This is a genomic window from Enterococcus sp. 5B3_DIV0040, from assembly GCF_002140755.1.
GTDB classification, from domain to species: domain Bacteria; phylum Bacillota; class Bacilli; order Lactobacillales; family Enterococcaceae; genus Enterococcus_D; species Enterococcus_D casseliflavus.
Genome location: NZ_NGLC01000001.1, coordinates 1360855 through 1591540, shown reverse-complemented (window position 1 = coordinate 1591540; position 230686 = coordinate 1360855). Strand labels below are relative to the sequence as shown.

Annotated in this window: 231 protein-coding genes, 2 rRNA genes, 1 other RNA gene and 1 riboswitch (2 of these 235 running past the window's edge); of the genes, 74 read left to right on the top strand and 160 right to left on the bottom strand. The window is 41.8% G+C overall.

What is annotated here, in order from left to right; translation table 11 throughout:
* A protein-coding gene (locus tag A5883_RS07550) for a GNAT family N-acetyltransferase (protein ID WP_005226022.1) crosses the window boundary here: on the bottom strand, window positions 1–989 show its 5' portion. The gene continues 226 nt to the left of window position 1, outside the view; only the first 989 of its 1215 coding nucleotides appear in the window; its start codon is at window positions 987–989; its stop codon lies off the left edge, out of view.
* A 145-nt stretch (window positions 990–1134) separates the two neighbouring features.
* Between A5883_RS07550 and lepA the strand changes: the two genes are divergently transcribed.
* The 3 genes from lepA (at window position 1135) to A5883_RS07535 (ending at window position 4624) form a co-directional block, all read left to right on the top strand.
* Window positions 1135–2970: a translation elongation factor 4 gene (gene lepA, locus A5883_RS07545; protein WP_005226023.1), complete on the top strand. Its 1836-nt coding sequence runs from the start codon at window positions 1135–1137 to the stop codon at window positions 2968–2970.
* Between the two features lie 180 nt (window positions 2971–3150).
* A complete protein-coding gene (locus tag A5883_RS07540) occupies window positions 3151–4101 on the top strand; it encodes a zinc-binding dehydrogenase (RefSeq protein ID WP_086338248.1) in 951 nt (316 codons plus the stop codon).
* A 271-nt stretch (window positions 4102–4372) separates the two neighbouring features.
* The gene (locus A5883_RS07535) at window positions 4373–4624 is read left to right on the top strand and encodes a hypothetical protein (RefSeq protein ID WP_015509648.1); all 252 of its coding nucleotides are present in this window, start codon (window positions 4373–4375) and stop codon (window positions 4622–4624) included.
* A 213-nt stretch (window positions 4625–4837) separates the two neighbouring features.
* Here A5883_RS07535 and A5883_RS07530 read toward each other — a convergent pair whose 3' ends face one another.
* The gene (locus tag A5883_RS07530) at window positions 4838–5347 is read right to left on the bottom strand and encodes an AAA family ATPase (RefSeq protein WP_086338723.1); all 510 of its coding nucleotides are present in this window, start codon (window positions 5345–5347) and stop codon (window positions 4838–4840) included.
* A 39-nt stretch (window positions 5348–5386) separates the two neighbouring features.
* On the bottom strand, window positions 5387–5791 hold the full coding sequence (locus A5883_RS07525) for a hypothetical protein (RefSeq protein ID WP_086295313.1): 405 nt from the start codon (window positions 5789–5791) through the stop codon (window positions 5387–5389).
* Between the two features lie 406 nt (window positions 5792–6197).
* On the opposite strand from A5883_RS07525, the gene A5883_RS07520 reads away from it, so the two are divergent.
* From A5883_RS07520 to A5883_RS07455, 13 genes are all read left to right on the top strand, one after another.
* Window positions 6198–8261, top strand: a complete 2064-nt coding sequence (locus tag A5883_RS07520; RefSeq protein WP_254907828.1) for a glycosyl hydrolase 115 family protein — start codon at window positions 6198–6200, stop codon at window positions 8259–8261.
* A 378-nt stretch (window positions 8262–8639) separates the two neighbouring features.
* Window positions 8640–9002, top strand: a complete 363-nt coding sequence (locus tag A5883_RS07515) for a DUF2620 domain-containing protein (RefSeq protein WP_074535920.1) — start codon at window positions 8640–8642, stop codon at window positions 9000–9002.
* A gap of 24 nt (window positions 9003–9026) precedes the next feature.
* The gene (locus tag A5883_RS07510) at window positions 9027–10343 is read left to right on the top strand and encodes a YhfT family protein (RefSeq protein ID WP_086292346.1); all 1317 of its coding nucleotides are present in this window, start codon (window positions 9027–9029) and stop codon (window positions 10341–10343) included.
* A gap of 13 nt (window positions 10344–10356) precedes the next feature.
* Window positions 10357–11229, top strand: a complete 873-nt coding sequence (locus A5883_RS07505) for a phosphotriesterase family protein (protein WP_074535918.1) — start codon at window positions 10357–10359, stop codon at window positions 11227–11229.
* 10 nt (window positions 11230–11239) lie between these two features.
* Complete coding sequence (locus A5883_RS07500; protein WP_086338247.1) at window positions 11240–12343, top strand: aminotransferase class V-fold PLP-dependent enzyme; 1104 nt, start codon at window positions 11240–11242, stop codon at window positions 12341–12343.
* 4 nt (window positions 12344–12347) lie between these two features.
* The gene (yhfZ, locus tag A5883_RS07495; protein WP_086338246.1) at window positions 12348–13271 is read left to right on the top strand and encodes a GntR family transcriptional regulator YhfZ; all 924 of its coding nucleotides are present in this window, start codon (window positions 12348–12350) and stop codon (window positions 13269–13271) included.
* 105 nt (window positions 13272–13376) lie between these two features.
* Entirely contained in the window at window positions 13377–13730 is a 354-nt protein-coding gene (locus A5883_RS07490) for a PRD domain-containing protein (protein WP_010748297.1), read from the top strand.
* A gap of 1 nt (window position 13731) precedes the next feature.
* Window positions 13732–14886: a YhfX family PLP-dependent enzyme gene (locus A5883_RS07485; RefSeq protein WP_086338245.1), complete on the top strand. Its 1155-nt coding sequence runs from the start codon at window positions 13732–13734 to the stop codon at window positions 14884–14886.
* A 4-nt stretch (window positions 14887–14890) separates the two neighbouring features.
* Window positions 14891–16105 carry a phosphopentomutase gene (locus A5883_RS07480; protein WP_074535911.1) on the top strand — a complete coding sequence of 405 codons (1215 nt, stop codon included), beginning with the start codon at window positions 14891–14893 and terminating at the stop codon, window positions 16103–16105.
* Between the two features lie 60 nt (window positions 16106–16165).
* Entirely contained in the window at window positions 16166–17200 is a 1035-nt protein-coding gene (locus tag A5883_RS07475; protein ID WP_086338244.1) for an amidase family protein, read from the top strand.
* Window positions 17201–17567: 367 nt separating this feature from the next.
* Window positions 17568–18599: a hypothetical protein gene (locus tag A5883_RS07465; protein WP_254907827.1), complete on the top strand. Its 1032-nt coding sequence runs from the start codon at window positions 17568–17570 to the stop codon at window positions 18597–18599.
* Window positions 18596–19795, top strand: coding sequence for a Tat pathway signal sequence domain protein (locus A5883_RS07460; protein ID WP_086338243.1), 1200 nt, complete (start codon window positions 18596–18598; stop codon window positions 19793–19795). Before A5883_RS07465 ends, A5883_RS07460 begins: the two co-directional genes overlap by 4 nt.
* Window positions 19789–20490, top strand: a complete 702-nt coding sequence (locus tag A5883_RS07455) for an ABC transporter ATP-binding protein (RefSeq protein WP_086338242.1) — start codon at window positions 19789–19791, stop codon at window positions 20488–20490. Before A5883_RS07460 ends, A5883_RS07455 begins: the two co-directional genes overlap by 7 nt.
* A 139-nt stretch (window positions 20491–20629) precedes the next feature.
* On the opposite strand, the gene A5883_RS07450 is transcribed toward A5883_RS07455, so the two are convergent.
* The gene (locus A5883_RS07450; RefSeq protein ID WP_086338241.1) at window positions 20630–21127 is read right to left on the bottom strand and encodes a GNAT family N-acetyltransferase; all 498 of its coding nucleotides are present in this window, start codon (window positions 21125–21127) and stop codon (window positions 20630–20632) included.
* A 137-nt stretch (window positions 21128–21264) separates the two neighbouring features.
* Window positions 21265–21918 carry a GntR family transcriptional regulator gene (locus A5883_RS07445; protein WP_086338240.1) on the bottom strand — a complete coding sequence of 218 codons (654 nt, stop codon included), beginning with the start codon at window positions 21916–21918 and terminating at the stop codon, window positions 21265–21267.
* Between the two features lie 336 nt (window positions 21919–22254).
* Here A5883_RS07445 and A5883_RS07440 point away from each other — a divergent pair, with 336 nt between their 5' ends.
* From A5883_RS07440 to A5883_RS07420, 5 genes are read left to right on the top strand one after another with little or no spacing between them, the layout of a single operon-like run.
* A complete protein-coding gene (locus tag A5883_RS07440) occupies window positions 22255–23208 on the top strand; it encodes a catechol 2,3-dioxygenase (RefSeq protein ID WP_086338239.1) in 954 nt (317 codons plus the stop codon).
* 54 nt (window positions 23209–23262) lie between these two features.
* Window positions 23263–24006, top strand: a complete 744-nt coding sequence (locus A5883_RS07435) for a PIG-L deacetylase family protein (RefSeq protein ID WP_086338238.1) — start codon at window positions 23263–23265, stop codon at window positions 24004–24006.
* Window positions 24006–24707 carry a 4-carboxy-4-hydroxy-2-oxoadipate aldolase/oxaloacetate decarboxylase gene (locus A5883_RS07430; RefSeq protein WP_086295335.1) on the top strand — a complete coding sequence of 234 codons (702 nt, stop codon included), beginning with the start codon at window positions 24006–24008 and terminating at the stop codon, window positions 24705–24707. The genes A5883_RS07435 and A5883_RS07430 overlap by 1 nt, the downstream gene beginning before the upstream one ends.
* A 9-nt stretch (window positions 24708–24716) precedes the next feature.
* Window positions 24717–25097 (top strand): RidA family protein, encoded by a 381-nt coding sequence (locus tag A5883_RS07425; RefSeq protein ID WP_015509664.1) that lies wholly within the window; start codon window positions 24717–24719, stop codon window positions 25095–25097.
* A gap of 28 nt (window positions 25098–25125) precedes the next feature.
* Window positions 25126–25854 carry a DUF554 domain-containing protein gene (locus A5883_RS07420; protein ID WP_015509665.1) on the top strand — a complete coding sequence of 243 codons (729 nt, stop codon included), beginning with the start codon at window positions 25126–25128 and terminating at the stop codon, window positions 25852–25854.
* A 132-nt stretch (window positions 25855–25986) separates the two neighbouring features.
* Here A5883_RS07420 and A5883_RS19795 read toward each other — a convergent pair whose 3' ends face one another.
* Together A5883_RS19795 and A5883_RS19790 are read right to left on the bottom strand one after the other, a co-directional pair.
* Window positions 25987–26862: an IS3 family transposase gene (locus A5883_RS19795; RefSeq protein ID WP_234976689.1), complete on the bottom strand. Its 876-nt coding sequence runs from the start codon at window positions 26860–26862 to the stop codon at window positions 25987–25989.
* A complete protein-coding gene (locus A5883_RS19790) occupies window positions 26832–27398 on the bottom strand; it encodes a helix-turn-helix domain-containing protein (RefSeq protein WP_015509615.1) in 567 nt (188 codons plus the stop codon). The genes A5883_RS19795 and A5883_RS19790 overlap by 31 nt, the downstream gene beginning before the upstream one ends.
* 680 nt (window positions 27399–28078) lie before the next feature.
* Here A5883_RS19790 and A5883_RS07410 point away from each other — a divergent pair.
* From A5883_RS07410 to A5883_RS07385, 6 genes are all read left to right on the top strand, one after another.
* Complete coding sequence (locus A5883_RS07410; protein ID WP_015509666.1) at window positions 28079–29656, top strand: ABC transporter substrate-binding protein; 1578 nt, start codon at window positions 28079–28081, stop codon at window positions 29654–29656.
* Window positions 29657–29717: 61 nt separating this feature from the next.
* On the top strand, window positions 29718–30647 hold the full coding sequence (locus A5883_RS07405) for an ABC transporter permease (RefSeq protein ID WP_086338237.1): 930 nt from the start codon (window positions 29718–29720) through the stop codon (window positions 30645–30647).
* A gap of 11 nt (window positions 30648–30658) precedes the next feature.
* Complete coding sequence (locus tag A5883_RS07400) at window positions 30659–31555, top strand: ABC transporter permease (protein ID WP_060791898.1); 897 nt, start codon at window positions 30659–30661, stop codon at window positions 31553–31555.
* Window positions 31556–31561: 6 nt separating this feature from the next.
* Window positions 31562–32992: an ATP-binding cassette domain-containing protein gene (locus A5883_RS07395; RefSeq protein ID WP_086338236.1), complete on the top strand. Its 1431-nt coding sequence runs from the start codon at window positions 31562–31564 to the stop codon at window positions 32990–32992.
* 103 nt (window positions 32993–33095) lie between these two features.
* Window positions 33096–34037 (top strand): ABC transporter ATP-binding protein, encoded by a 942-nt coding sequence (locus tag A5883_RS07390; RefSeq protein ID WP_015509670.1) that lies wholly within the window; start codon window positions 33096–33098, stop codon window positions 34035–34037.
* Between the two features lie 191 nt (window positions 34038–34228).
* Window positions 34229–34933, top strand: a complete 705-nt coding sequence (locus A5883_RS07385) for a flavodoxin (RefSeq protein ID WP_176323958.1) — start codon at window positions 34229–34231, stop codon at window positions 34931–34933.
* 212 nt (window positions 34934–35145) lie between these two features.
* Here A5883_RS07385 and A5883_RS07380 read toward each other — a convergent pair whose 3' ends face one another.
* A complete protein-coding gene (locus tag A5883_RS07380; RefSeq protein WP_074535879.1) occupies window positions 35146–35334 on the bottom strand; it encodes a hypothetical protein in 189 nt (62 codons plus the stop codon).
* Window positions 35335–35622: 288 nt separating this feature from the next.
* Between A5883_RS07380 and A5883_RS07375 the strand changes: the two genes are divergently transcribed.
* The 4 genes from A5883_RS07375 (at window position 35623) to A5883_RS07360 (ending at window position 37970) form a co-directional block, all read left to right on the top strand.
* Window positions 35623–36504, top strand: a complete 882-nt coding sequence (locus tag A5883_RS07375) for a LysR family transcriptional regulator (RefSeq protein WP_086338234.1) — start codon at window positions 35623–35625, stop codon at window positions 36502–36504.
* A 166-nt stretch (window positions 36505–36670) separates the two neighbouring features.
* The gene (locus A5883_RS07370) at window positions 36671–37237 is read left to right on the top strand and encodes a flavodoxin (RefSeq protein WP_086338233.1); all 567 of its coding nucleotides are present in this window, start codon (window positions 36671–36673) and stop codon (window positions 37235–37237) included.
* The gene (locus A5883_RS07365) at window positions 37206–37550 is read left to right on the top strand and encodes a carboxymuconolactone decarboxylase family protein (protein ID WP_086338232.1); all 345 of its coding nucleotides are present in this window, start codon (window positions 37206–37208) and stop codon (window positions 37548–37550) included. The genes A5883_RS07370 and A5883_RS07365 overlap by 32 nt, the downstream gene beginning before the upstream one ends.
* Window positions 37551–37970, top strand: a complete 420-nt coding sequence (locus tag A5883_RS07360) for a cupin domain-containing protein (protein ID WP_086338231.1) — start codon at window positions 37551–37553, stop codon at window positions 37968–37970.
* Window positions 37971–38192: 222 nt separating this feature from the next.
* On the opposite strand, the gene A5883_RS07355 is transcribed toward A5883_RS07360, so the two are convergent.
* Window positions 38193–39047 carry a LysR family transcriptional regulator gene (locus tag A5883_RS07355; protein WP_086338230.1) on the bottom strand — a complete coding sequence of 285 codons (855 nt, stop codon included), beginning with the start codon at window positions 39045–39047 and terminating at the stop codon, window positions 38193–38195.
* Window positions 39048–39164: 117 nt separating this feature from the next.
* Here A5883_RS07355 and A5883_RS07350 point away from each other — a divergent pair, with 117 nt between their 5' ends.
* The 8 genes from A5883_RS07350 (at window position 39165) to A5883_RS07315 (ending at window position 47521) form a co-directional block, all read left to right on the top strand.
* Window positions 39165–40079 (top strand): ACP S-malonyltransferase, encoded by a 915-nt coding sequence (locus A5883_RS07350; RefSeq protein WP_086338229.1) that lies wholly within the window; start codon window positions 39165–39167, stop codon window positions 40077–40079.
* 5 nt (window positions 40080–40084) lie between these two features.
* Window positions 40085–41731, top strand: a complete 1647-nt coding sequence (gene mdcA, locus A5883_RS07345) for a malonate decarboxylase subunit alpha (RefSeq protein WP_015509676.1) — start codon at window positions 40085–40087, stop codon at window positions 41729–41731.
* A gap of 25 nt (window positions 41732–41756) precedes the next feature.
* Complete coding sequence (locus A5883_RS07340; protein WP_005226050.1) at window positions 41757–42056, top strand: malonate decarboxylase subunit delta; 300 nt, start codon at window positions 41757–41759, stop codon at window positions 42054–42056.
* On the top strand, window positions 42046–43728 hold the full coding sequence (mdcD, locus tag A5883_RS07335) for a biotin-independent malonate decarboxylase subunit beta (protein WP_086338228.1): 1683 nt from the start codon (window positions 42046–42048) through the stop codon (window positions 43726–43728). The genes A5883_RS07340 and mdcD overlap by 11 nt, the downstream gene beginning before the upstream one ends.
* 3 nt (window positions 43729–43731) lie before the next feature.
* Entirely contained in the window at window positions 43732–44325 is a 594-nt protein-coding gene (locus tag A5883_RS07330) for a malonate decarboxylase holo-ACP synthase (RefSeq protein WP_086338227.1), read from the top strand.
* 24 nt (window positions 44326–44349) lie between these two features.
* Window positions 44350–45435, top strand: coding sequence for an acyltransferase family protein (locus A5883_RS07325; protein WP_086338226.1), 1086 nt, complete (start codon window positions 44350–44352; stop codon window positions 45433–45435).
* Window positions 45436–45447: 12 nt separating this feature from the next.
* Window positions 45448–46305, top strand: a complete 858-nt coding sequence (locus tag A5883_RS07320) for a triphosphoribosyl-dephospho-CoA synthase (protein WP_086338225.1) — start codon at window positions 45448–45450, stop codon at window positions 46303–46305.
* A 172-nt stretch (window positions 46306–46477) separates the two neighbouring features.
* Window positions 46478–47521, top strand: a complete 1044-nt coding sequence (locus A5883_RS07315) for an AI-2E family transporter (RefSeq protein WP_005226055.1) — start codon at window positions 46478–46480, stop codon at window positions 47519–47521.
* Window positions 47522–47592: 71 nt separating this feature from the next.
* Here A5883_RS07315 and A5883_RS07310 read toward each other — a convergent pair whose 3' ends face one another.
* From A5883_RS07310 to A5883_RS07295, 4 genes are all read right to left on the bottom strand, one after another.
* Window positions 47593–48069, bottom strand: coding sequence for a GNAT family N-acetyltransferase (locus A5883_RS07310; RefSeq protein ID WP_060791911.1), 477 nt, complete (start codon window positions 48067–48069; stop codon window positions 47593–47595).
* A 177-nt stretch (window positions 48070–48246) separates the two neighbouring features.
* Window positions 48247–48471: a hypothetical protein gene (locus tag A5883_RS07305; RefSeq protein ID WP_086338224.1), complete on the bottom strand. Its 225-nt coding sequence runs from the start codon at window positions 48469–48471 to the stop codon at window positions 48247–48249.
* Between the two features lie 158 nt (window positions 48472–48629).
* Window positions 48630–49595: a Gfo/Idh/MocA family protein gene (locus A5883_RS07300; protein WP_086338223.1), complete on the bottom strand. Its 966-nt coding sequence runs from the start codon at window positions 49593–49595 to the stop codon at window positions 48630–48632.
* Window positions 49592–50485: a MurR/RpiR family transcriptional regulator gene (locus A5883_RS07295; protein ID WP_074933916.1), complete on the bottom strand. Its 894-nt coding sequence runs from the start codon at window positions 50483–50485 to the stop codon at window positions 49592–49594. Before A5883_RS07295 ends, A5883_RS07300 begins: the two co-directional genes overlap by 4 nt.
* Before the next feature lie 204 nt (window positions 50486–50689).
* On the opposite strand from A5883_RS07295, the gene A5883_RS07290 reads away from it, so the two are divergent.
* The 3 genes from A5883_RS07290 to A5883_RS07280 all read left to right on the top strand — a co-directional run bounded on the left by A5883_RS07290 (window position 50690) and on the right by A5883_RS07280 (window position 53229).
* A complete protein-coding gene (locus A5883_RS07290; protein ID WP_005226060.1) occupies window positions 50690–51715 on the top strand; it encodes a Gfo/Idh/MocA family oxidoreductase in 1026 nt (341 codons plus the stop codon).
* Between the two features lie 72 nt (window positions 51716–51787).
* On the top strand, window positions 51788–52228 hold the full coding sequence (locus A5883_RS07285) for a heme-binding protein (RefSeq protein WP_319026207.1): 441 nt from the start codon (window positions 51788–51790) through the stop codon (window positions 52226–52228).
* Window positions 52229–52251: 23 nt separating this feature from the next.
* On the top strand, window positions 52252–53229 hold the full coding sequence (locus tag A5883_RS07280; protein ID WP_086338221.1) for a Gfo/Idh/MocA family protein: 978 nt from the start codon (window positions 52252–52254) through the stop codon (window positions 53227–53229).
* A 62-nt stretch (window positions 53230–53291) separates the two neighbouring features.
* On the opposite strand, the gene A5883_RS07275 is transcribed toward A5883_RS07280, so the two are convergent.
* Window positions 53292–53480 carry a hypothetical protein gene (locus tag A5883_RS07275; protein ID WP_005226063.1) on the bottom strand — a complete coding sequence of 63 codons (189 nt, stop codon included), beginning with the start codon at window positions 53478–53480 and terminating at the stop codon, window positions 53292–53294.
* Between the two features lie 183 nt (window positions 53481–53663).
* Between A5883_RS07275 and A5883_RS07270 the strand changes: the two genes are divergently transcribed.
* Complete coding sequence (locus tag A5883_RS07270) at window positions 53664–54989, top strand: dihydrolipoyl dehydrogenase family protein (protein WP_086338220.1); 1326 nt, start codon at window positions 53664–53666, stop codon at window positions 54987–54989.
* Between the two features lie 242 nt (window positions 54990–55231).
* Here the strand turns inward: A5883_RS07270 and A5883_RS19130 are convergent, their stop codons facing one another.
* The 5 genes from A5883_RS19130 to A5883_RS07235 all read right to left on the bottom strand — a co-directional run bounded on the left by A5883_RS19130 (window position 55232) and on the right by A5883_RS07235 (window position 58271).
* Window positions 55232–55399 (bottom strand): hypothetical protein, encoded by a 168-nt coding sequence (locus A5883_RS19130; protein ID WP_005235914.1) that lies wholly within the window; start codon window positions 55397–55399, stop codon window positions 55232–55234.
* Window positions 55400–55706: 307 nt separating this feature from the next.
* A complete protein-coding gene (locus tag A5883_RS07255; protein ID WP_086338219.1) occupies window positions 55707–56501 on the bottom strand; it encodes a hypothetical protein in 795 nt (264 codons plus the stop codon).
* Window positions 56491–57030: a sigma-70 family RNA polymerase sigma factor gene (locus tag A5883_RS07250; RefSeq protein WP_086338218.1), complete on the bottom strand. Its 540-nt coding sequence runs from the start codon at window positions 57028–57030 to the stop codon at window positions 56491–56493. The genes A5883_RS07255 and A5883_RS07250 overlap by 11 nt, the downstream gene beginning before the upstream one ends.
* A 61-nt stretch (window positions 57031–57091) precedes the next feature.
* Complete coding sequence (locus A5883_RS07245) at window positions 57092–57484, bottom strand: hypothetical protein (protein ID WP_086338217.1); 393 nt, start codon at window positions 57482–57484, stop codon at window positions 57092–57094.
* A gap of 301 nt (window positions 57485–57785) precedes the next feature.
* Window positions 57786–58271, bottom strand: a complete 486-nt coding sequence (locus tag A5883_RS07235; RefSeq protein ID WP_086338216.1) for an AmiS/UreI family transporter — start codon at window positions 58269–58271, stop codon at window positions 57786–57788.
* A gap of 340 nt (window positions 58272–58611) precedes the next feature.
* On the opposite strand from A5883_RS07235, the gene A5883_RS07230 reads away from it, so the two are divergent.
* Complete coding sequence (locus A5883_RS07230; RefSeq protein ID WP_005226072.1) at window positions 58612–58890, top strand: LexA family protein; 279 nt, start codon at window positions 58612–58614, stop codon at window positions 58888–58890.
* 34 nt (window positions 58891–58924) lie between these two features.
* On the opposite strand, the gene A5883_RS07225 is transcribed toward A5883_RS07230, so the two are convergent.
* Window positions 58925–59911: a DNA/RNA non-specific endonuclease gene (locus A5883_RS07225; RefSeq protein WP_086338215.1), complete on the bottom strand. Its 987-nt coding sequence runs from the start codon at window positions 59909–59911 to the stop codon at window positions 58925–58927.
* Window positions 59912–60320: 409 nt separating this feature from the next.
* Here A5883_RS07225 and mgtE point away from each other — a divergent pair, with 409 nt between their 5' ends.
* Both mgtE and rsgA read left to right on the top strand, forming a co-directional pair.
* On the top strand, window positions 60321–61685 hold the full coding sequence (gene mgtE / locus A5883_RS07220) for a magnesium transporter (protein ID WP_015509692.1): 1365 nt from the start codon (window positions 60321–60323) through the stop codon (window positions 61683–61685).
* Window positions 61686–61837: 152 nt separating this feature from the next.
* A complete protein-coding gene (rsgA, locus tag A5883_RS07215; RefSeq protein ID WP_015509693.1) occupies window positions 61838–62779 on the top strand; it encodes a ribosome small subunit-dependent GTPase A in 942 nt (313 codons plus the stop codon).
* Window positions 62780–63093: 314 nt separating this feature from the next.
* Here rsgA and A5883_RS07210 read toward each other — a convergent pair whose 3' ends face one another.
* The 4 genes from A5883_RS07210 to A5883_RS07195 all read right to left on the bottom strand — a co-directional run bounded on the left by A5883_RS07210 (window position 63094) and on the right by A5883_RS07195 (window position 64515).
* The gene (locus A5883_RS07210; RefSeq protein WP_086338214.1) at window positions 63094–63447 is read right to left on the bottom strand and encodes a DUF2200 domain-containing protein; all 354 of its coding nucleotides are present in this window, start codon (window positions 63445–63447) and stop codon (window positions 63094–63096) included.
* A 95-nt stretch (window positions 63448–63542) separates the two neighbouring features.
* A complete protein-coding gene (locus A5883_RS07205; protein ID WP_005226077.1) occupies window positions 63543–63830 on the bottom strand; it encodes a hypothetical protein in 288 nt (95 codons plus the stop codon).
* Window positions 63827–64105 carry a hypothetical protein gene (locus A5883_RS07200; protein ID WP_016611786.1) on the bottom strand — a complete coding sequence of 93 codons (279 nt, stop codon included), beginning with the start codon at window positions 64103–64105 and terminating at the stop codon, window positions 63827–63829. Before A5883_RS07200 ends, A5883_RS07205 begins: the two co-directional genes overlap by 4 nt.
* A gap of 41 nt (window positions 64106–64146) precedes the next feature.
* Window positions 64147–64515, bottom strand: coding sequence for a hypothetical protein (locus tag A5883_RS07195; RefSeq protein WP_086338213.1), 369 nt, complete (start codon window positions 64513–64515; stop codon window positions 64147–64149).
* Between the two features lie 213 nt (window positions 64516–64728).
* Here A5883_RS07195 and A5883_RS07190 point away from each other — a divergent pair, with 213 nt between their 5' ends.
* Window positions 64729–65115 carry a hypothetical protein gene (locus A5883_RS07190; protein ID WP_086338212.1) on the top strand — a complete coding sequence of 129 codons (387 nt, stop codon included), beginning with the start codon at window positions 64729–64731 and terminating at the stop codon, window positions 65113–65115.
* 158 nt (window positions 65116–65273) lie between these two features.
* Here A5883_RS07190 and A5883_RS07185 read toward each other — a convergent pair whose 3' ends face one another.
* From A5883_RS07185 to A5883_RS07065, 25 genes are all read right to left on the bottom strand, one after another.
* The gene (locus A5883_RS07185) at window positions 65274–65684 is read right to left on the bottom strand and encodes a hypothetical protein (RefSeq protein ID WP_086338211.1); all 411 of its coding nucleotides are present in this window, start codon (window positions 65682–65684) and stop codon (window positions 65274–65276) included.
* Window positions 65685–65824: 140 nt separating this feature from the next.
* Window positions 65825–66382 carry a restriction endonuclease gene (locus tag A5883_RS07180; protein ID WP_086338210.1) on the bottom strand — a complete coding sequence of 186 codons (558 nt, stop codon included), beginning with the start codon at window positions 66380–66382 and terminating at the stop codon, window positions 65825–65827.
* 662 nt (window positions 66383–67044) lie between these two features.
* Entirely contained in the window at window positions 67045–67197 is a 153-nt protein-coding gene (locus A5883_RS19125) for a hypothetical protein (RefSeq protein ID WP_010748347.1), read from the bottom strand.
* Window positions 67198–67317: 120 nt separating this feature from the next.
* Window positions 67318–68166 (bottom strand): sce7725 family protein, encoded by an 849-nt coding sequence (locus A5883_RS07175; protein WP_015509701.1) that lies wholly within the window; start codon window positions 68164–68166, stop codon window positions 67318–67320.
* 15 nt (window positions 68167–68181) lie between these two features.
* Complete coding sequence (locus tag A5883_RS07170; protein ID WP_086338209.1) at window positions 68182–68850, bottom strand: hypothetical protein; 669 nt, start codon at window positions 68848–68850, stop codon at window positions 68182–68184.
* An 87-nt stretch (window positions 68851–68937) separates the two neighbouring features.
* A complete protein-coding gene (locus A5883_RS07165; protein ID WP_086338208.1) occupies window positions 68938–69576 on the bottom strand; it encodes a hypothetical protein in 639 nt (212 codons plus the stop codon).
* 137 nt (window positions 69577–69713) lie between these two features.
* On the bottom strand, window positions 69714–71981 hold the full coding sequence (locus A5883_RS07160; protein ID WP_086338207.1) for an AAA family ATPase: 2268 nt from the start codon (window positions 71979–71981) through the stop codon (window positions 69714–69716).
* 18 nt (window positions 71982–71999) lie between these two features.
* Complete coding sequence (locus A5883_RS07155) at window positions 72000–72479, bottom strand: DUF6530 family protein (RefSeq protein WP_005235941.1); 480 nt, start codon at window positions 72477–72479, stop codon at window positions 72000–72002.
* 189 nt (window positions 72480–72668) lie between these two features.
* Window positions 72669–72926 (bottom strand): TfoX/Sxy family DNA transformation protein, encoded by a 258-nt coding sequence (locus tag A5883_RS07150; RefSeq protein WP_086338206.1) that lies wholly within the window; start codon window positions 72924–72926, stop codon window positions 72669–72671.
* Window positions 72919–73461 carry a GNAT family N-acetyltransferase gene (locus A5883_RS07145; protein WP_010748353.1) on the bottom strand — a complete coding sequence of 181 codons (543 nt, stop codon included), beginning with the start codon at window positions 73459–73461 and terminating at the stop codon, window positions 72919–72921. Before A5883_RS07145 ends, A5883_RS07150 begins: the two co-directional genes overlap by 8 nt.
* Before the next feature lie 176 nt (window positions 73462–73637).
* A complete protein-coding gene (locus A5883_RS07140) occupies window positions 73638–74486 on the bottom strand; it encodes a DegV family protein (protein ID WP_005235946.1) in 849 nt (282 codons plus the stop codon).
* Window positions 74487–74579: 93 nt separating this feature from the next.
* On the bottom strand, window positions 74580–75854 hold the full coding sequence (locus A5883_RS07135) for an LCP family protein (RefSeq protein WP_086338205.1): 1275 nt from the start codon (window positions 75852–75854) through the stop codon (window positions 74580–74582).
* Window positions 75855–75971: 117 nt separating this feature from the next.
* Complete coding sequence (locus A5883_RS07130; protein ID WP_016609329.1) at window positions 75972–76442, bottom strand: GNAT family N-acetyltransferase; 471 nt, start codon at window positions 76440–76442, stop codon at window positions 75972–75974.
* Window positions 76417–77298: a prephenate dehydratase gene (gene pheA, locus A5883_RS07125; protein WP_016609328.1), complete on the bottom strand. Its 882-nt coding sequence runs from the start codon at window positions 77296–77298 to the stop codon at window positions 76417–76419. The genes A5883_RS07130 and pheA overlap by 26 nt, the downstream gene beginning before the upstream one ends.
* Window position 77299: 1 nt before the next feature.
* Complete coding sequence (locus tag A5883_RS07120) at window positions 77300–77806, bottom strand: shikimate kinase (RefSeq protein WP_005226095.1); 507 nt, start codon at window positions 77804–77806, stop codon at window positions 77300–77302.
* Window positions 77803–79092 carry a 3-phosphoshikimate 1-carboxyvinyltransferase gene (gene aroA / locus A5883_RS07115; protein ID WP_086338204.1) on the bottom strand — a complete coding sequence of 430 codons (1290 nt, stop codon included), beginning with the start codon at window positions 79090–79092 and terminating at the stop codon, window positions 77803–77805. The genes A5883_RS07120 and aroA overlap by 4 nt, the downstream gene beginning before the upstream one ends.
* A gap of 9 nt (window positions 79093–79101) precedes the next feature.
* A complete protein-coding gene (locus A5883_RS07110) occupies window positions 79102–80184 on the bottom strand; it encodes a prephenate dehydrogenase (RefSeq protein WP_010748358.1) in 1083 nt (360 codons plus the stop codon).
* A gap of 44 nt (window positions 80185–80228) precedes the next feature.
* Complete coding sequence (aroC, locus tag A5883_RS07105; protein WP_005226098.1) at window positions 80229–81395, bottom strand: chorismate synthase; 1167 nt, start codon at window positions 81393–81395, stop codon at window positions 80229–80231.
* Window positions 81396–81414: 19 nt separating this feature from the next.
* Window positions 81415–82470, bottom strand: a complete 1056-nt coding sequence (gene aroB / locus A5883_RS07100; protein ID WP_086338203.1) for a 3-dehydroquinate synthase — start codon at window positions 82468–82470, stop codon at window positions 81415–81417.
* A gap of 36 nt (window positions 82471–82506) precedes the next feature.
* On the bottom strand, window positions 82507–83532 hold the full coding sequence (gene aroF, locus A5883_RS07095) for a 3-deoxy-7-phosphoheptulonate synthase (RefSeq protein WP_005226100.1): 1026 nt from the start codon (window positions 83530–83532) through the stop codon (window positions 82507–82509).
* Window positions 83533–83571: 39 nt separating this feature from the next.
* Complete coding sequence (locus A5883_RS07090; RefSeq protein WP_086338202.1) at window positions 83572–84441, bottom strand: shikimate dehydrogenase; 870 nt, start codon at window positions 84439–84441, stop codon at window positions 83572–83574.
* Window positions 84442–84854: 413 nt separating this feature from the next.
* On the bottom strand, window positions 84855–85613 hold the full coding sequence (locus tag A5883_RS07085) for an ABC transporter ATP-binding protein (protein ID WP_005226102.1): 759 nt from the start codon (window positions 85611–85613) through the stop codon (window positions 84855–84857).
* The gene (locus A5883_RS07080) at window positions 85613–86497 is read right to left on the bottom strand and encodes an ABC transporter permease (RefSeq protein ID WP_086338201.1); all 885 of its coding nucleotides are present in this window, start codon (window positions 86495–86497) and stop codon (window positions 85613–85615) included. The genes A5883_RS07085 and A5883_RS07080 overlap by 1 nt, the downstream gene beginning before the upstream one ends.
* A 78-nt stretch (window positions 86498–86575) precedes the next feature.
* Window positions 86576–87628, bottom strand: coding sequence for a tryptophan ABC transporter substrate-binding protein (gene trpX, locus A5883_RS07075; protein ID WP_010748363.1), 1053 nt, complete (start codon window positions 87626–87628; stop codon window positions 86576–86578).
* 374 nt (window positions 87629–88002) lie between these two features.
* Window positions 88003–88581, bottom strand: coding sequence for a hypothetical protein (locus tag A5883_RS07065; RefSeq protein WP_074933828.1), 579 nt, complete (start codon window positions 88579–88581; stop codon window positions 88003–88005).
* 126 nt (window positions 88582–88707) lie between these two features.
* Between A5883_RS07065 and A5883_RS07060 the strand changes: the two genes are divergently transcribed.
* Both A5883_RS07060 and efbA read left to right on the top strand, forming a co-directional pair.
* Window positions 88708–89106: a DUF1622 domain-containing protein gene (locus tag A5883_RS07060; RefSeq protein ID WP_086338200.1), complete on the top strand. Its 399-nt coding sequence runs from the start codon at window positions 88708–88710 to the stop codon at window positions 89104–89106.
* Window positions 89107–89214: 108 nt separating this feature from the next.
* On the top strand, window positions 89215–90915 hold the full coding sequence (gene efbA / locus A5883_RS07055; RefSeq protein ID WP_086338199.1) for a fibronectin-binding protein EfbA: 1701 nt from the start codon (window positions 89215–89217) through the stop codon (window positions 90913–90915).
* A gap of 251 nt (window positions 90916–91166) precedes the next feature.
* Here efbA and A5883_RS07050 read toward each other — a convergent pair whose 3' ends face one another.
* From A5883_RS07050 to A5883_RS06960, 19 genes are all read right to left on the bottom strand, one after another.
* A complete protein-coding gene (locus A5883_RS07050) occupies window positions 91167–91655 on the bottom strand; it encodes a pyridoxamine 5'-phosphate oxidase family protein (RefSeq protein WP_060791939.1) in 489 nt (162 codons plus the stop codon).
* 14 nt (window positions 91656–91669) lie between these two features.
* Window positions 91670–92572, bottom strand: coding sequence for an AraC family transcriptional regulator (locus A5883_RS07045; protein WP_086338198.1), 903 nt, complete (start codon window positions 92570–92572; stop codon window positions 91670–91672).
* A gap of 309 nt (window positions 92573–92881) precedes the next feature.
* Window positions 92882–93559, bottom strand: coding sequence for a carbonic anhydrase family protein (locus A5883_RS07040; RefSeq protein ID WP_017144366.1), 678 nt, complete (start codon window positions 93557–93559; stop codon window positions 92882–92884).
* A 157-nt stretch (window positions 93560–93716) separates the two neighbouring features.
* Window positions 93717–94352: an orotate phosphoribosyltransferase gene (gene pyrE, locus A5883_RS07035; protein ID WP_005226111.1), complete on the bottom strand. Its 636-nt coding sequence runs from the start codon at window positions 94350–94352 to the stop codon at window positions 93717–93719.
* Window positions 94349–95068, bottom strand: a complete 720-nt coding sequence (gene pyrF / locus A5883_RS07030) for an orotidine-5'-phosphate decarboxylase (protein WP_086338197.1) — start codon at window positions 95066–95068, stop codon at window positions 94349–94351. Before pyrF ends, pyrE begins: the two co-directional genes overlap by 4 nt.
* Window positions 95068–95991, bottom strand: a complete 924-nt coding sequence (locus A5883_RS07025) for a dihydroorotate dehydrogenase (RefSeq protein ID WP_005226113.1) — start codon at window positions 95989–95991, stop codon at window positions 95068–95070. The genes pyrF and A5883_RS07025 overlap by 1 nt, the downstream gene beginning before the upstream one ends.
* On the bottom strand, window positions 95991–96767 hold the full coding sequence (locus A5883_RS07020) for a dihydroorotate dehydrogenase electron transfer subunit (RefSeq protein WP_005226114.1): 777 nt from the start codon (window positions 96765–96767) through the stop codon (window positions 95991–95993). The genes A5883_RS07025 and A5883_RS07020 overlap by 1 nt, the downstream gene beginning before the upstream one ends.
* 21 nt (window positions 96768–96788) lie before the next feature.
* Window positions 96789–99974 (bottom strand): carbamoyl-phosphate synthase large subunit, encoded by a 3186-nt coding sequence (gene carB, locus A5883_RS07015; protein ID WP_086338196.1) that lies wholly within the window; start codon window positions 99972–99974, stop codon window positions 96789–96791.
* A 1-nt stretch (window position 99975) separates the two neighbouring features.
* Window positions 99976–101055 (bottom strand): carbamoyl phosphate synthase small subunit, encoded by a 1080-nt coding sequence (locus tag A5883_RS07010; RefSeq protein ID WP_010748372.1) that lies wholly within the window; start codon window positions 101053–101055, stop codon window positions 99976–99978.
* A gap of 1 nt (window position 101056) precedes the next feature.
* Window positions 101057–102340 carry a dihydroorotase gene (locus A5883_RS07005; RefSeq protein WP_015509725.1) on the bottom strand — a complete coding sequence of 428 codons (1284 nt, stop codon included), beginning with the start codon at window positions 102338–102340 and terminating at the stop codon, window positions 101057–101059.
* 36 nt (window positions 102341–102376) lie between these two features.
* The gene (locus tag A5883_RS07000; protein ID WP_005226118.1) at window positions 102377–103303 is read right to left on the bottom strand and encodes an aspartate carbamoyltransferase catalytic subunit; all 927 of its coding nucleotides are present in this window, start codon (window positions 103301–103303) and stop codon (window positions 102377–102379) included.
* 47 nt (window positions 103304–103350) lie between these two features.
* Complete coding sequence (locus A5883_RS06995) at window positions 103351–104631, bottom strand: solute carrier family 23 protein (protein ID WP_086338195.1); 1281 nt, start codon at window positions 104629–104631, stop codon at window positions 103351–103353.
* A gap of 19 nt (window positions 104632–104650) precedes the next feature.
* Window positions 104651–105187: a bifunctional pyr operon transcriptional regulator/uracil phosphoribosyltransferase PyrR gene (pyrR, locus tag A5883_RS06990; RefSeq protein ID WP_005231374.1), complete on the bottom strand. Its 537-nt coding sequence runs from the start codon at window positions 105185–105187 to the stop codon at window positions 104651–104653.
* Between the two features lie 243 nt (window positions 105188–105430).
* Window positions 105431–106339 (bottom strand): RluA family pseudouridine synthase, encoded by a 909-nt coding sequence (locus A5883_RS06985; RefSeq protein WP_005226121.1) that lies wholly within the window; start codon window positions 106337–106339, stop codon window positions 105431–105433.
* Window positions 106323–106808, bottom strand: coding sequence for a signal peptidase II (lspA, locus tag A5883_RS06980; protein WP_005226122.1), 486 nt, complete (start codon window positions 106806–106808; stop codon window positions 106323–106325). The genes A5883_RS06985 and lspA overlap by 17 nt, the downstream gene beginning before the upstream one ends.
* Window positions 106805–107512 carry a CBS domain-containing protein gene (locus tag A5883_RS06975; RefSeq protein ID WP_005226123.1) on the bottom strand — a complete coding sequence of 236 codons (708 nt, stop codon included), beginning with the start codon at window positions 107510–107512 and terminating at the stop codon, window positions 106805–106807. Before A5883_RS06975 ends, lspA begins: the two co-directional genes overlap by 4 nt.
* Window positions 107505–107912 (bottom strand): hypothetical protein, encoded by a 408-nt coding sequence (locus A5883_RS06970; protein WP_074933801.1) that lies wholly within the window; start codon window positions 107910–107912, stop codon window positions 107505–107507. The genes A5883_RS06975 and A5883_RS06970 overlap by 8 nt, the downstream gene beginning before the upstream one ends.
* A 228-nt stretch (window positions 107913–108140) precedes the next feature.
* Entirely contained in the window at window positions 108141–109811 is a 1671-nt protein-coding gene (locus A5883_RS06965; RefSeq protein WP_015509731.1) for a formate--tetrahydrofolate ligase, read from the bottom strand.
* Window positions 109812–110020: 209 nt separating this feature from the next.
* A complete protein-coding gene (locus tag A5883_RS06960; protein WP_005231379.1) occupies window positions 110021–110431 on the bottom strand; it encodes an EbsA family protein in 411 nt (136 codons plus the stop codon).
* A 65-nt stretch (window positions 110432–110496) separates the two neighbouring features.
* On the opposite strand from A5883_RS06960, the gene A5883_RS06955 reads away from it, so the two are divergent.
* Window positions 110497–110913, top strand: coding sequence for a ribonuclease HI family protein (locus A5883_RS06955; protein ID WP_005226128.1), 417 nt, complete (start codon window positions 110497–110499; stop codon window positions 110911–110913).
* Here A5883_RS06955 and cls read toward each other — a convergent pair.
* The 4 genes from cls to A5883_RS06935 form a co-directional block, all read right to left on the bottom strand.
* A complete protein-coding gene (gene cls / locus A5883_RS06950; RefSeq protein WP_086338194.1) occupies window positions 110893–112359 on the bottom strand; it encodes a cardiolipin synthase in 1467 nt (488 codons plus the stop codon). The two genes, A5883_RS06955 and cls, sit on opposite strands and share 21 nt — an antisense overlap.
* A gap of 24 nt (window positions 112360–112383) precedes the next feature.
* Window positions 112384–113526, bottom strand: a complete 1143-nt coding sequence (locus tag A5883_RS06945; RefSeq protein WP_074535780.1) for a cation diffusion facilitator family transporter — start codon at window positions 113524–113526, stop codon at window positions 112384–112386.
* Window positions 113527–113802: 276 nt separating this feature from the next.
* Window positions 113803–116445 (bottom strand): alanine--tRNA ligase, encoded by a 2643-nt coding sequence (gene alaS / locus A5883_RS06940; RefSeq protein ID WP_086338193.1) that lies wholly within the window; start codon window positions 116443–116445, stop codon window positions 113803–113805.
* A 351-nt stretch (window positions 116446–116796) separates the two neighbouring features.
* Window positions 116797–117849: a DUF7278 family profilin-like fold-containing protein gene (locus A5883_RS06935; RefSeq protein ID WP_086338192.1), complete on the bottom strand. Its 1053-nt coding sequence runs from the start codon at window positions 117847–117849 to the stop codon at window positions 116797–116799.
* Window positions 117850–117919: 70 nt separating this feature from the next.
* On the opposite strand from A5883_RS06935, the gene A5883_RS06930 reads away from it, so the two are divergent.
* Window positions 117920–118363: a GNAT family N-acetyltransferase gene (locus A5883_RS06930; protein WP_086338191.1), complete on the top strand. Its 444-nt coding sequence runs from the start codon at window positions 117920–117922 to the stop codon at window positions 118361–118363.
* A 31-nt stretch (window positions 118364–118394) separates the two neighbouring features.
* Here A5883_RS06930 and A5883_RS06925 read toward each other — a convergent pair whose 3' ends face one another.
* Together A5883_RS06925 and A5883_RS06920 are read right to left on the bottom strand one after the other, a co-directional pair.
* Window positions 118395–119741 (bottom strand): DEAD/DEAH box helicase, encoded by a 1347-nt coding sequence (locus A5883_RS06925; RefSeq protein ID WP_086338190.1) that lies wholly within the window; start codon window positions 119739–119741, stop codon window positions 118395–118397.
* A gap of 58 nt (window positions 119742–119799) precedes the next feature.
* Window positions 119800–120963: a VanZ family protein gene (locus tag A5883_RS06920; RefSeq protein ID WP_086338189.1), complete on the bottom strand. Its 1164-nt coding sequence runs from the start codon at window positions 120961–120963 to the stop codon at window positions 119800–119802.
* A gap of 93 nt (window positions 120964–121056) precedes the next feature.
* On the opposite strand from A5883_RS06920, the gene A5883_RS06915 reads away from it, so the two are divergent.
* Window positions 121057–121383, top strand: coding sequence for a hypothetical protein (locus A5883_RS06915; protein ID WP_010748384.1), 327 nt, complete (start codon window positions 121057–121059; stop codon window positions 121381–121383).
* A gap of 156 nt (window positions 121384–121539) precedes the next feature.
* On the opposite strand, the gene A5883_RS06910 is transcribed toward A5883_RS06915, so the two are convergent.
* The 8 genes from A5883_RS06910 to A5883_RS06875 form a co-directional block, all read right to left on the bottom strand.
* Window positions 121540–121773, bottom strand: a complete 234-nt coding sequence (locus A5883_RS06910) for a hypothetical protein (protein ID WP_010748385.1) — start codon at window positions 121771–121773, stop codon at window positions 121540–121542.
* Entirely contained in the window at window positions 121770–122150 is a 381-nt protein-coding gene (locus A5883_RS06905) for a hypothetical protein (RefSeq protein WP_005226138.1), read from the bottom strand. Before A5883_RS06905 ends, A5883_RS06910 begins: the two co-directional genes overlap by 4 nt.
* 83 nt (window positions 122151–122233) lie before the next feature.
* The gene (locus tag A5883_RS06900) at window positions 122234–122893 is read right to left on the bottom strand and encodes an HD domain-containing protein (protein ID WP_005226139.1); all 660 of its coding nucleotides are present in this window, start codon (window positions 122891–122893) and stop codon (window positions 122234–122236) included.
* Window positions 122894–123039: 146 nt separating this feature from the next.
* Window positions 123040–124554, bottom strand: coding sequence for a carboxypeptidase M32 (locus tag A5883_RS06895; RefSeq protein ID WP_086338188.1), 1515 nt, complete (start codon window positions 124552–124554; stop codon window positions 123040–123042).
* Window positions 124551–125714, bottom strand: coding sequence for a THUMP domain-containing class I SAM-dependent RNA methyltransferase (locus tag A5883_RS06890; protein ID WP_010748389.1), 1164 nt, complete (start codon window positions 125712–125714; stop codon window positions 124551–124553). Before A5883_RS06890 ends, A5883_RS06895 begins: the two co-directional genes overlap by 4 nt.
* Window positions 125715–125780: 66 nt before the next feature.
* An RNA gene (gene rnpB, locus A5883_RS06885) (RNase P RNA component class B) lies at window positions 125781–126146 on the bottom strand.
* Window positions 126147–126170: 24 nt separating this feature from the next.
* Window positions 126171–126581, bottom strand: a complete 411-nt coding sequence (gpsB, locus tag A5883_RS06880; protein WP_005226142.1) for a cell division regulator GpsB — start codon at window positions 126579–126581, stop codon at window positions 126171–126173.
* 71 nt (window positions 126582–126652) lie between these two features.
* Window positions 126653–127198, bottom strand: a complete 546-nt coding sequence (locus tag A5883_RS06875) for a DUF1273 domain-containing protein (RefSeq protein WP_086338722.1) — start codon at window positions 127196–127198, stop codon at window positions 126653–126655.
* A 70-nt stretch (window positions 127199–127268) separates the two neighbouring features.
* Here A5883_RS06875 and recU point away from each other — a divergent pair, with 70 nt between their 5' ends.
* Both recU and A5883_RS06865 read left to right on the top strand, forming a co-directional pair.
* On the top strand, window positions 127269–127895 hold the full coding sequence (gene recU / locus A5883_RS06870; RefSeq protein WP_015509744.1) for a Holliday junction resolvase RecU: 627 nt from the start codon (window positions 127269–127271) through the stop codon (window positions 127893–127895).
* Window position 127896: 1 nt separating this feature from the next.
* On the top strand, window positions 127897–130218 hold the full coding sequence (locus A5883_RS06865; RefSeq protein ID WP_176323957.1) for a PBP1A family penicillin-binding protein: 2322 nt from the start codon (window positions 127897–127899) through the stop codon (window positions 130216–130218).
* Window positions 130219–130297: 79 nt separating this feature from the next.
* On the opposite strand, the gene A5883_RS06860 is transcribed toward A5883_RS06865, so the two are convergent.
* The 18 genes from A5883_RS06860 to A5883_RS06775 all read right to left on the bottom strand — a co-directional run bounded on the left by A5883_RS06860 (window position 130298) and on the right by A5883_RS06775 (window position 149347).
* A complete protein-coding gene (locus A5883_RS06860) occupies window positions 130298–131497 on the bottom strand; it encodes a hypothetical protein (RefSeq protein WP_086338186.1) in 1200 nt (399 codons plus the stop codon).
* Window positions 131497–132348 (bottom strand): hypothetical protein, encoded by an 852-nt coding sequence (locus tag A5883_RS06855; RefSeq protein ID WP_254907825.1) that lies wholly within the window; start codon window positions 132346–132348, stop codon window positions 131497–131499. The genes A5883_RS06860 and A5883_RS06855 overlap by 1 nt, the downstream gene beginning before the upstream one ends.
* A 121-nt stretch (window positions 132349–132469) precedes the next feature.
* Window positions 132470–132949: a signal peptidase I gene (lepB, locus tag A5883_RS06850; RefSeq protein ID WP_015509748.1), complete on the bottom strand. Its 480-nt coding sequence runs from the start codon at window positions 132947–132949 to the stop codon at window positions 132470–132472.
* Between the two features lie 18 nt (window positions 132950–132967).
* Entirely contained in the window at window positions 132968–135019 is a 2052-nt protein-coding gene (locus A5883_RS06845; RefSeq protein WP_086299455.1) for a glucosaminidase domain-containing protein, read from the bottom strand.
* A 299-nt stretch (window positions 135020–135318) separates the two neighbouring features.
* Window positions 135319–138372, bottom strand: coding sequence for a WxL domain-containing protein (locus tag A5883_RS06840; protein WP_254907824.1), 3054 nt, complete (start codon window positions 138370–138372; stop codon window positions 135319–135321).
* Window position 138373: 1 nt separating this feature from the next.
* On the bottom strand, window positions 138374–139501 hold the full coding sequence (locus A5883_RS06835; protein WP_005236047.1) for a DUF916 and DUF3324 domain-containing protein: 1128 nt from the start codon (window positions 139499–139501) through the stop codon (window positions 138374–138376).
* Window positions 139502–139514: 13 nt separating this feature from the next.
* Complete coding sequence (locus A5883_RS06830) at window positions 139515–140327, bottom strand: WxL domain-containing protein (RefSeq protein ID WP_008379817.1); 813 nt, start codon at window positions 140325–140327, stop codon at window positions 139515–139517.
* Between the two features lie 42 nt (window positions 140328–140369).
* A complete protein-coding gene (locus A5883_RS06825) occupies window positions 140370–141173 on the bottom strand; it encodes a WxL domain-containing protein (protein WP_086299650.1) in 804 nt (267 codons plus the stop codon).
* Window positions 141174–141187: 14 nt separating this feature from the next.
* Complete coding sequence (locus A5883_RS06820; RefSeq protein ID WP_086299457.1) at window positions 141188–141562, bottom strand: LPXTG cell wall anchor domain-containing protein; 375 nt, start codon at window positions 141560–141562, stop codon at window positions 141188–141190.
* 193 nt (window positions 141563–141755) lie between these two features.
* A complete protein-coding gene (locus A5883_RS19370; RefSeq protein WP_061054153.1) occupies window positions 141756–141935 on the bottom strand; it encodes a hypothetical protein in 180 nt (59 codons plus the stop codon).
* Window positions 141936–142152: 217 nt separating this feature from the next.
* Window positions 142153–142809, bottom strand: a complete 657-nt coding sequence (gene nth, locus A5883_RS06810; protein ID WP_005236053.1) for an endonuclease III — start codon at window positions 142807–142809, stop codon at window positions 142153–142155.
* 24 nt (window positions 142810–142833) lie between these two features.
* Complete coding sequence (locus A5883_RS06805) at window positions 142834–143535, bottom strand: DnaD domain protein (protein WP_016611727.1); 702 nt, start codon at window positions 143533–143535, stop codon at window positions 142834–142836.
* Between the two features lie 111 nt (window positions 143536–143646).
* Complete coding sequence (locus A5883_RS06800) at window positions 143647–144033, bottom strand: RidA family protein (RefSeq protein ID WP_005236057.1); 387 nt, start codon at window positions 144031–144033, stop codon at window positions 143647–143649.
* On the bottom strand, window positions 144030–144470 hold the full coding sequence (locus A5883_RS06795; protein WP_005226158.1) for a Fur family transcriptional regulator: 441 nt from the start codon (window positions 144468–144470) through the stop codon (window positions 144030–144032). The genes A5883_RS06800 and A5883_RS06795 overlap by 4 nt, the downstream gene beginning before the upstream one ends.
* 167 nt (window positions 144471–144637) lie before the next feature.
* The gene (gene cysK / locus A5883_RS06790) at window positions 144638–145567 is read right to left on the bottom strand and encodes a cysteine synthase A (protein ID WP_005236064.1); all 930 of its coding nucleotides are present in this window, start codon (window positions 145565–145567) and stop codon (window positions 144638–144640) included.
* 200 nt (window positions 145568–145767) lie between these two features.
* Window positions 145768–146637, bottom strand: coding sequence for a glucosaminidase domain-containing protein (locus A5883_RS06785; protein WP_016611726.1), 870 nt, complete (start codon window positions 146635–146637; stop codon window positions 145768–145770).
* A 372-nt stretch (window positions 146638–147009) separates the two neighbouring features.
* Complete coding sequence (gene tkt / locus A5883_RS06780; protein WP_086338184.1) at window positions 147010–149007, bottom strand: transketolase; 1998 nt, start codon at window positions 149005–149007, stop codon at window positions 147010–147012.
* A gap of 100 nt (window positions 149008–149107) precedes the next feature.
* On the bottom strand, window positions 149108–149347 hold the full coding sequence (locus tag A5883_RS06775) for a DUF896 family protein (RefSeq protein ID WP_005236078.1): 240 nt from the start codon (window positions 149345–149347) through the stop codon (window positions 149108–149110).
* Between the two features lie 136 nt (window positions 149348–149483).
* Between A5883_RS06775 and lexA the strand changes: the two genes are divergently transcribed.
* Together lexA and A5883_RS06765 are read left to right on the top strand one after the other, a co-directional pair.
* Window positions 149484–150104, top strand: a complete 621-nt coding sequence (lexA, locus tag A5883_RS06770) for a transcriptional repressor LexA (RefSeq protein WP_008381880.1) — start codon at window positions 149484–149486, stop codon at window positions 150102–150104.
* A 129-nt stretch (window positions 150105–150233) separates the two neighbouring features.
* Window positions 150234–150446, top strand: coding sequence for a hypothetical protein (locus tag A5883_RS06765; protein ID WP_005236082.1), 213 nt, complete (start codon window positions 150234–150236; stop codon window positions 150444–150446).
* 75 nt (window positions 150447–150521) lie between these two features.
* Here the strand turns inward: A5883_RS06765 and A5883_RS06760 are convergent, their stop codons facing one another.
* The 7 genes from A5883_RS06760 to obgE all read right to left on the bottom strand — a co-directional run bounded on the left by A5883_RS06760 (window position 150522) and on the right by obgE (window position 157814).
* Entirely contained in the window at window positions 150522–151034 is a 513-nt protein-coding gene (locus tag A5883_RS06760) for an adenine phosphoribosyltransferase (protein WP_005226167.1), read from the bottom strand.
* Window positions 151035–151045: 11 nt separating this feature from the next.
* Window positions 151046–153346, bottom strand: coding sequence for a single-stranded-DNA-specific exonuclease RecJ (gene recJ / locus A5883_RS06755; RefSeq protein WP_086299460.1), 2301 nt, complete (start codon window positions 153344–153346; stop codon window positions 151046–151048).
* Window positions 153347–153493: 147 nt separating this feature from the next.
* Window positions 153494–153931 (bottom strand): lipopolysaccharide assembly protein LapA domain-containing protein, encoded by a 438-nt coding sequence (locus tag A5883_RS06750; RefSeq protein WP_086299461.1) that lies wholly within the window; start codon window positions 153929–153931, stop codon window positions 153494–153496.
* Window positions 153932–153943: 12 nt separating this feature from the next.
* Complete coding sequence (locus A5883_RS06745) at window positions 153944–154732, bottom strand: SDR family NAD(P)-dependent oxidoreductase (protein WP_016612306.1); 789 nt, start codon at window positions 154730–154732, stop codon at window positions 153944–153946.
* Window positions 154716–155672 (bottom strand): ribonuclease Z, encoded by a 957-nt coding sequence (gene rnz, locus A5883_RS06740; protein ID WP_008381890.1) that lies wholly within the window; start codon window positions 155670–155672, stop codon window positions 154716–154718. The genes A5883_RS06745 and rnz overlap by 17 nt, the downstream gene beginning before the upstream one ends.
* Window positions 155673–155744: 72 nt before the next feature.
* Complete coding sequence (locus tag A5883_RS06735) at window positions 155745–156320, bottom strand: DUF456 domain-containing protein (protein WP_086299462.1); 576 nt, start codon at window positions 156318–156320, stop codon at window positions 155745–155747.
* A 180-nt stretch (window positions 156321–156500) separates the two neighbouring features.
* Window positions 156501–157814 carry a GTPase ObgE gene (obgE, locus tag A5883_RS06730; RefSeq protein ID WP_042890376.1) on the bottom strand — a complete coding sequence of 438 codons (1314 nt, stop codon included), beginning with the start codon at window positions 157812–157814 and terminating at the stop codon, window positions 156501–156503.
* A gap of 249 nt (window positions 157815–158063) precedes the next feature.
* On the opposite strand from obgE, the gene gap reads away from it, so the two are divergent.
* Window positions 158064–159074: a type I glyceraldehyde-3-phosphate dehydrogenase gene (gene gap, locus A5883_RS06725; RefSeq protein WP_042890377.1), complete on the top strand. Its 1011-nt coding sequence runs from the start codon at window positions 158064–158066 to the stop codon at window positions 159072–159074.
* Between the two features lie 50 nt (window positions 159075–159124).
* Here gap and A5883_RS06720 read toward each other — a convergent pair whose 3' ends face one another.
* Window positions 159125–160075, bottom strand: a complete 951-nt coding sequence (locus A5883_RS06720) for an alpha/beta hydrolase (protein WP_086299463.1) — start codon at window positions 160073–160075, stop codon at window positions 159125–159127.
* A gap of 177 nt (window positions 160076–160252) precedes the next feature.
* Window positions 160253–161344 (bottom strand): DUF871 domain-containing protein, encoded by a 1092-nt coding sequence (locus A5883_RS06715; protein ID WP_005236098.1) that lies wholly within the window; start codon window positions 161342–161344, stop codon window positions 160253–160255.
* 182 nt (window positions 161345–161526) lie between these two features.
* On the opposite strand from A5883_RS06715, the gene A5883_RS06710 reads away from it, so the two are divergent.
* A complete protein-coding gene (locus A5883_RS06710) occupies window positions 161527–162276 on the top strand; it encodes a peptidylprolyl isomerase (RefSeq protein ID WP_008381897.1) in 750 nt (249 codons plus the stop codon).
* Window positions 162277–162327: 51 nt separating this feature from the next.
* Here the strand turns inward: A5883_RS06710 and fabZ are convergent, their stop codons facing one another.
* A complete protein-coding gene (gene fabZ, locus A5883_RS06705) occupies window positions 162328–162768 on the bottom strand; it encodes a 3-hydroxyacyl-ACP dehydratase FabZ (protein ID WP_005226178.1) in 441 nt (146 codons plus the stop codon).
* A gap of 206 nt (window positions 162769–162974) precedes the next feature.
* On the opposite strand from fabZ, the gene fabI reads away from it, so the two are divergent.
* Together fabI and A5883_RS06695 are read left to right on the top strand one after the other, a co-directional pair.
* A complete protein-coding gene (gene fabI / locus A5883_RS06700; protein WP_086299465.1) occupies window positions 162975–163730 on the top strand; it encodes an enoyl-ACP reductase FabI in 756 nt (251 codons plus the stop codon).
* Window positions 163731–163877: 147 nt separating this feature from the next.
* Window positions 163878–164795 (top strand): mechanosensitive ion channel family protein, encoded by a 918-nt coding sequence (locus tag A5883_RS06695; protein ID WP_005236101.1) that lies wholly within the window; start codon window positions 163878–163880, stop codon window positions 164793–164795.
* Window positions 164796–164829: 34 nt separating this feature from the next.
* Here the strand turns inward: A5883_RS06695 and cbpB are convergent, their stop codons facing one another.
* From cbpB to A5883_RS06655, 8 genes are all read right to left on the bottom strand, one after another.
* Window positions 164830–165333 carry a cyclic-di-AMP-binding protein CbpB gene (gene cbpB, locus A5883_RS06690; protein ID WP_005226181.1) on the bottom strand — a complete coding sequence of 168 codons (504 nt, stop codon included), beginning with the start codon at window positions 165331–165333 and terminating at the stop codon, window positions 164830–164832.
* Between the two features lie 109 nt (window positions 165334–165442).
* Window positions 165443–165955, bottom strand: coding sequence for a metallophosphoesterase (locus tag A5883_RS06685; protein ID WP_086299466.1), 513 nt, complete (start codon window positions 165953–165955; stop codon window positions 165443–165445).
* Window positions 165952–167304 carry a ribonuclease PH gene (rph, locus tag A5883_RS06680; protein WP_061054088.1) on the bottom strand — a complete coding sequence of 451 codons (1353 nt, stop codon included), beginning with the start codon at window positions 167302–167304 and terminating at the stop codon, window positions 165952–165954. Before rph ends, A5883_RS06685 begins: the two co-directional genes overlap by 4 nt.
* Entirely contained in the window at window positions 167305–168120 is an 816-nt protein-coding gene (gene racE, locus A5883_RS06675) for a glutamate racemase (protein WP_008381904.1), read from the bottom strand.
* 230 nt (window positions 168121–168350) lie between these two features.
* On the bottom strand, window positions 168351–169007 hold the full coding sequence (locus A5883_RS06670) for an amino acid ABC transporter permease (RefSeq protein WP_005236107.1): 657 nt from the start codon (window positions 169005–169007) through the stop codon (window positions 168351–168353).
* Window positions 169008–169024: 17 nt separating this feature from the next.
* Window positions 169025–169672, bottom strand: coding sequence for an amino acid ABC transporter permease (locus tag A5883_RS06665; protein ID WP_005226186.1), 648 nt, complete (start codon window positions 169670–169672; stop codon window positions 169025–169027).
* An 11-nt stretch (window positions 169673–169683) separates the two neighbouring features.
* The gene (locus tag A5883_RS06660; protein ID WP_086299467.1) at window positions 169684–170493 is read right to left on the bottom strand and encodes a transporter substrate-binding domain-containing protein; all 810 of its coding nucleotides are present in this window, start codon (window positions 170491–170493) and stop codon (window positions 169684–169686) included.
* 18 nt (window positions 170494–170511) lie between these two features.
* A complete protein-coding gene (locus A5883_RS06655; protein WP_008381909.1) occupies window positions 170512–171249 on the bottom strand; it encodes an amino acid ABC transporter ATP-binding protein in 738 nt (245 codons plus the stop codon).
* Between the two features lie 267 nt (window positions 171250–171516).
* Here A5883_RS06655 and trpS point away from each other — a divergent pair, with 267 nt between their 5' ends.
* On the top strand, window positions 171517–172524 hold the full coding sequence (gene trpS, locus A5883_RS06650; RefSeq protein ID WP_086299469.1) for a tryptophan--tRNA ligase: 1008 nt from the start codon (window positions 171517–171519) through the stop codon (window positions 172522–172524).
* A gap of 401 nt (window positions 172525–172925) precedes the next feature.
* On the opposite strand, the gene pheT is transcribed toward trpS, so the two are convergent.
* The 6 genes from pheT to lepB (A5883_RS06615) all read right to left on the bottom strand — a co-directional run bounded on the left by pheT (window position 172926) and on the right by lepB (A5883_RS06615) (window position 185101).
* Complete coding sequence (pheT, locus tag A5883_RS06640; protein WP_086338183.1) at window positions 172926–175346, bottom strand: phenylalanine--tRNA ligase subunit beta; 2421 nt, start codon at window positions 175344–175346, stop codon at window positions 172926–172928.
* On the bottom strand, window positions 175347–176393 hold the full coding sequence (gene pheS, locus A5883_RS06635) for a phenylalanine--tRNA ligase subunit alpha (protein WP_086299471.1): 1047 nt from the start codon (window positions 176391–176393) through the stop codon (window positions 175347–175349).
* Window positions 176394–176752: 359 nt separating this feature from the next.
* Window positions 176753–177073 (bottom strand): winged helix-turn-helix transcriptional regulator, encoded by a 321-nt coding sequence (locus A5883_RS06630; RefSeq protein WP_005226192.1) that lies wholly within the window; start codon window positions 177071–177073, stop codon window positions 176753–176755.
* A gap of 67 nt (window positions 177074–177140) precedes the next feature.
* Window positions 177141–180818, bottom strand: coding sequence for a helicase-exonuclease AddAB subunit AddA (gene addA, locus A5883_RS06625; RefSeq protein ID WP_086338182.1), 3678 nt, complete (start codon window positions 180816–180818; stop codon window positions 177141–177143).
* Complete coding sequence (locus A5883_RS06620; RefSeq protein WP_008381921.1) at window positions 180811–184428, bottom strand: PD-(D/E)XK nuclease family protein; 3618 nt, start codon at window positions 184426–184428, stop codon at window positions 180811–180813. The genes addA and A5883_RS06620 overlap by 8 nt, the downstream gene beginning before the upstream one ends.
* A 124-nt stretch (window positions 184429–184552) precedes the next feature.
* Window positions 184553–185101, bottom strand: a complete 549-nt coding sequence (lepB, locus tag A5883_RS06615) for a signal peptidase I (protein ID WP_005236123.1) — start codon at window positions 185099–185101, stop codon at window positions 184553–184555.
* Between the two features lie 215 nt (window positions 185102–185316).
* On the opposite strand from lepB (A5883_RS06615), the gene A5883_RS06610 reads away from it, so the two are divergent.
* A complete protein-coding gene (locus A5883_RS06610; protein ID WP_008381925.1) occupies window positions 185317–186768 on the top strand; it encodes an NAD-dependent succinate-semialdehyde dehydrogenase in 1452 nt (483 codons plus the stop codon).
* Window positions 186769–186880: 112 nt separating this feature from the next.
* Complete coding sequence (locus tag A5883_RS06605; protein ID WP_008381927.1) at window positions 186881–187477, top strand: nitroreductase family protein; 597 nt, start codon at window positions 186881–186883, stop codon at window positions 187475–187477.
* A 67-nt stretch (window positions 187478–187544) separates the two neighbouring features.
* On the opposite strand, the gene A5883_RS06600 is transcribed toward A5883_RS06605, so the two are convergent.
* Window positions 187545–188039, bottom strand: coding sequence for a hypothetical protein (locus tag A5883_RS06600; protein WP_005236128.1), 495 nt, complete (start codon window positions 188037–188039; stop codon window positions 187545–187547).
* 137 nt (window positions 188040–188176) lie between these two features.
* Here A5883_RS06600 and A5883_RS06595 point away from each other — a divergent pair, with 137 nt between their 5' ends.
* The gene (locus tag A5883_RS06595; RefSeq protein WP_005226199.1) at window positions 188177–188704 is read left to right on the top strand and encodes an HdeD family acid-resistance protein; all 528 of its coding nucleotides are present in this window, start codon (window positions 188177–188179) and stop codon (window positions 188702–188704) included.
* Window positions 188705–188824: 120 nt separating this feature from the next.
* Window positions 188825–189268, top strand: a complete 444-nt coding sequence (locus A5883_RS06590) for a hypothetical protein (RefSeq protein WP_008381931.1) — start codon at window positions 188825–188827, stop codon at window positions 189266–189268.
* Window positions 189269–189299: 31 nt separating this feature from the next.
* Here A5883_RS06590 and A5883_RS06585 read toward each other — a convergent pair whose 3' ends face one another.
* The gene (locus tag A5883_RS06585; protein ID WP_086299473.1) at window positions 189300–191234 is read right to left on the bottom strand and encodes a heavy metal translocating P-type ATPase; all 1935 of its coding nucleotides are present in this window, start codon (window positions 191232–191234) and stop codon (window positions 189300–189302) included.
* Between the two features lie 184 nt (window positions 191235–191418).
* On the opposite strand from A5883_RS06585, the gene rsxC reads away from it, so the two are divergent.
* The 3 genes from rsxC to A5883_RS06570 are packed head-to-tail and all read left to right on the top strand — an operon-like array spanning window position 191419 to window position 194415.
* A complete protein-coding gene (rsxC, locus tag A5883_RS06580) occupies window positions 191419–192756 on the top strand; it encodes an electron transport complex subunit RsxC (RefSeq protein ID WP_005236138.1) in 1338 nt (445 codons plus the stop codon).
* On the top strand, window positions 192749–193819 hold the full coding sequence (locus tag A5883_RS06575; RefSeq protein ID WP_005236139.1) for an RnfABCDGE type electron transport complex subunit D: 1071 nt from the start codon (window positions 192749–192751) through the stop codon (window positions 193817–193819). The genes rsxC and A5883_RS06575 overlap by 8 nt, the downstream gene beginning before the upstream one ends.
* 23 nt (window positions 193820–193842) lie before the next feature.
* Window positions 193843–194415 (top strand): hypothetical protein, encoded by a 573-nt coding sequence (locus A5883_RS06570; protein ID WP_005236140.1) that lies wholly within the window; start codon window positions 193843–193845, stop codon window positions 194413–194415.
* A gap of 36 nt (window positions 194416–194451) precedes the next feature.
* On the opposite strand, the gene A5883_RS06565 is transcribed toward A5883_RS06570, so the two are convergent.
* Window positions 194452–194649: a hypothetical protein gene (locus tag A5883_RS06565; RefSeq protein WP_005236143.1), complete on the bottom strand. Its 198-nt coding sequence runs from the start codon at window positions 194647–194649 to the stop codon at window positions 194452–194454.
* A 135-nt stretch (window positions 194650–194784) separates the two neighbouring features.
* On the opposite strand from A5883_RS06565, the gene A5883_RS06560 reads away from it, so the two are divergent.
* Complete coding sequence (locus A5883_RS06560) at window positions 194785–195057, top strand: hypothetical protein (RefSeq protein ID WP_005226206.1); 273 nt, start codon at window positions 194785–194787, stop codon at window positions 195055–195057.
* Window positions 195058–195146: 89 nt separating this feature from the next.
* Here A5883_RS06560 and A5883_RS06555 read toward each other — a convergent pair whose 3' ends face one another.
* The 3 genes from A5883_RS06555 to A5883_RS06545 form a co-directional block, all read right to left on the bottom strand.
* Window positions 195147–195518, bottom strand: a complete 372-nt coding sequence (locus A5883_RS06555; RefSeq protein WP_005236147.1) for a hypothetical protein — start codon at window positions 195516–195518, stop codon at window positions 195147–195149.
* A gap of 173 nt (window positions 195519–195691) precedes the next feature.
* A complete protein-coding gene (locus tag A5883_RS06550) occupies window positions 195692–196237 on the bottom strand; it encodes a hypothetical protein (RefSeq protein ID WP_005236149.1) in 546 nt (181 codons plus the stop codon).
* The gene (locus tag A5883_RS06545; protein WP_016612115.1) at window positions 196221–196640 is read right to left on the bottom strand and encodes a DUF4430 domain-containing protein; all 420 of its coding nucleotides are present in this window, start codon (window positions 196638–196640) and stop codon (window positions 196221–196223) included. The genes A5883_RS06550 and A5883_RS06545 overlap by 17 nt, the downstream gene beginning before the upstream one ends.
* Window positions 196641–196805: 165 nt before the next feature.
* Here A5883_RS06545 and A5883_RS06535 point away from each other — a divergent pair, with 165 nt between their 5' ends.
* Entirely contained in the window at window positions 196806–198206 is a 1401-nt protein-coding gene (locus A5883_RS06535) for a C69 family dipeptidase (RefSeq protein ID WP_005236152.1), read from the top strand.
* 185 nt (window positions 198207–198391) lie between these two features.
* Window positions 198392–198562, top strand: coding sequence for a hypothetical protein (locus tag A5883_RS06530; protein WP_005236154.1), 171 nt, complete (start codon window positions 198392–198394; stop codon window positions 198560–198562).
* A gap of 63 nt (window positions 198563–198625) precedes the next feature.
* Here the strand turns inward: A5883_RS06530 and A5883_RS06525 are convergent, their stop codons facing one another.
* The 4 genes from A5883_RS06525 to A5883_RS06510 form a co-directional block, all read right to left on the bottom strand.
* Complete coding sequence (locus A5883_RS06525) at window positions 198626–199786, bottom strand: MalY/PatB family protein (RefSeq protein ID WP_008381945.1); 1161 nt, start codon at window positions 199784–199786, stop codon at window positions 198626–198628.
* Window positions 199787–199816: 30 nt separating this feature from the next.
* Window positions 199817–201379 (bottom strand): maltose/glucose-specific PTS transporter subunit IIBC, encoded by a 1563-nt coding sequence (gene malX, locus A5883_RS06520; RefSeq protein WP_008381946.1) that lies wholly within the window; start codon window positions 201377–201379, stop codon window positions 199817–199819.
* Window positions 201380–201482: 103 nt separating this feature from the next.
* On the bottom strand, window positions 201483–202265 hold the full coding sequence (locus A5883_RS06515) for a MurR/RpiR family transcriptional regulator (protein WP_005236161.1): 783 nt from the start codon (window positions 202263–202265) through the stop codon (window positions 201483–201485).
* Between the two features lie 170 nt (window positions 202266–202435).
* Entirely contained in the window at window positions 202436–202618 is a 183-nt protein-coding gene (locus A5883_RS06510; protein WP_008381949.1) for a hypothetical protein, read from the bottom strand.
* Window positions 202619–202782: 164 nt separating this feature from the next.
* On the opposite strand from A5883_RS06510, the gene A5883_RS06505 reads away from it, so the two are divergent.
* The gene (locus tag A5883_RS06505) at window positions 202783–203448 is read left to right on the top strand and encodes an NAD(P)H-dependent oxidoreductase (RefSeq protein ID WP_035007267.1); all 666 of its coding nucleotides are present in this window, start codon (window positions 202783–202785) and stop codon (window positions 203446–203448) included.
* Window positions 203448–203621, top strand: coding sequence for a hypothetical protein (locus tag A5883_RS19120; protein WP_005236169.1), 174 nt, complete (start codon window positions 203448–203450; stop codon window positions 203619–203621). Before A5883_RS06505 ends, A5883_RS19120 begins: the two co-directional genes overlap by 1 nt.
* Window positions 203622–203719: 98 nt before the next feature.
* Here the strand turns inward: A5883_RS19120 and dat are convergent, their stop codons facing one another.
* The 20 genes from dat to A5883_RS06405 all read right to left on the bottom strand — a co-directional run bounded on the left by dat (window position 203720) and on the right by A5883_RS06405 (window position 225180).
* Window positions 203720–204574: a D-amino-acid transaminase gene (gene dat / locus A5883_RS06500; protein WP_086338181.1), complete on the bottom strand. Its 855-nt coding sequence runs from the start codon at window positions 204572–204574 to the stop codon at window positions 203720–203722.
* Window positions 204575–204703: 129 nt separating this feature from the next.
* On the bottom strand, window positions 204704–205804 hold the full coding sequence (locus tag A5883_RS06495) for an AI-2E family transporter (protein WP_008381956.1): 1101 nt from the start codon (window positions 205802–205804) through the stop codon (window positions 204704–204706).
* A 161-nt stretch (window positions 205805–205965) separates the two neighbouring features.
* Window positions 205966–206394 carry a hypothetical protein gene (locus A5883_RS06490; RefSeq protein ID WP_008381958.1) on the bottom strand — a complete coding sequence of 143 codons (429 nt, stop codon included), beginning with the start codon at window positions 206392–206394 and terminating at the stop codon, window positions 205966–205968.
* Between the two features lie 73 nt (window positions 206395–206467).
* Window positions 206468–206884: a GNAT family N-acetyltransferase gene (locus tag A5883_RS06485; protein ID WP_005236183.1), complete on the bottom strand. Its 417-nt coding sequence runs from the start codon at window positions 206882–206884 to the stop codon at window positions 206468–206470.
* Between the two features lie 200 nt (window positions 206885–207084).
* A complete protein-coding gene (locus A5883_RS06480; RefSeq protein ID WP_008381960.1) occupies window positions 207085–208008 on the bottom strand; it encodes an LCP family glycopolymer transferase in 924 nt (307 codons plus the stop codon).
* A 1-nt stretch (window position 208009) separates the two neighbouring features.
* On the bottom strand, window positions 208010–208663 hold the full coding sequence (locus A5883_RS06475) for a phosphatase PAP2 family protein (RefSeq protein ID WP_086299476.1): 654 nt from the start codon (window positions 208661–208663) through the stop codon (window positions 208010–208012).
* Window positions 208660–209853, bottom strand: a complete 1194-nt coding sequence (locus tag A5883_RS06470) for an FtsW/RodA/SpoVE family cell cycle protein (RefSeq protein WP_008381962.1) — start codon at window positions 209851–209853, stop codon at window positions 208660–208662. Before A5883_RS06470 ends, A5883_RS06475 begins: the two co-directional genes overlap by 4 nt.
* Complete coding sequence (locus tag A5883_RS06465; RefSeq protein ID WP_008381965.1) at window positions 209831–210985, bottom strand: FtsW/RodA/SpoVE family cell cycle protein; 1155 nt, start codon at window positions 210983–210985, stop codon at window positions 209831–209833. The genes A5883_RS06470 and A5883_RS06465 overlap by 23 nt, the downstream gene beginning before the upstream one ends.
* Before the next feature lie 126 nt (window positions 210986–211111).
* Window positions 211112–211287, bottom strand: a riboswitch (M-box (ykoK) riboswitch).
* 288 nt (window positions 211288–211575) lie between these two features.
* Complete coding sequence (locus A5883_RS06460; RefSeq protein ID WP_008381968.1) at window positions 211576–213471, bottom strand: endonuclease MutS2; 1896 nt, start codon at window positions 213469–213471, stop codon at window positions 211576–211578.
* A 359-nt stretch (window positions 213472–213830) separates the two neighbouring features.
* Window positions 213831–215360, bottom strand: a complete 1530-nt coding sequence (ahpF, locus tag A5883_RS06455) for an alkyl hydroperoxide reductase subunit F (RefSeq protein WP_008381970.1) — start codon at window positions 215358–215360, stop codon at window positions 213831–213833.
* 9 nt (window positions 215361–215369) lie between these two features.
* Entirely contained in the window at window positions 215370–215933 is a 564-nt protein-coding gene (ahpC, locus tag A5883_RS06450) for an alkyl hydroperoxide reductase subunit C (protein ID WP_005226227.1), read from the bottom strand.
* Between the two features lie 308 nt (window positions 215934–216241).
* Window positions 216242–216445 (bottom strand): hypothetical protein, encoded by a 204-nt coding sequence (locus tag A5883_RS06445; RefSeq protein WP_008381972.1) that lies wholly within the window; start codon window positions 216443–216445, stop codon window positions 216242–216244.
* A 152-nt stretch (window positions 216446–216597) separates the two neighbouring features.
* Window positions 216598–217557 carry a permease prefix domain 1-containing protein gene (locus tag A5883_RS06440; RefSeq protein ID WP_008381974.1) on the bottom strand — a complete coding sequence of 320 codons (960 nt, stop codon included), beginning with the start codon at window positions 217555–217557 and terminating at the stop codon, window positions 216598–216600.
* Window positions 217554–217886, bottom strand: coding sequence for a PadR family transcriptional regulator (locus A5883_RS06435; protein ID WP_008381975.1), 333 nt, complete (start codon window positions 217884–217886; stop codon window positions 217554–217556). Before A5883_RS06435 ends, A5883_RS06440 begins: the two co-directional genes overlap by 4 nt.
* 185 nt (window positions 217887–218071) lie before the next feature.
* Window positions 218072–219043, bottom strand: a complete 972-nt coding sequence (locus A5883_RS06430; RefSeq protein ID WP_008381977.1) for a siderophore ABC transporter substrate-binding protein — start codon at window positions 219041–219043, stop codon at window positions 218072–218074.
* A 25-nt stretch (window positions 219044–219068) separates the two neighbouring features.
* A complete protein-coding gene (locus A5883_RS06425) occupies window positions 219069–219827 on the bottom strand; it encodes an iron ABC transporter ATP-binding protein (protein WP_008381979.1) in 759 nt (252 codons plus the stop codon).
* Window positions 219824–220768, bottom strand: a complete 945-nt coding sequence (locus tag A5883_RS06420) for an iron chelate uptake ABC transporter family permease subunit (protein WP_086299481.1) — start codon at window positions 220766–220768, stop codon at window positions 219824–219826. The genes A5883_RS06425 and A5883_RS06420 overlap by 4 nt, the downstream gene beginning before the upstream one ends.
* A complete protein-coding gene (locus A5883_RS06415; protein ID WP_008381981.1) occupies window positions 220765–221715 on the bottom strand; it encodes an ABC transporter permease in 951 nt (316 codons plus the stop codon). The genes A5883_RS06420 and A5883_RS06415 overlap by 4 nt, the downstream gene beginning before the upstream one ends.
* A gap of 634 nt (window positions 221716–222349) precedes the next feature.
* On the bottom strand, window positions 222350–223714 hold the full coding sequence (locus tag A5883_RS06410; protein WP_086338180.1) for an FAD-dependent oxidoreductase: 1365 nt from the start codon (window positions 223712–223714) through the stop codon (window positions 222350–222352).
* The gene (locus A5883_RS06405; RefSeq protein WP_008381983.1) at window positions 223711–225180 is read right to left on the bottom strand and encodes a helix-turn-helix domain-containing protein; all 1470 of its coding nucleotides are present in this window, start codon (window positions 225178–225180) and stop codon (window positions 223711–223713) included. The genes A5883_RS06410 and A5883_RS06405 overlap by 4 nt, the downstream gene beginning before the upstream one ends.
* Window positions 225181–225342: 162 nt before the next feature.
* Between A5883_RS06405 and A5883_RS06400 the strand changes: the two genes are divergently transcribed.
* Window positions 225343–226446, top strand: a complete 1104-nt coding sequence (locus A5883_RS06400) for an SLC13 family permease (RefSeq protein ID WP_086317363.1) — start codon at window positions 225343–225345, stop codon at window positions 226444–226446.
* 131 nt (window positions 226447–226577) lie between these two features.
* Here A5883_RS06400 and A5883_RS06395 read toward each other — a convergent pair whose 3' ends face one another.
* The 6 genes from A5883_RS06395 to A5883_RS06370 all read right to left on the bottom strand — a co-directional run.
* A complete protein-coding gene (locus A5883_RS06395) occupies window positions 226578–227291 on the bottom strand; it encodes a class I SAM-dependent methyltransferase (RefSeq protein ID WP_086299484.1) in 714 nt (237 codons plus the stop codon).
* Window positions 227292–228299: a zinc-binding alcohol dehydrogenase family protein gene (locus A5883_RS06390; RefSeq protein ID WP_016619978.1), complete on the bottom strand. Its 1008-nt coding sequence runs from the start codon at window positions 228297–228299 to the stop codon at window positions 227292–227294. It abuts the gene before it with no gap.
* A gap of 71 nt (window positions 228300–228370) precedes the next feature.
* Window positions 228371–229432, bottom strand: a complete 1062-nt coding sequence (locus A5883_RS06385; protein WP_008381988.1) for a hypothetical protein — start codon at window positions 229430–229432, stop codon at window positions 228371–228373.
* Window positions 229401–230315, bottom strand: a complete 915-nt coding sequence (locus A5883_RS06380; RefSeq protein ID WP_008381990.1) for a hypothetical protein — start codon at window positions 230313–230315, stop codon at window positions 229401–229403. The genes A5883_RS06385 and A5883_RS06380 overlap by 32 nt, the downstream gene beginning before the upstream one ends.
* A gap of 139 nt (window positions 230316–230454) precedes the next feature.
* A 5S ribosomal RNA gene (gene rrf, locus A5883_RS06375) occupies window positions 230455–230570 on the bottom strand.
* Between the two features lie 80 nt (window positions 230571–230650).
* A 23S ribosomal RNA gene (locus A5883_RS06370) occupies window positions 230651–230686 on the bottom strand (it continues 2879 nt past the right edge of the window).

Sequence of the window (230686 nt, the reverse complement as noted above, 5' to 3'; positions counted from 1 at the left end):
TTGTTCCAATCGGCAACTGGGTCGGAAACAACAAAGTGAAAGGGTGTTTGGAAGGCTTCAAATGGGAAGTTTTTCAAAAACTGTTCAACATCGACGATCCGCGCCATGTAATAAGGCTCGATGGTTTCTTTGATTTGGCTATCGTCCAAGTAGAAGGACAGGGGTTCGTTTGAATATATGTCTCCTTTGACCCAATAAACCATTGAGAAATGGGCAGAGATAAAATTCCAAAGACCATTGCGGGCTTCTTGATTCAAGTAGAACATTTCCTTTACATGGAAGACTTCTTCGGCTACCCAATAAAAAAGTACACCAGTCGGATGACCACTGGCATTGTAATAAACAGCCGCGGTGCGCTCTTCTTCATTTTCATAGCGCCAATACTCTTCCCAGTGAAAAGAGGTCCGCTGCAAGGCACCATGGTTGTCGCGGGAGAATTGGTTGTAGACAGTAAAGACATCAGGGTCATCCACTTCTTTGCGTTCTACGATCCCAGGGACTTCTTTGGTTTTCGGAAGCTGGGTATCACGAATTTTGAAGGTCAGCTTGTCGGACATGATCTCCCAGCCCTTGCGACGATAGTAGGGCACATTATAAGGGTAAAGGTAGGAGATCCATTGCTGGTCTTCCCGCATCGTTTCTAAGGCAAGCTTGATCAAGTCTTTCATCAGGCCATGCCCGGCATACTCAGGGTAGGTCCCAACACCGGTCACTCCGCCCATTTTGATCAATTTGCCGTGTATATTGACTTCACAAGGATAAACGGCGATTTGCGAGATCAACTTGTCTTCATTGAACCAGCCAAAGACCTTGGAAAGCTCTAAGATCGGGCGCTTAGATTTGATCATTTCCCGTTTGCTCTCATAGCCGCTTTCTTCAATATCCGATTCAGTGATCTGAAAAACATAGCTTAACAGTTCGTTGAACTGATCAACGTCTTTTTCTTCCACCGCTCGAATATGTAGATTTTGATGAAAATTATTGTCCATTCTTTCAACTCCAATTTATTTGCTAGCTCTAGTATAGCAAAACCTGAATGAATATGTCTAAATAACGGTTAAGAAAAATACTTTATCTATTGGCGTTTCGTTGGTATAATAGAAAAGCTGACTAAAAGAAATGAGGAACGTATCCATGAACATAGAAGAAATGAAAAAACGACAGGAGAAGATTCGTAATTTCTCCATTATCGCCCATATCGACCATGGGAAATCAACATTGGCGGACCGTATTTTGGAACAAACCCATACGGTGACGTCACGAGAAATGCAAAACCAACTATTAGACTCCATGGATCTTGAACGTGAACGAGGAATCACAATCAAATTAAATGCCGTGGAACTTAACTATACCGCCAAAGACGGCGAAACCTACATCTTCCATTTGATCGACACCCCAGGGCACGTCGATTTCACCTATGAAGTTTCCCGCAGTTTGGCTGCTTGTGAAGGCGCCGTGCTCGTCGTTGATGCAGCTCAAGGGATCGAAGCACAGACATTGGCAAACGTCTACTTGGCGTTAGACAATGATTTAGAGATCCTACCAGTCATTAATAAAATAGACTTGCCAGCTGCCGATCCTGAGCGAGTACGAACAGAGATCGAAGATGTGATCGGTATCGATGCCAGTGAAGCTGTTTTAGCAAGTGCCAAAGCAGGTATTGGGATCGAAGACATTTTGGAACAAATCGTTGAGTATGTCCCAGCTCCCGCAGGTGATATTGAAGCACCGCTAAAAGCGTTGATCTTTGACTCCGTGTACGATTCCTATCGTGGGGTGGTCTTAAACGTCCGTATCATGGACGGGATGGTCAAACCTGGAGATAAAATAAAAATGATGAGCAATGGCAAGACCTTTGATGTTACGGAAGTTGGTGTCTTTTCACCAAAAGCCATTCAACGAGATGCGTTGATGGTGGGCGATGTTGGGTATATCACTGCTGCCATCAAGACCGTTAAAGATACCCAAGTCGGGGATACGGTGACATTAGCCAACAATCCAGCAGAAGAAGCCTTAGCTGGTTATCGTCAAATGAATCCGATGGTTTATTGCGGATTGTACCCAATCGATACTTCACGCTACAACGACCTTCGAGAAGCATTGGAAAAATTACAATTGAATGATGCAGCATTGCAATTTGAACCAGAAACCTCTCAAGCATTAGGATTTGGGTTCCGTTGCGGCTTCTTAGGCCTATTACACATGGATGTCGTGCAAGAACGGCTAGAACGTGAATTTAACCTTGAGTTGATTACGACTGCACCATCCGTAATCTATCATGTCAACAAGACAGATGGCTCAATGGTGGTCGTTGATAACCCAGCAGAATTTCCTGAACCAGTCACAATTGAAAACGTACAAGAACCTTACGTCAAAGCACAAATCATGGTGCCTAATGATTACGTCGGTGCTGTAATGGAATTGTCCCAACGCAAACGGGGAGACTTTGTCACGATGGATTACTTGGATGATTATCGTGTAAACGTCGTTTATGAGATCCCACTATCGGAAATCGTCTTTGATTTCTTTGATAAATTGAAATCCAGCACCAAAGGGTACGCATCACTGGATTATGAAATGTCTGGTTATCGAACTAGCAAGCTAGTGAAGATGGACATCTTGCTGAATACTGAAAAAGTTGATGCGTTAAGCTTTATCGTTCACCGTGACTTTGCTTATGAACGCGGTAAAGCCATCGTTGAAAAACTGAAAAAACTGATCCCACGACAACAATTTGAAGTACCGATCCAAGCAGCCATCGGACAAAAAATCGTTGCGCGTTCCGACATCAAAGCCTTGCGTAAAAACGTATTGGCGAAATGTTACGGCGGTGACGTTTCTCGAAAACGCAAACTCTTAGAGAAACAAAAAGAAGGGAAGAAGCGGATGAAACAAATCGGCTCCGTCGAAGTACCGCAAGAAGCCTTCATGGCCGTTCTGAAGATGGATGAGGATGAACCGAAGAAATAATCTGTTTTGACGAATGTCAGTAAGAGGAATAAAATGAAAGTACCTTCGAGAGAAGGTGCTTTTTTTAATAAAAGGAAAAATATAAAATGACCGAAGGGACATTCGTCGGTTGTTTAGTAGATAGTTTCAATCGATTGATGCGTGGCTTTTGATAGATTGAAGATCGGAGATGATTTGCGCATGAAGGCGTTGTATTTTAATGAATTCGGTGATTCAACTGTTTTAACATATGGGGATTTGCCGGATCCCATCATTCATGAAAATGAGCTATTGGTAGAAATGGTGTATATTGGGTTGAATTATGCTGATATTTATCGGAGAAAGGGCACCTATCATATTGAATCCCGAGAGCCTCTTATTAATGGCTATGAAGGGGTAGGGAGGATTATTCAAAAAGGAACATCTGTCTCCAAGTTTCAGCTAGGGGAAACGATTCTTTTTGTGGATGTTCCTTTTGCTAATGCAGAATTGGTGGCTGTTCCTGAGGAAAATGCCATCCGTATCCCATCAGGTATACCACCTAAATTAGCAGCCAGTATTGGTCTGCAAGGGTTGACAGCTGATTTTTTAGCTCATGATCTTGGCAATAATGTGAATCATAGTAAGGTCTTCGTCCATGGGATAAGTGGTGGCGTCGGACAAATTTTATCGCAATTATTAACCGCTGATGGTCTAGAAGTGTATGGCGTCACTTCTACGGAAGAAAAGCGGCAACTGGCTTTAGACCAAGGCGCAAAACAAGTCTTTTTAAGAAATACAGAATGGCAAGATACCTACACTTCTTTCTTTGATACCGTTTATGATGGCATTGGGCATACATTAGCCGAAAGTGTCGACTTGCTCAAAAATAGAGGGAAGGTTGTCTTTTTTGGCATGGCCGGCGGAAATCCGCCAGCGATCGACTTTATTCCCTTGCTATCTAAATCAAAAAGTATTTTGACAGGAGATCTCTGGGATTACTTGACAAGTTTTCAAGAGCGGGAGAGAAGAAGCTCTCGATTGTTTGACTACTTTAGCAAGGATCAAATGAAAATCAGTCAACCAACCATTTTTTCATTAGCTGACGGAAAAGCTGTCCATGATTATTTAGAATCTGGAAAAAGTATCGGTAAAATTCTGCTGCAACCATAAGAAGGTAAAAAACTAGATGTTTTTATTGCAAACGATACACCGAATGTTTGATGTTTCACTAAGGCATTTTTTATATAATCGATAGTTCTCTTATGATACATCTTTAAGGATAAAAATAAATGTAAAATGAATAGAATATTGCAAAAAAATTATAGTTTTTATCTATTCAGTGAGAATAAGATAAAACTTTGTGATACACAGTACATTTAATTTGAAAATATTTAATTACAGCAGTAAGATAAATATATCAAATACTTAAGGAGTGATATCTATGACAAACTATGAAGAAAAGGAAGCAAAAGCATTGGTAAAGATTGCAGAGGTTCTTGATAAGTTAGATGAAAATTTAGCTGAATTAGACACACTAGATGCAGATGCAAAAAAACATAGTATGAAGAAATGGATCGTTGAGAAAAAAGCGATTCATGAAATCAAAAAGATCGCACACGAAGCCGGTAAGTATGAAAAGTACGATGAAAAAGCACTACAAAAAGAAATTGATGAAGTTGAGAAGTATATGTAATTGAAGAATAATAAGAAATTGTCACCATTATTCAGCAATTGAAATCTGAATTGATAAAAGCCAGATTTCAATTGAAGATTTAGAATTGACAATGATCTCAATAAGCCCATGCTCTTATGAGTGTGGGCTTATTTGTGTCAGTCACAAGAAGTAACTCTCTGAGAATAGTTGCGTTAAAAAACATGGGCCAAAATTTACTAATTGAAGGAATATTTAAGAAGATGCCAAAATTATTTTTCTTATTTTTGAAACGGTCTCCGCAACAGAGTAATGGGAAATATCAATTTTTCTTGAACGCAATTCAGTATATTTTGGTAACCTATCCAGTGAACGCTGTAAATCAGATAGTGTTCGTTTCCCGGTGGTTATATCTCCTTCAAAGTTTTTCTGCAATTTTTCTGGCGAGGCAATTAATGAGGAGTGTTGCACGTCAATATCTTCCAATGCGATGCCGTTCAAGACTCGATCCACAATTTTTTGCTCATCCATAACCCAGCAAAAATAAATGACGTTGATCATAGAGTTATTGATAAAAGAGTTTAACAGAAAATGGATATTGTTGATCACCATATCCTTATTCTCTTCATTGACGATAAACGGATTCATCATCCAGCACCAATCCCCGTCAAGGTAAACAGACTGCTTTGTTTGTTTGGATAGTTCTTCAGTTATAGTTGATTTACCAATTCCCATCGTACCACTGATCAATATAAGCTTTTTCATCAGACTACCGCCAGCTTTCATATAAAAAGTATTTTTTTCTCAATCCAAAAACGTGTTTAGATTTTTAACTGTGATCCAACCATTCTCTTTCCACAGCCCAATCTCTTCAGAGCAAGCTACTTTTTCACTCGGTTCCTCATGCAAAAACAATTGGATTTTCTGTCCGTACAGTAGTTTTCGAGTCAAAGCAAAGGTTGCTTCCGCAAAGCCAGCTGCACCGATATAACCACAGATGCCATTTTTTTCTTTGTTATACAAATAAAAAATCTCGGCTTTTTCTATGTCTTTATAAAAGTCTACGAATAAGGTTGGAAACTGAGTAGAAAGATCGTCCGTGGCTTTTGGATAATTGATCACCTGATGACCATTTTCAGTAAGTGTATTCGTCAGTTCTTCAAAATCCTTTTGAAAAGCGATACTTCCAGAAATAATTATTTTTGACATGCTATGTTTCCTTGTCGTTGATTTACTTCATTATATCAGGATGAAAGTGCTAAGCGAGGGAAATTTTAGCTAACTTGTATCGCCAATCTAGTAATGGGAAGGACGAAATTATTGATTGAATTAAAGTAATCTGTCTATGAGAGACGTGTTTACTTAAAAGAAGACGATTAAAACCACAATACGAAAATAGTCTGTTTTTTTTATTTTTTCATCGATTTTCTCTATTTTTTTGGGGAAAGGTTTCGTTTATTCTATACTTGTAAACGATCTCAAAGTGTTTAAATGGGGATTATTAGAATGATTTTTAGAATGTGGTCCTATTTTTTCTAAGAGCGAATTGACTATCAAGTTATAGATAGAATATTAGTTACAGTACAGTAGTTGGATTTTCATTAGAGTTAAAATAATGAAAGAAAAAGATGAAACGGGTGATTACATGGAACCAACATTTTTCATTTCGAAAAATACTTCTGTCACGTCAAAACAGCTGGAAAATGAAGTGATTGGACATGCTTGCGAGATCTTGCAACGTGACATTTTAACCGTTGTGACAGACACGAGGAAGGCAAATAAAATTGAATTGGTTTTACTTGATGAAAAAAATGAAACGGATGCTTTTCATATACTTTTCGTATCGCCAGATAAAGTAAAAGTGTGTGCTGAAACACCGTTAGGATTAATGTATGGGGTTCTTGAAATCTCACATAAAATTTTAGATGTTCACCCTTTTTGGTATTTCATGGAGATTCCCCCAATAAAAAAACCGTTTATTGAATGGACAGATTTTGACTTAACATTGCCTGATTTTGCAACGGACTATCGGGGCTGGTTCGTCAATGATGAGTTGCTGCTGGATCAATGGGAAGATAATGGTTCAAATGAATATGTATGGGAACGGATTTATGAAACATTGTTACGTTTAGGCGGAAATGTCATCATCCCTGGAACAGATAAGAACAGTCATAGACATCGAGAAAGTGCGCAAGCGATGGGGTTGATCTATACACATCATCATGCCGAGCCACTAGGCGCAGAGATGTTTGCTAGAAGGTATCCTGGTTTGAAGGCTTCATACGAGGAACATTTTGCGTTGTTTAAGGAATTATGGAAAAAAGCCTTACACGAGCAAAAAGGTACCAAGGTTATCTACACACTTGGTTTTCGCGGACAAGGGGATTGTCCTTTTTGGGCAGAAGATCTTGATCGACAGTGGTCAGCAGCGGAAAAAGCAGCAGTGATCAACGAAATCGTCCATCTGCAATATCATATGGTTAAAGAAGTTGATCCTCATGCAGTATGCTCGATGAACATTTATGGGGAGATGACGGAGTTATTTAATCTTGGCTTACTTGAGCTTCCAGATGATGTGATTGAGATTTGGGCGGATAATGGTTATGGAAAAATGGTTTCTCGTAGACAAGGAAATCATGATCCACGCGATGAGGTGTTAACAAACACATCAAAACCAAATCAATCAAGAGGAATTTATTATCACGTTGCCTTTCATGATTTACAAGCATCTAATTTCTTGACGATCTTGCCTAATAGCCCAGAATTTGTTTCTAGAGAGTTAATGGCGGTTAGAGATGTCAAGATGGATAAGTTTGTCTTAGTCAATACAGGCAACATAAAACCGCATATTTTGTTCTTACAAGAAATAGCGAATTTCTGGCGAGCAGATTATCAGTTACGAACCGATCAAGAGATAATTTCTGAGCATGTAACACAATACTATCAAAATCAGCAAGAAGAGATCCAAGCTGTCTATGAAGCTTACTTTGAAGCGGTTATCCGCTATGGAACACATGAGGATCAAACCGCTGGGGACGAGTTTGCCTGTTATTTGATTCGAAAAATTATTCAATCCTGGCTCAAGCAAGAAACAAAAATTCCGAGGATAGAATGGTTGACGGGTGATAAAAAAATCAAGGAGCAAGTCACAGAAATTTTCTCTATAGTAGGAGAAAAGATAGCAGCCTGGGAGAATCTATTGCTGAGATGCCAGCAGATTACATTATCCCTTCAGGATAAACCTGCGCAAAATGCTCGCTTTTTTAATGATATTTACCTCTCAGTAGCCGTTCAATGCAAAACGTTAAAAGCACTGCTCCATTTGTTAGACGCTTATCAGATGCTTGATCGGGAAGAAATGGTCTTTGTATTTGTAAAAGTTTTCGATGCGTTAGAAGAAATTCATCAACTAATTCAAATACTGAAGGAAAATCCAAGTGATACATGGTATGATTTTTATGAAAACGACGGCTATACCAACCTAACATTGACAAAAGAGATGATCAAAAGTCTGTTGTCTTACATTCGCATCATTGGCGATAGTCCAGATCAAGATCAGTGGGAGAGAAAATATATTATGGATCCCACTGAATCAAGAGTTATGTTGCTTTCAAATACTAAAAAAGCGCTGACGGATGAAAAGTTAGCAAGAAAAATCAGAGTAGCCTTAATGTATTGAAATAAGTAATTTTAAAGACGCGAGTAGACATCCTTGCATTTTTTATTTATAAAGTTGCATTTTGTTTATAGTTACAAATAAAAACTACGACAACACAACAGTCAAAGTTATACTGCCCAAGGAATTCGAGAATATAAATATAGGAATAAGTGACTAAGAGGAACAAAGAAACCTACTTTTTTTGGTGTGAGTATACGCTAAGCGAAGTAGGTTTTTCATAAAAAAGTTTTAAAAAAGGGCAGAGTTGAAACAAACTTCCATTCAAATGATTTTTAGAAAGGGCTTGCAATTGATTGTGTCTCCGGTTACAATCAATTTGTAATTATTGATTATTTATCAATATACAAAAAAATGTACATTCGTAAGGAGGAAATTGTGATGAAAAAAATAGTTATCGGCGGTCAAATCGATAAGGACGAGGTGAAAGCATTAGTCGAAACGTTTGGTGATGATCAGTTCGAGATTGTTATCAAAAGTGATTTAGATGCTGCGATGGCAGTCAAAAATAAACAAGCTGACTACTACATCGGGGCATGTAATACTGGTGGTGGGGGTGCTCTGGCAATGGCATTAGCTTTATTAGGCCATGATAACTGTGTAACTGTTTCTATGCCTGGAAAAGTGATGCCGGAATCTGAAATAAGAGAACATGTCAGTTCAGGAAAAAAAGCTTTTGGATTTACCGCTCAGCATAAAGAAGCAGTAGTACCTATCATTATGGACGAACTAAAAAAACAATAGATTATATAATTTGGGGGAAAAGAGATGGAATCGTCGAAAATTGTTGAATTAATTGCTATTGCACTTTTAGGGGGACTTTGTGCAGTGTTAGCAAATAAAGGAATCGCTGTTTTTAATGACGGATTAAGGCCAATCATTCCGGAATTTTTAGAAGGAAAAATTGGTAAGAAAGAAATTGCAGCGACAAGTTTTGCTTTAAGTTTTGGATTAGTCATTGGATTTGGCATTCCTGTTTCAATAGGTGCATCTATTCTATTAGTCCATAGTGTATTATTAATGACAGATATTATCGGATCTTGGGCACCGGAAGGCAAAATCGGAGTTATTGTTGCTGCTAGTGTAGGAGCTATTTATGGTGTTGGATTAGTTATTGGACTCCAAGCGGTTGTTGATCTCTTTGCAATGATGCCGGTGAACTTTATGGACTCACTTTCGCAAGTAGGTGCTCCTGTAGTTATTGGTTTTAGTATTTTTCCAGCGATTGCAATCGCTAGTCAACATGGATTCAAAAAAGGTGCGATTTCATTCAGCGCTACGCTTTTAACATTGTTTGTTGTAAAACGTTTTGGTACATTTGATTTAGGAAATGGCGCAACATTAACACTTAGTGCAGAAGGAATGTCCTTACTTGTTGGGATGCTCTTCATGATTGTTTATGCCATTCAAGTGAAAAGCGATGGTAGTAACTCAAATGAGAGCCTTGTAAGTGTATTTTTAGAACGTGTGAATCGTATTAAGAAGAACTGGTTATGGTTATCCGTTACAGGGGGCTTAGTGGCGGCATCAACAAGTTTGATGATTATTGCAGGTGATCCTATTTCATTAAATTTGCTTTCAGAAGGAAAAATGAGTGAAGCTGCATTAGCTGCTTTTGCTCGTGGAATTGGCTTCATTCCCTTAGTTTTTTCAACTGCAATCGTTACAGGTGTGTATAGCCCAGCTGGCACGACTTTTGTATTTGTCGCAGGAATCTTATTGAATGGTAATCCTCTTGTTGCTTTTCTAGTGGGCGCACTGCTAATGTTTGTTGAAGTACAATTGTTGACCTTAATGGCAAAAGCCCTTGACAAATTTCCAGGCATACGCGAAATGGGTGAACATATTCGTACAGCTATGAATAAAGTATTAGAAGTTGCTCTTTTAATTGGGGGAGCGATGGCATCTGAGCAAATTGCACCAGGAATAGGTTTTTTCTGGGTCATCGGTTTGATGCTTTTGAATAGAAAAGCGAAAAAACCAGTCGTAGAATTAGCCGTGGGTCCTATTGCTGCAATCAGTTTAGGCGTTATTGTCAACATTTTGTATTTATTGGGATTATTCGCACCAATAGTTGCAAACTAGGAGGATTGAAGTGATGTTGTTAGACGGTATAACTTATATGCATGAACATACTACGATCGATCTTTCACGTTTGAAGAAAGATGATGATACGAACTTAAATTGTTTTGATGAGACTGTTTCAGAATACAAAAAATTGTATTCTAAGGGAGTTCGTAATATAGTAGACCTGACAAATATGGACATGAGAAGAAATCCCGAATATGTTCAGCAAGTATCTGAGCTATCTAAAATCAATATTGTTCAAGCAACAGGATTTTACCAAGATAAATTTTTACCCGAATTTGTGACGTCAGCTACGATTGAAGAGTTGACTGATTTTATGGTAAATGAGATAGAAAATGGAATTGCGGAAACCAGTATCAAAGCACAACTTATCGGTGAAATAGGGACAAGTAAAAACCATATGACTGAACGAGAAAGAAAAATATTTATCGCTGCTGTCCTCACTCAAAAACATTGTAATGTTCCTATATCGACTCACACAACATTGGGAACCTTTGGCCATGAACAAGTAAACTTTTTTAAAGAGCATGGGGCTGATTTAAATAAAGTGGTGATTGGACATGTGGATTTGACCGGTAATAGTGATTATATTTTAAGAATGTTAGATCAAGGGGTATATGTAGAATTTGACACGATTGGAAAAGAGAACTATCAACCAGATCTGCTAAGAATAGAGATGCTAAAAGAGATTGAAAAACGTGGTTATCAAGACAAAGTATTTCTTTCAATGGATATTACTCGAAAGTCAAATTTAGCATATCGAGGTGGAATAGGGTATTCTTATTTATTGGATACATTTGTTCCACTTGCACTTGAAAATGGTTTATCTGAGAATTTTATCGATAAAATGCTACGAGATAATCCAAGAATATTTATGAATTAGGAGCGAAATTATGGAGACATTCCCTTTAGAAAGTTTGTCGATAGAAGAAGCGACTCAAATGCAGTTTCGCTTTGTAGATGCTATAACCAGAAACTTCTCAGGTGAAGAAATTCTAACACGAGGGGATCTTGGTGTTGTAAAAGGGTTAAATCAGCCGAGGACTACTCAAAAAGTTGAAAAGGTTTTGGCAGATTTTTTTAATGCTGAGGCTGCGATGCTTGTACGCGGTTCTGGTACGAATGCCATTAGGTTAGCATTATATTCTCTTTTAGGAACTAACAAAACTTTAATGGTTCATGATGCACCAATCTATCCTACGTCAAAAGTATCGATTGAGATGTTAGGATTAAAAACAATTTTTGCTGATTATAATCATCTCAAGGAAGTCAAAGAAAAACTTTTGAATAATAAAGTAGACGGAATATTGATTCAAGTAACAAGACAAAAATTTGCTGATTCCTATGATTTAAAATCATTGATTGCCTTTATCCGATCGTTTGATGAAACTATCCAGATCATTACTGATGACAATTATTCGGCTCTAAAAACTAAGGGGTTAGGTTCCGAATTCGGTGCCAATCTATCTTGTTTCTCTACGTTCAAATTGCTTGGTCCTGAAGGTATTGGTTGTATTGTTGGTGAGAAAAAAGCGATTCAACGCCTGAAGAATGACAACTATTCTGGTGGTGGGCAGGTCCAAGGTCATGAAGCAATAGACGTTTTAAAAGGATTGATCTATGCACCGGTCTCATTGGCTATATCAGCAAAAGTAAGTGAAGAGGTTTGTGGTCGAATCAATCAACAAGAAATTGGAGGGATTGAAAAAGCATTTCTAATCAATGCTCAGTCGAAGGTAATTGTCGTCAAATTAAAAAAGCCAATTGCAAAAAAAGTCATTGAACAAGCTACAAGTTTTGGTGCCTTACCCAATCCAGTAGGAGCAGAATCAAAATATGAGTTCTCTCCACTTGTCTATCGGGTTTCTGGCACATTTAGAGCAGATGATCCAGATGCTGAACAATTCATGATTCGTATAAATCCCAATCGATCAGGTGCAGACACGATCATGCGGATTTTAAAACAGGCAATGGATGTTGTTGAAAAAGAGGTGTGAGTCTATGGGAGAAGAATTTTTAAAGAAAAAAGGAATCATTGTTAACTACTTAGCATCAGATCTTTTACAAAAGAAAAAGGGCGATCGAGTTCAAAGTGTTACGGAATATCAAAATAAATATAAAGTAGCCAGAGGGACTGTTCAAAATGCTTGGAGTTTTTTAAAAGAGATTGATGCAATAAAAGTTAAAAGTCACGGTCATATGGGCACATTTATAGAAGAAATTAATTATAATATTTTGCAAGAATATGCGTTATCAGATACGATTCTCGGTACAATGACCTTACCATATTCACGTCTATATGAGGGATTAGCAACAGGAATATATGAAGCCTTCAAAGAAAATAAAATTAAATTAAATCTTGCATATATTCGAGGATCAAAAGAGCGTGTTCGATCAATCTTGAATAAAACGTATCGTTTTGCAATTGTTTCAAAATTTGCGGCAAATCAAGCAATAAAAAATGGAGAACCGATTGAAATCACATTGGACTTTGGACAACATACTTATCTTAGTGAGCATGTGTTGCTATTTAGGGACAAGAAAAAAAAGTCAATTGAAAAAGGGATGAAGATTGCTATTGACTATAGTTCAATTGACCAACAATTATTAACGAAAGCAGTCGTTAATGAGACACAAGTTGAATTTGTTGAAATGCAAGGGCATCAAATCGTATCTTCTTTACAAAATGGTAGCATTGATGCTGGGATCTGGAATTTTGATGAAATTAGAGATAAAAACCATCAAGGGCTCTATGCTGTTCCATTAGAAGGAAGTGAAATGGAGCAAGCAATGAGTACTTCCGTTATCATTACCCATACGGAAGAAACGTCTATGAAAGCATTCTTCCAAAAAAGCGTAGATAAAGAAAAAATTCTTACTATTCAAAAAGAGGTTTGTGAAGGGCGTTTAATTCCTCAGTATTGATTTCATTTACAGTTTTATACCAGGGCAGGCAATCAGGAAACCTAGTTTCTTATCCATTGCTTGATAGAATATGTTTTTGTGTTTTGAGTGAAATAGGGGGATTAGATGATTAGAGAAAAATTAGCAATATTACTAAGTTCAAAAGTAATCGATGAAAATACTTATGAGTATGTTTTGCGCGTATTAGATTATTTATTACAGCAAAAAATTATTGATAATGATAAAAAAGCGGATGTCTTTTTGACTCATCTAGCGATGGCAGACCAACGACGAAAGCAAAATGAGACGATAAATGACCTCGAATCTTTTATCAGTCAGGAAATCCAATCTGATCCAAAATTTCTTCACTCGAAAGAATTATGGCAGGATCTTCAAAGAATGACAAAAGGAAAGCAATTTGCTGAAGCTGAGCTTGATTACTTTTATCTTCATATCATCAATATGTTGAGGGAGGAATAACATGTTTTTGAATGTTACCATCCAAAGAAATCAAAAATTGGTTGACGCTGCAATCTCTCTCCATAAAGAAGGAAAAATACTTCCAGATACCTATGTCTTGGATCTTGATATGATTGAAAAAAATGCTGCAAGCTTAGCAGAAGATGCCAAGACACATGGAATAAACTTGTTTTATATGACTAAGCAATTTGGCCGCAACCCATTAGTTGCACAAAAGATACATGATTCGGGAATCAAAAAAGCGGTGGTCGTGGATTATAAAGAAGCATTGATTCTTATGGAACAAAATCTACCATTAGGAAATGTGGGTCATTTAGTTCAAATACCACGGAATCTTTTAACTAGAATCATGAATTACGGAACTGATTATATCACGGTTTATTCTTTGGAGGCGTTACAACAAATCATTCAAGCAGCTGAAGAGCTTACTATAAAACAAAAGATTCTAGTAAAAATCATTGAATCTGATGATCAGATTTACGAGGGGCAATTTGGTGGATTTCATTTAAACGAGTTATCTTCAATTGTTGAATTAGTTAGACAAACAGACCATGTGACCATTGAAGGTGTGACCTCTTTTCCTTGTTTCTTATTTGATGGCGAATCGAAGTTATTACCTACCAATAATGTGAAAACGATCCAGCAAGCGAAAAAAATTTTTGAAGAGTTAGGGATCGTAATAAAAGAAGTGAATATTCCGTCAGCAACTTGTCACGAAACTATTCCTTTCATAAAAAAAATTGGGGGAACACAAGGCGAACCCGGACATGCACTTACTGGAACTACACCATTACATTCAAAGATGATGTTACCGGAACATCCAGCTATGGTTTATGTGAGCGAAATATCGCATAACTTAGATAATCATGCTTATTTTTATGGTGGTGGATATTATCGACGTGGACATCTTGACTCGGCCCTGATTGTAAGTTCGGAATCAGTTAAAAAAGACCGAGTTCGACCTTTTAGCAATGAAAATATTGATTATTATCTTTCAACAGAATCCACCCACCCTGTGGGAGCTACCGTTATCGCTGCATTTCGAACACAAATTTTTGTTACTAGAAGTGATGTAGCAGTTGTTTCAGGTATTCAAAGTGGCTTGCCAAAAGTCGAAGGTATATATGATAGCCTTGGAAATATAGTTAGAAGGTGAAAAAATGGGGAAATTTGTTGTTATCGTTTTAGATAGTTTTGGCGTTGGCGCAATGGATGATGTTAAGGAGGTTCGACCTAGAGATCTAGGAAGCAACACTGCTGCACATATCATTGCCTCCAATCCGTCAATTAATATACCAACGTTGGAAAGCTTAGGTTTGATGAATGCTCTTGGTTTTGAGATAAAAAATCATAAATTTTCACCGACAGCAAATTATGGCACAGCTGACCTAGCACACTATGGAGCCGACTCATTCTTAGGACATCAAGAAATTATGGGCACAACACCTAAGATTCCATTGATTCAACCATTCAATCAAAAAATCGATGAAGTCGAAGCTAATCTGATAAAGTATGGTCATCAAGTTCGAAGAGTGGGTGAAAGCGGGACACAGATTTTAGTTGTAGATGAACTTGCAACGGTCGGTGATAACTTGGAAACAGATTATGGACAAGTTTATAATGTTTCCGCTTGTCTGGATTTGATCTCCTTTAATGACTTGGCAAAAATTGGGCATGTTGTAAGGGAAGTGGTTGAGGTTTCTAGAGTCATTACTTTTGGTGGTGAAAACATAACATTAAAAGACTTACTCGGAGCAAGAAAAACAAGGAATGGAGAAATTGCAGGAGTAGATGCTCCACAATCTGGCGTATATAATACTGGTTATCAAGTCGTTCATCTTGGATATGGTATTAATAAAAATGTTCAAACTCCCACAATCTTAGATCATGCAAATATCCCAGTTTCTTTTTTGGGCAAAGTCGCGGATATTATCCAGACGGATAGTAAACGCTTATTTCCAGGAGTTGATACAAATCGTCTTTTTGATGATTTGATCAATGAAGTGAAAACGCTTGATCATGGTTTTTTTGCGCTGAATATTCAAGAAACTGATTTGGCTGGTCATGCGGAAGATGTAAATCGTTATTCTGATCGTTTAGAAATTAGTGATAAACGAATCAAAGAATTGCTTCCATCCTTAAAAAGGGGGGATATCCTAATTGTTATGGCAGACCATGGGAACGATCCCACGATAGGGCACAGCAATCACACTCGAGAAAAGGTTCCCATATTGCTTTATAGTCCAGGTATCCATAATAAATATTTAGGAAATAGACAAACCCTTGCAGATGTTGGCGCAACTGTAGCAGATTACTTTAACGTTTCGCCTCCTCAAAATGGTCAGTCATTTTTGCCAGAATTATTTATTAATTAAATGTAATGGCTCGATTAATGGTTGTAAAACCAAAATCGAGCCTTTTAAGGAGTTTATAACATGGAGCAGAATAAAGTTCAAGAGTATTCCAAGCGAACAAGTTTAGCAATGGCAAATTTTTACAACTCCGTAATTAAAGTATTTCCCAATTGCATAGAGAAAATCAGTTCCTCTTCTGGATATTATATTGGACTGAAAGATTCTATAGTTTTCACATCTTTCTTTATAGATTTTTTGGAGAAAAATGGCTTCCATCTTCACACGATTGACAAAGCAAGTCATAAAGGAAGAGGGATAGATATAGATTTAAGAAATCCAATTACTGGTGGTGTAATGACTGGTTCATCGAGTGGAACAGCTGTGAACGTTTTTTTAGGTATTAATGATGTTGGAATCGGTACGGACGGAGGTGGTTCAGTTTTAGCTCCAGCAGCAGCTTTAAACTTAGTTGGTTATATCCATCCGGAAGTGGGGAAGAAAATGCTCAGTTTAGAAAAAATGGTAAAATCTTCAACAGATGGCATATCTTTCACACCATCCATCGGACTTATTAGTCGTGAAATAGATCTCATAAAGCAATTAGCACAAATCTTTACTGATCATAAGGACCAAGAAAAGACAGTAATTATTGCTGTAGACTCAGAAATAAATAAGGATCTTTTATCAGTAGACATGGAGACTATGAAAATAATTACGAAGGATTTTTCCTATAAGTATCAAGAAAGTCGTAAAAAATTAATTGATGAAGTAGAACGATTGTTTTTAGATGTAGATATAATTATTTCGAAAGAAGGACCAATTGACATTTACGGTATTGGTGAAACACTCATCGGACATTTTGATGATCAGACGCGAGAAAATCAAATTGCTGGTAAAAAAGGATTTATCAGAGTTGTCAATATGTGTAATGCTATCGGGTTGATCGTTCCAACTACAAGTCTAGCTACTGGGTACTTAATAATCGGAAAGCCTCAATCAGGAATTGAGCAACAAATGTTTCATTTAGCAAAAAAACTTATCGCCAAAGAAGATAGATTGTTGAAGAATTATTTTCTCGATCATCATTCTTATTTTGACGATGGATATAATTTGTAAAACGAATATCTTTGAAATTATAGCAACGAGTCGAAATCCAATAAGATTTAGTCAAACCATTGACATTTATTTGTCTTTGGTTTTTTTCGTTCAAAATGTGTTGACTGATGAAATAGAAAATATTAAGGTTAAAATAGCTTTTTATATAAAATATAAAGATGAAAGTTTTGAAATGTGATGAAAATGGTTTGGTTTATCTTTAACTTAGACTAAAAAAATGGACTTTAATTCATCAAACTTTTTGTAGAAAGTAGTGATGTTGAAGTTTATCTATGAAAATCATAAGGAGCGTCTTTTGTAAAACACCTTACTCTTTTACCTAAAATTAGAAACAAACAGCCTAAAGCATCGCTTTATAGTAGTATTCTTGCTGTTATTGCCGCTATTTTTTGTTTTCATTCAAAAAAATGTGACAGAAACAGTCGCAGCTATTGCTCAGGCACGACTATCATCTATCGATATCGCCTTGCAAAGTTATCAAAAAATTGATTTGACCGATGTCGAGAATACCGATGAGCGTTACCTTAGTCTTATCGATCAATCCAACGCTTTAGCAACCATGACACAATCTGCTATGTTAGAAAATCGCCAACGGTATCTATCTGCCAGTATAGATTATGGTGAAAAAATGGAAACGTTCTATGAGCAGTATGCCGCTGAAACTGACCAATCCCTGTTTCCAAAACAGGCAAAAGTGGTTCAAGAAACAAGTGAGTTCACACAAGTACTTGCCAAAAGAAAAGAATTTCATTGGAATCAGCAAGGATTCAGTGACTACTGGAAAACCGTTTTTTTACTCTATGGCGCACTACTTTTTTATTTGACTGTTTTCTGGTCAGCAGATCTTTTTCTTTCAGAAGTGAAACGACCGCAGTTTTCCAACAGCTTACCTTTTAGAAAACGAGACCGAATTTTTATTCCTATCATCATTCGACTGGCAATTTGCACCATAGGGACCAGCTTGTTTTTGATCAGTGCTGTTTTTTGTTCTTTCTTTTTTGATCATGTTGATTTTTCATATCCTTTTGCCTATTGGTTGCGGGAAATTCAAGCAGTTGAATTTCTTCTCTTTTTGCTCTTGTATTTTCTGATGACGATTGTCATCACTGGCTTTGCCATTTGTTTGACCTCGTTCATTTTTACTGTAACGAAAGACGTCTTACAAACCTGCTTACTTGCTAGTTTACTTGGGGCATTACCGCTGATTGTTCCTAGTCGGATCTGGCTGCTTACACCATTTCAATTTCTGAATGTCTTCCAGCTGCTTCAAGGAGACTATGCTTTTGCCAGTGATTGGTCATTCTATTCTTTTTATTTCGCTCTGATCCTCTTGCTCATCTATACGGTCGCTCTTTTTTGGTTGACCACACAACGATTGAAAGGGGGATTAAGGAAATGAGTATCTGGATGTTCGAATTAAAGCGACAGTTTCGCCAAAAAAGAACGTATGTCTCTTTTTTTCTGCTTTTCTTCTTAGGTGTCTACTATACGTTGCAGGTCGCATCCACTTTCGAGCCGATCGATAAAATCAATCGACCTGTTATCAGTACTAGAGTTGCGGAAAGGCAGACATTTCTAGAAAATACTACTGTGGATGAAAACACTCACTTTTATGTTCATTATGCGCTGAGTGTATTTCCGATTTGGAACAAATGGGATCAAATGCGATTAGCAGCGATCGATAATCATGATTGGCGGCAATACGCTGAAGCCACGAGTGAATGGTATCGATTTTCTGACGAGCAGCTATTCGCAAACGATATTGGGGTTCTACGTTACGACATTCCTTATTATTTAAACAATAATCCGAATGCAAAAATCGATGGACATTACGACTATCAAAAAAATATCTTGAAATATCAGGAATTTGCCCGCTATGAGGGGGAGGTGACAGCACAAGCCTTGGAGGAAAAAACGGCTTTGCAGGCATTGCTCAGAAGCAGTGAAACGATCTTGCCAATGGCTTTGCTTTTCTTTTTCATTTTAGGAATTAGTGATAGTTTTACACGGGACCAGAAACATGAGACACTGCTTGCGACATTTCCATTGCGCAAGTCTCGCAGATTTTTAGCCAAAGCTGCAGCTGGGTTAGCGTATGGGCTCAGCTTGCTTTTACCAGTCATGGCTTGCGTTTTTCTCTATAGCTTTACCCATGAAGTTGGGCGCTTAGATTATCCAGTGGCGGTTTATTGGACGAGTGGTATCGAAGTGAATTTTGTTTTATCGACGTTGGGAAACGTGTTGCTTCGTTGCCTTGCTCTCTATGTGTTGTTCCTGATTCTTGGTTTTCTATTTGCGTTTTTACTAAATAAGTGGTTTTCTTCCCAGATTATTAGCGCAATGTTTTCATTGCTGCTGCTTGTTTCCAGTAATTTTTATCTGGTTCGAGGTGGCGGAGCATACAATAGCTGGCATTTTTTCCCCACTTCTTTTGTTAGTATTGGGAAGGTCGTATTGGGGAGAAGCTGGTTTGATTATTATGATCCTCGGATGCGTTTTGATTTCGGAGTCAGGATCTTATTAGCCTGGATCGTTAGTTTAACGGGTTTGCTTCTGCTTACCTATCTGATTGAAGGGAGACGAAAAAAATGTTGAGCATTCAGAATTTATCCGTCAATTTTGGAGATAAGCAGATCCTAAAAAATATTTCCTTTGAATTGCCAGAAAAGGCGATTATTGGTTTAGTAGCGCCAAATGGTACTGGCAAGACCACAATGATGAAAGCAATCCTGGGACAAGTACCGCGCTTTTCTGGCGAGACAACATTAAACGGCGAAGATTTCACTTCGCTAAAGAAAAAAAGCCGTTTATTAGAAAATGTATCTCTATTACCAGATCAAAGTGAATTGTTCGAGGAATTTACCGGTATTGAACATCTTGAGCTATACAAAAGTATTTGGAAGTCATCAAAGAAGGTTGAAACGATCATTGCTCTGCTACAAATGGAAGATTATGCAAAAAACCGCGTAGCGACCTATTCATTAGGCATGCGTCAGCGGCTCTGTTTTGCGATGCAAGTAATCGGGGATACGTCATATATGTTCATGGACGAAGTGATGAACGGACTGGATCCTACCAATGTTTTATTGGTTTCGACTATTTTGCAGCAGCTGGCTGCAGAAGGAAAAGCGATCATGGTTTCTTCTCATATTTTGTATAATTTGGAGGAGATCTCTCAGCAGATCTTATTTCTGAAAGATGGGGTTATGTTTGAATACAATGATCCTAAAAAATCATTGATGGAAAAATATCAGGAGATTTATATGAAGGACCAATTTTCTATCAACTAGCTCGTTATTGCCTGTAAAAGCAGCGCACCAACCTTAAAGCATTCAAAAGAATCAGCTAGACAGCTGTTTGATGAGAGGCTTTAGAGTTGGTGCGCGTTTTTTTATTTGTTGTGAAAAAATTCCTGTGACTAGATAACAGTTACTCTACCAGATCGAATACCATATTAAACCATGGAACCCCGGCATGTTGTGAATCAGATTGGCCTTCTAGCTGAAAACCGTGTTTTTTATAATATGGGATCAATGACTCAAGACAGGTTAGAGTCACGCCTAACCTTTGCTGTCTTTTGCATTGGCAGACTAGTTCCTTAAGTAATCTTCCGCCAACCTTCAACTGTCGGTACTCGGGTGCAACAGCTAAACTAAGAATGCTTTGATAACCGCCAGAAGGAGGATTTAGACTGGTTTTTTCGAATAGTTCATCATATAAATACCGCTCCTGGATAATCGGTCCAACAACATAGCCAATCGGTTGATCGTCGTTATTGACTGCAACCAAAAAACTATCTTTAATGATTGAGATACGCTCTTTCATCGCTTTTTCTGATGCTGCTTCATCTACCGTAAAACTAGCTCGCTCAATTTTCATTATAGACTCAAGGTCTTGTAATAGCGGGGGACGAAAAGAAATGTTCATGTGTGCTTCTCCTTAATTTTCCTAATAGGCGAACTGATTGCTTATCAAAAAACTCACATTCAAACATATAGCCGAAACGAAAGCGATGGCTCGTCTTGTCTAGTCGCTATAGTTTATCAGAATAGACGTTTTCCTACTTAAATCAGCTGTTGATAATTCGCATCGATTGTTTCTCTTAAATGGGTGATATGGGCAACGACCGCTTTTTGAGCAGCACTGCCATCATTTGCTTTCAGCGCTGCCAATATCTGCTGATGTTCTTGGATCGATTGCTCAATTCGTCCGGGAACGAGATTCGTTCGAAGCTGCAATCGCTGCAATTGTGTTTTGATTTGTTTGACTAAGGCAACTGCCTCCTGATTCTCTGAGGCACGATAAATAATTTCATGAAACTGTTGATTGCATTGTGAATACCCATTCAGATTATTGGAGGCAGCAAATTCCTTCATTTGCTCAATCAGATCTTCAAGTGCTTTGATATCGGAGGTAGAAATCGTCTTGGCGGTCCGACGCAAAATCGCACCTTCTAGAACCTCCCGAATTTCCAAATAATTCTTGATTTCCTGCAATTCAAAGGCTTTAATTTTTGCTCCTTTGTTTGGTTCCAAAATAACTAGATTTTCTTGTTCAAGCTTAAGCAACGCTTTTTTTATGGTATTACGGCTGGCACCAATACTTTGTGCTAAATCGTTCTCAATTAATTTTTGAGAAGGATGAAAACGTCCATCCATGATGCGCGTTTTTATATATTCATAGGCTTTATCAACGGGTAATGCTGCTTTTTGTTCCATCTCTTCACCTGCTTTTTTTATTGTTGAAAAATGTTGTTCAACAATCTTATAGACTTACTATACAGGGATTTTCCGTTGTATGTCAATGATTTCCTCTAGGGGGAACAAAAATGGAACAAAAAAAGAATCACCAAAAGCTGTTGACAAAGAAAAGAGTGAATTGTAGAATTAAATTGTTCAACAATAATGATTAACGTTATTCGTTGTTGGATCGTTGCTAGCAAGAAGAAAAACCGTTGTTTTATTTTTTAGACTTTTGTAATCGCTTACTGTCCGGAGGTAAGAAGGTTGGTACTAGAAATAGAACACAAAACTATTAAATAATGAGGTGGAAAAATGAAACAGAAAATGAGTCATGAAATTGCACACTTAAGTCATGTAGAACTGTTGACACCGAAGTTATCCGAAAGCACCAAATTCTTTATTGATGTATTAGGAATGGAAGAAGTCCATCAAAAAGACGACTCTGTCTATTTACGTTGTTGGGGTGACTATGAGCTTTATTCTGTCATTTTGACTGCTTCAAAGACTGCTGGAATCAAGCACACAGCGTATCGAACGACTAGTCCAGAAGCGTTAGAAAGACGAGCGAATGCCTTAGAAAAAGCTGGTTTTGGTGTTGGCTGGATCGAAGGGGATTATGGTCATGGTCGAGCATACCGTTTTAAAGGTCCCGATGGACATCTCCACGAGCTCTACTACGAAACAGTAAAATATGTTGCGCCACCTGAACTTAAGCCTTGTTTGAAAAATCAACCGCAGAAATTTACTGGTCGGGGAGCAGCTGTAAAACACTTAGACCACATCAATTTCTTGTCCTCAAACCCACCGGCTGATGGCGACATGATGGAAGAATTACTTGGAATGCGTCTCACGGAACAGATCAAATTTAAAGACGGATCACGTCAAGCTGTCTGGTACAGTCCAAATAACAAGTCTTATGAGGTTGTTTTCACAAAAGATGCAACCGCTTCAAAAGGACGTTTCCATCATATTGCATTGGCGGTCGATTCGTTTGCTGAGATCGCACGTGCGGCTGATATTTTCTGTGAGAATGACATTCACATCGAATTTGCACCAAGTAAGCATGCGATCAATCAAACGTATTTTGTTTATTGTTATGAACCAGGTGGAAATCGCATCGAGATCGCCGCAGGAGGATATTTAGTATTGCAACCGGACTGGGAAGTCATCTCATGGGACGAAGAGGAACGCGCTCGTGGACAGGCTTGGGGCAATAAAACTGTTTCGACCTTCCATACGTACGGCACACCTCATGTTGAGGAATAATCCTTATAAATAAAAGCAGCATTTCCACAGAGAACATAGAAAAGAGGAATAAAATTGGAAGCATCATTGATCAATGAAAAGACACGCCTATTAGTTGTTAGTGCCCATGCCGGAGACTTTATTTGGCGCAGTGGCGGAACGATCGCCAAATACATCAAGTATGGCGCGCACGTCTCACTGGTTGTTTTGAGCTATGGCGCTCGAGGTGAGTCAAACGACTTATGGAATGAACCAGGTCAAACGCTGGAGCAGGTCAAATCAGTTCGGCGTTCAGAAATTATGAAAGCGGCAAAACATTTAGGGGTTACGGATTATGAGCTATGGGATTTGCAAGACTATCATATGTCGGTAGGCGAAGCCGAAATGGATCGAATGGTTCGTAAGATGCGCGACGTTCAACCACATATCATTTTGACCCATGGACCAAAAGATGCGTTTAATCCTGATCATGAACTTGTTTCTAACTTTGTTTTTGAGGCGAGCGTTTTGTCCACCTCAAACGGTGTCCAGATCGATGACACAAAACGATGCAAGCAAAGTCGGCTTTTCGGGTTTGAACCACACCAATCAGAGATCAGTGGCTTTCAACCAGAAGTAATCATTGATATTACTGAAACCTATGAGCAAAAACAAGCAGCAATGAACTGCTTCAAAGCACAAGAACATTTGATCAACTATTACAGTGCCAAAGCTTTGCTGCGGGGCAATCAGGCAAGACGTTGTTCAGGAAATAACGACTATCAATATGCAGAAGCATTCACACGTTTCTTTCCATATGTAGGAGGTGCCTTTAACTAATGAATAAATATATTTTAAAAAATATCTACCGCCCATCAGAAGATACGTTAAAGGACTATCGGAAATATGATGTTTCCACTGTCTATGAAGCACAGGACAAAACTGGCCTGATGTTGCCTTATATGCGACCATTGATCGAAGGTCAGCAAATCGTCGGGCCTGCGGTGACAGTCATCTGTCCACCAGGGGATAATCTTATGGTTCATGCAGCGATCGAGGTTTGTCAGCCAGGAGATATTTTAGTGATCACGACGACCAGCGGCGAATATGTCGGCGGTATGATCGGCGAATTGATCGTTACTGCTTTGATGAAACGCGGTATACAAGGAGTGGTGATCGACTCTGCTGCTCGGGATGTTGCGCAAATTCGTAAACTAGGTTTTCCAGTATGGACAAGAGCGATTTACTCAAAAGGAACGTTCAAAAATAAAGGTGGTTGGGTCAATGCACCGTCAGCTTGTGCTGGACAAGTCGTGCGGGGCGGTGATTTGATCATGGCTGACGATGATGGGGTAGTCGTCGTTCAAAAAGAAAACCTAGCGGCAACTTTAGCAAGCGCAGAAAAAAGAATGCGAAAAGAAGCAACGGTCAAAGAGCAAATTGCCGCAGGTATCTTAAGTATGGATTTCCATAATTTGCGTGGGCGTTTATCAGAGCAAGGGGTCGTTTATCTTGACCAAGTCGATGATGAAATCAAGTAGGTGATAACCATGACAAAAAGACAAGTGATTCAAATCAACGGTTCTGCGCATGAAAATCCAATACCAACAGCAGTTAAAATTGGAAATATGGTCTATACTTCTGCACTTATGGGTACCGATCCTTCTTCGGGACAAATGCCAGAAACTGTAGAAGAAGAAGTCGCACAACTATTTACCTATATCCTTGAGATTATGGAAAAAGCAGGTGGGAGTAGCGAAAATATTGCCCATCTCAGCGTATCAGTGACAGATCGATCATACAAAGAAATTGTAAACAAAGAATGGCTAAAACTATTCCCTGACCCTGATAATCGACCTGCAAGGCATACCACCGTTCATTCATTGAAACCGGGGGTTCACGTTCAAGTGGAGATGGTCGCTGTTCTTTGATATTAAGTGAAAGTAGGGGAAACCAAGCATGCCCACAGGAGTACTAATTAATGTTTCATCTGTTATCGTTGGAGGAATCGTCGGCGGGATAGCAGGAAAAAAGCTAAGTGCAGAATTTAAGACCCAGATTACCTTAATCTTTGGGGTTTGTTCAATGTCGATGGGGATTTTTACTTTAGGTTTAATGCAGAATATGCCAGCCGTGGTCTTTGCGGTGGTGATTGGAACAGGGTTAGGATTGGTTTTGAAATTAGGTAAGTGGATCAATCATGGTGCCTCTTTGATGGAGAAACCAATTGCTGCTATGGCAAAGAGCAAAGAAAGCACACTATCACAAGAAGAGTTTGTCTCCGCGTTAACTACAGCGATCGTTTTATTTTGTGCCAGTGGAACCGGCATATATGGTTCTTTAGATGCTGGGATGACAGGGGATAACACTATATTGATCTCAAAATCGATTCTGGACCTTTTCACTGCTGCGATTTTTGCTGCAAATTTAGGTTATGTGGTTTCGATCATCGCTCTACCGCAATTTATTATCTTTTTCCTGTTGTTTTTGGGGGCGAAACAGATTTTACCTTTGACAACGCCAGAAATGATCAACGATTTTCGAGCGGCGGGGGCATTTCTTATGATCGCTACTGGATTTCGGATGATGAAAGTCAAAGAATTCCCAGTAGCAGATATGATCCCAGCAATGATTTTAGCGATGCCTATCAGTCATCTTTGGACCAACTTCATTGTTCCACTGATCTAATGGTCCTTGTTAGAAATAACTGATTCGGGTGATCGTTTTTACTAAAAAGTACAGTGAGTGTAGTGACCCCAAAAAGTTAGACTTTTATGGAGTGGAGAAATCCACTCCTTTTTTGTACGATAAAATTAACTGTTAAACAGCTGTTTTTACAGCTTCTCGAAACTGAACTGGACTTCGCCAATTTAATTTCTTTTTGATGCGTTTATGGTTGTAATAATAGATATATTGGTCAATTTTTGTTTTCAATTCATCTAAACTCCGATAGACTTCTCCATGAAAAATCTCTTGCTTTAATAAACCAAAGAAGTTTTCCATAGGTGAGTTATCTAAACAATTCCCTTTACGAGACATACTCTGGAAGATTTTATGCTGCTTCAATTTATTCTTATAAGCATTCATTTGATAGGCCCATCCTTGATCTGAATGGAAGGTTCTACGAAATGGACAATCATTTGTCATCTGGATTGCTTCTTCTAATCCTTCCATTATGGCTAGTGCGTTTGGTTTTTCAGAAATCCGATAAGATAGAATTTCACTATTGTAGAAATCCATGAAAGGATCTAAATACAGCTTTTTCTGACGAACGACACCTGTGGTGTCTACTTCATAATACTTAAACTCTGTGGTATCAGTTGTAATTTTTTGGTGACAGATATTTGTATAAAACCGACGATGAATACGATTTTTGGCGACAGTGCCAACCTTCCCACGATAAGAATTGTACCGTCGAGATTTTCGAGTGTAAGACTTTACTTCGATACCTAGTTTTTTTATCAGACGTTGAATCTTCTTTTTATTGACATGAATCCCTTGATTCTCTAATTCTTTTTTTAGTCGCAGACAGCCATAGTCTTTATGCTCCTTGCGAATTTCAATCATTTTTTCTTCAATTTCTTGGTCTGGGTTTGGTCTGTCAAACCGTTTCTGCCAATACATATAGGTTGCTTTAGGAAATTTCAATGTTTCAAGAAGCTCAACTAGTTTGAATGATCCTCGGAGGCTGGCGATGATTCGTGCGATTGATTCTTGCGTCTTTGCTGGGCTTCCTGTTTTCGCAGCTTCCTCAACTCTTTTAAAAAGGCATTCTCAATTTGAAGGGATCGGACTTGCTTTTCTAATGCCTTGATACGATCGCGTTCTTCAGTTGTTGTATTTTCTTTTTTGTTCTCTTTTTTTCTAGCCAAAGTAAGTGGTCGTCCTTTCTCTTTTGAGATCCCCTCAATACCTGCTTCTCTGAAATTACGCATCCAATTGGCAATAAGCGCAGGGTTGTTCATTTCTAAAGTGCTGGCAACTTCTCGATAGGACATCTCACTTGTTTGATATAACTCTATCGCATTTAACTTAAATTGAACAGAATATTTCTGATTTTGATGCTTTCTCAATAGACCTTCCTCTCCGTATTCACGATAGGCATTCACCCAATCACTTACTTGAGACTTGCTTGAAATACCGTATTTATTGGCAAGATGCCGATATCCACCCACACCACTAAGATATTCTTTAACGATTTTTAGTTTTAATTCAAAAGGATATTTTGCCATACAAATAGCGACCCCCAAAAGTTAGATTTTTGGTCTAACTTTTGGGGGTCGCTTCAGAGGCATATTTTTGCCCATTGTACTTTTTTCTGTTAAAAAAAGATCGTTTGGTCATTTAAAGGAGCGTTAGTTAAATGTAACTGAAGAAAGTTTGCATAACGCTTCTTTCGATCAGTTCTTGTCAAATGAATAGCGATTTCAGCTTTTCCAAATAGTCTAGAGGGATCGGGGTTCTGGTGAGATGAAAAAAAACTCGCAAAGCTTCCTGTCTTGCTAAAGACACTGATTCTCTGTACGAATCAGCGTTCGCTCTATTTTAAAGAAGGGAATTAGGAATAAAACGGCATCTAAAAAAGAGGAAGCTTATAAGAAAAAGTCAAATTAATGATAATAAATCGCAATTCTTCATTTTATTCTAACAAAATGACAATTTTCTTAGGTATTCATCACAAATCTATCACATTTCCAAGCTAAAGTTTGTTATTATCTGAAAATTTTCATCATTCAGATAAAAGCTTCTTCATTATGAGCAAATTTTTTATAGTTAGTTGATAGAAAACAGGACGAGCGTATGTGTTTTCGATCCAAGTTACACGCCAATGCGTCTAATTTCTATATTTGCTGGTATGAAGAAGAGCGCAAAAAAAAATCCTTAAGTTACAGGGGACGAAATGGAGGATAACATGAAAAAAAGGAAAACAAGCTGGGCACTCGTATTGTTAACAAGTCTGATGGTATTAGGTGCTTGTGGTAGTGGAGGCCAAGACCCAACAGATAGTTCGGGAGGGAATGTGTCAGGGGGAGCTAGTTCTGATCCTAATGTATTAGTGGTCGCATCAGGTGCGGATCCAGTGACATTAGATATCCATCAAACGAACGACCAAGCAACTACCAGGGTAGCAAGACAGATTTATGAAACACTGATCAAACAGACGAACGATCTTGAGTTAGTGCCAGGGTTAGCAACAGAGTGGGAAGAAATTGAAGAGAACCTTTATGAGTTCAAGTTGCGAGAAGATGTTGTCTTTCATAATGGGGAAGCGATGACAGCTTCTGATGTTGCCTACACCCTTCGACGGGCGGTTGACTCACCTTCGATCAGTCATATCATTGGTTCGATCGATCCTGATACGATCGAAGTGATCGATGATCATACGATCCATATCGGGACAAATGGTGCCTTCGGGCCTTTCTTGACTCATTTAGCACATCCTGCGGTTGGAATTTTGAGTGAGAAAGCTGTGGAAGAAGCTGGTGAAGATTATGGTATCAGCAGCGTTGTGGGAACGGGTCCCTTTGAATTTGTTGAATGGGCAACCGGTAGTCACGTGACGTTAGATCGATTTGACGATCACTGGGATGAGCCAGCGGGAATGGAAAGAATTGAGTTTCGGACAATTACAGATTCAAGTGTTCGTTTGATTGAACTAGAGTCAGGAACCGTCGATATTGTTTATGATATCGCTCCTTCTGATAATGAAAAGGTTGAAGAAAACGATGAATTGACTTTATTAGCGACAGAAAATTTAGGAACGGAATACTTAGGTTTCAACGTTCGAAATGATACACCATTGCAAGAAGTAGGGGTACGTCGCGCGATTGCCCATGCTATCGATGTCGAATCGATTATCCAAACGGTTCATATGGGGATCGGGACTCAAATGAGTGGACCGATCAACGAATTGGTTTTTGGATATAATGAAAACTTGGAAGCTACTCCTTATGACGTTGAATTAGCAAAAGAACTATTAGCAGAAGCTGGTTATCCAGATGGCGGGTTCTCCCTTTCGTTGTATGTCGGTGATAACAATCAAGAACGAATCCGTGTCTCGCAGGTTGTTTCCGCTGCTTTAGAAGAATTAGGTATCACTGTTGAGGTCAACCAAATGGAGTGGGGAGCATTTTTAGATGCTGCAGCAGCTGGTGAACCAGATATGTTCTTACTAGGTTGGACAACGATCACAACAGATGCTGACTATGGATTGTATCCACTGTTCCATTCAAGTAGCTTTGGCGAAGCTGGAAATCGTACGTTCTATCATAATGAACGGGTAGATGAATTACTTGATGCAGCTCGTAGCACTTCTGACCAAGAGGAACGCTTGGCCTATTATCACGAGGCGCAAGAGATTATCAATGATGAGATGCCATGGGTTTACTTACAAACCAGAGAAAATGTTTCAGGTATCCGCAACTGGGTGCAAGGGTTCGAACATCATCCAACTGGAAGTTACTTCTTAGATACGGTGTCAAAAAACTAAATTGGATTGAGAGTATAAAATAAAGAGCCGCAATGGCTCTTTATTTTGAGGAGATGAATAGATGTTCCAATATATTGTAAAACGAATTCTGTGGTTGTTTCCTATCCTGCTAGGCGTCTCTTTTATTGTATTTACGATTATGTATCTATCACCTGGAGACCCTGTAACGATGGTGTTGGGGGAAGGAGCGACTCCTGAACAATATGAGGCTATGCGTGTGCAAATGGGGCTTGATCGTAGTTTTATCGAACAATTTTTTCATTATATAAAAAATGTTGTCATCGAATTTGATCTTGGGAGATCGTATGTTTCTGGCCGGGTGGTCATGGATGAAATCCTAGTCCGTTTGCCCAACACAATCAAATTATCAGTATGGAGTGTGTTATTTGCCTCGCTGATTGGTATTCCACTGGGAGTGATCTCTGCTTCGAGACCTTATTCCAAGGTTGATAATTTCGTGATGTTTCTTTCACTAGTTGGGGTTTCTATGCCAACCTTTTGGCAGGCACTCCTTTTAATTATTCTTTTTACTTCTACCCTGGGCTGGTTGCCAGCATCTGGTTTTGATACTTGGCAGCAAATGATCATGCCAGTATTTGCATTGGCTTCCTCATCAATTGGCACGATCGCCCGGATCACAAGGTCGAGTATGATGGACGTTTTAGACCAAGATTATATTCGTACGGCAAAAGCCAAAGGAGTAAATGGTTCAAAGGTGACGTTCCATCATGCCTTAAGAAATGCCTTGATTCCCGTAGTGACAGTCATTGGTTTGCAGTTTGGGGCTTTATTAGGTGGGGCTGTATTGACCGAAACTGTTTTTAGTATCAATGGGATCGGGACATTGATGGTGAATGCGATCCGTACAAGAGACACAATGATCGTCCAAGGCGGCGTTTTATTTATTGCATTTATTTTTACGATGGTTAATCTATGTGTCGATATTCTCTATGCATATATCGATCCGCGAATTAAAACCTCATATGATTAAGGGAGGAACTCATGTTTTCTAGAAAAAAGGCCATAGCGAAAACGCAAGCACTTGCAGGCGTACCAGAAGGATCGAAACAAGAGATTTGGCTTTCCTTAAAAGCAAATCGCCGAGCAATGTTTGGGTTACTATTTATCACGTTACTGACGATTACTGCGATTTTTGCAGACTTTATAGCTCCCTATGGTATGAGGGAGCAAAATCTAGCCAATGCATTGCAATTTCCAAGTCGTTCTCATTGGTTTGGGACAGATGACTTGGGACGTGACGTATTGTCTCGTTTGATTTACGGCACGAGAATATCGCTTACTGTAGGCGTTTGTGCGGTGTTACTGGCACTCTTTTTTGGTGGCATCTTAGGTGTCTTATCCGGTTATTTCAGAGGGTGGATCGATACGCTGATTATGCGTTTTTGTGACATCTTACTATCCATCCCTTCCATTTTGTTGGCAATCGCCATCGTGGCTTCTTTGGGATCCAGTCTGCCGAACATGATCTTGGCGATCGGGTTGGCGAATATCCCCATTTTTGCTCGTATTATTCGGGCAAGTGTGATGGCGGTCAAAGAGAAGCAATTTATTGAAGCTGGAAAAGCGCTGGGCGCAAATAATGGATTGCTGATTTTTAAACACATCTTGCCAAATATCCTTTCACCAGTCATTGTGCATTCATCAATGGGCGTTGCCACAGCAATTTTATCTGCTGTTGGCTTAGGATTTATTGGCTTAGGTATGGAGGCTTCCGTTGCGGAATGGGGAACGATGTTAAATTTTGGACGAGGCTATATCCGAACACATCCCTACCTGACGATTTATCCAGGGATCGCGATCATGTTGACCATTTTATCCTTCAATTTGATCGGTGACGGAATCCGAGATGCCATCGATCCGAAGATGAGAGAGAGGTAAGCAGTTATGGACACGATCATGCGCGTCAAGAATCTACAAAAGTATTTTCCTGTGAAGAAGAAAAACTTTTTTGGGGTGGGAAAAGACTATGTGAAAGCAAATAAAGATCTTACGATCGATATCTATGAAGGAGAAACATTAGGCATCGTCGGTGAAAGTGGCTGTGGAAAATCGACCTTTGGACGCACGATTATTCAGCTCCAACGACAAACCGGAGGCTCGACCCTTTACTATGGAGAGACGATCGAAGATTTCATGCCTCGTTACGTAAAAAAAGTCTATCAACAACTGCCAAAAAAGATGAAACAGTTTACTGATTCTGTCAATGAGCTCCAGTCGATCGAATCAAAACTCGCTACCGATTCAGCTGCTGATGTAGAAGCAACAACGGAACGGTTGCGTCTAAAGAAAATCGCTTTTGAAAATGAATATGGCAATACCCTACGATTAGTCGGAGGCTTGATTTTGCATGATGATCTACAAAAGGTCAGTAAGCTTCTTTCGTCTCGTTACGAAGCTGCAGCAAAAGTTGCAGCTAGCAAGCGAGCGTTAACATTTAATCAGCAAAAACAAGCGATGAATGGGGCAGTGGATCAATCAGAGCTCATAAATTTGGAAAAAACGATCGCTGAACAACAAAATGACTTAGCAGCTATTGATAAGCAAGTCGCACAACTAAAAAAAGATGTCATGAACAAAAAAGAATTTTCATACTATGAAGAGCAGCTTGATTCTGGCATCGATCTAGCTGCTTTGACTCAAAAGGAATCAAGAGTTTTACGAAAAGACCTGCAAATTATCTTTCAGGACCCTTACTCCTCACTAGATCCACGGTTAACAGTGGGTGATATTATTGGAGAAGGTTTGTTGATACACAAATTTTTTGCTAGTAAAAAGGACCCAAACTATGAAACCTATATTCTTGATATCATGGAAAAATGCGGGTTAAAGAAAGAATTTATTCATCGCTATCCGCATCAATTTTCTGGTGGACAACGACAACGAATCGGGATTGCTCGTGCCTTAGCTTTAAAGCCCAAATTCATTGTTTGCGATGAAGCTGTTTCAGCGTTAGATGTTTCGATTCAGTCACAGATCATCAATTTGCTTCATGATTTGCGGGAAGAACTCAATTTGACTTACTTGTTTATCACCCATGATCTTGGAGTTGTAAAATTTATTTCTGATCGGATCGGTGTGATGTATTTTGGGCATCTTGTAGAATTAGCTTCAGCTGAGACGATTTTTTCTAACCCGATCCATCCGTACACACGGCAATTATTAAATGCCATTCCAACGCTAGACGAAGAGTATCGACCATGGCCTCTTGATGAAACCCATCCTGATTTGGCATTCAACTATTCAAAAGAAACCGATGCTGATCCAGATTGGGTAGAAGTCGAGCCGAATCATTTTGTGAAGTGTACGCGAAAATAGTTTTTTTAGAACATAGGAATTGAAACATGGTTGATGAGTCAATCAATCGAACCATAAGCATGATACGATTGGTTTAATGGGAAAAAATCAAAAGGAGGTCCAGATGGATTTACTAGAAGTTGATAATCTGCATACGTATTTTGATACGAAACGGGGCACTGTCAAAGCTGTCAAAGGCGTTACTTTTTCATTAAAAAGAGGGAAGACATTAGGAATCGTTGGAGAAAGTGGGAGTGGCAAAAGTCAAACAGCCATGTCGATCCTTCAACTTTTTCAGCGAAATCAGTATATAGCGGAAGGGCAGATCCGTTTTGATGGAAAAAATATCCTCGAATTAAGCAAAAAAGAGCTTTTAAAAATTCGTGGAAATGATATTTCAATGATCTTTCAAGAGCCTATGACAAGTTTGAATCCGGTATTTACAATCAAAGCACAACTGACAGAAGCCTTGAAACTTCATCAGCACGTCGACAATAAGACGGCGACTTTACGGGCATATGAGCTGTTAGAAGCTGTCAAGATCACAGATCCTAAACGAGTAGCCAAGCAATATCCTCATCAGTTATCTGGAGGAATGAGTCAGCGGGTAATGATCGCAATGGCATTAGCCTGCAATCCGAAGCTATTGATTGCCGATGAACCGACTACCGCACTCGATGTGATCATCCAAGCAGAAATCCTTAAGTTAATGAATGAGTTAAAAGACAAGCTGGATACAAGTATTTTATTTATTACCCATGATTTGGGTGTCATTAGTAAAATGGCCGATGATGTGATCGTGATGCATGGGGGAAAAATCGTCGAGAGTGCCCCAATCAATGAGATATTTAAAAATGCTTACCATCCGTACACAAGGCGCTTACTTGCTGCGTTTTTAAGAACCGACATTCGAAACAAGAAAACAGCGCCTGATGATTTTTACAGTAAGGAAAACAATGTCTTTGATTTCACCACATTTAAAACAGAAGAAACAGCGGACCCGGATTGGGTTCAGGTAGGAACAAATCATTTTGTCGCTGCCAGTTTGAGAAAAATCGATAACTAAATGAAGAAGTCGTAAAACAAAGCTTTGTTTACGACTTTTTTCAATATGCTGGGAAGGAAGACTTTTTGTGAGGAAGTTGTGAGAAAGATGTAATAAATAGGGGAAGGTTTGCTCAAGAGCCTTGCCTTAAAGTCCACTTCAAGAATTATACTGGAACTACCATTTTGATGGGAAAAGAAAGGAGCAATTCAATGAACAAATGGACAAAAGGACTTTTTCTGACAATGATTTTTCTAGCAGGATGCAGCAGTGATTCAATGAATGACGAGCCAGACATTGGTACAACAGAAACAAGTACTAGTGACACCATTACGAAACAAATGAGAGAAACAGGGATTGATGGGGAGGCCGATATTTTGATTGCCTATTTCACAAGATCAGAAAATTTAGAGCATGAACCAGCGGTCGAAGCAGTTTCTGGAAGTAGTTTTAATGTAATCGATGACACCTTGGTAGGAGATGTCCAGGTGATAGCAGAAATGATCGCTGAACAGACCGGCGGTGCGTTGTTCTCGATTCAAACAGAAGTAGGTTACCCTAACGTTTACGATGAACATACAGCTTTTGCGACTAGAGAGGTGGAAGAAGATGCCCGACCAACGTTGAAGGCTGACGTTGCCGAAATGACTGAAGTGGATGTTCTCTTTATCGGCTTTCCTGTTTGGTGGAACCGTGCCCCAAGAGCCGTTTTAACATTTCTTGAAACCTATGATCTTACGGATAAACAAATCATTCCTTTTGCAACCCATGGGGGAAGTGGATTGAACAATAGTCAAAACGAACTTCAAACGTTGTATCCAGCGTATGACTTTCTTGAAGGCTTTGCAGCAAGAGCGGGAAGTGTTGAAGAGGCTGAACCGAATCTGTTGAATTGGCTCGATGAACTAGGATATTAGCAAAATTCAAGTTTAGTAGCCGTTTCTCAATTGGCTACATGTTCATGATGTACCACAAACCGAAATAATCATAATATAATTATGGTAAACTAATGCAGTTGATTTATGAATCATTTGGGGATGCGCTGATGGATTAGAAGCAAAAGCTCCTACTTATTCCCGAGAATAGTCAGTTTTTCCGATTTATTCGTTCTAGGTTGACTACAATTCTGTTATTTCGGATAAGAAAGGTAGATCATGACCAAAGAGACGATGAAAAGAATCACACCAATAACCGACAATGGCAATACAGGACCATTCCACGGACGTTTGTTCAGCAACGCGCGCACTCTAAAGATGAATCCTGCAAGTCCGAGTAAAGCGATCGCTACACAAAATAAAAGAATTGATAAATTTAACATTGTATTCCTCCAAATCATTGTATGAGAACTCATACCAAGATACTCATATATCCTACGCCAAAAGCCGTAAAAAGCAAGCAGCTGACAAAACTGTTCGTTTATGCGAACAGTTTTTACATGTTGTTGACGAATCTTTTTACAATTCTGCAATTTCCTACGCTTTTTTAGCTAGATTCGCTGGAACAGTGATTCTTTGTTATCATAAGAATTGATAAGGAGACTGGAGAGGGAGGTTCTCTTTTGTTTCGAACACCTTGAATGCACAAGAAAAAATGAGGAGGAGATTTTGTGGAAATTCGGTTATTAAAATATTTCTACACGATTGCGGAGGAAGGGACGATTTCTCAAGCTGCAGAAGTGCTCCACATCACACAACCGACATTGAGTCGACAATTAAAAGAATTAGAAGACGAGTTAGGGACGGCACTATTCACTCGTGATAATCGTAAAATGGTTTTAACGGAAGCGGGGCGTTTTTTTAAAAGCCGTGCGGAAGAGATTTTGAGTTTGACAGACCAGACAATGCAAGCGTTTGAAGATCGTAAAAAACATTTATTTAGCGGTCACTTCACGATTGGTTGTGTGGAAGCAGATAATTCCGATACGCTTTCCTTGATGTTGGAAGAATTTATCAATGATTATCCTGATGTTCGCTTTCATATTCATAGTGGTACCGGAGATGATATCAGCGATCGTCTAGAGAAAGGCTTGTTGGATCTAGCGATCTTGATCGAACCGATTGAAATCGAGAAGTATGAAAAAATCGTTCTTCCACGAAAAGAAACATGGGGCTTTTTGACTTCGGCTGATTCTTTTCTTACGCATAAAGAAGAAGTTACACCCGAAGACATCAAAGGTGTGCCTTTATTGATCTCCAAGCGTCCAGAAGTACAGCAAATGTTCAGCCAATGGTCGAAGACACCAGTGGAAGAGTTGCCGATCGTGGGTACCTACAATTTAATATTCAATGTCTTTTCCTTAGTAGAAAACCATGTTGGTTCGGCACTGACTGTTAGTGGCGCTGTTGGTCAGCGAAGGAATGAGGCAATCAAGTTTCTGCCTTTAGTACCACAAATCGAGACCAGCTGTGTATTGGTTTGGAAAAAGAATCGTGTACTGTCGCCAGTCGTTATCGAGTTTATTCGACGATTTCGCGATTCCTTTCAATAATCTCAGTGTAAACATCAAAAGAAGCGGTGATATCCGCTTCTTTTTTGTATATCGAAACCAGCTATGCTTTGTAAGCATAAGGTCTTGTGTGAAAAAGCATTAGCCAATCCAACTCGATTGGCTTACCATTAAATCTATCAGGAAACAAAGAGTAGGAGGTGACACAATGGCGGCAATACTTGTTTGTTCACGAGCTGGTGAAAATCTGATTGAGGGACAGCTCAAAAATCTGGGCATAGGAAATACGCAGATTCTAGCAGAGAAGCTGTCAGAGCAGCTGCAATGCCCCCTTTATACTCTTGACCCTGTGGAACCTTATCCTGAAAGTTATCGGGCGATGGTCGAACATGCAAAAAAAGAAAAAGCTGCTAATGATTTTCCCTGCTATCAAACAGTACCGTCTGCGTTTTTTAAAGAACGGATACTATTTGTTGGATTTCCCAACTGGTGGGGGACCTATCCGATGATCGTGGCGAGTTTTTTAAAAGACCATCATTTCGATGGGAAGATTATTTTTCCCTTTTGTACTCATGAAGGCTCAGGATTCGGCAATAGCCTAGAAGACTTTAAAAAAACTTGTCCTGAAGCCCTCATTTATCCTGGATTAGCCATCCGTGGTTCACGAGTGAATAAGGCGGATACTGCCATTCAAAATTGGGTGAGCCAGCATTTTATCACAATAGAAGAAGGAGTCGATCGATATGGTAAAGAAACAAACTGCAGGAAGAGATAATCTAGGGACATTTGCGCCGAAATTTGCGCAATTAAATGATGATGTGTTATTTGGTGAAGTTTGGTCACGTGAGGAAGAATTGGCTCCTCATACAAGAAGTTTATTAACGATATCTGCCTTGATTTCGGGTGGCAATTTTGAACAATTGACTGCCCATCTGACGATTGGCAAGGAAAAAGGGATCACTGTAGAGGAAATTGCAGAAGTAATCACTCATCTGGCTTTCTATGTTGGCTGGCCCAAAGCTTGGTCTGCTTTTAACATCGCCAAAACGGTTTATCAAGAAGAGCTAGCTGAATTGGAGGAAAAATAAATGTCAGAACTCGATGCAGCAAAAGAAGCTGGAATCTTTTCATTAGGGAACACAAATGACGCCTATGCACAATATTTTAGCGGTCAGAGTTACTTGAATCCTTTAGTAGCTGATCCAGCGATTCCAGTCAACGTTGGCAATGTGACTTTTGAACCAGGTTGCCGCAACAATTGGCATCGGCATATTGATGGTGGGTATCAATTGTTGTTGGTGACTTCAGGAGAAGGCTGGTACCAAGAAGCAGGCAAGAAACCGCAAAAACTTACTGTTGGTGATGTCGTAGTCATCAAGGAAGGGGTCAAACATTGGCATGGTGCATCAAAAAATAGTTGGTTTGCCCATGTAGCGATTACTGCTGGTGCTTCAGAATGGTTAGAAGCAGTCAGTGATGAAGAATACGATCAATTGCCTGATGCATAAGCGATGATAAGGCAGCCGTACTGGAAGGCATGTAACAAATCTTATGGGGTCTCACCTGACTGGGGCAGCCAATAGTGTGGCGAGTCAAAAGAGATCGATGTGATCAATGTGATCAATGTGAATGAATGTACGGTCGAGCCGATGATTCAACCTTTGTAAATAGGAGAGAAAAAAGAAGCGTCCACTTGCACAGCTAACGTGCGAATGGACGCTTCTTTTTGTTTAGCCAAGATAAAATTCAATCAACGTTTTTGCAATTAGTTTTGTCATGGGATGACCTTTAGTAAAGCTTGATGCTAAATAGATCGTCCTTGATAAGGGGAAATCTGCTAGTTCACGTAAAACGAAAGGTGCCTCATCTTCATAGCCCCAAGTAATTTTAGGAAAGAACGTGATTCCTAGTCCTTGATTGATGAGGGAGCGCAACGTCGCCGGATCGTCCGTCGTTGAACCGATAGCCAAACTGATTTTTTTTGCTTCAAAAGCTTCGTCGATGGTTCTACGCAGCGGGCTGTTTTCAACCAGTATCAGCAAAGGCACGTGTTGGATATCGGCAACTTGCAAGTCTTTTTTTTCTGCCAAGGGATGCTTTTTGGGGATCGCCAGTAAGATGGGTTCCGTGAATATTGGCAGATTGGTCAAGCCGTTCTTTGGCTCAGAGGTAATGTAGAAGGCTTGTTCTTTGTTGGTCTCCTTACTGCCGTGCTGCTTGATCGAAAGTTGGATCTCAGGGTGCTTTTCAACGAATGTCGCCACCAAGTTGGGCAAGGAAACAGAAGCGACTTCAGAGTAAATCGTCACTGCAGGGACCATTTCTCCATTTAAGGCTTGGATCGCACTTATTCCTTCGTCGAAACGTGCTAACGTCTCAACGACATAGGGATAAAATTCTTCAGCATACATCGTCAACTCGATATGCCGACCGGCATGATAGAACAAAGGAACGCCTAGTTCACTTTCTAGGTGTTTCATGGCACGGCTCAAGGCAGGTTGTGAGATGTATAATTCTTGTGCAGATTGGGTAATATTTTTCGATTCGGCTACTTTTTTAAAGTAGCGTAAATGATCAAGGTTCATCAGATACTCCTCTTTCCATACCTTTTGGTTATGGATATTCACGAAACTGGTATTTTTTATTATAACAAACTTCCGTTATTATGACACAGGAAAGAGAAATTGTTTAGGAGGTGTTTCATGAGTACAGGTTTCTTATACCCAGGACAAGGCAGTCAGACCAGCAAGATGCTTGAGGACGTGCCTGCCAGTTATTTCCATCGGCTAGAACAGGCGACAGGCTTTGATTTACACCCTGTATCGGGGGATCTCAAACAAGATACCGTCTCTATTCAGTTGGCCCTTTTAGTAAAAGCGGCTTTTTACACGGACCAGATGAAAGCATCTGGTGTGCAACCTCAGCTTGTGGCGGGGCATTCGATTGGCGCTTTTTCCGCTGCGTTAGCTTGTGAAAGCTTGAGTTTCGAAAATGCCGCTAGCTTGGTCTATCATCGGGCGACATTGATGAAAGAAGCCTATCCGACTGATTATGCCATGGGGGTACTGGTTGGTGTAACGAGAAGTGAAGCAGAAGCGCTCGTGGCAAAAACATTTGATCCTGCTGCTCCCGTCTATTTATCAAATGAAAATTGCCCCATGCAGCATACGATCTCTGGTCATATCAAAGGCTTGCGCAAGACGCTAGCTCAAGCGAAAGATTATCATGCGCAAACCGCCAAACTTTTAGCAGTGCCTGTCCCGTCCCATTGTGTGTTGATGGCAGAACCCGTGAAACGGTTTGCGCCATTTATGAACACGGTATTCCTTGATGTGCCTATCTGTCCGTACCTCAAAAATACGGATGGTCGGATGACCATGAACCCTGAAGAGATCCGTCGAGATTTGCTGCAAAATATTGCTTATCCGGTGCAGTGGAACAAGATCATGGATGTTGCCTACGAAGCAGGACTTGATTTGGCTCTTGAATTTCCTCCTGGCAATACCTTAACAAAACTGATCCAAGCAAAATTTGGTGAAAACAAAGCGATCCGTGTGATCAATTTGGATCAACATGGCTTGGATGATGCTTTATTCCTATATCGAAAATGGAGATGAATAGAATGGAAAAACCTGCAAGAAACTGGGCAAGTAAACGTGAAAAGAAGGCCCAAACCATGAAAAAAATCGAGCATCTTCTCGATGGAAAATATGTCCCAACGGAAGCGATCATTGAAGTCTTAGAACAGTTGATCCGTCCGGGAGACAAAGTGGTCCTTGAAGGCGACAATCAAAAACAAGCAAGCTTCCTATCAAAAAGCTTAGAACAAGTCGATGCTCAAAAAGTCAACAATTTGCATATGATCATGTCGAGTATCTCCCGTCCAGAACATTTGACGATATTTGAAAAAGGCATTGCAGCGAAAATCGATTTTTCTTATGCAGGCGCACAAAGTACGCGCGTTGCCCAAATGATTGAAGACAAAACTATGAAATTAGGGGACATTCATACGTATTTGGAATTATATGGTCGCTTATTTATTGACTTGATTCCGAATGTGGTCCTTGTGGCGGCGGACAAAGCCGATCGCCAAGGAAATCTTTATACAGGTTACAATACGGAAGAAACGCCAACGATCGTCGAAGCAGCAGCCTTTAAAGATGGGATTGTGATCGTTCAAGTTAATGAAGTGGTCGATCGTTTGCCGCGGGTCGACATTCCCAGCGATTGGATCGATGTCGTCGTGGTAGCAGACCAACCGTATCAATTAGAAGCCCTCTTTACGAGAGATCCGCAAAACATTACGGAATTACAAATTTTGATGGCGATGATGGCATTAAAAGGAATCTATGCAGAACATGAAGTACAATCGTTGAATCATGGGATCGGTTTTAATACCGCTGCGATCGAGTTACTTTTACCAACCTATGGAGAAACGCTTGGAATCAAAGGGAAAGTAGCGAAAAACTGGGTCTTGAATCCTCATCCAACGATGATTCCAGCTATCGAATCTGGTTGGGTCGAAAGCATCCACAGTTTTGGTGGGGAAGTTGGTATGGAAAAATATATTGCCGCTCGACCCGATGTATTCTTTGTCGGAAAAGACGGCACGATGCGCAGCAATCGAGCATTATCACAAACTGCAGGTCAATATGCCATCGATATGTTTATCGGTTCGACCTTACAACTAGATTATCAAGGAAATTCTTCTACAGTGACGAAAGGCCGCTTATCTGGGTTTGGTGGTGCACCAAATATGGGGCATAATCCGGGGGGCCGTCGGCATTCGACTCCAGCTTGGCAATCCTTGCGGGATGAAACAGATCCTTTAGCAAAAGGACAAAAATTAGTCGTTCAAATGGTTGAAACGTATGGGTCCAATAAAAAACCTGTTTTTGTAGAAACGTTAGATGCGTTGGCTGTCCAAAAGCAAGCTGGTTTAGCCAATGCCCCAATTATGATCTATAGCGAAGATACGACGCATATCGTGACAGAAGAAGGCATCGCTTATCTTTATAAAGCAAATTCAAAAGAGGAAAAACAAGCAGCCATCGCAGCCATCGGTGGTGTAACCCCACTAGGAATGACCAGCACAAAAGCTTCTCTGGATGCCCTTCGCAAAGCGGGGATCGTGAAATTACCAGAAGACTTAGGGATCAAACGCAGTGATGCCAAACGATCATTGCTAGCAGCTCAAACCGTTGATGATTTGATCGAATGGTCCGATGGGTTGTATGAACCACCAATGAAATTCAGAACGTGGTCTTAATAAGAGCAAGAGGAGAGAAGAAGAGATGGAAAAATTAGCTTATACGTATCAAACAACGAAACCAGTCACCAAAAAAGTCCATGTTGGCGTGGTTGGTTCTGGTGACTTGGAAATTTTGCTTTTTCCAACAGACAAACAAGAAACCACCGTTTCAGTCTGTACAGGAAGTGACGGCTTTGGCGATGTGTGGCAAAATGTCTTGACGCGTTTTTTTGAGCGCTATCCAATCAGTGCGCAAATAGTGATCAACGACTTTGGCGCCACTCCCGGTGTGGTTTACCTACGATTAACCCAAGCAATGGAGGAACTAGCAGATGAAGAATAGTTTTGTAGAATTAAATGCCCGAGAACGGGTGCACGCCTTATTGGATGCCAAGAGCGGTCGTGAATTGATCGATCCATTCGACCAAATGATCGCACCCAATCTGGTGGCTCAAGACATCGTGCCACAAAGCGATGATGGGATCGTTGTTTGCCGTGGAACGATTTCTGGAGAAAACGTGGTCGTGATCGCTATGGAAGGAAAATTCCAAGGTGGCGGGATCGGTGAAGTTTCTGGTGCTAAAATCATCGCTGCATTGACGCATGTGTTGGAAGAAAACCAAAAGGGCAATCCGATCACACCGATCATCATCCTCGATACTGGTGGCGTACGCCTCCAAGAAGCCAATTACGGCTTATTGTCGATCGCAGAAATCGGCAATTTGATCGTTGCAATAAAATCGTATGTGCCAGTGATTGGCTTAGTGCCAGGTCGGGTGGGTTCTTTTGGCGGTATGTCCATTACCTCAGCACTTATGAGCTACTTGATAGCGACGAAGAAAGCCCGTATCGGTTTGAACGGTCCTGAAGTCATCGAACAAGAAGCTGGCGTGAGAGAATTTGATTCCAGTGATAAAGATTTGATTTGGAATACCATTGGCGCCAAACAACGTTTGGAAGCACAGATGATCGATGAACTAGTGACTGACAGTGTCGAATCGATCCAAGAAGCTGTGATTGCGGCGATGGTTGAAAAGAAAGACAGTCATCGCAGCGAAAAAAGTGGTTTTTATCTTTCTCTTTTAAACGAACTTGATCTATCAAAGCCGCTGACTATCGAGGCATACAATAAGGCTCTTGCAGCGCATAAAGCAACTGAAGTGGCACCTATTACTGTAACAGAAGGCCAAGAAGCTGCTGCTGACAGTATCGGTTATCACTGGTTTTCAGCATTGACGAATCTGCAATTCCCAACCTCAACTAGTGCAACAGTCTATGCAGCTGCATCTGACCTTTTTACTGAAGAAGTCGTTGTTACAGCGATCGTGCCAAACGCAAATAATCCGATGTATCGGGTACGCAATGGAGAAGTTGGTTTAGTCGAAGGGTACAAGATGGGCCATCTGTTAGAAACTGTTTATCACGAAGACAAAGATAAAGCAATCAAACGGCCAATCGTTGCGGTCATCGATGTCCCTAGCCAAGCGTATGGCTATAATGAAGAATTGATTGGTATTCATGCAGCTTTAGCAAATAGTGCGGCAGCTTATGCCAAACTACGCCAAGCGGGTCATCCAGTGATCGGTTTTATCGCTGGTAATGCGATCTCTGGGGCTTTCTTAGCGCATGGCTTGCAATCAAGTCGTCTGATCGCATTAAATAGTGAAAAGATCACTGTTCAAGCAATGTCAAAAGAAAGTGCAAGTCGGGTCACCAAACGTTCGATTGCCGCGATTGAAGCTGCTGCGGAAAAAGTACCAAGTATTGCTTATGATATCAAAAATTATACGAAACTTGGGGCAATCTTCACTTTCTTATCCTCCATTACGGATCAGTCTGTCACCTCTGAAAGCAAAGCGACTGTAATTGAAGCGATCAATGAGGCGATTGATGATGTGCGTAAAACGAATGACACGATGTTGACCAGTCGCTACACCAATCCGATCGCTAAAAAGAGCGGCCGGCTGGAAACGAATAACGTATTTGAAAAAATGAATGCAGAATGGAATGAGTAACGAATGAACCGTGCCCACGATATCGTTCAATTAGATAAAGAAGTTCTTGATATGATTGATATTCCCAAATGGTTTTCTGAAAAAGAACAGCTCTTTGCGACCGTCCGTCGTGGGAAACCCCGTAACCCCAGCTATTTACCAGTGGGGTTGCGCGGGGAAAAGCGGCAAGAACGGTTTGCCTTTGAGGCACCCTGCAACATGATTAAACGAACGATCCATCCTTGGGAATTGATCACTCGTGAGAGCTTTCGATTCAGTGAAGTAGCCAATTATCCAGTTTACCGCAGCTATCAACAAGCACGACTTTTATTGAAGCACTATTCTTGGGGAATCGGTGGCAGCTTGGGTTTTGAATTGGCTGCAAAACAGGCAGCAATCAAGCCGACAAGTGATTTAGATCTGTTGCTTTATGCCGACACGAAAGAAAAGCTGCCACTGGAACTATTGGAAAAGCAGGCAGCCTTTTTTCAACAGATCGATGTTCAAATTATCACAAAACAAGGCGGGTTTGCCTTAAAGGAGTATTTGGAACATCCATCAAAAAAAATCTTAGTAAAAACAGACGAAGGGCCAAAACTCACCACTGAGATTTGGTAATTATTAGAAAAGTGAGCGAAAAACATGTTTGAGAACAACGATTTAAAAATCAACATCAGTGATTTCCAAAAAGTATTTGCCGTGACAGCAGTAATGATGCAAACGATTTTGACTTTTGCCTTATCCAATACCCAAGATGAAAAGACTGCAGCATTCATCGGTACCTTTTATGTCTTGGTGAAATTTACCGCACCCCTGTTTATTTTTGCTATTGTTTATAACATGGTTAAGACTAGTCAACATCTGTCTTATCTAGAATTTTTGAAAGAAAAGTTTTTTGAACTTGTCGTGCCATATGTGCTTTGGACGACGGCTTATTTATGGCTGTTTCCCGCTGTCCAACAAGGAAAACCTTATACTGACACAGCAACGTTTTTACTGAAATATGTGACGGGGGATGCGGCGCCACACTTGTGGTATACGATCATGATGCTGCAGATCCAATTGTTGATGCCGTTTTTTGTCTGGTTAGGCTACAAAGTGTTGACGAAGAAAAAAGCTGTTTGGCCAGTATTGATCGTCGCAACTGCTTTGTATGTCGTTTGGTATGTATTTTATGATCGCCAAGTTTTTGAAGGACCGCATCATGAAAGCTGGTATTTATTGGATCGGTTTGTCTTTAGCTTTGTGATCTATGGGATCTATGGCGAAGCCGCTTTGATTTATCACGAAACCGTCTATCGCTTCCTATACAAGATTCGCTACGCTTTCTTGCCAGTGGGCTTAGCATTAGGGCTATTATCTGCCAATCATCTGCTACATTATGCAGGTGATCTAAGTTTCGCTCATGCACCGTATTTAAATACATTGCAAAGCTTATATAGCTTAGTATTGATTTTTGCAGTCTTTATGTTTGGATCAACCATGATCAAAAACAATGCCCCTCAGTTAGGGACATTTAAGTGGCTGTCTACTTATGCGTATCGGACCTATCTTGCCAATGTTTTTGTCTTTCAAGTCTTGTTGCTATGCTTCAAAGATTTGTTGCTGCAACTGCCAATGGGCATCATGATCATCGTCGCTTATTTGGCAACTGCCAGCTGTGGTTTTTTAACAAGCTATGTTTTGCATGTTTTAAGGGTAATGATCAAAGGTCAAATCAAAAAATAGAGGAGGAGTTGGATGTTTGCATTAGCTGTAGAAGAAAATTGTCAACGACTCGCCCAATTGGTAGAAGAAGCCTTGATTGCAGAAGTGACATTGTCCCCAAAACCGGGATTAGTGGATGCCATTGATTCAGGTGCCCATCACGATATGGATCAAGCACTCTTTCTACGATCAGCTCGAGCATTGACGCCATACTTTGAAGAAATGGCCTTGGTGTCTTGGGGAAGCAGCATGTCTCAAGAGTTGCGGGAAGCAATCGCTGCAATCGGTCGGAAGGCAGAACAGGCGATGTTGGCAGCCACTGGTGGCATCAACACTCATAAAGGAGCCATCTGGGCATTAGGCTTGCTCATCAGCGCCGTCAGTAGCCAACTTAGTCGCAAACAGCGGATTTTTTTACCAGAAGCCTTTTCTGACATCCAGCTTCTCACTGCATTTCCTGATCGTGCGCTGATTCAACAAACAGAAAGTCATGGCAAAACTGTTCAAGCCAAATATGGACATCTCGGTGCGTATGGGGAAGCTGCTGCTGGGTTCCCTCATGTTCAAATCGCTCTAGCAGATTATTTTTCTCGGGATTGTTCCAATGAGACCAAAAAAAGGCTCCACATGCTGTTGGCGATCATCGCTACGCTGGACGATACGTGTATTTTATACCGCAGCAATCAAGAGGTACTGGCACTGGTTCAGCAACTCGCACAAAAAGCCAATCAGCAAGCGTTGCCGAACCCAGCATTTCATGCACTAGCAGCCTTCTGCCAGTCAGAAAATGTGTCTCCAGGCGGCAGTGCTGATCTGTTGGCTGCCAGCTTCTTTTTATTGTCCATCAACTCGGTTTTACCCGTAAACGAAGGAAAGACCGTTTACCAATAACTCTTTTCCTTAGAAGAAAGGCAACGATTCTTCTAAGGATTTTTTGTTTCATTTTTTCGCTCGATTAAGAAAAATAAAATCTCTTGCTATTTGCATAGTTTAATGATTAGATAATTCTTAGGCACTACTGAAATGCTTCGTTGCTCCATTGCAACGAATAAAGGAGTTACAGATGAAATACTATAATGCTTTTCTTCAAAATCTTGTGTTGCGGCGCTGGACGGTCCTGTTTATGCTTGCGGGCATTCTTTTTTTGTTTCGCAGTCTGATGACCATTCTTTTGCTGACCTTTATCTTTACGTATCTGATTTATCGGCTGGTTCTTTTGCTCCATCGAAAAAGCCATCTGCCCATCAAGCTTACGAGCATCCTGACCTACAGCTTGATTGTTTTTATTCTTTATTTAGTAGCAACAAATTATGTACCCATCATCATCAAACAATCCGTCCAATTAGTCAATTCCGTTGCTGATTTCTACCAACGGACAGACTCCAATAATGAATTGATCGAATATGTCTTGAATTTATTGCAAACCAGCGAATACATCCAGAAATTACAAAGCGGCGTTCTAGTCGTGATCAATTATCTGTATAATTTCGGTGAGTTGGCGTTGACTGTGCTGATCTCCTTTCTGCTTAGCTTCTTCTTTATGATCGATAACAAAAAGACCGTTGCGTTTTCTCGGCTGTTTTTGCAAGGTCGAGGGGCGTGGTTCTTTGAAGATGTTTACTATTTAGGAGCTAAGTTTACGCGGGCTTTCGGAAATGTGATCGAGACGCAGTTGGTGATCGCCTTAGTCAATACAGCGATCACTGTTTTCGCCTTAGCGGTGATGGGCTTTCCGCAGCTGTTGAGTTTGGCGTTGATGATTTTCTTTCTCAGCTTGATTCCTGTTGCTGGTGTGATCATCTCGTGTATTCCATTGACGTTTATTGCCTATTCTATCGGCGGATTTAATGACGTGATCTACATTCTATTGATCATAGTGTTTGTTCATGCGTTGGAATCCTATATCTTAAATCCGCGCTTGATGGCTAATAAAACAGAGATCCCGATGTTTTACACGTTTATTCTCCTGTATCTTAGCGAACATCTCTTTGGCTTGTGGGGCTTGATCATCGGGATCCCATTGTTCACTTTCTTTTTAGATTTAATGAATGTGAAAGAGATTCCGCGATTGCGTAAAAAATCCGATGACACCTTGCAGGACCAATAAAAATGATTGCTGTAAAGGATGGCAATTGATAGAAAAAACCATCTCTGCCGATGAAAGGCGAGATGGCTTTTTTATTTCGCAGCAATTTTTTTCGTAAAGGAGACAAAGCAGATTGCTGAAGAGGGGCTTTGAAACATCCCTGTTGCTGAATACCCTAACGAGTGATAAAAGTGAACCAGCTTAGGTTCTTGCAGGATCGTATTCAAACGTAACGTATCTGTTTGAACGAGCCTTTCAATCAAGGTCATTGCTTGTCTACCAATCCCGCGGTTCTCGTAGGAGGGAAGAAGGGCGATGGAAGATAGCTTCGTCGTATGTTCCTGCTCAACCGTCAGTTTTATAAAGCCCACGGTTTTCTGAGCGGTCATGATTAAATAATAAGTGGTATTCGACGCAGAAAACTTTGCGTTTAGCTTCTCGAAACTTTGTAAATAGGGAGAAGTTTCTTTGTCTTGATAACGGAGAAAGAGGGATTTGAAGGCCGTTTTTTGTATCAAGTAGATTGAAAGCAGATCGGAAAGCTTCGCTTCTTTAAGCTGAATGAGCATGCACACCTCCATAAAAAATCAGACATCATTTATTGAAAGACATTGATTCGGCTTAGCAGATCCTGATGGAAAAGCCATCGATTAGCAGTCTTTCATTGGCTCGTTTCTGTTTTGATCCTTCCCTCAACCACAGGTTCACAAACGAAGAGATCCGCTGGGGTTCGTGCCGTCGTTGTTTTATTGAAAAAGATCATTTATCGATGTCACTAAGTCGTCATAGGTTTGACCGGTAGCGATTGCATAAACGGAAAGCAAAAAGACGAGTGCTGCTGCCAACAAGTAAAAAATACGGAGGCGATAGCCGTCACCTGTCCGACGATTTTTTACAAAAGTAAAAACCGTCACAGCTAGATAAGCGAAGGTCAATAAACAAATAAGATACGTTATAATTTCTGGAGTCATAAGCGTTTTCCTTTCTTTTTTTATTTGTATAAAAATATACTCAATAAATATAATATAACCATTTCAATAGCGTCAAAGAAAGCGCTCAATTTTTGACAAAAAAACTGACCGAGTGGCAACCACTGGTCAGTTCTATTCAAAAACGATGGGGCATGATCTTAATTGTCTTTTTTTTCCGCATCTAGTAAGCTTCTTAGTTCATCAGCTAAAGCGATACAGGCAATACTATCCGTTAAGGACATCAGGGGATTCTCAAGTTGTCCTTGTGCAAGAGCGGTATGAACTGCTTGAATCTCCGAATGGAAATCATCGATCTCGTACCCAATATCATAGACCGTGTCTTCTTGGTCAATCGTCACGGTAAAAGAAGCGGGGCGATGGAAGTTGGGGATCGTGATTTTCCCTTTTGTTCCTTGTAACTCCGCCACCGTCTCTTTTGTTTGGTCAAATCCAGTCTCAATCACTGCAACAAAGTCTTCACTGACAAAGCGTGCTTCAACGTAGGTATCAACCCCAGTTTCATAAAGGCTGTAATCGATCAATTCGGCAGTTAAATTTTCTGGTGAAAAATCTTGGATAAAGGCTAAGTTATAGATCCCCATATCCAGTAAAGCGCCCCCTTGTTTTGGCAGATAATGGTAAGAACTGCCTTCGACTGGTAAATGGCGGCGAAAAGTAGTCGTGACACTTGTTAGCTCACCGATATGACCACCATCCACAAGTTCTTTTAGTTTGCGATACGCTGGGGTGAAGCGTGGCTTCATGGCTTCCATAAAGAAGGCTTCGTGTGCTTGGGCTTGTTTTTGTACATCGCGCATTTCTTGTGCAGTCAAGGTTGCTGGTTTTTCACATAAAACAGCTTTTTTCGCTTGAAAGGCTCTGATGATCCATTCATAGTGATACAAATGCGGCAAAGCAATATAAATGACATCGATAGTTGGATCATCTAATAGGTTTTGGTAGTCATCAAAGACGGCGTCACACGGAAATTTTGCTTGAAACGCTTGCGCTTTTTCCATCGTACGACAAGCAACCCCATAAAGCTGGGCGTCTTGAAAATTTTCTAAACTAGCAGCAAAGCGATTGGCGATATTTCCGGCACCAATAATTCCCCAATTGATCATTTTATTTCCCTCTTTTCTTCAGTTGACGGGTATTCTGAGAGAATCCCTGATTCCAAAACAGTTTGTTTTTTTCTTAACTCGACAATATTTTTTTGGTATTCTTTGGCATACAGCAATGCAAACAGTGAATCTAAAATATACTCAAAGGCGACCTGTGAAGAAAAGGTGCCGACTTTGAGAAAATCACGTTCATCATGAGAAGCGATGATCGCATGGGTCGCTAATGGGATGATTTTCGCATGGGCGTTGCCAGAAATCACGATCACTGGTACCCCGACATCACGAAAGTGCTGCATGATTTTTTCGTATTGCGTATTTTTCCCACGGTAGGTAATAAACACGGCACAATCATTTTTTGTGACGTTCGATGCATTCCACGCATCATCCCCATATTCATCAGCTAGGATCAGATACTTATTGATTTTGACCAACTTATTTTGAAAACTTCTTGCCCGGATCTGAGAATCGCCGCGAGCAAATAAGAAAATCCGTTGCGCAGCTTCCAATGATTGCACCACTGCTTCCATCGTTTCTGGGGCAACCTGAGCGTGGGTTTTGTGAATCGAGTTGATCGTTAGATCGGCCATTTTTTTCAAAATATCAGGTGTTTGATCCTTAGGCGAAAAAGGAAAATTCGCGTCAACAAAGGTTGGGTTGAACATCTGATTATGGGCAATTTCAGCCAGACCTAAGCGAAAACTTTTAAATCCTTCATACCCCATCTTTTTGGCTAGACGAATGACGGAAGAGTGGGATGTGTATGTATGCTTGGCGATGACTTCAATCGTCAACGAAGGCACATCATTGATATTTTGCAAAATATAATCGGCAATCCGTTTCTCCGTATTGGTCAATCCTTCTTGAAGCCGTAATTTATCTCCTAATAACATCAAACCACCTCTTTCTAATCATAGCCTAGGATAAAGAAAACCAAAAGCAAAAACTGTACCTTTTTGTCAATTTGGTAAAAATGTTCAGAACCACTCAGCAGTTTGCGAAAAAGTCTGGTCAAAAGAACCTGTTTTTGGCAAAAGACTTCTCATTCCGAAGGATATCAGCAATAATCAAGCTATCAATTCATAGGAGGCGTCATAATGTTAACTATCGCATATCTCGGAAACGGAAAAAGCACCAATCGCTACCATCTGCCTTTTTCAACCAAGCTGCAGGATAAGATCAAAGTAAAGACGATCTATTCACCAAGCGGCAAGCTGACCTGGCCAACACTAGAAGGTGTTCATTACACCTCTGACTTAGAGGATATCTACCGTGATCCTGAAATTCAATTAGTTGTGGTCACGACCCCCAGTCATTTGCATTATGAATTAGGCAAGGATGTCTTGCTTCATGGGAAAAATGTCTTGATCGAAAAACCTTTTACGGAAACTTCGGCACAAGCAAAGGAATTGTTCGCACTGGCGCAGGAGAAAGGCTTGTTTGTGCAATGCTATCAAAATCGCCGCTTTGATTCCGATTTTTTGACCACGCAAAAAGTGATCGAAAGCGGCGTGCTCGGAGATCTCTTAGAAGTAGAGATGCATTATGATTATTTTCGTCCAGAGATTCCACGGTCAGTGACCGAATTTTCACTGAATACTAGCTACTTGTACGGACACGCTTGTCATACACTGGACCAAGTGATCTCCTATTTTGGACAACCAGACGATGTCCATTATGAGGTTCGGCAATTGCTTGGAAAAAATCGCATGAATGATTACTTCGATTTGGATCTGTTTTATGGTCGAATGAAAGTCTCAGTCAAATCTAGTTACTTCCGATTAAAAGAGCGGCCTAGTTTTGTCGTTTATGGCGAAAACGGCGTTTTTGTAAAACAAACGAAGGATCGACAAGAAGAGCATCTAAAACAGTTTTATCTCCCGGATCATGCCGATTTTGGGATCGATTTGCCAGAGCACTATGGCACACTAACTTATATGGATGCTAACGGGAACTACCATGAAGAAAAAGTCATCTCTGAAATTGGTGATTATAGCCGTGTGTATGAGGGCGTCTATGAAACGATCATCCATGGCAAAGAGAAAATCGTGAAAGACGAAGAAACAATTTTACAAATCGAAATGCTAGAAACAGGCATCAATCAAGTGATCACTGAGTCATAAGGTAGAGTGATTAGGGGGCTTTTGACAAACAAAGCGCCTGAAGGCATCAACTGACTCAACGTAAAGGAGGAGATACGAATCGAACCTTCAGAAATCCTGCAAGAAGAACAGCAGCTGCAGTTTGCTCATTTTGACAATGACCTCGCATTGCGGTTGGTTATTGCCATCGATCAGTACGTTAAAAGGAACTACCCGAAGCCGGTAGGGATCAAAGTTGTTCATCAGGGCTTGCCGATCATTCGATTTTTAATGGCAGGGCGAAAAGAGAGCCCTTGGCTTGAAAGAAAAGAACGAACGGTACTAGAAAGCGGGCATAGTTCACTATACGTCTATGCGCAAAAAGATCGAGATATACAATTTGCTAAATGGGCACAAGACGAACGTTATGCAATTTGTGGTGGTGGTTTTCCAATTATCGAAGACAGGAAAGTCACGGGTGCTATCTGTGTGTCAGGTTTGGCTCATTTAGAGGATCATAAAGTGATCACCGAAGTATTGAAACAAATGATTTAAGAAGATAGAAAAGGGGAAGCAAGATGAACTTAGCGATTTTAGGGGCAGGCATGATCGTCCATGATTTTTTAACGGTGGCAGGGGATGTCCCGCAGCTTGAACTGTCCGCTATTTTTGGGACAGAAAATGATTTAGAAAAAATGAATCACTTAAAACAGCAATACAATATTCAAACCGTCTACACAGAGTTAGAGGCATGTTTGGCGGATCCATCCGTTGACACCGTGTATGTCGCACTGCCCAATCATTTGCATTATTCCTTTGCCAAAGAAGCGATCCTCGCTGGCAAACACGTCATTTGTGAAAAGCCATTTACGTTGCAGACACGAGAATTAGTAGAATTAACAGAATTGGCTGCTGCCCACAAGGTGCTTTTGATCGAAGCCATCACAAATCAGTACTTAGCCAACTATCAAGGAATAAAAGCGCAGCTTGAAACATTGGGAGAGCTGAAAGTGATTGAATGCAACTATTCGCAGTATTCTTCTCGTTATGATTTATTCAAAGTGGGAACCGTTTTACCTGCATTTAACCCGAAAATGGGTGGTGGGGCATTGATGGATATCAATATCTATAATATTCATTTTGTCGTCGGGCTTTTAGGAAAACCAAAAAGTGTCCGCTATTTTGCTAATGTCGAACAGGGTATCGATACTTCTGGCATGCTGTTTTTAGACTATGAACAAACAAAAGTCGTTTGTATCGGCGCCAAAGATTCGACAGCGACGATTCGTTCAACGATCCAAGGGACGAAAGGATCGATCATCGTCAATGGGCCGACGAATATGCTTGCCAGCTATGACGTTGAACCGGTCCATGGGGCAAAAAGCCATCAGGATCGCAGCGTTCACGGACATCGTATGTTTGAAGAATTTGTCCGTTTTGCACAAGCCATTCACGAAAATGATCAGGCCTTTGTCAAGGAACGTCTTGCCCATAGCAAGCTGGTGATGGAAGTCGTGGAAAAAGCATTGGCAGATGCCCAGATCGTATTAGGATAATCGCATCAATGAGGAAAGACACCAGCTTCTTAGAAAAGTTGCTGGTGTCTTTGTCTGTTGTCTTATTTTTTCTTCTTTAAACTCAATAAGGTTAGTGGGATACCCAAGGTGAGGTAGCCGACAATCGTCATCAAACAGACCACCAGCCAAAAGTTATCTACTGCTAGAAATGCAATCAGGCCATATGCCACCAGAATCGAGAGAAAATAAAAAAGAAAGAGCTGAAAAAAACGTTTAAAACTCACAGTCATTCATTCTCCTTTGTCGTTAAACTGACAAGAAAAGTATACCACATCAAATGCAACTTCAAGGGCTGAATGTGATCTTTCGCAGGAGCCGCTAAAGGCGAATTGTTTTGTCGACTGGCCGTGATTCGCTATACTTGAAGGGAAGAGAAAGCGCAGGAATATTTTTTTAGGAGAAGGAGGAGACAGATGAAAAAGGTGGATGTACTGATTATCGGAGCGGGTCCAGCTGGAACGGCTGCTGCCTACGGGTTAAAAGCCAAAGGTAAGACAGTGGCGATCGTTGAAGCCGATTTATGGGGTGGCACTTGCCCCAATCGCGGGTGCGATCCGAAAAAACTACTGATGCGAGGCGTAGAAGTCAAAACAGAGGCGAAACGTATGCAAGGCAATGGTGTTCAAGGACAGGTAGCCATTGATTGGCCGGCACTGATGGCGTTTAAGCGCTCGTATACCGATCGGGTGCCAGAGTCAACCAAACAAGGGTTACTAGCAGAAGGGATCACTACTTACTACGGACAAGCCGCTTTTCGTGATGCCCATACGGTCGTCGTGGACGCAGAAGAGATTCAAGCAGAAAAAATAATTATTGCGACAGGACAGCGTCCAGCCGTACTGCCCATCGTCGGCAAGGAGCATTTACAAAGCAGTACTGATTTTCTTTCCTTTGAAAAGATGCCAGCAACGATTGCTTTCATAGGTGCTGGGTATATTACCTTCGAATTGGCGATGATCGCTCAAGCAGCAGGTGCTGAAGTTCATGTGATCCATCATAATGACCAGCCGCTAAAAGGATTTGATGCTGAATTGACCGCAGAAATGGTTCGTTCAATGCAGGACCAAGGCGTTTCGTTCCACTTTAATCAGAACACGCAGCGAATCACGAAAGAACAAAACCACTATACGATCCAGACACAAGCATTGTCTCTAACCGTAGAAGCAGTGATTGGTGCCACGGGACGCAGACCCAATAGCGACCAGCTGCAATTGGAAAAGGCAGGGGTAGAAACGTCAAAACAAGGGATCGTAGTTAATGAGTTTTTGCAGACTAGTCAAAGACACATCTATGCAATCGGGGATGTGCTAGCGAAAAAGCAGCCCAAACTGACGCCTGTTGCCAGCTTTGAAGCCGCCTATCTTGTCGAGCATATAGATGATCAGAAAACACCCATCCGCTATCCGCTAATCCCTACGCTGGTTTTTGGTGCGGAAAAACTGGCAAGAGTCGGGATCAGTGAGCAAGAGATTGCCGATAATGCCTCAGAATATCATAGCGAGGTGACGGATCTTTCTTCTTGGTATACCTATCGACGAATCAATGATCAAGATGCAAAAATCAAATTGGTTTATAACACATCTGATACCATCGTTGCGGTCACGATTGTTTCTGCATTGGCCGATGAGTTGATCAACCACTTCGTTTTTGTGTTGGAGAATCAGCTATCGAAAGAAGCGCTGGCCCAAATGATTTTTGCCTACCCAACACCTGCTAGCGATTTGTCCTATTTTCTATAAATAATCAAACAAGCCTGCGCTAGTTTCCGCTAGCACAGGCTCTAAATTATTATGTCCGTATTGACTATAGTCCGTGAACCTTAAATGAACCTTAAAGTTAGGCTGGGTTTCATTTAAGCAATGTCTTTGTTTTCTAGTAACCCTAGGTTTAGGCTTTTTTTGACAGTCGGCGGACAGCTGCAATCAGTAAGATCGCTGACAAGAAGAGTCCGACCAAATAGATGATGAAAACAGAATCTGGCTCATAGTGCCGATAATTGAATATTTTTACCATAAAAAAGAGAAACGGGATCGCTGCAATAAGGGTTGAAACGAAACGTTTCCGCCATTGTATGAAAAACGATCCAATCACTAGAAAAAGACAAAACGGGATCCAAAAGACCAAATGTCCGATAAGTTCGATTTTTCACACCTCCTAGCAAGTAAAATCATCATAACGTTTCTTCCTAAAAAGCAAGCGTGAAGGAAAAAATAATCCCATTAGGCATGTATGAAATTATGAGTGGAGTCTTCTGAAAAGTTCACAAGAAATCTGAGAATTTCAAAAGGAAATGAAAAAACGAACGGTTAGGAATATCCCAATAGTCCGAGACAAAAAATACCTCTTGCAGCATTCATTTTGACTTGAATCCTGCAAGGGGTACTCTTTTGTAGAAAATCTGGTGCTTTATTCAATTGATATAAAAGAAATGCTTAGGAAGGAGCAGCAGTCTTTTTTTATGGCAAGATGTTCTTACTATGAAAAAGGGAAATGACCATACCTATGTCCAACAGATCCTTATAATAAAATCCTTTTAGTGGACCAATGTGTAAGAAAAATCCGAGAATCATTAATACAAACAGCAGCAGGAAAAGCAGGTTGAAAGCGGTCATCAAGCGAAAACTGAAATGCCAATTACTCAGGAAATACTGATATTTCGCTGCTCGGTAAACTTTGTTTTGAATCGGAATTTTCTTGAGTGCAGGGATCGATTCATGATAGGACGTAAATAATTCGTAGTCTTTTTTCGTCAGTACTTCTGAGAAAATGTGCGTCCCTGCCTGAAAGTCGAAATAGCCCCAATGGAATTGCTCTTTATCATCTGGCGATTCGTGCTTCATCAGCTTTCTTGGCTTGATCGTGAACGCCTTGATGGTCTCATAGGGGTAACTGAAATAGGTGTTACTTTCTAAATAGTCGATGATGACCAGAAAAAGCATGCGGGTTTCTGTGAAAACCAACAAACGATTGCCGCGGGTATCATGAAAGATGTCACGGTATGCTTTTGCTTTCTCGGTTGTTGCATAGGCATAGGCGCCAAGCCCTTGATTGGCGAAGGCGAGGTTTCCATCTGGCGTCAAAGGCAGATAGCCAAGAATCGTTTCGTCTTTTGCTAAAAGCGTCTGAAGCTCCTCTAATAGATCTTGCAAGAAAACATATTGTTTGGACAGCTCGAAGGTTGTTGCTTTTTCTTGTTCAGATATTTTTGTCAGTGAATTGTTTTCATTTAAGACTAACTGTTTAAAATCCATCGATAGTCATCCTTTCTTTTAAGCGTTTGCGGCCACGGGAAAGACGATTGTAGATCGCTGAGACATTTAAGTCCGTCTGCTCTGCGATGGTTTCGGGTGACTCTTGGTAAAAATAGTAGAGCAGAAAGATCCTTTGATCGAGGGCTTCAAGGTCTTCAATAAAACACAAAAAGTTTTCCTTTGTCAAAGGTGATTCTTCAATAGCTAGTTCCTGCTCATCAACAGGTTTTTCTTCCAGTGAGCGCTTGTTCAACTTCCGCTTGTGGTCAATCGCACGAGTACGACTGATCAAAAGCAGCCAAGTAATCAAGCGGCTTCTTTCTGGTTGGTACGCAGCAATCTTTTGCCAAACCTCGTAAAAAACTTCGTTCGCTACATCTTGGCGCTCGCTCACTTCATGCGGTTGGGAAAGGACACTATGAATCGTCCTCAGCATGCTATCACCATAAACAGCTAACAGTTCTTCTAAGCCGGCATAGTCTTTCTTTTTGATTCGTTCAATGATTTCTTCATCCTGCACCTTCTTCACCCCTTCACACTATATACGAAGAATGTTTGCCTTTTCTATCAGAAAAAGAAAAAAACCTCTGTTAACGAGGTTCATGTTCTTTGGCCAGAAGATCTGTTGCCAAGCGCTGGGCCAAATATTCCCAAAGAATGCCGCCAAAAAAAGCGCCTATCATATAAAGAATGACTGCTTGCAGCTCCAATGGATTATTTGCTAGCCAGAAAGAAAATAGCGAGCCGATGATGAATAGGTAGCTGCCAAAAAGCACTTGCCGCCACGAGCGTTTTTTAACAAACTTGCTAATGAGAAAGGTTGAAAGGATCATCAAGAGAATTTGGATGAATGCCAGCGAAGGCAAAAGTGCAAAGTCAGAAACAACCATTTCCCTCAATTGTTGAATCAAGAAAAAGAAAGCAAAGAGAATGAGCCCGCTTGATAATGTACTAAGCCGCAAGGAAGATTTTTTTTTTCGCATTGGTTTACTCCTTGAAAGGTTTTCTTTATTATAGCAAATTTTTAGTTAAATAATGTAAAAAGATGAAAGAGAAGGTCTGCAAAAAAAACTTCTCCTACATGTGCCTACTTTTAGTATACTTGAAAGAAACGAGCGGATGGACTCGATACATAAGGAGGATTTCATGCCAACGATTCTTTTTGCGCCTGCCAAATGGTCCTCAGAAAGCGATGCAGGAGATTGAACACTTTTTAGAAAAAAACAATTTTTCTAAATTTTCCTATTAAAAAAGAGCGATTATCATTGAGATAATCACTCTTTTTTAATAGAGATCTACTAGCATCAGCAAGCCTGGGACCCATGTAGTGAAGATACCACAAGCGATCGCAAAATAATGAATCTTACGACCAAAGTTTACCTTCACGATCGTATCCAAAAAGCCGCAAAACCATAACGCTCCCCATGTTAACCAAATCAATGCAAGGAGGGGATCTTGCTCCCATTGCCAAGAGACCCAAGCAAAAGGTAAGGTATTGATGGCTACGAATAGCGCAAAAATCCCATAAATACGTAGATCTAAATCAAAAAGGTAAATGATCCCTACCAACAAATACGTGAAGGCAAAGAGAAAGCCAGTGCCTGCTTCATAATAAGCGCCTTGAAGCATATAGATTAGATTGATAATAAAAGATAACGAACCTGTAAAAAGATTGATTAAAGCAAGTGAGCGGTAGTCAATGTGAAGTAAGCTGCCCCAGCCGTTGATTATCAAAGTAATTCCTACAAAAAATAAACCGATCCCTAACATAAAATCCTCCTTTACTTAAATTTAGAATAACAAATTCTAAGAAAAAATAATAGCTCTATTTATTTTTAGGTCAATAAAAAGGAAAATAATTTTGAAATTTACTATTTTTTGCTGCTAAATTTGATAAAATCAATACCAAAGAGCGCTGCTAGCCGATGCTTTTCTCGTTTAGGGGTAAATTTCAGCGTATAAAAAAAACTTTTACTCGTTGGAAGAAGGGGAAAAGAGACAGATCAATAGATTTTCAGTGTATTGATCGGACAAAAAGCAGACCAGGCAGCAGTTTATCGGTTTTTACGAATTTGCAGCAGTGAAGACTGTTTTGCGGAAAGGAGGACTTATGCCTAGAAAAGATCGAATCTTACTTTTCATTGACGAATATATGCAAGCTCAAGGTTGCGCACCTACCATACGAGAAATCTGTGCCAATGAAGAAATAAAAACGACCTCTTTGGTTTATCGTCATTTGCTGCGTCTCGAAAAAAGAGGCCTAATTTACCGAGCTTATCGCTTTAAGTCACGTTCGGTTCGTTTTACAGACGAAGGGAAGGCCTATGTCAAAGCGTTGCGACAAGCACTTTTAGCAGACGAAAAACAAACGCATGGCAATGAAGAATAACTTAACACCAAAATAAAAAAGCCTCTAGGCTTTTTTATTTTGGTGCACGGTAGCCAGCAGCTTCCGCTTCAGCGATCGTTTTGAACCATTCTTTCGGATTCGTCGTATCATCATAGTATTTAGATCCTGGCAAATGATAGATGCCGCTTCTTGATCCTTTGATCAAACCATTTCCTTGTTGATCGACATATTCTTTCTGTTTCTCCTCTGTTTCACTGTTTTGAGAAGTGGCTGTTGTCGTGTTGTTCTCACTACTTGTCGCATTCTCCTGTTGCGTCATATCTTCGTTTGAAATCTCGCTGCTGCCATCCGCATAGTTGATCGTGACACCATCTTGGATGTTGAAGATATAATAGTTGAATTGGATCGTATCGTCGCCAATAGATTGGGCTTGCATCTGTACCCCACGGGCAACCAGCTCGTCATCACGATAGATTGGAGTGACAGAATATCGAACATAATGGTTTTTGTCTTGCTTGAGATAGTAGTTGATATCCATTTCTAAGCGCAACATCTCTGGATTGTTCAATTGACTAGTTCCCGTGATCAAATTCTTCCAGTTTGCATTTTCGCCAGCTAAAGCAAACCCAATCAAATGCGTCCGATTATATAAATATTTCCCATTGGGGAGCTGTTTATTACGCCAGCCTGTCGGTTTCACGCTGGAGATATCGCCACGTTTTTCCGTAGGCATTAAGGATTGATTCAACATTGCTTCAGCCGAAGTCGCTCGATTGAGGTGGTCAAGGTCGCCGTATGCTTCCCAGGCACCATTTTCAAGTGAAAGGTCGTCTTCTGAAAACTCAGGGATGTTTTGATTGACTTCAATTGTTTGGGTGCCTTGGTAGGTTAGCTGTGCCAATTCGTCTGCGCGAATATCTTTAGCAGAAGGGGTGCTTACCTCTGATTGTTGCGTTTCCTGCTTTGGAAATAGGTCATTGTTTTGTAGGAAACCAAAGCCAACTGCTGCGAGTGCGAGAAGCGCAGTGACCGATCCAATCAATGTTTTTTTCTTTGCCATCTTTTTATTGCCTCTCTTTTCATTGATATAGGTTTAGAATAAACGGTGAGTAAAAAAATCACAACTAGTTTATCATACCATTTGCGGGGGATGTTTTACAGCGTCTGCTAGCTTCTTTTGCCTTTTGTTCTTGACAAACTTCAGTCAATTTTCTTTACAAGCGACGTCCTTTAAAAGAATTTTTTCGTCTGCGAGTAATATTTTTCATATTTTAAAAAAACTATGTGATATAATGAATAAAGTTGCTGCTCTATCCCTTTGATGCTTGTTTTAATAACAGTCATCTCCAGCTGCGGAACAAACTTTCAGCTGTCTAGCAGACAACGTTCAAACGAAAGAAAACTGGACAATTTTCTGAACGATTGCCTTTCTTTCTTTGACCAAAATTATAGGAGAAGGAGTGTATCCCATGAACCAGCAAGAAACCATCTTACATTATTTAAATAAGAAAGACTCTGAAAAGTTAAAAGAACTCGTATCAGGAATGGAAGAGCTGCCGCTATTACAATTATTCAGCAACTTATCCGCGGATGAAAAAGTGATCGTTTTCCGACTGTTACCGAAAGACAAAGCCCTTATCCTGTTTGAAGATTTGACACCAGCTACCCAACAACACTTATTACGCTCTTTCACCGATGAACGAGCAACCGAATTTGTGAATGAGATGGCGCCAGATGTTCGTGTACGGCTTTTAGATGAGTTGCCAGCGACCGTAACACAAAAACTTTTACAATCGTTGGCGCCTGATGAACGAGCTGCAACAAACCTCTTACTAGGGTATGAAGCCGAAACTGCGGGTCGCTTGATGACACCGGAATTCATTACATTGAAAAAAGATATGACAGTCAATCAAGCATTGGAAAAAGTGCGAATGCAAGCCAAAGAAAAAGAAACGATCTATACACTTTATGTTACTGATCAAACGAAAACGTTAGAAGGTGTTTTGTCGCTGAAAGATCTCTTAATGGCACAAGGGGATCAACGCATCAGTGAAATCATGTCCCAAAAAGTTATTTATGTGACCACTGACACCGACCAAGAAGAAGCAGCCCGTCTGCTAAATGAACTAGATATCATTGCGCTGCCAGTCGTAGACAAGGAATCAAGAATCGTTGGGATCATTACCGTCGATGACGCGATCGATGTCATCGAGTTGGAAACAACGGAAGACATGTTTAATGCCGCTGGTTTGGTCGATGTCGCCTCCAACGAAGCAGACCGTAGTAATGTTTTGATCAATGGCAGCCTGTGGCAAATCTGGAAAGTCCGCTTGCCATTCTTAGTGATCACTTTAGTGGCTGGACTTTTAGCTGGGGTCGTCATTGATGAATTTGAACAAACGTTAGAGTCGGTGGCAGCCGTTGCGATTTTTATTCCTTTGATCATGGATATGGGTGGAAACGTTGGTACACAATCCTCTACTGTATTTGTTCGGGGGATGTCGTTAGGGCATATTGATCTTTCGACCTTCACCAGACATTTCTTTAAAGAAGTTTGGATCGGTTTGAGTCTAGGCTTGATCGTCGGGATCATCTCTGGAACCGCTGCTTCACTTTGGCAAGGGATCCCGATGTTAGGGGTCGCTGTTGGGATTTCCTTAGTTTTTGCTATGACCTTAGCCGCAGCACTTGGCTTTTTAGTCCCGTTTGTACTTATTAAACTAAACATCGACCAAGCAGCCGGTTCGGCACCGATCATCACCTCGATCAAAGATATTGCTGGCTTGTTTATCTACTTCGTTTCAGTAAATGTTCTTTTGGGTCATTTGCTTTAGCATACTGTCCGTTCCAGTGGTATAATAAAGCGACATCACATGATGAGCACAACATAGAAAGGGGAAATGTCCTATGACAAATCAAATGAAGCAACATCAACTCGGAGGTTTCTCTTTTTAAGTGCGGCCTCCTAATTAACTGGAGGGAAATCATGGAAAAACAAGGAATCGTGGTCTTTCAGGCTAAGGATATCGCAAAAGTCCGCCTGACCACAGGAGAAGAATGTTTAGCAACCGTTTCAGGAAAATTTCGTCAACAGGCACGAGCGCCAAAGGATTATCCTATTGTTGGTGATTTTGTCCAAGGGCAGGTGTATGATCAAGATCATTTCTTGATTGATGCTTTGCTCCCACGAAAGAGTTTTTTACAACGAAAAGTAGCCGGAAATCGGACGGATGAACAAGGGATCGCTGCGAACATCGACACGGTTTTTATTGCAACTAGCGCCAATGAAGAATTTAATTTCGCTCGGTTAGAGCGCTTTGTCACGATCGCTTGGGACAGTGGCGCTAACCCAGTGATTCTCTTGACCAAAGCCGATCAAGTCACAGCTGATGAAAAAGCAGAGCTGCTGCAAGCATTAAACGATGCTTTTGGTGTGAAAGCATTCGCTACTTCTATTTATGAACCGAACGAATTGCTGACAGAAGCCTACTTTTCAGACGGAAAAATCAGTGCATTTATCGGTTCGTCAGGCGTCGGGAAGTCCAGCTTATTAAATCAGCTCATGGAACAAGCCGTTCAAAAAACCAATGACATACGAGAGGATAGTCGAGGACGACACACGACGACGAGTCGCCAGTTGTTCACACTGCCCTCTGGCGCAATGATCATCGATACTCCTGGCATGCGGGAAGTTGGCATTAGTACCGTTCGGTCAGCTTCGATCGAGCAATCCTTTGAAGCGATCAGTCAATATGCTGAAGGTTGTTTCTTCAGAGACTGTCAGCATGAAACAGAACCGAAATGTGCGGTAAAAGCAGCTATTGCTGCCGGTGAGCTTTCAGAAGCAGCCTTCGCTCGCTATCGCAAAATGGAAAAAGAGCTGGCGTATTTGAAACGAAAAGAACAGATCAAAGAAATGAAAAAGTAATAGTTAGCACTCCTTTGTATAAGAGGAGTGCTTTTTTGTACGTGTCAAGAGCGCCTTGTTGAGTAAAGAAGAGGAGAGCCGCAGCCAATGTTCTTGTGTTTTCATGAAAAGGGGCCAATTTCAAAGGGCACTACATGCTAAGTGGTTGAACTAAACTAAGATCGCCTGCCTGGTTACAAGCTGTCGTCAAGAAAAGCAGGATAAAAAAACACAGTGGGGTGTTGTCCCACTGTGTTTTGAGCAATGATTTGCCCCTGCCAAGGTATTTCTAGTATAAAGCGTTGATTCTTAAATAGCAACTCGAAAAAATCGCCTCAATCAGCAGAGCGCAGAATTTTCGTCATGGCTTTTCCTTTCGCCAGTTCATCGATCAGTTTATCTAGGTAACGAATTTCTTGAACTATTGGCTCTTCGATCTCTTCTACCCGAATCCCGCAAATCACACCAGTGATCTGTTTTCGTGCAGGATTGAGCTGAGGGGCTTGCTTAAAAAAGCGTTCAAAAGAAACATCATCAGCCATCTGGTGGAGTGTTGCTTGGTCATACCCAGTTAGCCAGGTAATAATCTGATCTACTTCTTCTTTTGTCCGATTTTTCCGTTCTGCTTTGGCAATATACAGAGGATAGACTTTCGCAAAACTCATTTGGGTGATTTTTTGATTTTTCATGATAAACTCCTTTAGTCTTTACACAAAGTATACTTTATTTTTTTCTTTTTGCCGAGATTTTCAACGTTTGTTGTGTGCCAAAATAGGCGAGGGGACTAAAGAATGATTTTTTCTTCCTGTTCACGAAACCCCAATACTTTTTGTCGTGACTCGCCATCCCAATAGAGCAAGTCCAAATTCTTATGTAGCATTAGCTGTGTATATAATTCTTTCAACGTCAGAGCCGGCTTTTTGGGTTCGAAAAATAAAATCAATTGGTTATGACTATCTTGTGCGATCGTCGTAAAAGGAATCAGGTTTTCTTTGTAAGTTAAATAAATTCCTTGGTAATCTGCTGCACTCGACGACGTTGTTAGTGCTGTCAAGAGGTCTCTTGCTCTCATAATGAACCCGCCTTTACTGTTTTTTGCCGATAGGCATCGATATCCAACATGATTTTCGTTTTGCCGTACACCGTATACTTTTGCACCACGAATTGACGGCGCTTATTCCAATAGCCGCCCACGGTTAGAAACATGCCGTCATCAACATCCCCTAAAAAATTCAAACTGTGTTTCGCAATCAAACAGTTGGTGGTACCTAGTGTAAAGCGGACCAAAGGGGAGGGGGCAAAGGAGACGATTCTTATTTTTGAGACAGATCCTTTTTGTGTTTCCATCATTTCTTCCTCCTTTAGTTTAAGTAGTGTAAACAGTTGTATTATTCGCTGAGATCAAACCATTTTCTTTCTTCGTAGAAAGCAACGTGACGAATCTCATCATAATGGATTTTTTCTGTGGTTTCTCTCGTCAAATAAATGCCCAATGTGTCGTATCCGCTGATTTTTCCGACAATATCTGGGGGATAGCCGCCTTCTTCATTGACTTCTTCTCGTTGGATCGCCACAGTTACGTTCTTTTTCATCGCTTCGAATAAGCATTGATTGATTTCTTCCGTTGTGAGTGACGGCTTAGGCGGACAATCAAACGTGCGTGTCGGCTCTTCTTCAATTTCAGTTGTATGCTCAGATAAAAAGAATCCTTGCCACTTTAGCTTTTTCCGATCTTCATATGGTTGCAGCATACCCATAGCAATCACCTCTTATCTATATAATACAAACATATGTTCTCTTTTGTAAAGCGAACAGATTTTTAAATTTCTGATTCTTCTATGTAACATCTAAAAAGTGCATCAAACAAGGGGATAGTGGCGGGTATCGTTTTTTTATACTATATATGTTATAATTTATCCTGAAGGAATCATGAACGTTTTAGAAAATAGCTGGCGAAAAAGGAGAATAGTATGTCTGGATTAATCGTGGTCCTGCTTACGATCTACTTTGCAAGTAGGAAAGATAAAGAACAGTGGCTTTTTGATCGCAAACGATTGACTATTCTGGCGCTTATGTTTGTGATCGTCGGCATAAGTTGGGGCTTAAATGACAAAATAATGAAGGACCCTCGGAACCAAAATATTAGAAGTGATTTACTGTTTAATTATTCGTTCCCCTTATTGATAGGTATGCTAGGTCTATTTATCAAAGAAATACCACGGTGGGGACGGATCGTGACTTTGTCATTTGGCTTTATGATTTTTGGGTATTTAGCTATGCACTATTTGATAGGGTTTCACAACCCGTATTGGGAAAATCTACAGCTAAGTCCATTGTATTGGCTACCAAGTGACTAGCCATACGAAAGTATCGCCAATGGAAACGAAAAAAAGCACTCCCTTTATTGAGTGCTTTTTTCGGCTAAATCACTGCAGCAAGATGTTTCTTTTCCCAAAAAATGGGTTGAACCTAAGTAGCAAAAGGATCATATAAGGAGAAGTCACGACTGTTGAAATCAAACCGATTGATTCTTGACTAAACCGTGTCTTTTGATCATTGCCAAAGTAAAATATGCGACGAGCGTTCCTGCAATCCCAAAAAGTAAATCGATTCGATCAGGGGTGTTCATGAAGCCAAAGATAGTCTCGCTCAATAGATTGGCAATGAATAAGAGCAGGGTCAATAGTGTGACGGCTTTAAATGGCGCACCTACGAGAAGCCAAAAGTACCCCAGTAAGCCAATAATCAAACTAATCGAAAAATTGGAGATATGAAGATAAAAGTCAGGATACATCAAAGTAAAGAAAGAAATGTCCAAGTACTTTGATAAGTAGAGGAAGAGGGCTGTGAACACGAAAAGCAAGTAGAGGAGTGACGCCCAGATTTTTGGTAAAAAGACTAGCTTTAATTGCTTCTTCTTTTTCATTTTTATTCTCCTTAATAATTGTTATCTTATAGTAAAGCAGATCTATGTATCCCTAAACTTATTTTATGTTCTTATCGCCTTTGATTTTGACTGTTCGGACTAAATGGGTGTATGTAGGTTTTAAATATTCCTATAGAAAATTAGTTCTTATCGTTCGTGTGCACAGTTTCAATCATTTTGATCAATTTAGAACGGTCCCAAAGCTCAACATCCAATTTCGCTGCTAATTGTTTTGCGGATTCAGTAAAATAACTATTTGTCAGTACAATCGCTTTATCTAACGAATAATAACCAATCCCTGCGTAAACTTCTTGAACTGCTTTGTTGCCAACTTTATTTTTCCAACGTTTGCACTGAATACCATGCTTGCACCCATTTTTAGAGGCGATTACGTCAATTCCTTGATCACCAAACGCTTTGGTCATGCTAATCCCGTTAAATTCAAGTTTTCTTAACAAAAATGCAGTGTATTGCTCAAATTCCTTTCCAGACATTTTATCGATAGTATCTAACTGCGCTGAAGCAAAACGTTTGCGTTCGCTAACTATTGGATAAATTGCAGAAAATAAACCTAAAACGCTGATTACGAGTCCAACATACAATATGGGAGCAAAGTGCCAATCAAAAACAAAATAGCCAATGGTCATTAAAATTCCCACAATAAATAATTTTAAACTTTCATTTTCATGGTTACTCATTTAAAAACCCTCCTGTTTCTTCATTATATCATAGGAAGGGAGGGCAAAATGAGCAAAAATGCATCCTTTAATAAACAAAAATGAGCTGCATTTTATTCTAAACAACTTTGTATAATATATATTATGTAAACTAAAATATAAAATTTTTCGAACACCGTATTTAGCGGATAATTTTACGGCTCTCCTCCCTCTTATTTAGGATTATTTCCTTCAAATTCACCTAATTGGCAGCATAATCAAAAAAATGGTCATTTGAGCGATAGTTTTAGATTTTTGTTGGTTCTACGAGTGAAACAACATGCAACTGACAAATTATCTCTGAACCTTTGTCTGTATTTGATCTTGTTGATTCTTGAATCTTTGAATTCAAGCTTTGGTTTGCAGCTGCTGGCCAAACTCAATGAATCAGTCAAGTATCGTTGTTCACGATCTTATCAGTAATGATTCGCACTTAACCCAGCAAATTTGTGCTAACTAATAGCCTAATGGGAATCTTGATCACAGGCAAACCAGCAACGATAAACAAGAAACGTTTCGTTGCGTTCAGTTTTCACCTAAACGGATCAGATTCCCATAGCGAGTCCTAATCAAGGGTGCACAGTCATCTAAGTACAAGTTTCGTTTTGTTGCTGCCAATAAAGCAATGACAGCTACGGAAAGTTTCAAACTATGTAATACAGGATCGCCGAAAAGACAATGATCAAAATGACCAAGACAACGATTAGTTGATTTAAACGTCGAATAAGCAGGTTTTTCTTGTTTTTTTCAAATTCTTTTCCTTCATTTCGATAATATTCTCTATCTTTTGTTCCCACGAGCGCCAACTCCTTTTCCCTGATTTTATCACTATCCTGAAAACAATGGGTGCAATCAAGGTGTTTTGTACAATAAATGGCAGTATTTTGTTAGAGCCTACAATCGTATGCGTATAGCGACTAAATAAGACGACTGACGAGTTCCAAGTGATTCATAACGGCGGCTTTCCGAATAACGCCCATACCAGGAAACGCCCCTTGCTGATAAGCAGCAACTAATAGCTGCAGCCCAGCTGTTTGTGTAGGATACTCTTCCTCATGCTGCAACAAAGCTTCCATGACTTCAAAAAACTTTTCTTTCTGACTTGGTAATTCTTCCTCAGAAAATAAGTGAACGATTCGCAAGTCTTGCTCTGCTGTCGGATAGATCCAATGCAAAACCAACCGTTTTGAGGGATAACTGTGCTCATAATAAATTTTGCTATCGACAGAAAAATCACTAAATCCCGCATAGCCCAATTTATGATAAAGATGATGGGTTTTTGAAAATCCTTCCTCCGGACATTCTGTATAAAAACTATTTTTAGGTAAACGGGTAAACGGATCTTCCATCAGTAGTTTCGGGCCGTTGATTTTATTTAACAAACGAAACTCTTTGCTAACCAGCACCGGCAGTGTATTTTCCCGCCAATCACTAGCGAGTGCTTGGTCCGCTTGATGGATGATCCAAAGATCAGGCTTTTCTTCCACTGTTTCAATGGGACGATCTACGATCATTGCTTTAGGGGCAGCAACATTTTGCAACTCTGCTAACCCCTCTGCCGTCAGAAAAGCCCCCGCCTGTGGATTGCGAACCAGATAAAAAGGATGCTGCTTCCTTTGAAACAGGTCAATGGTCGTCCAAAACGTTTTTGATTGCTTGACTGGTTCAATGATCGGCTGGATCGCGTCTGACAAACAATCTTGTTCCAACAGTGCTTTCAACGCCAATAAATCAAATTGTTTTCCACGAATATACGGGAAGTACATCTTCTTCTCTCCTTCTTACTCGCCTGATAAAAAACGTTTTTCCAGCGCTTCATAGGCTGATCTCGTAGCGGCCAATTCTTCTTTCAAGGCTTCGATCGCTTGCAGCTGAGTATCTTCAATAAATCGATCATAGTAATTGACTCCACCACCGAACAAGTCATACTCAGGCTGACGTTTCTTCAGTTCTTGGTACAAACGTTCTGTTGAAAATACCCGCAATCCTCGAGCAGTCTGTTTTGCTTTGCCGACTTCTCGCGCTTGTGCCGAAATCAACCGAAACAATAAGGCATTTTCTGGAACCTGCAGCTCTTGCCGTTGGGGCTTCTTTTCGACACTGAAATACCCTTTGCTGCCCGTTTCTTTTTCAAGAAATGCATGATAGACCAGAACACCAATTGTAGGTCCAATCTGATCTTTGACTTTCTCATACAATGCCTTGGGTAAGACAAAATAATTATAATTCCCAATAAAGGATAGTTTTGCTTTTGAGCGAAAATCTGCCAAACTAACTTTGAGTTCGTAGCAACGCCATTCAAAGGTATTTTCAGTCGTCAAGCGACAACTCAAAGTATCCACGATGCCGTGATCATCTGGCATGACGACCTCTTCTACCACAATATCACTGTTTTCCCGACAATAATAATAAAGTGCCTCTTCCATTTCTAAAGTTAAGGATGTCTTCACAAATTCACGACCTTTGTCTTGTTTCACCTATTATAAAACATATGTTCGCATTTTGGAAGAGGGAAATAAAAGCAGCCTATCATTCCCTCACCCATTCGGGCATCCGTTAACAAGAATCTCTTCAACCATCCTCTTTGTACCGCGGAATCGTAACAAAAAAAGCAACAAGAGCACACCAAGTTGAGCGATTAATAGACCTTTAAAGGGAAATTCAAAAGTAAAGCCTGTGGGAAGATGAAAGAAATGGAAGAAATCCTGCAGTGCTTTTTGACTAAGCCACAAACCGCTGACAAGCCCTATCAAACTAATAACAGTGCTTTGAATGCCTACAAAGAAAAGCTCTTCAAAGGTGACCAACAACGGAGACTGTCCTAACAACAACCGAATACTCAGAGATTGCTGCTCCTCCCCCATCAAATGAAAACGATACATGTGATTGCAGTGCCATAAAAAGGCGGCGATCAAGCCTATAGTTAGAACGCCTAGTACGAAGCGTAGCAACTGCAAAAAGAAAAGCCAACTGGCATACGTGAGATCCATCTGATTCTCACTGCTATTTGTTTCATATTGTAGCCATTGATGAAAAAACACTAGCCAATGCTCTGCAAAGATGGCGATGATCAGTAGAAGAATCGCCAACACACCACTCATCAGCAAACTGCGCCTACGAAGTGCTGCGTGCCAGCCGAATTGACAAGGATAGTAGAAGTACCGCCATTTGTTCATGATATCTCTCCTTTTGGCGTCTATTTTACAGAACTATCCAAATTTAGACAAATATCATCTTGTTTACATAATATAATTATGATCAAAAAAAGAGTGCGGCATGCAGTCCACACTCTTTTCCCTTTAGCTATCGACGTTTACAAATACCTTGTTAGTAGCTGCAACAAACGCTGCGGAAATTCTGTTAAATTGGAAAGATCAATAAAGCGTTCTTCCCCATAAATCGCTTTGATCACCTCTTTGTCTTGCCCAATAGCAGCTGCAAGAAACAGCACCCCTTGTCGTTCATAGTCAGCGATCACCTGCTGAATATCTTCTTTGGCTTTTACCCCTGTATAATCAGGAAGAGCTTTTGGCTGGCCATCACTGATATTCAAGAGTAATTTAGTGGTTGCCGGCTGATGAGCGAGCTTTTCAGCTAGCACACGCAAGACAGCTCCATCACGGTTATTTTGCCGAGGCTTCATTGTCATGAGTTTCTCTGGCACAAATTCAAAGCCTTCATTAAATTCTTTGTATGCAAAAAGCGAGGTTTTTTCACGAGCGGTCACGTCCGCTGTGTCGCCATAGATCATCAATGGCAAAGATAAACGTTCGGCAAAAGCATTCACCGCTAAGACCGCCTGTTGGGCATACAATATCCGATCTTCTCGAATCATCGAACCTGATTCATCGATGCGCAAAGCAAGAGCTAAGGAAGGCTGTTCGTGAGGTGGATTCTTCTTGTCAAAGGTCCGAAAATCCTGATACGCAACCTTGCTGGCATCAAAGCGTGTACCACTGTACTTACCTTTACTGTATGCCGAAGCTTGTTCGTTTTCCAATACTTCTTGGGTTTGCTTGATCAATGACTCTACGATCGGCTGCAACGGCTGCAAACGCTGTTGGGCTTCAGTCGCTTTTTCTAAATCGACGGGTGGTCGATGAACGATCAGCCCTTCTTTGGCATGGATCGATTCTTTCAATGCTTGTCGTGCTGCCTTTGATGCCGTGGTTTTCTTTTCTTTCTCCTGGGCTTCATACGCTTCGATCGACAAAGAATGAGAAGCAGGAGCTGCCTCTTGTGTCTCACTCCCAGCTTTTGCTTGGCCATCATGACTATTGCGTTCTAGTTCTTCTGAAAACGTCGCCTCAGTTGCTGCGCTTTTCGCTTCTTGTTTGTCAGAATCACTGGTTTCCATCGTTTCCGCCTCAGTTTCTTGATTGGCGGTCTCAAGGACTTGCTCATTTTTTAGGATGGGCGTGCCTTCTTCCACTACATTGCGTTGGTCAGCCTCTTCGCTGTTGACTCTGCGTCCTTTGATTTGTTCTTTAAAGGCATTTAGCGGTTGTCCAGAAAACAAAAGCCGCAATTGCGCCAATAACCCTGAAGCTTCTAGCGCCTGTTGTAACAGAGAAAGCTCATTTGGATCGGTAGTGATTTTGTAGAGCACTTTGCTATCAATTGCTGTAAAGGGATCTTGTCCTTGTTTGACAGCATTTAACCAATAAAAATAGGAACGCATGCCCGCCACCCCTTTGATGGCGTTGGCTTTGGCGGTCACGTCTAGTAAGCGGATGATTTCAGCCATTTTCTCTGCAGTCGTTTTGTCCGGATAACTGGTTTTGGCAATGCCTCGCTGCACCATGACTGCTAGCTCAGGTAAATCCATTTTTTCAGCGTGCTGCATCCGATCTCGCAAGGATTCGTTCAAGGGGCGGTTGCCTTGGTAATTCCGATTCGTTGTGATGATCACCACACAGTCAGGGTGTCGTCGAACAAAACCGGTCGGGATATTTAGCATTCCGTTTTGTTCAAGGGCCGAGTTTAGTGCCACTAGTACCGAAGCATCACGAATGACCGTTGGTTCTTGAATCTCAAGCAAATAGCCTTTTTCCAGCGCCCGTACGATTTCGGAGGGATAAAATTTGTATTGAATCGTCGGTTGCTGATCACTGGTTTCAATCCGTTCGATCAGTTCCGCAAATTTCGCCCGTGCCCGCTCACGAGTCAAGGAAAAATGCCGCTGGATCAATGCCAAGACATCTTCAAAACAATCACTTTGATAAATCGCATCCAGCAAGTCCTTGTCCTCTTCTTGGTCGGTGTTGATCACTGGTAATAAAGCACCAAATACATCTGACTTATCCATATCCGCAAAGCAGGTGATTTTGGTGTAGGGCAGTTGCAAGTCGGCAGAAAGTGCCTTTGCCAACTGGGTCTTACCAGACCCAGCATCGCCTTCCAGCAACACATTGAAGATCTTCATCTCTGGATCCGCCCAATTCAACGCGATCTCTGAAGCAATTCGTAGTTCTTCAGCACTGGTCTGATGACTTTGTGGTTTTTTCCAAATCATGGTTTGTTCTAATTTGCTAAAAGCGCGTCCTTTCGTTACGACAAAAGACGGTTGATTTTGTGTCATGGCAATCTGCTCCTTTTCTTAATAACCTAGCTCATCTAAAAGCCGCTTTAGGATTTTGAAGCGTTCGCCGTATAGCTCGCCATCTTTTTGCAAGGAATCATAAAAAAGCAGAATGTCTTCATCGATTTTAGGATTTTCGGTGTCTACTTCAACGGTCATACGATTTCCTTGCAGGCCAATGATCTCGATCAACGGATTTTCAGGATCGTAAAACTTTTCATGGCGATAGGCCTCTTGAAAATACAAACTAGATTGCGCCACTAAGATTGCTAGATCTAAGATTCTAGTGAGGGGTAGTTCTTCTGACTGACGAGACCATTTTTCACCTGTATGGCGCCAAACCTTGCCTGAGATATCGACTTTTCCGCGATCATTCCATTGTGCTAATCCGAGGGAAAGGCCTTTTGCATCTGTATGTAACGCATTTTTTCCGTCAACAGTATCATAGTCTTCCACTTTAATGACGGGCTTATGTTTCAAGTTTTCTGGTATTTTCATTATTCTCACTCCTTGTTTAGTAAATTAGTAATTTACTAGATAGAGTAAGTATAATGAGGAAGCTAGTTTGGAACAAGCAAAAGGTCTTTTCTAGTAGCTAGGGACAGATGTTTATAGAAAAAGCACTTGATAAGAAGCATCTAAAAACAAACGCTCTTAAAAAGTACTTTTTTATGACGCATTACTTCACTAACTCAATTGATTGAAAAAAAGGCGCAACGCTTGTTTTCTCTGATATGTAAGCTGCGCTTTAGGAATGCCTTGGATCGCCCCTTCAATGCCGTAGAGCATATGCAAGCAAGCGCCCGCATCACATTGGTGGCGGATAGTTAGAAAAACCTCTTCGGCCGTTTTTGTGCGTAGTTGTTCAGGGGTATTGATGCCGATACGCACCAGGTGATCCGCTAAAACCTGACCTACATTTGGTAATTTTTGCAGTTCATTCATAGGTTTCTCCTTTTTGATTGTGGTCATCTTGCCCCTCTTTCTCTTGACGAACCAACGCATAGAGCTTCATATCGAACAGCTGCTGGTTTTTCTCCGCATGCTTTCGCAAAACGCCTTCTAACGTAAAACCTGCCTTTTCCAACACACGACAAGAGGAATGATTCTTCGCAAAAGATTCAGCAGAAATACGAACGATAGTTGATGTAGTAAATACATAGTCACATAGTTGCTGAACGGCTTGCGTCATCAAGCCTTTTCCCCAATACTCTTGTGCAATAGAGTAGCCAATCTCAGCCGTTCTATAATGGATATTTTCTTTGCGAACAGCACGGATACTGCCGACTGCTCGGTCATCCACAGTGATCGCAAAGGCAAATTCTGCTTCCTCCACAGATCGAATATAGGCTTGTGCATCTGCGACCGTGTAGGGGAATGGCAACCCATCTCGTAAATAATCGTGGATGGTTTGATTATTTAACGCATGGGCTAAATCTTGTGCATCGCTCATTTGCCATCTTCTTAAGGAACACTTCATAGCAATTCCTCCTTTGTCAGTCCTTCATTTTGATCCTATTGTACGAGTTTGTGTGATTTTTTACAAGCGAATCTCAAAAAAGCAGAAAAAAGAACCAGCTAGACAAACGTCTAACTGGTTCTTACATACATCGTCTTGAAAAGATAATGGCGTGATAAACATAGAAAAAATAAAAATTATTGCGCTGAAATAGCGATTCCAATGGCTTTTTCTCCTAAATGCGTGCCGATAACTGGTCCGAAGTGACCAATCTCAATTTCTGCATTTGGGTATTTCGCTTGTAGCTTCGCTTTTTCTTCTTTCGCTACTTCTAAATTGTTGGCGTGGATTACATAAAATTTAACGGGCAATGCGATTTCTTGCTCCCGTTGACCAATGATATCTTCTGCGCGATTGAATGCTTTTTTACTGGAACGAATGCGCTCGTAAAGCACAATTTTACCTTGATCAAAGGTCAAGATCGGTTTGATTTTTAATAATCCGCCAATCAAGGCTGCCCCATTGGTTAAGCGACCGCCGCGAACCAAGTTATTCAAGTCGTCCACGATTAGATAGGCATAGGTATTGTCTCTGATAGTGTCCAGATGGGAAATGATCTCTTCGACGGTTTTGCCTTGACTTGATAGATCAAGAGCGGTTTCTACCATGTGACCCATCGGCATACTTGTGATTTTCGAATCGTAAGGAATGATTTGAACACCTTCGATTTCATCGGTGATTCCATACAGCGTTCCGATAAATCCAGAGATCCCGCTTGATAAGTGGATACTAATGATCGTGTCGTAACCGCGATCTTTCAATGACTCATATAAGGCTAACACTTCTCCTAATACCGGTTGAGAAGTGGTTGGGAATTCTTTGCTGTTTTTCAGCAAAGCGTAATACTCATCAGCTTCAATGTCGATACCCTCATTGTAGACTTTTCCATCTAAAATAACAGGAATCGGTATGATAAACAAATCTTCATGGTTTTTGATCCGTTCCGGCAGATAAGCTGTACTGTCAGTAACAACGGCTAATTTCATTCTTTTTCCTCGTTTCAACAAATTTCAAACGTCATTAATAATATAGCATAAATTTACTTACTTTCAAATGGTTTTCAGAACTTTTCATTCTGCTTACTCATTAAGAAAATTCCTGATCGCTTGTTGATTGGTTTCAAGATTGACGACTAACACACTTCCAGCACTCGCACTTGAACCGTATTGCCAAGAGTCAGCGACTGGGACAGTCAAGCTGTCGACTCCTCCCGCCCCTCGAGCAATCGAGAAGGTATTTTTTAATAGGAAAGACATTGGCAGGTTGGTGGAAGCATAGCCTAAGACTTTTCCTGCTGCATAAGGCAATTTTAAAATAGCTAAAGGATTTTTCATTTCGCTAAAGATCGCATCCATTACTTGCTGCTGTCGTCTTACACGACCGAAGTCACCTTCTTCGTCCATCCGAAAGCGTGCGTATTGCAACAGCTCAAGCCCATTCATTTGTTGTTGCCCTTGTTTGATGGCAACTTCAAGATTTTTACTCATATCTTTTTCCGCGTTGATAGCAACACCTGAGGGAAACAGTGTGTCGATCACTTTTTCAAAGGAACGAAAGTCAACTTTTGCATAATAGTTGGTTTCTAGCCCGAAATTCTCCGCTAATGTTTGTCTGACTAAATCAGCACCACCAAAGGCATACGCCGCATTGATCTTGTTTTCGCCATAACCGGGAATCGTAACTAAAGTATCCCGCATAAAGGAAAGCAGCTTCGGTTGCTTACTGGGACCATCTAATTGCAAAACCATAATAGTGTCTGCGCGTCCAGCTTCTCCTTCACGACTATCACTACCAATGAGCAATATATTACGAGCACCATTAGCAGCGGCCGTACCATTAAAGGTCTCTTCATCAGTCGTAGCAAAAGCAGCGTCACTTCTTGCGACTTGCTGACCGACAAGAAACGCAATTAATGAATAGGCAAAAAGCACCAATAGTACCCGAACCACAATACGCAGAACTGGGTGCTTCCGCTTTTTCTTTTGTTTGGGTTGCTTGCTCTTCTTAAGCTTTTGCGGTTTTTGTTTGCTTTGTTCCTGGCCTTGATGCATCGCAGGTCCCTGAGCAGATAGCGGGGGGATTGCGCTTTTTCGTCCCTCAGATTTTTTTATTCCTACTTGTGACTGTTCTCGGGAACTTTGAGCCGCACGAGGGTCGCTTGCCCTAGGATGCTCGGTGTTTTGATACAAAATGTCTCTTACTGGCTCATCAGCAGACGAAGTAGAATCACTCGGTCTGACGCGCTGGTTTCTTCTTTTGGCTTCTCGGCGGGCAAAGATACTTTCTTTGGCTGCCTGACTGGATTCCTTTTCTAGCCGTTCATGCAGTTTTTTATTTTTTTCCATCCTGCTCATTGCTTCTGATCCTCCAACTAAAAAATAGCTCTCTGTCTATAAGGATACCCTAGACCTTATAGAAAGAAAGCTATTTTTTGAAATTTTAACCTTTTTCTAGGAAATTTCTTCATTTTTCTACCTTAGATGCTTTGATGCTCCTTGTCGTGTGCTCACAAATCCTGCTTGCTCATAAAATGATTTCACTTGATTTGCCGACCAAAAGTTTAGCGAGAGATCATCGAAGCCTTTTTCCAGCGCAACGTTTTCAGCAAATGCCAACAATTGTTTTCCAATATGCATCCCTTGGTACCGAGGGTCAACAGCGATCGCTGCAATTTCCAGCCACTTTCGTTCATGCATCATCGCATTTTGTGGCAAACGGACCTCTTGAAGATGCACAAAGCCACAAGGCTGTTCCGCCAACCAAGCGATAAAAAAGTGGTGGCTTGGCTCTTGCAGCTGCTGTGTGATTGCTTGTTCAAATCTTGGTTGATCAAAGGGCTTAAAAATCGTTGGGTACCATTGATGGTGCTGTGTTTGGATCTCTTTATGAAACGTTGCTAAAAGTGTTTCATCTTGGCTAATTCTTATTTTGACTTGAGTCATTTTTTGTCACTTCCTCAACAACATTTACCGAATACACGCCGAGAAGATGGACGTGTCCACCCAACAACTGAATCTCTTCAAAGGCATTTACAATCAGTTGCCACGGTTTGTCCATCACCAGATCGATCACGAAAAAGTATTCCCCTAAGGAGGTTTTTGACGGCCGCGATTCAATTTTGCTTAAATCAATTTCTCGCCAGCCAAAGGTTGCTAAGATTTTGTGCAAGATTCCCGGGCGATTTGCTGGCAGCGTCACAAAAATCGTTGCTTTCTCGACGGTCTGCTCTGGTAATTGGGTGTTTGCTGCTTTCTTCGTCAAAACCCAAAACCGGGTTTGATTAAAGGCAACATCTTGAATATTGGTTTCTTTGATCGTTAACTGATAAGCCAAAGCGGCTTCTTTGGAAGCAATCGCCGCAACTGCTTCTTCTGGATGTTTTGCTACGTACGCTGCTGCAGTCGTTGTGGAAGCAACCGCCTCAACAGTAGCTCCAGCAAATCGGGCTTCGATGAAGTCGGCACATTGAGCCAAGGCTTGCGGATGAGAAATTATCTTAGTGATGGGACGGTAGTCTTTTGCTGTTTGCTGAGAAACTAACAATTGATGATTGATCGGTAAAATAATTTCCTGTTCGATGCTCAATTGATTTTGACGAAACAGTGTATCAATAGTGGCATGAACGGACCCTTCTAATGAGTTCTCGTTCGGAACGACCGCACGATCGATCACACCGTTAGCTAGCGCTTGAATACAAAGTGGAATCGATCCATAAGGGATACAGGCATTTTCTGGATACGCTTCTTGCGCAGCTAAATGCGTAAAGGAACTTTTCGGTCCTAAATAACCAATCTTCATTTTATGCACCTGCTTTGATCAAAATTTCCTGTACGATTTCTTCTGGTGTTTTGTTCGTCGTTTCAACGATCAATGAAGCAGTTTCTTCATAAAGAGGAATCCGAGGACGGTAAACAGCCAATATTTCTTCTGGTGATTTTGAGACGACTAAAGGACGAATGCTGCCAGTATCCGCCTTTAAGCGATGGATCAGTTCCTCGGGATCTGTTTTTAAATACACGACGAGCGGCATCTCTTTTAAAAGCTGACGGTTTTCTTCTTTTAATACGATGCCCCCACCAGTGGAAATAATTTGTTCCTTTGCCAAAGTTTTAGCTAAAATATCCGTTTCGATTTTGCGAAAGGCTTCCTCACCGTGTTGATCGAAAAAGTCTTGAATGGTCATGCCGATCTCAGCAACGATCAAGTCATCAAAATCCACATGAGACTGTTTCGTTTCTTCAGCCAAAAGACGACCAATCGTGGTTTTTCCAGCACCCATAAAGCCAATTAATATCACTTTTTTCACTCGCTGTTTCCTCCTTTAGCCAAACGTGCGACATCCTCAAAAAAATCAGGATAAGAAACTGCTACGGCTTCGGCTTTTTCTAATTCTACCTCTTCATCTGTCAATAAGGCGGCAATTTGCAGCATCATGCCGATGCGATGGTCCCCCCGACTTGACACACGTCCGCCATGCAAAGGGGTTGGACCGTTGATGATCAACCCGTCCTCGGTGGGAGTGATGTCCGCTCCTAGTTTTGTCAACTCTTCGGCAGTTGCATCAATTCGGTTGGTTTCTTTTACTTTTAGTTCTTCCGCATCTTTGATCACCGTTTTGCCATGCGCCTGCGTGGCTAACAACGCAATGATCGGCAATTCATCGATCAAGCGTGGGATAATATCGCCAGCGATGGTTACTGCCTGCAAGGTAGAACTTTGAACGGTAAGGTCAGCTGATTGATTCTGATCGTCTTGATTAGAAAAAGCAATCGAAGCACCCATCTCCTCTAGCACGTCAAGAATTCCTGTACGAGTGGGGTTGATCCCGACATTTTTTAAAACGATCTCACTTTCTGGCATAATCGCGCCGGCTGTTAAGAAAAAGGCAGCGGAGGAAATATCACCGGGAACAACTACTTCTTGTCCTTGGAGTGTTTGAGGTCCCGTCACAGTGATCGTTTTGCCTTGTGTTGTGATGACACCACCGAATTGACGGATCATTTCTTCGGTGTGGTTGCGGCTTGTTTCTTTTTCAATGATCGTAGATGTACCTTGTGCTTGTAGTGCCGCAAAAATCAGCGCTGATTTTACTTGAGCACTTGCTACGGGCATCTGATAATTGATGGGATGTAATGAAGCCGTGCCATTGATGGTGATCGGTGGGAACTCCGTCTGTTCATGCCCTCTCACATCGGCACCCATTTCTCTTAATGGCAGCATCACGCGATTCATTGGTCGTCTATTCAATGAGTCATCACCGAATAAGGTAGTTGTAAATGGCTGTCCAGCCAAAATCCCCATCATTAGACGAATCGTTGTGCCAGAATTACCGATATCGATTGGTTCGTCAGCAGGCTTAAGACCATTAAAGCCCTGTCCTTCAATCGTGATCGTCTGACCGTCATCATGGATCGGAACCCCTAATGATTGAAATGCATGAAGGGTGCTATAGCAGTCTTCTCCACGTAAGAAATTTCGGACAGTCGTTGTTCCTTCAGCTAACGCCCCGAACATGATACTGCGATGTGAGATCGATTTGTCAGCAGGGACCGCTATCGTCCCTTTTAAATGTGTTGCTTTTTTTAGTTTCATCCCAGCCTCCTATTTTTTTCGACACGAATAGGTCGTCTTGTTTTGGATCAGCTGCTCTGCTTGCAGCAAATCATTTTGCGTTTTGAATGAAATCTGTAAAACACCAATGATGTCTTCTCGAGTTTCAAGAATTTTTAAGTTGATCAAAGAGAGCTGATGCTCGCTCAATAGCCCCGTCACTTCAGCGACAACACCGGGATGATCCGGTACATCGATGAATAGATCATAGAATGCCGGGATCGCGCCATTTTGATGAACCGGCAATTGATCCCGTGTTTCCTTCGCGGATTCAAAGAACCGAAAGATCGCCCGTTCGTCTTTTTCCTGCAACCAGTGAGCCATGGTCGTCATTTGTTTTTGCCACTCATCGATCAGCTGCAGTAGTTCCTGTCGATTACTCAATAAGATATCGGTCCACATGCGAGGATCTGAAGAAGCGATGCGAGTGATATCGCGAAAACCGCCTGCTGCAAGTTGTTGCGCTCTGGGGTGGGCTTGGTTGAAAGCGTCTGCCTGATTGACTAATCCAGAAGCAATAATATGGGGCAAATGGCTCAACATCCCTGTGATTTGATCATGCTCTTTTGGCGCAAGCGCCACATATTTGGCTCTAGTGCCGCGAAAAAGCTCTTGCAGCTCTTCCATCCGCTGACTTTTCGTCGGTGTGAAGATATAGTAAGCATTCTCGAAAAGGTTCTCATCGGCTGCTGTGATCCCTGATTTATGAGAGCCAGCCATCGGATGGCCCCCAATAAAATCAAAGGAAAAGGACTCGGCGAATTGGGTGATTTCCGCTTTGGTACTGCCGGTGTCTGTTACCAGCACCGAAGGCTTTAATGAAAGTGCCCCCAGTTCGGCAAGATATTTTTTGGTGATCTCTACCGGCAATGCCAACAAAATCACGTCGGCACGGACAGCACCTTCTGAAAATGAAGGGGGCACTTCGTCTACTAAACTTGTTGCTAATGCGATCTCATTGGTTTCCTGACAATCCCAGCCCATCAAATGCACTTGCGGATGTGCCTTTTTGATACATTTTGCTAAGGAAGCGCCGATCAATCCTAGACCGGCGACAAAGATATTTTGGTTCATGAAAAGAATCCTCATTTCTACTGGAATTTTTGCTGGTTCTTTAATCAGTAGGTTAACAAGTATTCTCGATACGCTTGAACAGATGCAGTCAATTCTGCGAATGAATCACTTGGGAACTTTTCTAATAGTTCATTGGCCACCACTGTCGCCACCACACTCTCACAAACAACACTGGCTGCTGGTACAGCGGTGCTATCTGAGCGTTCGACGCTTGCTTTATACGGTTCTTTGCTGTCGATATCCACACTTTGCAACGGCTTGTACAAGGTCGGGATCGGCTTCATAACACCACGAACCACGATTGGTTCACCGTTCGTCATGCCGCCTTCAAACCCGCCAAGGTTGTTGCTGCGACGGGTATAGCCTCGTTGTTCGTCCCATAAAATCTCATCCATGACTTTGGAACCTGGCAAAACACCAGCCTCAAAGCCAACGCCGAACTCAGCACCTTTAAAGGCATTGATGCTGACCACGGCTTGGGCGATTTTCGCATCAAGTTTTTTGTCCCATTGCACGTAACTGCCTAAACCAGCAGGAACGCCGCCAACAAGTACTTCCACTACACCGCCGATCGTATCGCCATTTTTCTTCGTTTGATCGATCAGCTGCTTGATTTCTTCTTCGACTGACGGATCTAACACCCTTACTTCTGAAGCTTCAGAGCGTTCTGCGATTTCTTTGACGGTCAACCCTTCAGGAATTTCCGCTTTGATGCCGCCTAACATTGTTACATGACCCGCCACATCGATGCCAAGCTCCTTTAAAATTTTCTTCGCGATTGCTCCGATGGCTACCCGCATGGTCGTTTCACGAGCAGATGAGCGTTCCAAAACGTTTCGTAAATCTTGATGATGGTATTTCATGCCGCCGACTAAGTCAGCATGACCAGGTCTTGGTCGTGCCACTCGTCGTAGTTTGCGGTCTTTTTCTGGTACCTCTTCGATCGCCATGACCTTGGTCCAGTTTTTCCAATCTTTGTTCTCAACCACTAAAGTCACAGGAGAGCCTAGTGTTTTTCCATGACGGATACCCGAAGTGATACGGACTTGGTCTTTTTCAATCAGCATCCGTCCCCCACGGCCATAGCCGGTTTGTCGTCTCGCTAATTCAAAATTAATGTCTTCTGCTGTTAATGGCAATCCTGCCGGTAACCCTTCGATAATGGCGGTCAACTCTGGTCCATGTGATTCGCCTGCTGTAATATAACGCATGATCCGTTACCTTCCTTTCTTATAATAGGTAGTCTTTGATTTTTTCAGTCGGGATCGTCACGATTTTCGCCTGTCCGATCGCTTCTAATAGAATAATCTTCAATTGTTGCCCGCGGGCTTTTTTATCATGAGTGATTGCTTGGTATAATTGCTCTTTATCTATTTCACTTGGTGTGATCGGCAAGTGAAACTTCTCAACCATTTCTGTAAGCAGCTGGGTCGTACCTTTTGGTGTTAATCCGATGGCTTCTGCATGACGGGTGATCATGATCATCCCCATTGCAACCCCTTCGCCATGACTGGTGTCAAACGCGGCTGTTCTTTCTAAGCCATGCCCGATCGTATGACCGAAGTTCAGTGTCAGACGACTGCCATGATCAAAAGGATCTTCTTCTACTACTTTTTGTTTAACCTTTAAAGAGGCAGTGATTACTTTCTCAGCATGTGCCAAAAGATCGACTTCATCTTTCAAACCTGCTAACGTTTCCCAAAGCTCAGAATCTGCAATAGCGGCTGACTTGATGATTTCAGCAATGCCTTCTTGGACGCGTTTGAGGGGCAAACTTGTAAGTAAATCTGGATCGATCATCACACCGGCTGGTTGTGCAAATGTCCCGACGAGATTCTTGGCACTGCCAGTATTTAAAGCTGTTTTTCCGCCGATACTTGAATCGACCTGTGCCAATAACGTCGTTGGAATCTGCAAGAAATCAATGCCGCGCATATAAGTAGAAGCAACAAATCCTCCAAGATCACCAATCACACCGCCACCAAGGGCAATGATCCCATCGCTTCTGGTCATTCCGAGTTGGGCAAGACCATCATATAAATTAGCTGCTTGCTCTAGTGATTTGCTTTTTTCGCCAGCTGGTACGACTAACAGTGTTGCCTCAAACCCTGCAGCGGTCAAGGAATCGACGATTTGTCCGCCATACAGGGGTGCGACGTTGCTGTCTGTAATGACGGCAATACGCTGTTTGTCCCACAACTGTTGCACCCAGGTTCCGACTTTTTGAAACGCCCCTCGTTTGATGAGGATATCATAGGAATGTTCTTCTAAATGAATGTGTAACATTGATTTTTGCACCTCTTTTATTGGTTGTCTTGACGCTTAGTCTTGCAATGCTTTGATTTCTTTCATCGCTTTTTCCATGATATGGACTTCTTTCATCATGTTCATGTACGTTTTTTCATTAAGTGATTGAGGACCATCAGACCAAGCATTGGCTGGATCTGGATGGATCTCAACGATCATCCCATCGGCGCCAGCAGCAACACCCGCTCTAGCCATAGGCGGTACGAGATCCCAGATACCTGTTCCATGACTAGGATCAACGATGATTGGGAAGTGGCTCAGTTTTTTGATGATTGGTACCGCGCTTAAATCAAAGGTATTACGGGTTGCTGTTTCGTAAGTTCGGATCCCACGTTCAATGAAAATCACTTCACTTTTATCTTGAACGGCGATGTATTCCGCTGCATTCAACCATTCGTCGATCGTGCCAGAGATGCCTCGTTTAAGGCCAATTGGTTTCCCAGTTTTCCCAACGGCAGCTAGCAATTTGAAGTTTTGCATGTTCCGAGCACCAATCTGCAAAATGTCACTGTATTCCGCAACCATATCGATATGTCCTTCGTCCATGACTTCTGTGATGACTTTCATGCCCGTTTCATCCGCTGCTTGACGAATGTATTTTAGCCCTTCTTCTTCCAGCCCTTGGAATGCGTATGGCGACGTGCGTGGTTTGAAGGCACCACCACGTAAGATTTGGGCACCACCAGCTTTAGCGATTCGGGCACATTCACGAATTTGGTCTAAGCCTTCAATCGAACATGGACCAGCCATCGTAACAAAGTTGCCGTCACCGATTTTCACGCCATCTACATCCACAACCGTATCTTGCGGATGGAACTCACGAGAGGTCAATTTGTAGGTGTTTGAGATCCGAATGGCATCTTCGACACCCTCGTAGCTGCGAAAAGCAACATCTTGGATGCGGCGGGTATCCCCTTTTAAGCCGATAACGACCTGTTCTTTTCCTTGGTTGACTTGAACATCTAAGCCTTCTTTTTTGATTCTTGTTACAACAACTTCAACTTGTTCTGGCGTAGCGCCTGGTTTCATAATTACGATCATTTTTTCTTCCTACTTTCGTTTTTTTCTGTTTTTTATTTTTTACATGGATTCGATGAGTGCTTTGACTTTTTCAACAGGCATCGCTTTGCCAGTCCAAAGTTCAAATGCGGCTGCACCTTGATAGAGTAGCATGCTTAAGCCGTTTGCAGTTTTGGCGCCGACTGCTTTCGCATCTTTCAAAAGCTGCGTTTCTCTTGGATTATAGATGACATCATAGACAGCTAATGATTCCCGTAGGAGTGTTTTATCTTTCAGAGGACTTACGGTATCATTTGGTTTCATTCCCACGCCCGTGGCATTTACCAATAAGCTGCTTTGATCGATGGCTGTTTTTAAAGCCATCTGATCTTCTAAGTCGGTTAAGGTAATTTCACAAGATGTTTTTTGTGCAATCTGTGTTAATTTTTCTTGGATGATTGGATAAAACTCATCCTTGCGGTTAAAGACATGGATCGTTTTGACGCCGTCTAGTGCGGCTTGGCTAATGATCGCTGTCGCCGCTCCGCCAGCTCCAATCACCGTCATGGTGTCGCCAATGATGGATACTTGAATGTCCTCAAGAGCTCGCATAAAGCCGATGCCGTCTGTATTGTGCCCAATCAAGCGACCTTCTTGATTGACGATCGTATTGATTGCGCCGATCAACTCGGCTGCGGGTGAACATTCATCCATCAGCGCTACAGCCGCCATTTTATGAGGCATCGATAAATTGACACCTAAGAGGTCCAACTGACGGATGCTTTGGATACTAGCGGCTAAATCGTCCGGCTCAACATCAAAGGCCAGATACACGGCGTCGATCCCTTGTTCTTCAAAAGAAAGATTGTGCATCGCTGGAGAGATGCTGTGTTTGGCTGGTTTGGCAAATAGTGCCGCCAACCGTGTGTGTCCGGTTATCATTTGTTTCATCTGGTTCATTCCTTTCAACAAAAAAAGATGTCCACCGTAAATTTAAGAATCTACAGTGAACACCTTCAAACATTACATAACGACAGAGCCGATATGTGAATATAAAAAATAGCCACTATAGATTTTACGATCTACGTGGCTGCGAATTCATTACGAAATGCTCTAGCCATCATAGATACAAACTTAGCGTTTGTACCCATGCCTTCATGAATACAAACCTATCTAAAATAGCTAAAGTAATATTTATTCAGTTGTGTGGGGTTCGTTAGCAATAATTTTTGCATAGTCGTTCGCTCCAAACTGATGTAAGATTGACCTAAGTATAGGTTTAACTTTGAAAGATGTCAATGATTTTTTCTTATTTTTTTCATTTATTTGATTGTTTTTTTTGAAAACACTGTTCTATCAAGGGTTTATAAGTCATCCTCAAAGAACAATAATAGTTCAGGTAAGCTTAATTGCGCTTTTTCCTCTGCTGAAAGATCTTTGACGATCTCCCCTTTTCTGAGCAGGATCAAGCGGTCTCCGTATTTTAATGCATCTTCCATCCGATGGGTGATCATTAGACAGGTCAGGTTTTGTTCTTCCACGCGTTTTGCAGTGATTTGCATCAGCTGTTTGGAGGTCTTTGGATCTAACGCAGCCGTATGTTCATCTAGCAACAACAGTTTTGGAGTTTGGATCGTTGCCATCAATAAACTTAGTGCCTGTCGTTGACCACCAGATAAACTGCCCGTTGGCGTATCCAAATGATTTTCCAACCCGTTGCCGATTTCTTTACAAAGTGCAAAGAACATTTCCCTTTGTCCTTGGAGTTGTCGAAGACCAAGTGACCGTTTTTGCCCTCTTTTTTGGGCTAACAGCAGATTTTCTGCCACTGTCATACGGGGAGCAGTGCCCATTTTCGGATCTTGGAAAACCCGCGCCAAAAAGCGTGCGCGTTTTTCTTCCGAAAGTGTAGTCACATTTTGATCATCGATCATCACTTGCCCACTCGTCAAGGGCATGGTGCCTGAGATGCAGTTGAATAACGTGCTTTTGCCGGCGCCGTTTCCTCCAACGACCGTGACAAATTCTCCTGGCTTTAAAGAAAGATCGATTTTATTCAAGAGTACTTTTTTCTCATTTGGTCCGTTGCCGACAACTTTAAAGGCTTTTTTTAAGGCTAACATTATTCGTCCTCCGTTTCAAAACCAGTGCGTAGATGCAAGGCTTGTTTAAATTGAGGGATCAACAAGCAGATCGTCAAGACGATTGCAGAGAAGATCTTCAAGTAGGTCGTATCAAATCCAGCTTTGATCACAAATAGGATCAATAATTGGTAAATAATGCTGCCAATCACAATAGCGATCAAACGTTCCAGCAAGGTCAGTTCCCCATACAACACTTCACCAATGATGATTGACGCCAGTCCGATAACGATCACACCGATACCTTTGCTTATGTCAGCATAGCCGTCATTTTGCGCAATCAATGCGCCTGAGAGTGCGATCACGCCATTGGAGACGATCAATCCAATGATTTTCATTCGATCGGTATTGATCCCCATCGATTTTGCCATATGCTCATTATCACCTGTAGCGATGTAAGCTTGACCCAAATTCGTATGGAAAAAGTAAACCAAGACGCCCCCGATCAACAAGACCATGATCAATCCAATGATCACCGTATCATAATAATTCGGTAAATTCATTCTAGTAAAAAAATCTTGAATTTTCGGTTGGTTTAATAAAGAGAGGTTGGGTGAGCGCATCACAAACAGCATGACCGAGTTCAATGAAGACATCACCAAGATTCCAGCTAAAATCACGGGAATTTTGCCTTTTGTATAAAGAAGTCCTGTCACACAGCCCGCACACATCCCAGCCAATACTCCTAAACAAGTCGCTAAGACGGGCGACACCCCATGGGTGATCGCTGTCACACAGACAGCACCGCCTAACGGAAAGGACCCTTCCGTCGTCATATCCGGGAAATTTAAAATTCGATAGGTCATAAAAATCCCTAATCCCAGGATTCCCCAAACTAGTCCTTGCCCTATTGCTGAAACAATCATCATTCTTCCTCCATATTCTTACAAGTTTTCTCTTTCAAGACCCTCTCGATGATCGCAGGTGGTCGCTGTTCTTGGTTGTTACTCGTCACTTGCTTCGCTTTCTGGCGTCGTTGTAATCAGTTTCGCCTCGTCTTTGAGGTTTTCTGGGATAGTGATGCCCAATAACTGCGCCTGAGTTTCATTGATGATCGTTTCGCCATCGCTGAATGTATAGATCGGTGTTGTAGCAGGTTCTGCTGTCCCATCAAGAATTGCTGCCACCATCTTCCCAGTTTCCACGCCTATCGTAAATTGATCTTGTCCGACCGTTGCCAAACCGCCTTGTTCCACCATCGTGTCTACGGAAGTAATGATTGGTGTTTTTGATTTATTGGCTTCTTGAACTACGGTCTGCATAGCATTTGCGATCGTATTGTCTAACGGAATATAGATAAAATCGACTTCCCGTGCCATCACTTGCACCATTTGCGCAATTTCATTACTTGAAGGAACGGCATACGATTTGCTGGTCAAGCCATTTTCTTCGGCAGCAGCTTCTGCTTCTGCCACTTGGTATTTCGAATTGTCTTCGGTCGAAGAATACAAAATACCGACTGTTTTTGCCTCTGGCAGCAAATCTTTTGCTAGTTTGATTTGTGCAGCAACTGGTGCTTTATCGGAAACACCAGTGATATTGCCGCCGGGTTGATCCATATCTGCCACCAGATTTGCCCCAACTGGATCAGTGACCGCTCCTAAAACGATCGGTACATCCTGAGTGACATTCGCCAACGCTTGTGCTGCGGGTGTTGCTACCCCAACCAAAACGTCGGCATCTTTATTTAGCAGCTGCTGACTCATCGTTGCCAATTTGCTTTGATCCGCTTGACCGTTCTGGAATTCGATCGTCAAGTTGTCCCCTTCGGTATAGCCTGATTCTTTAAGGCCTTCTTTGATCCCCTCGGTGATCGCATCCAGTGCTTCATGACTGACAAATTGTAAGATCCCGACTGTTTTTTCAGCTTTTTCTACTGGTTCCGAAGTCTCACTAGCTTGATTGGTCCCACTTCTCATTCCTAACTGATAGACAAATGTCGCTCCTAAAAATAATAAAATAACGGCAACCGATGCAATTAATCCCTTGTTTTTCATTTTTCATTCTCCTTTTTCTGCTTACGTTTTTCGTGTTTTTCATTTTATGGTTTTTGAGAACAAAAAAAGCAACTGCCTATGTGACGGCAATTGCAAGTAAGCAAAAGCCGCATAGAAGCTTGTCCTATGCGGCGATAAATTCAACTACCAGCATAGATACAGCACTTTAGAAGGTTCTCTAAAAAGTTGTATCTATGGAATGAGGTCCCATCAATACAACTATCTACGCCAGTTTTGCCATGATTTCACTTGCAATGGAATAAATAGTTTCATGATTGTTCCTCCTTCTCAACTTGTTTTTTTTCTTGATTGAATTCAGTTTAGCTTATTGATAAAAAAACGTCAACAATTTTCTGTCAAATTGTCAGATTTTTTTATCGATCATTGGCAGAAGAACGAATCGTCCACATCGGTAAACGATTCAATTCTGGGATGAATTCCGTCGTTGGCTGCCCAAATGAATCAAAGGTAAAGCGATTTTTCTCAACCCCTTCTTCATAAAAAACAAACGTCACTTTATCAGGATCAACGCTGTATTCATTGGAGAAAAAAGCCGCATCATAGACGATTGGATAATAAAAAAATGTCCGATTCAGTTCATCTTCTTGCGCTTGGATCAGATCAAATACTTGATCGAGTTGAGGTCCGTTGGGCTTACTAAACATCACCGAGATCGCTCGTGTTTCACGAATCGTCTTGTCTGCAGTCAGATAAGGCAATGGCTGTACTTTTTCTGACGGCAGCTTGTCAAAAGCGATCCGATCCACTAAAGAAGCATTGATACGATTTTGAGAAAAGACGATCAAACCTGCGAAGACGAGTGCGAAAAGAATTCCCCCGATCAGCGTGAAAATCGTTTTTTTCTGATCTCGATAAAGATCATCTAAAAAAGCTTGCCAGCTTTCAACTATTTTTTCTTTTGTGTAATGAACAAAGTTCCTAACTTGTTCCATAATTTGCCCACCTTTTTTAAAAATCCTACTATTAATTCATACTATCAATTCCCTTCTAGAACGTCAAGAAACTTCACATTTCTTCGATAATTCGGTAAGATAAAAGAAAACGGTAAAGGAGTCATTATGCATAATCTAGCTGATTCATTGATGTCTGGAGCCAATCCAATCTTCGATTTCATCGTTGTCTGTTTAAACTTTCTCTCCATTTTTGTCATCGTTTGGGGTGTATTGATCGCAGGCATTGACTTTGTGCGCTACGAATTAAAAGAAAAGGATCGATTGGTGGCAGCCAGAGAGAATAATTTTATCCGCAATTATTTAGGGAGTTATGTTTTATTAGGTCTGGAGATCTTGATTGCAGCAGATATTATTGAGACGATCATCCACCCTACTTTCGAAGACATCGTACGTCTAGCTGCCGTCGTTATTATTCGGACAGTCATCTCTTATTTCTTGAATAAGGAAATCGAGCGTGCACTGCAAACCACCGATCACCAACCTACCAAGAAAAAGGAAAGCTAGCTGCCATGGCTTTTCTTTGGATTCTTCGGTATAATAGATAGGAATATTTGACATTGGAAGGATCAATCCCTCAGTCAAACTATCCTTAGAAGAAAAGAGGGAAACAATATGTCTTTTGATGGTGTCTTTACCCATTTAATGGTCAAAGAATTACAAAATCAATTAACCAGTGGACGTGTAAACAAAATTCATCAACCTTATGAAAATGAGGTCGTATTTGTGATCCGTTCCCAAGGAAAAAATCACAAACTTTTGCTATCCGCACACCCCACCTATGCTCGTGTACAATGCACAACGATCGCCTATAGCAATCCAGAAATCCCACCGAATTTCTTGATGATGCTACGGAAATATTTAGAAGGGGCGATCTTAGAATCAATCGAACAAATCGACAATGACCGTGTGATCCATTTTCATTTCACGCGACGAGATGAATTAGGTGATTTGCAAGCCCTCGTCTTGATCGTCGAACTAATGGGCCGTCACAGTACGATTTTATTAATGAATAAGACGAGCGGAAAAATCGTCGATACGATCAAACACATTGGTCATTCACAAAATACGTATCGTACCTTATTGCCAGGTGCTGTCTATGTTGCACCACCAAAGCAATCGACGCTTAATCCTTTCACAGCCTCTCGCACCAAAATTTTTGAAGAATTATCTACTCTTGATCCATTGACGGCAAAAGAACTTCAACAACGATTCCAAGGCTTAGGCCGCGATACAGCAGAAGAATTGATCGCTCGAATCAATGCCAATCCCAATGAAAAACTGCGTCAGTGGGAAGCTTTCTTTACAGAGCTTACCCAGGAGCTAGTACCAAGTTATCTCCAGTCAGAGAAAAAGGAATATTTTACACCAATTCCCTATCCATCATTGATCGATGCGACCACCACTGTCACCCATTATCAGAGTCTGAGTGAGCTTTTAGATGCGTTTTATCACGACAAGGCGGAAAGAGATCGGGTCAAACAACAAGGTGGCGAATTACTGAAAAAAATTGAGAATGAACTGAAACGGAACCAGTTGAAGTTAAAGAAACGCCAACAAACGTTGATCGATTCAGAAAACGCCGAAGAATTCCGTCAAAAAGGTGAGCTTTTGACGACCTTTATGAATCAAGTCCCTCGTGGTGCTGCTTCAGTTGATTTGGAAAATTACTATGATGAGAATCGGCTTTTGACGATCAAACTCGATCCTGCTCTGTCTCCCAATCAAAATGCTCAGAAATATTTTCAACGTTACCAGAAATTAAAAAATGCAGTCAAACTGATCCATCAGCAGATTGCCGAAACGAAAGAAGAAATCGCGTATCTCGAATCCGTGTTAGCCCAATTAGAAATTGCCTCTCCCATGGATCTGGCGGTTATTCGGGAAGAACTGATCGCACAAGGCTATGTCAAAAATCGGGCGAAACAGCGTAAAAAAGCTGCTCCTTCGCAACCAGAACGATTTCTTTCTTCAGACGGAACTGAAATTTTCGTCGGAAAAAACAATTTACAAAATGACCAACTGACCTTAAAAACAGCTCGTAAGAGTGATATCTGGCTGCATACCAAAAATATTCCTGGCTCTCATGTCATCATTCGTTCGGATGATCCTAGTGAGACAACCTTAATGGAAGCTGCAGAGCTTGCCGCATATTTCTCAAAATATCGTCAATCTGCCCAAGTACCAGTGGACTACGTGCAAGTCAAACATATTCGGAAACCGAATGGTGCCAAGCCTGGATTCGTCATTTATGAGAATCAAAAAACACTTTTTGTGACACCTGATGAGGGAATTTTGAGATTAAAACAGTCCTAGCTGTTTCTAAGTTTATTCGGATCAAAAATCATAAAGTAATCAATCAAAAAACCGATCACAAGCGCGTGCCTCTTCGCAGCGCTTGTGATCGGTTTTTATGCTTTTTCGTTCTATCTACTGCTCTTTCAGCAACAATTTTGCTTAGCTTGTATCACAAAAGGCAAGCCTTCTCAGAATTCAGCCATCAACATATCTGCTAGATCCGCTAGAATGGCAATTGAACATCACCTGCGGCTAATAGGCTCTGCTGGCTAATAAATCCCGCCATCCTCCATAGTGACTTTCTTCTCAAAATCAAAATGATACAGCTTTTCCCAGTGATTGATATTCAACGTTCCTTTGGTCAAACGGATCGCTAGAAAACAACAGCCTTTATCATCCTCATTGTTAACTTCGTCGTACCAGACAAAGGCTTTGCGAATTTTGCTTCTTAATTCTGCATTTTTAGGGTCTAGCACCCACCCTAAATTCTCTCCTTGACCGATCGCAGTAAACCATTCACCACTGACAGCAATCGCAACTGCTGAATTCTTACTGATTTGCTTCATTTTGTTTGATTGCTCATGAGTTGACACGTAAAAAACGCCGTCTTCATAAAAAGCATCTACTTCTCGGACGACTGGCTGTGTTTCTCCCTTGTCATTCTCGTTACAAGCAGTCGTGGCAAGGGCGATCACATTGTCTTTAAAATGTCCGAATTTTTCTTCAAGTAGTTTTACTCCTTCTTCAAACTGAGTCATTGTACTGTTCCTCCTTACATCTCACTTCTTTTTTTAAAAGGAATCCATAATTCAACATGAACGACATGATTTTCTCTTTCTTGATAAAGCTCAGGGAAAAAATCCTCAGCAATCCACCCCTTCTTCTTTAACCAGAAACGGATATAGCGCATCGCCTTCCCCATATTGATGATCAGTTGCTCTGAAATCGTATCAAAACTGCAAACAACGTAATCCCGAGCCGGTAGCGTCCATTCACTGAAGGTCGATCCCTGTGAGTCATCACCTACTTGGCCAACAAAGTAACTCGAATAGCCTTCTGGCGCATCTCCTGGAAACGAAACACCGATCTGGTAGATGGCATTTCCCGGTTGATTGGCAATCTTTTGAAGAAATTCATGCCAAATTTCTTCAATCGGGTCGATCCCTGTTCGTTGCCCTAGCATTTTCCCATAGTTGAATGGGTAGTAACCGACGATCCCATAGAAGACCAGTGGATGCGGATTGTTTTTTTTCTGGATTTCTAAAACAACCCCTTCACTGATCAATGGGATACCCTCTTCCGTCACAATATAGCCTAATGAAAGATCTGGCTTATCAAAGTTTTGTAAGCCAATGGGCTTTTTCTGATAAAGCGAGGGTGAAATTCTATAGACCGTTTTAAACGTTCTTGAAAAAACGGCATGACTGCTAAAGCCGACTTCAAAAGCGACATCAATGACTCGCTTCTTTTGGTTTTTCAATAAAAGCGCACCTCTTGCCAAACGACGCAGTTTTATATATTCCCTAACAGAAATTTTAACCAAACGAGTGAATAAGCGCTGATAATAAAAAACGGACAATGATGCAACTTGCGCCAACGTTTCGATCTCTAATGGCTCGGTAAGATTGTCTTCAATATAATCGATTGATTTTTGGATTGCCTCCCATGCATGCATATGAATTTCCTTTCTTTTACTATAAAATAATTCGCTAAAAAAGCTTTACCGTGTCTGCTCTTTTTCAATTGATTTAATTGTGTTTCATTTCACAATAAACCAAATACTTAAAACCTGCTTATTGATTAGTTTAGCATAGCCTTTGTGCTCGATACCTATGAAAATAAAAAAAAGACGAGGATTTTCGTCTTTTTTTCCGTTCGTTTTTAAACTATTGTATTGCTTGAAGGTTCCCACTATGTCGGGTTTTATAGGATAATCAGAAGAGAAGTCCGAGAAAAAATAAGTAAAAGGAACCATTTTTATAAATCAATAGAAATAAATAGGCCGATCTTTGCGGTCTTGCAATGGGCGATTATTATTTTCTAATACTTCTTCGCGGAATTCTAAAATGAAGCGACGGCTCATCTCCCCAATCCAGTCAAAGACAAACCAGTTGATTGGCCCTTTCGTTGGTGGGGTCGTCAAGGAACCAACATAATGAAAATGGTGGGTGCGTTCTGGCAAGAACATGCTCGGATCAAACCATTGGGTGTGGTTCTCAAAGTCCCAGATGCTGTCGTCTTGCTGATTGCAGATCCAGTTAAGTTTATCCGTCAGTTTGAATAAGATACCCACCACCAAGTTTTCTCCGTCATCATTCATATGAACGAGGTGAAACTCTAACTCTTGCTGCTCGTCATCGATAATGTGTTCAGACGGCATGTGAAAATGAATATCCGTCAAATAGTAGTTGATCCCTTTAAATGTGACATAGCTTTCTTTGTTATAAGGAACGAAGTGAATCGTATTTTTGAATTCTTTTTCCGTGAACCGCTCTCGTTTATAGTGAAAAGCCAAGTCCTGATCGATGGGTTCTTCGGTCTCATCGTGGACTAAAGCGATTGGGGATTGGTAAGGAAATTCGGCACCTTGTGCATACCAGTCGCACAAAGTGTGCCAATGTTCAGGTCCATTGTCTCCGGAATAACTCCATGGAACGTCCATATTTCTTTTCAAAAAAAACAGCCTCCTAATTCAAGTTGACAGCAAGGTATAGCCCTTCCTATCAAAAAACTTTCTCCCAATGCTATCAGAAAATAGGTAAAAATAAAACGAATATGCTTGGTCATTCCCTCACATATCCGTTTCTTATTTCAATTCCTTATTCACTCAACCAAGCAGCAGGATCTTTACGCCACTCTTGTAACAGGGCAACATCAGATTCTTGAATAGCACCCGTTTCTAAAGCCGACTCGATCAACGCTGTATAGTTTGTCAAAGTCACATAGGATAAACCTGCTTGATCAAAATTTTCTTGGACTTGAGGCAGCTCGTAAGTAAAGATCGCAGCGACGCCTAATACATCGGCTCCTTCTCTTTTGGCTGCTTCACAAGCCTCTAAGACACTGCCACCTGTTGACAATAAATCTTCAATGACGACCATTTTTTGATTTGGTTGGATACGCCCTTCAATTTGATTGCCTTTACCGTGTTCTTTTGCTTTGCTGCGAATATAAACCATTGGCAAATCTAACAATTCAGCGACCCATGCAGCATGGGGAATCCCAGCTGTTGCGGTCCCTGCAATCACTTCTGCTTCTGGGTAAGTCGTTTTGATGACTGCAGCTAAGCCTTTCGCAATGGCGCGACGTACGTGTGGATAACTCATAGTAATTCGATTGTCGCAGTAAATAGGGCTTTTGATGCCGCTTGCCCAAGTAAATGGTTCATTCGGTCGTAAGAAAATCGCCTCGATGTCTAAAAGATCTTTGGCGATTTGATTGGATTGTTCTTTCATTGGCTAGCTTCCTTCCATTCTTGTTTTATTTGCAGATAACTTTCATACGGTGCCTTAGATTGGGTGATTGGACGTCCCACAACGATCATGGTAGCCCCTGCTTTACGAGCTTGTGCAGGTGTCATGATCCGTTTTTGATCACCAACTTCACTGCCAGCTGGTCGGATACCAGGCGTCAAGCGTATGAAGGCATCCGTTGTCCTTTGTTTGATCTGCTTTGCTTCGTGAGCGGAGCAAACAACACCGTCTAACCCAGCTTTTTGGGCACAAGTGGCGTAATGCATGACACTTTCTTGCAGTGACGTCATGATCTGCTGATCATGATGCATTTGTGCCTCACTAGTGGAGGTCAATTGGGTAACTGCAATCAAATCAGGAACTTTGTGCCCTGCGGGGGTTCCTTGCTGCAGGCCTTTTTTAGCAGCAGTCATCATTTCGATCCCACCGGCTGCATGAACATTCGTCAAAGCCACACCTAAAGAAGCTAAGCGTTCCATTGCTCGTCCTACTGTATTGGGAATATCATGTAGTTTTAAATCTAAAAAAATATCATGACCACAGTCTTTTAACCAAGTAACGATCGCTGGTCCTTCTTGGTAGAAAATCTCCATTCCCACTTTCACAAACAACTTTTCCTCTTTAGGAAAATGCGCTAAAAAAGTTTCAATAGCCTGTTTGTTAGGAAAATCTAAGGCAATAATTGGCCGTTCACTCATCACATGTGCTCCTCTCTCACTTCTTTTATCAGCTGTTCCAAAGAAGGGATTCCTAATTCTGCCATTCGTATAGGCAATTCTTCAATCAACTTTGGGCAAATGTAAGGATCGGTAAAGTTTGCGGTTCCGACTGCAACAGCACTAGCACCTGCCAGATACATTTCAAGGACATCATCCACTGACATCACGCCCCCCATGCCAATAATTGGTAATTGAGAAACTTGCGCCACTTGTTTGATCAGGCGAATCGCCACTGGTTTGATTGACGGACCAGACAAGCCCCCCGTTTGGTTAGCTAAAATTGGTTTCCGTGTTTTTAGATCAATCCGCATGCCTAAAAGTGTATTGATCATCGTAAACCCGTCGGCGCCGCCTGCTTCGATCGCTTGTGCAATTGGGACGATATCCGTCACATTCGGCGAAAGTTTGACATAGATCGGCACTTGCGAGACTTTTTTGACCGCTTCAGTCAATGCACCAGCAACCGCAGGATCGGTTCCGAACGTGATGCCGCCATGCTTGACGTTCGGGCAAGAGATATTCAATTCGATCGCTTTGACATTTTCTGCCTGACTGATTTCCTGACACACAAGAACATAATCTTCGACGGTCGAACCGGCAACATTCGCGATGATTGGCAAATCGGGGTGTTTTTGAGCCAAGTCGGGTAAAATTTGATTCATGACCGCTTCTAACCCAGGATTTTGCAACCCGATGGCATTTAACATACCGCTAGGCGTTTCTGCTACCCTTGGGGTCGGATTGCCGAAACGTGGTTCAGGTGTAGTCGCTTTGATCATCACCGCACCTAATTGACTGATGTCATAATATTTATCATATTCTGCACCAAACCCAAAACAGCCGCTGGCAGGCATGATCGGATTTTTTAGACTCAATCCGGGTAGCTCGACATTGATCGACATTAAATGACCACCTTTCTCGCCTGAAATACAGGCCCTTCGTCACAAACTTTGACACTTTTTGTGCCTTGTTCATCATCTTTCGTATGGCAAACACAGGCATAACAGGCACCCATCCCGCAAGCCATTCGCGCCTCCATGGATAATTGAACATCTGGAAGGTCTTCGAAAAGCTGGGCGGTGGTTTTTAAAAGACCGTTATTTCCGCAAGCAAAGACCGCCGCAGGTGTTTGCTCTGCAGCTAATAACAGGTTGCCAACATTTCCTTGTAAACCCGCGCTGCCATCATCGGTAGCGATCCTCGTATCTCCCAGTGCGCGAAATTCCTCTTCATAATACATGACGTCTTTGCTGGCAAAGCCCAAAAAGTGAATGACGTGGACGCCTTGTTGCGTCAGGCGTTTCGATAATTCATAGAGCGGCGGTACACCGATACCGCCCCCTACGATAAATGCAGTGTCCCCTTGGTTTAAATGATGATAGCGAAACCCATTTCCTAACGGTCCCATCACATCGATTGGATCACCAACAGTCATTTCTGAAAAAATTCTTGTGCCATCTCCTTCGACCCGATAAATGATTCGGCATTCTTTTTTCTCAGCATCGATATGATTGATACTGATCGGTCGGCGAAGAAGAAAGGCATTTTGAGGAACCCGCAGGTGTAGAAATTGCCCTGGGGTCCTCATCTCATTGACTAATTCACCCGTCAATGTCATTTCAAAAATCCGCGGTGCCAGTTGACGCTGTTTGCTGATGGTCATGATTTCTTGCTTCATCAAAAAACTCCTTTATCTGCGTTAAATTGCTTTTGTTGAAAAACTGCGGGATTCCATCACTTTTAGAATCGCATCCGCTGTATCAAGAGAAGTAAAGGTCGGTACACCATGTTCCACCGCTTCTCGGCGGATGATAAATCCGTCTTCCGTTGCATTTTGGCGATCTTTGTCCATGGTATTGACTACTACTTGGGTCGTTCCTTTACGGATCAAATCAACAACCGTTTCTTCTGCTTGCTGTTCGGAAATCTTGGCAACCCGAGTCACTTGTAGTCCTTTTTCTTCAAAGTAATCGGCGGTTCCATTGGTAGCCAATAAGGTGAAGCCGACCTCTACGAAACGCGCTGCCAGTGCTGCTGCCTCTTCTTTGCTTTCGTCTGCAACGGTGAAAAGTGCTTTTCCAAATTCAGGAATATGCAGGCCTGATGCCTCAAAAGCTTTATAAAGTGCTTTTGCCAAATCTTTGTCTGATCCCATTACTTCACCCGTTGATTTCATTTCAGGGCCTAAGTAAGTATCGACTTTTAAAAGTTTTGTAAAGGAGAAGACAGGTGCTTTGATGTGTACTTCATTTGGCGTTGGCGCAAGTCCGTCATGATAACCTAACGCTGTGATCTCTTCTCCGAGAATCGCCTTCGTGGCAATTTGGGCCATTGGGATCTCTGTTACCTTGCTTAAAAATGGTACGGTTCGGCTAGCACGAGGGTTTACTTCAATGACATACACTTTGTTCTCATGGATGACAAATTGGATATTCATCATACCGATACAATTTAAACCTAATGCCAAGCGTTTGGTATATTCTTCGATCGTAGCAATTAATTCATCCGAAAGATTTTGCGGTGGATAGACCGCCATTGAATCTCCTGAATGGACCCCTGCACGCTCGATATGTTCCATGATTCCAGGAATCAAAACAGTTTTGCCGTCACAGATAGCATCGACTTCACATTCTTTACCGACCAAGTAACGATCGACCAAAACAGGATGTTCTGGTGATGCTTTCACTGCATGACGCATATAATCTTCTAAATCGGCTTGGTTTTCCACGATTTCCATCGCACGTCCCCCTAAGACATAACTTGGGCGGACTAAAACAGGATAGCCGATTTCTTGAGCGATGGCGATCGCTTCTTGTTCGTTCGTCGCTGTATCCCCTGGTGGTTGCGGAATATCTAGCGCTTGTAATGCTTGCTCAAAGAGATCACGATTTTCGGCACGATCAAGATCTTCAATGCTGGTGCCTAAGATTTTGACCCCAGCTTTTACTAAAGGCTCTGCTAAGTTGATCGCCGTTTGCCCGCCAAATTGGACGATGACCCCAATGGGTTGTTCCAAATCGATGACGTGTAAGACATCCTCTAAGGTCAATGGTTCAAAGTACAGCTTGTCGGAGATAGAAAAGTCAGTCGAAACCGTTTCAGGATTACTGTTCATGATGATCGCTTCATAGCCAGCAGCTTGGATCGCTTTCACCGAGTGCACTGTTGCATAATCGAACTCCACCCCTTGTCCGATTCGGATCGGTCCAGAACCTAGGACAAGAACAGATTCTTTTTCACTGCGCTTGCTTTCATTCTCAAACTCATAGGTGCTGTAGAAATAAGGTGTTGCTGATTCAAATTCTGCGGCACATGTATCTACCATTTTGTAGACGGGCAAAATCTTTTGCTCATGACGCAGCGTGCGGATCTCAGCTTCCGTGGTTTCCCACAGCTCAGCAATCTTTTTATCCGTAAAGCCGTTTTGCTTGGCTTTTTTCAACACATCAAGGGATTGTGGTTCGTTTGCTAATGCTTGTTCGATCTCAAAGATGTGAAGCATCTTATCCAAGAAGAACAAGTCGATTTTCGTCATTTCGTTCAAATCTTCGATGGTGTACCCTCTTCGGATGGCTTCCATGACGTAGAATAGGCGATCATCTTGCGCCTTGATGACTTTTTCCATCAGATCATTGTCAGAAAGAGCTTCTAATTCTTTCATTTCGATATGGTGTGTGCCGATCTCCAATGAACGAACGGCTTTTAATAATGACTCTTCAATATTACGACCGATCGCCATCACTTCACCAGTCGCTTTCATTTGTGTTCCTAATCGACGTTCCCCAGTTTCAAACTTGTCAAACGGCCAGCGAGGAATTTTTGCGACGACATAGTCAAGGGCGGGTTCAAATTCTGCATACGTCGTTTCTGTGACTGGATTTTTCATTTCATCCAATGTTAAACCGACGGCAATTTTCGCTGCCAGTTTGGCAATCGGGTACCCTGTAGCTTTACTTGCTAACGCAGAGGAACGTGAGACCCGTGGATTTACTTCAATGACATAGTAGTTGAAGCTATGAGGATCAAGCGCCAATTGAACGTTACAGCCACCTTCGATTTTTAACGCGCGGATGATTTTTAATGAGGCATCCCGTAACATTTGGTATTCATGGTCTGACAAAGTTTGGCTCGGCGCAAAGACGATGGAATCGCCGGTGTGGATACCGACTGGATCGAAGTTTTCCATATTACAAACGACGATCGCGTTGTCAGCAGAATCTCGCATCACTTCATATTCAATCTCTTTATATCCAGCAATACTCCGTTCAATCAAGCATTGGGTCACTGGCGAGAGCTTCAAGCCGTTTTCAGCGATTTGGCGAAGTTCTTCTTCATTGTTACACATGCCGCCGCCCGTTCCCCCTAGCGTAAATGCTGGACGAACAATGATTGGAAAGCTGATTTTTTTCGCAAATTCAACTGCTGCTTCCACCGTTGACACGATTTCTGATTCTGGGATCGGTTGATCCAATTCTTCCATTAATTGTTTGAATAAATCTCTGTCTTCTGCCTGGTCGATTGCTGCTAATTTGGTTCCTAGCAACTCAATTCCTAATTCATCCAAAATACCTGAGTTGGCTAATTCCATCGCCATATTCAAGCCCGTTTGTCCGCCTAATGTCGGTAAAATTGCATCAGGCTGTTCTTTACGTAAAATCCGTGAGACGAACTCAAATGTGATTGGTTCAATGTAGACTTTGTCAGCAATTTCTTTGTCCGTCATGATCGTTGCGGGATTCGAATTGACTAACACCACTTCGTAGCCTTCTTCTCGTAAAGCTAAGCAAGCTTGTGTACCGGCATAATCAAACTCTGCCGCTTGTCCTATAATAATCGGTCCAGAACCGATAACCATGATTTTCTTGATATCTGTACGTTTTGGCATATTAGTTCTGCTCCTTCCATGCATCGATCATCTCTAAAAATTCGTCAAATAAGTGGACTGCATCATGCGGGCCTGGTGCCGCATCTGGGTGGTACTGGACACTGAATGCTGGGTAACGGCGATGACGAACCCCTTCGATCGTGCCATCGTTCACTTCGACGTGGGTTACCATTAGTTTTTCTGGATCGATGGATGCTTCATCCACAGCAAAGCCATGGTTTTGTGAGGTGAAATCGATCCGACCAGTGGCGATCTCTCTTACCGGATGGTTTAATCCGCGGTGACCGAATTTCATTTTATAGGTATCTGCTCCATTCGCTAATGAGAAGAGCTGATGGCCTAAACAAATCCCGAAGATTGGTACCTTGCCTTGAATCCCTTGTATCATTTTAATTGCTTCTGGCAAGCTTTTGGGATCGCCTGGTCCATTCGTCAGCATTACACCATCTGGTGCGAGGTCTAAAATTTCTTGGGCTGTCGTATTGTATGGCAAAATCGTTAAATTGCAGTTGCGGCGTGACAACTCCCGTAAAATACTGTGCTTCAAGCCGAAGTCGATGACCACGATATTGCGACCCGTTCCAGGACTTGGATAAGGTTTTGAGGTAGAAACTTGTGCCACTTGATTGGTTGGTAAAACCGCCGCTTTTAATTGATCAAAGGCATGATCAAAGACATCGCCTGCATCAACGATACTCGCTTTCATGGTTCCGTGTTGACGAATCTTTCTCGTCAACGCTCGTGTATCGATTCCTGCGATCCCTGGAATATTTTTGCGTTTTAAAAATTCGTCTAACGTCAGCTGTTTTCGCCAATTGCTCGCTAGACGCGCGTGTTCTTTCACAACAACCCCTTTACAAGTTGGTGAAATTGATTCGTAATCGTCTCGGTTGACGCCGTAATTGCCAACCATCGGATACGTAAACGTAATGATTTGTCCGTTAAAGCTTTGATCCGTAATGGCTTCTTGATACCCTGTCATGCTTGTGGTAAAAACGATCTCACCAAAAACATTGACACTGGCACCAAACCCTTCGCCTTCAAAGTATGTTCCATCTTCTAAAATAAGCCAACGCTTCATATTATTGCCCACCTTTTTGCCATACTGTTTTACCATTTACAAATGTATAACTCGTATCCCCATATAACGTCCATCCACCGAAAGGCGTATTGACTCCTTTTGATAGGAATTGCTTAGGATCCACGTTATAAGCTGATTCTAAGTCAAAAATTGCCAGGTCGGCTTTGTCTCCGACCATCATCGTTCCAGCACTTAGACCAAAGAGCGACGCTGGTTTCACGGTCATCCAATCCACTAGCTGCTGCAAGGTAAAGCGTCCTGTTTTCACAAAATGAGTGTACAACAATTGGAAGGCATATTCTGATCCGACGATGCCAAATGGTGCTTTTAAAAAGCTTTGCATTTTTTCTTCATAGCCATGTGGGGCATGATCCGTCGCGATACAATCGATCGTGCCATCCAACAGACCTTCGATCAACGCTTCACGGTCTTCTTGCCCACGTAACGGTGGGTTCATTTTCCAAAAGCCTTCATCGGCAGGAATATCTTCATCGATGAGAAGCAAATGGTGGGGAGAAACTTCGGCTGTCACATGGATCCCAGCTTTTTTGGCATCTCGAATCACTCGAACACTTTCTTTCGTAGAGACATGGCAGACATGGTAATGGGCTCCTGTTGCTTCCGCTAAAAGCACATCCCGAGCGATTTGAGATGCTTCTGTTACACTCAAGATCCCTGGCAATCCAAGTTCTTCCGCTTTTTTACCAGCATGCATCACGCCGCCAAAGAGTAAGGAATCATCTTCTGTATGGGCAACCAATGCCAAGTCATTTTCGGCGGCTTGCTTCATTGCCAAATACATTGTGCCAGCAGTCTGAACCCCGACACCGTCATTTGTTAAGGCAAATGCCCCCGCGGCTTTCATTCCAGCTGCATCCGTCAACGTTTCGCTGCGCAAGTTTTCGGTGATCGGGGCGTATTGTAAGACATTGATTGATGCATCTGCGTTGATTTTTTCGTAAACAGCTGCTAATTTTTCTGGTGTATCAGGAACTGGGTCAAGGTTTGGCATTGCGCAAACTGTCGTAAACCCACCACGAGCGGCTGCCATGCTGCCCGTTTCGATTGTTTCTTTGTATTCAAAGCCCGGTTCTCTGAAGTGTACATGAACATCCACTAAACCTGGTGTGATCAATTGCTCTTTGGCATCGATGACTTCGTCAAAATCTGTTTCGGGAAATTCTGTACCGATCCCGCGAATGATTCCGTCTTCGATCCAAATTGCTGCAGGAACACAGTGATTGTCTTTTTTGATGATTTTACCGTTTTTAATGAGCGTTTTCATGTAAACTTCCTCCTCTAATTCATTCCTTTTTGCCTGTTAGGCCTTACCGTTCAACACCGCTTCAAGAATTGCCATTCGAACAAAGACGCCATTGGACATCTGGGTGATGATTCGCGAGCGTAAGCTTTCAACTAAGGCATCAGCTAACTCCACATCGCGATTGACTGGTGCTGGGTGCATAATGATCGCATGCTCTTTCATTCTTGCGGCGCGTTCGACGGTCAACCCGTGATTTTTTAAGTATTCTTCTTTTGAAAAGCTTTCCGTTCCATCATGGCGCTCGTGCTGGACACGAAGCATCATCATGACATCGACTTCTGCGACCAATTCGTCGAGTGGCATCCAGTGACCGTATACTTCAAATTCTTCGTCATACCATTCCTTTGGACCTGAGAAGAAGACTTTCGCGCCGAGACGCTTCAACATTTGCATGTTTGATTTCGCGACCCGTGAGTGGGTGATGTCGCCTACGATTGCGACTTTCAAGTCGTCAAAGTGCCCGAACTCTTCATAGATCGTCATCAGATCTAGCAAACATTGCGTTGGGTGTTGGCCGCTGCCGTCCCCGCCATTGATGATACTGCACTGGATCGTTTTGCTTTGGATCAAAGAGTCGTAGTAGTTTTCATCGCCGTGGCGAATGACCGCAACGTCTACACCTAAAGCCGACATCGTCAAGACCGTGTCATACAAGGTCTCGCCTTTTTGAACAGAGCTGGTGGAGGCTTCAAATTCGATGACTTCGATCCCTAGTTTTTTCTCAGCAACATCGAAGCTTTTGTGGGTTCTGGTACTGTTCTCAAAAAAGAGATTTGTTGCGAAATATTGTTCTTTTTGGGGCATCCATTTCGCCCCTCTTTTGAATTCTTGTCCTCTGCGGATGAGTCCCATCACTTCACGGTCTGTCAATGCTTCGACCGTCAAAAGATGCTTTAAGCTGATTCTTTCGGATTGAATAATCATGAATGAATTCCTCCTTTGATTCTGTTTAAACGATGAGTTGGCACAAGTTATTTTTCTTCGCTGCGAGAGCTGTCAGGTAAAATAAGATTCAAGAAGATTCCTAGGACAGTTGCTAACGCCATTGCGGATAAGGTGAAGGTACCGACCGTGAAGACAAGCCCGCCGATTCCTACCACAAGGATCACTGACGCAATGATCAAATTCTTCTTACGATCAAAATCGATTTTATTGTCGATCAAAATTTTCAACCCGCTGGCAGCGATGACGCCAAAGAGCAGGAAGCTGATCCCTGAGATGACTGGACCAGGAATACTTAAGATCAATGCGCTTAGTTTTCCAACGAAGCCTAGTACGATGGCTAGAATTGCCGCACCACCGATGACGAACACACTGTGGACCCGTGTAATTGCTAAAACCCCGATGTTTTCTCCGTAACTTGTCACTGGGGGTCCCCCAACGAGACCGGCTGCGATTTGAGCAAAACCATCGCCCAAAAGTGTTCGGTTCAAGCCTGGCTCTTCAAAAAAGTTCCGCTTCGTTAATTTGTTCAAGACCATCAGATGACCGATGTGTTCGGTCATGGTAACAAAAGCGATCGGCGCCATCGTCGTGATCGCATTCAGATACAGTTTTGGTTCATAGTTAATGAAGGGAATCTCGAAGTTCGGCATGCCAAACCAGTTGGCGTCAATGATGGGCTGTACATCGACGATTCCCACTGCTAAGGCGATCAAGTATCCGCCCACGATCCCCAGAAGGATCGGAATCAGTCCTAAGAACCCTCGCAGAAACATATTGAAGAAAATCGTTAATCCTAAGGTAGCCAAGGCTACCAGAATGTACTTGAAATCGTAGACTGAGTCATTGTACATCGCATTCTGAGCTGCGTTAGCGGCTAACCCTAATCCAATCACCATAATCACAGGACCGACAATGATCGGTGGTAAGATCTTATCCAACCAAGCAGCACCTGCACGTTTAATGATCATCGAAACGATCACGTAGACCAACCCAGTCGTGATGGCGCCTTGTGCAATAGCTGGGTAGCCGTCAGATTTCATCAGCATCTGCATCGCTGCGATAAACGCAAAGCTGCTGCCTAGATACGCTGGAATCTTCCCTTTCGTCGTAACCAAGTAAACCAATGTTCCAATACCTGAACTAACTAAAGCGATGCTGGGGTTGATCCCAACGAGGATCGGAACTAAAACGGTTGCCCCAAACATCGTGAAAAGATGTTGTAAGCTTAGGCCTAACCAAGGCAGTGCTTTGGGCCGATCTTTGATGTCTAAAACTGCGTCTGGATTGCGAAATTCTTGCTTCTGCATGTTGCTGTCACTCTTCTTCCTAGTCGTTTTCTTTATTGATCATGATCCGGTCAGAACCATCTGATTCTTCCATCTCCACGATAATTTCTTCACTTAAAGCAGTTGGAATATTTTTTCCAACAAAATCTGCCCGAATCGGCAGTTCACGATGACCGCGGTCAACTAAAACGGCGAGTGAGATTCTTTTTGGTCGACCAATATCCATGATGGCATCCAAAGCTGCCCGAATCGTCCGTCCTGTAAACAAGACATCATCGATCAAGATGACTTCTTTGCCATCAATGGCAGTCGGGATGTCTGATGAATGGATCTCTGGATCATCTTCTGTCTTTTTGTCATCTCGGTACAAGGTGATGTCCAATTCACCGACAGGTACTTCTACGCCTTCTAGTTGTTTTAAACGTTCTGCTATTCGTTGCGCGATATAGATGCCGCGGGTTTTGATCCCTACCAGCACCAAGTTATCAATGCCGCGATTTCTTTCTATAATTTCATAGGTGATCCGCGTTAACGCTCGTTTCATTGTTACTGCATCTACTACTTCTTTCGCTGCCATATGTTATTCCCTCCTAATTTTGAACATAAAAAAACTCCTACCTGCTTGAGGTAGGAGTCATGTTTTCCGATCGTTGCCTAAAATCCCATTCTGTGGATTTTGGGTACACGTTATCATCTAGTAAGGGTTCGAATCTCCAACGCGGGAGTCGTCTGCTTACTCATTCCTTCTTAGCCTCACGGGACTACATTTAAAGGAGCTATTTAGTTGTTACAATTACTATACAGTTCTCACACAAAAAAATCAATCATTTTTTCGCAATTTTTTTAACGTGTCCGCGAACAGCTCTGGTAATGGCGCTTCAAAGACTAGCGACTCGCCTGTTGTTGGGTGGGTGAAGCCTAGAAGCTTGGCATGTAAAAACTGCCCATTGCCTTTTAGCGTGCGTTTAGGTCCATATAGCGGATCGCCAGCTAGCGGAAAACCGATGTACTGCATGTGGACTCTTATTTGATGGGTTCTTCCTGTTTCCAGCTGTAGTTCTACTAAGGTGAACTGCTCGAAGCGCTCCAACACGGTGAAGTGAGTGACAGCGGGTTTGCCATTTTCGATCACGGCTTGCATTTTGCGATTGACTTTTGAGCGACCGATCGGTGCATTGATGGTGCCTTTTTCGTGGCTGATCGTACCATGAACCAATGCTACATACTTGCGTAACGATGTTTTGTCTTTCAATTGTTTCGCTAACGACTCATGTGCCTGATCATTTTTGGCGATCATTAACAGACCCGACGTATCTTTGTCGATTCGATGAACGATTCCTGGCCGAACAACATCATTGATCGTGGATAAATCATCCATATGGTACAATAACGCATTAACCAAGGTGCCATTTGGATGCCCAGCGGATGGATGAACCACCATCCCTTGCGGTTTGTTGATGACTGCCACATCAGCATCTTGATAGACGATCGTCAAAGGAATATTTTCTGGTTGTAAGTCTACAACTTCAGGTTCTGGTACTTGGATGATCAAGTGATCACCTGCTTTTACCTTATAATTTGCCCGAACCGTTTCGCCCTTCAATGTGACCGCATCTTCTTTTAGCCACTGCTGGATTTGTGACCGACTATGATTTGGCAAGCGTTCAGCCAACACTTTGTCGACCCGCCCTTTTTCTTCTTTAATGATTACTTCAATTTGCTTTTCCATTTGATTCTCCTTGTTTCCCTTTTGCTTCGTCATCTACCAGTGCATAAATAAAAATCAAGATCACCCCGAACACTAATGACATATCAGCGATATTGAAAATTGGGAAATTGATAAAATCAAGCTGGAACATATCGACCACAAAGCCATGCTGCAACCGATCGATAAAATTACCGATCGCCCCACCTAGAACAAACGCCAGTCCGAAACGAAACCATAGACTGCTTTTTTGGTAGCGAAACAATAGGTAAACAACAACAGCAACCGCGATAACGGTGATGATCGCAAAAAAGGTGATTTTTCCTTCTAGAATACTCCAAGCTGCACCCGTATTCTGAAGATAGGTCAGGGACAACACATTGTCGATCAGAGAATGTGTTTCACCCAGTTGATAATTGGCAACGATCCAAATTTTCAGCCATTGATCCAAGCCAATGACAACAGCACTTAACAAAAAAAACAACGCGATCATAAATTTTCCACTCTTTCTTCTTTAAAAATATCTCGCGGACGGATGATGCCCAAGAGATTTCCATTCGGATTTTTATCCTTGGTGATCAAAACCGCCTCAAGCAGGGCATTTTTTTGAAACAATTCTTCCACTTCTACGATGGTCGTTTCAGCCGACACGAAACAATAATTCGATCGTTTCCCATCTCCTGCTAATAATTCATCTGCCGTTCTGCCTGCCAACTTGATTTCACCATGGAGACTTTCTTTCGCTAACCAGTATCCCAGCATCCGCAAGGTGATCAAGCCCAAAAATCGACCATTATCATAGATCGGAAATTGTGAATAGCGCTTTTGGGCAACGATTTTCAATAACTCTGGTAATGGCAGGTGCTTTTCAAAACCAGTCACTCGTTTCGCAAAACGCGGCATGACTTTTTCAGGTGCCAGCAAGGAGCGTTCAATTTCTTGGATGCGATTGACGACCCATTCATTCGGTTCCGCAATGACAAAGTTTTCTCCGATTTTTTCATGTACGATGGCATTGCGCAGCTGAGCCATTTGTAATAGATCATCTTCTGCTCTTCTGACATTGATATTTTTGCTTTTTGACAAGCGACGAACCATTTCAGAAAAACCCATATTCCGCGGATTATCCAATTCGTCACGAAGCCGCTTTTCGATTCGATTGAAACTGCTCAAAAATTGATCTGCACCACTAGCCATGAGGAACCTCCTTGATAAGATACGCTTTTTTTAAATAAATCAAAATAAAGACAAAATATGCCACTAAATACACACCGACAAAAAGCAACGAGTAAAGGGAGATGGATAATAAGCCCAATACCCCCATCATGAGAAAAAGGCTTAAATAAAAGCCGATATATATTCTTTTAAGCGCAGGATTCATCACGACCTCCAGCTTGAGCGCTGATTGGCCTTTTGGTAACTGAAAAGGCTGACTTTCTAAAAAAAACATGCGCACACGAATCGGCGTCTGCTCAGCTAGCCCCAAAAAAATCGTTTGCTGATGATTGATGGCAGCGATTCTTTTTTTTCCTTGCATGACCTCCAAGGGACTGCCCATTCCATAAAAACCAGTCCTCCTAGTTAGTTGTAGCTCCATTGACAAAGATCACCTCAATTGGTTAAGTATACTTGATTATCAAAAGAAAGAAAATAGACTTTTGCTTGCTTCCTTGATTATTATAACAAGAATCCCTACTTTTATCTTCCATCACGTCTAATGAACGAGAAAAAGACGAATGCCGCTTGCACCCGTCCTTTCAAATCATCTCTTTCCGTTTTTCCGTTTCAAATGCCGCGAATGCCTTCTTTGTTTGTGATAGCTCTTTTAGAAAAGACCGATCGCTTGGCCATCAGAAGTCACGTCCATATTGATGGCGGCAGGTTTCTTCGGTAATCCTGGCATCGTCATCACGGCACCTGTCAAGGCTACGATAAAGCCAGCCCCTAATTTTGGCACGAATTCGCGAATCGTTACTGTAAAGTCATCTGGTGCGCCCAATCGCTTTGGATCATCACTGAAGGAATACTGGGTTTTTGCCATACAGATCGGCAGCTGATCCCAGCCTTGTTCTTTGAAGCTTTGCAACTGTGCCTTGGCTTTCGGCGCAAACTCAACCTCTGCCCCGCCATAGATCTCACGCACGATCAAAGAAGCTTTATCCGCTAAAGGCAAATCGTCGGTATACAAGCGTTGATAGTTGGCAGGTTTTTCCTCGATTACTTGAACCACTGCTTTTGCTAGATCCGTTCCACCTGCACCACCGTCTGCCCAAACGGCTGTCCGTGCGATGGTGACGTCGATTTGCTGGCACATGGTTTCGACTAGTGTTCGCTCCGCTTCGGTGTCTTGTGAGAACTCATTAAGCGCAACGACAACTGGAATCCCGTATTTACGCATGTTTTCAACATGTCGCTTTAAATTACTGAAGCCTAACTCTAATGCTTTTAAGTTTTCTGTCCCTAAATCAGCCACAGCGACCCCACCATGCATCTTCAGTGCTCTGATCGTCGCTACTACTACGATCGCATCTGGTGCCTTTGATAAGTTCGGTGTTTTGATATCAAGAAATTTCTCTGCCCCTAAGTCAGCACCAAACCCAGCTTCGGTCACCGTGTATTCGCCTAAGTGCAAAGCCGTCTCGGTTGCGATGACACTATTACACCCATGGGCGATATTTGCAAAAGGTCCGCCATGGATCAGCGCAGGGGTTCCTTCAATCGTTTGAACAAGATTCGGTTTGAGGGCATCTTTTAAAAGTAAGGCTAAAGCACCTTGGACCGCCAGATCTTTTACGTAAATCGGTTGTTTCTCAAAAGAATAACCAATTAAAATCTTTCCTAATCGCTCTTTTAAATTATCAATGCTTGTTGCCAAGCACAAAATCGCCATGATTTCACTAGCAACGGTGATGTCAAAACCGTCTTCTCGGGGAACGCCTTGTAACGGTCCCCCTAGACCGACAATCACTTGTCGTAACGCTCGATCATTCAAATCGACAACTCGTTTCCATGTGACCCGACGTCCGTCGATCCCCAACTCATTGCCTTGCTGGATATGATTGTCGATCAATGCAGACAAGGCATTGTTTGCTGCTGTGATCGCATGCATATCGCCAGTGAAGTGTAAGTTGATGTCCTCCATCGGCAACACTTGTGCTTTGCCGCCGCCGGTGGCGCCGCCTTTGATGCCCATTACTGGTCCTAAAGATGGCTCACGTAAAGCGATGACGGTTTGCTTGCCGATTTGATTTAACGCATCTGCAAGTCCAATGGTCACGGTTGACTTGCCTTCTCCAGCGGGTGTCGGACTGATCGCTGTGACTAAAATGAGTTTACCCAGCGGATTGTTTGCTTTTTCGGTGATTGCCGACCATTCGATTTTTGCTTTATACTTGCCATAAAGTTCCAGGTCATCGCCTGTTAAACCAAGTGGTTCAGCAATTTCAATAATCGGTTTAGGCATTGATTCTTGTGCAATTTCGATATCTGATTTCATTTTTACCCTCAATTCACGAACTATTTAGCACTTTAAAATGTATTTTGTTTGCTATGCTCTTATTATACTTGATTTTATTCAGAAAGAAAGAGAGATTTTTCACACTTTTACAAGAAGTTTCACGAATCCTTTATGTAAACAAAAAACAACGTCCCTCTTAAGGCTGTAACGCCAAAAGGAGTGATCGCTGCTTTCTAGATTTCTATGAATTACTCGTTGGTTTTGACCTGCACCCTTTTTTCAGGGATTTTTTCTTGAAAAAAAGTTTCTAACCATGCCACATCTTTTTTACGCAACGTGAAGGTATACGTTTTTTGATGATCGGTAATGCTTATTAAACGGTTTATAATTTGCCATTTTTCTATCTCAGGTAAAGAAATAAGGCTTTTCTTCCATAAGCGCGCATAGCGAATCAGGAGCAAATCATTCCTGATGAGCATGCTTCGGTGAATCCCTAACCATACAAAAAAGAAAAAGACGGCTAAAACGAGGTTGCTTTTCCAATAAGGTCTGGTATTTTCTAACGAAAGAATCAAACTGATAAATAATATCATCATAGTAAACGACCAATAAATGATCGCTGTAGCAGCTTCCGGTTGCCAATACAATTTACGCTTCATAAAAGTTCCTCACAACATAAAATTTCTAGTATACTATCTTTATCATATCAAAAAAGGGTGAGACAATGTTAAAAGTTTATCTTGATGCTTCCACGAAAGGCAACCCCGGCCCTAGTGGCGGTGGAATCGTCATTGTCGGTACTGATCTGCATGAACAAATTGCGTTTCCGCTACCTGATTCAACCAACCACCAAGCAGAGTTCGCTGTGATGGTCAATGCGTTGCAGCTGCTGATTGACAAAGGTTTACAGGAACAGACAATTATGCTCTATACCGACAGCAAAGTCGTTGCGCAGACCATCGACAAGAATTATACCAAAAACCCTGCTTTTTCTGATTATTTAACAGAAATTCAATACTTGTTGAAACAGTTCGCTTTAGCAATCATCCAATGGGTCCCTGAGAGTCAAAACAAAGGTGCCGACCATTTGGCACGCCAAGGATTAGCAAAAGCGATGAAATTAAAGGATCGGAGACAATAACCGAGAGAAGTTTTGTTTGAAGCGCAACCAGTAAGATTGCTTCGCCAAAATTTCATCCGTCAGTAATGTTGATTGTGCCATATCCTCTTCAAAGAAGCCTTTCAACGTTTGCGTGACATCGTGATCGTAGGCGAAGGCATTGACTTCAAAATTCAAGGCATAACTCCGAATGTCTTGATTCGTCGTCCCAAAGGAACTAATGGTATCATCCATCATGACCGTCTTCGCATGGAGGAAACCATTGTTATAGATGTAGATTTTTGCACCACGGCGATGCAAGTAATTGGCATAATGCTGTGTTGCCCGATAAATGAATGGGTGGTCAGGCATACATGGAATCATGATTCGAACGTCTACACCTGAGTGGATGGCAATTTCCAATGCGTTCATCATACTGTCATCAGGAATCAAATAAGGCGTTTGGATCCAAATCGATTCTTTGGCAGCTAAGATCATTTTTACAAAACCGCCTTTGAGAATTTGGGTCTCACTTTCAGGCCCATCAGCGACGATCTGCAAATCAACATTTCCAGAGCGCTCTTTCGGCGGTAGAATAAAGTAGCGATCCTCGTATTCCAGCTGATCCTCTTCTCTTTTTACAGATGCGTTCCAGTCACGAATAAAAATCTCTTGTAGTGTAAAACTGGCAGTACCTACGATTCTCGCATGGGTGTCTCGCCAATAGCCAAATTTGGCCTTTTTCCCTAAATACTGATCGCCGACATTAAAGCCGCCAGTCCATCCGATTTGACCGTCGATCACAACGATTTTTCGATGTAGATGGTAGTTCAATCGTGTGTTGCGGATTAGGTTCTTCGAAGTGATGAAAGGCACGACTTTTCCACCGGCATCAATCAACGGTTGAAAGAATTTCCGATTGGCCTTCGGTGACCCCCATGGATCATAGACCAAACGCACTTCAACACCTTCACGGGCTTTATCGATCAAGATTGTCAAGAATTGGCCACCGATCTCATCATTAAAAAACGAATAATACTCCACATGCAGATTATCTTCTGCTTGCTTCATATCCTCAAACAATGCGGCAAATTTTTCTTTTCCATCTGTATAAAATTCTACTTTGTTTCCTTTCGTCAAGGGCGATTCATCAAGGTTCTTAAAATAGCGCTCTAATAGATGATTGTCATCTGAGTAAGGATGTTCAGGAAAAGAATAATTGTGCACTTTGATGATTTGATTCAACTCATTGATCCTACTTTGGTGGTGCTCACTAAATTTATAAATAATTTCTCCGTCGATCCCCCGACCACAAAACAAGTACAACAAGAACCCGATGCCGGGGATGAATACCAACGTCATCATCCAAGCAAAGACACTTGCAATCGAGCGTGGTTTCCGAAAAACAGTAATAAAGGCAGCGATCGTATTAATAAACAATAGTGCCAATAATACCGTGGAAATCATGCTCATATCCATTTTTATCATAGTTTCCTCCTATATCCTGTAACCCTATAATAGGTAACTGTGATCGAAAGCAAGCTTCAATTCATAGTCCCCTAGTGTTTCTTTGATTTTTTGTTTCAGCATTTCTTCGATTTCTTGATCACTATACGCCGATTTTGCGGGAATCACTAAATCAAAAGCCAACAGATCTCCTTTGACCTGAAAATCATGCATCCGTAACTGTGGGTCAACGAAGCGAATGATCTTTGACACTTCTTTTTTTAAATGCCGATACTGCTGATCTTGAATTGGTACGGGATCAAGATGACAGACCAGGTCGACCTTTAAAGATTGGCGAAAATCTTGTTCAATCGCATCAATCACCTCATGCGCTTCCCGTAAAGACCACGTTTCATCCACTTCGATATGCACACTGGCAAAGCGATTTTTCGGTCCATAATTATGAACCAGTAAATCATGGTAACCGAGAATCGTCGGATAGTGATCCAAGCGTTGCTCCATGGCAGCTACTTCTTCTTGGGTTGGGCGTGCCCCTAATAATTCGTTGATAAAGGAACGAATCATTTTGATTCCGCTAATCAAAATATACAAGGCAATCAGACAGCCGACGAAGCCATCGATACGTAGGCCAGTCAACCACTCGATCGTTGCTGAAAACAAAACTGCCCCCGTTGTATACACATCGTTGAGACTGTCTTGTCCGCTGGCTTTAAGTGTTTGAGAGCCGATCAGGTTCGCCAGTTTGCGGTACATCGCTCCCTGCCAGATTTTGATCAAAATCGATAAGACCAAAACGATAAACAATAGTGGGGAAAGACGGATACTCGTCGGTTCCATGATGCGTTGCACAGAGCTGATGAGAAATTGGCCGCCAACAAACGTGATGATCAAAGATACTACAAACCCACTGATGGCTTCAAATCGCTCATGACCATATGGATGTTCACTGTCGGCTGGTTTCGCAGAGATCCGAAAACCGATCAATGTTAAAATAGACGAAGCGGTATCTGAAAGACTGTTGATGGCATCTGCCATAATCGAAACAGACTGGGCAGATAAGCCAATGATAAATTTCCCGGCAAATAATAGTAGGTTGGAAAGCAACCCGAGGCTGCCTGCTAATTTCCCGATGGCTGTACGTTCGTAGACACCATTTTTTTTGCTACGATCTAAAAAAAAGTTTAGCAAATCATCACCCTCTCAAAAAACCATCTTTCTTATTTTACCCCGAAGGAATTCAATTAAACAACTATTCGTATCGTTTTTTCGAAAAAAAAGCGAATTCCCTTCAATTATCAAACGCATTTTCAGATAACACGTAGGAAAAAAGGAAAAAGATAACGGAAGGGTCTCCCCCTCCGTCATCTTCGTTCAAAAAAGGAATGTGTTAAAGACCTACGCTCCTCTTTCACCTATCTTCTTAAAGGAAAGGAACTCGCGGGTACAGATTCAACCATAGTGTGCTTACTTGGCAGCTAACCACGCTGCTGCTGTCTCAAGTGCTGCTGCGATTCCTTCTGGATTCTTCCCGCCGGCTTGTGCCATATCAGGACGGCCGCCACCGCCGCCGCCAACTTTAGGTGCGATCTCTTTGATCAAATCGCCTGCTTTCAATCCTTTTTCGTTGGCTGCTTTGTTCATGGCAGCTAAAAGATTCACTTTGCCATCATTCGCGGTAGCTAACACTAAAATATCAGAATGGTCTTTTTGTTTCCATTGGTCAGCTAGTTGACGTAATTGGTTCATGTCCTTTACAGTCACTTTTGCTGTGATCAGACGCAGACCATTTACTTCTTTAACATCTTTGAAAACATCCCCTGCTTGCTGGTTTGCTAACTTGCTGGCAAGAGCTTCGTTTTCTTTTTGCAATTCACGCAGCTGCGCTTGCAGTTGTTCTGTTTTGGCAACGACTTCTTTTAATTGGGCGGATTTAACGATCCCTGCAATTGCTTTTAATTGCGCTTCTTCTTCATGCAATAACGTATAAGCTTCTTGACTAGTCACTGCTTCGATTCGACGAACACCAGCACCGATCCCTGATTCAGAAACGATTTTGAAAATACCGATATCCTCCGTATTTGCTACATGGGTTCCCCCACATAATTCGATCGACCAATCGGCAACATTGACGACGCGAACGTCATGCCCATATTTTTCACCAAAGAGTGCCATCGCTCCCATGCCTTTTGCGGTATCGATATCCGTTTCGATCGTCACAACAGGAAGAGCTTCCCAAATTTTCTGGTTGACGATTTGTTCCATTTGGCTCAGCTCTTCGCTGGTCACTTGCCCAAAATGACTAAAGTCAAAGCGCAAATGTCCTGGAGCAACTAATGAACCTGCTTGGTTCGCATGGCTGCCTAATACTTCTTTTAAGGCTTTATGCAATAAGTGAGTCGCCGTATGATTTTTAATGATCTTATTGCGACGATGCTGATCCACTTGTAAGAAATAGTTCACGCCTTCTTTTAGTGGCGCTTTGATTGTAGCAGTATGCAAGAACTGACCGTTCGGTGCTTTTTTGACATCCGTCACTTCCGCTACGATCGTACCATCTTCTGCTACGATCGTGCCTGTGTCCGCAACTTGTCCACCCATTTCTGCGTAGAATGGTGTTTCGGCAAAAATCAGTTTTGCTTCACCTGTCGAAACAGAATCATGTAACGCTTCGTCTTGGATGATCACTAATAATTCGCTGTTTGCTTCAAGTGAATCATAGCCAACGAAACGGCTGTCTACTTTGATATCTGTCAATAAAGCGGATTGTACGCCCATCGAAAGCTCTGTTTGTCGAGCCGCACGAGCGCGGGCACGTTGTGCATCCATTTCTTGTTCGAACCCTTGGTGGTCCACTTTCAACCCTTCGTCTTCCGCCACTTCTTCTGTCAATTCAACTGGGAATCCGTAAGTGTCATACAATTTGAAAATATCTTGACCAGCTAACGTATCTTGACCGTCTGCTTTTACTTGGGCGATCACTTGATTTAAAATATCTAACCCTTCATTGATCGTTTCATGGAAACGTTCTTCCTCGTTGCGGATCACTTTCTCAATAAATTCTTGCTGCTCTAGTACTTCAGGATAGTAGCTTTCCATGATCTCGCCAACGATCGGTACTAATTTGTATAAGAAGGCAGTATCGATCCCTAATTTTTTCCCATGCATGACTGCACGACGTAATAAACGACGTAAAACATAGCCACGGCCTTCATTTGAAGGAAGTGCCCCATCGCCGATCGCAAAAGAAAGTGCGCGGATATGGTCTGCAATCACTTTAAAGGAGATATCTGTCGTTTTGCTGTCGCCGTAGTTCACACGACCGCTTAAATCTGCCACTGCATTAATGATCGGCAGAAACAAGTCTGTTTCAAAATTGGTTGGTGCATTTTGAACGATGGAAACCATTCGTTCCAGCCCCATCCCCGTATCAATGTTTTTATGTGGTAGTGGTTCATAGGAGCCATCTGGTTGATGATTGAATTCTGAAAAGACCAGATTCCAGATTTCCAAATAGCGTTCATTTTCGCCACCAGGGTAGTTTTCGGGATTATCTTCCGCTACGTCATTAAACTCAGGACCACGGTCATAGAAAATCTCTGAATCCGGTCCACAAGGTCCTGCACCGATGTCCCAAAAGTTGTCTTCAATCTCAACGATATGCTCTGGTGGTAAGCCGACTTCTTCTGCCCAAATCCGTTTTGCTTCTGTGTCTTTTGGATAAACCGTGACATATAATTTGTCTGAATCAAAAGCCATCCATTCTGGTGAGGTCAAAAACTCCCATGCCCAATGGATCGCCTCATTTTTGAAGTAATCGCCGATTGAAAAGTTGCCTAGCATTTCAAACATCGTATGATGTCTTGCTGTTTTCCCAACGTTTTCAATGTCGTTAGTCCGAATCGATTTTTGCGCATTGGTAATTCTTGGGTTTTCAGGAACAACACTGCCATCAAAATATTTTTTTAGCGTTGCCACCCCTGAATTGATCCATAACAGGGTTGGATCGTTGACTGGAACAAGGGACGCACTCGGCTCGATGGAATGTCCTTTTGATTGAAAGAAGTCCAAAAACATTTGGCGTACTTCTGCACTGGATAATTGTTTCACGTTATTCTCCTACTTTCTTCTGTGTTCGCTTAAGATACAGGGGCTGACAAAATTGCTGGTAAGGCGCTCTTATTCCTGTAGAGTCATTTTGACGATAAAAAAACACCATTGCAGAGCAAGGACGTCGATACGCGGTACCACCTTGCTTGCAATGATGTGACTCATTACCTCTTAGACTCGTTAACGCGGAGTGGACGGCAACATTTCTGCTGCAGTTGAGCACCAAAGGGAGCAATCCGTCCGAATTCATGTTTTTCTCTCAGCAGTGAAAAACTTTCTGTAATGAATCATCAAACCGACCATATCCTTCGTCATTCAAAGTATAAGGAAATGTTTCGAAAAAGTCAATCCTCAAATCCGTTCTTTGTTGATCAGAATCGCTTTGCGGTAACGATAGCTCTGGGGAGAAAGCTTTTGATCTGGCTGCAGCATTTTCCGTGAACGGTAATAACTGGCATATGGCAAGGCATCGAATAAAGGATGCCCACAAATCTGCCAGTTCTCCATTTTTAAAGACAAGCCATCTGTCAGCTCCCACGCATCCGCAAGCCCATAGGTGCAGCCAAATAAATTCGGTTCAAGCAATTCAGCGGTTGACAAAGAGACACCATCGTCGCAGGACTTTTCATTGCCCCAGCGAAAAAGTCGCCGAGTCGCAGCACCGCAAACGTATTCCCATTGATCCTCTGATAGCAGCTGAAAGCCTTGTTTGTCTAACTGCTGTTTCAATTCTGTTTGACTGACGGATTCGTGGGTAAATAACCGATAGGTTTCCGATAACGGCTCGAGTGCAGCAAAATAGCGATTCTCTTCGTGATAAAAAGCGGGTAATTCCCAACGCAAGCTTTCCTCAAAGGACGCTGGTGCTGTGAATTGTGCCTTTAGCTCTTTTTCGAAAACACTGAATTGATCGACTAACCCGTGAAACTCCCCAGTGATCGTATTTAACTGCCCGATATACCTTGCGCCAGCAGGCAGAGAACTTTTTTGGACTAGCATAGGATCAATCACAGCTTTGCGCAAAGGGCTCGTAGACTCATTGACAAAAATCCCCCAATCCTGGCTGGTTTCTAACTCATAGATTGTTTCCAACTGGCGAATGATTTCGTTGGGGGCTGACTGCCAATTTTTACTCCAGCAAGTAGCCGGTAATCCTTGCACACCGAGATCCCAACCTAAGATCGCCTCAGAGTTCCCTGGTATAAAGACAAAGTCTTCGCCATCGATCGTTAATTCAAAGGTAGCACATTTCAACCCTGCATACGTCAACTGACTAAAATGGACATCGGTGATCTCCTTTAAAGGACTGACAAAATACATTAAAATTTGCTGGATCAGCTGTTCTTTGATTTCAAAGGACAGTGTCTTCCAATTTGACCATTGTAACGCCTCAAAAAAATCCACGTCATTTCTCCTCTCATCTGCTACAATTACTATATAACGAGTATACCACGAAAAAGGAGGAAAACGACTGATGCTTTATTTTGGACGCAGTCCGTGGATGCTACAAGCGGTTTTCGCCCTGCGGCAAGCCGTTTTTGTGGAAGAACAGCACATTCCTATAGATTGGGAATTTGATGAAAAAGACCAAACTTGCCCATACTATCTTTGGCTAGATGGACGCATCCCGATCGCTACCATCAGATATCAATTCTCTACGCCAAACACCCTGCAACCTGATCGCTTTTGCGTAGCCAAGGCCTATCGGCACCAAGGATACGGCACCAAATTATTGCATTATCTCGAAATGCGTGGTATCCAAGAGGGTGCCCTCCAATCAGTGTTATCCGCAGAGATCGACGCTTGTGCGTTTTATGAATCCTGTGGGTATCAAAAAACATCTGAACCCTATGCTGAAGATGGCGTATTGTGTGTAGAAATGACCAAACAATTAAAAACAGCAGTCAAGGAAGAGTAGTTCTCTTCCTTGACTGCTGTTTTGCTAAGCATTAGCTATTCGAATTTTTCTTGTTTTTGCGGGCCGTTCGAGTCGTTTGACGACGTTCGATCTTCCGTTTTTCTTTGTTCTTCTTATCAACAGCCCATTGAATTTTTTTCTTGTAGCCAGGCTTGATTTTTTTCTTCTTTTTCTTGACTAAGCCAATCAAGGTTGGGTCTAATTCGTCACGAGATTTTTCTCGCTTTTGCCGACGATTCCGATCGTAAGTCGCAACGATCTCGCCATTTTTGATTTCCTTCGGTTGGAAAACAACCCCTAGATCTTCGATGGCTTGGATTGCCCCTTCATCGCTTGGATCATAAAAAGTGATCGCGGTCCCATCCATTTGGTTTCGACCGGTCCGACCAACACGGTGGATAAAGAAATCCAAATCAGCTGGAATCTCAGCATTGATGACATGAGAAACCCCTTCAATATCAATTCCTCGCGCAGCTAAATCTGTTGCGACAACATATTGGTAGTCCAAATTTTGCACTTGGCGCATGATCCGTTTTCTTTCACGAGGACTGATGTCGCCGTGGATCTTCGCTACTTTTAAGCCTTGTTCCTTTAAGTAATCCGTAATTTCATCCACACGGCTCTTCGTGTTGGCAAAAACGATGGCAAGATAGGGATGGCCTGTAGTCAATAATTGATAGATCAATTTATTGGTATTTTTCCCTTTGGTAGAAATCAACCAATTCTCGATCGTATCAGAGATGACTGCTTTCGATTTGATTTCTTCGATCAATGGATTGGCCATGTATTTTTTCAAGAATGGGCGCAATTTCTCTGGAATCGTTGCGGAGAAAACCAGCATTTGTAGTTTCTCAGGCAAACGCCCCGCAATTTGATCGACTTCTTCCAAAAAGCCCATATCCAAGGTCATGTCTGCTTCATCCACGACAAATACATTGGCAGTGTGAACCCCTAACGCTTGTTCGTTGATCATATCCAAGATACGACCAGGTGTCCCAATCACGACATGGGGCTGTTGATTTTGCAGACGGCTTAATTGACGTTGCTTATCCGTTCCTCCGACGAAATTTGACACTCGAATTTCAGGATCATGAAATCCGCCGATTTGTTTTGCGGCGTGATAGATTTGCGTGGCTAATTCACGACTCGGTGCAGTGATCACTACTTGCACTTCATCTTTTTCGGCATCGATTTTATCCATCAACGGCAGTAAAAATGTGTGGGTCTTACCACTTCCGGTCTGTGATTGCCCTACAACACTGCGTCCTTTTTGGATAACAGGTATCAGTTTTTCTTGCACTTCTGTTGGTTTAGAGAACTTTTTATCAGCAAGTGCTTCATAAATAAATGGTTGAAATTTAAATGACTCAAAAGACATTCAAACACCTTCTTTCTTTTAGCATCCTTTGGATTATAGCATATGTTGCCTTGTTTTCCTAACTTTCTTTTGTAATCGATTGAAGATCGATCGTACTGATAGTATACGTTGCACTGCGGCGTTCATAGAAAAAGCGACTTTCTTTTTTTATTGCTGCCCACAAGAGATTCAAGTAAAAACCAAACTGGATCAACCCAAAAATAACTACCATCAACAAACTAACGACTAAAAGCAGCAGATTGTTGGACTCAAGAAACGGAGCGAAGAAGATATTGACCCGACTGATGCTGGCATAAATCAGATAAAACAAGCCATAGCGTTTCAATAACGCCCCCAAGCTGACACGCTCACGGCCTTCTTGCATGATTTTGATTCGTACGAGTTTTTTTCCAATCGTTTGTCCTTTGGCAAGGTAAGCCAACAACACAAAGTACAGCAACACTTCAAGAGCAAAGTACCAATAGTCCCCACTAAAGTCCCGTACCGTCTGTTGAGTGAGCAAACGAACAGCGATCACCACAAGGAAACTGATCACATTCAGTATTCCCCAGTCGATCAACCAAGCAAACACCCTTCGTGTCACAGTCACCCGAGTGCCTTTGGCGTAAGAATCGGCATCCATCTCTTCCCTTGATGGCAATAAGAACGTAAAAAGTGGGGCGATCGTCCAGCCCACAAGCCCTCCAACTGTATTGACAAAGAGATCATTGACATCGAATAAGCGATACGGACGAGGATAAATAAAATATAGGCCCGTCAACTGCGTTAATTCAAAAAACAACGTCAGGCAAAACGTAATAACGAGTGTTTTTAAAAAGGAACATTTGAAGTAATAACGCAAATAGACCCCAAATGGTAAGGTCAACAATAAATTAAAGAGTGGCTCAAGAAAGACCCCCTGCTTCATAGCGGGAAGATAGGTTTGCGGATCGTGAATGTTTAAGACGGTCTGTTGGACAAAATGTTGCCACGATGCCCCTAACTGCAATTCCATCTTAGGACCAGTCATCTGTGCTACCTCTTCGATCGAGGGCAATGGTAGGATAACTAAGAAATAGGCGCACAATAAATAGAAGACAAATGAATACAGAACCAGTGCGCGTGACAAGATAAAACGACCGTATTTTCGATATTGGATAACAAAAAAAATCATTGATATCGCCAATGCTAGGAAAGGAAAAACCAGCAAGGCAACCTTTATTGGGGTAATATAAGCGGACATAAAGAACTCCTTCACGTTTTCTTTTTATCTTACACGCTATTTCCCAAAACGTAAATTTTGGAGTATCATAAAAGAAAAGGAGGTTAAAAAACCATGTTAAATCCCTATTTTGCCTTTGGCGTACCGGCATTCCTTTTGGTTTTATATGCAGCTTTTGCTCTTTTTCGCCGGTCTTCCGATATTCCCTATCTAGGCTTCGTCCTTTTCATCATTGCTGGTTTTCTGACAGGATTTAGTTTACAAGTCATTCAACAAGCCATCAATGAAGTGGAGAAAACATCTCTTGAACACGTGCAAGAAACCCACCTTTACTCGCCTTATTTATTAGCGATTCCATTGATTGTGGGCATTCTTTTACTGATTGTCAACTTGATTCGCGGCTATTTAAAAGTCAAAAACGTTCGTCTGCGGACAAAATAAAAACAACTTACCTAGAAATACGAATTGATCCTGCTCCTCTTGACGGGAAATGAGATCGCTTCGTATTTTTTTGGTAAGCTGCCTAGATTGCTAGACCCGTTCTAAAGATCCATCCGCCACTTTCGTAGTAAAACAGTTTATCAACTAAAAAAAGGTTTATTCGTCGGCTAGTTCTTCATCCAGGTCTGTCTCTGAGGTATCAGCAAAAGACTCTTTCACATCATCATTGACTTGCTCCAATAAATATTGCCAATCACTATTCGACACAACCACCACATCGATATTCTTTTCTTCATCGATCAGCTCGAGATTCGAAACATCCTCTCCTAACTGCTGGAATAGGTCGATCAATGTTTGGTCTTGTAGCGTTACGTATTCAGTCCGTTTCATCCTTCTTCCCCCCATGAGTCAAAAAATTCATAAAACAAGATATCGAAACTAGTAAGATCGGTCATCTTTTGTAAAGTAGATAGATCTAAACGAATAAACGCTTTTTCCACTAATAAATAATGGTTTTCTTCCAGCGCTTCTTCGATAAATGGTAAAATCTCTTCTTCATCCCCTAATGTTTCACTAGAGATTTGGTCGATTTGATCAAACAAGCGATCATCTTGCAACAAAAAGAATTGATCGTCGTAAAGATAGACTGCGATTTGATATTGCCGGATGGGTAGCTCAGCCCGAATGACAAAAAAGCATTCCCCTGAATTGGAAATCGCTGGCAATAGTTCATTCGGTTGTAATGCCTGTTGGTAGTACATTTCCATCCCTCCTTTGTACTTATTATTATAAAGAACAATGGAGGAAAAAGGAAATAATCGAATTTCAGTTTAAAAAACTCTAAACAAAGTTAAACATCCCATTCTGCATAGAATTCTTCTAAAAAATCCTTCATGAAAGCCACACGCCGTTGGGCTTCTTTTTTGCCATACGCCGTGGTCATCTTTTCAGGAAGCAAAAATAGTTTCTCATAAAAATGATTGATCACCGTCGTCCCTTTTCGGTAATCTTCATGATTTTGAAACGTCTTTGGGGCTAAGTCACTGACATGGATCGGGTGTTGATGACTGCCACCAAAATAACTCGTCCGTAAAATACCGATCGCACCTAAAGCATCGAGACGATCTGCATCACGAACGACGCGGCCTTCTACTGAGACAACTTGCGCGCCTTGCAAAAGTTCTTTTGAAAAAGACAGATTCTCGATAATAGAAAAAATTTCTTTCGTTTGTGCTTCACTGGCTCCCGCTGTGGTCAAACAAGCTCGCACTTCGTTAGACGCCGCTGTGACATCCGCCACAACTTTGTCATCCACCGTATCATGGAGATAGGCTGCCGCCTGTACGACAAAGCAATCAACTGCCAATTCGTCGGCATCAATGATGGCTTGACTTAACCCAGCCACTCGTTTGACATGATCAAACCCATGTCCTGTGTAATCATTCCCCAGAATACTTTCGGCATAAGCAATTACTTTGCTAAGATCGGCAACATTGTATTCTTCCTTCATTTTTTTCCTTCTTTCGATATGAAAGCAGCTAGCCTTCTTTTTTCGATGGTGATTGATACAAAAGGAAAAGAAGTTCAACAAGACGAGCACCCCATGAAATAATTGGGGCGGCAACGTCTTGCGAAGCTTCTTTCCACTCGTTACTTTTAAGCGAAATCTTGCGTCTCGCTGATTTTATAGACACTAAAATAGATCTTGCGTAAATAGTCTAATAGATATTGAGGATTCAATAATTCCTCCGTTGCATCTAAAATCAATTCATTTGGTTTCTTGGATGCGCCATATTGATGAATATTTTCAGTCAGCCATTTACGAATCGGTGAATAATCATCCGAAGCCAACACTTCATCGACATTGATTTCTTTTTCCATGGCGTGGAGTAATTGTGCTGCATACATATATCCTAGAGCATAGGATGGGAAATACCCGAAGCTTGAACCTGACCAATGAACGTCTTGTAAGATCCCTTCCAAGTCATTTTCTGGACGAATCCCTAAATATTCCTCGTATTTGTTATTCCAGATTTTTGGCAGTTCATCGATCGATACGGTTTCGTTAAAGATCATTTTTTCGATCTCGTAACGAATAATGATATGGATGACATATGTCAGACTATCAGCTTCAATACGGATCAAGCTAGCTTTTGAGTGCTTTAAGGAGTCATAGAAAGTGTCAAAAGACACATCATCAAACGTGCCTTCCGCACATTCTTGGAAAAATGGGTATTGCTTTGCCCAGAAATTGCGGTTGCTGCCGATAATGATTTCATTAAACAGCGATTGGGATTCGTGGATTCCCATGGACGCCCCTTCATGAACAGGCGTGCCTTCGTATTTCTCATCGATGTTTTGCTCGTACATCCCGTGACCAGCTTCATGAATCACACCGAACAGTCCCATCGAAAAGTCAGTTTCGCTCCAGCGTGTGGTCAACCGTACATCATTGTGGTTGATCCCCGTAGCGAATGGGTGGACCGTATTATCCAAACGGCCGCGAGAAAAGTCATAGCCTAAGTCGGCGATCACTTTTGAGATAAATTTACGTTGTTGCGCTTCGGTCATCTTACGTGAAAGGATCGAAGTGTCTGGCGCTGTTCCTTTTTCAGCCAATTGACGACGAATATCCATGATACCGTCTCTCACTTGTGAGAATACGTTATCCAAGATCTCAACCGTCATATTCGGCTCGTATTGGTTTAACAAGACGTCATAGTTCGTCAGCTCATTTTTCTTCCAATAAGGAATCAATTCTTTCGTCAAGCGAATGTTTTCAGAAAGAGCGTCTTTAAATAAAGAAAAATCTTTTTCTTTACGGGCTTTGAGCCAAGCAGTATGTGCTTTTGACGTAGCTGCGGAAGCCGCCATCGCTAACTCATTCGGCACATCTTTTTGCAATTCATATTCTTCTTTGACTAATTGATACGCAGCTTTCCCTACTTCTGATAATTCATCTGGGTGTTTCCCGAAATAGTTGATGGCTTCTTGGATTGGTTCCCCCACTTTTTTATCAAAGTATAGACCATATAAATAGCTGTCAACTTCCGCACGGTAATCACTGGCTTTTTCTGGCATCCCTGTTTGATTATCCCAGCCTAAGATCCCCATTGCTTGTTGCAATAGATCGATTTCTTTTAATTCTTTCAGAAATTCTTGTTCTTTCATTCAGCAGACTCCTTTTTGCGTGGCGGACGTTGTCCCCAGTATTGGAAGAGATCGGTACGAATCGCACCGTTGTATAATTTGCGTTTTTTTGTCGCTTTTTCGCCGTAATGGGTCTCAAAAGTCAAGTCACTGGTCAAAAAGTACTTGCTCCAGGTTTTAAGCGGCCGAAACACTTGGCCCATTTCCTGATACAGTCGCTGAACGGACGCTTCTTCTCCTAAGCGTTCGCCATAAGGAGGGTTAGCCACAACGACACCATACTCTTTTTCTGTTTTAAAGTCTTTAACGGCTTGTTGTTTGAAGGTGATCGAGTCTCCTAGACCGATTTCTTCCGCATTTCTGCGGGCGATCTCAATCATTCGACCATTGATATCCGAACCGGTAATATCTAATTCGACATCATAATCTGCTGCTTCATCTGCTTCTTTCCGTACTTTTTCAAATACTTCTGCTGGGAACCAATCCCACGTTTCGCAAACAAATTCCCGATTAAAGCCAGGGGCGATATTGTGACCGATCAACGCTGCTTCAATGCACAACGTGCCTGATCCACAAACGGGATCGACAAACGGCTTGTCTTTGTACCAATTTGTCAGCATCACTAAAGCCGCAGCCATGTTTTCTTTCAGCGGCGCGCCTCCTTTTTCTAAACGATAGCCACGTTTAAACAAACTAGGGCCAGTCGTATCCAATGTGATCATCGCATGGTCTTTTAATAAAGCGACTTCTAATTGGAAAAAAGCGCCCGTTTCAGTCAGCGGCACACTTGCTGGACGATGGTATACTTCTCTTAAACGATTGACGATTGCTTTTTTGGTAATCGCTTGACAATCAGGTACACTATACAATTTTGATTTGATTGATTTACCAGCTACTGGAAATTCAGCGTCTAAAGGTAAAAAGTCTTCCCACGGTAACGCTTTAACTTCTTCAAACAGCTGATCGAAAGTCAATACGTCAAATTCCCCGACGACGATTTTGATACGGTCCGCTGTACGGAGCCACAAGTTCGCGGTAGCAATGGTCTCCATCGTCCCTTTAAAACGCGCTCGGCCGTTTTCAACCTCACACTCGATCCCTAAATCCCGTAATTCTTTGCCCACTAGTGCTTCTAAACCGCTCGCAGCGGTGGCAATACAATTAAATGTTTTTTCAGTCATAACGCTCTCCTTCTTGGTATAAAAAAACCTTCCGTTGCTGGAAGGATTCCCTGATAGGTTGTGATTTTCTATAAGCCATGTTTTGTCCGTATTTTCCTCAGGGAGAAGAAAACACTGGGTAATTATCTATCTGCAATTACTTGCCTTCTTGCTCCGTTCATTTCCGTGCAAAAAGTGCCCCTACCATTGTTTGGGTTGCTCGCTCGAGGGGTTTACCGCGTTCCACCAAGACGGTTTCCCGCCTTGCTTCGTCACTGTGGCACTTTCAAGGATACTTTGGCATAGCTTACACCTTAGCCATTTTTCCTGCCGTTACTTTCTCAAGTACCCTAGCTTATGGTTTCGCTAGGCACGAACACTACAAGCATCTCAGCTTGTGCGAGCATGGACTTTCCTCAGCATAATCGAGTTATGCCGCAATTACCCGAAAACCACAACTATCTTTTCTACAGTAGATTAGAATTGACGGGTTTTTTCGTTGTCATCTTCAAAATCAGCATTTGTATAGTTACTGTTGTAGGAAGAAGAACGAGTGACAGGTTCTGATTCACGATCAAGCTTTTTGCCAAACACTTCTTTTTCAAGATTAGACAACCGTTTCAAAATATCAAAGTTTGTAACGGTTTGGCTTTTCGGCGCTTCTTGTTGAACACGAGATGCGATCGCTTGGTTTTTCGACAATTGATCGATTTTCGCTGTCAGACGATCATTTTCTTCTTGCAGGGCTAAGATTTCTTTGTTGTAGCTTTCGTAGTCTTTAATGATATTATCTAAAAACTCGTCCACTTCAACTGGATCATACCCACGCATTTTTGTTTTGAATTCTTGTTGCAGAATATCTTTTGGACTATAAATTAAATTTGCCATTATTTACACCTCATTGTTTATTCCAAATGGTTTTCACTTTCTAGACCATTCTATCAAAAAATATACGAAAATCAAAGTAAATTACTATCAAATGTTGCGTTTTGTAGGTCATCCATTGTTATTTGATGAATAAAGTAGGGATTTTGCTCACTATAAGCTTTGGCATCTCTTAAGAAATAATTAGGTTTTCCTGGAAATTCGTCATCATATAACACAAGTGCGCCTTCGGTATGCTCCAGTAAAAATGCCGTGTGATTTCTTAATTGACTGGGGTCTTGGTAAGGCTTATGGCTGGTGGCATTGACATAATCGGCAAATGACTTCGCTGTTTGCAGTGCCTGCTGATTTGTTTCGTTCCAATTTTCACCAAACCCTTCAAAAGGAAAAATAATTCCTAGTTTCAGTTCTGGGTATGTTTGTTTTAATTTTTCAACGGCTTCGGCACACCACAGCTCCGCGCCAAGATTCCCGCTGATCAAGAGCCATTCTAACCCTTCTTCGACATAATTGGTCAAAGTCGACATTATTACTTTCTTAATAACTGCAATCTTGGGATCTTTTGCTTGAAAGACACCTAATTCATAATTACGATAGCCAGTAAAGTATAAGGTTTTCATTGTTTCTCTGGTCATCTCTTTTCTTTCCAAACGACTTTTTGGTATAATGTTGCCTAGGAGTGTGAACAACATGGTTATTCGTTACCCGAATGGACAATCTACTACCTATGATGACGGCAAAAAACAAAAAATGCAAGAGAAACTAATAAAGCCAAAAACGTATGCCAATCGTGGGATGCGTTTTGAAGAAGCGATCAATGAAAGCAACCTTTATTATTTGAATCGGAAACTTGCTGTCATTCATAAGAAACCGACACCAATTCAAATCGTGAAAGTAGATTATCCAAGAAGAAGCGCCGCCGTAATCAAAGAAGCCTATTTCCGTGAGGCATCCACCACCGATTACAATGGGGTTTATCAAGGGCAATATATCGACTTTGAAGCGAAAGAGACTCAAAACAAAACGTCATTTCCCTTTAAAAATTTTCATCCACACCAAATCAAGCACATGGAAGACTGTTTGGAACAAGCGGGTTTATGTTTTGTTCTTTTATGGTTTTCTAGTCTACAACGCTGCTTTTTTCTCGATAGCAAGTGCTTAGTTTCTCAATGGCACCTGCAAAAAGAAACGGGAAAAAAATCAATGACACTGGCCTATATTGAAACGAATGGGATTGAAATCATCCCTTCAATTGCGCCGCGTATTCCCTATTTAAAAGCAGTTGATCAATTTTTAACGATGAAGGAGAATGATTAGTATGGCAAATGGATCACAATCGAGGACCTCTCGGCATGATTCTAAAAAAGGTACAGCTAAAAAAGCACCAAAGCCTCCTAAGGCAAAAGGCAAACGAAGCATTGGGAGTATTCTTTTAAAAGTATTTATGGGGCTGTTTTTCTTAGGCTGTATCGGGATTCTATCCGGGATGGGGCTATTCTGGTGGTATGCCAAAGATGCGCCTGCACTTGATGAAACACGTTTGGATTCAACGGTTTCTTCTCGTTTCTATGCGTCAAATGGCGAATTGATCACTGAATTCGGTAGTGAAACCAGAGAAAAAATTACAGCAAGTGAGATTCCTCAACTGCTGGAAGACGCGATCGTCTCTGTCGAAGATCGCCGCTTCTACCAGCATATTGGAGTCGATCCGATTCGGATCGTCGGTTCCGCATTATCCAATGCCACAACCGGCGGTATGCAAGGCGGAAGTACGTTGACACAGCAATTGATCAAGCTGTCCTTCTTTTCTACCAGCGCTGAAGACCAAACATTACGTCGAAAAGCACAAGAAGCATGGATGGCGGTTCGTCTTGAACAAATGAAATCAAAACAAGAGATCCTCACTTACTACATCAATAAAGTATATATGTCCAATGGTGTATATGGGATGCAAACGGCCGCAATGAAGTTTTACGGCAAGCCGTTAGCTGAACTAGACCTTGCGCAAACCGCTTTGATTGCCGGTTTACCAAATGCCCCTTCAGCTTTTGACCCATTTTCGCATCCTGATAATGCGAAAAGTCGGCGAGATGTTGTTTTAGGTGCGATGCTGGAAAATGAAAAAATCACGCAAGCGGAATATGATGCGGCCGTTGCCGAGGATATTCAAGAAGGCTTGCAAGACAATCCCCGTGAAAACCAAGAGTGGAAATACTTTGACAACTACTTTAACGAAGTGATCGCTGAAGTCAAAGAAAAAACTGGGAAAGATGTGTATACTGACGGCTTAGATATTTATACTAATGTCGATATCGATGCACAAAAACGATTATATGACATCGTCAACAGTGACGACTACGTTGATTACCCAGATGACAAGATGCAAGTTGCCGCTACCTTAGTTGATGTTAACACAGGCAAGGTGACCGCTCAGATCGGTGCCCGTAATGTTGATGATGTTCTAGCAAATAACCTGGCTGTCAATGTCGCACGAGACTTTGGTTCGACCGTCAAACCAATCACAGACTATGGCCCTGCCTTTCAATTTCTACAAGATTCCACGGGTAGAATGATTTTAGATGAACCTTACACGTATAAAGGGACGAATATTCCTGTTTACAACTGGGATCGCCAATATATGGGCAATATCACCTTGCGGACCGCTCTAGCAGAGTCTAGAAATGTGCCGGCAGTGAAGCTGTTTGATGAAGTCGGCGCGGACAATATCGCAGACTTTCTCAGTGGTTTAGGAATCGAATATGATACGATCACCCAATCCAATGCGATTTCCAGCAATACGGATAAATTGGATGGCACAAAGTATGGGATCTCCAGTCTGAAAATGGCCGCTGCTTATGCTGCGTTTTCAAATGGTGGCACCTATTATGAACCACAGTACGTCAATAAAATCGTCATGCAAGATGGTACAGAAGACGAAGAATCCTTTAAAGTTTCTGGTCAAGAAGCAATGGATGATACGACAGCTTACATGGTGACCGATATCTTGAAAGATGTTATTTCTGTCGGAACTGGAACCAACGCGCAAATCGATGGTTTGTACCAAGCAGGGAAAACGGGAACGTCCAACTACACCGATGACCAGTTAGCACAACTGGATACATCGAATGGTGCCTACCCTGATATTACCTTTGCCGGCTATACTCCCTCCTACTCATTGGCGGTTTGGACAGGCTACAACGACAAAATGACACCGATCACTGATAGTAGTACCCATGTGGCTTCAGATGTCTATCGTGAATTGATGCGCTATGTTTCTGCTTCTGTAGAAAACACGGACTGGACAATGCCTGACGGATTGACACGGATCGGAAGAGAGCTTTATCTTGAAGGGACGTACACCCAACCAAGCTATTCAGCACCAAGTTCGTCCAGCAGCAGTTCCTACGTTGAACCAACGACACCTTCTACAGAAAGTAGCGAATCAACACCATCAAGTACAATAGAATCATCAAGCGAAGTAACACCACCAGTGACAACACCTGATGAGGATGATTCATCATCGGTCGTTACGCCTCCTGCTTCTAGTCAGGATCCCGGTTCAACAACACCTTCCAGCAGTGAGGATAATCCTTCCTCACCACCGGACCCGCCGGAACCAAACGATGGTAGTGTCGAATAATGGAGAATCGCAAAAAAACAGTAGATCAAAATCTGATCTACTGTTTTTTTATAACTAACTGCCATATAAATGTAGAAGCTTACTTTTCAAGCTCTTCAAACAGCAATTTTTTATCGGAAAGCTGATGAACTTGATTATGCAGATCGTCAAACAAGTGAATCACATTTTCTTTCGTCTCGTTCACTTCAAAAAGAATCTCTTTGGCACGATCATGAATCCCATCGATCCGCATTTCTGTTGTACGGATCATTCGTTCAGATTCGATTTTCGCTTCCTGAATTGTGCGATTCGCTTTTCTTCTAGCAAAGACTAAGACCTCACTGATTTCTGTTTGGAACTGCTCGTTTTCGATTTGTAGGGCTGCATTTTCTTCCCTTAATGCTTCGATTGTCGCCTGAAGCTCTGCGACTTCTTCATTTGATTCGCTAGCTGATACATTTGCAGCAAGCTCTTCTTTTTCTGCCAATTGCTGTTTCAAATCAGCAATTACCTCTTGCAGCTGCTGGATTTCTTGCCGCTTCAAGGTCCATTCAGCGCGTTCCTTTTCGTAAGTTTGTTTCTCTTGTTGCTCTTTTTCTTGCTGAACAGCTAACTTGGCTTCTAATTGCTGGATTTTTACTTCAAGTTTTTCTGTATCTTCTTTTGCAAGCTGCTCTTCTAGGTCTTTGACTTTCTTATTCGCTTCTACTAGCGAAGCTTTTAATTCTTTTGCCTCTGCTTCTTGTTGAGCCACTACCTTCTGCTGTTTTTTTAACTGATTTTTTTCTTCCTGTAGTTGCTCATTTTCTAAAATCAATTCTTTGATTTCAAAAGATAAATTTTCAATCATATGATCCTTTTCTTGTTCTTTTGACTCTTGCTTATTTGTCTGGTTTGTACTCAATTCTTTCTCCATACGTTCTCCTTTATCTTCAACGAGTTGACTATCCTTGGCGTAGCTATCACGGTTGCCAGAGGACTTTTGCTGCACTGCTATCTTTTTGACACTTTGCTCTATCTGCTGATCTCCAGCCACTCTTTGGTGAGAAATCGGTTTTGCGAAAGTTTGTGCGACAGGTTTTACTGCTTCTTTCTGGGTTTTAGGGAGTTCATTGTCTGCTGGTCGATTGGTCTCGTCCTCATTTTTTTCAGGGGTAGCCTTTGCGGACCCTTGATCCTCAACGATTCCCTCTTCTTGATTTGTCTCCTCAAATTCATTCAGCTCTTCTATGGATAATTGATTCACTTCATCCATTAGCTTTTGGGCAGAAAACCAACCTTTGTTTTTCTTTTTCATCATTAATTTTTCACACTGCCTTTTTGTTCATTTGTATTGATCGTTTCACTTTGATCCGTTTGAGGAGTAGACGATATGCTCTCGCTCCTCTCGTTGTTGTCTACTTCTTGAGCATCAGTGTTTGGGAATCTGCGTTCTAAAAGGGTCCAGACCCCATTCTCGTCACGAATGATCGTCTGCTCAAAGGACTGATCAGAATCCTTGGAAAATTGGACAGAGAAGGTTCCTTGGGTGATCAGGGGAACGTTCTGCATATCATGGAGTAGACGAGAAAAATTCTCTTCCCATCCGTTTAAGTCATCAATTGATGGTAATTTGCTAGATAGAACAATCGAGATTTCTTGCAAAGGCTGATCAACAAAAATCATCGCTACAGTGCGACCTAGATATGGTGATAACTGATAGGCCAACTCATATTCAGCTGCAAACTGTGCTTCACGATCATTGGAGACGAGTAAATGCTCCCAATCAATCGCTTCAAAAGAAAAGCTGTTCTCAGGATATGCAAAAATCGGCATACGCATCCATTCCGTTTGTTCAGTTCTTAGCGCGAAGACTTCCTCTTTCAATTGACTGGTTTCTTCTTGCAGCTTTTGCAAATGAATGCCGCCTGTCAGCTGAAAAACTGTTAGTAGCAAGACACTTACGATTATGGCACTACTGCAGCCCAATACAATTAGCAGGTGCCCACTGCGCAGGTTGTGCTTAAATAAACGCAGTTTCCTTTTGGCTAAAGCATCTGACGACAGCTGCTTTTCAACTTTTCTTAATAAATATTCTCGATACAATCGCCAACCGATGATACTACCTGCTCCAATGGCAAGCAGTATCATCCCAATATAGATAAAAATCACAGTCTCTTCCTTCCATCAAAACTAAAATTCGTTTTATTCATCCCTTTTGATACAAACTTAGTCTCGTTGATATGTTGCAAGAAATGAATCATCGCAAACTTCCTTTCAAGAAGCTGATGTGTCAGAAGAACGTGGTCACCACACCATAAAAGGTTTTACTTGAAATGATTCCAAATTCTCTACTATCACTTGAAGTGAGCAGTGCATCGCCAACGACAAAGTACTCATCTTCTTTGAGGTACCCCCGAATCGGCAACGCCTCAACGGCTTCATCCTTCACAGTGATCATAAATGAAAAATCAAAGTCAGTATCCTCCGCCCCAATCAACAAACGCTCCTGTGTACGAACGAAGGAATCCCCCGGCACACCAATCACTCTCTTGATCAAAAATTTCCCTTCCTGTTCGAAAGCGATCAGCTGATAGCGATTTGGCTGGCGCTTTTTATGGATCAGCACAACTTGTCGATCCTCGATCGTCGGCAGCATGGACGTTCCTCTGACTAACGCCAGTCGATACGGCTGAAGAAACGCAATAAGCAAAAGGACCATCAAAAAGATACCGCTGATAGGAAGACCTATTTGTCTATGCCTTTTACTCATATTGCCAGCCCTCCATCCTTATTTTGGCATAATATATGAAACACTTGATGAGTGCGCCAATTCATTGCTGATCACGCGATAAGAGATTGTGGTTCCACCATAGACATTTCCTTCTGAAACCAAAATACCATTTGGACCAACGGCTTCAACAAAAGCGACATGCCCATAACGAGGATCAGATCCAGCTGTTCCAGGTGCAAAAGAGATCATACTGCCTGCTTTAGGCGTTTGACTGACGTTGTAACCTAAACGTCGTCCGGTATTGCCCCATTGACCACCATTTCCCATGTAGTCATCTACTTGACCGCCTAATTGACTCACGCGATTGAACACATACCAAGTACATTGTCCAACAGGATACGAACCAGAAAGATTGTAGTCACGACCGTTGTATTCTCGAAATGTCATGAGGGAGCGATACTCTTCTGGAATTTGTTCTTTTCCTTGGATAAACAAGCCTGTTTCTGTTGCGATCACTTGGTCATATTGCGTCAATCCATAGACTGCAATCAGTGAATTGATTTTTTTACTATAATTAACATCGGTCGCATAAGTGCCCGTCAAAGCATCTGCTGCCCGAAGATAGTTTTTTGATTCAGAGCGCCACACGTCTTGATAAAAGGTTGGATTTCCAGTGATTCCTCCGCGAATCAATTTGACATAATCAGCCATGGAATCTCGATAACTTGAATAGGAACGAAAGGCGGCTTGAATTTGGAATAGTTCTCCGTTGCCTTTATCTTCCATTGTTGGTAAAGTCACGCTGTTTCCTTGATAACTGCCTTTGATCCCAAAAAGGTTATAATGGGGACTGCTGGAAAGCCCGCTGTCGCCACTGCCGCTTTCAAGGATCGCTTGCGCGATCAATACAGAAGCAAAGACATCGTATTCTTGCCCTAAGCTTTGGGCTTCTTGTGCCAATGTTTCAATAAACGTCTGGGTCTTTTGATTCACTGTAAATTCGTAAGGGGCTGGATATTCAGTAACTAGCTTTTTGCCATATGTAGCCAATTCAGGATTTGATAGCCGTCTGATCGATAGCGGCTCTTCGATAGAAACCCGCTGAACTTCGATGGCAGTTTTCGTTGGCTCTTCTTGATTTGTCACTAAACTTGCTTGGTAACCATCTGCGAGGTAGATACCGATTAACTTATTTGCGTCATATAAAAGATCCCCCGGTTGTAATTGTTCAACCGGCTGTTCTTTTTCTATCCAGCTAGCTTCTCCTTTTATAACCGCTTTGATCCGTTCATTGATCCATTCGTCCATCGTCAATGGTTCTTCTAGTTCACCAATTTGCCCGATGATCTCGTAGACGAATGCCGCTTGCCATTGCGCATCATAATCAGCTAATATCGGCAAGGTGAAATCTAACAGATTCGAATCTGCGATCTTTGCTGCCCGAAAACTCTCTGGTAAATCAATGGTACGTCCATCATAAAAAGAATTTTTCAAGTGAGAAGTAGCATCTGGTGATTGAACGACAGGGTTTATTACTTGCTCAGGTGCAATAATCGGAGGTGTTTTCGGCTCCTCTTTTTTTGCATTTTCAGTATTTTCGTTGCTCTCAGTTGAAATTTCATTTTCTTTTGGTGCCAATGACTCATCAATCAAGTCGGTCTCTTTTGGCTTGTTCTCTGTTTCTACTTCTAGATCGTCCGTTTCAGCATCTATTTTTTCCTCTTCCTCGGAAGGTTCCGCGGACTCTGATTCCTCTAGTTCGGTCGTTTCCGATGACTCGGTCGTTTGCGTTGAGTCTGCTTCTTCAGACGAATCAAGAGATTCTACAACGGTATCTGCTGTTTCTGAATCCATAAGCGGCTCATTTGATTCGGAGGATAACTCGGTCGAGCCCTCCGTTTGCTCTTTGCTGACGTCTTCTTGACTCTCTTGGGCTTCTGCTGCCGATGAATCTTGGTCATCAAGTTGCTGTTCGACATTTGTATTTTCTGAATAGTTATCAGGCTGAGGGCTTTCTTTCGCCAGTAATACGGGAGAAACAAAAAGTTGGCTTGCTAAAATCCCAGCACTGAATAATGTTAAATATGACTTCTTTTTTCTACTCTTCATACAGTTTCCTTTCTCTTGTTTCAGCCGGCATCATTGGTTTTGATCAAAACCTGACGAACTGATTCAAAGTTGCTTGAATAGTTTTTGCACGAGTTTAGGTGAACTCTGTATCTTCGCGATTATTTTTGAAGCAAACGATTGATTTAGCCAGCTTAAGCAGATTTTGCTCAGCAGCGTGATCTACCATAAAAAAGCGTTAAAATCCACTGCTTTTCAACCGATTTATTCACTGTCTTCCTATCAAGAATGGAAGCTGTCATAGGCGTCAACAGCTTCCATTTGATAAGATTGAGCATCGATCATTCGGTAGATGGGACAAAACTTAACTCCCATTCAATCGTTGCTTGATAGGTCATATTACGCGGATTTGATCCAATGGGTACTTCAAGTTTGACACTATCCCCCATCGTCCCCATATCCCCGTAGCGCTGAATCCAGGTACCGCTTCCTTCATTTGCATCCGCTTCAGCGATCAAAGCGGGTACCCCAGGATCAAGGATCATTGATTCACTATAAGTGGGAGGAATTGCTGAATTGGCGGCATTCGTCAGCATAACTGCATTTTCTAAAATAATTCGTGCACCCCGAAGTTCTTCTCCTCGATCATTACGAAATCCTGCAGCAGATAATGTCGCGTTTAGTTCCCAGCCGGTAAATTGAGCGCGACGGTCAGAAATCTGCACGTAATTTGGCCGTTCCTCAGTTACTGAGCCATCTGCACTGCTAAGACGTTGTGGCAATGCCTTGTACTGTTTGGTATCTGCACTTATCGATACATCTCCAAAGCTATACTGGGAGATGAAATCGATACTGATAAACCCTAAATGTTCTGGTATATCCGGTTTATTTTCTGGATTCACTTCAATATCTGGCGCGATCGGATCTCGTGGATTCATTGTGGCAATCTCTTGAACAACTGTTTCAGCTGTATCGAATTTTCCATTTAAGAAAGCGTAAGCCGTCACCGTATTATGTTTTGTAAACCGATCCCCCTCGGCTAAGGTCAAGCTGAAATCACCATTTGCATCTGCTTGAAGATGAAACAAGCTGTTATCATCAAAAGAGGGTGATTGCAGTTGCGGTGCGGGAATCGCTGGATCTCCGTCAAAACGAATCACACTATAAGGTGTGGCTTTTCCCTTAATGATTCTTGAGCCTTCCAGTGCCGGGTCTTCCGTTAATGGTTCTAAATGAACCTCGACATCTGGAATATATTCAAATAGGATACGTTGTGCTCTTGTGGTAAAATTCGCGCGAAAATGATCAACGATCTCTTGTGAGATGGAAGAAACATTCGAAATCGATGACAAGGTAGAGGCAAAATTCACTTTTAAATTGAAGATTGGACTCCAACTGAAGTCTGGTTCCTCCGTCAAGTTTCCATGCCGCCATTGCTTCGCAGCTTGAATATCCACATCTAATAGCCCGCCGCTGCCGGAAATCGAAATAAGGCTACTATTTGCTGCATTTCCGGTAACCGCCCTTGTTTTCTCTAAATTGATGCGTTGTGCATCCGCAAAAGTGAAGGTTGAGGCCGAGCTCAAAAATGTCATCAAGGAATGAGAGGGATTGGTTCCGTCCGACTTAATATCCAAGACTCCTTCTTTAGCAACAATAAATGTGGCGGCACCGGCTACATGGATCACTCCGGAGGTGGTGGTCCCTTGATTCACTGCATCAATTTCGACACTGCTTTTATTTCCAATAAGCATCGTGCTTCCAGCACCCATGTAGATAATGTTATAGCCCCATCCATTGAGGCTTGTGGTACGTCCATCAGCTTTGATTACCACTTTGCTATCCTCAGACATTTCAAAGTGGGCGCCGCTAGCATACATACTGATTGCGGGGGAGTTGGCTCGGGCAGTCAAATGAAGCTCTGATCGATTACCGATATTGATCCGTCCATTCGCAATATAAATATTTGCTCCAAAAGCCTCACCGGCTGTTCCAGCAGCACGCAGGGACATCTTTGCATCATTGCCAATAGTCATACGCCCCGTTGCATAATATAAATAGATATTGCCGGAATTTATTGTCGACATGTCAACTGTTGCGTTATCAAGAATTTCTAATTGTGTTACTTCCATATTCGCTTGGTTGGTTGCATTGATCGTTTGCACACGTCCAGATCTGGAAGTATATGTCGGAGTTTGATGCGATATTACTTCGCCAGACATAATAACAGGTGTCGCTAACGAGTGGATCAACTGATTGCCCGCGTTGGTTAAATTGTGGTAACGCATTCTGGATAGATTTTGTTGCGGAATACTCATATTCGTAAAATTCATGAAGCCATAATAGTTGCCATGAACGATATCGATATTTTGGTACGTGATATCCCACGGCGTTGCACTATTGACGGTACTATCATAAAATCCGACAGCAACAGCTCTAAAGTCGATTTGATACCCATTGCCTTCGATCACAAGCGTTCGCGAAATTCCAGAAGCATTGGTCCAAATATAGGCTACCCCATTCGACGGGTTGGAAGTTGCACTTCCCGCAGCCACTCCGGAAACTCCTTGAGTAGGATTGTTTGATGATTCAAAGTCATTTACGATATTGATATAATTTACTTCTCTATTCACGATTGCCGCCATAAACTCTTGCCAGTTGGAAACATCCCGGTGACTGATTTCGTCTAACGGTGTGACAGGTTCTGTCAATTGGGCAATTGCTTCTGCTTGGTCAGCTTCTGTGTCTTGCTGATTCTCATTTAGGTTCGCGTCATTAGAAGGTTGCGTGGTTCGTTTCCCTTCCTGAGGCGTATCTGATGGTGAGACCTCTGTCTCGATCGTTTCATTATCTGCATCATCATCCGAGTCCTCTTCCCCTTCATCTTCTGCCTGTACTTCGATCGTTAGTTCCGCTTCACCTATAAAAAGTCGATAATCGCCTATTTTATTAAAGACGATAGGAATCTCGAACTCCATTAGCTCTTCATCAAAGGTAAGCGTCCATTCCTGTTCTTCTTCAGACAGCTTCTTATTCTTCACTTCTGCAGCAAATTCTTCTTCCACGATCGCTGCTTCTTTCGCTACAACTAGCGTAATCTCATTTAAAGGTTGGCTTGATACGACGAAAACGTCGATCGGTTGATCCACGACACCTTCAATCACACTAACTGGAAACTGAAAAAAAGGTTGATGGATGTCAAATTCTTTTGTTTGGATCGGTTGTGTTGCTTTATCAAGCAAGGACATATTCTGCGTTTCGTCCAACGGTTCAATCGTGTGATCGATGGCGTGGATTTCCGGCAATAGGATACTGCTCAGACTTGGAAAAAAAGTTTGCACACTTAGTAATCCAATAATGATCGCAATTATTACCTTGTGCGGGGTATTCTTCATTTCAACTTTTCCCACCTTCCTTTGCATTTTTTTTCTTATGAACAATTAGGATGATCGCAATAATTAGAAGCAAGCTGATTAGACCAGCCGTGGCGATCATCCACCAATTGAGTGACGTATCTACAGTGACATCGAGTTCATTTAAGCGGCGAGCATCTTCTGCCTCTACGCTAAATATCTGTTCCCAAGACCACTCTTCCTCTCCTGACCGCGCAGTAAGATTCAATACATACTCCCCATTACGAAAACGATCGCCATCCAAGGGAATTGGGAAATGCATATGTGAATTAGGAGCCATTTGCATAGATGATTGACTTGTTTCATATAAGATCGTCTCACCATCAACAGAACGAATTTCAGCTGTTACTTCCAATTGATTGACAAATGTTGCTGTATAATTTTGGATAACAGCACTAAATACGTTTCGGTAGTTTACTTGATCGGCAAAAACATCAAGCAGTTCCAATCCCGGATCCGTTGCGGACCGATTGTTGCTTACTACCACACCAATGACATAGGAAAATGCGTTCCGAATGCCTAATCCTTCTTCAGCAGATTGTGTTTGCTCCTCTTCCGAAATGACCTCTTTGATTCGAATGCCACCTGCCAAAACCCCTTTGAATTCCTCTTCTGGCATCGTAATCGGTAAAGAAATGATTCGTTTTTCTAATGGATCTAACAATACGGTTTCAGGCACCTCTACCAGTTCATCAATTGATGCAGGTAAAGTCGGATCAGGGGATTCTGCATCCCTGCCATATTCCACAACACCATTCACATTCGTAAATGCCGTATGGGCAGAAATTTCTATTTCGATCGCTTGATCAGAACCATTTTCGATCTCTAAAGCCAATTCATCACGTTCTCCTGCCCCAAGATTTAAATCGAAATACCCCAACGCCCCTCCTTCCAGCTGACTTTCCGGTAAGATAGGCGTCACATAAAAGTTTAATTCTGATTCTGTCTGAGCATAGCTCATTCTTGGTGAAAAAAAGAATGATAGTAGGATGACCGCACAGGTAACCGTTTTTATCCATTTCATTCTCATACGTTGTTCAGTCAAAAGTGGTTCTCCTTCCAAAAAAGGCAGGAATAATTTACTATTCCTGCCAGTTGTTTCTTGTTGCAAGCTATGATCCTTCTTACGGATTTACTGTTTCGCCGCCACTATCAACAGAAGCAGTTAGCGTCCATGTCATTTCAGCAGTATAGTTAGTTGCTAGCTGCGTGGTAGAGCCTGGTACAAATAGTTGAATATCATCATTTCTGATCATTTCGCCTTCTTGTTTATTAAGATTTTGTTCCGTCAATTTTTCCTGATCTCCCCAGTAAATCGATGAAGCGCCCGCGCCTTGACCGACCGAAGCACGCATGACAGGAATGTCTTGATCGTTGACATCTAGGATCAACGCATTTTGTTCTTCATTATTGATAACGGCACTTGGCTGTAAGTCTCGATCACCCTCGCCTTTGTTGAACACGATTTCAGGGTTTGCCAACTTGATTTTTGCCCCAGTCAAGACATCTCCTGATTCAGAAGTAAAATCAGTTAGACTAACATTTAATGTCCAACCAGCATGCGTTCCTCGGGTATCTTGCACTTGGGCAAACGATACGTACGGTGTCGTCCCTGATTGATCAGCCAAATTACGCTCGTCAGCAACGATTGAATACCAACGATCACTGGTAGAAATAGCATTCTGACCAAAATCGAATGTTTGTGGTGCATAAGCAATGGTAAATGGGCCCGTTTGTCCTGGCGGTGTTGGTTCGATTGTTTCTACTTCTGGGTGCACGACTGGCGGTTGTACCACTGTTAGATCGCTTCCGTCTGAGGTAAACCCTACAACGTTATCGGTAGTCGTTTCTAATGAAGATTGGGCAAAGGCTTGAACGCCTCCTGCTAGTAAAGTGGTGGATAATACAGCGACCGTAGCTAAACGAATCTTTTTCATTTCTAGTTCCTTCTTTCTTTTTTTATTCAGTACAAAACCAAGTTACTGAACCGTTTCTCCGTCCGGTCCAGCTGTTGCAGCCAAAGTCCAAGTAAGAGTTGCTTCATAAAGAGCAGCGTCTTTTGCTGTTGATCCAGGAACAAGTAACTCAATTCCAGCATTTTCAACAACCTCTGCACCTGCTTCTACTTGTCGATTGATTTCTTCCTGATCGCCCCAAACGACTGACGATACGCCAGCACCTTTTGTTTGAGCAGCGGTCAGAACCGAACGTTCACTATTTGTAGCATCTAAAATCAATCCATCCGCATGAATTTGTGGCTCATTTTCTTGGTTGCTTCCGTTATATTCCAATTTTGGCGAATTAAAACGAATTCTTGCTCCAGTCAGTTCATTATTCTGTGTTCCTGATTCAAAAGCACTTAAGGAAACTTTTAAATCCCAACCAGCATTTGTCCCACGCGTATCTTGGACTTGGGCAAATGAAACATAAGGAACTCTTTCTTCACTATCTTCCGCGTCTTTTAGCTTGTGTAATTCAGCCACTAGCTTATATTCTTGATCGGTATTAGAAATCACTTGCTCACCGAAATTAAGCGTAGGTGCGTAAGAAATGGTCAATGGTCCCGTTTGTCCTTCCGGGCCGACTGGATTGATCTCTACATCTGGACCATTAGGACCAGGATTTGGTGGTTGAACTACTGTCGCTTCGCTATCGTTTGGTACAAAGAGAACTTTCCCTTCTGTATCATGGTTTGTTACACTCTCAGTAGCGAAGGCTTCCGCGCTAATAGTAAATAAAGTTGCAGCTAAAACAGCTGCCGATGCAAATCGTACGAATTTCAAATTCATCCCTGCTTTCAAATTATTTGTCTTTTCTTTTTAACCATCACAAATTTTGATCGATGTTTGGTATATTGCACATACAATACAACCAGTACAAGCAGTAATCCAAGAAAGATTACGCCGTAAGTTCTTGTCTCGTTGGTCTTTGGTAAAATACCACCTGGTTTTGCTACCTTGTTTGGTGGCGATATATTCTCTGTAGGGCCTGCTGGCGGTCCTGGTTCGGGTTGCCCAATAGGCTCATAAACACCGGTAAAGAGCACAGAGCTTTCTGTTTCAACCGACTGCACTTCCTGAGCATTCACCGCTGCCGTAGAAATAGTTATCCCATAAAAAAGAGTGCAAAACAGAACCATACGAACTAATTTCCATACCTTTTCTCCTTTCATTCTCCCTCCTCCTCTATACTTGCCACGTCTTATAAGTGATCTTTTCAAAACAGCGTTTGCCTAAGACCCGTTAACAAAAATGATTTTGAGATCGTTTCAGAATCATTTGAGATGTGCAACGCTTTTTCTGTCATTCGTAAAATAGCAGAGAAAGACTTATAACTTTTGACAAAGTTCACTATACTGATGATTTTCACAGATTTGAAATATTATTTTTCACCAATGGGTGAATTTTCTTATTAATTTTACGTTTTATTGACCAAAAATAAGCATTTTTATAAAAAGAAAGGGTAAAAATTTTGCGAAAGAAGCCCATCATACTAAGCTTACAAATAGTTTCAAAAAAAGGCGTATTGGAAGGTTCATTTCGCATCGAGCATCCCCCCCACACGATCTCTTTGTGAAAAAACACCTGATTTTGAGTGGTGTAAAAAAAAAATTCAGTAAGCTTATGTTTTTCCAGTTACTTGAAAGGGCTTCAATAAAGGGTATTACGTTAATCACCTGTTCTTTTATCAATTTATGCAAAAAAACGCTAAGCGATTTCGCTTAGCGTCTTGATCCTAGTTACTTTTGGTCTATGTTCACCATTAAATGGTTTTCTTCCCCTTCATGCGAAGCTTTCCTTCTTGGCACATCGCCAACAACGGGCAAATCTCACACTTTGGCGCCCGTGCTGTGCAATGATAACGGCCAAAGAAAATCATCGTATGGTGGGTTTTGACCCATAATGGTTCGGGAATCTTTTTCATCAACGTTTGTTCAACTTCTAGTACATTGGCATCTAATTTACAAATGCGCAATCTTTTTGACACCCGTTCGACGTGGGTATCGACAGCGATTGCCGGTATCCCATAGGCATCACCAAGTACCACATTCGCAGTTTTTCTGCCGACACCTGGCAAAGAAACCAAATCTTCTCTTGTTTTCGGCACTTCACCACCAAAACGTAGCAATAGTTCCGAAGCACAAGCTTTGATATTTTTTGCCTTGTTTCGATACAGACCGATCGACTTGATTTTTGCAATCACATCTTCTAAAGGTGCTTCGCTCAAAGCTTGCGGTGTAGGATAAGCCTCAAAAAGTGCCGGGGTGACTTTATTTACCGAGACATCTGTTGCTTGCGCACTTAAAATGACTGCGATCAATAATTCAAACGCATTTTTGGATACTAATTCACCATGCGCTTCGGGAAACATCTCGTACATTGTTTCGATGGCGATCATAGTTTTTTCTTTGCTGATCATAGGACTATTTGAACTCCTTGTCTATTACTCTCCTTCTAACCAATTATGCATAGGGATTTTAGGCATTGGCCCTTCTTCCTGTGAAATACTCTCATTTTGAAGAAATTGTTTTTTTCTTCTTTTTTGTTCTTCCTCAACTTGCGCTTTCGACGTGATATTCTTACGTTCCCAAGAAAGTAAGATACGATCGATGTAATTTAAGCTATAAGCCTGATTCAAAACCGCTTCTCGCAAAGCAAACTGAATCAGTTCCGGATCGTAATGGTCCTCATCCAACCACTGCCCGATCCGCTGGTATTCGATTGCTGACAATGGCCGACCAAACTCGCCTTCAAACAAGCGATATAACCCACGGATTTTTTCTTCATTTGATTCTACTGCCTCATTTTTCGATTGCTGTGTCAAGAGAAATTCTAAACGGTCATAGATTCCTGTGAAATCATAATAATCAACCATTTTTCCGGCAGCATCTTTTTTTGATTCCATTCGCAATACATCTTTTTTAAGTAATTGATTTAACCAATGGTAAATTTCTTTTTGATCACTCCCCATCACAGAGGCAATCTCACGTAAATCGGGGAAATCATTTCCTTGCTCATGACTGCGATACAACTGCAGCCATAACAAAAATTCGTCATTTGTCAATCCAAGATGATGGTAATTTTCTAAAAGCAAATTTGATATCGTTGTTTGCCCTTTTGCTAAATAGTCCTTTAACGAAACCATACTGTATCCTCTTCTCCTTGATTCACCTGAAACTCTATGATCCTTTGGTCCAAGATCGATCCAATAAAAAGGGGACGACGCAAAGGCGGACGTCCCACGATTCATTCTTAGTTACGCTTTTTCTTTGACTGCTGCGATGATCTCAACTTCAACCAAAACATCTTTTGGCAAGCGGGCAACTTCTACAGCAGAACGTGCAGGTAACTCTTCATTGAACAATGTGCTATAGGTATTATTGAAAGGAACGAAATCATTCATATTTTTTAAAAAACATGTCGTCTTAACGATGTCATCTGGCGTAAGTTCCGCCGCTTCAAGAATCGCGTTGATATTTTTCAATACTTGCTGAGTCTGTACTTCAATCGTCGTACCGACAACTTCCCCCGAAACAGGATCTAATGGCACTTGACCAGAAGCAAACAAAAAGCCGTTTGCGATTTTTGCTTGAACATAAGGACCGATTGCTTGTGGTGCTTGATCTGTAGAAATTATCTTCATTTTGTTTCCTCCTCTTTCACTTGGCATTCGGGACATAGACCATAAACTTCTAGTCGATGGTTATTTATTTGATACCCAGTTAATTTCGAAGCCGCCATTTCGACATCTTCCAATCCTGGATAGTAAAAATCAGCGATCTTTCCACACTTTTGGCAGATAGCATGATAATGAGGCTCCGTTGTAAAATCAAAACGACTGGAGGCATCTCCATAATTCATTTCTTTTACAAAGCCAATTTCTGTGAACAAACGTAAGTTATTGTATACCGTTGCGACACTAATACCAGGAAAATGAACTTCAATCGCTCGATAAATCTCTTCAGCGGTCGGATGGGCATCGTGACTGGCTAAAAACTCTAATATCGCTACTCGCTGCGGTGTAATACGAATATTTTCATGTTTTAATCGTTTGATCGCTTCATCGTAGATCGTACTCACAGGAGTTCCTCCATTTCTCTTATCTCACCTATCATACTATGTAAAACCTAAAAATTCAAACAGCTTTCCTTATTTTTTCAAAGGCAAAACGCTTTTTTCAGCCCGCTTCCGTCCCCTTTTTTCGAGAAAGAAAAGCAGACATTTCAATGCCTGCTTTCTCTCGATTGTTAGTCTTCAAACTGATACAGTGCTGTGGACAAATAACGTTCGCCATTGTCAGGCACGATTGCTAAAACTTTTTTGCCTTTGCCTAGTTCTTTTGCTACCTGTAAAGCAGCTTGGATCGCAGCCCCTGAAGAGATTCCAACTAAAATCCCTTCTTTCATCCCAACTTGCCGTGCAGTTTTCATCGCATCGTCACTGGCAATTGCAATGACTTGATCATAAATTTCGGTATCTAATACTTTAGGGACAAATCCAGTACCGATCCCTTGAATCTTATGCGGTCCTGGCTTACCACCTTCTAAAATCGCAGATTCAGCAGGCTCAACACCAACTATTTTCAAATTAGGATAGACGCGCTTCAGTTCTTTGCCCGCTCCAGTGATCGTTCCACCAGTGCCGATTCCAGCGACAAAAGCATCTAAACCTTTTGATTCAAATGCATCCTCAATTTCTTTTCCTGTCGTTTTTTCATGAATTTCTGGGTTAGCTGGATTTTCAAATTGTAATGGCATATAGTAGCCGTCTTGCTCCGCTAATTCTTTTGCTTTGTTAATGGATCCTGTGATCCCTTCAGACCCAGGCGTCAAAATCAACTCTGCACCATAAGCTTGTACGATTTTCCGTCTTTCGATACTCATCGTTTCTGGCATAACCAACACAACCCGATAGCCTTTTGCCGTACCGATCATGGCTAAACCGATCCCCGTATTTCCTGAGGTTGGCTCGATAATCGTATCGCCGGCTTTCAATAAGCCGCTTTTTTCGGCTTTTTCAATCATGGCTAAAGCAATTCTATCCTTTACGCTACCCCCAGGATTGAAAAACTCTAATTTCACATACACATCAGCAGAACCTTCTTCTACGATATGATTTAATTTGACGATTGGCGTATGACCAACTAATTCATTGACCGATTGATAGATTTTTGTCATTGAAAATCCCTCCCGTTCTTATTCTTCCATTCTACCTAAAATACCTCGGAGTTGCGAATAAAAAGTAAGCAATTTCAAATTTTTTTTCATATAGTTTTATACTTTGTTCTATTTCCACTGACCAGAGTTTGATTGCCACGTCAAAAAAACCTTAAGATTGGCTGCAATTGTAGCAATCCATCTTAAGGTTTTTAACTTACTTATACGATCAACTCTTGTCCGATAACGATGATCTCACTGGATAATCCATTCGATGCCATCAACGCATCAACGGTTGTGCCAAATCGGTTGGCGATATCCCAAAGCGTATCCCCAGAAGCAACTTGATAGCTCTGTGCTGAAGATGTACTACCTGAATACGTGGTCGTCGTTGTTTCGCTGGTCGTTGTGCTAGTTGTGTTTGTCCAGGCTGTATTTTGTGTCGTTCCTGTATCGAACCGTGTAAGCTGATAGGTTTCGATCAACCAGTTCAGTTTTTGTGCGTAACCTGGATCGGTAGCATAACGTCCCGTCAAGTAATTCGTTGCATCATAAAATGAGGTTGTTTGGCTTTTCCAGACACCACTGTAATGAGCAGTCCCTGTCGCGAAACTTGTACTTCGCAAGACGTTCGCATGATCCTGAAACGATTCCCAATAAGAGTTATATTGACGAAACGGTTCATTCATCTCTACCCACTGACCATTCAAATACTCTTGGGTAGGCATATACACACTTTGTCCGTTGTAACTGCCTTTGACCCCAAATAAATTGTAATAGGGGGCATTGGATAATGCGGAAGAACCATAGCCGCTTTCCAAAATCGCTTGAGCGATCATCACAGAAGCATATAGATCATTGTTGGCAGCAACATCTTGTGCTGACCAGCCAATTTGTTCGATGAACCCTGAGATGTCCTGCGTCGCATATTGATTCTCAGCAGCTTGTACCTGTTGAGGAACGAAAGTGACCGTCATTGGCGCTAACATCATTCCTGCACCCATCAAAGAGACCACCGCCTTTTTACTAGGTCTTTTCATCGTCTTCTTTGGTTGATGATGTCTTTCACTTCTTGTTTGATAACTTCCCATCTTTTTCCTCCAGTAACTGTACGTTTTTTCAAATAAATCAATACAGCTATTATACGGAAAAATGCCTAGCAGTGCAAACAATGTTCACTTCCGACCCGACAAAAGACTTTTAAAAAACTTCCTGGACATCCCTCTCAGTTTGTTAATCACTGAGAAGTTTTTAAAAAAACTATTAGAATGGGGTTGTATTGCTTCTCTCTTACTATTTAAAAAAGTCTATATCTTGTGGTGAAACCATTTTTCAGAAATCTTAGCCACTACTACCTTAAATAAGTCACTCTGGCACTTTCAGAGTGAGCAGTACTCGAAAAAAACACGCTCGAAAATCGAAAAGATTCTCGAACGTGCTAGCTTTGATTGATTGTCGATCAATTAATCGATTGATTTAAAAGTATTCACAACATTTTCAACACTAAAGCCGAATTCTGCTAATACTTTGTCGCCAGGTGCTGATGCACCGAAGTGATCGATCGCGATCACTTTTCCATGGCAACCGGTGTAACGTTCCCAACCAAATGGGGAAGCCGCTTCAATCGCTACCCGTTTCTTCACTGCTTTTGGCAAGACGCTTTCTTTGTATTCTGAGCTTTGTGCTTCAAACAAATCAAAGCTTGGTAAGGAGACCACCGATACATCGATGCCTTCTTCTGCCAATTTAGCTTGTGCTTGGACCGCAAGATTCACTTCAGAACCTGTGGCGATCAAAATACCCGCTGGTGTTTCACCAGCTTGTTTTGAAATCACGTAACCACCTTTTGCGACATTTTCATCCGCACCGGTTTGCGTGCCTTCGATCACTGGTAGATTTTGTCGGCTTAAGACTAAGACCGTTGGTTTATCCGTTGTTGTCATAGCCAGTTTCCAAGCAGCACGGGTTTCGTTGCCGTCTGCTGGACGAATCACTTGGACATTTGGCATGCAACGGACGCTAGCTAATTGCTCGATTGGCTCGTGGGTCGGTCCATCTTCCCCAACCGCCACGGAGTCATGTGTCAAGACATAGATCACAGGTGCATGCTGGATCGCAGACAAGCGCACCGCTGGACGCAAGTAATCAACGAAGACGAAGAAGGTCCCGCCATAGATTCGGGTACCGCCATGCAATTGGATGCCGTTCATGGCTGCCGCCATCGCAAATTCTCGGACACCAAACCAAATGTTGCGGCCTTCGTATTGGCCAGGTTCAAAGTCTTTTTCTGCTGCCACCATCGTGTTGTTGGAGCCAGAAAGGTCAGCCGATCCACCCCAGAGACTAGGGACGGCTTTGGATAAGGCTTGGATCATCTCTTTGCTAGAAACCCGACTAGCTTGTGAGCTGCCAACTTCGTAGCTTGGTAATGTTGCATCCCAATCTGCTGGCAATTCACCCGCAAAGGCTTGTTTGAATTGCGCAGCAAGTTCTGGGTAGGCTGCTTCATAGGCACGGAAGGTTTCGTTCCAAGCGGCTTCAGCTTTTTGCCCTTCATCGATCATGGTTTCTTTGAAGCGCGCGGCAACTTCTTCAGGTACGGTAAATTCTGGGTATTCCCAACCATAAATCGCTTTAGCTGCAGAAATGCCTTCGGCACCGATCGGCGCACCATGAACGGCAGAGGTGCCTTGATTTGGCGCACCGTATCCGATCACAGTCTTGATTTCGATCAAGGTTGGTTTGTCGCTTTCAGCTTTTGCTTCGTCGATCGCTTTTGAGATTGCTTCTAAATCATTGCCGTCTTCAACGAGAATGTGTTGCCAGCCATACGCTTCAAAACGCGCACCGACATTTTCTGTAAAGGCTTTTGAAGTCGGACCATCTAGGGAAATGTCATTTGAATCGTACAAGACGATCAGTTTATCTAATTTCATGTGACCCGCCATGGATGCAGCTTCTTGCGAAACACCTTCCATCAAATCCCCATCGCCACATAAGGCATAGGTATAGTGATCGATGACTTGATACTTGTCGCGATTGTAGGTTGCAGCCAAGTGGGCTTCGGCCATTGCCATACCGACTGCCATGGCGATCCCTTGTCCTAAAGGTCCAGTGGTTGCTTCCACGCCGTCTGTGTGATCGACTTCTGGATGTCCTGGCGTGCGGCTATCCCATTGACGGAAGTTTTTTAGATCCTCAATGGTCACATCGTAACCAGACACATGCAACAAGCTGTACAATAACGCCGAACCGTGTCCAGCAGACAAAACAAAACGGTCACGATCCACCCAGTTGCGAGAAGTCGTTGGATTGACTTTCAAGTGTTTGGTCCACAAGGCATAGGCCATGGGTGCTGCCCCCATCGGTAATCCTGGATGTCCTGAATTGGCTTTTTGTACGGCTTCGATACTTAATGTACGAAGGGTGTTCACTCCTAATTGATCGATTTTATCAAACAATGGTAGTTCCTCCTAATTTAGGTTTTTTTTACCTTTATTACATCTTTTATTATACGTGATTCAGATGCTTATTTCAATAGCAATGAAAAGGAATTCACAATTATCTGCCGTGGAGACCTTTTTTCTTTTGAATCTCTTTTAATTTCTCTGGTGTCACATCAGCACCTTCAGGATCAACGATCTTCATTCCTTCGATATGGTGACGCATTCCTCCACGAAAGGCGGTTAAATACTCGTCACGTAGAACTTTTTGTTCGTTCGTTTCTGCCTCAGTCAAACCCTCTGTTTTTTTCTTGTTGGCAAGTTCATTGATTCGAGCTAATTTTTCTTGAGATAGCATATTCGTTCCTCCTTTTCCCTCTTGATTTTACTACAAACTAGCGAATAAAAACAATAGTGTAAAAAGCGAACATTTGTTTGAATATTCGATATACCTATGGTACACTAATGTTATCAAATGAAAGAAGGTGTCAGTTTTGGCAAAACGAACAGAAAATCGACAAATCGAAATTCTTAAGTTCATTCATACCCGTGTCACTGAAAAAGGCTATCCGCCGACTGTTCGCGAAATTGGCGAAGCCGTTCAGTTATCTTCTACCTCAACTGTTCATGGCCATTTGTCCCGACTTGAAAAAAAGGGGTTGATCTTGCGAGATCCTACAAAACCCAGAGCCATTGAATTAACTTCTTCCGGTCTTGAAAAAATCGATGTTCAGCCAGCATCCATTCCGATGCTTGGTGTCGTAACTGCGGGAGAACCGATTTTAGCAGTGGAAGATGCATCCGATTTCTTTCCAATTCCGCCAGATTTAGCAAATAGTACCGGTAGTTTGTTTATGTTGACGATCCGAGGAGAAAGTATGATCAATGCTGGCATCCTTGACGGCGATCAAGTGATCGTTCGCAAACAACAAAGTGCGCAAAATGGTGATATTGTGATCGCTATGACAGATGAAGATGAAGCTACTTGCAAACGATTCTATAAAGAAAAGAATTACATTCGTTTACAACCGGAAAATGATTACTTAGAACCAATCATTTTGCCTGACGTAACGATTTTAGGATTGGTTGTTGGGTTGTATCGACATCTGCTTTGATGCTCAACGAGCTGACTAGGAAATCTTCGTTTTTACGAAGATTTTTTTTCTTTCCTCTTTACAAACCGAACAAACATTCGTATAATAAGTATACAAACATAAGTTCGTATTATTTAAGGAGTGAATGAGATGAAAGCAGTTCGTCGATTTGGTTTTATGTTATGGGTTTTATTGATGGGTATTGTTATTGGCTATTTTGGCGTTCTAAGTGCTGTTCTGATTTTTTGTCCTCTAATGATGCTTTGGTTCATGCTATGGGATGAAAAGAAATTCCGCCAAGCAGAGCGCAAACGTAACCGCCATTATTATCACGATCATGATTTTTATCGTTACGAACCATGATCCTTCCCCTACATACGCCATAAGGCAGAAGAAACAAAAAAGGACTCCTGCGAGTCCTTTTTTGTTTCTTCTTTTTTAGTATTCCATTAACGTCTTGATTTCAACACCTTGGATTTTATCTCTTCCATGTAAATCCATTAGTTCGATCAAAAAGGCACAGCCCACAACGATACCGCCTAGTTTTTCTACGAGTTCAATCGTTGCTTTGATCGTTCCGCCAGTTGCTAGTAGATCGTCACAAATCAAGACACGTTGTCCTGGTTTGATAGCATCGGCATGCAACGTCAAAACATCCACGCCATACTCTTTTTCATACTCTGCTTCAATGGTTTCCCGTGGCAATTTGCCTTTTTTACGTACTGGGGCAAAGCCGACACCTAACTGGTACGCAACTGGGCAACCAACGATAAATCCGCGGGCTTCTGGTCCTACCACCATATCGATGCCTTTTTCTTGTGCATACTCAACGATCTGCTGTGTCGCATAACGATACGCTTCTCCATCAGCCATTAGCGGCGAGATGTCCCGAAAAATAATTCCCTCTTGGGGATAATCCGGAATACTAGCAATATACTCTTTTAAATCCATTTTTTTTCCTCCTAGACTGTCAACCACTGACGTAGGGTTGATAAATCACTCATTAATAAAAATTCTTCTGTTTTGATCATTTTTTGTCGTTGCTGATACAAATGACTCTCTGTCAGCGGACGAGAAACAGGATCAGCCGTTTTATTCAAAACACCATCTTGTATTGTAACAAATTCCAGCTCAGAAAACACCTGAATCATAAAAATAAGTAATTTTTCTGGAATTTTTAGATAGTTAGCGACCATCTTTAATTTGTAGCGAATATCCAAACGAGGCTGCTGCTTGATCAATTGAAAAAGCCGACCATATTGCTCTCTGGTTCCTACCCCGTCTAAATAGGCATCTTCCGTCGAGTAAAACACAAACGCAATTCTTGAAGCATGAAGCGCTTGAACGACCTCTTTGATCACAGCAATATCAGCAGGACAATCTAAAAACGCGATCTCTTGGAACGGACCAGCACAAAATGTATCTTTCACAGCAGCCACCGAGTCGAATAAGATCGTTTGTCCACAAAATCCTTGCAGCTCTCGAGGCAGTTTCTTATTGAAAACGACCCCTAATGTTTCATTTCCCAGAGAGACACCTTGCCGACTCCTTTTCGAACGATAATCAAACAACTGCAGCCCTTCCACTGCAAAGTCATCCAACATCAGCTGCGGTTTTTTGTTGCCATTCCATTCATTGATTGAAAGCTGACCGACGATCGATAGTCGATCATTTTCAAACTCTACTGAGTCTTTTCCAAAACCAAAGCCAATCACATCTAGCTGTAGATTGGACTCATCTGTCATCACTAACTTCAAGTGCTGGTTTTCGGTACCAATCTGGCGGGCATTTTGAGTCGATAAATTGGAAAACAGAAATTTCGGTAACGGATTGTCCGTTCCGAAAGGCGCTAAAACGTTTAAAGACTCAATAAAGTTGATCGATACTTCCGCCAATGGCAGTTCCTCATCGATCGCTAAGGGGATTCCCTGACTAAGATCAATTCCATTTTCTTCCACATAGCGATTCATCTGAGCTTGTAGCATGTCCAAATGATCAATCGGGATACTTAAGCCAACCGCCGCATGATGACCACCAAAACTGGTAAACATGTCTTTCATCGTAGCCAACATTTCAAATAGATTCAACGCAGCGACACTTCTACCTGACCCTTTTGCTAACCCATTTTCTTTTTTGGTCAAAACAATCACGGGCTGTCCGGTACTTTGCATGATACGTCCAGCTACGATTCCTAAAACCCCTTCGTGCCAGTTATCACCTACGACCAGATGAACATGATTGGCAGGGTCGATTTTTTCTTGCGCTTCTTTCATGATTTCTTCAACGAAAGTTTTTCGCTGCTGATTGATCGTATCTAATGTCTTGGCTAAGGTTACTGCTTCTTCTTCATCAAATGTGGTTAACAAACGAACAGCAGGATTAGGATCTTCCAACCGACCAATTGCATTGAGGCGGGGGCCAACAGCAAAACCAATATCGATTTCGTTGACTGTTCGTTTTTTCAATCCACTGACCGTCAACAACTCATTCAAACCAAGCCGATCAGTTTGTTGGATCATTTTCAGGCCATTGCTGACTAGTAGTCGATTCTCATCTGTCAAAGAAACCATATCAGCAATCGTCCCAATTGCAACAAGGTCCAGCAGTTCGACGGGCACTTCTTCTAATAGGGCACAAGCCACTTTAAATGCGACACCGACTCCCGCTAAATCACCAAACGGATAGTTTCCTTCAGGGTGACGGGGATGAACGATGGCAAAGGCTTCTGGGAGTTCTGCAGGAAGTTCATGGTGATCCGTCACGATCACATCGACCCCTTGCCCTTGAGCATAAGCAATTGCCTCATGTCCAGATACCCCATTATCAACGGTGATGATCAATTGAGTCCCTGCCGCAATTTTATCTTGATAGACAGTTATGTTGGGACCATACCCATCTGAAAAGCGATTGGGCAGATAATATTCAGCTTCAGTCCCTAGCAACTCCAGTGTTTCTTTTAATACGGTGGTGCTCGTAATCCCATCTGCGTCATAGTCGCCATAAATCAAGATCCGCTCACCATTTAAAATGGCTTCATGGATCCGTTCCACGGCCTTATCCATATCATGAAAGAGAAACGGATCATGAAGGTATTGCAGATCCGTTGATAAAAAAGCGTCTAGCGCTTCTGCTGTTCGAATATTTCTTTGCCATAGCAACGCGCCGATGCGCTCAGGAATCTTTCTTGCTTGGATCAATTCTTTAAATACAGGGGTAGCTTCGCTATCTTGCGGTCGCACCCAATGAAAATTTGCACGTTTCACCAAATCACTCCTAACTAGGTTATTATAGCAAAGTTTATGTAAAAAGGAAAAACAACGAAAGAAACAATTTATTTTTTCATATCACAAAAAAGAGCTTGCAGCGAACGATGCGCCGGCAAACTCTTTTCTTAATTGCTCTCATGTATTCTAGGCTTGCGATTCAAAAGACTTCATTTCTTCATCAATCGTTGGCGGCGTTGAGGCGCCTGCAGCACGTGACGAAAGTTGCGCTTCTTGATCGTCGAGTTGTTGCTGCCTAGCTGCTAACTCCGCCTGCTTGTTGGTATATTCTCGTTCCAAGGCTTCTCGTTCATCTTGCAGAACTTTCTCGTTATTCGTGCGATAATCCGAGAGCTCTTTTCTCAATTGTTTTAGTTCTTTTTTTTGACGGAACATTGCACTTGTGGAAACCAGCAACAAAATCAATGCGCCTAACAAAGCAGAACCAATAATGACTAAGATCAGTGGCGATTGAATCGTTGTGAAGCCAAAATTGATCGGAACAGTCATATTGTTTGCAACCGCAAATAAAACGATCACTAAAATCAGTAAAATACCAACGATAACACGCCATTGATTTTTCATGGGTTTCAACTCCTATTTTTTGTTGAACATCGTTCCTGCCATATAATCCCCGATTGCAGGAAACAGTGTATACAGTTTTGCTGCCGCCCCTAAAATATGTGGGCGATTGATTTCTCGTTTTGGATGAATCATGGCTTTGACGATCGTTTGTGCCAATTTGTTTGGTTCAAGGACAAGGCTGCCCACCGATGATAAGTAACTACCGCTAGGATCTGCTTGGTCAAAGAATGCCGTTTCGATCGGCCCTGGGTTGACCGTTGTTACGTTGATCCCCAGTGGTTTTAGTTCTAAACGTAAGGCGTTAGAAAAACCAAGTACAGCAAATTTCGTTGCAGAGTAAACTGCGGTCTTCGGCGTAGCGATCTTACCCGCAATTGAAGCAACGTTTATGATATGACCATGCTTTTGTTCAGCCATTTGAATCGCAACTTGCTGAGTCAAAACCATCATCCCAAGTACATTGACTTCAAACATATTACGGATGACCGCAGGATCCATCTCTGTAAACTCTTGAAAGATCCCATAGCCAGCATTATTGACAAAGACATCGATCTTTCCGACTTTCTCACTAATTTTTTCTAATAAGCGCTCCACGCTTTCAGGATTTGCTACGTCCAATTGAAACGCATACGCTTCTTTGCCGCTTAATTCCATACATTGCTCTTTGACTTTCCCAATCAAATTCGTCCTCCGGGCACAAGTCACGACGATCGCACCACGTTTTGCGGCTTCATAACAGATTTGTTCTCCAAGTCCGGCAGAACCTCCTGTTACAACGACAACTTTATTCTCCAAGTTCATCTGATTCTTCCTCTCCGGCAAAAGGGATCTCGACAACATCAAAATCTTTGACGATCAACGTATTCGGAAATACTTCTTTTGCTTCATTTACTAAATTTGTAATATCTTTGCCAACATAGCGCGCGCTGATATGGGTCAATAGCAAACGCTTGGCGTGAGCTTCTTGGGCAACTTCAGCAGCTTGTCGCGTCGTCGAATGAAAATAAGCGCGAGCCAACTTGGCTTCTTCTTTGTTGAAGGTACTTTCATGTACCAAAACATCCGCATCTTTCGCTAAAAGCACGGCGTTTTGACATTTACGGGTGTCACCTAATATTGTCACGATCCGTCCTTTTTTGGCTTGACCTAAAAAATCAGCCCCATTGATTTGACGACCATCATCGAGGGTAACTACTTCACCTTTTTTCAAACGTCCGAAGACAGGACCAGGTTTCAGCCCAAGTTCAAGCAATGCTTGCACTTGCAACTCCCCTTGATGGCTTGCTTCGACAATACGATAGCCAAAACTATCAATCCCGTGATCAAGGCGCAGACAAGATACTTCAAATTGCTGATCTTTAAAAAGAATCCCTTCTTCTTCAATCTCAAAAAAATGCAATGGATAGCTGACTTTCGTCTGAGAAATCCGCAAAACGGTTTGAATGTATGCTTTGATCCCCTTGGGTCCATAAATCTCTAGAGGTGTGTCTCCGCCTTGAAAGGAGCGGCTGCTGATCAATCCTGGCAATCCATAAATATGATCACCATGAAGATGGGTAATAAAGATTTTTTCAATCTTTCTCGGTCTAATCGTAGAATGCAAGATCTGCATTTGTGTCCCTTCGCCACAATCAAAAAGCCAAACGGCATTGCGTTCATCTAATAATCGTAACGCAGTGCTGGTCACATTTCGATGTTTCGCAGGCACTCCAGCACCTGTTCCTAAAAATTCTAATTCCATAAGCTTCTTTCCTTTCATCTCTTTCCAATTTTAGCGGAAAAGAAATCAAGTTGCAATTGAAGCTTGCGGTTTTTATTTCTCGGATTGGCTATCGGATTCATCGTTATGGGAATTTTTCCAATCCTCTTGAACACGTGCCTTGGTGGATTCTTCGACTTTTTTGGCCGTCTCGATCTCTGCCTCGACATCATCGTAGTCAAAACGAGTGATGTCACCGCCTAATTCATTCATGATCTGTTGGTTCAAAGGACGATTGTCCTCTTCATCGGCAATCAATAATAACCCCGTATCGCCTACACCAATTTGGTTTCCGACGTGTTCGAAGAGCATTTGCGCATTTTGGATCTCTTTTGCGTCACGAGTAGCACCGATCATACTACCGCCAAACCAGCCCAGCATGATTCCCAAAGGCCCACCTAACACACCAACGAGCATCCCGATCAAACCACCAGTTGATGTCTTATTGTTTCCAGTAAAATCAAGAAAATCCTCGACTTTAAATTGATGTACGCCTTCATTGGTATGGGTAAGAACCGCCATTTGCTCTCCTTTGATCTTTCGTTCCATATGCATCCGTTTCACTTCAGAAAAGGCTTGATACGCTTTGGCACTAGCATCAAAGTTCATTACAATGACTCGTTTTGACATAAAAATCGCTCCCTTTGGTTTATTTGTTTTTTTCTTTATTTTAACAGTAAATCATTTAAATGAAAAAAGAAACCAAAAAGACTGCCGATCATTGATTTCTTAGAGAAAATCAATGATCGGCAGTCAAAACCAATTCAACTATGAAGGATTTTTTTAAAAAAATGATGTTCTTTTAAACGCTTATTCGACAAACTCAAATTCAAAATTACCGATACGCACAATATCACCGTCTTTGGCACCTCTCGCACGCAATGCTTCATCGACACCCAATCCACGTAATTGACGAGCAAAACGCATTACAGTCTCATCGTGATCAAAGTTCGTCATTTGGAATAGTTTTTCGATTTTCTCACCGCTCAAGATCCAAGTTGCATCAGGATCGCGATCGATTGCAAACTCCGGTTCATCCGATTGGAAGCCGTAATGAACCACATCTTCTTCGATTTCTTCATCGTACAAGAGGAACTCAGGAGTGACTTCCAATAGATCCGCTGTCGCATTCAGCAAGGCATCGATTCCCTTACGAGTGACACCAGAGATTGGGAAAATCATTGGTTCATCCGCGAACTCATCCGTTTTTTCTTTTGCCAGCTGCTCTTTGAAAAGGGCTAGGTTTTCTTCAGCATCCGGCATATCCATCTTATTGGCAACGATGATCTGTGGGCGTTCTAGTAAGCGCAAGTTATGGGTCGACAATTCATTGTTGATGGATAAATAGTCTTCATATGGATCGCGCCCTTCCATGCCGCTCATATCGATCACATGTAAAATAACCCGCGTCCGTTCGATATGACGTAAAAACTGAGTCCCTAAACCAACACCTTGCGAAGCACCTTCGATCAAGCCAGGCAGATCGGCTACTGCAAAACTACGACCATCAGTGGTCGTTACCATGCCTAAATTTGGTACCAGTGTTGTAAAATGATACGCGCCGATTTTTGGACGAGCAGACGAAATCACAGAGAGTAATGTTGACTTCCCAACTGAAGGGAAACCAACTAAACCAACATCTGCTAAGACTTTTAGTTCGAGCTCGATCTTTCTTTCTTGACCGGGTTCTCCGTTCTCTGCTAATTCTGGGGCTGGATTTTTTGGAGAAGCAAACCGAATGTTCCCACGGCCGCCCCGCCCGCCTTTTGCGATTACTAATGTTTGACCTTGCTCAATCAAATCACCTAATAAGGCACCTGTTTCAGCATCACGAACGGTGGTGCCTTGGGGTACTTTGATGTAAGTATCATCTGAGCCACGGCCGTGCATTCCTTTACTCATACCATTTTCCCCGGGTTGCGCTTTAAAATGACGATTAAAGCGGAAATCCATTAATGTACGCAAACCTTCGTCTACGACTAAAATGACATCACCGCCACGTCCCCCGTCCCCACCTGCGGGTCCGCCGTCTGGGACATATTTCTCTCGGCGAAAAGCAACCATCCCGTCGCCGCCTTTTCCTGCTTTGACATCGATTGTCACTTGATCTAAAAACATGGACATTATTTGTCCTCCATTCTTTTTTTACTACCTTCTATACTTTTTGATTATCAGTTATCTCACTTTAAGTGGTTACTATTTCTCTAATAAGAAAGTCTATTTTATTGTAACGACCGAAACGCCTTTTGTCTATCTTTTCTCATGGGTTTCCGTAAGAAATCGCGAATTCTTAAGGGTTATTCTTTGACAGTCACAGGAAATCGTAGCAAACTTTTAAGTGTACCAGTACACAATCAAAGGAGGAAACAAGAAATGACAGTAAAAGTTGGAATCAATGGTTTTGGACGAATTGGACGTTTAGCTTTTCGTAGGATCAGAGAAGTTTCTGCCGATATTGAAGTTGTGGCAATCAATGATTTAACAAGCCCCGTAATGTTAGCACATCTATTGCAATTTGACTCGACCCACGGCACGTACCCTGGAACTGTTACTGCAACGGATAATGCTATCGTTGTCGATGGCAAAGAGACCCGAGTGTACGCTGAACCAGACGCAAGCAAAATCCCCTGGGCAAAAGAAAATGGCGTCGATATCGTATTAGAATGTACGGGTTTTTACACTTCCGCAGAAAAAGCCCAGGCCCATCTTGATGCAGGTGTCAAACGAGTCGTTATCTCCGCACCAGCTGGTAATATGAAAACGATCGTTTACAATGTCAACTCAGACACGTTAACACCGGATGATACTATCATATCCGCAGGTTCTTGTACGACCAACTGCTTAGCTCCAATGGCCTACTTTTTAAATGAGGAATTCGGGATCGAAGTTGGTACGATGACGACGGTTCATGCGTATACTTCTACTCAAATGCTATTGGATGGTCCTGTAAAAGGCGGAAACTTAAGAGCCGCTCGTTCCGCTGCTGACAACACGATCCCTCACTCAACGGGTGCCGCCAAAGCAATCGGTTTGGTTATCCCAGAATTAAATGGCAAATTACAAGGCCACGCCCAACGGGTTCCGGTCGTCGATGGTTCTTTAACAGAGTTAGTCTCAATTTTGAAAACCAAAGTAACCGCCGATGAAGTCAATGAAGCGATCAGAAAACACACCGTCGATAATCCGTCATTCGGTTACGATGACCGTGAAATCGTCTCTGGAGATGTGATTGGTACCACTCAAGGGTCTATCTTTGATCCGACACAAACAGAAGTAACCACTGCTGGCGATTTCCAACTGGTGAAAACCGTCGCTTGGTATGATAATGAATACGGCTTTACTTGCCAAATGATTCGCTTGCTAGAAGAATTTGCTCGTTTATAAGCTAAAGGTCAAGCAAAAAGTGCCGGTTCTTTTTTAGAACCGGCACTTTTTTATTCACTTGCTGGATGATCGTATTTGTCCAAAAAAGCTGCAATGTTTTCTTTATAAAGGTCTGGATCTGTTTTGTAGCTTTTCGCATGCTCGGCACCTGAAACAACCCACTTTTCTTTTGGTGCATCGGTCGCGTTATACAAAATATCCAGCATCGAATAAGGAACAAACGTATCCGCATCGCCATGGATAAAAAAGATCGGACGCGTATTCCTTTGCAGTTGTTTGACTGCATCTGCTTCACCGAAGAAATACCCCGCTCGGATTTTTGTGACAAGACTAGTGACATTCATCAATGGAAAGGCCGGTAGACCAAACAATTGATCGAGTTGATAACCCAATTCTTCATTGACGTTGGTATACCCACAATCTTCAATAATAGAAGTGACATTTTTCGGCAAGTCTTCCCCACTGGTCATCATTACCGTGGCAGCCCCCATACTGATGCCATACAAAGTGATCGTTTCTTCAGAACCATTTTTTGCGAGTACCTCATCGATCCATTGCAAATAATCCTTACGTTCGTGCCACCCAAAACCAATATAATCTCCTTCGCTTTGACCATGCCCTCGAGCGTCTGGAACCAAGACATTATAGCCTAAATCATGATACATCTTAGCGTAGTCCGCCATCGTTTCTGCGTTCCCCATATAGCCATGCGCGATGATCGCCGTTTTCCCGCGATTCTTCTCCTCCGCCGGTAGATAAATGGCGGATAATTTTAAATCATCTTCAGAAGTTAGCTGCCACATCTCACGATTTGTTGGATCTGTAAACCAATTTTGCGATTCATTTCCCGTCTGATTTTCATCAGTCCCCGGGGTATCTCCTTCCAAAAAATCTTTTTCTGAAGGAACCACCGCATAATCATAAAAATAATTTCCAGCATATCCTAACCCCGCAATCGCTAATACAGCCACTCCGATGGCAATCTTCCAGCGCAATTTCACACTTGTCACGTCCTCTTGTTATATAGTTTACATAATATTATTATGGTTTCGTCATTCCTCAAGGAAAGAACCCACTACTTAAATTACCGTTTTTTGCCCATGTTTGTCAATCGCAAGCGCCCAAAAAGAAAACCATTGCCAACAATCTTTGTTGGCAATGGCTGATTTTCGTGGTAATTAGTTATTTTCGACCAATTTAAAACTTGACCAAGGTTTCAAAAATTCTAATAAGAATAGTTCCTCATCAGCGATCTTACCAACGACATTGACTCGACCATCATTTTTCATTGCTTTCAAGGCGATTTGCGTCTCCCCTTTGTATTGTCCATAGCCAGCATTATCGATCAAGACATCCCCTCTTACCATATCACGGGTATCATGAGGTGGAAATTCCTTGTCTTTATAATAGATCCGCGTCATCGTTGAACGCAAGATGTATTCCGAACGATCTCCTCGATAGCTGTGCAGATTATCGAAGAGACAAATTCGTTCATCTTCAGTGATTCCGTCAACGACATCGACTCTTAATGTCGGATAATCCGCGTGAAACGCTTCAGCCATTGCTGCCAATTCTGCTTCTGAAGCATAGGCATTTCCAACAGAGATATCATCGATCAAACCCGTCAACACTAAATGTTTGACTTGCGTAGCTAGTGGCAGATCACGATGATCTTCCAAAGAGCATAAACCATCTTGTGTTGGCCATGGACCGAAATCAGCTTCGTGAGAATTCACGAAAGCCATCGTATTTAAATTGTATTTGCGGAATTTTTCCGAACAAAAAACGAAATGGTCGTAGCCCAACCCTGAATAGCGATGAGGATAGAAGTTATGCGAGCCGAGTAAATTTTCAGTATTAGGTGAATAACTCATGATGTTATCCACGTAGCTCGTACCACTGCTCATATTGATTTCGATTTTAATCCCGTAAGGATTACGCGTCATTTTGGCTTCTTCTGAACCAGTAAAACCAATATCTAACCGAACACCGTAAGCGCCCATCTCATCAAAGAAGGATAAATCATCATAAGAAATACCTAGCTGTTCGAATAAACCAGGATTGATATCTACCATGACTTCCATTCCTAACTGATTGGCATAATCCACGACTTGTTTAAAGTCTGCCAAGACTTTTTCTTTGTCATCGTTGATTTGCAGCAAACTGGTAAATACCCGTTTAAAGCCGTATTTGTGTGCCAAGTCTAAATACGCTTTGTCCTTTTCAAACGTTGAGCGCTCTGGATAAATCGATATCCCTAATTTTCCCATCAAAAAAACCTCCTGTAAATTCTATCCGTTTATTATAATGAATCCTCTTTCATTATAGCAAACATCTAAAAAGTGGTCTACACCTTTCCGCCTGTTTCTTTCTCATTCCACAAAATCTGCGCTTTCTTCTATGTCTCTTTTTTGTTATGATTATCATTAAGAAAACTGGAAGGAATGAAAGAATGAAAAAAATCCTATTCACACTGACAGCAGCTGCTAGCCTTTTATTATTAGCTGCTTGTACAGGTTCAAGTACCACCGATCCCTCATCAAGCAATTCGGCAGAAAGCACGTCGACCTCAGAATCCGTTGACTTGAATGCCCTGGAATTGCCGCAATTATCAACGGATGTGCAAGAGAATGAAGCTTTAGTTGAAATGGTGACGGAGGAAGGCTCGATCAAAATCAAACTTTTCCCAGAGATTGCACCCAAAGCAGTCGAAAACTTTTTGACCCATGCCAAAGATGGTTATTATGACGGCTTGACTTTCCATCGTGTCGTAGAAGAGTTTATGATCCAAGGGGGCGACCCTAATGGTGATGGCACTGGCGGAGAAAGCATATGGGGCGAAGGATTCGGCGAAGAATACTCGAACCAGCTTTATCACTTGCGAGGCGCATTGGCAATGGCAAAATCAAGTGCGCCAAACAGCCAAGGCAGTCAATTCTACATCGTTCAAAATGATCAAGACGTATCCGACGGTCTAGCGATCCAACACTATCCTGAAAAAATCATCGAAGCCTACAAAAATGGTGGAACACCACAATTGGACGGTAGCTATACCGTTTTTGGTCAAGTGATCGAAGGCATGGATGTCGTAGATAAAATTGCGCAAGCAGAAACCCAAGACTCTGGCAATGGTGAGAATTCTCAACCGGTTGAGCCAGTGAAGATCGAAACGATCAAGGTCTTACAAGAAGCCAAAGAATAAATAAAAAAACCGCTGAAGTCTCCGATACTCGGGAATTTCAGCGGTTTTCTTTTACTTTTGGTCGCCTACGATAAAGGTAAATTCGCACTCAGCAGCTTTTTTGCCATCCACTGTCGCTACCGCATCAGCAGTTCCAACGGAGCCTTTGATTTTGGTGATCTCAAAAACAAGTTTCATAGTATCTCCCGGAACAACTTTTTGACGGAATTTGGCTTTGTTGATGCCGCCGATATACGCCGTTCTACCTTGGAATTCCTCGGATTTCAAGATCAGGATCGATCCTGCTTGTGCCAATGTTTCTAAAATCAAGGCACCCGGCATTACTGGATTTCCCGGAAAATGACCTTGGAAAAAGTCTTCGTTGATAGTAACATTTTTCGTTGCGATAATCTTTTTGCCAGACTCGATTTCATCGACATAATCAATATATATAATTGGGTAGCGATTTGGAATCAAATCCATGACTTCTGTTTCAGTCAATAGTTTTTTCATGGTTTCCCTTCCTTGCTTAAGAATTTATTATAGTTTGATTATCAAAGTATCATAGTTCAGCGGAATTCGCAACTAAATATTTATTAAGAAAAAAATAGTTTGACAATCAAACAATTATGCTTAATAATTAGAAATCAAGATAGTTTGATTTACTATTTGTCATTATACGTATTTTATTATTGTTGAATTTATTAAGGAGTGGAATTATGAGTTTTTTAACCGGTAAAAAAGTTGTCGTCATGGGCGTTGCCAACAAACGCAGTATCGCTTGGGGCTGTGCACAAGCATTAAAAGCACAAGGAGCCGAAGTGATCTACACGTATCAAAACGACCGCATGAAGAAGCCTTTAGAGCGCTTATTGGAATCTGATGAATTTGTAGTGGAGTGTGACGTCGCTAATGACGAAAGCATTGCTGCCGCCTTTGATACAATCAAAGAATATGCTGGAGAGATCCATGGTGTCGTCCATGCCGTCGCTTATGCTAATAAAGAAGATCTTTCTGGCGACATTTTGAATATTTCTCGTGACGGTTATGCTTTGGCGCAAGACATCAGCAGTTATTCATTGATTGCCGTCACTAAATATGCCAAACCAATCTTAGCTGAAAATGCTGGAATCGTTACCCTTTCCTACTTAGGTGCCGAACGGGCAGTACCAAACTACAACATGATGGGTATTGCGAAAGCTGCTTTGGAATCAAGTGTTCGCTATTTAGCTGCCGAACTTTCACCGCAAAAGATCCGTGTCAATGCGATTTCAGCTGGCGCCATCAAGACGCTGGCAGTAACTGGTGTAAAAGACTATCAAAAACTGATCCAATTGTCAGAGGATCGAACACCAGATCATATTGGTGTAACGATCGAAGAAGTCGGCAATGCTTGTGCCTTCTTGATCAGTCCTTTATCAAGCGGGATTGTCGGCGAAGTGATTTTTGTTGATAAAGGCGTTCATTTATCTTAATCAATAATTGTCATAGAAAAGTCTGCTATTTGCCTACCCGTTGGCTGAGCAGGCTTTTTCTGAAAAAAACAGGTATTTCAGAAAACCTCCTTTGCATTTCTATTTTATCTTCGTTAAAATAGATGCAGTAAGACTTGGAGGGATTTTATGAAACAACTGCTACTCGCAGCTAGCACGACCGATTCAAGTGGTTCCAGCATTACTGAACCAGCAGCTGCTCAGCTCAATGCATTGCAAAAATGGTGGGCGTCCATCGACTGGGAATCGATCATTGGCCTACTGATTCAAAAAGCATTGATGTTGCTTTTTTTATGTATCCTATTCGGTATTTTATTGAAAATAAGCAATATGATCATCGATCGGATCTATCGTTCCTATGAAAAAAAAGCCAGTTTCAATGTGAGTCGAATCAACACGATCCATACCCTGATCCGCAATACGGTTCATTACACATTAGGCTTCTTTTTTGTCTATGCACTCCTTTCAACCATCGGCGTACCTGTAGGCTCGCTACTAGCCGGTGCCGGAGTCGTCGGTGTCGCCCTTGGTTTAGGCGCCCAAGGTTTTATGAACGACTTGATTACTGGCTTCTTTATTATTACCGAGCAACAAATCAATGTTGGTGATTACGTCCGCTTGACCAATCTGACGCTTGAAGGTACGGTGACGGCAGTCGGTATTCGGACTGTTCAATTAAAATCCGTTGATGGAACCGTTCATTATATCCCAAATCGTAACATCACGACCATCAGTAATACATCAAGAGCCAATATGCAAGTCGTGGTCGACGTACGAATCTTACCATCTGAAGGCTTAGATGAAATACGTGCCATCATTGAAGAAGTCAATGAACAGATTGCTCAGCAGCATGAAGAAGAGATTCAAACGGCCCCTACGGTCTTCGGTTTAGTGGATCTGGGGAACAACAACTTTGCAATTCGTACGACCATGTATGTGACCAACGGTACGCAATGGAAAATCAAAGAGGAATTTTTGGCCGCATCGATCGATGCTTTAACTGCCAAAGGCTATACGATCCCCAATGCGCCGATCGTCGGTATTTAAAAAAGGTTATCCCGAAGCTGGGATAACCTTTTTTCTATACCACATGCAGTTCATCTGTCATCTTTGGGGCATCTTCTTTAGAAATCAGCAAATAGCGTCTTTCAATTTCGTGCGCCAAATGATTGACGGATTTTAAAATCTCTTTGCGGGTGATAATCCCAACAAAGACATTGTCATCATCAACGATCGGCAAGAATGCTTGATCTACTAACAAATGCAGCATACTTTCCAACTCATCGTTTTCTTTGATGCAATTCACATTGACTTCCATGACATCTGCCACAGTCAGCCCTTCAATATTTTCCATACTGAAGCCAGTGAGATCCATCATGCGTTCTACGATGTTTGAGAGGCTGATTAAGCCGACTAAATGGTCCTCACTATCTAGTACAGGGATCTTTGAATAGCCCACTTTTGATAAAACAAGCAATGCGTGACTCAAAGGGTGGTTATAAAATACCGATGCCACATTTTCTGCCGGCACCAAGAAATTTTCTTGGTTCTCGAGTAATATTTTTTCTACGGTCTGTCCTATCAATCTAATTGCCTCCATTTCACAGCTACTCTTCTATTTTACTTGAAAATGAGAATAGAAAGTAGAAACCTGCAAAATTATAATGAAATTTTTACTTTTTGATTCCGCTTACTTAGCGTGTGAAAACAAAAGCTAGCTCAGGGACTTTATGAAAGGAACGATCATAGTATTGGATTGCCCATTGTTCTGGCGTACTTTCGATAATCGCAAAGCTTTTGATTTGAATTTGCCCTCGCGGTTGGGAAATACTGCCGGGATTCAGGAAAAGTCGATTCCCGACTTTCTCACAAGCAATTTGATGCGTGTGACCAAACAGTGCGACCGAGGCATCGGCTTGTTGCGCTTGCAGCCCTAATTTCGTTACACCAAAACGGACATCTGCTAAGTGGCCATGAGTCATATAGATGGTGTCCAGCGGCGTTTTGATGATACGCTCATTGGGAAAACCACCGCCATAATCGCAATTGCCGCAAACGACTTGAAAAGTATCCCACAAAGGGTCTGTGTCAGGTAGTTCGGAGTCCCCACAGTGCAGGAATAAATCGACTTGATTTTCGAATTCATTTTTAAGATCATCAAGAATCTCACGATCTGAATGATTGTCACTGACAACTAAATATTTCATACATTTTCTCCTTCTAACCACTCCTGCCACTGTTCCTGCAGCTTTTTGATTGCTAGACCACGGTGGCTCACTCGGTTCTTTTCTTCTTGACTCATTTGGGCTGCGCTTTGCTCTGAACCATCAGGAATAAACAATGGATCGTAACCGAACCCATTTTCTCCACGAGGGATACGGCCGATTCTTCCCGGCCATTGAGCTTCAACCACCAAACTATCTTTTCCTGGCGCTGCGAAAACTAACGTACAGTGAAATTGAGCACTGCGCTTGTCATCTTCGACATCCGTCAATTCGTAAAGTAATTTTGCATTATTGGCAGCGTCACTTTTTTGCTCACCAGCAAATCGAGCAGAGTACACCCCTGGTCGACCCCCTAATGCATCGACTTTCAGTCCTGAGTCATCAGCTAACACCGGTCTTCCCAAAATTCTGGCGATGGTTTCCGCTTTAAGGCGGGCATTTTCTTCAAAGGTGGTGCCGGTTTCTTCAACATCTGGCAAGGAAGGATAGTCTTTTAAGGTGCGGACATCGTAACCTGCTGCGCCAAATACGGCTTTAAACTCCTTGGCTTTTCCTGGATTGCCTGTAGCAATGACAATCGTTTTTTCGGGAATCTCATAAGGGGGTTCATCTGGTAAAAACAGTGCCTCTTTTTGATAGGCAATCAATTCTTCGATAGCTGTTTTTCCGTAGATCAGCATCTCATTCAACTGCTGGCCATCAAAGGTTGCTTCTTCCCCAGTTCCTTGCAATTCGACAAATCGACCAGATTCCGTCATCACCAAATTCATGTCAACAGCAGCTGAAGAATCTTCTTGATAATCGAGATCAGTCACACAGGTACCATCTGGTAAGATCCCGACACTAATTGCTGCCAAATGCTCCTTGATTGGATCTTCCGTCAATGCTTTGTCACGCAACAAGGTATCGATAGCTAAACGCAACGCGACAAAAGCGCCGGTAATACTGGCTGTTCTGGTACCGCCATCCGCTTGGACGACATCACAATCGACGACGATACTACGTTCCCCTAATTTTTCTAAATCGACTACGGCTCGTAAGGAACGAGCGATCAGCCGTTGGATCTCCATCGTACGACCAGAAAGCTTGCCTTTGGCACTTTCTCGACGATTACGAGTGTTGGTCGCTCGTGGGAGCATACTGTATTCGGCTGTGACCCAGCCTTTTCCCGTATCTCGTAAAAACGGAGGGACCCGATCTTCAATCGTTGCCGAACAAATCACGGTTGTGTCACCAAAAGAGATCACAACCGATCCTTCGGGGTGTTTGTAGACGTTGGTTTGAATGTTGACTGGTCTTAACATTGTTTCTTTTCTGCCATCATGTCGCATTTAAAAGCCTCCTAAATCAGTGTGAATCGATGAGATCGTGTCTAAATCAAGCCAATCATTGGCAATCTCATCAAATATTTTCGGTGAACCAGTAGTAAAAAATGCATGTTGCGGATGCGGATCGTCCTGACTCGTTGCTGCAATGGAAAAATAGTCCAACAAGGTACTGACTTCCCCCACCGTTTCTGCCCCTGAATCAATCAGCTGGATATGGGCGCCTAATTCATTTTGGATCAAAGGGCGCAATAAAGGATAATGAGTACAGCCCAGAATCACTGTATCTAACCGCTTGTTTTTCAATGGACGCAACGTTTCTGCCACGATTTTCTTGGCGACCGAGCTATGGTATTGTTTGCTTTCTACGATCGGCACAAACTTTGGGCAAGCCAAACTGACGACTGACGCATGGGGCGCTTTGCCATGAAGAGCGCGCTTGTAAGAGTCGCTTTTGATCGTTCCATTTGTTCCGATGACACCGATTCGCTGGTTTTTGCTTGCTTTGACTGCTGCTCGACTACCGGGCAGGATCACGCCAATCACCGGGATCGCTAGTTTTTCTTTGATTTCTTCAAGGGCGACCGCTGTCGCTGTATTACAAGCGATCACCAACATTTTAATGTTTTTTTCTAATAAAAAACGGGTCATTTGCCACGTATACGCGATAACTTGCTCAGCAGGTCTCGGACCATACGGGCATCTGGCTGTATCTCCCAGATAAAGAATCGATTCGTTGGGTAATTGCTTGATTGCTTCTTTGACGACCGTCAACCCACCAACACCAGAATCGATAAAACCAATTGGTCTGTTGTTTGTCATAGTTTCCATCCTTTACATGAAAAAAAGAGTTTGGTGCGTTTTTCTCTCTTATTCATTTTGGACTTTTTTTGTCTATTTTTCAAGTATTCCTTTCGTTTGCTAAAAAAGCTTTCCCAAAAAATACGAAACGGTCAAAAAGAAAAAAGCCCCAACGATTGGCTCACAACCCACAAGTTGCACTTGCATGGGTAAAAGACCGATCGTGGGGATGTTTTTGTCGATTATTCTTTTTAGTAATCGTACTGACGTTTTTCCAAAAAGCCAGAAAGCAATGACAATGCATAACAAACCAAAAAGTATAAAACAGTCATTGCCAAAAACATAGGCAAAACATAGTTTGTATTTTGACCATAAATGATTCGAGCATGATGAGTCAGCTCTGGTAAAGAAATAATCACGGCTAATGACGTATCTTTGATCAAAGAGATCAACTGACTGACGATCGCTGGCAACATCGCTTTAAATGCCTGTGGCACGACGATACTCCGCAATACTTCGACATAGCTTAGCCCTGTTGACAAACCAGCTTCCATCTGCCCTTTTGGCACAGCATTCAAACCAGCACGAAAGATTTCAGAGAGCATCGCTGATTCAAAAATCGTCAACGCCACAACCGCTGACCAAAAAATATTAAAGCGGATACCGATCTGCGGCAATGCAAAGTAAGTGAAAAAGATGATCAAGAGCAAAGGCAAGTTACGAATAACATCGATCACGACACCTAATACTTTAGAAAAGACCGGGATCGAGCTGAAGCGCAAAATGCCGGCGATCCCTCCGATAATAAAGCTAAATAAAATCGATAGGATCGACACTTCAACTGTTACCCGCAAGCCATCGATCAAGAAGCGAATGTTAATCGCTGAAAAAGCTTCAAAAAAATCCATAGTTCGTTAGCTCCTTTCTATGAGCGGACAGCCCAACGCCGTTCCAAGTAAACCATCAAATAAGACAATGGTAGGGTAATGATCAAATAGAAAAGACCAACAATGATATACGTATCGAATGTATTGAAGGTCTCACTTGCGATCAAATCCCCTTGATACATAATATCTAATCCTGCGACCATCGCCAAAATTGATGAGTTTTTAACAAGATTGATAAATTGATTGCCTAACGGCGGTACGACGATCTTAAAAGCCTGAGGCAAAATAATGTAACGCATCGCTTGGCTGTACGTAAAACCAGAAGACAAGGAAGCTTCCATCTGGCCTTTAGGAACCGTTTGAATCCCTGACCGGATCGTCTCAGCGATAAATGCCGATGTATAGATCGTTAAGCCAATCGTTCCCGCTTGAAAACCGTCAAAAGAAACCCAATACATTGGCACAACGACATAAAAGAACATCACGATGATCAATAAGGGAATATTTCTAAAAAACTCAACATACGCTTTGGCAATCCCTTTGATGAGGCGATTGTCTGACAACTGAAAAATTGCCATTAAGGTTCCGATCAAAAGACTAAAAAACAGTGCGATCAAACTCGCCATGACTGTGTATTTAAAGCCTTCAATAAACTGACCGGTATACGTTTGAAATAATTCAACCATTCAGTTTCCTCCTACTCTACTTTTCCTGATTCGTCTTCAGGGAACCACTTGTTGTATATCTCATCATAGGTTCCATCTTCACGCATTTCCCGCAAGGCTTGATTCACTGCATCAAGAAACGGCTTTTGTCCTTTATTGATGGCAATCCCATAAGGTTCTTCTGTAAAAGTTTCGCCAACTAAATGGTAATTGGGATTTTCACTCGCCATCCCTAATAAGATCGCATTATCCGTGGTCATAGCATCCCCTTGACCAGATTGTAAAGCAGTAAAGGCTTCCGCATAATTCTCAAGTTCTAAAATTTGCGCTTCTGGTGCTGCTTCACGGATGTTCACAGCTGAGGTAGAGCCTTTAACGACCAATACAGTGGTGTCTGCGGTCAAATCTTCGATCCCTTGAATAAGACTGTCTTTGGCAACTAATAAAGATTGACCTGCATCAAAGTAGACATCGGAAAAATCGACCTGTTTTTTACGTTCTTCCGTGATAGTCATCGTGGCGATGATTGCATCGATGTTGCCGTTTTTCAAAAGAGGAATCCGGGTTTTTGAGGTAACTTCAACAAAGATGGCATTGCCATCACGACCTAAAATTTTCTCAGTGATTGCACGAGCGATATCAATATCGAATCCCCGTACTTCTCTAGTCGCGATATCCATCAATCCAAAAAGACGGGTATCGTTTTTTACGCCCCAAACGATCTGATTCGTCTCTTTGCTGTTTTCTAAAATATCGATATCTGCGGCACTTTGTCCTTTACAACCTGAGAAAGTCACAAGGGCAAAGGCTAAGACTAGAAAGGAAAATATTTTCTTTCTCATAAGGGTTCCTCCTATTGCTTAATGATTTGTGACTTTACTCAAGAATTGTTTTGCACGTTCGTCTCTGGGTGCATCAAAGAATCCATCGACATCGCGCCGGTCTTCTAAGACTTGTCCTTCCGCCATAAAGACGATTCGATCTGCTACTTCACGGGCAAAGCTCATTTCATGGGTAACAACGATCATGGACATACCTTCACTGGCAATTTTCTTCATGACATCCAATACATCACCAATCATTTCTGGATCCAATGCTGACGTTGGCTCATCAAAAAGCAGCATCTCTGGTTTCATCGCAAGCCCTCTGGCAATTGCGACCCGCTGCTGTTGTCCGCCGGATAACATGGAAGGATAGGAATCTTTTTTATCTAACATCCCTACCCGATCAAGAAGTTTTTCCGCCAAATTGATGGCTTCTTGCTCATTTTGTTTTAATACTTTAATCGGTGCCAACGTAATATTTTCTAACACGGTTTTATTTGGATACAAGTTGAAATGTTGAAACACCATGCCGATGTTTTTTCTAATTTCTGTCATTTTGACATCTTTGTCAAACAAGTTCTTACCATTGACCAATAATTGACCACCTGAAATGGTTTCTAGACCATTAATCGTACGGAGCATTGTACTTTTACCAGATCCTGAAGGCCCGATAACAACAACGACCTCACCTTTTTCAAATTCAAGGTTGATGTTTTTTAATGCATGGAACTTTCCGTAATATTTCTCTACGTTCTTAAATTCGATCATTGCCATTGATTCACACTCCTAGCTTTTTTTAAAATTAAATGAGTAATTGGAAAGATTTGATTCATATTATAGCTCAATCTTTTTTCATTTGTAAAGGTTCTTTTCCAATGTTCCCCCCTTATTTCTGAAAAGACAAGTGCTATTTTACTTTGATGTGAGGTTTTTGTCCATGAAAATTTTTCTCACCCCATCAGATCACAAGGAGAACCGGTTGTTTCTTTTGCTAAAAAAAGGTAAGATAAACCATATAACAAAGGAAAAGGTGGAAAAAAAGTGAATACGATTTTAACTGGCGACCGCCCAACTGGCAAATTGCATCTTGGCCATTATGTGGGGTCTTTAAAAAAACGGGTCGAAATGCAAGCTGACCCTGAAAATCAGCTTTATATCATGGTCGCTGACATGCAGGCACTAACAGATAATGCGAAAACACCTGAAAAGGTCTCAGCGAATATTTTAGAAGTTGCTTTGGATTATTTAGCCGTTGGATTGGATCCAGCAAAAACAACGATGTTTATTCAATCGCAAATCCCTCAGCTCTCTGAATTGACGATGTATTATCTCAATCTAGTCAGTGTTGCTCGAGTACGACGCAATCCAACCGTTAAAGCCGAAATTGAACAAAAAAAATTTGGTGAAGGCGTTCCTTCTGGTTTCTTCATCTATCCTGTCTCTCAAGCAGCGGATATCACCGCTTTTAAAGCAAATTTAGTCCCAGTCGGCGAAGATCAAAAACCAATGCTGGAACAAACGCAAGAAATCGTGCATAGTTTTAATTCTACGTATAGTGAAGTATTAGTCGAACCAAAAGCGGTTTTACCGCCAAAAGGCATGGGACGTTTAGCGGGGATCGATGGGAACGGGAAAATGAGCAAATCATTGAACAACGGTATTTACTTAGCTGATCCAGCCGATGTATTACAAAAGAAAGTGATGAGCATGTACACGGACCCAAATCACATTCATGTCAACGACCCCGGACAAGTTGAAGGCAATATGGTCTTCACTTATCTTGATGTATTTGGTACCGAAAAAGAAAAAATTGCTGAATTAAAAGAACATTACACCCGTGGTGGATTAGGCGATGTCAAAATCAAACGCTATTTGATTGATGTTCTGGAAGCCGAATTTGCACCCATTCGTGAGCGCCGTGAAGCTTTTGCCAAAGATCCCGGTGAAGTGATGAACTTACTAAAACTTGGTAGTGAAAAAGCTGAACAAGTTGCCGCTCAGACGTTAGCTGAAGTCAAAAATTCAATGGGCATCAATTACTTTGCTTAAAAAACAAGCCTTTACGGCTTGTTTTTTTGTTTACAAATCGGAATGAATTCTTTCATGCAAAACATATGTACAAACTCTGTGTTAGATTTCACGAGAACACTTCCTCCCCAGACTGACACTTTGTGTATTTTGATTTGATGCTGTTTCTTGCGCAATAACCAAGAGAGCTGTCCTAAAAAATAACTTCATAAAACGCTGATTAGAAAATGTATTTTTTCAGCCTAGCCAGTGTTTAAAAAAGGTTGTACCAAAAAAACTGGATTGCCTTCTATAGAGAAATCTTTTACGGCTTTCACTCAACTCCTAACATTCTTGTGTCATCTGAGCATCTATTATAATAGTAGAAAACGTTCCCCACCCAACTTCTTTGTATGGTGGAGAACGTTTTTCTACTTATTTGATTAGCGGATTTCTGCTTGAACGTTTTCTTCTAAGTTACGAGTAATTTTCGCTATTGCTTGATTGATCTCTTCATCCGTCAGGGTAGCTTCCGGATTGCTAAAGGTCAGACTGTACCCTAGAGATTTTTTACCTGCTTCAATGTTTTTCCCTTGATAAACATCGAATAAACGAATATCACTTAAGAAGCGACCTGCACTTTCACGAATGATTTCCATCACGGATTGGTTATCGATCGTTTCATCGAGCAAGAGTGCCATATCTCGGGTCACTGATGGGAACTTAGAAACTGGTTGATAGACCAATTGTTCTGTTTTAGCTGCTAACAACTGATCTAAGTTCAATTCAGCAACATAGGTTTCACTCACTTCGTAGGCTTTGGTGATCGATGGGTGGACTTGTCCCAAGAAGCCGATTTCTAGGTCATCTAGCAAGATCCTTGCCGTACGCCCAGGATGCATCTCTTTGATAGCTGCCGTTTTTTGATAACGAATACGGTCGGTTAATGCCAACGAATCAAAAAGATTTTCTAAAAAACCTTTCAAATGGAAGAAATCAACTTTTTGAGCTTGGGTTTGCCAGTCTTTCTCATGGATATTTCCCGTCAATGCTAGCCCTAAGTGATTGACTTCTGTTGGCAGTTCGTGTTTACTGTCGCCCGTTTGATAGAAGACGCGACCAATTTCATATAAAGCAACACGATTGTTTTTACGTGCCAAATTGTACGCAACGTCGTCTAACAAACCTGAAATCAGATTCAAGCGCAAGACGGCACGCTCTTCGGTCATTGGCCAATCCAATCGAGTCACTTGGCTCGATTTATCCGTAAATTGTTGCGCCTTCTCTTCCGTTGTCAAAGCATAGCTGATGGCTTCACTGACCCCGTTGCCTTCCAAAAGAGTCCGAACTTCTCTAGTCAGACGTTGCGCTTTGGTTAAATGACCGGCAACCGTTTCTCCTTGCGGTAAAGTCGATGGCAAACGATCATAACCGTAAATACGCGCCACTTCTTCAATGATATCTGCTTCGATCGTAATATCCCAACGACGAGGTGGGACTGAAACAATATAGCTGTCTGCTTCTTGACGATGACCAAAGCCTAATGCATCAAAGATTTCTTGCACTTCTTCATCAGTGATTTCTGTGCCTAAATAGCTATTGATCCGTGCTAAAGTAATCGCAACCTCCACAGGTTCTACTGCTACTTGGGAACCTATTACTGCCTCTTTCAAGACCGTTCCGCCAGCAAGTTCCGCAATCAGTGCTGCTGCTGCATCACAAGCTTTTGCAACCGTTGCTTGGTTGATCCCTTTTTCAAAACGAGCGGATGATTCGCTTCTTAAATTGAATTTTTTCGAAGTCAAACGAATCGCTAATGGATCGAACAAGGCCGCTTCTAAAGCGACTGTGGTCGTCGTTTCCGTGATTTCAGAATCAAGACCTCCCATGACGCCTGCGAGCGCAACGGGTGTCGTTCCGTTGGTGATAACGATGTCTTCTGGGGAAAGCTGACGAGTTTCTCCATCTAAGGTAACCAGGCTTTCATTTTCTTTGCCGCGACGTACCAGTATTTCCTTGCTGTCTAGCTTTTGATAATCAAAAGCATGCAATGGTTGACCAAATAACAGTAAGATATAATTCGTCACGTCCACGACATTATTGATTGGACGAATGCCTTCATTCATCAAGCGATTTTGCAGCCATTGTGGACTTGGGGCGATCGTTACGCCATCAATGATTCGAATTTGGTAGGCGGGTGCATCCGTTACTTCAGTGACCTTCACCTGAATTTTATCGGCAGCAGCTACTTCACTTTCGGTAAGCGCAATTTCAGGAAACTTCGGTGTTTGCCGATAGATTGCACCGACTTCATAAGCAACCCCCCGCATGCTCAACGCATCCGCACGATTCGGAGTGATCGATAATTCGATAATGTGATCATCCATATCAAGATAAGGAAAAACTGGTGTTCCTACTTCTGCTTCTGCTGGTAAATAATAGATTCCTTCTGCGTATTCTTTGGGAATCACGCTATCTGCATATCCCAACTCTTGCAACGAACAAATCATGCCGTTGGAAACTTCTCCCCGCATCTTGCCCTTTTTGATTTTTACGTTGCCCGCGATTCGAGAGCCTGGTAATGCCACGATGACTTTGATGCCGCTTTTGACATTCGGCGCACCACAAACGATCTGTGAGTCTTCATCCTCGCCAATATTTACTTGGCAAATTGATAGATGATCAGAATCTGGATGTGGTCGGCAGTCGGTCACTTCTCCGACAACGATTTTTTTTAAACCCTCTTCAGGCACGTCAATACCTTCGACTTCGATCCCCGTCACTGACATTTTATCCGCCAGCTCTTTGGGTGTGATCTCAGACAGATCAAGGTATTCATTTAACCATTTGTATGATACTAACATTTATTGTTCCCCCTTGAACTGGCGAATGAAACGCACATCATTTTGATAGAATTGGCGAATGTCGTTCACGCCGTAGCGCAGCATTGCCACTCGATCAGGACCTAAACCAAAAGCAAATCCTGAATATTGGGTTGGATCGATCCCTGACATTTCTAAGACGTTAGGATGCACCATTCCAGCACCGAGGATCTCGATCCAGCCAGTTTGTTTACAAACATTACAACCGGCACCACCGCACTTGAAGCAGCTGACATCGACTTCGACCGATGGTTCTGTGAAAGGGAAATAGCTTGGTCGCAAGCGAATTTGGCGATCTTCCCCAAACATTTTTTGCATCATGACTTCTAAGGTTCCTTTTAAGTCACCCATCGTAATATTCTTATCGATTACCAAACCTTCAATTTGATGGAATTGGTGGCTATGGGTCGCATCATCTGTGTCACGACGGAAAACTTTCCCGGGTGAGATCATCCGCAGCGGCCCTTTAGAAAAATCATGAGTCTCCATTGTTCTCGCTTGCACTGGTGACGTATGGGTTCGAATCAGCACTTCCTCTGAAATATAAAAAGTATCTTGCATGTCTCTGGCTGGATGATCCTTTGGCAGATTCATCCGTTCGAAGTTGTAATGATCTTTTTCCACTTCGTAACCTTCGACTACTTGGTAGCCCATACCAACAAAGATATCTTCGATTTCTTCCATGATTTGCGTTAGCACATGGCGTGTTCCTCGGTCCATCTTTTTACCAGGCAACGTCACGTCGATGGATTCTTCAGCAAGAGCTTTTTCCAAGTTTGCTGCTTCGATAGACGTCTTGGCTTCTTCAATCGCTTCTGTCAAGATATCACGAATCTCGTTGGCATAGCTCCCCACCTTCGGCCGTTCTTCCGCAGAAAGATCTTTCACTCCCCGCAGAACTTCTGTTATGGGACCTTTTTTTCCAAGCACTTCCACTCGAATCTGATTTAAGTCATTCATGGTTGGACTTTCTTTGATTTTAAGCAATGTCGTTTCCTTCAATGCTTCTAATTTCTCTTGTAAAGACATGTATTTCCTCCTTCTATGCTGTGAATAGTGTAAGAATAAAAAGACTGGATTGACTGAATAAAGTGAGTATCATTCGTATAAAGACAAAAAAAGACATCATCCCTTAAAAAAAGGAACGACGTCTCGTGTTACCATCCTCATTCGCGAAAAAAACCGCGCACTCACTTCGGCTAACGACAGCAAAACTGCCGACTGACTGTAATCAGCAAGCTCCAGAAGTGAAATTCATTTTTCGAATACAGGACTTGCTTTCAGTCTGTGACAAGTCTCCCTTTTTCTGATTCAGCCAAATTACTAGTTTCTATCAACGCTTTTTATCTATTCATTTAAGCTTAGTTTACCTAATTTCCGGTGAGAAATCAACTGCATTCTTCCTCACGCACCCAGGTTTCTGCCCAACGCTTCACACTCATCATACTCTTTTCAAGAGCAATACCTCTTGGCGTCAAGCAGTAAAGATTGTTTTCTTTGCAGACAATTTCTTCCCGCTCTAATTCTTTCAAGCGTTCGACTAACACCCGATCACTCACTTGAGGAATCTTGTTTGCTAACTCAACAAATCTTTGTTTGCCGTCTTCAAGAAGGACATCAATGATCAAGCCGTTCCACTTTTTGCCTAAAATAGAAAAAGCTTTTTCAAATTTAGGACAAAGGGCGTAATCCGATTCTACTTTTATCATTCTCCATCACCTCTTTTACCTATTATAGCATATGACTTACGAATTGTAAGAAACTAGGATCGATCAGCTAGAATGCCACGATCATTTTAGGTTTTAACAGCACTAAATAGGTCTGTTTCACTGGTTTGTTCAATGCTTTCTCCAATGCTTGGCAGTAGAGTTTCAATTGACCATAATATCGTTCGCGCATTTTCTTTTCAATCTGAGCCTGACTGCCGAAAACATCATCTGTTTTAAAGTCATATAAAATGATTTCATCCGCCAATTCAATATAGCCGTCGATAATACCATGGATCAAAAGCGGCGCATCTGGTTCGTCAAACCCTTCAAAGATCGTATCAGCCTCTTTTAGCATCGAAAACGGCTGCTCCCGCTTCACCACATCAGAGGATCGGTTCAGCAGTTCACCTAGTTCAGTTTGATAAAACCACAAAATGCTCGATCGGTCAATTTTTTTGGCGATTTCTTCAGAAAAAAATTGCTTTTTCACGAGTTCAGCAATCAGGAGCTCCAAAGTATCTTGTGTTGGCGTCATTCCTAATGGGATCATTTGCAAAACCGTATGTGTTGCTGTCCCGATACTGCTGGCGAGAGGCTTCGTTTCTTGCAGAAATTTCGGTTTCGCCAATTCATCCTGTACGTAGCGATATTGCTGAGGATTCGTCTTCTCGGAAACCGACCGCCATTCCAACAAAGTGGTCTGTTGATCATCGGGATCGTTATAGAGTCTTTTCAATTCTGATACAGATTGATAACTAGTCGTTTGGGTCGCTTTTTGATAAGGATAGCGATATGCTAGGCGTTTCAAAAGATCATCGATATTGCTATCTGGCGCAAGCAATCGTTTAGACTCCTCGACTGGCACAAGGGTCTCTTGGACTTGTTGCGTGATCGTTTCTTGATTCCACCATGACAGACGAAAATGAGCAGGATGATCGATCGTCCGCTTGCGCTCTGACGCTTCAGAGAATACTGCTTCCATATCTGGATGGCGCATCAGGGTCCGTCCGACCCAATCCATCAAGCTCCCCCGGGCAACAAGCCGTAATGCAGGATCAAGAACCATCTCGGCTTGTGTCAGGCCAGATTGCCAAGTCTTAAAGGCATCCGCTTGATTTTTATAGGAGCCCACTAAAAAAAGCTTCTGCTCTGCTCGTGTCAATGCTACGTATAATTTTCGCATTTCTTCTGACAAGGCTTTTTTCAAACGAACTTGCTTGATGGCTTGAAACGGCAGTGTCTCAAATTTAAGGTTTTCTGCTGGATTCACATATTGGATCCCAGCCCCCAGCTGTTCTTCAAAGATATAGCGCTTTTGAAAATCTTGGTAGTTAAAGAATTTTGTTGTATCCAGTAAGAACACAACAGGGAATTCCAAGCCTTTACTTGCATGAACGGTCATCACTCGAACGGCATCTTCTACAGGAGTAGCCACAGGCTCCGCCAAATCTTTGTTTTTTTCTTGCATTTTTTCGATGAAGCGAATGAATTGGTACAAACCACGGAAACTGCTCTTTTCGTATTTTTCAGCTCTGTGGATCAATGCCACTAAATTTGCATAACGCTGCTGTCCTGCAGGAAGTCCCACAACATAATCCAAGTAAGCAGTATCTTCATAGATTTGCCATAATAAGGTTGGGATCGGTAATCTGCGTGCTTCTTCGCGCCATTGATTTAGTTTGGCTAAAAACCCATCCAACGTTTGCCACAAGGGTGACTCTTCTTGTTGAACATGATAATCCAATACTGCATCATAGTAGTCGCTGGAACGATTCGCTAAACGGATCTCAGCCAATTGATCTTCTGTTAGGCCGACGATTGGCGAACGCAAGACCGCCACAAGGGGGATATCTTGGTACGGATTGTCAATGATTTGCAGCAAAGAAACGACGGTTTGGATTTCCGTTGCCTGAAAATAGTTTTGAGCATCATTGACCGCCATCGGAATCCCAAACTGCTTAAAGACATCTAAAATGACAAGATTGTTTTTACGTGTAGGGGTCAATAAGACGATATCGTTGTAAGTGATTGGTCGATTTGTTTTGGCTTTTTTGTCATAGATCATGAATTTTGATTCAATCAACTCTCGAATCTTCAATGCAGTAATCTGCATTTCACCCTCTGTTTTGTCATCGATCAATTGTTCTTCGGATTCATGCTCTTTTTCATATAACAAGAGCTCTGTGGCAAAGGCGTCGCTTTCTGGAAAATGAGGAAAACCGGTAATCAAGGCTGCCGCCTCATCATAAGGGATTTGTCCAACCCGTTCATCCATCAGCTGTTGAAAAACTAGATTCGTAAAATCCAATACGTCGGAGCGAGAACGGAAATTTTCTGCTAAGACGATTCTCCGCCCACCATTCTCCGTTTCAAATGCCAAGTATTTTTCGATAAATAGCGTCGGATCTGCTAGTCGAAACGAATAGATCGACTGCTTTACATCCCCCACCATAAACATATTGCCGGGGTTATGATCGACTTGTCTCACCCAATATAAAATTGCCTCTTGCAGCCGATTGACGTCTTGATATTCATCGACTAAAACTTCTTCAAAGCGATCACGATAATAGGTCGACGCTTCACTTCCACTACCGTCTCCTTGTAAAATCTGCAAGGTGAAATGTTCCAAATCATTAAAGTCTAAACGGCCTTTTGAAAGTTTCCTTTCTTGGAATGCTTTCATAAACGCTTCGGTCATAGCTGCCATTTTTTCAACGACAGGTGCGGACCGATGAAGCAGCTCCATCATTTCAGCCGGTGGGTATGGAAAGGCCGCTTTCAATTGCTCAACCAATTTTTTCGCATCATCTCGCAAAGGTTTAATTTCTTGAGAGAGTTCCTTTTGTTCTGGTTTGCGAAAAGCTGGGTAGCGAGCAAAACGCAACACTTGGATTTGCTCATAGAAGCCATCAACATCGTCTGAATCAAGCAGAGCCTTTAAGGTTTCCACCATTCCTAATTCGGTATCGATCAATAGTGCCGCTTTTTCCATCGCTTCATCAGAACGGGCATAGTCTTGCGCCGCCTGCAGCAAATGCGCCGCTGTCTTCAAGTTTTCTTGCAAAGTCGGCTTGATTTGCGATTGGTACAGGGTATTTTCAGCAAAGGTTTCTTTGCCGATATAGTGATCACTTAGATGAGCTAACCAGTTTACTGGATCCGGATTTGCTCGGGCAAAGTCATAAAGAGACAGGATCAGATCCCCGACGCCTTCATCGGAACGATCACTAGAAAAATTTTCCGTCAAACGAAAGAACGCTTCATCATTGGCTTCATATTGTTGATCTCTCAGCTGTGTCCAGATTTCTTCTTTCATCAATAAAATTTCGGTTTCATCAGTCATCATGCGGAAATTTGGATCTAAATCGATCAAATAATAAAAACGCCGAATCACAGTTAAACAAAACGCATGCAAGGTAGAAATGTTAGCTGTCGGCAATAGCTGCAGCTGACGGACGAAGTGCTGGCGCTTTTGCTCGTCACTTTCTTGATTGATGGCCTGCTGCAATGCCGCTTGAATCCGTTCTTTCATTTCTCGAGCAGCTGCTTCGGTAAAGGTCACGATCAGTAAAGAATCGATCGTCGTTCCTGCTTTTAGCTTTTCAATCACTCGCCGAACCAAAACGGTGGTTTTACCTGAACCCGCTGAAGCGGAAACGAGGATATTATCCCCTTTATCAAAAATGGCTTGCCATTGGGTATCCGTAAAGGTTTCATTTTGCGGTTTTAAAGGGATCTTACTCATCTTCTTCCTCCCTTAAGCGATGGATAATCTCATCTTTAGATAAGTTTTCTAAACGGTGGTACTCATTTTCTTTCAATAATACATCAAAGTCACAGATGCTGCGAAACGGACAAAACTCACACGCCCTTTTTTTGTCTTTTAATTTATAAGACGGGTTTAAGGCGATTTCACCGCTCAACAGCTTCTCACCACTTTGTTGCATATTTTTCCGATTGTGTTTTCTTAATAGTTCAAGCTCTTCTTCTGTATAAAACTTGTTTTTCGCCTGTGTTGTTTTTTGATAATTGCCGTTTTTGTCTTTCCGAACAGGAAATACCGGCGAATTTTTGCTGGCTTCAACTTCCTCATCGAGTAACGGGAAAACAGCCGGTTCGTCAATAAACAACCCGTCATACTTGAAACGTTTTAAACGTTCTTCTTCACTGGCTTCTTGTCCGTCCAAAAGCGGATTATGCACATGCAGATAATATGCCCCCGCTGGTCGAACCTTTGGCGAACCAACCAGTTGGACAGCATCCGTCAATGCGACGTCGAGATACGTGATCAACTGCATCGCAAGTCCGTAGTAGGCTTCAGAAAGGTCAAAATCTCGGCTGCTAGATTTATAGTCAACAACGGAAAGCCATTGTTCTTCTTCCGTTTTCGCCGTATCGACACGATCAATCTTCCCCCGCACATGTAGTTTCCCGCCAGAACTTAATGGTAATTCGATCCCGTTGATCCCATTTGAGCCAGCGATCTGGCCGAATAGCACCTCCGTCTTTTCAGGACTAAAATGCATTTTTTGTCCTTGTTTCGCTAATGCCCACGCTACTCGCTGAATCGTCTTGCCTAATTGATACCGAATAAAATTCATCCGAGCAGAACTCGTCAGTAAGCGATAACGGCTTTCGCCAAAAATTTCCTGCAAAACGACTTCCACAAATTGCACGCGTTGGTCAGCAGTTAACTGGGTCAAGGAAATATTTTCAGCAATTAGGACTTTGACAAAGCGGTCCAACGCATCATGGAAAAACTCACCGGTCATTGCTGGATTTAAGCCATAAACTTCCCGTTCTTTTAACCGTAATCCGTAGCTGACGAAATACTTGTATTCACACTGATAGAACGTCTCCATCTGAGAAATGGAGCTGTAGATCGACGGGCCATATAGCGCCGCAGCTTGTGCTTGAGACAAAGGAATCGGAATATTTTGATGGGTTTGGCTTTCAAATACTTGGGCAGCTAAATCTGTCCATTCCGAACGTAACAGCGCTTGTTTCAGTTGCTCCCACACTCGAGGCAAATTCTCTTTGTTTTTTTGCGCTTGCTGACTGAGATTATTGATTTGGTAGATCAGGCCACGATAACTGCCAACATAGTCTCTCGGGTCACTGACTAGCGTCAAGATCCCCCGCTCTTGCAGTGGTACATCCAAATGCTTGACCACGCGGTCTAAATAAGGCGACATCTTGATGTTTTGCTGTGTATCAAAATTAACGGCATAGGACAGTGATAAGTGCTCTGTCGCTGAAAGCAAGACAGAATAAAAGGCAAATGGTTCTTTGACACTGCCTTCCACCACTGTGTCTCTAAGGTATTTCTCACCATTGAATAACTGATTGAAATGCTGACGTTCTTCATTCGTCAACAATGTTTTATTTTCCATTTTTCTTGGCAAAGCCGTTTCATTCAATCCCGGTGCAAATGTGATCTTCGCTTGTTTCGGACGCGCCAAATCAAGGCGGTTGATGTTGACTTGGTCGATCGCTGTTGGGATCTTTCCGAATGTGACATTTTCTAAGCCAGTCAATAAGACATCTTCAAAGAGCGCAAAATCAAAGGGCTCATCTCCATAGATCGTGGCATACTCATCCAGCAGATCCATTAAAGCTTGCCATGCTTGTTCATGATTGCGGGCTTGATCTAATTTTCCTTGTTGGATTGCCTGGTCTCGCCAATGCCTCAGCTGTTGCTCGACACCCGCATTCAGTAAAAAGCGATACAGCAGTTCTACGGCATCTCGATTTGTTCTAGCTGCTGTCAGCCAATCGAGTGTATCCACGACATCTTGCTTGAAAGCCCTGCGAAGCTGATTGGTGTACGCCGTCAAATCCACTTTGTCCACTGCTTCTTCTTCCGATTGTAAATACTCGATCAGTTCCCAATCTTCGTTTCTCGTCCAACTCGCTCCTTGGAAATCATGAGCCAGCGCTTTGTTCTCGGTAATATCCACCAACTTACGAAACTGGTCACGCCCAACAAGCCAATCTGCTTCGGAGCGATAGGCTGCCGGTAAGTAAAGTTCCGTTCTAAGCAACCGTAAAATATCATTTAAGCGAAAGCCATAGGATTGACAAGCAAAAAAAGCATTCAAAAACTCAACCAATGGATGTTGCGCCATCATCTGCTCTTCATCGATATAAAAAGGAATCTCAAACTCAGTAAAAATTTTAGGAATATACTGATGATAGACTTCTGGTTCGGCGATCAGTAATTGGATATCACGATACCGTAATGTTGGGTACCGTTTCTTATCACTCATCATCCCGCGGATCGACGCTGCGATTTGACGAATCTCTTCTTCGGGATTCCCAACTTTCCAGACAGCCAAGAAGTCTTTGACGGACGTCTGCTGATGATAATTGGCTTGTGATTGGGTCTGCCGCCAAAAAGTTTCTACTTCCTTGTATGCCTGCGGGATCGATCCCTCGTCTTCTTTGTCCACCTCTTGGTTGACGGAAAGTTTCTGATCTAAGTAAATGTTCACTTGATTGTCACGAGCAGAACTGATCAACTGATAATAGGTCCGTCCTGCTTCGTAAAATAAATTCAATGGCGTGGGCATCTCTTGTGGGTACCCGCGATCCAAAATAAGATCAATCACTACATGACTTCTCTTCATCAGTACTTGAATCAACTGTTGCTCTTGTGTTGAAAAAGCGGAGAAACCGCTGATAATAAATAAGGCGTGGGAAAGATCTGGCGCTTTGTTCAAAGAAACAGTGGTTGGCATTGCATGATCCACCGAGGAATCACCCAGCAAGGAACCTTCCAGAAAGCGTGTCAGTAAGGTGATCGGTTGTTCGACTTGCAAGGCACGCTCTAGAAGTTCTTGTTCAAATCGTTGAAAAATTATCGCTAATTCACTGTATTTTTTTTCTTCGTCTTGGGTTGCGCTTGGTGCAGCACCACCTGCTAATAAATCTTCGATCCCCAATCGACTTGTATGCATTTCTTGATAGAAAGCCAACAATTGTTGGATAAAACCCGCTTTGTTGATCTCACCACGGTATAAGACGAGTTCTTCTTCTAGTTCCAAAAGCAGCTTACGCATGATCATGGAGGCACCATTTTCAGTGATGGCATTTTGAGAAAGCAAGCCGGTTTGCTGCAGATAAAACCAAGCCAAACGGTGAAAACTATACACTTGCGCGCGAATAGAAGCAAAATCTTCTACGCGATCCTCTTTCAGTAATTGAAGGATCTCGCGCTCTCGTTCAAATTTGTTGTAGTTAGGTACCAGGAAAAATACTTCTTGATGGTCTTTTTCTAACCAGCTTTTTGCATTTTCTATCACTGCTTGATCATGACGACAACGGCCATCGCCAAGAATAAATCGTAAACTCATGAAAGGACTCCTTCTCTCCATCGTCTTTTAAAAAAATCCACTAAAAAATCAGCGACACGCTTTTTCGAATGCGTCTTTATTTTTAAGAGACTCTCCTTAAAAACAAAATAACAATCGCAGAATTTCATTCTTTGCCTACCATACCAAAATCGGCAATTGGCCAGAAAACAAATTTTACATCCCCCAAAATTGTTGATTCATCGATCAGACCTAATTGACGACTATCTTTGGAAATTCGACGGTTATCCCCTAACACTAAAATTTGACCTTCAGGAATGACTTCAACACCAAATAACCCCATATCAAAATCACTAGTCAACGGAAAGCCATCTGCGACAGCTGCTTTGAATTCATCCAAGTAGGGTTCATCATATGCTTGTCCATTGATATAAAGGGTATCGTTTTGATAGGAAACCTGGTCGCCAGGTAATCCGATTACGCGTTTGATATAGTTTTTGCCTGCTTCATCCGGTGCTTCAAACGTTATGATATCGAAACGTTCGATCTCGGTATTTTTCAAAGCAATCACCCGCTCACCATCATGTAATGTGGGGTCCATCGAATCTCCTTTTACGATCACAGGGGTAAAGACATACTGTCTTAATAACAAGAGGAATAAAGTAAAGATCACGACAAATCCTACTGTTTTTAAAAGCTCTTTTACTTGTTGCACGCGTCCCTCACTCCTTGAATGTTTTAACTATATTTTCCAAGAATCGAACAAACATTCTTATTTTTCTATTCTACCATAAAATGAAAGGAGCAGGACATCTCCTCTCTGGTTCTTTATGAAAATTTGGGGAATCATTGGACTTGCGTATGAATTGTCATCTTATCTAATCCGTGCTACGGTTGAAATAGAACCCATTATTGAAAGGAAGTGCCAAAATGAACCAACAGTTACCACAAGTGCCCACGAAGTTATTGATTGACGGAAAATGGCTTGAAGGAACAAAAGAGTCGGTTTCGGTTACCAATCCTGCCACTAATGAAGAACTGGTAAAAGTCAGCCAAGGAGGCATCGATGAAACAAAACAAGCGATCGATGCCGCCGCGAAAGCCTTCACAGATTGGTCAAAACGTTCGCCTCGAGAACGAGCCGATTTGATGAACAAGATTGCTGATTTAATGGAACAAGAAAGCGACCGTTTGGCAAAAATTATGAGCATGGAACAAGGAAAACCATTAAAGGAGGCAGAGGCAGAAATCCAATCCAACGTAGACAATTTCCGTTGGAATGCCGCCGAAGCACAACGGGTCTACGGCGAAGTGATTCCAGCTCCTGCACACAATCATTGGCTGGTGCGAAAAGAAGCCATCGGTGTTGTTGGTGCGATCACGCCTTGGAACTTTCCTTCCAATATGATTGCTCGAAAAATCGCTCCTGCCATGGCAGTTGGCTGTACCCTTGTTATGAAACCATCTAAAGAAACACCCCTATCAGCATTGGCTTTAGGTGAACTTTTTCAACAAGCGGGCCTTCCTGACGGAGTCGTCAATATCGTCTTAGGGGATTCTTCTGAAATCGGGAAAGAATTGACTGAGAACAAACAAGTCAAAAAAATCACCTTTACCGGCTCCACGAAAGTTGGGATGAAATTATACGAACAAGCTGCACCAACTCTGAAAAAAGTTTCATTGGAGTTAGGCGGCCATGCCCCGTTTCTTGTTTTTGCTGATGCTGATTTAGATTTAGCTGCTGAAAAATTAATTGCAGCAAAATTCCGCAACAACGGTCAGGTCTGTACATCCCCCAATCGAATTTTTGTCGAAGAATCCATCAAAGAAGCCTTTACTAAAAAGCTATTAGGGCAAATGGAAGCCGTAACTGTTGGTAATGGTTTAGAGAACCCCACCGTTGGTCCTTTGATCAATCAAGCAAGCGTTAAAAAAATCATCGACCAGCTGGAAGACGCGGTAAATAAAGGGGCTAAAGTCTTATTCGGTGGGAAGAAGCTTACTGAAGGTGAATACGAAAAAGGCAACTTCTTTGCACCAACGGTCATCGACGGCATCACTCCTGACATGACTATTTACTATGAAGAAACCTTTGGACCCGTGATTCCATTGATCTCATTTACGGATCGACAAGCAGTCATCGCTGCGGCAAATGATACGGAATTTGGATTAGCCTCTTACTTCTTTTCAACGAATCTGCAAACAATCTCGGATGTAGCCCAAAACCTCCAATATGGGATGGTTGGGGTCAATGACATTGCGATCTCAAACCCGGCGGCTCCCTTCGGCGGCGTCAAACATTCCGGTTTTGGTCGTGAAAACGGCAAATATGGTCCTGAAGAATACGTGACTGTCAAATTTATCGCCATTGATGCCCAGTAAGAAAAAAAGTCAGGCGCGTTTGCCTGACTTTTTTCTTACAAAGCATTTTGTTTTACTAACATTAAGTAAGAATGTATACTTCATTCTATGACAATAGAAAAGGTGGAATACTATGACAAAATTTCTTGATACGATCAAACAGCGCCGTTCAATCTATGGATTAGGCAAAGATGTTTCACTCTCAGATACAGAAATCGAAGCCATCGTGAAAGAAGCAGTAAAAAACAGCCCAACTGCTTTTAACGCACAATCGCCACGTGCCGTGATTTTATTTGGCGATGCCCACGAAAAATTATGGACGTTAACGGAGGTTGCTTTAGAACCATTGACACCACCGGAGGCGTTTGAAGCAACGAAACAAAAACTTGCTGGCTTTAAAGCAGGTTATGGGACCGTTCTATTCTTTATTCACACAGATACCGTTAAGAACTTGCAAGACCAATTTGCCCTTTATGCAGATAACTTCCCGGTCTGGGCAGAACAATCGAATGGGATTGCCCAAGCGAATGTTTGGGTAGCTTTAGAAGAAGCCGGATTAGGCGCCAACTTACAACATTATAATCCAGTAATTGATGATGCTGTTGTAGCTGAATGGTCAATTCCTGAAAATTGGCAGCTGCGGGCCCAATTAGTTTTTGGTTCAAAACAAAGCGAACCAAATGAAAAAGAATTTTTAAATGATGACGAACGTTTCCGCGTTTTCCATTAAAAACGATTCCCGATTTTAAAAAAAAGACCCTTGATTACGGCCACATACGGCAGCAATCAAGGGTCTTTTAGTCATTTTTTCCTTGATCATGATCGACCAGAATATCGATCGGTGTTCCTTCATTCAAGTGCTCCGACAAAAAAACCACCAATTCAGCTAACGGTTGTTTGAATTTCATTAATGGTCCCCGCATCCCTTTTCGAAAATAGTTCATCTTGATGGGCTGCCCTTCCTTTTCTTGAAATAATACGACCCGATCAATGTCTTGGTACAGTACCCCTTTAATACTCATTGGATGGACAATAATTCGATCTAGGGCTAACCCGCGGCTGTCTAGCACAAAGCTTAAAAAGACAAAACCTGAAACGATTCCTCGCACCTGATTATCCAATTGGTCATCCATCATCAACATGGATAGGATAATCATTACTGAAAAGATCGTAATAGCGATTTTGCTTAGTTTGCGCTCAACAGCAATAAAGTGAATCTCTTTGCGTACCACCAATAAATAGAGGTACAAAACGATCGTAAAGGCACACATCAATAGCGTTAACCCACTCATAAAACTCTCCGTTCTGTTTTCTTTTCCCTATTTTACCAAAAAATGATCTGTTACAAAAGGCTTAGTCTATTTCCTAGGTTTTTTGATATCTATTTTCACCAGAATTCGGTACAATAAGAAAAAAAGGAGGAATTATCATGAATGCATTTTTTGATAAATTACAACGCTATGACTTGCTTCGTGCCGTCGTATATATCGTCTTCGGCTTCATTATCTTGATTGCACCACGATCTGTTTTCAACACGATCGTTTATCTCGTTGCCGGATACATCGCATGTCTAGGGATTATCAGCTTGTATACGAGCTACAAAGAAAAACAAAAGGGCTATCGCAATGTGCAATCCGTCTCTGGTATCTTACTGTTGATTGCGGCAGCTGCGATTTTAGTTTTTGCCAAAGGATTACTTGCCATCGTGCCATTTTTCTTAGGAATCATGATCACCATCAGCGGTTGCACCCGATTGATGGCAAGCTTTAACCAAAAACGCATTGGCTTACCTTATATCACTAGCTTGATCATCAGTCTATTGATCATTGCTGCAGGGATCATCCTAGTATTGAATCCCTTCGCCACTTGGTTGTTATTCTTCCAAATTTTTGGCGGGATCTTGATTTTCATGGGTGCCTCCGATGCGGTCAACCATTTTCAACGAAAAAGAGCCTAATAAATGAGAATGTTTTAAAATTTCCTACGAATCTAACATCTACATGTAGACTTTTCCCGCTATTCCTTTTAAAATAGGAGATATCAAACAGTCAGTCCATTGACACGCGGGAGGTGCGACATGAAGAAAATCAAGCAAGAAGCAAAACATCCAAACGATGTACCGGTAATTTTTTTGACCGATGCAACTGGCAAAGTCGTACGAAAAATCTCGATCAATGAGTGGCGTGCGTTAAAAGCGAATCCAGAACAAATCGAAGAACTCGATATCAAATTGTATCGTGAAGCGATCAGTTTCTATCTTCAAGAAGACTATGCGAAAGCAAAAGATCTCTTGCACTTCTTGATCAATAAAACGGACTATAGTCATTACGAATATGTTGAACGATTAGCCAATATCTATCGCATCGAAAATCGTCCTGCTAAAGAAAAAGTCCTATTGCTGACTGCTTATCATGCAATCAAACCGTTAGAATCCTCTGAAGGAATTCTAAGAAGGATCGAAAATCGATTACAAAAAATCGATGCCTTTGATTTTCCAACTTCGACACAATTCAGTCATTAAAAAAGCAGCTATCTTTCGATAGCCGCTTTTTTTATGCTTCTGGCAGTTTACGCAAAAGACGTAACCCGTTAAACAATACGATCAATGTACTGCCTTCATGGGCAAATACCCCCAACCCAATGTTCATCATGCCGAATAGATTCAAGCCGACTAATAACGCGACGATAAACATGGAGAAAAAAATATTTTGCCAAATGATCCGATCCATCTTCTTCGCTAAGCGATAGGCATATGCAAAACGCGAAAGATCATTCTTCATGATCACTGCGTCTCCTACTTCAATCGCAACATCTGACCCTTCCCCCATCGCAAAGCCGATGTCTGCTTGAACAAGTGCAGGGGCATCATTGATACCATCACCCACCATGGCGGTTTGTCCGTATGCTTCTTGGAGTGCTCGTACCGCTTCCGCTTTGTTCTCAGGCAAAACATTGGCAGCCACTTGGTCAACCTTTAAGCGCTGACCGATTGCTTCACCAGCAGAAGCACTGTCTCCGGTAATCATAACAGTATGGATACCTTCATTTTTCAAATAATGAATCACAGAAGCTGCCTGTTCGTTCGGCTCATCCATCAATGCGATGATCGCCGTAACCTCTTCGTTGATGGAAAACACGACCATTGTTTTTCCTTGCGCTTCCAATTGACGGTACTGTTGCTCCATCAAACCTGTTAACTGGGTGTTTTCGGTTCTTTTTCCTAATCGATAGGTTTTTGTTCCTGCGACGGCACCTAAACCGGAACCAATCTCGTTTGTGACAGTCAACTGTTCGATTTCTCGTATTTTCTCTGTCTTCTCGAAATAAGTAACGATCGCATCTGCTAATGGGTGGTTGGCTTGCTTTTCCATCGAAACGATGACCGCTGCTGCCTCTGCTCGATCGATCGTATCAGCGAAAACGGCTTCCGTGACTGTAGGTTTTCCGACGGTCAAAGTTCCCGTTTTGTCAAAAGCCACCGCTTTGATCTGAGCGAAATTGGTCAAGTAATTGCTCCCTTTAAAAAGAATCCCTTTTTTCGCTAGATTCGAGATCGCCGATAAACTAGCAGGGACGGCGCTTGCCGCTAAAGCACAAGGAGAAGCCGCAATCATCATTACGATCCCACGATAAAAACTTGTATACCAATCCCAACCAAAGAGAAACGGTGCAGTCAAAATGAACAAAGGAACTGCAATGAAAACAACTGTTACATAGATTGGTTCGATTTTTTTGATTCGTGTTTCGGTCGGTGATTGATTTGATTGCGCCGCTTCCACCACTGAAAGAATTTTTGCGAAGACTGTTTCAGAGCTGTCTTTCGTGACTTCCATCAAAAATGTGCCGTTTCCATTAATCGTACTCCCATAGACTTCGTCTCCTGTAGTCTTTTCTCGAGGAATACTTTCCCCATTGATCGAAGCTTCATTGATGGCACTCGTTCCAGAAAGGATTACGCCATCTGTTGCTAACTGATCACCAGGTAGCACTTGCAAAATATCTCCTTTTTTTATCTCAGAAGCGGCAATTTTTTTGGTTTTCCCATCCGGACCCATCAAACGGGCTTCCGTGGGATTCAATTTGAGAAGATTGGTGATTTCTCTTCGACTTTGTCCCTCGGCGTATTCTTCTAAGAAGTGAGCGCCTGCAAAAATCAAAATCAACAAAGCTGCTTCATTAAAATTTCCTATGACCATGGAACCAATCGCTGCCAACAACATCAAAAGATGTACATTCGGTGTGAATCGCCGATTGGCTCTGGTACTCTTTATGGTATCCTCGATTCCTTCCCACGAAATGTGATAACCTGCTAATAAAACCGCAGCAAAATAAAACCCATCTTTCACCCATTGGTTCGGAACAAAAAGTGCCAGTATAAAGAGCAGTAAGCCTACAAAATAAATGTTACGTGGGAGAGTCCCATGATCGTGAGTATGAGAATGCCCCTCCGTTTTTGTGTGATCATGTTGACAAGTATGTTCAGCCATCAGTAAAACCTCCTCTAGTCCATCTATCATATGAACGATCAATCATATTTATAGACTTATTATATATGAATAAACAATCATATGTCAACCGAAAGAAGTTTTTCTTGTGAAATGTAAGCGTTTTGGGTTTTGTGATTCCTTATGGCATGCTAGAATAAACTTAGGAGAGAAAGGAGTGTTGGTTATGAGAACATTTACTGGCGGTATTTCACTAAGTCCCCCATTAAAAATGTTAAAAGAAAAATTAATGATCGAACAAGATGAAATTCTTACCTTTTCACCCACGATGGTCTTTATCCCTTTAGCACAACATATTGGTGCTCCGGTGGAACCGATTGTTTCCGTTGGTGATTACGTCAAGCAAGGGCAAGTGATCGCTGAGTCTGATGCGTTTGTATCTGCCAAAATTCATGCATCTGTTTCGGGTAAAATCGTCGACATGGTCGATTGGCCGAATCAAAACAATGAAGAAGGAAAAACCATCATCATTGAAAATGATTATGCTTATCAAAATGATTTTTTGTCAGCCCCCTTCGACTGGCAATCTGCTGCTAACGAAACCATCCTCAACAAAATCCGTCAAGGCGGCGTCGCCGGCAAAGGCGGTGCAACGTTTCCCACCCATGTCAAATTCAGTATTGATGAAACCCAAAAAATCCATACTTTGATCTTAAATGGTTCTGAATGTGAGCCGTTCTTACGCAGTGATGCTTTCTTAATGCAAAAAGAAGCCCAGAAAATCATTCACGGTGCAAAGATCGCCCAAAAGTTACTGGATGGTCCAAAAATCATAATAGGCATCGAAGATGACAAACCAAGAGCCATTTCAGCCATGCAAGCCGCAAGTGCAGAGGATGACACGATAGAAGTCGTTACTGTCCCAACTGTTTATCCAACCGGTGGTGAAAAGCAGTTAGTAGAGTTATTGACCGATCAAGAGGTGCCGTTAGGTGGTTTGACTGCCGATATCGGTATCGTCTTGATCAATGTTGCCACCAGCTTTGCCATCGCCGAAGCGGTCTGTTATGACAAACCGTTGATTGAACGCTATACAACCGTTACCGGCGATGTTCAAAATCCCTGCATCGTCAAAAATCCGTTAGGAACACTCGCAGGAGAATTGATCGACTTTGCCGGCGGCTTTCAAGGAGCCCCCAGCAAATTGATTCTTGGTGGACCAATGATGGGAAAATCCGTCAAAACCTTGAAAGTTCCGGTCACCAAAGGCAGCAACGGCATCGTTGTTTTTAATGAAGAAACCGATTGGCTCTATGCCGAAAATCCCTGTATTCGCTGCAACAAATGTGTCGAAGCTTGTCCAATGCGCCTCATGCCAATGGAGATCGATCAGTTTTATCGAGCGGGGGATTATCAAAAGTGTGAAGAATTATTGGCAGAAGCATGTATCAATTGTGGTGCCTGTACCTTCGTCTGCCCAGCTAAACGTTCCTTAGCTGCCAATATCACTGCCGCAAAAGGCAAAGTTGCCCAGTTGCAAAAGGAGGCGAAGGAAAGTGCCTGATTATTACAAGGATTCCGATAGCGAACGTCTCTTTCAGCAAAGGAAAAATCAAGAAACACCCCCAAGCCCCCATATTCGCAGCAATGACGAGACCATTAAAATCATGGGGTGTGTGGTATTAGCCTTGCTGCCAGCAGTTTTATTCTCTGGCTACCTTTTTGGATTGAAAGTTTATGGCTTGTTTTTCATTGCACTAGCCACGGCGTTTGCTGCCGACGGACTTTGGTCCTATCTTGTCAAACGGCCGTTTCGCTTCGATTTAAGCATCGTCGTGACGGCCTTGCTTTTAACGATGAACCTCCCACCAACCGCACCTTGGTATTTTCCCGTGATTGGGGTGGCGTTTGCCGTAATCATCGTCAAAGAATTTTTTGGCGGTATTGGTTATAATTTTCTAAATCCAGCCCTCGGCGGTCGAGCCCTGTTGATTGGCTTGTTTTATAACCAAATGTTTCTAATCAGTTGGCCTGATCCACCTTTTGGCAGCATCGCACCTGATGTCGTTTCGCAGGCTACAGCGAACGATGTTGTTTCTGGTGCCACACCATTAGCTGTCATGAAAGCAGGAGAAACGTTGAGTGGCTCTGAACTAGTGGATGCCTTTTTAGGATTTACCGGAGGACGAATCGGTGAAACCAGTGCCTTACTTTTACTGTTGGGTGGGATTTTTCTCGTTTACAAGAAAATCATCTCCCCTCGTATCCCACTGATTATCTTTGCGACGATCGGGCTCTTTGCTTTTATCCTTGGTCCAGAAGGACTTTTTACTGGCAGTTGGCAAACGGTCATCGGTCATATCATCAGTGGTGGTGCCATGTTGGGTGCGATTTATATGGCGACTGATTATTCTTCGACACCAGGAACAAAAGCAGGAGAAAATCTTTTTGCCTTAGGCGTTGGCCTCCTCGTTGTGCTCTTCCGTTTCTTTGGTTTTACAAATGAAGGCATGAGCTATGCCATCTTGATCATGAATTGTTTCACCCCACTTATTGATCGCTTCTTACGCCTTCGCATATTAGGGGAAGGAAAAAAGACCCCGTTCAACCTTAAAATCATGAGCTAAATCGTAAAAAAGGAGGGTTCCTTATGATGATCGCCAATCGGCTAGTGGTCTTTCTAGTCATTCTACTCACAAATTACGCCTGTCAAAATTTGGCACCAACCGTCAAAGAGAAAAAACCGAACGTGACGACACGGGTGGTTTTCCTCTCAGGGATCATTGCGGTCGCTTACTTGTTCAGTGGGTTAAGCTTTTATCTTTTACTTCAAAATCGTTTCGTCTATGGCAATCAAGTGGTCACCAACTTGGTAAGTGCTGCCATCATCGCCTTGATTGCGGGGGGCTTGTGTTTACTGATCGTTCCTGCAAAAAAACGTTTCTTGACGAATGATCTAAAAAAGACGACCCTAGTCAGTGTCTTCTTGCTGACGATCGCCACCGTGACCCAATTTCCCTATACCGATTATTTAACCAATTTATTTGTTGCTGTAGGCATGTATTTCCTCTTTTCTTGTGCTTTGTCAGGGGTTCATACACGGAATCAAATTGCCACGATTCCGCCAATTCTAAAAGGTTTACCACTGGATATCGTAACACTTTTTCTATTCTATCTAAGCTTTTCCTTTCTCAATGGTGTCTTCTTCAATTATTTATTCTAAACAAAAAGCAAGTCCCGCTTTGGCAGCGGAACTTGCTTATTTTTTGCGGAATAACTCTCTGAAGGAACCGATCAAAAAACCAGTCGAAAAAGCATTTTGTGCTTTTTGCTCTTTTTCAGCAGCGATTTTTTGTCGGGTTCGCAGCCCCTTATTGGCATTTTTGGACTTCTTCCCTTCACGGAGTTCTTTCGAAGCCTTTTGAAACTCATTTGAGAAACGATTATACCCAACCATGTCGTTTCCCTCCTTTCTTTGTGCTTGACCTATAATAACGAGGATTTATTATAGGAATTGCCTTTCTGATGCAAATCAGGTAACATAACAGACAGAAAGATGATTTATCCCAGGTTTATCAGAAAGGAAGATCCCATGAACGAAACCCACACTGGATTGTTAGTCAATAGCCGCGTTTTTCAAGAAACGCCAATGATGCTGACAGGTATCCAACTTTTAGAAGACCACAAAATCGTAAATTGCATTATTAAGGATCGCTACTTAGCCAGCTATGTCTTACGCCTTCCATTAAATAAATACCAATTAGAAGTTGAAGGAAAATGGAACAAGCGGGAACAGTTAGTGATCAAACATATGAAGATCAAGAATATCGATGAATTTATTAAAATCGTCGGTACGCCAGAATAACAGGACTCACGAAAAGCAAGTGCAGACAACTGCCCTTGCTTTTTTTCTGAAAAAATCCAGCTGATTTTTCCCGCGTGTTCCTCCGATGTTTATCGCGACATTCTGGTAAACCGATCGATCAAGGCTTTTTGCTCCTCTTTGATACCGATCGCCAACGGTTTGATCATTAATTTGACAGTGGACGAAGGTGTCTGAATCTGAACTTTTTTATTTACCACACCGCCTAGTTGTAATTTTGTGATCTCATGGATCATAATTGTCTGCATCCCTTTTTCATGAAATTGCAGATCTAACTGAATCAAGTGGATTTTTTCTTCGTCAACCACCACGATAAAATACTTTGGTGTTGGCAGGGCAATCATTTTGGCTTCCTCGGCATAACCAGCCAGTTTTCCATGGAACTTCGCACGGTAGCTTTCTAAATCATCTTTTTTCACGATCCATTTCATCAAAAGCCACATCCTTCCTTAGCTACCTTAAGGATACCTGCAGAAAACGCTTTTGCACAACAATATGCCTGCTTGTTTCCTCACATAGCCCCATTCAACACGTTTGATTATCAAAGACTTTTCCTCTAGACATAGACGTTTTTGTCACCACGACTGCTGAGTCAAGCAAAAAGACAGCGAGGCGCTTAGTGCCCTTCGCTGTCTTTATTTGGATAGTAGTGTTGGAAAAGTCGCAGAAAAATCGGTGCCAGCATCAAATAAAAGATGCCATTCCCCGCTGCATGCAACGCATCAAAGCTCACTCCTTGAAAATAGTAAGCCCCAAAGCTAGGAAACCCATAAAGCTTGACACTGATCCAAGATATCACAAAGCCATACGCAAAACCTGCAAATACACTATAAATGACTTGTAAATACAACTTTTTCATAAACAGTTTGCTTTTTGATAATAGATACATTCCAAAAATTACGACGGCATAGCTAATCAATTGGGCAATCGTCCATACCCCCATTCCCATGTAAAAATTGGTAATCAGCATCGAGAGCAGACAAACGATCAATCCACGACTAAGACCTAAATGGATGGTTACTAATAAAAAGATCACCGTCATTGGTTGAACATTGGGTAAAGGTTGAAAAAGTGTCCTGCCGACGACGGCTGCTGCTACAAGCAACCCTAAATAAGCAATTTCTTTCCCAGCAAATACAAGTGGTTTATTCGAATTTTTCATAGGTGAAAACCACTTTATCGTTGTTTCCTAAAAAGGTATCATCTGCCCCAGTCGTAATCATTTCATCATTGATCGTATATGTCCAATAATAGCCAGCTTTTTCATCTTGGGCTAAACCGTCGATGCTGGTGATCATCCCTTGATTTTCTTCCAAGTCAAAGTTCTCTTTCATGATAGTCATCAAAGAAACCCCTTCTTTAAAAGTGACCGTTTTGGTTTCGATCTCCTGGTCTTGCTCTTCACTTTTATTATTGAAGCTGATTTGGGCAGTGCGCTCTTCGGCATTTTGTTGGACTGACGAAGAGTCACTAGAGGAGTTACCCGCATCCATCGATGGTTTGGCACATCCGGCAAAAACCAGACTTAGTAAAAAAATATAACTAAAAATTACTGTTTTCTTCATAATAATGGCTCCTTTGATTTTTTTTACAACACCTTATTGTACTAAAAATAAATAAAAAAGGCGAAATTTTTTTGTTCCCCTCTATAGAAAGCATTGTAAATCCATGTGACTATGGGTATACTAGCTTCAATCATTCGTAAGAAGAAATGAAGGAGTGTTGGAAAGATGGATAGAAAAAAAGCGTCCTGTACCACTTTACTAGTAGGAAAAAAAGCATCGATTGACGGCTCGACCATGATTGCCCGTAATGAAGATTCAGGGAGCGGTTCGGAACCGCAAAAATTCGTCGTCATCACTCCAGAACAGCAAGGAAATGAATTTTACGCCGTTTTAAGCGGCTGTCGAATCCGTTTACCTAAGGATCCCTTACGTTATACTTCGACACCTGAAGCAGATGAATCCCAAGGAGTCTGGGCAGCTTCAGGAATCAATGAAGTAAATATCGCCATGACTGCGACAGAAACGATTACGACCAATTCACGCGTTTTGGCCATTGATCCATATGTGGAAGATGGTATCGGGGAAGCTGATTTCGTCAGCATTGTACTGCCTTACATTCATTCCGCTAAAGAAGGTGTTCTTCGCCTAGGGGAACTCTTAGAAACCTATGGGACCTACGAAGCCAACGGGATCGCGTTTTCTGATGCCGAGGAAATTTGGTATATGGAAACCATCGGTGGACATCACTGGGCAGCTGTTCGCATACCAGATGATGCCTATGTCGTGGCACCCAATCGCTTAAACATTGATCACTTCGATTTCGCCTCAGAAATGACGTTGTGTTCGCAGGATCTCGAACAGTTGATTGAAGACTATCAATTAAATCCTGATTTTGAAGGCATTAATCTACGCCATATTTTTGGCAGCTCCTCAGAAAAAGATACCCGTTACAACAACCCGCGGGCATGGTACATTCAAAAACACTTTAGCGGAACAGTTGCTGAACCGATCGATCAAGAGCTCCCGTTTGTATGCTACCCAAAACAAAAGCTATCCGTGGAAGATGTAAAATGGGCATTGAGCTCCCACTTCCAAAATACGCCTTTTGACCCTTACGGTACAGGGACCGAGACACAAAAAACACAATTTCGATCGATTGCTCTTAATCGCAACCAGCAAGTCCATATTTTGCAGATCCGCAACCACGTGCCTGCAGCAATCGCTGGCATTCATTGGCTCGCCTTTGGCCCCAATACCTTCAACGGCGTTGTGCCCTTTTATGCAGCTATCACTAAGACCCCACTTGGCTATTGTGATACGACAAAGACCTACGATCCAACAAATAGCTATTGGTTAGGACGCACCTTGGCGTTGATTGGGGACAGCGACTACGATCGCTATAGTGATCTTGCCAACCGTTTTGAAATGGAAACGATGGCGGCTTGTCGCCGCATCCAACAAGAAACTGATCGTAAAGCTTCCGCTGAAAAGGAGCCTACTCGTCTGCTTGAAGAAGCCAACGCTGAGATGGCCGAACTGTATTTAAAAAATGCAACAACGTTACTAGGAAAAATGGTGGAGTCTGGCAGTAATAAAATGGCCTTGCGTTTTTCTTTAGCCGATTAGTCAATCGTTGAAAATAAAAGGATTAACAAAAACTTTACATGGAATTGCAGCAATCTAAACATTGCTCTCCTATACTAAAGATACCAATTCGTTTTCTTTTTCCTTGCTGGTACAAATCAAGCAATTGATTTGTACTGGTCCCCCTATTGAAGACCAGTTGGGAAAAAACGTTGGGAGGAATGAGCATGACTGCAAGTATTTATCGGACTGTCACCAACGAAATTGTTAAAGGTGAAATCATCAAAAGCCAGAGTCAGCAAGATATGCTGATCATTCAAGACAAAAAAGGCTATTTCCATGTCGTTGAACCAATCCCCGCTACTACTACATCAACTCCCCACAGGACGAAAGACTAAAAAATCCACTGGCGATCAGAAAGAATACAGGATCTTTCTGATTGCTCAGTGGGTTCTTTTTTGTTATGTCAAACTCAATGTGAATCGGTTCAATCCATCAATGAGTTTTTCTCGCGAACAGCCAACGTTTAGGCGTAAAAAATTTCTCCCTTCATTCCCATAGATTTCCCCTGACATAATCGCGACTTTTCCCTTACGAATCATTCGTTGCTGCAATTCCACCATCGTTAAATCCAGTGCTGTACAATCAATCCACATAAGATACGTGGCTTCGCTTTTCGTGACCACGAGTTCTGGATGATATTCCTGTAAATAAGCAATCACATAAGCAATGTTATCATCCAGATAGTCATTGAGCTGATCCACCCACTTACTTTCATTATCGTAGGCAGCAATCGTTGCGGTCATGCCAAAAATACTGGTGGAGCTCAACCCATCGGCTTCTTTTAACTGAGTTAAGAAGCGATCACGCAATTTGGAGTCAGGAATGATTCCATAAGAATAAATCAACCCTGGGAAATTAAACGTTTTGCTACCCGAAGTAACAAGGGCTACTTTTTTTTGCAACAAATCAATGATTGGTTGATGCCTTTGTCCTTTTCTTACAATATCCATATGAATCTCATCAGAGATGATAAATACATCATGGGTTTTCGCCAATTCGATCATTCGTTGCAACTCATCTTTTTGCCAGACTCTCCCAGTTGGGTTATGAGGACTACATAAGAGAAGAACTTTGTTTTCAGGCTGTGCCATCAATCTTGTTAGCTCTTCAAAATCAATGCGATACGAGTTGGCATCATAGATGAGTGCATTAGGTACGATTTTTCTTTTGTTCTCTTTGATCATTTTATAAAACGCATCATACGCTGGCGTCTGAATAATAATCCCATCTCCTGGATTGCTGAGTAAGGTGACGAGTAGTTTGATGCTATACATGACGGAAGGACTGTAGACCAGCCAATCGCTGTCGATCCTACTTTTAAAGCGTTCAGAATACCATTTGCAGACCGCTTGCTTGAATTCATTATGATTCCAACGTGTATACCCAAATACCGGGTGCTGCATCCGCTTGATAAGTGCCGCTTCAACTGCAGCTGGCACCTTGAAATCCGTATCGGAAATCGTAAATGGCAACAAGTTTTTTTCACCAAAACGGTCTTCCACATAATCCCACTGGGTACAATGGGTTCCTTTACGATTGATTGGCTCATCAAAAAACATTTTCTTCACTCCTACTACTTGACAATTTTGCTAAAGAATCGCATCAAGTTGATTTCTGACTGTTGTTACTTTCGTTCCAATGATTACTTGAACGTTCGTATCATCTAAGTGAACGACCCCAAGCGCACCTAGTTTTTTTAGCCGTTCATCATCAACCAATGTACCATCGTTTAGAACGAGGCGTAGCCGTGTAATGCAATTGTCTAAAGAATCAATATTGCTTGCTCCCCCTAAAGCTGCCAAAATACCATGGGCATCGTAGCCACTCTTTCCAGAATAGGTCATTTCCTCTTCCAACTCATTCGTTTGATCATTGTTCTCTTCTCTACCAGGTGTCTTCAAGTTCTTGCGAAGGATCACTGTTTTAAAAACAAAGTAATACAGGGCAAACCAGCAAGCTCCTACGATCAGAACGAGCCACCATTTTGTATATGCGCCTTGCATCACGCCAAAGATAAGAAAATCAAGCACGCCCCCATCGGTATTTCCAATCGTGACACCCAATAGACTCATTACCATAAATCCAGCACCTGTCATGATGACATGAAAAATCCATAATAAAGGGCTGATGAATAAGAATAAAAATTCGATTGGTTCAGTAATTCCTGTCACAAAAGTTGCAATGACGCCTGAAATCAACAAGCCTTTTATCTTTGAACGATTCTCAGGTTTTGCTGTCTGGTACATAGCTAATGCTGCTGCCGGTAAGCCAAACATAAAGGTTGGCATTTTCCCTTGAGACAAGAACGCCGTTGCACTTGGTGAGATGCTTAAACCGTTTTGTAATTCCGCATAAAAAATATTTAACGCCCCAAAGACTTGCTGACCATCGATCAGCTGACTTCCCCCTGCTTCGGTAAAGCGAATCATGGAAACCAAAATATGGTGTAACCCAAATGGCAGTAATAAGCGCTCACCTGAACCAAATAAGAACGGACCGAAAGGACCAGCTTGTTGGATCAAATGTCCGATTCCTGTGATGATCATAGCAAACAATGGCCAAATCATCGGAATGATCACCCCGACCACAGCTAAAGTAAGCGAGGTGATGATTGGAACAAACCGGGCTCCTGAAAAGAAGGCAAAACTATCTGGCAATTGAAAATGGTAGAAGCGCGTATGCAATTTATAAACGATCAATCCTGCGATAATACCACCTAGAACACCCATTGATAATGTTTGAATGCCAAAAACGATCTCTTGTCCTGCTTCTCGAAGTTGATCTGCAGTAGCTAATTGATTCGTTTCTTGTAAATAAAAATTGATGGATAAATGCATCACGACATAGCCCACAAAGCCTGAAAATGCCGCAACTCCCTTCTCTTTTCGTGCTAGACCTAAAGGAATCGCCATCGCAAACATGACGGGTAAGTAACTAAAGGCAAACCCACCGATCGTTGACATGAAACGAAAAACCACTTGAAGCCAAGAGGCACCTAAAAATGGGAAAACGTCGATCGTTGAAGAAGATGAAAATGAACTACCAATCCCTAAAAATAAACCCATGAATGCGAGTAAAGCGACTGGCAACATAAATGTTTTCCCAAGTCCTTGAAAAATTTCCATCCAGCTTGCTTTCTTTCCTTTTTGCATATCATTTCCTCCTAACACTTTTATCTCTTAAAATGTAAACGATATCAAGAAGGCTTACAATACAGTTACCAAAACAAGAATGACCATTCACAAAATGGAATGGTCATTCAGGATCAAGTCCTGGTTCGATTTGATTGGCGTATTGAATAATTAAAATATCCAGTAACGCTGCTAAAGAGATCCGTGGGCTCAAATCGACTTCATGATGATAAATCGTTGTCATTTCAACAGAAAAAGAGAAGGTGGCAAGCTTTTCCAACGTGCTTGTTGATTGACCAATACAGGCTAAAATCGGCACACCTCTTTGTTTCAACCGGTTAGCATAATTTAGCATCCCGATTGTTTCCCCACTATGACTAATAAAAATAGCCATATCTTTTTTTGATAGTTGATTAGCGATGGTTGTCAATTCATCCCAATCCGTTGAAGCGCCAACCGTTTTTCCTAAGAACCGCAACTTTCGACTCGCAGATAATGCAACCGGCGCACTTTGCCCTAAAGCAAAAAATTCGATTCGTTGTGCTTGCTGCAACATTTCCACAGCACGCTGAAAGTCAGCCTCTTCAATCATTGATAAGGATGTCGTCAGCTGGTCAATCATTTGCTTGATCAGTGGGGATAAGCCAAGAGAAGCTTGAGTAGATGATTTTCTTTCAAGAGTTTGATAATTCTTCAGTGAAAATTTGAATTCTTGAAAACCGGTAAAGCCAAGCTTTTTTGCCATTCTGCTGATCGTCGCTTGACTGGTGTACGTTTGGGAAGCTAACTCATCGGCCGTCATTTCTGAAACTTTCTCGGGCGCCCTTAAACAATAGTTAAGGACCGTTCTTTCTACTCGGTTCAGCTCTGGAATTTTGTATTGGATTCGTTTATATAAATGATTCATCACCTGCTTCTCCTCCCTACTATTGCTTCATTCTTCCGTCTCCACTATGCTTCATTTACTCATTATACCTTCCCTCAACAAAAGTACAAACTGATGATGAATGGCTTGAAATAAAAAAAAGGACTCACCCTTTGAGGAGTGAGCCATCTTTGTTATTTTCTTTGCATCGGTCATCTGTAGACAGTCACTTCAGTAAACTCTTGCCCGTTGCCGTAATCATTTTCTTTCGTTTGACGCTTTCCATCAATTCGTTGTTTGCAACTGGCAAGTCCATTTTCGACATAGTTCACTGTATTTGCAACGATCCTTATTATAGTTGCTAGACCTTTCATCAAGGGATCATTTGATTCCATCCTCTATTCCCCCATTTCTATCACGCTTAAGCCGCTACTGGCTTTTTCTTATAACAAGTATAAAAGAAGTACCTTAAACGAAACTAAAAGAGAAGAACTTCGACAAAAAGAAAAGCAGACTAGTTTCTCTTTTTGGTAAAATATGGTAAATGTAATAGGAAAGGATGATCAGTCTCATGATAAAAACTTTAGTGGTAGCCAGCCATCCGGATTTCCACAATTCGCTTTCCCAACGATTCTTTAGTGAAAGTGCCAAGCTTCCTAACGTCACCATGCATTTCCTTGATGATCTTTCTGATTTTTCTCTCGCCAATGAACGGATGCTGTTGCAAACATGCGATCGTTTGATTCTACAATTCCCCCTATATTGGTACAGCGTTCCAGCAAAAATGAAAGCTTGGATCGATACGGTTTGGGAAAAATGTGCCCCTGCATTGGTGGGCAAGGAAATCAGTTTCGCCGTTTCTACCGGCGTTGCCGCCAAAGAATTTCAGCTAGGCGGCCGAGAAAATACGACCTTCAATGAAATTTTGCACCCACTGGTACTCATGGCAAAAAAACACCAAATGACGGTACTCCCCATCGTTGTCCTCGATCAACTGATGTATAAATCAGAACAAGAGAAACGAGCCTTTGTCATTGCCTATCAGCAACTTTTATTAATGCCGGCTCCCTTTACATTTGATCAAAAGCAACAATGGTTTAGCGAAAAGCTGGCGCGTTTGGTTTCTGAAAAACCGCAGCTTGCTCCTTTGCTATCCTTGTTGCAGGAAAACCATGAAACGTTGATCGAATTAGATGACGCTTTAACTGAATTGGAGGTGCTGTGATGGATCACGAATGGCTGAAGCCACTGATAGAGCAGTCAATAAAAGAAACAGCTGACTATCACGAAAAAGCATTTTTGCAAGAACTAGAGAAGTTGCTTCATCAGCAAGAAATTCGAATCGAATTGAAACAAGGAGAACTTGACGGAAAATTGTGGAATCCTAGTGAATGGTAAAATCTGCACTTGTATCCAAGAAAAAACTTTGTTCCACCTAGCTATAAAACATGCTGGGTGGGCCAAAGTTTTTTTGAATCGTTTCTTTTGCTTGTTAACTAGGATTCGCACATACTCTTTGTAGCAGCGATATAGGCTGCTTGCAAACGTTTCGTGATCGAACCCAATGTACCATTGCCAACTGATTTCCCATCTACTTTGACGATAGGCACAATTTCCCAGACAGAATTGGTCAAAAAACATTCTTGCGCGTTGTTTAGTGCCTCAACAGGGACAGGTTCTTCTCGATAAGGAATTTCTAATTGCTGACACAACTGTAGCACCTTCATTTTCGTGATACCTGGTAATACCAAGCGTCCATCCGGATGTGTATAGACGATACCATCAATGACAAACCAGAGATTTGATGCCGAAGCTTCCGTGAAACATCCATCTCGTTGCAGGAGTGCATCATCGAACCCCGCTTCGATCGCTTGATCTAGCGCTAACAGATTTCCTAACAAGCTCAATGATTTGATATCACAATGCAACCAACGCTCATCTGGAAGAACGGTCGCAGATAGCCCTGCATGCTGCATTTCCAGAGGTCGTTCAAAGGGGATCACATTTGCGGTCACGACTCCTTTGACTGCTCCAGCAGACGGAAACTCGTGATTGCGGGGAGAGGCGATTCCTCTGGTGATTTGAATATAGATCTCTCCTTCTGTGATTCCTTCGGTTTTAACCAGTAACTTAAGGTTTTCAGTTAATTGGGGAATTGTATAAGGCAACGTCAGTTTAATTTTTTGCGCACTACTTTCTAAGCGAGTCATATGCTCCCCTAACATAAAGCAGCGACCATTATAGATTCGAATCACTTCATAGATTCCGTCACCATACTGATAACCGCGATCTTCAATGTCAATTTTCACCGCTTCTCGATCAACGATTTGATCGTTCCATAAAACCTTCATTTCCTCACTCCTATCGTCCTTCTCGTTTCAATAAGTATAGCATTTGTCTTTAGGCCTTGCTACGTAGTGCTTAAAAACAAAAAAACCTGCTGATGGAGACCGCTCCAACAGCAAGGTAGAACATTTTCGTTATAATGAATCTTTATCAATTACAGATCGTTCTAATTTTCGTTCTTGAAAAAAACGCAACAATGTACCAGACATTGCCATCACGATCGAATACACTGGCAGTGCCACAATCATGCCTACAAATCCAAGCAAGTTGCCGGCAATCAATAATAAGAAAACCGCAATGATTGGATGGATATGCAATACTTTTTTCATCACTAATGGTGAAACAAGATATGATTCACCTAACTGAATGATCGTGATTCCGACAATCAGAAAAATAGCTGTTCGAATGTCTTGACTTAACGCAAATAAAAAGGCTGGTGCTGCTCCGATAAAGGGGCCGAAATAAGGAATAATGTCCAGAACGCCGCAAATTAATCCTAATAGTAAGGCATTTTGTAAGCCTAGCAAAGAAAAAATGAAATAGCTTGAAACCGCAACATAAGAACAAACCAGCAATTTCCCACCGATGTACGCTGACGCTGCTTGATGAAAATCACTACAAAGTTGTCGCATTAAGCCTTGATAGTTTTTCGGTGTCTTACTTGCCAAAAAATCAGGAACTTTCTCACCGTCTTTAAACATATACACTAATAACAGTGGGATCGTAAACAAGACGATCGCTGAATGAGAAACGATGGAGATCAAACTCGTCAGACTATTGGTTGCCCCGGTAATAAACTGTAAGGCAAAGTTGCTAGCTTGGGAAATATCAATCGAATCAATAAAAGGACCAAATAATTCTTCTAAATAAGAATGATCAATAGTATCGATCACCAAATTGATGATGATGGGAATTTGATTGATAAAACGCCCCATCTCATAGGCTAATGCTGGTCCAATCACCTGAACGATCAAATACGCTGCAAAAACGATCAGCAGCAATGTCGAATATAGCGCAATGCTTTTCTTTTTCGTTCTTTTTTTTACCCAATTAAAGAAAGGTAAAAAGATGTAAAAAATAAAAATTGAAATCAATACTGGTAAAAAGACACTAGAAAAGATGGCTTCCAGCGGTCGAAAGACAAACAGTATATTTGAATAGATCCAGACCGCGATCCCTAAGAGACAGACGATCACTAGACCTGCAAAAATTTTTGATTTTTTAAGAAACTCCAATAATAAATCCTCCTGATTCTAGAAAGTAATTCAACTTCTTTCAGTTTAGCATAATTTTAAAAACGAAGGATGATTTCAAGAAGAATTTTTCAAAAATCCATGTTTTTCATAGCAAACTTTCAATTAATTTAATTTTTTTCATCTCTACATCTCGAATCTAATCAATTTTGATGAGCTGAAAACGGCAACGGAATATGCAACCGTCTGACAAAGTAGACTGCTGAAGCAAACTGGAGCAACCCTAGCAAAAAGAAAATCACATGCAAGACATTCCATTCTTGTAATAAGATGACCTGCACGATGATCCAGACAACTAAACTCATGCCTAAAAGCATTACCCCGTGGTACCCTTTGTTAAGCCGCAAGAGGAAAACAACAATCAGATTACCCAAACCTAAGATAGCGAACAAAAACAAGCCGGGAATTAAGAAGGTCGTGAAGGGTGTTCCTTGCAGCATGGCCGCTTCCAAACCAGCAAATGTCTCCCCTTTGCTTAACGGCTCAATGCTTTTAAACGCCAATAGACTTCCTCCACAAGCGCCAACACCAATAAAGAGACACAAAAAAAGTAACGCAAAGCGCATCTTCATTTTTCTCCACTCCTTCTTAAAACCCAACGCAACTAAAAAAATATTCTCAGTGACACATCGATTTTCTTATTCCTTATTCGCTTTTTGCTGAATAGATAAATGCGGCAATTTGCTGCTCTTCCACAGAGGAAAAGCCACACGCCTCATAAAAATGACGCGTTTTTTCTGTGTTGTCCGTAATCAAAACCTTTTGCCGTATTGATGGATGATTCGCCAGCATTTTTTTGAGTAATCGCTGACCAATTTTTTGACCTTGAAACTCAGATGCTACTAATAGATCTTGAATATAAAGAATGGTTTGTCCATCGGTTATGCAACGGATAAGCCCCACTAGCTGCTCTTCAACATAGGCCGTGATCACCTCTGAGTGGGCTAACGCTTTTAAAAGACGCTCGGGATCTTTAGTATAGGCGCTCCAGCCAACTCCCTCATACAAAGCGAGTACTTGATTTGAATCAGATGGTAATTGGTCTTTAAAGACGATCTTCATACTTTTCCTCCTTGTAATAACTTAGCGACAGGGTGGAACAATAGAAATAGAGTTGACAGCTCTTTTCCAAACAAACTCTTGTTATTAAGCCGTAATGCATTGCTTGACTAAAGAGTATCCTGAGGAAAAGCGGCTGTCAACTCTAATTACGAAATACTTGAAGAACAAAATTGAACTGGTTCTGTTTCTAAGCCAGGACGTTAATCAATCAACAACTCATTTTTTAAACGTTGGCTCGTCGTCTGTTGCTCTTCAGGCGTTACTTCTTGATAGGAAATTCCATATTCTCCTCTGAAGCCATCGCCGGTGAACCCACTGCCAGCCATTTGGTAAGACTCGACAGTCCCTAATGCTGATTGATATTGGATAAATAATTGACTCATTTGCGAAAAAGTTAGATCGGTTTCGCCATTTTCTCCAATGATCGTTAGCAGATCCTGAATCCGCATCACGCTGGAAAGTGAAACTAACTCTTTTGCCAGAATCTCAGTCACTTCTCTCTGACGGCGCTGACGGCCATAGTCACCTTCTGGATCATCCTTTCGCATACGAGTATACTGAAGCGCCTCCCAGCCATCTAAATCGAGGATCCCCTCTGGGTAATCGATTTTCTCAGCAGTAAAAGCAAATTCATTTTCAACCGTGATGCCACCAATTGCATCAACAAGATCTGCCATCCCATCCATGTTTAAGGAGAAATAATGATGGATCGGTATATCAAGATATTGTTCGACGGTTTCAATCATCATCTTTGCCCCACCAAAAGAATGGGCATGATTGATTTTATCATGGTACCCTTGTCCCACGATTTCCACATAAGCATCTCTAGGAATACTCGTGAGGGTGGTTTTTCTTGTGGCAGGGTTCAACGTTGCTACCATAATGGTGTTGGCGCGAAAATCGGTTTTGCGACGAGAGTCATTGGCGATCCCTAACAAAAGAAGGCTTAGAGGCTCGGCATTTTCGATGACTTCCGCCTCTTCTCGTCCTTCGATTGGACGATGGATCGAGTGGGCAACATCCTCTACTTGAAAATACACCCTAACCGCATAGACAGTTCCTGCTGAGATAATTCCGGTCAGCAATATCAGGAAAATGATTATTAGTTTTTTTGCTGTACTCAATTTATCTCCCCCTAAGTACATATTTTTTGATTGAAAAGACGAAAGCATAGGTGATATAACTGATCCCACTTGCCAATAAAATACTTGCTAGCAAGTCGCTGGGATAGTGAACCCCAAATAGCAACCGACTCATCATAATCAGCAACAAATAGATCAATCCTAGAAATAGGGCCATGTTTTGGATAAAGTGACGCTTGCCTCTTTTGGCAGGAACTGTTTGCCCCAAGAAAAAGAGGAGAGAAATAATCAACGTGGTCGCTAATAATGTATGTCCACTCGGAAAACTTGCTGATGCCCGTTCCATACTGTCAGCAAAATCCGGTCTCGGTCGATCAACTACTTTCTTGATCACTTGACCAACACCACTGATCACAATCATATTCCCCATCAACCAAAGACTTTCTAACCGCTGCTTGCGCATAAATAAAAAACTTGCTAACAGGAAATGAACGAAAGCTATGGGAATGATCGTGGCCGTACTGGCAAGTGGGAGAAAAAGCGATTCCACAGCAGGTGTCCGCCATTGAGGCAACTGGGAAAAAAGGTTGTCGATGCTTTGGAACCAGCGTGGTTCTAATGCAACGAGGAAAAACAGCCATGCAAAACAGCTGCAGAGTATTCCGCCTATCACTCCTTTTTTTGCTGTTTTACTCATGTTAAGCCCCTACTTTCTTTTAATGTATACGACCTATTTTTGGCTTTTATCGGAAATTTGTCTAACCCAAAGATAATTCCCATAGCAATGCTGATCGCAATCAGAGAGGTTCCTCCTTGACTTAAGAATGGTAAGGGGATGCCGGTTAAAGGCAGCAAACCGATCGCCGCTCCGATGTTTTCAAAAATTTGAAAAACCAAACCAAACACATAGGTAATCGCAATATAGACCGATGCTTTGTTATTTGTTTTTAAAGCAGCAAAAATGATTTGATAGATCAGATAGAAATAAAGGAAGATGACTAAAGTACTTCCTAAAAAGCCATACGTTTCTCCAATGACTGTAAAGATCATATCTGACTCCCGAACCGGCACATACACCGTTGTATGGGTATCAGGTGCCCCCAATAAGCCGCCAGAACCAATCGCCCACATACTGCGGACTTGTTGGAAAGCGATGGAATCTTGGTACGCGAGTGGATCTGCCCAGGCTCTCACCCGATCCAATTGATATTGTGAAAAGTGAAGGCGAAACAACACACGATTGCCCCATTCCGTGAATACGAGTAGCAACAAAATAGCACCAAGAGCGGCAATCAAACCGATCACGACGGTCAGTATTTTCCAATGAACACCGGAAATGATGAATAAGGCACCTAACATCACGATAAACACCAAACTCGTTCCAAAGTCCCGCTGCATAAACATCAATAAAAATGTGGGTAAGCTGTATAGCAGGATCTTAGTAACATAGATCAAATCGGATTTGATTGTTCGTTCTGCTTTACGTTTCTCATAGACTAAAGTGAGATAGACCATAAAGAGCATAAAGGCCACTTTCATAAACTCAGAAGGCTGAATCGTAAACGCACCAAATCTGATCCACCGTTTGGTGTGCGTTTGTTCAAACATCGTTTGATCGTAAAACCAATGAAGAGAGGCCATCAAACCAAGTGATAGTAAGTACAAAAGACCAGAAAAGCGGAGGAGTAAATTCGTAGGAATCAAACTCGTTACAAAAAGAGCAATCGCCGAAAGGATACAAAAGAGGATCTGCCGAAAAACAATCCCTGAAGGATCATTGCCATCCATCACAGAAGCCTGATGTTGTACCCAGATACTTAACAAAAACAGCAGGAAAATCGGCAGCAATAAAGCATAGTTTGCTTCATGTCGTTTGAGGAACTTCATTAAGTATACCCTCCTCTCGTTCTAGTTTCAGGCATAAACTGAAGGCAAATGAAAGAATAAAGTAACTGGAGCCACCATAACTAATGAATGGCAAAGGTACCCCCGTCATCGGCATCAACCCTAAAATACTGGCAATATTGATACTTGTTTGTAATAACAGCAACGTGCTGGTTCCCAATAATATTAAGCCAATCTGAGGATTTGCGATTGCCGCTGATCGTATAAACAGACGTAAAATAATTACGAATAATAAAGCGATGACAAAAATGCCGAAAATCAACCCTAATTCCTCTACTAAAACGGAGAAAATAAAATCAGTCTCTGCTACTGGTAAAAAGCCTTTCTTGGTGATGCTATTTCCTAAACCAAGGCCCGTAAGACCACCATTGAACAAAGCATAGTAGGAATGGATCATTTGGAATCCTTGATTATATGGGTCGGAAAATGGATCTCCCACTAATCGAATTCGGTTATACACATGCATAAACATGTGGGGCAATAAATCATTGTTTCCTAAAAAGAGGATCAACATAGCAACCAAGAACAGACTGATTAATAACCCTCCAAACAAAAGAGCCGTGAGTTTAACGGGTACCTGAACCGTGGTAATCATGATAAAAGCCAAGAAAAGTAAAATCATCACGCCGGCTACTTTTGGTTGAATGAGGATCAACACACAGCACAAAAATAAAACGAAAAGCGGACGTTTCATTTCCTGCAAGGTAGTTTTTGCTGATTGAAAGTAATGAGCAAGGTATAAGACCATGCCCACATTCACGATCTCTGAGGGCTGAAATTGTATCCCTACAATCGAGACCCATCGTTGCGCTCCATTGACAGAAACACCGAAAAACGGCAAACGTGCCAATAGTAAAGTAAAGACGCCAAATGCCAACAGACCGATCGCTAAATATTTACTGAGCAGAATCTCACGCCGTGTTCGCTGAATAATGAAAAGGAGCACCCAGCTGAGTAACAGAAAGACAAGCTGACGCATAAATAAGCTTGCTGGCGGCTGATCTCTCGTTAATAAACGATAAGAACTTGCACTATAAATCATTAAAAGACCGATAAGGCTCAATAGCAAATAAGCTATGATCAGCAGCCAATCGATCTTCTTTTTTTCTATCATTGCTTCCACTCCTCTTGCCTTGGAGTAGGTGTTCAGACGGTACCAGTTATTATGCCCTTTGAGCTTAGTCATCCATCAAAGAGAAAAGCAAAAAAGTCTCACTTCTCTTAGGACGTCAGACTTTGCTAGCAATCTCATCGTCCGAGTTTTAGCACTATACAACGTAAAGAAAGTTGTTCCCTTTCTTAGCTATTTTATGAAAAGCCTTAATCCGACAATTCCTGTTTTACACATTGGCGTCTTTCGACGTTTCTGCGCAATAGCTTATGTTTGTATAGGAGCCTCACCTAACAAGGTTATATGTTATTTTCAATCCACTATGAATGGTACCCTTCCTCGTATAAAGATACAACCCATTCTTTGTTATTTTTATTTTTCTTTAACTTTTCTTAAAGAATTTAGATATTTCGAGTAATTTCCGATATTTAAAGAAAAATCAATGGAAATCATTCGACCATCACTGGATTCCCTTCGATCATACACGTTATTAAAAAACGGTCATTTTCAAAAAAAGACAGCTCTTTTTCTAAAACTCGAAAAAGAGCTGCTTTCTTGATTTTATACTCCCGCTCTAAATATATCTGTGCCGATCAATCCAATGATCGTTTGGCCTGACGCTCTTGCGCTGCTTTTCGTAACTGCTTTTGCGCTTTTTTAGACCCACGTTCAATATCTCGGGTAAATTTACGTTGGGCAAAATCGGAAAATAATTGATCTAGATCATAGCCGGCTGGATAGAGTGCTTCTCGTTTGGTGAGCAGTTGCAATCGCCGAGCAGCAACAACGAAACATTGTTTCTCAATATAAATCTTCGCTTGTCCCTGTTCCAAGTATTCATAAAAAACTCCCCGTTTTTCATGCTCTGCTGAAAAGACCTGGTCTCCCTTTTGAAAAATGTGCTCAGACTTTGTTTCCTGAGGATCGGTTCGTTTTCTGGACGTCTCAAAAGGCTGCTTCTCAAAAGAATAAGATTTATTCTTTAAATAGTCCTTTGCCGTTTGCACGACCTCAGCAGGAATCGCCATTTTTTCGGCGATCCAAAACGCATTACTTTCACCGACCGCATTGGTCAACAAGCGGTATTTCGGCGTCAGGGTCTTGGCATCAAAAGCCATCGCCGCTGTTTCAAAATCTTGGTGATCAAGAGCAAACTGCTTGATTTCACCATAATGAGTCGTGGCGATCATTAACGCCCCCGATCGATAGATCGATTCCATAATGGCGATCGCTAAAGCTGCCCCTTCATTTGGTTCAGTCCCGCTGCCAATTTCATCTAACAAAACGATACTGTTCCGGCTGGCATTCGTCATGATCTGTGCAATATTCGACATGTGTCCAGAAAAGGTACTTAAAGAATTTTCTAGACTTTGCTGATCCCCGATATCCATCCAAAGACTTTTTAAAAACGGCACGCTGCTGTTGCCATTATGCGCTGGAAACAAGCCGTAATGTGCCATCGCACAAACGAGTCCGACGGTTTTTAAGACAACCGTCTTACCACCAGCATTCGGCCCTGTGATGACCATACATCGGTTCTCTTCTCCTAGTTTTAAAGATAGAGGAACAGCATCAGTGCCCAGTAAAGGATGCCGGACTTGATCAAGAAGCAAAACTTCTTCTTCAGTAATTGCTATCGGTTGACCATTGATTTCCCGACAATACTTTCCGCGAGCAAAAATAATATCTAGTACCACTAAAATATCAAGACAGGCAAATACTGCATTCATTTGTTCGGCGATTGCCCCGGTCAATTCTGATAAAACTTGGTATTGGGCGGCCGTTTCTTCCGCCTGTGCCAAAATCAATCGATCATTCAGACGGGCAGCTGCCTCTGGTTCAATAAAAACAGTCGCGCGTTTATTAGAACGTTCGATGATCGTCCCTTTAATTTGCTGTTGAAATTCGGCACGTACCGGCAGCGTATAACGGTCGTTCTTTTTGATCACACGGTTTTCTTGCAGATAGCGACTTTCTTTAAAAAACTTTGCAAAAACTTTTTTTAAATCGGCCTCATATTTCTCAATTATGCCACGAATTTTCCGTAATTCTCGGCTGGCGTTACTATCTACCTGACCATTGCGAATTTTTTGGAAAATCATTTCGGCGATTTCAGAAAAGTCGGCCAACCCCTGAGCATAGTGATGCAATCTTGGGGCAATTGATTGATTTTTCTCAAACAATTGACGGATGATGCGAAAAGACCGTAAAAAGTCTCCGTATTCAATCAATTCCTGCGGCTCCAATACAAAGCCTTTTTCAATCTTCTTCGTATGATGTAAGACATGCTGAAGCCCCATGAAAGGGACTTGACGTCCGGCGTCTAATAGCGCCATCGCTTCAGTTGTCTCAGACACTCGTTTTTGGGCGGAATGGATCGTAGCTGCTGGTTTTTCATTGGCAAAACGTGCTTTACCATAATCGCTGATTATTTTTTTACTTACTTGTTCTTTAATTTGTTCAAATTCAGTTGCTTGAGGTATCTTCATGAGTGATCCTTTCTTGTGCCTGAGGATCCCGGTAACATCCCCGTCCAAAAAAGTGTACAAAAAAAGCGATAGTCTCCCATCACCTGATTCATCAATAACGATTTTTATCGGTATCTACAGGCACAACAAATAAACAGTCTGTTTTTGCTTATTTGTTTTAATTAGCTGATTAGATACCTACGACACTCATTAATATACCTCTTTCTTTTTTGAACGAGTTTTTTTCATTGTAATATAGAAACTGTCCTTCTGTCAACTTCCTTCAAATCTCCTTCCCCTCAAAGAAAAAACGTCTCAGAAGCTGCTAGAAGCTCCTGAGACGTTTCTGATCTAGATCAAATAATAAGCTACTTACCTACTTACGAGCGAATCAGGTAATCAAACGCACCTAATGCAGCAGTGGCACCTGAACCCATTGAAGTGATGATCTGTTTGTATACACTATCGGTACAATCTCCCGCTGCAAAGACCCCTTCAATGTTGGTTGCGCCATGTTTGTCCACCACGATCTCATTGCGTTCATTTAAGACGACACGATCTTTTAACCATTCAGTATTCGGCATCAAGCCAATCAAAATGAAGACACCCTCCACAGCTAAAGTGAATTCACCATTCGTTTCACGATCAACGTAGGTCAATTGTTCGACATGATCGGATCCAACAATTTCCTTCGTTGCCGCATTCGTAATAACAGTCACATTATCTAACGTGTTCAAACGGTTTTGTAGCACAAGGTCCGCTTTTAGTTCTGGTAAAAATTCAAGAACATAGACATGTTTCGCCATGCCAGCTAAATCGATTGCTGCTTCGATCCCAGAGTTTCCGCCACCAATGACGGCAACTTCTTTCCCAGCAAATAACGGACCGTCACAATGCGGACAATAGGCAACACCTTTATTTTTGAATTCTTTTTCTCCCGGAACATTGATGTTGCGCCAGCGAGCGCCAGTTGCTAAAATGGCCGTTTTGGTTTTTAATACTGCACCATTTTCTAATTCAACTTCGATGACGTCATTGCGGCGAATATCTTTCGCACGCTGACCTTTCATCACGTCTACATTGTATTCGTTGATATGCTCTTCTACCTGACGCATTAATTTTGGACCTTCGGTATAAGGGGTACCGATCATATTTTCGATCCCCAGGGTTTCCATTACTTGTCCACCCATTGTTTCGACAACCATCCCAGTATTGATGCCTTTACGCGCTGCATAAATCGCTGCGCTTCCGCCTGCAGGTCCGCCACCGACAACTAATACATCGAAAAGCTCTTTTTCAGCAAAGTCATCTTTACTCGTCGGACCAGCTGCTTTTTCCAACAACTGTTCGATCGTTTGTCGGCCGCTTGCAAATTCTTCCCCATCTAGAAAGACTGTTGGCACAGCCATAATTTTTTTCTTGTCAATTTCTTCTTTGAACATCCCACCTTCGATCATGGTGTGACTGATGGAAGGATTTAGCACTGCCATAATGTTTAACGCTTGAACAACATCAGGACAGTTATGGCAGGTCAAACTGACATAGGTTTCAAAATGTAATGGCTTATCGATCGCTTTGATGCGCTTTTGAAGTGCTTCATCAATTTTCGGCGGACGACCGCTTACTTGAAGCAACGCTAAAATAAATGAAGTGAACTCATGTCCTAACGGTAAACCAGCAAAAGCGATGCCGCTTTCTTCACCGGGACGATTGATCGAAAAGCTTGGTGTCCGTTCACTTGCTACAGCTTGAATCGTGATTTTTGACGACATTTCTGCGATTTCTTCTAAGAATTCACGTACTTTCGTTGAAGAATCATCCTCACCTAAAGTCGCCGCAAAAACAACCTCTGATTCTAGCATCGCTAGATATTGCGTCAGTTGGTCTTTGATTGCCTTATCTAATGCCATGAGAGCCTCCTAAATCTTGCCTACAAGGTCTAAGCTTGGCGTTAAAGTTTCTTCGCCTTCTTTCCATTTTGCAGGACATACTTCACCTGGATGGGTACGGACATATTGTGCGGCACGGATTTTATCGATCAAACCACTAGCATCACGACCGATACCATCCGCATTGATTTCAACCGTTTGTACCACACCATCCGGATCGATGATAAATGTACCACGTTGAGACAAACCTGATGCTTCGTCTAATACATCAAAGATTTCTGAGATCACATGAGAAGGATCAGCAATCATGATATATTCGATTTTATTGATAGCATCAGAGTGGTCATGCCACGCTTTATGTGTGTAGTGGGTGTCAGTTGATACAGAATAAACTTCTGCGCCTAATTCTTTTAATGATGCATATTGGTCTTGCAAATCCTCAAGTTCTGTCGGACAAACAAATGAGAAATCTGCAGGATAAAAACAAACAACGTTCCATTTTCCTTTAAAATCTTCTGATGAAACATCGATAAATTTTCCATTGTGGTAAGCTTTCGCTTCGAATGAACCAATCTCTTTTCCAATTAATGACATATCATTTCCTCCAATTAGAATAATTATTTGAGAATAATCTCTATTAATTATTAGTATATCTAACTACAAAATGCAATAGTTTATTCAGAAATAGTCAAAAAAAATGTTATCATCCTCAGAAATGAGCATATTTATTTTTTATCGAAAGCAAATGGAGTATAGTAATAAGTTTGGCTAATCATTTCTAAGCAAAGTTCCTACCTGTTAGATTCTCAATTACATCTCTTATTCTCAATTAAACAAAAAAAGATTGCCTCTTCCTATGATTCCTCACAATGGAAAGTGAGTCATAAAAAAAGACAATTTTTTTATTTAGTATTGAAATAGTTGAACAATCCACCGATCGTTCGCTCCTTCAATGTAATCCGCTTGCCGTCTAGAAAAACTTCTTCGACTGGGTAATGATCTTGAAAAGGTGGAACTTCCAAGTATTGACTTGCGAGAAAGCGCTCTGGGGATTCAATTGTTGTTATTTCTTTGCTACCATTTTTCAGATAATGAATTTCTAACATATCCATTGCCTCTTTTCTTGTATTCTGAACTTTTGAAAAAGCATTGAGAGGATCTTATTTCTCGCTGTTCTTTTTGCTTGGTTCAGTTACAAGCCGTATTATAGTCTTCCTTTTTTTAAAAGTAAAGAAACCACTCTCGGTTGAAACATCTCTTATTTTTTGGCTTTTGTCTGACCGATAAAGTAGTCCTCTAAGACACCACCAATCACAAAAATGACCCAAGAGTATGCCCAGGCATGAAACATGAAGGACCAAAGCATATAAACGACCAAAATCACTGGCCAGTAGACTGTTCGAAAAAAGGTAACTCTACCAGCGGATTCGCCATATTTATGACGTGTTGCTCGATCACCAAGATTCTCTTCGTCACGAATAAAATACGTCTCAGTTGCCAGCTTCGCAAAGCCTGTACGAATAATACTTACATAAATAATAAAGAACACACCCACTGCAACTGTCAAGAAAAACAAGGAAATACCAAACTCAACAGAATAATAAAACAATTCACTTAAAAGTACAGGCGCAATTGATAAAATACAGGCACCAATTCCTAAAACAAGACCAATACGAAAACTTTTTTCATAATTTGCTAGTTGCTGAGCGGCTTCTCGTTTGGCATCCCTTTTGATTGGTCGATCATCTAACTGCTTACGAGCACCGGAAAAGTGCAAACTGCTAGAGATGATAAAACCAACCCCGATGGCGATGAAAAGAAACATCACCATTATTCCAAAGGTCTCAGCATAAACACTAACAAAGAGCATTAGGGCTGCTAGGGAGGCGATACAAAAGCCGATTCCTATCGACAACGAAAAAGCAAAGTGCCGCACAGTTCCCCAATAATCAAACGCATCGTCTTCTGTGATGGCATCGGACCAATCATCAATCGGCTCTTCTTCTTTTGAAACATCTAACTCTTGCAGCAGTTCATCCACCGAACCAAACTCGCTGATCACCGCACCGATGGCTTCATGCTCACTTTTCCCTTGGTGAATCAGTTCCAAGTAATGGTCTTCCATAATCGCTAAAAGATCTTCTTTTGCCTTCTTCGTTTCCGGTGTGATGGGTACTGATAAAAATAAGCTGTCTAGATAGTCATGAATGGTTTTCATTTGTCTCCTCCTTGTAAGAACTGGTCAACGACGATCTTCGTCTGCTGCCACTCCAATAGTTTCTCCGAAAGGCTTGCTTTTCCGTCTACAGTTATCTGGTAATAGGTCCGCTTTTTGCCATGTGTCACTTCTCCGGGATACGAACGGATCAATCCTTGTTTTTCTAACCGAGTAAAAGCGGAATACAACGTCGTTTCTTTGATCACATATAAAGCATCTGTTCCTTCACGAATACGCTTGGATATTTCATATCCATAAGAGTCTTCTTTCGAAAGAATGGATAAAATGATTGCGTCGTTATAGCCGCGAATTCCGTCACTCGAGATCACGCAATCGCCTCCTAAATTACTTCATCTGTCGTACTAATTATAAATCAATTACTACGACAGGTAAAGTAAAGCTGGATAACTTGTCAAAAATCAGTCGCAGGTCCTAGAAACAGTTCGAATAAAAAGACACGCTTTCTCAGTAAACTGATAAGCGTGTCCCTTATTACTTAATTTTTTTCACCTATTTATTCAACGGCTGGCTTGACATCATCCATCATCAATTGGATCGACTCCAATCCGGAACCAGCTAAATACCAAACCGCAGCATCCAATTCAATCACTTGATCGTTTTGCCCTGCATTTGTTTCTTGAACAATTTCATTTGCAACAAATTCACTTTCGCTTTCATTGCCACCGATCGCTTTTGTCCGATCGATCACGAAAATGACATCAGGATTTTTTTCAAGCAAGTACTCATAAGAAATACTTTGTCCATGTGTCGACGCCTCTAATTCCTCATCTACTGCTGGGAAACCAAACGTGTCATACAAGATACTGTAACGAGAACCTGGACCAAAAGCAGAAAGATTGCCTTCATTTACCATAACAACCAAGGCTTTCTCGTCAGCATTTTGCGCTTGCTCCTTCAAGGTATCAATCTGACCTTGTAACGATGCTAGTTGTTCTTGCGCTTCCTCTTCCTTACCAAAAATTTGACCAATGGTCGTAATGTTGGCTTCGATCGATGCCCAAGTATCACTATTGTCAACGCTTAAGAAAACGGTTGGCGCGATTGCAGACAATTCCTCTTGGAAATCACGTTGTCGACCAGAAATAATGATTAGGTCTGGCTGCAGTTGATTGATTTTTTCTAAATCAGGCTCTTTGATTCCCCCTGCTGATTCAACATCCGCATACGCTGATAAATAATCTGGCAAATTGCTGGTTGCGGCAGCAACGATTCGATCCCCAAGGCCAAGTGCATCCATCGTATCTAATGCACTGTTGTCAAAGACAACAACTTTTTCCGGCGCATAAGGAACAGTGACAGTCCCATTGCTGTCCGTAATCTCGACTTCTGTCGGCGTTTGTGTACTTTCTTCTACTTGGGTTTGAGCTGTACCCGTTGAATCTGTTGTCCCTGTATTATTCGAGCCGCAAGCGGTCAACCCCGCTAATACGAAAATACTCATAAAACTTACTGCTATTTTTTTCATTTTTTCCTCCTTTGAAACATATTTTTTATTGGAAGGTGTAGCAAAATTGCCGCCCATCCACTTGTACCAGTTTGATTGGAATCTCATACAATGATTCTAATAATTGTTCTTGAATCACTGCCTCTGTGTCAGCCGCTTTAAAAATCTGACCATCTTTCATCGCGACGATGTGATCGGCATACCGTGCTGCAAAATTAATGTCGTGCAAAACGATCACAACAGTTTTCTGATAGTCTTCCACCAAGGTTGTCAATAGCTTCATCAGCTGGTTGGCGTGTTTTAAATCTAAATTGTTTAACGGTTCGTCCAAGAGTAGATAATCTGTATCTTGGGCTAAAATCATCGCCAAGTAAACTCGTTGTAACTGACCACCAGAAAGTTCATGAATCGATTGATCACTATATTCGGTTAGAGATAACTTAGACAAAGCGTCATCAATGATCCCATCATCTGCTGCCGATTGTCGCCCCCGGTTATACGGATAGCGACCAAATGCCACCAGCTCTCTTACAGTCAGATTGACGGCATAGCGATTGCTTTGCTGCAAAAAAGCCATTTTTTTTGCTAGCTCTTTGGACTTCCATTGACGAATCTCCGTTCCATCCAGATAAATATCACCGGTGCGTTGATCCAACATCCGACTGACTAAAGAAAGCAAGGTACTTTTTCCGGCACCATTGGGCCCGATGAAGGCAATCATTTTCTGTTCCGGCAACGCTATAGAACATTCCGTCAAAACTTGTGTTTTTGCATAATTCTTGGATACATTTTTGGTTTCGATCATGATTTTTTCCTTTCCAGCAGCAATTTGCTTATAAAGAAGATACCGCCTAATAATTGGATCACGGTGCCGATGGTCGTTTGCCATTGAAAGACCTGTTCCACTAGGAATTGACCTCCTACCAACAGGAGAAAACCAATCAAACTCCCACCGAAAAACAACCAGCCGTGACGATAAGTTGGGAAAAGCTGATAGGTGATCGTCGCCACCACAAAGCCTAGAAAAACTGCTGGACCAACTAAAGCAGTGGCGGTGCCTGTCAGTAAAGCAATCAAAAATAAAACACCTTTATGAAGCCATTGAACAGATACACCTAAACTTTTGGCTTGCCCACTTCCTAAATGGAGCAAATTCAATTCTGGAATCAGCAGAACCAGACAGATACTCCCTAGCAAAATGATCGCGGCAGCAATCAGTAGATGCTGGGTATTGATATTGCCAAAGCTGGCAAACAAACGACCTTGTAGTAAATCATATTCATTTGGATCCATCAACACTTGCAGAAAGGTGCTGAGACTACCGAACATCGTGCCACAGACCATCCCTGCCATCAATAACAAAAACAACCCAGCGACTGATTTTTGATAGAAAAAGCCAATTAAGAAGCTACCTAGAACGGCAGTTAAGCCGACAGAAAACAAAAACATCGTTGCTGTTTCTTGGCTCAGCATCTGAATTCCGCCGATAAAAAAGAAACAAAGGGTTTGAACAAGAACATACAGTTGGTCCAAGCCTAAAATTCCAGGGGTCAGATAGCGATTGCTTGTCAGTGTCTGTAAGGTGATGGTACTAAAGGAGATGGCGATTGCAACTAAGGCAAAAGCCAAGATTCGGCGTCCCCTTAATGCAAAAGCAAATGACCAGTTTCCATAGGTGTTATAGGTCAGATAGGCACCACATGCACAAAGGATCAGAAACAACAAAAGAAAAAGTTTTTTCTTCATCGAAATTTCCTCCCCAGAAGCAAAATCAAGAAACAGCAGCCACCCAGTACGCCGGCAACAACACTGACCGGCATTTCATAAGGTGCGATGACGATTCTCGCCAATACATCACACAATAGCAAGAACGCGCTTCCGGCAAAGCTGATCAAAAGCAGATTGTTTTTCAAGTGATCCCCAAAAACCATGCCGATCATATTTGGGATAACGATCCCTAAAAAAGGAATTTGCCCCACAGTCAATAAAACGATACTGCTAGCAAACGCCACCAGCGCAAATACAGCAAAACGCAAGAACAAGTAATTGATTCCCAGACTCTTAGCCGCACTTTCTCCTAAACCGGCGATCGTGATCTCATAAGCCAAGAAATACAATAGACCGAAAACGGGAATCGTCAAATACAAAAGTTCATACTGTCCAACCATAATGGTGGCAAAATTTCCTTGCAGCCAAGAAGAAACATTTTGAACCAATTGGAAGCGATAGGCTAAGAAGCTACTGATAGCCCCGATGATATTACCGAACATCACCCCTGTTAACGGCAGCATCATTGGATCTTTCTTTGGTAGAAATTGGCTTAAAAATAAAAAGAACAACACACCTGCGTAGGCAAACACAAATGCTGCTGTAGTGCGAATCAAATTTGAGGCATTTGGTAGAAAGAGCATAACCAGCAAAATTCCTAAACGGGCGCTATCCGTCAGTCCAATCGACTCCGAGGCCACAAATTTATTTTGCATCATGTGTTGCATAATTTTTCCACAGATACTAATGATCCCACCTGCAATGATCAAACTGATCGTCCGTGGAAGCCTAACTTTTACCAAAACAAGCCAATGATTCGGATCACCCTGCTGTAAACCTGATAAAGACAATTCATGGGTGCCTGCCAACAAGGAGCAACCCACTAGAAGAACAAAGATCAGCAGTAATCCGATTTTTTTAAACATGCCCCGCCCCCTTATTGAGAATGATTCTCACTCTCTTTAATAGGGTAACGTATTTCACTTAAAATCACAAGAATTTTTTTTAAAAAATCCCTTTCCTATCGCAATTTCGAAAAAATGAGTGTGTAAAGAAAAGGATTATGTGATGTTTTTCTCTTATATCCTTGCGAGAAAACTTATTTTTATCTCAATATTGTCTATTTTATTGCTTTAATTATAAAATGCTCGCTCATACTATATTCATTTTATGAGGATCATTCAATAACAGATCACTTAGATTTGCAATTATTTTCATCTATTGAAACCCTTGTAAAGCCAGCACTTACTGATGCAATGGTGATGTAACTTTTCAGATAAAAGCAAATGACGCGCCGTCTCCTCCACCTAAACACCATTCGTCTATCGATAAGAAATTGTGAGTAAAAACAGTTTAGTCGTGGAACGAGTTTTATAGTTTTCGTTTTGAGTTTCTTCTTCCAAAAAATCATGATACCAGTTGAATTCAATCTCCGACAAAAGCCTACCTGTTTTCAATACGCGATACCAGTCACTGATTGTAATCGATAGTCTTTCCCGATTATCTGTAATTAAAAAAAATAAACCTACGATCATCGCAGGTTTATCAAGAGTTATTATTTTACTTTAACAAGCCATCAAGGGCTAATTGATTCAAAAAGTGCAAAGGGAAAGAAATGGTTGGATTGAAAAAGTAATCCATTGTCGCTAGTTGGTGCAAGGTCGTCTTGCTATTGATCAAGGTTGAGATCGTATTGATGATCTCCAAACTTCCACGATCACTCGTAATGATTTGTCCCCCCATAATCACTTTCGTTTGCTGATCAAAAATCAGTTTTAACGTTACTTCAAAATCCTCATCTGTCGCGAAAAATGTCCGAGAATGAAATGTCTGCGTCACTGAATCTACTTCAAAGCCGTAATACGGTGCCTCAGTCTCATTAATACCTGAACTGCTGACGAAATAGCCAAACAGTTTACTAACGACGGTCCGTTGCATTTTTGGAAAAGGAATTTTCGTCGTTCCCCGTTCATTTGCCAATAAATTGGTGGCAGCTACGATCCCCGTCCGATAAGCATTAGTCACTAAAGGGATATACAAAGAGCTATCCGAATGATTGAAAGGAATCGAAACCAGGTCACCAATTGCATAAATCGCTGGGTCAGACGTTTGTAAATATTCATTTGTAAATACCGTGCCATCGAGATTTAGTTTTAAAAAGTCTTCAACCAATGCGACATTCGGTCGCGGATTTACGGCATAAACGACCACGTCAGCTCGAATCTTGGTTCCGTTTGAAAGCTCGATTCCCTGATATTCACCCTTCTCGTCTTTGATCGTATGGGCGACATTGCTGTTAAGATAGATTTGTAAGTTCTCTGGAAAGCGCGCCATCAAAATTTCAGCAATTTCTTGATCAAAATAACGGAACAAAAGGGTATCCATTCGATCAATCAAATGAACGGCTCTTTGCTGGCCACTTAAAGATTCAGCCAATTCAAACCCAATCAGACCCGCGCCAACGATCGCCACGGTTTGCGCACTTTCGATTTTTTCTAACGCTTGCTTTGATTGACCAATGGTTTTGTAGGTCGTTATATGTGCTTCGACATCTGAGGCAAACTCCGAACGGAAAGTACTCGATCCCATCGCCAAAATCAAGCCATCATAACTCACTTCGTCTTCTTGCTGATAAGATTCCGTTGATGTGACAAAATGAACCGTTTGTTCTTGCGGAAAGATTTTTGTGACTTCACTGTTTAACATCACATTGATTCCTTCAGAAAGAAGCTCACTCGCAGTTGCCGTTCGGGAATCTTCCAATCGTTGAATGTAGCCTTCCAGCACTAAATTCAAACTGCTAGCAACATAACCCAGAACGCTTGATTTTTCAATAATTATCACATCGACTTTTGGGTCAACTTTTTTTAAATGACGGGCAGCAGCAATTCCTGCATGAGAGCCTCCAATAATCACTATTCTCATATCTTTTCCAACTCGCTTTCAAGGTTCTCATTGCGTATTTCATCCACGATTTGATGAAGCCGCTCTTCTTCAAATGGGGTTGCCCCACCTGTTAAAATCAATCGTTTTTTATAACGATAGCCTTCCGAGATCTCAGAATGATCAACGATCAATAAATCATAATCCTTCTCCTTCGTCCCCTCAAAATGAATATTCGGATAGCCAGCCAATTCTTTGATCAAAAAACGCCGCAAAAAGCCACTGCGTAATCGTGATTGAGTCAACAAAATGCCGACCGTAAATGCTTTTTCCTGTTTTACTTGAATCCATTGACGGATCAAAAGCAATTCATTGGTCAAATGCTGCTTTTTCTCAAGAGAAAAGGACTGGTTTACGTTTTTCTCCAACTGTTCGATTGCTTGCTGTGCCACTTCAATCAAGCTCTCATTCGCAACACTTTGCGGCTGAAATTCAGCAAAGGCAATAATGCCGCCATGAATATACAACGCTTGGATCGTCACACTCGTCAAGAAGACGCATAATTCCGTAGAAGTTTCTGTAGTCTTTCTCTCACTATCACCAATTGCCTGCAGCAGCTCCCCATTTAACGCATCGATCTCTTGGAAGAAAAGTGATTTTTGCAAGGAGTCATCCAGTGAAGGGCGAATCAAGCCTTCAGCTAATAAAAATAAATAGAAATAAACCGTTTCATAATCGCTCCAGGATACGGCAAAACGACTGAGATAGCGTCCTAATATATTCCGCAAAAGCTGGAACATCGCTTCATTTTCCAATGACTTCAACAATGGATACGATGCTTCATGCTGCTGCGAGCCACGATAATCAAAACGGGCTTCCATAATACCTAACCACAGCCCGACTTTCCAGCGTTCGGATTGACTAAACGTTGTCTGTAGCTGTTTTTCGATTACTCGAATCAAATTGTTGATGGCTGGTGCATTCAAGCGAGCGATCAATTCTTCATTGGGATAACTTTGTGAAAAAAACTGATAATAGAAAAAGCGAATCTGTTTTTCATCCCCAAGCAATTTTTTATTTTTTAATTGGATGTCGAATTCTTTCAATAACTGATTGATGGCTTTGAATCGACGAAACAATGAAGCTTCACTCAACATCAGTTCTAACATCATTTTCGTCGTTGACTCATCTCGATGAAAAAACAAATACGACAATATCTGAAAATCGATTGCTTCTGAAAGATACGCATAAAAGAATTTTTTTAGTGAGAAATCAAGCGGAAGTGTTAACTGTACTTGATCATTTTCTAAATAAGTCAATGCCGCATCCTCATGGAAAGCGACTAAATTTTGATGAAGATTTTGAAGTTCTTTTTGCAAAGTGGGTGCGGAAATGGATAATGTTTTTGCAAGTTTCTTGTAAGAGATTTCTGAGCCGTTCTGAAAAAAAACAGCTAAAATTTGAAAATGAACCTGCTGATTTTTTTCAAGCAGCTGCATAACATTCATTTTTGAACCTCCTTCACCTTTCACATACTAATTTCCCAATTAATGGGTCGTTTGTCAACTATAAAAATTGCCTGAATGCCTTTGAGTTATATGGAAAAAGCGTTATTTATTGTTCCTAAAGCGCGGGAATGGTAAAATTCTTGAGAAGAAAGGTGGTGAACTATGGGAAAACGAATGTTAGCATTTTTTCGAACGGATCGATTATTTTCGATTTCCCTGTTACTAGCACTCATTGCGTGTTTTTTCGGCACCTTCCGTTGGTCATTTATTGACTTTAAAGTGATTTTATCACTGTTTGGGTTGATGTTAGTAATCAATGGGTTAGAAGAAGCTGGTCTTTTACGAGCATTTGGACAAAAATTAGTGGAAAAAAGTCGCAATCTGCGTGACTTGATCCGTTCAATCGTCTTGCTAAGCTTCTTCAGTTCGATGTTTTTAACAAACGACGTGGCTATCTTAACATTATTGCCCATCTACTTACTCTTAACGAGGAAAGAACAACAGCGCACCAGTGTCTTATTAGGCGCTGTCTATTTGATCGTGGCAGCCAATTTAGGAAGCAGCCTGTTTCCATTTGGAAATCCGCAAAATCTATTTTTATTTTCTTACTATCAGATTTCGCTGCCACAATTCATGTGGACTACCGGCACCTTTGTGGGACTTTCTTTGCTATTACTCCTTGTTTCGATCCAGCTCATCCCAAAGACTCCATTGGAAATCGCCCTGCAAGAAGAGCCCTTTGAAAAAAAGCCAGCGCTGCTCAATGCAGGATTATTTGTCCTTATGATTCTTGGTATTTTTAGTGTTCTACCTATTTCAATCGCTGTGCTCGTCGTCGCAGCCGTGGTTTGGTTTAGCAACAAACGATTATTCGCAAAAGTTGATTATCGGTTACTACTTACCTTCCTCTGCTTCTTCTTGATCGTTGGGAATATTCAAGACCAACCTCTGGTCACCGATCACATTCGACCATATTTTCAAGAAACACATCGCGCTTTTTTAGGTAGTATTTTACTCTCTCAAGGAATATCTAACGTTCCTGCAGCGATTTTGATTGCTCCTTTCACCGATTTAGAAAAAGCCGTTCTTTTGGGCGTCAATGTGGGTGGTTTGGGTACATTGATTGCTTCTTTGGCGAATTTGATTGGGTACAAATTACTGAAACAAGCCAGACCCAAAGAAGCGGGAATGTTTCAAAAGCTATTTTTTATCGTTAACGTCGTTTTTTTACTGTTATTAGGCAGTATCGTCTACCTTTTATTGTAGTAAATTCACTGTAAAACGAGATTCCAGCATAAGATGTTTCCAGTCAGCAGTCAACAGAACCCTACTTGCTGTACCTGTTTCTTGATCTTATGTCAGAATCTCGTTTTTTGATGTCTATTGTGTGATTTCTCCTAGGCTAAGAGAAGCTCAAAGGTGATTTTCGTTTGGCTTTCGACAGTCAATGCCTCACCAAAGACATGTTGAACCATTTCTTGCCGCTGTTCCAATGAATACTCCTCCTCAAAATAAAGATGAAATAATTCTTGATCGATCTCTTCCTTCAAAATATACTCGAATTGCCGACTCTGCCAATCGATCGCTTCTTCTGTAAACCACTTCTTGTAACAAGTATTTAGGTTCAGATCGTTCTTCGCTGAATGATTTTTTTCATAAGGCTGAAACACGTTCTCTTCTTCTGCGATCATTCTTAGAATAATTAATTGATGGGCCTTTCTTTGAAACTGAAGCAAAGTTTCTTTGTCTCTGACTGCTGGATTCATTGCCATAAAAATACAGGGCCAGTGCTGGTCTGCAGATAAAAAGTCTTTTTGGCTCTGCTGAACCAGATGGAGCTTGCTCATCGGATCTTCCATCGTTTCTTCGATGATTTTTAACATTTCTTTTGAAAAATCAATTGCGTAATACTCATCTACAAAAGGATAAAAAGCTGAAATGTAGCGACCAGTGCCCGCAGCAAAGTCAACGAAGGTCGATATCGGAAACACTTTCTGCTCCACCAAAAAAGCTGCTGCCTCTTCGGCGATTTTCAATTGGGATTCTCTTTGAATTTGCGCATATTCTTGCGCGAATTCATCCCAAAACAGCATCGCTTCCTCTTCTTCCATTTAGCGGACGCCTCCAGTGATCACTGTCTTTCCTTTCGTTCCTTGCTCAACCGCTTTTGTAGCGTGCTTTAAGGTCTCGATGGTAATTCCTCCATCAAACGTTTGGACCGCAGTCGTATGGATCTTTTTGTCAGCGAGCAACGAGGCGATCCGTTGCAAAATGCCCCCTTGTGTTTCAATCATCAACTGAGCATCTGTTTTTGTGAACATATACTCCCAATAAAAATCGATGCCGAGGTTTTTAAATGGATTTAAATCTAGCGCTTCTTTCGTATTCACGATCATTCCGACTTTGCCAAATGGCAAGATTGCTTTTGTTAATTGTGGCAAATAGGCAGATGCGTCATAAAAAAGTGCAACGGCTGAAAAAGGTTCAGTGATTTGTTCAGCTAACGGCAAGCGGTGATTCAGTACCTGATCCACTTGATTGTCTTTAAGCCACTGATCGTTCTTAGGACTCGCAGTGCCATAGACTGTCAATCCTGCCCATTTTGCTAGTTGCGCCGCAATCGAGCCAACACCACCGCTGGCATTGACCAATAAAATTGATCCTTCATTCGCGTTCTCTTCAGGCACATACCCAAATTTTTCAAAAAGCAATTCCCATGCCGTAATACTCGTTAATGGCATAGCTGCAAGATCACCGTCAGAAAAGCCGGCTGGCGCCTTTGCTGCGATTCGAAAATCAACGACTTGAAACCTTTGATTCGCACCAGGTCGTTGTGTGGTTCCAGCATAAAACACCCGATCACCAACGGCAAAGCCATTAACTGCTGAGCCGATTTCATGTACTATACCTACTGCATCATATCCCTGGATATGGAATTTCTCACTTAAAGTGGTTGTTTGGCGGCGTTTCGTGTCAATTGGATTCACAGAAACAGCTTGCACTTCCACCAATAGATCGTTTGCCTGACAAGTTGGCATTGGAAATTCCTTTTCAATAAATACTTCTGGATCATCTAAAGATCGTCCTTCATAAAAACCTAGTGCTTTATTTATCATCATACTGCTCCTTCCAAAAAAAGTGCTGAATAGTTATAAAAACCATTCTAGCACTTTTAACCAATTTAGAACATCTATTCTTCACCTTGAACGACAAGCGGAACCAAAAACGGATAACTTGTGAAGAAATCCAATAAAGATCGCTTCCATTGATCCGAGTCAATCGTGAGTAACGTTGATTCTGTGTACAAATGAATCGTCAAACGCTGATTTTTATCAAGCAGAACAAGGATCTCGCCTTTGTTTTCTGTGATAAAATCATACGACTGATTCTCCATCGTGATGATGAAAATTTGGTCAAGGACTTCCGCTGCAACAGGAAAATCTGTTTCCATATCGACAGCTAAGGTTTGGGTATTGTCGATCAAACTTGGCGAGACAGTAAAATCCAATTCTTTTAAATGAGCCAGTATCAAATTTACATCGTAATTAAACAGTGAAAGTTGATTGACTGAGAAAATATTATCGGCATGCCATTGACTGATCAGATGTAAAATCTGTTCATCGTTGACCACCACCGACTGGGAATTTGAATTGATTGTCAACAACGGCAAATAGTTTGATTGGTAACTTGAATTGACCGGATTTAACTTAAAACTAAACTCTAGTTCTTTTGTTTCTGTTAAACGAAAGCGGACATTGAAGTGCTTTGTCTTCCAGGTATCGTAATTGTCGGTAGCTGTTAAATGAATCACTTTTAATGGTTTCAAGAATTCATAGGCATAGTACTCAAGCAAGGTTTTTTTTGCAATGACAGAGATTTCTTGTTCTGTTAAGATCAAATGACGATAATGGTTGAGCAACCCGGAGAAATCAGCCTCCATGATTGATTTTCGCAATTTTAAATCAGCTAGTTCATTTTCGGCTTGTTCAATAAGGGACTCGATGCGCTGATGATCTTGTGCTTTTACAGCATAGTAATCATCTTCATATTCCGCTTCCTCTTCCTCTTCCACTAATTTGAAAGAATCATCCTCTACATTGTCTTCTACTAAAGAGCGATCATCAACTGTGGTAGACGCATTGGTTGCTGAATTTTCGTCGACCTCATTGACTTCTTCTGGTTGAACTTCTAGAGTCTCTTCCTGATCCATCAGTTGTGGTTCAAGAGGATTTTTCTGTGTTTCTTTCGTCAATTTCAATCAGCTCCTTTCCCGTATACTGAGCTAAGAAAGCCAATAATTTAGTATTGAATTCTTCAAAAGAACCAAAAAAAGTATCAATTTGTCGGAATTCTTTTTCTACGATTGCTTTCTTTAAACGCAATGTTTGATATTGCTGCTGCAGGCGTTCTTTTTCAGCAAAAACTTCTTCATTATTATTTGAATATCTTTCCCATTCTCTACGTTTGGCTTCTAGAGCTTTCCGGTCAGAAGTCAAACGCTCTAGTTCTTCATCGATTTTTGTCCGATTGAAAAAGCCCTTTGATTCCGTCAATTCATTTTCGGCTTCCGTAAGTTTATCGATCTGATTTTGGATTTCCTTCACTTCTGATAACGCAGTGATCCGTTTGGCTTCCAGCTTGTCCATCTGCTGTTCGATTGCTGTCAGCATCTCACGATTGCCTCGTTGGAACTTTTCCCATTCTTCATCTATCTCAGGGATAACAAAAATTTCGGGAATACTCGCATCGATACCAATCGTCGCTCGCTCATGATAATAGGTTCCTAACTTATAGTAATGCACCGTAGGAGATATTTTGGCACAATGCATCATAAATGGGAAAGCTTGGGTAAAGTTATCGTGGAACTTCCTTGATAACAATTCATCAATCTCATGATTTTGATTTGATGTTTCTTTTAACTGTTTGTGTAATCGACCATTATATATACGATAAATTTCAGGAATATCCTCTTTTTCGATCGCGACTTCAAAATCTTGCAGGTCTTGCAGCATCTGACCTATATTTTTTGAGGCCACTTGTTTTATATCGCCAAAGGATACTTCTTCATTCGTTGAAACTGAAACAACGTCTTGATCTTGAACAACATTTTGTTCTTTTTTGGCATCGTCAGTCATATGATCCCTCCTAAAAATACTTCACTACTAGTGTATCATTTTTTTCCATAAAAAGTTATTTTAAGTGATTGTTTTTAGTAAAATGATACATCGTTGTAATAACAAAAAAACACATGTCAATGAAGACATGTGTTTGACTGCGTGGCGACGTCCTACTCTCACAAAGGGAAACCCTTCACTACAATCGGCGCTAAGAAGCTTAACTTCTGTGTTCGGCATGGTTACAGGTGTATCCTTCTTGCTATCGCCACCACACTATTCAATTGAGTAAGTGTTGCTCACTCAAAACTGGATCGAAGAAATCAAAACGCTACGAGTTTACGTGCTTTTTCTTTTTGGTTAAGTCCTCGATCGATTAGTATCAGTCCGCT

Bases quoted from the DNA above. Each gene is read 5' to 3' on its own strand.
- A5883_RS07175 (WP_015509701.1), bottom strand. From the start codon at position 68,166: ATGTACTTCCCGTATATTCGTGGAAAACAATTTGATTTATTGGCGTTG.
- A5883_RS07000 (WP_005226118.1), bottom strand. From the start codon at position 103,303: ATGATTATTCAATCCGAAAGAATCAGCTTAAAGCATCTTTTGACGGTC.
- mgtE (WP_015509692.1), top strand. From the start codon at position 60,321: ATGAACCAGCAAGAAACCATCTTACATTATTTAAATAAGAAAGACTCT.
- aroC (WP_005226098.1), bottom strand. From the start codon at position 81,395: ATGCGTTATATTACAGCAGGCGAATCACATGGACCAGAGTTGACCGCC.
- A5883_RS07010 (WP_010748372.1), bottom strand. From the start codon at position 101,055: ATGAAGCGTTGGCTTATTTTAGAAGATGGAACATACTTTGAAGGCGAA.
- A5883_RS07430 (WP_086295335.1), top strand. From the start codon at position 24,006: ATGAATAAATATATTTTAAAAAATATCTACCGCCCATCAGAAGATACG.
- A5883_RS07085 (WP_005226102.1), bottom strand. From the start codon at position 85,613: ATGTTAGCCTTAAAAAAAGCCTTTAAAGTTGTCGGCAACGGACCAAAT.
- A5883_RS06955 (WP_005226128.1), top strand. From the start codon at position 110,497: ATGTTAAAAGTTTATCTTGATGCTTCCACGAAAGGCAACCCCGGCCCT.
- A5883_RS07370 (WP_086338233.1), top strand. From the start codon at position 36,671: ATGGCGGCAATACTTGTTTGTTCACGAGCTGGTGAAAATCTGATTGAG.
- A5883_RS06735 (WP_086299462.1), bottom strand. From the start codon at position 156,320: ATGTCAAAACGAGTCATTGTAATGAACTTTGATGCTAGTGCCAAAGCG.
- malX (WP_008381946.1), bottom strand. From the start codon at position 201,379: ATGCAAAAAGGAAAGAAAGCAAGCTGGATGGAAATTTTTCAAGGACTT.
- A5883_RS06665 (WP_005226186.1), bottom strand. From the start codon at position 169,672: ATGGTTGAATTATTTCAAACGTATACCGGTCAGTTTATTGAAGGCTTT.
- A5883_RS06800 (WP_005236057.1), bottom strand. From the start codon at position 144,033: ATGAAGATAATTTCTACAGATCAAGCACCACAAGCAATCGGTCCTTAT.
- A5883_RS06630 (WP_005226192.1), bottom strand. From the start codon at position 177,073: ATGATAAAAGTAGAATCGGATTACGCCCTTTGTCCTAAATTTGAAAAA.
- A5883_RS06610 (WP_008381925.1), top strand. From the start codon at position 185,317: ATGAACCAACAGTTACCACAAGTGCCCACGAAGTTATTGATTGACGGA.
- ahpC (WP_005226227.1), bottom strand. From the start codon at position 215,933: ATGTCATTAATTGGAAAAGAGATTGGTTCATTCGAAGCGAAAGCTTAC.
- A5883_RS06410 (WP_086338180.1), bottom strand. From the start codon at position 223,714: ATGAGAATAGTGATTATTGGAGGCTCTCATGCAGGAATTGCTGCTGCC.
- A5883_RS07270 (WP_086338220.1), top strand. From the start codon at position 53,664: ATGAAAAAGGTGGATGTACTGATTATCGGAGCGGGTCCAGCTGGAACG.
- A5883_RS06600 (WP_005236128.1), bottom strand. From the start codon at position 188,039: ATGAGTGGGTTAACGCTATTGATGTGTGCCTTTACGATCGTTTTGTAC.
- cls (WP_086338194.1), bottom strand. From the start codon at position 112,359: ATGATAAAAATGGATATGAGCATGATTTCCACGGTATTATTGGCACTA.
- pyrF (WP_086338197.1), bottom strand. From the start codon at position 95,068: ATGAGTGAACGGCCAATTATTGCCTTAGATTTTCCTAACAAACAGGCT.
- A5883_RS19370 (WP_061054153.1), bottom strand. From the start codon at position 141,935: ATGCGAAATGAACCTTCCAATACGCCTTTTTTTGAAACTATTTGTAAG.
- A5883_RS07445 (WP_086338240.1), bottom strand. From the start codon at position 21,918: ATGGAACAAAAAGCAGCATTACCCGTTGATAAAGCCTATGAATATATA.
- A5883_RS06465 (WP_008381965.1), bottom strand. From the start codon at position 210,985: ATGATAGAAAAAAAGAAGATCGATTGGCTGCTGATCATAGCTTATTTG.
- A5883_RS07315 (WP_005226055.1), top strand. From the start codon at position 46,478: ATGAAATACTATAATGCTTTTCTTCAAAATCTTGTGTTGCGGCGCTGG.
- A5883_RS07505 (WP_074535918.1), top strand. From the start codon at position 10,357: ATGTTGTTAGACGGTATAACTTATATGCATGAACATACTACGATCGAT.
- A5883_RS07400 (WP_060791898.1), top strand. From the start codon at position 30,659: ATGTTTTCTAGAAAAAAGGCCATAGCGAAAACGCAAGCACTTGCAGGC.
- recU (WP_015509744.1), top strand. From the start codon at position 127,269: ATGGTTATTCGTTACCCGAATGGACAATCTACTACCTATGATGACGGC.
- A5883_RS07295 (WP_074933916.1), bottom strand. From the start codon at position 50,485: ATGTTATTAGGAGATAAATTACGGCTTCAAGAAGGATTGACCAATACG.
- A5883_RS07410 (WP_015509666.1), top strand. From the start codon at position 28,079: ATGAAAAAAAGGAAAACAAGCTGGGCACTCGTATTGTTAACAAGTCTG.
- A5883_RS06525 (WP_008381945.1), bottom strand. From the start codon at position 199,786: ATGTTTTTTGATGAGCCAATCAATCGTAAAGGAACCCATTGTACCCAG.
- A5883_RS07150 (WP_086338206.1), bottom strand. From the start codon at position 72,926: ATGAATGAACTGCAAAAATTACCAAATGTAGGTCAGGTTTTAGCGGAT.
- A5883_RS06845 (WP_086299455.1), bottom strand. From the start codon at position 135,019: ATGAAGAGTAGAAAAAAGAAGTCATATTTAACATTATTCAGTGCTGGG.
- A5883_RS06570 (WP_005236140.1), top strand. From the start codon at position 193,843: ATGATGATCGCCAATCGGCTAGTGGTCTTTCTAGTCATTCTACTCACA.
- A5883_RS07235 (WP_086338216.1), bottom strand. From the start codon at position 58,271: ATGTTAGGGATCGGTTTATTTTTTGTAGGAATTACTTTGATAATCAAC.
- A5883_RS07520 (WP_254907828.1), top strand. From the start codon at position 6,198: ATGAAAGAAAAAGATGAAACGGGTGATTACATGGAACCAACATTTTTC.
- pyrR (WP_005231374.1), bottom strand. From the start codon at position 105,187: ATGGCAGCGAAAGAAGTAGTAGATGCAGTAACAATGAAACGAGCGTTA.
- A5883_RS06695 (WP_005236101.1), top strand. From the start codon at position 163,878: ATGAAACAACTGCTACTCGCAGCTAGCACGACCGATTCAAGTGGTTCC.
- A5883_RS07480 (WP_074535911.1), top strand. From the start codon at position 14,891: ATGGGGAAATTTGTTGTTATCGTTTTAGATAGTTTTGGCGTTGGCGCA.
- yhfZ (WP_086338246.1), top strand. From the start codon at position 12,348: ATGGGAGAAGAATTTTTAAAGAAAAAAGGAATCATTGTTAACTACTTA.
- pheS (WP_086299471.1), bottom strand. From the start codon at position 176,393: ATGTCTTTACAAGAGAAATTAGAAGCATTGAAGGAAACGACATTGCTT.
- A5883_RS06530 (WP_005236154.1), top strand. From the start codon at position 198,392: ATGACTGCAAGTATTTATCGGACTGTCACCAACGAAATTGTTAAAGGT.
- A5883_RS06590 (WP_008381931.1), top strand. From the start codon at position 188,825: ATGAAGAAAATCAAGCAAGAAGCAAAACATCCAAACGATGTACCGGTA.
- A5883_RS06655 (WP_008381909.1), bottom strand. From the start codon at position 171,249: ATGGCAATGATCGAATTTAAGAACGTAGAGAAATATTACGGAAAGTTC.
- rph (WP_061054088.1), bottom strand. From the start codon at position 167,304: ATGCGACATGATGGCAGAAAAGAAACAATGTTAAGACCAGTCAACATT.
- A5883_RS06670 (WP_005236107.1), bottom strand. From the start codon at position 169,007: ATGGATTTTTTTGAAGCTTTTTCAGCGATTAACATTCGCTTCTTGATC.
- A5883_RS06820 (WP_086299457.1), bottom strand. From the start codon at position 141,562: ATGAAAGGAGAAAAGGTATGGAAATTAGTTCGTATGGTTCTGTTTTGC.
- A5883_RS06910 (WP_010748385.1), bottom strand. From the start codon at position 121,773: ATGAAACGGACTGAATACGTAACGCTACAAGACCAAACATTGATCGAC.
- A5883_RS07280 (WP_086338221.1), top strand. From the start codon at position 52,252: ATGAACTTAGCGATTTTAGGGGCAGGCATGATCGTCCATGATTTTTTA.
- A5883_RS07165 (WP_086338208.1), bottom strand. From the start codon at position 69,576: ATGAACAAATGGCGGTACTTCTACTATCCTTGTCAATTCGGCTGGCAC.
- A5883_RS06775 (WP_005236078.1), bottom strand. From the start codon at position 149,347: ATGCTATCTCAAGAAAAATTAGCTCGAATCAATGAACTTGCCAACAAG.
- A5883_RS06985 (WP_005226121.1), bottom strand. From the start codon at position 106,339: ATGGAAAAGCAAATTGAAGTAATCATTAAAGAAGAAAAAGGGCGGGTC.
- A5883_RS07325 (WP_086338226.1), top strand. From the start codon at position 44,350: ATGTTTGAGAACAACGATTTAAAAATCAACATCAGTGATTTCCAAAAA.
- A5883_RS07390 (WP_015509670.1), top strand. From the start codon at position 33,096: ATGGATTTACTAGAAGTTGATAATCTGCATACGTATTTTGATACGAAA.
- A5883_RS06380 (WP_008381990.1), bottom strand. From the start codon at position 230,315: ATGACTGACGATGCCAAAAAAGAACAAAATGTTGTTCAAGATCAAGAC.
- A5883_RS07110 (WP_010748358.1), bottom strand. From the start codon at position 80,184: ATGAACCAAAATATCTTTGTCGCCGGTCTAGGATTGATCGGCGCTTCC.
- A5883_RS07025 (WP_005226113.1), bottom strand. From the start codon at position 95,991: ATGTCGATCAATGTCGAGCTACCCGGATTGAGTCTAAAAAATCCGATC.
- A5883_RS07450 (WP_086338241.1), bottom strand. From the start codon at position 21,127: ATGAACATTTCTTTTCGTCCCCCGCTATTACAAGACCTTGAGTCTATA.
- A5883_RS19120 (WP_005236169.1), top strand. From the start codon at position 203,448: ATGGATCACGAATGGCTGAAGCCACTGATAGAGCAGTCAATAAAAGAA.
- A5883_RS07185 (WP_086338211.1), bottom strand. From the start codon at position 65,684: ATGAAAAAGAAGAAGCAATTAAAGCTAGTCTTTTTACCAAAAATCTGG.
- A5883_RS06550 (WP_005236149.1), bottom strand. From the start codon at position 196,237: ATGAAAAATTCGAATAAACCACTTGTATTTGCTGGGAAAGAAATTGCT.
- A5883_RS07330 (WP_086338227.1), top strand. From the start codon at position 43,732: ATGAACCGTGCCCACGATATCGTTCAATTAGATAAAGAAGTTCTTGAT.
- A5883_RS06460 (WP_008381968.1), bottom strand. From the start codon at position 213,471: ATGAAGATACCTCAAGCAACTGAATTTGAACAAATTAAAGAACAAGTA.
- A5883_RS07350 (WP_086338229.1), top strand. From the start codon at position 39,165: ATGAGTACAGGTTTCTTATACCCAGGACAAGGCAGTCAGACCAGCAAG.
- A5883_RS07045 (WP_086338198.1), bottom strand. From the start codon at position 92,572: ATGCATGCATGGGAGGCAATCCAAAAATCAATCGATTATATTGAAGAC.
- A5883_RS07160 (WP_086338207.1), bottom strand. From the start codon at position 71,981: ATGACACAAAATCAACCGTCTTTTGTCGTAACGAAAGGACGCGCTTTT.
- A5883_RS07320 (WP_086338225.1), top strand. From the start codon at position 45,448: ATGTTTGCATTAGCTGTAGAAGAAAATTGTCAACGACTCGCCCAATTG.
- A5883_RS06970 (WP_074933801.1), bottom strand. From the start codon at position 107,912: ATGGAGCTACAACTAACTAGGAGGACTGGTTTTTATGGAATGGGCAGT.
- A5883_RS07290 (WP_005226060.1), top strand. From the start codon at position 50,690: ATGTTAACTATCGCATATCTCGGAAACGGAAAAAGCACCAATCGCTAC.
- A5883_RS07180 (WP_086338210.1), bottom strand. From the start codon at position 66,382: ATGAGTAACCATGAAAATGAAAGTTTAAAATTATTTATTGTGGGAATT.
- pheA (WP_016609328.1), bottom strand. From the start codon at position 77,298: ATGAAGATTGGTTATTTAGGACCGAAAAGTTCCTTTACGCATTTAGCT.
- A5883_RS07395 (WP_086338236.1), top strand. From the start codon at position 31,562: ATGGACACGATCATGCGCGTCAAGAATCTACAAAAGTATTTTCCTGTG.
- A5883_RS06475 (WP_086299476.1), bottom strand. From the start codon at position 208,663: ATGAGTAAAACAGCAAAAAAAGGAGTGATAGGCGGAATACTCTGCAGC.
- A5883_RS07130 (WP_016609329.1), bottom strand. From the start codon at position 76,442: ATGACTCAAGTCAAAATAAGAATTAGCCAAGATGAAACACTTTTAGCA.
- A5883_RS06470 (WP_008381962.1), bottom strand. From the start codon at position 209,853: ATGAAGTTCCTCAAACGACATGAAGCAAACTATGCTTTATTGCTGCCG.
- ahpF (WP_008381970.1), bottom strand. From the start codon at position 215,360: ATGGCATTAGATAAGGCAATCAAAGACCAACTGACGCAATATCTAGCG.
- A5883_RS07385 (WP_176323958.1), top strand. From the start codon at position 34,229: ATGAACAAATGGACAAAAGGACTTTTTCTGACAATGATTTTTCTAGCA.
- A5883_RS06905 (WP_005226138.1), bottom strand. From the start codon at position 122,150: ATGGAAATGTACTACCAACAGGCATTACAACCGAATGAACTATTGCCA.
- A5883_RS07090 (WP_086338202.1), bottom strand. From the start codon at position 84,441: ATGAAACAAATGATAACCGGACACACACGGTTGGCGGCACTATTTGCC.
- rsxC (WP_005236138.1), top strand. From the start codon at position 191,419: ATGAGAACATTTACTGGCGGTATTTCACTAAGTCCCCCATTAAAAATG.
- A5883_RS07080 (WP_086338201.1), bottom strand. From the start codon at position 86,497: ATGATTGTTTCAGCAATAGGGCAAGGACTAGTTTGGGGAATCCTGGGA.
- A5883_RS07355 (WP_086338230.1), bottom strand. From the start codon at position 39,047: ATGAACCTTGATCATTTACGCTACTTTAAAAAAGTAGCCGAATCGAAA.
- A5883_RS07405 (WP_086338237.1), top strand. From the start codon at position 29,718: ATGTTCCAATATATTGTAAAACGAATTCTGTGGTTGTTTCCTATCCTG.
- A5883_RS07460 (WP_086338243.1), top strand. From the start codon at position 18,596: ATGAGTATCTGGATGTTCGAATTAAAGCGACAGTTTCGCCAAAAAAGA.
- mdcD (WP_086338228.1), top strand. From the start codon at position 42,046: ATGAAGAATAGTTTTGTAGAATTAAATGCCCGAGAACGGGTGCACGCC.
- A5883_RS06765 (WP_005236082.1), top strand. From the start codon at position 150,234: ATGAAAGCAGTTCGTCGATTTGGTTTTATGTTATGGGTTTTATTGATG.
- addA (WP_086338182.1), bottom strand. From the start codon at position 180,818: ATGAGTAAGATCCCTTTAAAACCGCAAAATGAAACCTTTACGGATACC.
- racE (WP_008381904.1), bottom strand. From the start codon at position 168,120: ATGACAAACAACAGACCAATTGGTTTTATCGATTCTGGTGTTGGTGGG.
- A5883_RS06745 (WP_016612306.1), bottom strand. From the start codon at position 154,732: ATGAACTTGGAGAATAAAGTTGTCGTTGTAACAGGAGGTTCTGCCGGA.
- fabI (WP_086299465.1), top strand. From the start codon at position 162,975: ATGAGTTTTTTAACCGGTAAAAAAGTTGTCGTCATGGGCGTTGCCAAC.
- A5883_RS06425 (WP_008381979.1), bottom strand. From the start codon at position 219,827: ATGATCGAAACCAAAAATGTATCCAAGAATTATGCAAAAACACAAGTT.
- carB (WP_086338196.1), bottom strand. From the start codon at position 99,974: ATGCCAAAACGTACAGATATCAAGAAAATCATGGTTATCGGTTCTGGA.
- A5883_RS07155 (WP_005235941.1), bottom strand. From the start codon at position 72,479: ATGAAAATACCAGAAAACTTGAAACATAAGCCCGTCATTAAAGTGGAA.
- A5883_RS06930 (WP_086338191.1), top strand. From the start codon at position 117,920: ATGCTTTATTTTGGACGCAGTCCGTGGATGCTACAAGCGGTTTTCGCC.
- A5883_RS06805 (WP_016611727.1), bottom strand. From the start codon at position 143,535: ATGGTTTCGTTAAAGGACTATTTAGCAAAAGGGCAAACAACGATATCA.
- A5883_RS07535 (WP_015509648.1), top strand. From the start codon at position 4,373: ATGACAAACTATGAAGAAAAGGAAGCAAAAGCATTGGTAAAGATTGCA.
- A5883_RS07515 (WP_074535920.1), top strand. From the start codon at position 8,640: ATGAAAAAAATAGTTATCGGCGGTCAAATCGATAAGGACGAGGTGAAA.
- A5883_RS06660 (WP_086299467.1), bottom strand. From the start codon at position 170,493: ATGAGAAAGAAAATATTTTCCTTTCTAGTCTTAGCCTTTGCCCTTGTG.
- A5883_RS06535 (WP_005236152.1), top strand. From the start codon at position 196,806: ATGGATAGAAAAAAAGCGTCCTGTACCACTTTACTAGTAGGAAAAAAA.
- rsgA (WP_015509693.1), top strand. From the start codon at position 61,838: ATGGAAAAACAAGGAATCGTGGTCTTTCAGGCTAAGGATATCGCAAAA.
- A5883_RS07200 (WP_016611786.1), bottom strand. From the start codon at position 64,105: ATGGAAACACAAAAAGGATCTGTCTCAAAAATAAGAATCGTCTCCTTT.
- A5883_RS06620 (WP_008381921.1), bottom strand. From the start codon at position 184,428: ATGAGTTTACGATTTATTCTTGGCGATGGCCGTTGTCGTCATGATCAA.
- A5883_RS07230 (WP_005226072.1), top strand. From the start codon at position 58,612: ATGCCTAGAAAAGATCGAATCTTACTTTTCATTGACGAATATATGCAA.
- A5883_RS06830 (WP_008379817.1), bottom strand. From the start codon at position 140,327: ATGAAAAAGATTCGTTTAGCTACGGTCGCTGTATTATCCACCACTTTA.
- A5883_RS07275 (WP_005226063.1), bottom strand. From the start codon at position 53,480: ATGACTGTGAGTTTTAAACGTTTTTTTCAGCTCTTTCTTTTTTATTTT.
- A5883_RS07305 (WP_086338224.1), bottom strand. From the start codon at position 48,471: ATGACTCCAGAAATTATAACGTATCTTATTTGTTTATTGACCTTCGCT.
- A5883_RS06445 (WP_008381972.1), bottom strand. From the start codon at position 216,445: ATGTTAGAAATTCATTATCTGAAAAATGGTAGCAAAGAAATAACAACA.
- A5883_RS06760 (WP_005226167.1), bottom strand. From the start codon at position 151,034: ATGGATTTAAAAGAGTATATTGCTAGTATTCCGGATTATCCCCAAGAG.
- pyrE (WP_005226111.1), bottom strand. From the start codon at position 94,352: ATGAAAGAACAATCCAATCAAATCGCCAAAGATCTTTTAGACATCGAG.
- A5883_RS07360 (WP_086338231.1), top strand. From the start codon at position 37,551: ATGTCAGAACTCGATGCAGCAAAAGAAGCTGGAATCTTTTCATTAGGG.
- A5883_RS06860 (WP_086338186.1), bottom strand. From the start codon at position 131,497: ATGATGAAAAAGAAAAACAAAGGTTGGTTTTCTGCCCAAAAGCTAATG.
- A5883_RS06585 (WP_086299473.1), bottom strand. From the start codon at position 191,234: ATGGCTGAACATACTTGTCAACATGATCACACAAAAACGGAGGGGCAT.
- A5883_RS06505 (WP_035007267.1), top strand. From the start codon at position 202,783: ATGATCAGTCTCATGATAAAAACTTTAGTGGTAGCCAGCCATCCGGAT.
- gap (WP_042890377.1), top strand. From the start codon at position 158,064: ATGACAGTAAAAGTTGGAATCAATGGTTTTGGACGAATTGGACGTTTA.
- A5883_RS07210 (WP_086338214.1), bottom strand. From the start codon at position 63,447: ATGAAAAATCAAAAAATCACCCAAATGAGTTTTGCGAAAGTCTATCCT.
- aroF (WP_005226100.1), bottom strand. From the start codon at position 83,532: ATGATCGTAATTATGAAACCAGGCGCTACGCCAGAACAAGTTGAAGTT.
- A5883_RS07380 (WP_074535879.1), bottom strand. From the start codon at position 35,334: ATGTTAAATTTATCAATTCTTTTATTTTGTGTAGCGATCGCTTTACTC.
- A5883_RS07140 (WP_005235946.1), bottom strand. From the start codon at position 74,486: ATGAAATTAGCCGTTGTTACTGACAGTACAGCTTATCTGCCGGAACGG.
- A5883_RS06895 (WP_086338188.1), bottom strand. From the start codon at position 124,554: ATGAAAGAACAAGAATTTCTGAAAGAATTAAAAGAAATCGATCTATTG.
- A5883_RS07540 (WP_086338248.1), top strand. From the start codon at position 3,151: ATGAAGGCGTTGTATTTTAATGAATTCGGTGATTCAACTGTTTTAACA.
- A5883_RS06685 (WP_086299466.1), bottom strand. From the start codon at position 165,955: ATGAAATATTTAGTTGTCAGTGACAATCATTCAGATCGTGAGATTCTT.
- mdcA (WP_015509676.1), top strand. From the start codon at position 40,085: ATGGAAAAACCTGCAAGAAACTGGGCAAGTAAACGTGAAAAGAAGGCC.
- A5883_RS07420 (WP_015509665.1), top strand. From the start codon at position 25,126: ATGCCCACAGGAGTACTAATTAATGTTTCATCTGTTATCGTTGGAGGA.
- A5883_RS06565 (WP_005236143.1), bottom strand. From the start codon at position 194,649: ATGGTTGGGTATAATCGTTTCTCAAATGAGTTTCAAAAGGCTTCGAAA.
- A5883_RS06560 (WP_005226206.1), top strand. From the start codon at position 194,785: ATGAACGAAACCCACACTGGATTGTTAGTCAATAGCCGCGTTTTTCAA.
- A5883_RS07510 (WP_086292346.1), top strand. From the start codon at position 9,027: ATGGAATCGTCGAAAATTGTTGAATTAATTGCTATTGCACTTTTAGGG.
- A5883_RS06415 (WP_008381981.1), bottom strand. From the start codon at position 221,715: ATGTTTAAAAAAATCGGATTACTGCTGATCTTTGTTCTTCTAGTGGGT.
- A5883_RS07455 (WP_086338242.1), top strand. From the start codon at position 19,789: ATGTTGAGCATTCAGAATTTATCCGTCAATTTTGGAGATAAGCAGATC.
- fabZ (WP_005226178.1), bottom strand. From the start codon at position 162,768: ATGAAAAAACTATTGACTGAAACAGAAGTCATGGATTTGATTCCAAAT.
- A5883_RS06395 (WP_086299484.1), bottom strand. From the start codon at position 227,291: ATGGAAGAAGAGGAAGCGATGCTGTTTTGGGATGAATTCGCGCAAGAA.
- aroA (WP_086338204.1), bottom strand. From the start codon at position 79,092: ATGAAACTAAAAAAAGCAACACATTTAAAAGGGACGATAGCGGTCCCT.
- A5883_RS06875 (WP_086338722.1), bottom strand. From the start codon at position 127,198: ATGAAAACCTTATACTTTACTGGCTATCGTAATTATGAATTAGGTGTC.
- A5883_RS07500 (WP_086338247.1), top strand. From the start codon at position 11,240: ATGGAGACATTCCCTTTAGAAAGTTTGTCGATAGAAGAAGCGACTCAA.
- A5883_RS06430 (WP_008381977.1), bottom strand. From the start codon at position 219,043: ATGAAAAAAATAGCAGTAAGTTTTATGAGTATTTTCGTATTAGCGGGG.
- gpsB (WP_005226142.1), bottom strand. From the start codon at position 126,581: ATGGCAAATTTAATTTATAGTCCAAAAGATATTCTGCAACAAGAATTC.
- pheT (WP_086338183.1), bottom strand. From the start codon at position 175,346: ATGTTAGTATCATACAAATGGTTAAATGAATACCTTGATCTGTCTGAG.
- efbA (WP_086338199.1), top strand. From the start codon at position 89,215: ATGTCTTTTGATGGTGTCTTTACCCATTTAATGGTCAAAGAATTACAA.
- A5883_RS07050 (WP_060791939.1), bottom strand. From the start codon at position 91,655: ATGACTCAGTTTGAAGAAGGAGTAAAACTACTTGAAGAAAAATTCGGA.
- A5883_RS07005 (WP_015509725.1), bottom strand. From the start codon at position 102,340: ATGAAAACGCTCATTAAAAACGGTAAAATCATCAAAAAAGACAATCAC.
- A5883_RS06995 (WP_086338195.1), bottom strand. From the start codon at position 104,631: ATGCAGAAGCAAGAATTTCGCAATCCAGACGCAGTTTTAGACATCAAA.
- A5883_RS06900 (WP_005226139.1), bottom strand. From the start codon at position 122,893: ATGAAGGAAGAATACAATGTTGCCGATCTTAGCAAAGTAATTGCTTAT.
- A5883_RS07340 (WP_005226050.1), top strand. From the start codon at position 41,757: ATGGAAAAATTAGCTTATACGTATCAAACAACGAAACCAGTCACCAAA.
- A5883_RS07190 (WP_086338212.1), top strand. From the start codon at position 64,729: ATGTCTGGATTAATCGTGGTCCTGCTTACGATCTACTTTGCAAGTAGG.
- A5883_RS06960 (WP_005231379.1), bottom strand. From the start codon at position 110,431: ATGAAGCGTAAATTGTATTGGCAACCGGAAGCTGCTACAGCGATCATT.
- A5883_RS07040 (WP_017144366.1), bottom strand. From the start codon at position 93,559: ATGGACGTTCCATGGAGTTATTCCGGAGACAATGGACCTGAACATTGG.
- A5883_RS06440 (WP_008381974.1), bottom strand. From the start codon at position 217,557: ATGAAAACCATTCATGACTATCTAGACAGCTTATTTTTATCAGTACCC.
- A5883_RS06965 (WP_015509731.1), bottom strand. From the start codon at position 109,811: ATGAAATCAGATATCGAAATTGCACAAGAATCAATGCCTAAACCGATT.
- A5883_RS07145 (WP_010748353.1), bottom strand. From the start codon at position 73,461: ATGAAGTGTTCCTTAAGAAGATGGCAAATGAGCGATGCACAAGATTTA.
- A5883_RS07525 (WP_086295313.1), bottom strand. From the start codon at position 5,791: ATGTCAAAAATAATTATTTCTGGAAGTATCGCTTTTCAAAAGGATTTT.
- A5883_RS07065 (WP_074933828.1), bottom strand. From the start codon at position 88,581: ATGGAACAAGTTAGGAACTTTGTTCATTACACAAAAGAAAAAATAGTT.
- A5883_RS06420 (WP_086299481.1), bottom strand. From the start codon at position 220,768: ATGAAGAAAAAACTTTTTCTTTTGTTGTTTCTGATCCTTTGTGCATGT.
- A5883_RS06920 (WP_086338189.1), bottom strand. From the start codon at position 120,963: ATGTCCGCTTATATTACCCCAATAAAGGTTGCCTTGCTGGTTTTTCCT.
- A5883_RS07245 (WP_086338217.1), bottom strand. From the start codon at position 57,484: ATGCGAAAAAAAAAATCTTCCTTGCGGCTTAGTACATTATCAAGCGGG.
- A5883_RS06490 (WP_008381958.1), bottom strand. From the start codon at position 206,394: ATGAAGATGCGCTTTGCGTTACTTTTTTTGTGTCTCTTTATTGGTGTT.
- A5883_RS06390 (WP_016619978.1), bottom strand. From the start codon at position 228,299: ATGATGATAAATAAAGCACTAGGTTTTTATGAAGGACGATCTTTAGAT.
- nth (WP_005236053.1), bottom strand. From the start codon at position 142,809: ATGATCAGCAAAGAAAAAACTATGATCGCCATCGAAACAATGTACGAG.
- A5883_RS06485 (WP_005236183.1), bottom strand. From the start codon at position 206,884: ATGAAGATCGTCTTTAAAGACCAATTACCATCTGATTCAAATCAAGTA.
- rnz (WP_008381890.1), bottom strand. From the start codon at position 155,672: ATGGAATTAGAATTTTTAGGAACAGGTGCTGGAGTGCCTGCGAAACAT.
- trpX (WP_010748363.1), bottom strand. From the start codon at position 87,628: ATGAAAAACAAGGGATTAATTGCATCGGTTGCCGTTATTTTATTATTT.
- A5883_RS06750 (WP_086299461.1), bottom strand. From the start codon at position 153,931: ATGAAAAATCAATGGCGTGTTATCGTTGGTATTTTACTGATTTTAGTG.
- A5883_RS06510 (WP_008381949.1), bottom strand. From the start codon at position 202,618: ATGGAATCAAATGATCCCTTGATGAAAGGTCTAGCAACTATAATAAGG.
- A5883_RS07205 (WP_005226077.1), bottom strand. From the start codon at position 63,830: ATGAGAGCAAGAGACCTCTTGACAGCACTAACAACGTCGTCGAGTGCA.
- A5883_RS07530 (WP_086338723.1), bottom strand. From the start codon at position 5,347: ATGAAAAAGCTTATATTGATCAGTGGTACGATGGGAATTGGTAAATCA.
- A5883_RS06785 (WP_016611726.1), bottom strand. From the start codon at position 146,637: ATGGGAAGTTATCAAACAAGAAGTGAAAGACATCATCAACCAAAGAAG.
- A5883_RS19790 (WP_015509615.1), bottom strand. From the start codon at position 27,398: ATGGCAAAATATCCTTTTGAATTAAAACTAAAAATCGTTAAAGAATAT.
- obgE (WP_042890376.1), bottom strand. From the start codon at position 157,814: ATGTCCATGTTTTTAGATCAAGTGACAATCGATGTCAAAGCAGGAAAA.
- A5883_RS07310 (WP_060791911.1), bottom strand. From the start codon at position 48,069: ATGCTCATTCAGCTTAAAGAAGCGAAGCTTTCCGATCTGCTTTCAATC.
- A5883_RS07475 (WP_086338244.1), top strand. From the start codon at position 16,166: ATGGAGCAGAATAAAGTTCAAGAGTATTCCAAGCGAACAAGTTTAGCA.
- lepA (WP_005226023.1), top strand. From the start codon at position 1,135: ATGAACATAGAAGAAATGAAAAAACGACAGGAGAAGATTCGTAATTTC.
- A5883_RS07485 (WP_086338245.1), top strand. From the start codon at position 13,732: ATGTTTTTGAATGTTACCATCCAAAGAAATCAAAAATTGGTTGACGCT.
- A5883_RS06710 (WP_008381897.1), top strand. From the start codon at position 161,527: ATGAAAAAAATCCTATTCACACTGACAGCAGCTGCTAGCCTTTTATTA.
- A5883_RS07225 (WP_086338215.1), bottom strand. From the start codon at position 59,911: ATGGCAAAGAAAAAAACATTGATTGGATCGGTCACTGCGCTTCTCGCA.
- A5883_RS06515 (WP_005236161.1), bottom strand. From the start codon at position 202,265: ATGAATCATTTATATAAACGAATCCAATACAAAATTCCAGAGCTGAAC.
- dat (WP_086338181.1), bottom strand. From the start codon at position 204,574: ATGAAGGTTTTATGGAACGATCAAATCGTTGATCGAGAAGCGGTGAAA.
- A5883_RS07365 (WP_086338232.1), top strand. From the start codon at position 37,206: ATGGTAAAGAAACAAACTGCAGGAAGAGATAATCTAGGGACATTTGCG.
- A5883_RS07425 (WP_015509664.1), top strand. From the start codon at position 24,717: ATGACAAAAAGACAAGTGATTCAAATCAACGGTTCTGCGCATGAAAAT.
- A5883_RS06840 (WP_254907824.1), bottom strand. From the start codon at position 138,372: ATGAAGAATACCCCGCACAAGGTAATAATTGCGATCATTATTGGATTA.
- A5883_RS06405 (WP_008381983.1), bottom strand. From the start codon at position 225,180: ATGAATGTTATGCAGCTGCTTGAAAAAAATCAGCAGGTTCATTTTCAA.
- A5883_RS06890 (WP_010748389.1), bottom strand. From the start codon at position 125,714: ATGACTGAAAAAACATTTAATTGTATTGCCACCGCTGCGAGCGGTTTA.
- A5883_RS07255 (WP_086338219.1), bottom strand. From the start codon at position 56,501: ATGGATTTTAAACAGTTAGTCTTAAATGAAAACAATTCACTGACAAAA.
- lepB (WP_015509748.1), bottom strand. From the start codon at position 132,949: ATGAGTAAAAGGCATAGACAAATAGGTCTTCCTATCAGCGGTATCTTT.
- A5883_RS06975 (WP_005226123.1), bottom strand. From the start codon at position 107,512: ATGGCTAGTGGTGCAGATCAATTTTTGAGCAGTTTCAATCGAATCGAA.
- A5883_RS06915 (WP_010748384.1), top strand. From the start codon at position 121,057: ATGTTAAATCCCTATTTTGCCTTTGGCGTACCGGCATTCCTTTTGGTT.
- A5883_RS07300 (WP_086338223.1), bottom strand. From the start codon at position 49,595: ATGATCAATTGGGGAATTATTGGTGCCGGAAATATCGCCAATCGCTTT.
- A5883_RS07135 (WP_086338205.1), bottom strand. From the start codon at position 75,854: ATGAGCAGGATGGAAAAAAATAAAAAACTGCATGAACGGCTAGAAAAG.
- A5883_RS07490 (WP_010748297.1), top strand. From the start codon at position 13,377: ATGATTAGAGAAAAATTAGCAATATTACTAAGTTCAAAAGTAATCGAT.
- A5883_RS07195 (WP_086338213.1), bottom strand. From the start codon at position 64,515: ATGGGTATGCTGCAACCATATGAAGATCGGAAAAAGCTAAAGTGGCAA.
- A5883_RS06715 (WP_005236098.1), bottom strand. From the start codon at position 161,344: ATGGGAAAATTAGGGATATCGATTTATCCAGAGCGCTCAACGTTTGAA.
- A5883_RS06400 (WP_086317363.1), top strand. From the start codon at position 225,343: ATGGGAAAACGAATGTTAGCATTTTTTCGAACGGATCGATTATTTTCG.
- A5883_RS07060 (WP_086338200.1), top strand. From the start codon at position 88,708: ATGCATAATCTAGCTGATTCATTGATGTCTGGAGCCAATCCAATCTTC.
- lspA (WP_005226122.1), bottom strand. From the start codon at position 106,808: ATGATCGCGTTGTTTTTTTTGTTAAGTGCTGTTGTCATTGGCTTGGAT.
- A5883_RS06925 (WP_086338190.1), bottom strand. From the start codon at position 119,741: ATGTCTTTTGAGTCATTTAAATTTCAACCATTTATTTATGAAGCACTT.
- A5883_RS06865 (WP_176323957.1), top strand. From the start codon at position 127,897: ATGGCAAATGGATCACAATCGAGGACCTCTCGGCATGATTCTAAAAAA.
- aroB (WP_086338203.1), bottom strand. From the start codon at position 82,470: ATGTTACACATTCATTTAGAAGAACATTCCTATGATATCCTCATCAAA.
- A5883_RS06555 (WP_005236147.1), bottom strand. From the start codon at position 195,518: ATGTGGCTTTTGATGAAATGGATCGTGAAAAAAGATGATTTAGAAAGC.
- A5883_RS06605 (WP_008381927.1), top strand. From the start codon at position 186,881: ATGACAAAATTTCTTGATACGATCAAACAGCGCCGTTCAATCTATGGA.
- A5883_RS06545 (WP_016612115.1), bottom strand. From the start codon at position 196,640: ATGAAGAAAACAGTAATTTTTAGTTATATTTTTTTACTAAGTCTGGTT.
- A5883_RS06595 (WP_005226199.1), top strand. From the start codon at position 188,177: ATGAATGCATTTTTTGATAAATTACAACGCTATGACTTGCTTCGTGCC.
- A5883_RS07440 (WP_086338239.1), top strand. From the start codon at position 22,255: ATGAAACAGAAAATGAGTCATGAAATTGCACACTTAAGTCATGTAGAA.
- cysK (WP_005236064.1), bottom strand. From the start codon at position 145,567: ATGACAAAAATCTATCAATCGGTCAATGAATTAGTTGGTCATACGCCA.
- A5883_RS07020 (WP_005226114.1), bottom strand. From the start codon at position 96,767: ATGAAGCAAGAAATCATGACCATCAGCAAACAGCGTCAACTGGCACCG.